Source organism: Bacillus sp. 005/A4HT-01/001 (assembly GCF_004634445.1).
Classification (GTDB): Bacteria; Bacillota; Bacilli; order Bacillales; family Bacillaceae; genus Bacillus; species Bacillus altitudinis.
Genome location: NZ_SEIZ01000002.1, coordinates 286473 through 517158 on the forward strand (window position 1 = coordinate 286473; position 230686 = coordinate 517158).

Below are 230686 nucleotides of genomic sequence, written 5' to 3' on the forward strand. Positions count from 1 at the left end.
TGGTTTTGTTTCAAATGTATGGGCAAGCTCAAGTTTGCCGTTTTCTTTCTTATACGTATAAATACCGTCTGTGCCAAGGTCAACAGCCACCGCAAATTGTTCATCAGGCGTCAAACCCATAAAGTGGGTGTGCGGTTTTTCTTGACGGTCTTCGTTTGGTCCAGTGCCTTCATGCTGCGCCTGTGACAGTGTGCGGATCACTGAGCCGTTTTCAGCATCAATTTCATACATCTCTGCTGTTCCTTTATGATAGTTTGCTGTAAACGCCGTTTTCGTTTGGCTGTCCACGCTGACGTGACAAGGAGAAGCCCCATCGGCAAGCTCTTGGTTGATGAAACGAAGTGCGCCGGTGTCGGCATCAATTTGATACGCAGCAAGACCGCCCTGTGCTCCTTCTTTCACAACAGCATACACAAACTTTTGAGAATCTGAGACAGTTAAATATGTAGGATTTTCAAGTTCTGCAGCCACTTCTACTTGTTCAATCTGCTGCTTGTCCGTATTTAAAGTAAAAGAATAGATTCCTTTGCTGTCTCCCTTTGTATACGTTCCGATATAACCTCTGATGTTAGCCATGTATTGCCCTCCTTCTATTAGATGCTCTCATTCTATCACAAATTCATAGGAAAACGCTTTAGAAAGGCATGCTGAAGGAAAAAACAAACGCAATGAAATCTCACAATATTCTTCAAAAACCGTGTGAAAAAATATCACAAAAGCTTGTTCAAAAGAAAACCGTTCATGTAGAGTAAATAAATTGAAGAAAAAATACAAAAAATTTTAGGTTTTTTCATTCCTTGTCTAGCAAAGGTGTAAGCGTATACATTTTATTTTGATTAGTCTAAATTGTCTAATAATTTTAAAAATGCTGTTGACACTGTATGGAAAGGGGCGTAAGATGGGTTCAACAAAAGCAAACAAACACGAAAGAGCAAGCGTGAGACACTTCAAAATAAAGTGTCTGAAAATTCAACTACTTTTTGTTTGAAAGAGAGGGTGCTCACTGAAGATGGAAGACCAAAAGGAACAGTGGATCTTTTTAAACGATGAACTCGTGAAAAAAGAGGATGCGAAAATTTCAGTTTATGATCATGGCTTCTTATATGGTGACGGTGTGTTCGAAGGAATACGTGTATATAACGGAAATATCTTTCGAATGAAAGAACACTTAGATCGCCTGTATGATTCCGCTAGATCCATTATGCTGAACATTCCATATTCACTTGAGGAGCTCACTGAAAAAATGATTCATACAGTTGAAAGGAACGGCCTAAAAGATGCCTATATCCGCCTTGTTGTCTCAAGAGGAGCCGGTGATCTTGGCTTAGATCCAAACAACTGCGGGAGAGCCAACACAGTGATCATTGTAGAGCCGCTGGCCATCTTTCCAAAGCACCTATATGAAACAGGTATTGATATTGTGACAGTACCAACGAGACGAAATCGTCCTGACGTATTGAGTCCGAAAGTGAAATCATTAAACTATTTGAATAACATTCTTGTCCGAATTGAAGCCCATATGGCCGGTGTCAGTGAAGCGCTCATGCTGAACGATCAAGGGTATGTGGCTGAAGGTTCAGCGGACAACGTGTTTATTTATAAAAAAGGCAAGCTTTATACACCGCCAGGTTATATCGGCGCACTTGAAGGCATCACAAGAAATGCCATCATGGAAATCGCAGAAGACTTAGGCTACGAAGTGAAAGAAGAACCTTTCACAAGGCATGATGTGTATACAGCTGAAGAAGTCTTCCTGACAGGAACCGCTGCCGAAGTCATCGCTGTTGTAAAAGTTGACGGCCGTATCATTGGCGAAGGAAAACCGGGGTTCCACACAAATAAACTTCTTGAACAATTCCGCAAGCGAGTCGTTGAAGAAGGAGAAAAAGTAGTCTTTACCGATGAAAACATTCACGCAAGCTAAATAGATATCGATAAACGTTGAAGAGGACTAGTAGCTTTAGAGTCAGTATCTACAGAGAGCCGGTGCTAGCTGGAAACCGGTGTTACTTTCTAAAGTGAACTCACCTCTGAGTGTCTGCTTGAAATGATAGTAGGGCAGACCGAGTGACATTGCATCACTCGTTACCAAAATGGATGAAAGATGTCCATGAGACGGCAGCATGATTTGCCGTGAACAAGGGTGGTACCGCGAAAAACAAAGCTTTTTCGCCCCTTTGACCTAGTGAAAAGTAGTGTCATTGTGGGGTGAGAAGGCTTTTTTATATGGTCTCATATCTCTATCTTGAATGGAAAAGGGTGAAAGAACTTGACTGAAGCAAGACAAAGAGGAGGAAATCAAATGGGGACAAATGTACAAATGGAGACGGAAAAATCAAATGCACCACAAACGATGAACGGTGCACTCATGTTAATTGAAGCACTCAAAAGAGAAAAAGTAGAAGTCATTTTTGGTTATCCTGGCGGAGCCGTTTTACCGATCTACGATAAAATTTACGATTCTGGTTTATTTCATGTCCTGCCAAGACATGAGCAAGGAGCGATTCACGCAGCGGAGGGATACGCGAGAGTATCTGGTAAACCAGGCGTTGTCATTGCCACATCAGGACCGGGGGCAACAAATCTAGTCACAGGAATTGCAGATGCGATGATTGATTCACTACCTATGGTTATCTTTACTGGACAGGTGGCAACCTCAGTCATTGGATCAGATGCTTTCCAAGAAGCAGATGTACTTGGTATCACAATGCCAATCACAAAACACAGCTATCAAGTGAGACGTCCAGAAGAGTTACCAGGTGTCATTAAAGAAGCATTTCACATCGCAACAACCGGCAGACCTGGTCCAGTCTTGATTGATATTCCAAAAGATGTCGCTGGCATCGAAGGGACATTTGAATACGATCAGCCAATCGATTTGCCTGGTTATCAGCCGAAAATTGAGCCGAATTATTTGCAAATTCGCAAGTTAGTAGAAGCTGTAAGCAGAGCAAAGAAACCAGTTATTCTAGCAGGAGCTGGCGTTCTTCATGGCAAAGCGTCGGAAGAATTAAGGCAATATGTAGAGCAGCAGCAAATCCCTGTCGCTCATACATTGCTTGGACTTGGCGGATTCCCGGCAAAGCATCCTCTTTTCCTAGGAATGGCGGGTATGCACGGCACATATGCAGCGAACATGGCACTTCATCAATGTGACTTACTCATTTCAATCGGCGCTAGATTTGATGACAGGGTAACCGGCAACCTCAATCATTTTGCAAAGCATGCGAAGGTGGCTCATATTGACATCGACCCAGCGGAAATTGGTAAAAACATTCACACTCATATCCCGGTTGTTGGTGATAGTAAGCTAGTGCTTCAAGAACTGATCAAACAGGACGGGAAACAAGGTGAATCAGACGAGTGGAAGAGCCAGCTAAATCAGTGGAAGGAAGAATATCCACTCTGGTATGTCGAAAACGAAGCTGAAGGCTTTAAGCCTCAAAAGCTGATCGAATACATTCATCAATTTACAAAAGGTGAAGCCATTGTGGCAACCGATGTTGGGCAGCACCAAATGTGGGCTGCACAGTTCTATCCATTTGAAAATGCCGATAAATGGGTGACATCTGGTGGGCTTGGCACAATGGGATTTGGTTTACCGGCAGCGATTGGCGCGCAGCTAGCTGATCAAGAGGCAACGGTTGTGGCGATTTTAGGAGACGGAGGTTTCCAAATGACCCTGCAAGAACTTGCCGTTATCCGTGAGCTGAACCTTCCGGTGAAAGTGATTGTTCTCAATAATCACAGTCTTGGAATGGTAAGACAATGGCAAGAAATTTTTTACGAAGAACGCTACTCACATTCTAAATTTTCAGAGCAGCCAGACTTCGTGAAATTATCTGAAGCTTATGGCATTAAAGGGATCAGAATCTCATCAGACGAAGAGGCGCAAGAAAAACTCGAAGAAGCCTTAACCTCTAGAGAGCCTGTTTTCATCGATGTCAATGTAGCGAGAGATGAAAAAGTATTCCCGATGGTAGCACCGGGGAAAGGACTTCATGAGATGGTGGGGGTGAAACCTTGAAAAGAATTATTGTGTTGACTGTATTAAATCGATCAGGCGTACTGAACAGAATCACAGGCCTTTTTACGAAAAGACACTACAACATTGAAAGCATTACGGTCGGCCATTCTGAGATTCAAGATGTATCACGCATCACGTTCGTCGTCCATGTAGACCAAGAGAAAGACATCGAACAGCTGACAAAACAGCTGAACAAACAAATCGATGTTCTGAAAGTAACAGACATTACAAACCAATCAATCGTTCAGCGAGAGCTGGCTTTGATAAAAGTCGTATCTGCACCAGCATCTAGAATGGAGATCACGGGGGTCATTGAACCTTTTAGAGCTTCTATTGTAGATGTGAGCAGAGAGAGTGTCGTCATTCAGGTGACAGGTGAGTCTTCAAAAATTGAAGCACTCATTGAATTACTTAAGCCATACGGCATTAAAGAAGTCGCCAGAACTGGCACCACGGCCTTTGCGAGAGATAATCAGCAAAAGCCGCAAACAAATAAAACAATTTCAATTGTCTAAACAAAAGGAGAGAGTCAAATGGTAAAAGTATATTATAACGGTGATATTCAAGAAAACGTATTAAACGGTCAAAAGGTAGCTATCATTGGTTACGGATCACAAGGTCATGCACATGCATTGAACTTAAAAGAGAGCGGCGTAGATGTGATTGTCGGTGTGAGAAAAGGCGGATCTTATACAAAAGCACAAGAAGACGGTCATCAAGTATTCACAGTAAAAGAAGCAGCAGCACAAGCAGATGTCGTCATGGTATTACTTCCTGACGAACAGCAAAAGAAAGTATATGATGAAGAAATCAAAGATCAATTAGAAGCTGGCAACTCTCTTGTATTCGCACACGGATTCAACGTTCACTTCCATCAAATTGTTCCTCCAAGTGACGTAGATGTGTATCTTGTGGCTCCAAAAGGTCCAGGACATCTTGTCAGAAGAACATATGAGCAAGGCGCTGGTGTACCTGCACTATTTGCTATTTATCAAGATGTATCAGGTCAAGCGAAAGACAAAGCACTTGCTTATGCAAAAGCAATCGGCGGAGCAAGAGCAGGCGTTCTTGAAACAACATTTAAAGAAGAAACAGAAACGGATCTATTCGGTGAGCAGGCAGTTCTTTGTGGAGGTCTTACTTCATTAGTAAAAGCAGGTTTTGAAACATTAACAGAAGCTGGTTATCAGCCAGAGCTTGCATACTTCGAGTGTCTGCATGAACTGAAATTGATCGTTGACCTTATGTATGAAGAAGGATTAGAAGGTATGAGATATTCAATCTCTGATACAGCGCAGTGGGGTGACTTCGTATCAGGACCACGCGTTGTGGATGCAAAAGTAAAAGAATCAATGAAAGCAGTCTTGACTGACATCCAAAACGGAACATTCGCAAAAGAATGGATTGTTGAAAACCAAGTGAATCGTCCACGTTTCAATGCGATCAATGCAAATGAAAATGAGCACCAAATTGAAATCGTCGGAAGAAAGCTTCGTGAAATGATGCCTTTCGTTAAACAAGGAAAGAAAAAGGAAGCGGTGAGCGTCGGTGCGAAAAATTAATTTTTTTGACACAACACTTCGAGATGGAGAGCAATCACCAGGAGTGAACTTAAATGCACAAGAAAAGCTAATCATTGCTAAGCAGCTTGAGCGCCTTGGGGTTAATATTATTGAAGCGGGTTTTCCCGCTTCATCCCGAGGGGATTTCTTAGGCGTACAAGAAATTGCAAGAACGATTAAGAACTGTTCAGTTGCAGGACTTGCACGATGTGTGAAAGGTGACATTGATGCTGCATGGGACGCATTAAAAGATGGAGCTCAACCAAGAATACACGTCTTTATTGCGACTTCTGACATTCACCTCAAGCATAAGCTAAAGAAAACACGTGAAGAAGTGGTTGAACAAGCTGTTTCAATGGTGAAATACGCGAAAGAGCGCTTCCCAGTTGTTCAGTGGTCAGCAGAAGATGCATGCCGGACAGATCTTTCTTTCCTAGCAGAAATTGTAGAAAAAGTGATCGACGCAGGCGCAAGTGTCATTAACTTGCCTGATACTGTTGGATACCTAGCACCAAAAGAGTACGGAAATATCTTTAAATATATGAAGGAACACGTTCCAAATATCGATCAAGTCATCTTGTCAGCACACTGTCATGATGATTTAGGAATGGCTGTAGCGAACTCACTTGCTGCCATTGAAAATGGAGCAGATCAAATTGAAACAGCTGTCAACGGTATTGGAGAGCGCGCAGGAAATGCTGCTTTAGAAGAAATTGCAGTTGCCCTTCATATTCGCAAAGACTTTTACCAAGTCGAATCAACCATTCAGTTGAATGAAATTAAGCGCACAAGTGATGTAGTGAGCAAATACTCAGGTATGATTGTACCGCGTAATAAAGCAGTCGTTGGAAACAATGCATTTGCCCATGAATCAGGTATTCACCAAGATGGATTCCTCAAAGAAAAAACAACCTATGAAATTATCTCTCCAGAGCTTGTAGGCGTCACAACAGATGTGCTTGTCCTTGGTAAACACTCCGGAAGACACGCGTTTAAAGACCGCTTAAAAACACTCGGCTTTAAATTGACTGAAGAAGAGATCAATAAGTTCTTCGAAACTTTTAAGAACTTAACAGAGAAGAAGAAAGAAATCACAGATGATGATTTGATCTCTATTATATTAGAAGAAAAAGTAGCAGACCGTAAAATTGGCTATGAATTTGAAAGTCTTCAAGTTCACTATGGGACAGAGCAAATGCCGACCGCAACAGTCTCTCTTAAAAATCAAGAAACGCAGGAAGTCATTCAAGAAGCAGCTACAGGTGCAGGCAGTGTAGAAGCTGTGTACAACACGCTTGAGCGCTGTATGGAGGAAAGAATTCATTTGCTAGATTATCGTATTCAATCCAATGGAAAAGGCAGAGACGCACTAGCGGAAGTATATGTCACTGTTTCAATAGAAGGAAAAGAAACAGCAGGACGCGGTGTAGCGCAAGATGTGCTGGAAGCATCGGCTAAAGCTTACGTCAATGCAGTGAATAGACATTTAATCTTTAAATCAAACCTAATAGAAATTGAGAAACATCACGCCATCTCATAAGAAAGGAGGAAGGGACTCATGAAAAAGAAAATTGCACTTTTGCCCGGCGATGGAATCGGACCGGAAGTCGTCACATCAGCTGTCGCTGTCCTGAAAGAGACAGCGGCTCAATTTCAACACGAATTTGAATTCGAAACAGCTCTCATTGGCGGTATAGCGATAGATGAAAAAAACAATCCGCTCCCTAAAGAAACAGTAGAAGTGTGCAAAAGCGCAGATGCGATTTTATTAGGAGCCGTTGGCGGACCAAAGTGGGATCAAAACCCGCCAGAACTTCGCCCAGAAAAAGGCTTGCTCTCCATTCGCAAGCAGCTGGACTTATTTGCGAACATCCGCCCTGTCAAAGTATTTGATAGCTTGAGTGAGGCTTCACCGTTAAAACAAGATCACATTAGCGGAGTAGATTTCGTCATCGTTCGTGAATTAACTGGAGGCCTCTACTTTGGCGAACCAAGTGAGCGCTACACGGATGATGAAGGAAAAGAAGCTGCGGTTGATACACTTCTTTATACAAAGGAAGAGATTGTTCGTGTATTAAAAGAAGCGTTCGACATGGCATTAACGAGACGGAAAAAAGTAACGTCTGTGGATAAAGCAAATGTTCTCGCTTCGAGTAAACTATGGCGGGATGCGGTAGAAGAAGTTGCATCCCAATATCCAGATGTCGCATATGAGCACATGCTCGTCGATAATGCCGCGATGCAGCTGATTTATAAGCCCGCTCAATTTGATGTCATCGTGACAGAGAATATGTTTGGTGACATTTTAAGTGACGAAGCATCTATGATTACTGGCTCACTCGGCATGCTGCCATCTGCTAGTTTATCAAGCACCGGCCTTCATTTATATGAGCCGATTCATGGTTCAGCACCCGATATTGCGGGGCAAAATGTCGCAAACCCTCTGGCTACTATATTGTCAGCAGCCAGCTTGCTTAGAACATCCTTTGCTTTAGAAGAAGAAGCGGCTGCAATTGAAGCAGCTGTGGAAGCCGTCCTTGCCTCTGGCAAACGAACAAAGGACCTAGCATCAAAAGAGGGAACGTATGAAACGACTGATGATATCACGAAAGCCGTTGTAGATGCACTCAAACAACGGGCGAAAACCATTGTATAAATAGAAATCTTGTTGAATTAGGTAGAGGGAGGAAAAAGGGTTATGCCTCGAACAATCATCGAAAAAATATGGGATCAGCATGTTGTCAAAAATGGCGAGGGAAAACCAGACCTTTTATATATTGATCTGCACTTGGTGCATGAGGTGACGTCACCTCAAGCATTTGAAGGATTAAGACAAAAAGGGCGCAAGGTGCGAAGACCACAAAACACATTTGCGACGATGGATCACAACATTCCGACTGTGAATCGATTTGTGATCAAAGATGAGATTGCGAAGAAGCAAGTCAGTGCTCTAGAGCGCAACTGTGCTGAATTTGGGGTCCGTCTAGCTGACCTTCACAGTGTAGACCAAGGAATCGTTCATGTCGTTGGACCAGAGCTTGGTTTAACACTTCCGGGGAAAACAATCGTGTGTGGAGATAGTCATACATCTACTCATGGCGCATTTGGTGCACTTGCCTTTGGGATTGGCACAAGTGAGGTTGAGCATGTGCTTTCCACACAAACACTTTGGCAGCAGCGTCCGAAGACACTAGAAATTAGAGTAGACGGAACGCTTCAAAAAGGGGTAACAGCCAAAGATGTCATTTTAGCAGTCATTGGCGCACATGGCGTGAAGTTCGGTTCAGGTTATGTCATTGAATACACTGGGGAAGTATTCAGAAACATGTCAATGGATGAGCGGATGACCGTTTGTAATATGTCAATTGAAGCAGGCGCAAGAGCAGGATTGATCGCACCTGATGAAGTGACCTTTGAATATTGCCGCGGACGCAAATACGCACCGCAGGGTGAAGATTTCGAAGCAGCGATAAAAGAATGGAAAGAACTAAGAACAGATCCGGGTGCGACCTATGATAAAACCATTGTTTTAGATGGAAATCATATTTCACCAATGGTCACGTGGGGAATTAACCCAGGAATGGTGCTCCCTGTGGATGCAGCAATTCCAGGACCTGAAGATTTTGCACAAGAAGATGACCAAAAAGAAGCAAAACGTGCTTATGAATACATGGGGGTTCACCCACATCAGCGTATTGAAGATATTACGATTGAGCATGTGTTTATTGGCTCATGTACGAACTCAAGAATGACTGATTTACGCCAAGCCGCTTCTATGATTGAAGGACAAAAAGTAGCTGATCATGTCAGAGCGATTGTGGTTCCCGGCTCACAAAGTGTCAAACTGCAAGCAGAAGAAGAAGGTCTTCATAAAATTTTCCTAGAAGCAGGATTTGAATGGAGAGAATCTGGCTGTAGTATGTGCCTCAGCATGAATAACGATGTGGTGCCAGAAGGTGAACGCTGTGCATCCACATCAAACCGTAACTTTGAGGGACGTCAAGGGAAGGGTGCAAGAACGCATCTTGTCAGCCCGGCAATGGCTGCAATGGCTGCCATACATGGCCGATTTGTCGATGTCAGGAAGTTTAATCAAGAGAAAACAGTCGTGTAAGGAGTTGTGTCATAGATGGAGCCTTTAGTCACTCATAAAGGAAAAGCCGCTGTGCTTAACCGTATAAATGTAGATACAGATCAAATCATTCCGAAACAGTTTTTGAAAAGAATCGAACGAACAGGATATGGCCGATTTGCCTTTTTTGACTGGCGATATTTAGCAGATGGTAGTCCGAATCCAGATTTTGAACTCAATCAGCCGATTTATGAAGGAGCCTCTATTTTGATCGCAGGCGAAAACTTTGGCTGCGGGTCATCAAGGGAACATGCGCCTTGGGCGCTTGATGATTATGGTTTCAAAATTGTCATTGCCCCATCTTTCGCCGATATTTTTCATCAAAACTGTTTTAAAAACGGGATGCTTCCAATTCGTCTTGATTATGATGTGTGGAAAACGTTTGCTGCATCATATGAAAACAAAGGATATGAAATGACAGTTGATCTGGAAAAACAACAGATTCAAGACCATGAAGGGAATGTTACTCCTTTCGATGTAGATCCACACTGGAGAGAAATGCTCCTGAATGGCTATGATGAGATTTCATTAACATTGTTACTAGAAGATGAGATTCAAGCATTTGAAGAAAAACGTAGCAGCTGGCTGCGTGCATAAACAACGAGAAGCCGTCCCCGTGGTGTGACGGCTTCTTTTTTGCATGAAAACCTCTCGTTACTTGTGTTTACTAACATTCGTTGGTAAACTGATAAAAAATATGCGCCCGAAAGGAACGTAAGCATGAAACATGACAAGAAGAAAGATAATGTCATTTTGTTTCCTGGTCTGAAAGAAAGACTGATTGAAAAAGGAATGGCAGCATTAAAAGATAAACAGTATCAAGAGGCGCTTCACTTATTTTCAGAAGCGAAATCGTATGATGACGATGAAGAATCCGATATTCATCTCGGTATGGCGATTTGTTTTCTAGAGCTTGGTGAGCTGCAGGATGCAAAGCGAGTCTGTGAAAAGATGCTACATGAAGGATATGGCCACTATTTCACTGTGCTTCAAGTATATATGACCATCTTAATTCAGCTGAAAGAGTACGAGGAAGTCAAACAAACAATTGAGGCTGTCCTTGAAGAAAATCACCTTCCAGCAGAAAGCGCGGAGCATTTTTATAAACTGCTTGAATTTAGCAGAAAGATGATTGAATCACCAGAAGAGATTTTAGATGAAGACGAGGAAGGCAGCGGAGAAATCAATATAGATGAAATGCTCGAGCGGCCAGAAGAGCAGGTGCAGTTCATCCATTCGCTGAAAGACCGAAACATCACGCCGCATATGGGTCTATTAAATACGATCCTACAAAAGCCTGATGGAAACCCTTTGGTCAAATCATTGATCCTGCAACTTCTGTCAGATCATGATGTGGCAAAGCCGGTTCATGTGACGAAGTTCGGTGATTCTTTAACGCTTGTTCCTTCTGGGGCTGTCAAGCCAGAGCAAATGCCACTGCTTCAGCAAGTCCTTCGAAAGCTCGATGACACTCTCGGCAATGAGAACCCAACCCTTTACCAAGGGGTTGAAGAGTTATGGCGCCGGCACTTATTTGTGCTATATCCATTTCTTCCTAAATATACGGATCCGAATCTTTGGGCTGCGGCACTTCATAAAGTCGGCTATGAAATGCATGGAATCGAGATTGACCTCGAAGAATTGCATTTATTGTATGATTTTAACGAACGAGAGCTGAGAGAAGCTTGTACAATGCTGAAAGATATTGAAGAAATTTCTTATTTGTAATTTGTCGATTTAGTTGAAAGACGGACTTGTTATGTTATAATATAATGGTTGTATTTGTGCATATATCGTGCGGTTGTAAGATTCCAACGGTTGAAAGACGTTATGTATAATCAAGTCAAATGTTGTATACATAAGACCGCTTCTTTAGCGGAGTGCGTGGTTTTTGATTGGACGAAGTCTTTATGATGCTTTAGAATGTAACAACGCACAATCTGAATAGATTTTTGGAGGGAAACACACATGTCAGTAAAATGGGAAAAACAAGAAGGTAACGAAGGTGTCTTAACAGTAGAAGTTGACGCTGAAACATTTAACAAAGCACTTGATGATGCATTTAAGAAAGTAGTTAAGCAAGTATCAATCCCTGGATTCCGTAAAGGGAAAGTACCACGTGGTCTTTTCGAGCAGCGTTTTGGAGTAGAATCTCTTTATCAAGATGCACTAGATATTCTTCTTCCAGTTGAATATCCGAAAGCAATCGACGAAGCTGGTATCGAGCCGGTTGACCGCCCTGAAATCGATGTTGAGAAAATCGAAAAAGGCGAAAGCTTAATCTTCACTGCAAAAGTAACAGTGAAGCCAGAAGTAAAACTTGGTGACTACAAAGGTCTTAACGTAGAAAAAGACGACACATCTGTATCTGATGAAGATGTCCAAGAAGAGTTAAAAGCTATGCAAAACCGTCAAGCTGAGCTTGTTGTCAAAGAAGAAGGCGCAATCGAAAACGGCGATACAGTTGTTCTAGATTTCGAAGGATTCGTTGATGGAGAAGCATTCGAAGGCGGAAAAGCTGAGAACTACTCTCTTGAAGTAGGTTCTGGTTCATTCATCCCTGGTTTCGAAGAGCAATTGGTTGGTCTTGAAGCAGGTGCAGAAAAAGACGTTGAAGTGACATTCCCAGAAGAATATCATGCTGAAGACCTTGCAGGTAAACCAGCTGTATTCAAAGTGAAAATTCATGAAATCAAAGCAAAAGAACTTCCAGCACTTGACGATGAGTTCGCTAAAGATGTTGATGAAGAAGTAGAAACGATTGCTGAATTAACTGAAAAAACGAAGAAACGTCTTGAAGAAGCAAAAGAAAACGAAGCAGAAGGCAAACTTCGTGAAGAACTAGTAGCAAAAGCTTCTGAAAATGCGGAAGTTGACGTTCCTCAAGCGATGGTTGACACTGAGCTAGACCGCATGATGAAAGAATTCGAACAACGTCTTCAAATGCAAGGGATGAACCTTGAGCTTTACTTCCAGTTCTCTGGACAAGATGAAGATGCGCTAAAAGAGCAAATGAAAGAAGATGCTGCTAAACGCGTAAAATCTAATCTTACTCTTGAAGCAATTGCTGCTGCAGAAGACCTACAAGTGTCTGATGAAGAAGTGGAAGAAGAACTTTCAAAAATGGCTGAAGCATACAACATGCCAGTTGAAAATATCAAACAAGCGATCGGTTCTACTGAAGCAATGAAAGAAGATTTAAAAGTTCGTAAAGCAATTGATTTTCTTGTAGAAAACCGTTAATATGGTGCATAATAATAAAACAGGGCGCGAGTGACTCGTGCCTTGTTTTGTACAATTTTTGACTTATCATCGCTTCTTTTGGAAACGATAGTGTAAGTCGCATCTTTCTGTCATACATATCTCAATGTGCAGTGTTACAAACACATCATTACCGTCTTTTAGGAAAGTATGGTAAAATGCATACATACTGGACCCAGAAGGGTAGCTGACTGTTAGCTACAGGCAAGTGAAGAAGAATAAGGGGTGAAAGAATGTTTAAATTCAACGAGGAAAAAGGTCAATTAAAATGCTCGTTTTGCGGAAAAACGCAAGATCAAGTGCGTAAACTGGTCGCAGGACCTGGCGTATATATATGTGATGAATGTATCGAGCTTTGCACGGAAATAGTTGAAGAAGAGCTCGGTACTGAGGAAGAAGTTGAATTCAAGGATGTTCCGAAACCTCATGAAATCCGGGAAATTCTTGATGAATATGTCATCGGACAAGAGAATGCGAAGAAATCCTTAGCTGTAGCGGTTTATAACCATTACAAGCGGATTAATTCCAACAGTAAGATTGATGATGTTGAGCTTTCGAAAAGTAACATTTCTATGATTGGACCTACAGGAAGCGGTAAAACATTACTTGCTCAAACACTTGCACGTATTTTAAATGTTCCATTTGCGATTGCAGATGCGACGTCTTTAACAGAAGCAGGTTACGTTGGGGAAGACGTAGAGAATATTTTACTAAAGCTGATCCAAGCAGCAGATTATGATGTAGAAAAAGCTGAAAAAGGCATTATCTACATCGATGAGATCGATAAAGTAGCAAGAAAATCAGAAAACCCTTCTATCACTCGTGATGTATCTGGGGAAGGTGTACAGCAAGCCCTTTTGAAAATTCTTGAAGGAACAGTCGCTAGTGTACCGCCTCAAGGTGGACGTAAACATCCTCATCAAGAATTCATTCAAATTGATACAACAAATATCCTCTTCATTTGTGGTGGAGCCTTTGACGGCATTGAGCAAATTATCAAACGCCGCCTAGGTCAAAAAGTGATTGGATTCGGTGCGGAAAATAAAATTGAAGATCTTGAAAAAGAAGTCCTTCTATCAAAAGTTCTGCCAGAAGACTTACTTCGCTTCGGTTTAATCCCAGAATTCATCGGTCGTCTTCCGGTTATTGCAAGCCTAGAGCCGTTAGATGAAAAAGCACTTGTAGAAATCTTGACGAAGCCTAAAAATGCGCTCGTTAAGCAATATACAAAAATGCTTGAGCTTGATGATGTTGAGCTTGAGTTTGAAGAAGATGCTCTTAGCGAAATTGCGAAAAAAGCAATTGAGCGTAAAACAGGAGCACGTGGTCTTCGCTCCATCATTGAAGGCATCATGCTTGATGTGATGTTTGATCTTCCATCTCGTGATGATATTGAGAAATGTGTCATTACTGGTGAAACGGTTGCTGATGGTGAGCCGCCACGTCTTGTCTTAAAAGACGGTACAGTCGTGAATAAAGATACAAAAACATCGGCATAAGCCCATTTGAATGACTCCTGAATCTTTTGATTCAGGAGTTTTTTATTTATCGTGGAAGTTGTGTTTATTCCGTCCAGCTCTAGGAAATACTAGCAGACAGAAACCAATACATAACGATAGATGAAGGAGGGAGCACCGATTGAGCTGGACAGGAATCGTATTATTCATACAACTGTTCTTTGGTATCGTCATCGGGTTGTACTTTTGGAACTTACTGAAAAATCAGCGCACACAAAAGGTGACGATCGATAAAGAATCAAAAAAAGAAATGGAAGCACTCAGAAAGATGCGATCCATTAAACTGAGTGAACCTTTATCAGAGAGAGTCCGGCCAAAGGGGTTTCAAGATATTGTAGGGCAGGAAGATGGTATACGTGCACTTAAAGCTGCCCTGTGTGGACCGAACCCGCAACATGTCATCGTCTACGGGCCGCCTGGTGTTGGAAAAACAGCTGCTGCCCGTCTAGTGATGGAAGAGGCGAAGCGTCACGCTGATTCACCATTTAAAAAAGATGCAGTATTTGTTGAGCTTGATGCCACAACGGCAAGATTTGATGAACGAGGCATCGCAGACCCCTTGATTGGTTCTGTACATGATCCCATTTATCAAGGAGCAGGGGCCATGGGACAGGCCGGCATTCCGCAGCCGAAACAAGGAGCCGTCACACATGCTCATGGGGGCGTTCTCTTTATCGATGAAATTGGAGAACTGCATCCGATTCAAATGAACAAAATGCTCAAAGTGCTAGAAGATCGAAAAGTGTTTTTAGACAGTGCTTATTACAGTGAAGAAAATACGCAAATCCCGAATCACATCCATGATATTTTTCAAAATGGGTTGCCCGCTGATTTTCGACTGATTGGCGCTACAACAAGAACACCGGACGAAATTCCGCCGGCTATTCGATCAAGATGTTTGGAGATTTTCTTCAAGGATTTGGATCAGCATGAGCTGAAAATTGTTGCAGCTAAAGCAGTCGAGAAAATACAGAAGGAATTAAGTGACGAAGGACTGAACCTGTTAACATCTTATGTGAAAAATGGACGTGAAGCGGTCAACATGGTACAGATCGCCGCAGGTATGGCTGTCACTGAAAACCGAAAAGATATTACGATCGCCGATGTAGAATGGGTCATTCATTCAAGCCAGCTGACACCAAGATATGAACAAAAAGTACCGGAAAAGCCAAAGGTAGGAGTAGTAAATGGTCTTGCCGTGTATGGACCGAACAGCGGGGCTCTGCTTGAAATTGAAGTGAACATTTGTAAAGCGCTTGAAAAAGGCAGTATCAATATTACAGGTATTGCGGAAGAAGAAAGCATCGGCAATCAGTCTAAATCGATCAGACGGAAAAGTATGGCGAAGGGCTCAGTTGAAAATGTCTTAACCGTGCTTCGAAACTTAGGCATACGAACAAATGAATATGATATCCACATTAATTTTCCGGCTGGTGCCCCGATTGATGGGCCATCTGCTGGAATTGCGATGGCCACAGCCATTTTCTCAGCCATTCATCAAATCCCGATTAATCATTTAACGGCGATGACCGGTGAGATTGGATTACAAGGTCAGGTGAAGCCGATTGGCGGTGTCATACCAAAAATCAAGGCAGCCAAACAAGCGGGTGTCAAAACAGTGATCATCCCTTATGACAATCAGCAGTCGATCTTAAAAGAGATTGAAGGGGTTACGATTGTGCCTGTTAAGCATTTCCAAGAAGTGCTGGATCAGTGTTTGGTCAATCCGCCAGATGAGAAGAAAGATGGACTAGAAGAAGAAATGAAAAGGAAATCTGTTTAATCCCCATCTCATATGGGGATTTTTTAGTGAAATAGATCTTTTTTTCTTTTTCAAGATAAAAAGAAAGGGTATACTACGGTAAGATCATCATTTCTCAAGTCTTTTACATTGTACAAGACTGAAACAGGTATATTATAATGATTCATACTAGTGACGGAGGTGTCTATCAACATGGCAGATGAAATCAAAAAGAATGTTCCGCTCCTTCCACTGCGAGGCTTGCTTGTTTATCCAACAATGGTCTTGCATTTGGACGTTGGGCGCGAAAAGTCTGTTCAAGCATTAGAACAGGCCATGATGAACGATCATATGATTTTTCTAGCAACACAGCGGGAAATTTCAATAGATGAACCAGGTGAAGAGGAAATTTTCAAAGTCGGCACCTACACAAAAATTAAACAAATGCTGAAGCTGCCAAATGGAACGATCCGTGTGCTCGTCGAAGGCTTAAATCGAGCGCAGATCGAATCCTACATGGAGCTAGAAGACTATACGTCAGTCGATATTAAAGAGTTGACAGAAGAAGAATTAAAGGACGCAGAAGCAGAAGCACTCATGCGCACTTTGTTAGATCACTTTGATCAGTACATAAAAATTTCAAAAAAAATCTCAGCTGAAACATATGCAACGGTGACGGATATTGAAGAACCTGGACGAATGGCGGATATCGTCGCTTCCCACCTTCCTTTGAAATTAAAAGACAAGCAAGAAGTGCTGGAAACAGTCGATGTCAAAAAACGGTTGAATCGGGTCATCAGTCTCATTCACAATGAAAAAGAAGTGCTAGAGATTGAAAAGAAAATTGGCCAGCGTGTCAAACGTTCAATGGAGCGAACGCAAAAAGAATATTATTTGCGCGAACAAATGAAAGCTATTCAAAAAGAGCTTGGAGACAAAGAGGGGAAAACAGGCGAAGTCAGTACGCTTATGGCTAAAATTGAAGAGTCCGGCATGCCAGATTCCGTTCGTGAAACGGCTTTAAAAGAACTGAACCGTTATGAAAAAATCCCTTCAAGCTCTGCTGAGAGTTCTGTCATTCGCAATTATATTGATTGGCTGATCAATCTGCCGTGGGGCACTTATACAGAAGATCGTCTAGATTTAAAGCTTGCAAGCGAAATTTTAGATGACGAGCACCACGGGCTTGAAAAAGTAAAAGAGCGGGTACTCGAATATCTTGCTGTTCAAAAACTAACAAATTCATTAAAGGGACCGATTCTTTGCTTGGCAGGACCTCCTGGGGTAGGGAAGACGTCACTTGCAAAATCCATTGCTAAATCACTTGATCGAAAGTTTATCCGTATCTCTCTTGGCGGTGTACGTGATGAATCTGAGATCCGTGGTCATCGAAGAACCTATGTAGGTGCGATGCCGGGCCGTATCATTCGCGGGATGAGCAAGGCGGGCACAATGAATCCGGTCTTTCTTTTAGATGAAATTGATAAAATGTCTTCTGACTTTAGGGGAGATCCGTCTTCTGCGATGCTTGAAGTGTTAGATCCAGAGCAAAATCATAATTTTAGCGATCATTATATTGAAGAGACATTTGATTTGTCTCAAGTCTTATTTATCGCAACTGCCAACAATTTAGCAACCATTCCGGGTCCACTTCGTGATAGAATGGAGATTATCACGATTGCAGGGTATACGGAAGTTGAAAAAGCAGAAATTGTGAAAGATCACCTTCTGCCGAAGCAGCTAAAGGAGCACGGATTAAAGAAAGGGAACTTGCAGCTTCGTGAAGCAGCGATTTACGATATGATTCGCTATTACACGAGAGAAGCAGGAGTCCGCGGGTTAGAGCGTCAGCTAGCGGCGATTTGCCGAAAAGCGGCAAGAGCAATTGTGGCTGAAGACCGCAAACGTATCACAGTGACGGAAAAGAACTTATCTGAATTCCTCGGAAAAAGACTTTACCGTTATGGTCAGGCGGAAACGACCGATCAGGTCGGCGTTGTCACAGGCCTTGCATATACCACAGTTGGCGGAGACACCTTGTCCATCGAGGTCTCACTCTCGCCTGGTAAAGGCAAGCTTTTGCTAACAGGTAAGCTCGGTGATGTCATGAGAGAATCTGCGCAGGCGGCATTCAGTTATATCCGTTCAAAAGCAGATGAACTGAACATTGATCCTCAATTTAATGAAAAGCACGATATTCATATCCATGTTCCAGAGGGTGCGGTTCCAAAGGACGGGCCATCAGCTGGTATTACCATTGCGACGGCTCTTGTATCAGCACTCACAGGACGTCCTGTTTCAAAAGAGGTTGGCATGACAGGAGAAATTACGTTAAGAGGAAGAGTGCTTCCGATTGGCGGATTAAAAGAAAAAGCATTAGGCGCACATCGTGCAGGACTGAAAACGATTATTCTTCCAAAGGACAATGAGAAGGATATTGATGATATTCCTGAAAGTGTGAGAGAAGGATTAACTTTTATTCCGGTTTCACATTTAGATGAGGTGCTTGAGAAAGCGTTAGTAGGAGAGGGAAGATGAAAGTAACAAAATCAGATATCGTCATTAGTGCGGTGAAACCAGAGCAGTACCCGAGCGGGGGACTGCCTGAGATCGCACTTGCTGGACGATCAAATGTTGGAAAGTCCTCGTTCATTAACTCATTGATTAATCGGAAAAATTTAGCGCGTACGTCTTCTAAACCAGGAAAGACCCAGACGCTTAATTTTTACATTATTAATGATATGCTCCATTTTGTGGACGTCCCCGGTTATGGCTTTGCGAAAGTATCAAAAACAGAGCGCGAAGCATGGGGGAGAATGATCGAAACGTATATTACAATGCGTGAAGAGTTAAAAGCAGTCGTCCAAATTGTGGATCTGCGTCATAAACCATCCGCAGATGATGTGAACATGTATGAATTTCTTAAATATTATGGAGTTCCTGTGATCATTATTGCAACAAAGGCCGATAAAATTCCAAAAGGCAAATGGGAAAAGCATGCGAAAGTCGTCAAACAGACACTCGACATTGACCCTTCAGATGAATTAATCCTTTTCTCTTCTGAAACAAAAAAGGGAAAAGATGAAGCATGGAATGCGATCCTTGCGAAGATTAACAGCTAAGAAGATAATAAAAAGTTGTAAGAAAACATTTGTTTTCTTACAACTTTTTTTCATATGGTGAGAAAAACGTAGAACTTGAAAGAAAGCGATTAAGTTTAAATTCGTTCTGTTTCTAGAAATTATTGAATGCCGAAAGTTTATTTAAATAGATGCTAAATTATAATTAATTTCCATATTTACAAATAAAATCAATTGCAGTAATATGATATTGAAAATATTTCAGATAGGAGTGGTAATAATGAAATTAAAAGCAAGAACTTGTTACAATTACTCACTAAATGAAATGAAGGAAAAACAATCAAAACTGAAAGCGAGAACATGCTATAATTACTCGCTAAATGAAATGAAAGAAATGCAAAAGGAATTAAAGAAAAAGTAAGAGAGTATGATGAGAAACAGAGGTTTTTTAGAATCTCTGTTTCTTAACACTTAAATAAGGAATAGTGTACATGAATATTAGTAGAGTGAGTACATTAGTTTATTTGGATACTATGATTGTTTTCATAGGGGCACTAGTTTGGACTGGATTGCCTCTTTATTTCTTTGAGATGACTGGTTCATATTTTTATGCAGGCAGTATGTATCTGATTGGTGGCTTTTCGTTTATTTTAAGTAATATTGTGAGCAACTATTTATTTAAAGTTTTTTCTAGATACACAGCAAAATTTTTCGTCACCACATTGTCTATCCTAACCCTTGCTTCGTTTTTTGCTTTAAACAATCAATTATTTAATCTAATGTTTTTTTTAATGCTTGCTTTTCAATTTTTTATAAATGGCTTATCGTTTATTTTAGAATCGGGATTTAACATGTTTTTATCCAATCAACCCCATAAAGATATTGCATATCGTAATATGTTTTTACTCTCAGCTAAAACAATTGGTTTTTTTAGTGGACCAATTTTGTTTATATTCTTTGGATCAGAAATGTATCTTGTTTTTCTGCTCTTTTTTATTGGTTTGTTGGTTTATGAGTATTTGTATCCAATTGTTGCCCAGTTGAAAATCGAAAGTATATCTTTCGCGAATGTTGAAATATTTAAAAAAGTACCAAAGAGTTATTTGTGCATCATGTTTATTGATGGGATGTTTTTACCTGTAGTAATGAATTATTCGTTTATTATTCTGAAAGAAACGTTTTCGGCAAGTGATCTTACTGTATCATTATTTTGGCTAATTGGCGGAGTATCGGTTTTACTAGGAAATCTATTGATCCGAAGAATGGATATACAAAAAATACATTCGAAAGTCTATCTTATAACGATATATCTTATGTTTGGGTTAATTCTAATGATTTTAGCGCCCAATAGTTCACTGTTTTTAATTGGTTTTTTTATTTTGACACTCATTAACCCGTTGTTTATGAGCTTAATCAAAGCATCTTTTTTAGTTGTTTTTGATCCTCACTATAGAAGTATGGCACTTGCAGGTATGAATACATTGAATCAGCTAGGAACGATATTAATCATTACAGTGATTACATTTATGTTGGAAGGTTCTGAATTTTTCAATATTTCTTACATCATTCCGTTATGTCTTTGTATAGGAATCATTCGATTTTTGATTCTAAAAAATATTTTAAAAAGGGGAATTCAATGAATGGATAAAGTGAGTTATCCTGACTTTTCAGTGGACTTAGTAGAAGCATGTTTGAAGTTTGGTTACTATTTTGAAGGAATGGATAAAGAGAATGTCACTCGATTAGTAGATCAATACAAAAAATTTTGGTTCATGATCAAAAAATATCCCGATTGTTCTTTTGCCCCAAATACTGAAATTGATGAGGTTTGGCATTTACATATGCTGTTACCACAAAACTATTATTACGATTGTATGTCGTATTTCGGCGTTATTTTAGCTCATGATGCTGGATTTGGGAATCAAGCTGATGAAGTGGATATACTAAATGAAATGTTTGATAGCGGAAATGATTTATGGGAAAAAGAATTTGGATTTAGATTACCTGATGAAAACGAACTTGAGACGAAACCATAAAAATGATAATAATTGCTTGACAGTGACACTGATATCAATTTAATGATACTTGACATAAGGGGAGAAAAACAAAACCGCCTTACCTGCAAAATGTTGCTACACAAGCAACTGCAGATAAGGCGGTTATTGTCGTCTATATCAGTTAAACTGGATCTTCTTCTTCTCGTAAGATGTGTATTATAAAACATCCAATTGATGGCTTATCAAACAATTATATTGTATAAGTTATTTCCTTTTTAAAAATAATAAGAGGAGACTGACGGCAATCAATACATATGGCCAGTACAATTCAAAACCGGAAGTAGGGATCGAAAGTGTGCTAAGTTGCTTCGTAATTTGTTGAAAGAAATAAAGGAATAGACCGAGTGCAATGAGAACAACACTTTCTATTCGATATTCCTTTTTCTGTGATGACTTCATCAAAAGTGCGAGGCCGACGATGAACACAATCATCGTAAATGTATCTGGCCAGTGTTCTAATTTCGGCTGAAGGATAAAGTGTAGCGCAAGGCCTGTCATGAGCATACCGATAAACACATGAGAGGTTTCCTGTTCCTTCTTTCCTTGATATAAGAAAGCAAGGCCAAAAAGCAGTACAAGTGTATACCATTTCTCCTGATCTTTCCAAATGTCAAATTGATCTCCTGAGAGAATGGCATATAGTGCTACAGCCAGCAAAGTGAGCGGCAGCAAAATAGATTTCTTCTTCAAAGATGTCACCTTCTTATAAGCAGATCATTTGTCCGCACGCGCCAAATCTGGTAAATTGCTTGAAGTGATGATATGGCATTCGATGTCGAACATTTTTCTACTATATCACAACATTTTTGAAATCTGTTCACAATTTTTATCCAGTTAAAAATGAATATATGTTATAATCATTATAAATAATAAATTCTATATTGTAATTATTATAAATTAGACAGGGCGTTGGGGGTGCAAGCTGAAGTTATGCATATTCTTGTTGTGGGTTTAGATTATAAAACAGCCCCTGTTGAGATACGGGAACAGCTGAGCTTTGAACCGAGCGAGCTCGGAACAGCGATGTCCAAGCTTAAAGAAGAAAAAAGCATTCTAGAGAATATCGTCATCTCAACATGTAATCGAACAGAGATCTACGCAGTTGTAGATCAGCTTCATACTGGTCGGTTTTATATAAAAAGATTTTTAGCAGATTGGTTCGGTTTAGAAAAAGAAGATGTCTCTCCATATTTGAAGTTTTATGAAAATGATGGAGCGGTTGAGCATTTATTCCGGGTTGCCTGTGGACTTGATTCTATGGTCATTGGTGAAACACAAATACTCGGTCAAGTGCGCTCAAGCTTTAAAGTCGCTCAAGAGGAGAAGACCATTGGTACCGTTTTCAATTATTTGTTTAAGCAGGCGGTAACAGTTGCGAAGCGCTCTCATGCGGAAACAGATATTGCGTCTAACGCTGTATCTGTCAGCTATGCGGCAGTGGAACTTGCCAAAAAAATCTTTGGACGTCTTTCTGATAAACATGTCCTTATTCTTGGTGCGGGTAAAATGGGCGAGCTGGCGGCTCAAAACCTTCAAGGTCAAGGGATTGGCCAGGTAACAGTCATCAATCGAACGTTTGAAAAGGCCAAAGAACTGGCAGGCCGTTTTTCAGGAGAGCCTAAGAGCTTGAATCAATTAGAAAAAACTTTATCTGAAGCGGATATTTTAATTAGCTCTACTGGGGCTAAACAATTTGTGATCACAAAGGAAATGGTCGAAAAAGCGAACAAACAGAGAAAAGGCAGACCTCTATTCATGGTGGATATTGCAGTACCACGTGATTTAGATCCAGCTATTTCTGAAGTAGAAGGTGCTTTTTTGTATGACATTGATGACCTTGAGGGCATTGTGGCAGCTAACCTGAAAGAGCGACGTGCAGTAGCTGAAGAGGTGGAGCTTCTCATCGAAGCTGAAATTGTGGAATTTAAGCAATGGCTTAATACGCTCGGAGTGGTTCCTGTGATTTCTGCTTTAAGAGAAAAAGCACTCTCGATTCAAGCGGATACGATGCAAAGCATCGAACGAAAGCTTCCAAACCTTACAAATCGTGAAATGAAGCTGTTAAATAAACATACGAAAAGCATCATCAATCAAATGCTGAAAGATCCTATCTTAAAGGCCAAAGAAATTGCCGGGGAACCGAATGCAGAGGAAAAACTTTTACTCTTTAAAGAAATCTTTGATTTACAGGTTGAAGATGAAGAGCAAAAGGCAGAGCCGATGCAGGTGGAGCAAGGGGCATTTCAGCTGTTCAAATCAAATATGGCACAAGGCCTTGCTACAGTTGCCAGTGAGTGATTAGGCGATGATGGAATCCATTGTAGCGAGACTAGGCGAAGCGACGATCTTGATCTATGCACTCAGTGTCTTGTTCTATTTCATAGATTTTCTTCAACACAACCGGAAGGCTGGAAAAATGGCTTTCTGGTTGCTTTCTATTGTCTGGCTGCTGCAAACAGTCTACATGTTTTATATTATGATGGAAACAGACCGATTCCCTGTGTTGAATGTAGCAGAGGGGTTATATTTTTATACGTGGGTGCTTGTGACATTGTCACTTGTTTTGACACAAGTATTACGCGTTGAATTTATTGTCTTTTTTACAAATGTGATTGGTTTTTCCATGATGGCGATTCACACCTTTACACCATCCGATCTTCATTCTGCCGAACTGACGGGAAAGCTGACGAGTGAGCTGCTCGTCATTCATATTACGATGGCCATTTTATCATACGGCGCTTTTTCACTTTCATTTGCTTTTTCACTCCTCTATCTATTTCAATATCGTTTGCTGAAAAAGAAAAAATGGGGAAAATGGCTTTTGAGAATTGAAGACTTATCAAAGCTTGATCACATGGCGTATGTCTTAAATATTATTGGCGTGCCGATGCTCTTGCTTAGTTTAATTCTTGGCATTATATGGGCATATATCTCGTATGATACGTTGTACTGGACAGATGCAAAGGTGCTCGGTTCGTTTATTATGCTGTTTTTATACGGTTTTTACTTATACATTAGACTGGTGAGAAATATGCAGGGCAAAATCGTGGCGCGATGGAATGTCGCTTCATTTCTTGTGCTGATGATCAATTATTTTCTGCTTGGTAGCTTATCAACCTTTCATTGGTTTCAATAATGATGAGTCTTAAGGGCATTGTCGGGAGGAAGACGTAATGCGTACAATTAAAGTAGGTTCTAGACGAAGCAAACTTGCGATTACACAAACAAAATGGGTCATTCAAAAGTTGTCTGAACTAAACCCTTCTTATTCTTTTGAAATTAAAGAGATTGTGACAAAGGGTGATCAAATTTTAGATGTGACCTTATCAAAGGTTGGCGGAAAAGGTCTGTTTGTTAAAGAGATTGAACAGGCAATGCTGAACCATGACATCGATATGGCGGTACACAGCATGAAAGATATGCCGGCTTCTCTTCCAGAAGGTTTAGTCATCGGCTGTATTCCTGAGCGTGAAGATGTGCGGGATGCATTGATTTCAAAGGATCATCTCCGTCTTCATGAACTACCAAAGGGAGCGATTGTGGGAACGAGCAGCTTACGGCGCAGTGCTCAGCTTCTTCAGGAGAGACCAGATCTTGAGATTAAATGGATCCGTGGAAACATTGATACGAGACTCGAAAAACTGAAAAATGAAGAATATGATGCGATTATTCTAGCGGCTGCCGGATTGTCTAGAATGGGCTGGAGTCAAGAAGTCGTGTCGGAATTTTTATCTCCTGATACTTGCCTTCCTGCTGTGGGGCAGGGCGCATTGTCGATAGAATGCCGCGGAGATGACGAAGAGCTCTTGCAGCTGTTAGCTCAATTCACAAATGAGTATACAAAGAAAACGGTCCTTGCTGAAAGATCCTTCCTTAAGCAAATGGATGGAAGCTGTCAAGTGCCGATCGCTGGTTACGCAACGATGAATGAGCGTGATGAAATTGAATTGACAGGTCTTGTGGCATCTGCGGATGGGCATACGATTATTCGAGAAACCGTAACAGGAACTGACCCTGAGGCAATCGGAACAGCATGTGCGAAGCAGATGGCTGATAAGGGAGCAAAGGATTTGATCGACAAGGTGAAAAAGGATCTGTCTTCCCAATGACGATAGCCAAATCGCTTTACGGACAGACGGTGCTTGTCACTCGAAATGAACGTCAAGCGGGTGCGTTTCAGCAGAAAATTGAAGCGCTGAACGGCCATGCTGTTTTAACCTCTCTTATCAGGTTTGAGCCAACGCTGACAAAAGAAAAAGCGAAGGCATTTTTAGAAGACTTAGAAGCAAGCCATTGGCTTGTGTTTACGAGTGTAAATGGTGCGTCTTTTTTTCTCAGTTATATAGAGAAGCATCAATTACATCAAAGCTTATCCCACTTGAAAGTGGCGGCTGTAGGTGAAAAAACATCTGCCTATCTGATGCAGCACGGCCTAAAAGTGGATGTGGTTCCAGAGCGATTTATAGCAGAAGAACTGGCAGATGCTTTAATTGAACATGTACACCCAGAAGAATGTGTCTTTGTAGCAAAAGGCCACCTGTCACGAGATGTGGTGAAGAATACCCTCGTTCCGCTTGGCATTGACGTAAAAGAGTGGATTATATATGAAACAGTGAAGGATGAGGACGGAATTATCGCACTCAAGTCGGCAATGATGGAGCAATCATTTGATTTTATTACATTTACAAGCTCCTCCACTGTTCATTCTTTTATGCACGCCATGGAGGCTGATATCGATAGATTAGCTGCATCAGACACATGTTTTGTGAGCATCGGTCCTCTTACACAAGAGGCGCTGCTTCAATACGGGATTTCTTCTGAAACCCCAGATACTTATACGATAGACGGGATGCTTGATTTGATGTGCCGTTTATCTGAAAGGAAGTTGAACCAATGATGAAATTTAACAGACACCGCAGATTGCGTACAAGCGCAGGAATGAGAGAATTGGTGAGAGAAACATTTTTAAGACCCTCTGATTTCATTTATCCCATCTTTTTTGTAGAGGGAGAGAATGTCCGGAAAGAAGTCCCTTCAATGCCGGGTGTCTATCACATTTCAGTTGATCTTGTGAAAGAAGAAGTCCAAGAGCTTGTTGACCTTGGGATTAAATCTATCATTGTTTTTGGGGTACCAGACCATAAAGACCATGTAGGCAGTGAAGCTTATCACGATCATGGGATTGTTCAAAGAGCAACGCTTGAAATCAAAAAGCATTTCCCTGAGCTTGTGGTCATTGCTGATACTTGCTTATGCCAATATACAGATCACGGACATTGTGGAATCGTTGAAGATGGAGAAGTTTTAAATGATGAATCTCTTCAGCTCTTAGCGAAAACCGCTGTCAGTCAGGCTCGTGCAGGTGCAGATATCATTGCTCCATCAAACATGATGGATGGCTTTGTTATCGCAATTCGTGAGGCGCTTGATGAGGCCGGCTTTGTTCATGTGCCTGTCATGTCATATGCTGTGAAATATGCAAGTGCTTTTTACGGTCCGTTTCGTGATGCGGCGCATAGCACACCGCAGTTTGGAGATCGTAAAACGTATCAAATGGACCCTGCAAACCGCTTAGAAGCACTGAGAGAAGCGCAGTCTGATGTAGAAGAAGGCGCTGACTTCCTGATCGTGAAGCCGTCACTTTCATACTTAGATATCATGCGTGATGTGAAAAATGAATTTACACTTCCTGTTGTTGCGTACAATGTGAGCGGAGAGTATGCAATGGTGAAAGCAGCAGCTCAAAATGGCTGGATTTCTGAAAAAGAGCTTGTTCTTGAAATGCTGACTAGCATGAAACGTGCAGGCGCAGAATTAATCATTACGTATCATGCAAAAGATGCAGCAAAATGGCTCTCAGAATAAAGAACGGATAGACAGGAGGACATTGAAATGGGACGTAGCTATGAAAAGTCAAAGAAAGCATTTAAAGAAGCGCAGCAGTTAATGCCGGGTGGTGTGAACAGCCCTGTGCGCGCATTTAAATCAGTCAATACAGACCCGATTTTTATGGAGCGAGGAAAAGGCGCAAAAATATATGATATTGACGGAAATGAATATATTGATTATGTCTTATCGTGGGGACCGCTTATTTTAGGGCATACGAATGACCGTGTGGTTGAAAGTATTCAGCGAGTAGCTGAACATGGTACAAGCTTCGGTGCTTCTACTTTAGTTGAAAATGAATTAGCTAAGCTTGTATCAGAACGAGTTCCTTCTATTGAGGTCATTCGTATGGTCAGCTCTGGAACAGAGGCGACGATGAGTGCGCTTCGTCTAGCACGTGGTTTTACAGGCAGAAACAAAATTGTGAAATTTGAAGGCTGTTATCATGGCCACGGTGATTCTTTGCTTATTAAAGCTGGTTCGGGTGTGGCAACGCTTGGACTTCCGGATAGCCCTGGTGTCCCTGAAGGTACAGCAAGCAATACGATCACCGTTCCGTACAATGATTTAGAAAGCATCAAAGTCGCTTTTGAAGAATTTGGAGACGACATTGCAGGTGTCATTGTAGAACCAGTTGCAGGAAATATGGGGGTTGTCCCTCCGCAAGAAGGTTTCTTGCAAGGATTGAGAGACATCACCGAGCAATATGGCTCTTTACTCATTTTTGATGAGGTCATGACAGGCTTCCGTGTGGATTATCATTGTGCCCAAGGCTATTTTGGCATTACGCCTGATCTGACATGTCTTGGTAAAGTCATCGGAGGCGGCCTGCCAGTTGGTGCTTATGGCGGTAGAGCGGACATTATGAGACAAATTGCGCCAAGCGGCCCGATATATCAAGCAGGAACGTTATCCGGTAACCCGCTTGCGATGACAGCAGGTCTTGAAACATTAAAACAGCTGACACCTGAGTCTTATGAAGAGTTTAGACGCAAAGGAGATCGTTTGGAAGAAGGCATTTCAAATGCGGCGAAAGCACATGGGATTCCATTAACATTTAACCGTGCCGGTTCCATGATTGGATTCTTCTTTACAAACGAACAAGTCGTCAATTACGATACAGCGAAAACAGCTGACCTCGCTTTATTCGCTGAATTCTACAAGGAAATGGCTGATCACGGCATCTTCCTTCCACCTTCACAATTCGAAGGGCTGTTCCTATCAACTGCTCATACGGATGAAGACATCGAATATACGATTGAGACAGTTGAAAAGGTATTTCAAAAATTAGCTCAGTAACCAAAAGCCGATATGGAGACATATCGGCTTAGATCGTTGACAAAGGGTTAAAATGAACTTTATTTTAGCCCTTTGTCTTCTTTTCAGCGTGAAAGAAAACCTTTGCAGTCTAGGAAGGACGAGCACCGGAGCGGAGCGAATTTGACATTCGTGAGCACCAGCGCGCAGGACTGACACCGAATGCGAGGGTTTGTCTACACGCTGAGCCGATATGGAGACATATCGGCTTTTTGCTTTGCATAAAACCAATCATATTTTCACCGCCTCCTTCATACACCTGTATTGACATCTAATTTTATTTTGAAGGATTAGATGAAAGGAGGACACCGACTTGTCTCAAAACAATCGATTACAGTTTTCGGTAGAAGAGTCCATTTATTTCAAAAACGGACAGGAAGTCAGTGAGCTACTGTCAATTTCTCTCGATCCTGACATTCTCGTTCAAGAAGTGAATGATTATGTTTCCATTAGAGGTTCACTCGAGCTAACAGGAGAATACAACATAAATCAAGAGGAGCTAATGGGTGAATCCAGTTCCTATGCATCATACAGGCAGGCTGATGAGGTGAAGGTAAGAGAGGACGGAACGGCGGAGCTGCTGCATCAATTTCCGGTGGATATCACGATCCCCAAGAACAAAATTAGTCATTTAAATGATGTATTTGTGTTTATTGATGCATTTGATTACCAGCTGACAGAAAGCCGTTTGCTCACGATTCAGGCTGATTTGGCCATTGAAGGTCTGTTAGATGAAGGAACGCCTGAACCGCTTGTAGGAGAGCCATATGAATTTGTCCATCGTGCTGAAGAGGAATATGGCGATGTCACTTATGAATATCAGGCGCAGTCTGAATATGAAGAGCAAGAAATGCTGCCACGTGAAGAGCATGAAGAAAATGCAGAACAGCATGCCGCTTTGCAACATGAAGCGCGAACTGAACAAGAAGAGGATGAAATAGACATCGAGACGGTGATGGTGGAAGAAGTAGAAGAAGAGGAGGGAAATGAGGAAGAAGAAGCGGTGGCGCTTGGGTATCGTTCCTTCCCAGAAGCTCAAGTACAAGAGCCGCCATTCTTTGACCCGCCTAAGCTGTTAGAAGAAGAGGAGCGGGATGATACGTTCTTTGAGGTGGAAGTGAGGAAAGACCCTGAAGCAGAGAGCAAGGAAGAAGAAGATCCGCCAGCTTATCCAACCTTTGAATCACCTGCTTATCAGATGGAACAGACGCAGGAAGAGCGGGATGACAGCTATCAGTTCGAACGATTATATGAACGTGAAGCACCAAAGGTGTATGAATCAGCTCAAGAAGCTGAGGAGTTTGAACATGACCAGAGAGAAGCGTCTGGCAGTGAGAATTCTCTTTATTTAACGAAGCTGTTCGCTAAGCAGGAGGAGGAAGATTTTTCTCGCATGAAAATATGTATAGTTCAGCAAGAAGATACGGTCGATCGTATTTGTGAGCGATATCAGTTGAATGTGCAGCAGCTCCTTCGAACGAATTCATTGTCGGTGGATGCAGAGCTTGAAGAAGGGCAGATTCTTTATATTCCTGAATATCAAAAAAGCAATGCATAGTATGAGATGATGGACCGAGAAAATGTGGTGAGAGAACGTGGATGAAATCCAATCTGTCCTATACGAATACGGGCTTGAGGCTGAATATATCGAACCTGTCAGTCCAGCAGTCGTTAGAGTGTATACAAAGCAGGGCGTATTTGCACTAAAGCGAGTAAAACCCCATCGACACATGCAGTTTACAGAGCAAATGCTTGAACTAGAATCAAAAGGCTATCGCTCGTTTGTGCCGATTTATCGCACGAAGAGCGGTTCCTTTTTCTCTAATCATCGAGAAAGCCAGTACACGTATTATCTCATGCCATGGCTGACGAATGAAAAGAGAGAAGAGCAGGACGATAAACATGAATATTTATTTCAAGAGATTGCAAGACTTCATAAACGAACAGAAGTCATGATGGACATTACTGAGCAGGAAATAGAGGCTCACTACACCCAAATGAAAAGCAAATGGGAAACAGAGAAAGACATGTATGAACGGTTTATCGAGCGGGCAGAACAAACATGGTATATGTCGCCATTTGAGCTGGCTGCTGCTATGTATTTTTCAGAAGCGATGTCTGCAAGTGAATTTGCACTTGAACGTTTAGAGGATTGGCATGAGGAAATGAAAGACCAAGAGACGACACGTATTGTGTTAAACCATGGGCAATTGTCAATCCATCACTTTTTGTACAATGATGTAGGTACAGGACATTTCACCAATTTTGAGCGGTCTAAAAAGGCTGCCCCCATTTATGACCTTTTGACCTTTTACTATCGCACATTCAAAACCTACCCTACTCCTTGTCCTGAATGCACATCTTTGTTTTATACGTATCAAAAGGGAAATAAACTTCGTGAGGAAGAGATTCATTTGTTCTTGAGCTACCTCGCTTATCCGCAGGGTTTGTTTGATACGGTGAAAGCCTATGAAGCAGGCGGACAGGATGAGATGGAAAGTTGTCAGGAGCTGTTAAGGGCGTATTGGCAAATGAAAAACTCTGAGCCGACCGTCATGAAAATACACGAAATTGAGCAGGCTAGACGCCTTGAAGAAGAACAAAATGCCTCGTCATCAGAAGAGTGACGAGGTTGTTTGCTGTCAAATGTCTAACATGGGGTAATCGATACATAAGAGTGAGCCTGCAGCTTTCAGCTCTCTTAAAACCAATCAAGGTGAAAGGCGCAGGCGAGAAATATAAGAATTCCTAAGATGAGGACGTCAAATGTTGTGGGAAAAATGATCGTGCGAAAGCCTTGAAATATGGCAATCGGGAGAACGACTTGGGAGGCAACTGCCCGAATTTGTCTAAGCCATGGGGGGAGTGTGTAAGGATTGATCTTTTTCAAAATAAAACGCCCTCCTTCTTTATTTTGTTATTATCATATGGGCAAAGAGGCAAAGGGTGCCTGTCCAATTTGTATAAAGAAGAAGAAAAGCGGAAAAGATGATTGACGAAAACAAAAGGCATTTAGTAATATTAATAAAAGATGAGTATAAGCTGATGAACGTGATATATCGTAAGCGTGGATCAGGAAGAGTACGAGCAAGACCCTAAAGAGAGGGAAACCAATAGCTGAAAGGTTTTCTAGGATACACTTGTTTGGAAGGTCGCCTGTGAGCTTAATTTCTTGAAACATGTAGTAGAGAAATTCGGGAGATCCCCGTTATCCTTTAGAGAGTACGGGACACGTCTAAGTGTTTCGTGAAAAAAGGTGGTACCGCGAAAAAGCTTTTTCGTCCTTTTATAAGGATGAAAAGGCTTTTTTTATGTTTCATCAGCCGAAAAAATGTGGAGGTAACACAAATGGAAACAAATAATCAAGAAATGCCAACAAAGTACGATCCAAATGCGATTGAAAAAGACCGCTATACGTACTGGCTTGAAGGGAAATTCTTCGAAGCACAAAATGACAAAACGAAAGATCCATATACAGTCGTCATTCCTCCACCAAACGTGACAGGAAAATTACACTTAGGGCATGCTTGGGATTCAACCCTTCAAGACATCGTAACTCGTATGAAACGGATGCAGGGCTATGATGTTTTATGGCTGCCAGGAATGGACCATGCGGGTATTGCAACACAAGCAAAGGTAGAGGCGAAGCTTCGCGAAGAAGGCGTGAGCCGCTATGATCTCGGACGTGAAAAATTTGTAGAAGAAACGTGGAAGTGGAAAGAAGAGTATGCCGATTTTATTCGCAGCCAGTGGGCGAAAATGGGTCTAGGTCTAGACTATTCGCGTGAGCGTTTCACATTAGATGAAGGCTTGAATAAAGCAGTCCGCCAAGTGTTTGTTCAATTGTATGAAAAAGGATTGATCTATCGCGGAGAATACATCATTAACTGGGACCCAGCAACAAAAACGGCCCTTTCTGATATTGAAGTCATCTACAAGGATGTACAAGGTGCGTTTTATCACTTGAGATATCCGCTTGCAGATGGATCAGGTTCGATTGAAATTGCGACAACAAGACCTGAAACGATGCTGGGAGATACGGCAGTCGCTGTACATCCTGAAGATGAACGCTATCAGCATTTGATTGGGAAAACAGTTGTTTTACCAATTACAGGCCGAGAGATTCCAATCGTCGGGGATGACTATGTCGATATGGAATTTGGATCAGGAGCTGTAAAAATTACGCCGGCTCATGACCCGAATGACTTCGAGCTTGGAAACCGTCATAACCTAGAGCGCATTCTTGTGATGAATGAAGATGGCACAATGAATGGAAACGCACTTCAATACAAAGGAATGGACCGCTTCGAATGTCGTAAACAGCTTGTGAAAGATCTTCAAGAAGAAGGCATTTTGTTCAAAATTGAGGACCACATGCATTCAGTTGGTCACAGTGAGCGCAGTGGCGCTGTAGTGGAGCCTTATTTATCAACACAATGGTTTGTGAAAATGCAGCCGCTCGCAGATGAAGCCATCAATCTGCAAAAAGGTGATGAGCAAGTTCAATTTGTTCCAGACCGATTTGAAAAGACGTATTTACACTGGATGGAAAATATCCGTGACTGGTGTATTTCTCGTCAACTATGGTGGGGACACCGTATCCCGGCTTGGTATCATAAAGAAACGAAGGAAGTATACGTGGGACTTGATGCGCCAGAAGATATTGAAAACTGGGAGCAAGATAACGATGTACTTGATACATGGTTTAGTTCAGCGCTTTGGCCTTTCTCTACAATGGGCTGGCCAGATGCAGAAAGTGAAGACTTCAAGCGCTACTACCCAACCAATCTGCTTGTAACAGGCTATGACATCATCTTCTTCTGGGTCTCTCGTATGATCTTCCAAGGTCTTGAATTCACAGGAGAAAAACCATTTAAAGACGTCCTCATTCATGGTCTTATTCGCGATGAACAAGGGCGTAAAATGAGTAAGTCACTTGGCAACGGAATTGATCCAATGGAGGTCATCGACAAATACGGTGCGGATTCACTGAGATATTTCTTAGCGACTGGAAGCTCTCCAGGTCAAGATTTACGTTTTAGCTTTGAAAAGGTTGAATCCACTTGGAACTTTGCGAACAAAATTTGGAACGCATCCCGTTTTGCTCTCATGAATATGGATGGTTTAACGTACGATGAGCTTGATTTGACAGGAGAAAAATCAGTTGCTGATCAATGGATTTTGACACGCTTAAATGAAACAATTGAAAGTGTCACACAGCTTGCTGATAAGTATGAATTTGGTGAAGTGGGCAGACATTTATACAACTTCATTTGGGATGATTTCTGTGATTGGTACATTGAAATGGCGAAACTTCCGCTTTATGGAGAAGATGAAGCGGCGAAGAAAACGACTCGTTCGATCCTTGCGTATGTATTAGATCAAACGATGAGACTTCTACATCCGTTTATGCCGTTCTTAACAGAAGAAATCTGGCAGCATCTGCCTCACGAAGGTGAGTCTATTACGGTTGCGAAATGGCCTGAAGTGAAGCCTGAGCTTTCAAACGAACAGGCTTCTGCTGACATGAAGCTGCTTGTTGAACTGATTCGTTCTGTTCGTAACATTCGCAGTGAAGTCAACACACCAATGAGCAAACAAGTTGAGCTATATATCAAAGCATCCACATCTGATGTACAGGAACGTTTAGAGAAGAACCGTTCATATATTGAACGCTTTACGAATCCAAGTGTGCTTGAAATTGGCACGGATGTTCCTGCTAGTGATAAAGCGATGACAGCAGTTATTTCTGGAGCAGAGCTCATTCTTCCGCTTGAAGGTTTAATCAATTTAGACGAAGAAATTGCCCGTCTGCAAAAAGAGCTTGATAAACTGACAAAAGAAGTGGAACGAGTTCAGAAAAAGCTTGGCAATGAAGGCTTTATGAAAAAAGCACCTGAAAGTGTCGTAGAAGAAGAGCGTGCGAAAGAACGTGATTATGTCGCAAAACGCGAAGCTGTTCAAAAGCGTATTGAAGAGCTGAAAGCATAATGTTGAAAAGACGGCTCCGAACGAAATGGAGTCGTCTTTTTTGAAAATTTCGTATGAAATGAGAGATGACATTGTTTACAACCTATCATGAAGCCATTGAATGGATTCATAGCAGACTCGCTTTCGGTGTCAAACCGGGACTTGAACGAATGAAATGGCTGATGGACAGACTAGACCATCCTGAACAAAAAATAAAAGCGGTGCATGTGGCTGGAACAAATGGAAAAGGATCAACGATTGCATTTACGCGATCCATTTTACAGTCAGCGGGCTATTCAGTTGGAACCTTCACCTCACCATTTATTTTAACGTTCAATGAACGAATTAGTGTTAATGGGGAGCCGATTTTGGACGAAGAGTGGCTGAGTTTGGTGAACGACATCAAGCCTTTAGTTGATGAATTAGATGATACAGAGCTTGGTGCAGCAACAGAGTTTGAGATCATTACAACATGTGCGTTTGCTTATTTTGCCCATGTGCACCAAGTAGACTTTGTCCTCTTGGAAACAGGGCTTGGCGGAAGACTTGATTCTACAAATGTGGCAGCGCCCATCTTAACAGCAATTACGTCGATTGGTCACGATCATATGGCCATTTTAGGCGACGCACTTGATCAGATTGCCGCAGAAAAAGCTGGCATTATTAAAACTGGGATTCCGATGATCACGGCCGTTCATCAAGCGGAAGCTCTTACCGTGATTCAACACAAAGCCAAAGAAAAGAATGCGCCGTTTATCTCGTTATATGATACTTGTACCTTTAAGGACCAGCAGCCGACTGAAACAGGTGAACGCTTCACATTCACTACCCCAAAAAGGGAGTACTCGCAGCTAGAGACTGGGTTAATTGGAACGCATCAAATGCAGAACGCCTCCCTTGCCGTTCTACTGATCGAATGGCTGGAGCAAGAAGGATATATCCATGTGCTAAATGAGCAAGTGTATGAAGGAATTCGGCAAGCGGTGTGGGCTGGAAGATTTGAAAAGATCCAAGATGAGCCTCTTGTTTATTTAGATGGTGCTCATAACGAAGAAGGAATGGACCGTTTAATCGAAACTGTACAAGCTCATTTTTCTAGTAAACAGGTTCATATATGTTTTAGTGCGTTAAAAGATAAACCTTACAAACAAATGATCGAAAAGCTTGAAAGGATTAGTTCATCGATTCATTTTGTTTCCTTTGACTTTCCAAGAGCTGAATCAGCGGAAAAGCTTTATGCTTGCAGCCATTTAAAAGCAAAATCGTTTGATGAAGACCCTCGTACAGTACTTGAGTTCATTCAGAAAAAAAGCGCTGACCCTTCAGCAATGATTCTGGTGACAGGTTCCCTTTATTTTATCTCAGATGTACGAAGTCGTATTTTACAGTAAGGAAAAGACGCAAATTGCTTCTATACAATGCGCGTCTTTTTTCTTTTAATATGTAGGAGAGGGGGAAAATCACTTTTTCGCAAGGTGATCAAAGGTGAATCGCTATGGTACAATCCGGTCTATTCTATTTCCGGAAGGAGTCACCTAATTTGATTGATTTTTTTATGTTTTTCGCAGGTATGGTTATGGGGTCATTTTTTCATCTAGTTGGTGAGAGACTTCCAATGAAGCGGTCTATTCTTTTTCCTCGTTCACACTGCGGAGCTTGTAAAGAGCCGCTTTCTTTTCACGACATGCTCCCGCTTGTTTCTTATATTGTATTGAAAGGGACATGTAAGCATTGTGGAACCCGGCTCTCTTTGCTTTATCCACTGGTTGAGCTGTTGACAGGCGTCCTTTTTTTACTCGTTTATAGACATGCTGGTTTCTCTTATGAGGGCCTTTTTCTTGTGAGTCTATGTAGTTTATTCGTGATTGCTGTCGTGAGCGATCTTTTTTATATGAGAGTACCCAACGAGCTCTTTCTCTTCTTTTTTCCTCTTTTCGTCATATACCGCATGCTAGAACCACTTTTTATTTGGTGGGAAGGAGCGGCATCCCTTCTTATTTGTCTTCTTTTGTTTTATAGTTTAGAACATTTCAAGCCAAATAGTATGGGGGGAGCGGATGTCAAACTATTTGGTGTGCTTGCATTTTGCTTCGGATTTAAGCCGTTTCTGATCATTCTTTTTCTTTCGTCTGTCACGGGAATGGTTTACGCAAAGGTGTTTTCTTACAAGGCAAATGAACCCTTTCCTTTTGTTCCTGCCATCGCTTGTTCTTTCTGGTTTTATCTTTTTTGTGGTGATCTGTTAAACCCAATTCGCGATTTTTTCGGATGAGAAAATTGGCGAACACTTTTTGAACCTGCCGACAAAAGTCTTGTTCTTTTTTTTATTGGCTATGTTAAAGTGTGAAACAGAAAGAAGGACGGGTTACATTCGCGCTATTTCATTGGACAGAAAGGTCTTTCTTACAAACAATGTCAGAAAGCGGGGAATGACAGTGAAAAAAAGGCAGGCAAAAAAACAAGGGTTAAAGGTCAATATTAATGGCAAGGAAGAAATGCTGCATGGAGAAGAGCATCAACCTCAAAAACAGCAAGAGGATCAAGTGACGTTTTCGAACTGGGAGGAAAAGAGGCAGTCGGAACAGGAGACAGCCGCTTCCGAGGAGGAACCGTCCAAACCGAAAGAAGAAGATTTTCAATGGGACGATGCAGCTGATCACATTTACCATTCGGATCCAAAGGTCGTCACACCTTATCAAAAGAAAAAAGGTTCTTTTGACCAGAAGTTCAGTAAAAACCGCGGTCCCTTCAAACGAGTGATGACAACGATTGTGTTTGCAGTCGTTCTAGGGACAGGCCTCGGTGTATTTGCACTAAGTTTAAGTAAAGATGGATCTGCCAATCCATCAGGAGGCGATCATATCAGCGTCTCAGCATCTGGAAGCGGGCCTTCGGCGAAAGCTGGGGGAGATGCACCACCGGCTGATCTTGCAGATACGTCAAAGGACAATGAAGGTGAAAAAAGTGCATCAGGTCATTTTTCAACCTTTGTGGTGCAGGCTGGAAAGTTTTCTTCTGAAAAAGGAGCAGATGACTTAGTTGACAGTTTAAAAGAGGCTGGATATGCAGGTAAAAAGGTATCAATGGATGATGGATATTATGTGATTGCCGGACTTGCCACAGAACAGGGCATGACAAGTGCCGTTGGGAAAAAATTGATCGATCAGCATTTTGAAGCATGGGGAGGAAAAGAGCTCTCGTTTCAAGTGCCAGATGAGCTGACAGGTTTAATAGAGAAGGCATCTGTCTTATCCTCTAAGGTGATTGCAGGAGAAGATGTGGATCAAAAAGAAGTCACTCAGTTGATTTCCGAGCTTGAAAATGCCAAAACAACCGACGCACCAGCTAAAAGCAGTTTGCTGAAAGCTGTACAGCTTTTAAATGACCCATCTGCTGAAAATGGTTGGAAATCTCAGCAAGCGCTATTGGATCAACTAAATACGTAAAATCATGTTTTTAACAGCCAAACTAGTCTAAAAATGACTAGTTTTTTTCTTTTGCTTCCAACATAATGATGTAGGAACATGAAAATGGCATTTTCGTTAATTGTCGGTAAGATGTTCATTTGATAGGATGAATGGGTATCTTACTTCTTAGGCTAAACCCTGAAAGGATGAACAAACATGAACCAGTTAATACTCGCATCTCAATCACCTAGAAGAAAAGAATTGCTTGATTTAGCAGGGTTTTCTTATGACATTCAAGCAAGTGATTTAAAAGAAGAAATAAATCGAAACCTTTCTCCTGCTGAGAACGTCCAATGGTTGGCAGAACAAAAAGCAAATGATATTCAAAAAATACATCCCAAAGCTGTGATCATTGGTGCAGATACAATTGTTGCAATTGATGGCAAATGTCTTGGAAAGCCAAAAGACAAGGAAGATGCAGCCTCAATGCTTCAATTATTGTCAGGTAAGACACATCAAGTCTTGACTGGTGTCACGATTCAATCAGAGAATAGAAAAGAAACATTTTATGAACAGACAGACGTGACATTTTGGCCGCTTACACAAGATGAAATAGACCGCTATATTGAAACCGGTGAGCCTCTTGATAAAGCTGGAAGCTACGGCATTCAAGGAAAAGGTGCCCTGTTTGTACAAAAAATAGACGGTGATTATTTTTCCGTTGTAGGACTCCCTATTGCTAAAACAGTCAGAGTGCTTGAAACATTTGGTATCACCCCTTTTTGATGACGGGAAGGAATCAAAAAAGGAGTGTAGATCTTGAATCATTTCCCTATGCTGCTGAAGCATTTTCCTCATGATGAAAAGCCGCGCGAACGATTTGTCAAATATGGACCAAGCAGCTTATCAAACCATGAACTTGTCGCGATTCTTTTGAGAACAGGCACAAAAAAGGAATCAGTTCTTCAAGTGTCCGCAAGACTTTTGCAAACATTTGGTGGTCTTCGTTCTGTGAAGGAAGCTTCTATTGAAGAACTGTCAAAGATTCGAGGAGTTGGAAAAGCGAAGGCGATCTCTCTTTTAGCTGCTTTAGAACTCGGCACTAGATTACACCATCAAACGACGGACAATCGTTATGTGATCCGCACGCCGGAGGATGGTGCGAATTTTGTGATGGAAGATATGAGATTTTTGACTCAGGAGAATTTCGTTTGTCTTTATCTCAATTCCAAAAATCAAGTTCTTCATAAACATACTGTGTTTATCGGAAGTCTAAATTCGTCGATTGTTCACCCGCGCGAAATTTTTAAAGAGGCCTTTAAACGTTCGGCCGCTTCATTTATATGTGTGCACAACCATCCATCTGGAGATCCGACGCCCAGCAGGGAAGATATTGAAGTCACACAGCGACTTTTTGAATGTGGAAAGCTGATTGGAATACAGCTGCTTGATCATCTAGTGATCGGTGATCAAAAATTTGTGAGTTTGAAGGAAAAAGGGTATTTGTAACACTTTTTTTTTCAATGTTTTACGATATAATAGAGTTTATGAGTTTTTCCCTAAAGGGAATTTTGGTTTAAGAAAGGAAGATACATACATATGTTTGGAATTGGTACAAAAGACCTTGGAATAGATCTTGGAACAGCGAATACGCTTGTTTTTATTAAAGGAAAAGGCATTGTTGTGAGAGAACCTTCGGTCGTAGCTTTGGAAACTGATACGAAGTCTATAGTGGCGGTTGGAAATGACGCTAGAAACATGATCGGTCGTACACCTGGTAATGTTGTGGCACTGCGCCCAATGAAAGACGGAGTCATTGCAGACTACGAGACGACAGCAACAATGATGAAATATTACATTAATCAAGCATTAAAAGGTAAAGGGCTTTTTGCTCGTAAACCGTACGTGATGGTGTGTGTACCATCTGGTATTACAGCAGTAGAAGAGCGTGCTGTCATTGATGCAACAAGACAAGCTGGTGCTCGTGACGCATACCCTATTGAAGAGCCATTTGCTGCGGCAATCGGTGCTAACCTTCCTGTATGGGAGCCAACTGGAAGCATGGTTGTAGATATTGGCGGCGGTACAACAGAAGTAGCCATTATCTCACTTGGCGGTATTGTGACATCTCAATCGATCCGTGTGGCAGGAGACGAGATGGATGATGCGATCAGCAGCTACATTCGTAAAACGTATAATCTTATGATTGGTGATCGCACGTCAGAAGCGATTAAAATGGAAATCGGTTCTGCGCAGCCTGACGTACATGATGAGATGGACATTCGCGGCCGTGACCTTTTAACAGGTCTGCCAAAAACGATCTCTATTACGGCAGAAGAAATTGCAAAAGCGCTTCGCGATACGGTGGAAACAATTGTCGATGCGGTCAAAATGACACTTGAAAAAACGCCACCTGAGCTGGCAGCAGATATTATGGACCGTGGAATCGTTTTAACAGGCGGTGGTGCATTGCTGCGTAATCTTGACAAAGTCATTAGTGATGAAACAAAAATGCCGGTCATTATTGCTGAAGATCCGCTTGACTGTGTGGCGATCGGAACAGGGAAAGCACTAGAACATATTCACTTGTTCAAAGGAAAATCTAAAGATAATCGATAATTGGGCGTAAATAAAGAGGTGTAAGACATGCCGCAGTTTTTTATGAATAAAAGATTAATGTTGCTCCTTGTCTGTGTCATCGTACTGGTGGCCATGATTGGTTTTTCAGTGAAAAGCGGCAGAGGTGCTTCATGGCCGGAAAAATTAGTGGGGGATACGACAGGCTTTTTTCAAGGTGTCTTTCATAAACCATCACAATTTATTGCCGGTATTTATGGGAACGTACAAGATTTAAAGAACACATATGATGAAAACGAGCGTCTTCGAAAAAAACTTGATGGACAAACCCAATATGAGGCGAAACTTCAAGAACTAGAAGATGAGAACAAAAAGCTTCGCAAGCAGCTCGGGTATGTGAACTCTATTCGTGACTACACGCCCATACTTTCAACAGTCATTGCGAGAAACCCGTCCCTTTGGGATAGTTTTGTCATGATTGATAAAGGGAAAAAACAAGGCGTTGAAAAAGATATGGCGGTCACCAATGAGAGTGGTGCGTTAATTGGGAAAATTGAAAGTGATAAGCTCAACAATTTTACGTCGACTGTAAGGTTGCTAAGCTCTACAGATCAAAATAATAGAATTTCAACGAAAATTTTTGCGAAAAAGGGCAAAGAAGAACTCAATGGGATTATTAACGGTTATGACAGCAAGAAAAAAATGCTGACAATGAACATTTTAAAATCCGATGCTGATGGGGATGTCAAAAAAGGAGATCTTGTTGAAACATCTGGAGCAGGGGGCGTATTCCCGCAGGGCTTGACGATTGGAAAGGTAAGCGAAATTGAGCCGGACCATTACGGACTGACAAAAATTATTTATGTAGAACCAGCTGCTGAACTCAATAATTTAGACCGCGTGATTGTTGTGAATCGCAGCACAAGTACGGCAGATGCATCTCAATTAACGAAGGAGGAAGGCTCGTGAAACGTGTCCTTCTTGCTTTCGTCATGTTGTTTATTTTCGTATTTGACAGTATTTTTGTCGATTTAGTGAAGCTCCCATTTGTTTCAGATAATCAAATTTTAGCACCTCATTTCATCTTACTCGCACTTGTATTTATGACAGCTTTTGTGAATCAAAAATATGGTGTGATTTATGGATTTGTCTTTGGACTTTTATATGATATTTCGTATACAGGTATTCTTGGTGTTCATATGTTTGGCTTTGGTGCGCTCTGCTATTTGTTAGCAAAAGCCTTCAAAGTCCTCCAAACGAATATGTTAGTCGTTGTCTTTCTGTCGGTGATTGCTGTTGCAGTGATGGAGTTTTATGTGTACGGTGTTCAAGCGACGATTCAACCAAATATTATGCCTTTTAATACGTATGTCATCGAACGCTTTATTCCAACGATTCTTTTAAATACTGCTGCGTCTCTCATACTTGTTGTGCCGCTTAGGCTCTTTTTCATCAATGTGAAACAAGGACTGATCGACGAATAAAAGCAGGAGTTTGTCCAATTACGGCGAAATGAGTATGTTGTTGAGGTGAGCATCTTGAAAACTCAAAAACAGCAGTATGTGACAATAAAAGGTACAAAAAACGGATTAACATTACAGTTAAATGATGACTGTTCGTTTGAAGACCTTCTTTCTGGCTTGCGAGAGGTTCTTTTACTTGAGCAATATACAGACGGAAGAGAAGGACATAAAGTCAATGTGCATATTAAACTTGGTTTTCGATATTTAACAGAGGATCAAGAGGCGCGTTTAACTGAAGCGGTGTCTGAAAATGAACATCTCGTCATTCACTCTATTGAAAGTGACGTCATGTCAACTGAAGAGGCGAGACGTTTAAAAGCAGAGGCTGAGATTACTTCTGTAGCAAAAATTGTACGCTCTGGACAGGTGCTTTATGTCGAAGGGGATCTCTTATTAATAGGAGATGTCAACCCTGGCGGAACCATTCGTGCAGGGGGGAATATTTTTGTGCTCGGTGCGTTAAAAGGTGTAGCGCATGCTGGATGTAATGGAAACAAGCAAGCTGTGATTGCAGCATCTCATATGATTCCAACCCAGCTTCGCATCGCACAGGTGTTTAACCGTGCACCGGATCAAAAAGAAGATGGAAATGAAATGGAATGTGCTTATTTAGATATAGATGGCAATATGATCATTGAACGCCTGCAGCAATTGGCTCATATAAGACCTAATCTGACAAGGCTTGAGGGAGGAATGTGAAATTGGGCGAGGCTATTGTGATTACCTCAGGAAAAGGCGGCGTTGGCAAAACAACAACATCTGCAAACTTAGGCACAGCACTAGCAATTCAAGGAAAAAAAGTGTGTCTAGTTGATACCGACATCGGCCTTCGGAATTTAGATGTCGTGATGGGGCTTGAGAACCGCATTATTTATGATCTAGTCGATGTAGTAGAAGGAAGATGCAAGATTCACCAAGCGCTTGTGAAGGATAAGCGGTTCGAGGATCTTTTGTATCTTTTACCTGCTGCTCAAACAAGCGATAAAACGGCGGTAGAGCCGGAGCAGATCAAAGAATTAATTCAATCATTGAAACAAGACTTTGATTATGTTGTCATTGATTGCCCTGCTGGAATTGAGCAAGGCTTTAAAAATGCTGTATCAGGTGCTGACAAAGCGATTGTGGTCACGACACCTGAAATCTCAGCTGTGAGAGATGCAGACCGAATTATCGGCTTGCTGGAACAAGAGGATATTGAACCGCCTCGTTTGATTGTGAACCGCATTCGTACACACATGGCGAAAAATGGCGATTCGATGGATGTGGATGAAGTTGTCCATCATTTATCAATTGATCTTCTCGGCATTGTAGCCGATGATGATGATGTCATTAAGGCTTCAAACAATGGTGAACCGATTGTCATGGATGCTAAAAATAAAGTTTCCATTGCGTATCGCAATATTGCTCGCCGCGTACTAGGTGAATCTGTTCCTCTTCAATCCTTTGAAGAAGAAAACAAAGGGATGTTTGCAAAGCTGAAAGCATTTTTCGGTGTAAGAGCATAATGATTTACTTGAGATGAGACCGATTCGATGAGAATCGGTCTTTTTGTTGCATATCATATGATGTCGCCACATAAAATGTACAAACTGTTTGTATGTAAAGGGTGATCTTATGAAAAGAGTGGACGAGTATCGAAAGAAAATAGCGCAGCGCCGTAAAATGAAGCAGCCAGCTGCTGCCCCTAAGAAGGCAGCTTTCAAGAAGAAAGATGATATTCCACCATGGGTCATGTTGACAGAAGAAGAAAAGCATTCTGGCTCGGCTTCCTACGAGTCAAATTCTCATCAGTCGAAAAAATTTCGCCATCCGTTATTTCATTCAAATACATTTGTGCTTAAATGTTTACTTTCTGCCTCTCTTGTACTGATTGCCGCTATTTCATTTAAAGGGCAGGCGGGGCCTTTTCAGCAGCTGAAGCCGATGATCAGTCAAACGTTTGAACAAGATTTCCAATTTGCCGCCGCCAACCGGTGGTTTGAGAAAACTGTCGGAAACCCACTTGCCTTTTTAACCGATAGAAAAGAAGGGCAAAAGGACGTACAAGCCAATCAAGAGCTGGCTGTCCCTGCCTCTGGAAAAGTGCAGGAATCCTTTACGCAAAATGGTGCCGGAGTGAAAGTTGAAACATCTGCTGAAGCCATCGATAGTATGAAAGAAGGCTATGTCGTAGAAGTGAAAAAGAAAAGTGATACAGGGCTCACAGTCGTGGTGCAGCATGCAGATAACAGCTACAGCTGGTACGGCCAACTAAAAGAAGCTGATGTGGCTTTATACGATTTTGTCGATAAAGGGGAAAAAATTGGTCAAATTGCGCTTGATGAACAAGGCAAGGGGACATATTACTTTGCCATTAAGCAAAATGAACAGTTTATTGATCCCATTCAGGTGATGACCTTTGAATAGATGGCTGCTCATGCTGACAAAGGTCCATGTTCACCCGCTCCTTTGGATAGTCATGGCATTTGCCATGCTATCAGGTCAAATTAAGCCGCTGCTTTGTTTACTCATCATCGTCTGTGTCCATGAGCTTGGACATGCAGCGACTGCTTGTTATTATCACTGGCGGATTCGGCGGATTTTTTTACTGCCATTTGGCGGGGCGGTAGAAGTAGAAGAGCATGGCAACCGTCCGCTAAAAGAAGAACTGGCGGTCATTTTATGCGGACCGATTCAGCATGTCCCGCTCCAGCTCGTCGCCTGGCTTCTCATGGAAGCCTCACTTATTTCATATGACGTCTTTACGATGTTTACTTTTTATAATATAGCGATTTTTCTAGTGAACCTTTTGCCCATTTGGCCGCTTGATGGCGGAAAATTATTCTTTTTGCTCTTATCTGTTTTTTACCCTTTCCAACAGGCACACGCCCTTGCAATAAAAGGCTCACTCATTTTTTTCGGTCTTTTGACAGCAGGGTTACTCTGTTTTGCTCCGCTGCAATTCAACGGCTGGATCCTGCTCACTTTTTTAGCCTACTCGCTTGTGATGGAGCACCGGCAGCGGCATTATATCAGGGTACGTTTTTTACTAGAACGTTATTACGGTAAAAAAGAGCAAAAGGTAGAGAAACTCATTCCGCTGAGAGCCAGTGCTGAGGAGAAAATATATGAAGTGATGGCGCGATTCCAAAGGGGCTGTAAGCATCCCATTATTATCGAACGGAATGGTGTGAAAATGAGCCAGCTCGATGAAAATGAATTGCTCCATGCTTATTTTTCAGATCGAAGAACCACCTCTTCCATGGAAGATCTTCTTTTGCCGTACTAATGGTGAAAATACATTGACATTCAGCGTCTAATTTGATATATTTTTTAATGTTATGGATATGTAGCACCCGTGCTACAACCGCGCGGAGCAGGTGTAAAGTGCCTATTGGCCCCCTGTATTCGGCGAGTCTGAGTTTATTAGGAGGTGCAGAGATGTACGCAATTATCGAAACTGGTGGTAAACAAGTAAAAGTTGAAGAAGGTCAAACTGTTTATGTTGAAAAACTAGCTGCTGAAGCAGGTGAAACAGTTACTTTCGAAAACGTATTGTTTGTCGGCGGAGACACTGTCAAAGTGGGTAACCCTTCAGTTGCTGGAGCAACAGTAACGGCTAAAGTTGAAAAACAAGGTCGCGGTAAGAAAATTACTGTGTTCAAGTACAAACCGAAGAAAAACAACCACAAGAAACAAGGTCATCGTCAACCTTACACTAAAGTTGTTATCGAAAAAATCAACGCTTAAGGCGTGTGAGTGATATGATCAAAGCAACCATTACTCGGTCGCCAGCAGATGAAAGCATTACGTCTTTTCAGATGACTGGACATGCCGAGTTTGCTGAAAAAGGTCAGGATCTCGTTTGTGCAGGTGTATCTGCTGTTGTTTTCGGGTCAGTCAATTCAATTATTGCACTGACAGGAATGGATCCACTGCTTGATATTGGAGATGAAGGCGGGTATTTCTCTTTTGAACTGCCAGCTGATACAGATCCAGTCACCTTTGAAAAAGCCCAGTTGCTTTTAGAAGGCATGGTCGTTTCCTTAGAAACAATTGAACGAGATTATCACGATTATGTGAGAATATCTACAAAAAAATAGGAGGTGAACTTCATGCTTAGATTAGATCTTCAATTTTTCGCATCTAAAAAAGGGGTAGGTTCTACAAAGAACGGACGTGACTCTGAGTCTAAACGTTTAGGCGCTAAACGTGCTGATGGTCAATTCGTAACTGGTGGTTCTATCCTTTATCGTCAACGTGGAACGAAAATCTATCCAGGTGAAAACGTTGGACGCGGAGGCGACGACACTCTTTTCGCTAAAATCGACGGAACAGTTAAATTCGAACGTTTCGGTCGTGACCGTAAAAAAGTGAGCGTATATCCTGCGGCACAATAATTGCTAAAAACTCCGGTCATTGACTGGAGTTTTTTTCACTATTCAGGGAGCTTTTGCGCTTTTTACAAGTAGTACCGAAGATGATAAAAGAAGATGCACTCCATAGAATATCAAAGAATGTTTGCTGACTTTGCCTCATTTTCTCCTATACGATCAGAAAAAACAACCTTTCCTCACATAACTAGTGTTTTTCTATGCTGTCTTCTCTGTTATAATTCAGGGAGACATATTGATGATAAGACTCCTAAAAGAGAGACCAAACGATTGGGAGTGCGATAATGGAAGAGATACCAAGTAAAGAAAATGAAAAATTAACTCACGTTGCATTAACAAATGAATTGATCTATCTGCTTAGTCGTTCAAGACACGACTGGATGAATAAATTACAGCTGATCAAAGGCAACTTGACATTAGAAAAATATGACCGCGTGTTTGAAATTATAGAAGAAATGGTCATTGAAGCACAGCATGAATCCAAACTCTCAAATTTAAAAATTCCCCAATTGGCCTATTACTTTCTAACATTTAATTGGGAGTCGCATTTTATCACCTTAGAATATGAAGTGCTTGGTGAAACCCGAGACTTATCAGCATATGAATCACAGCTGCTATCGGTATCACAGGAGTTGTTTTCGATATTCGATCAATCAGTTTGCCAAAAAACTGAAAATCATTTAACGGTCACTTTCCAAACGGATCATGAAGAGAATGATGTGATCTTATATTTTGATTTCAAAGGAAAATTAACAAGTTTGGATGCGTTAAATGCGTTTCATGACGCAAACTATCCATGTATGAGTATAACGCAATTTCATGTGACGAATCATGAGTCCATGATTGAGCTTTGTTTGAGGCAAGAACGAGATATGTGATGCAGAGAAACGGAGGAAGTTATGTTTGTAGATCAGGTTAAAGTGTATGTTAAAGGCGGTGACGGCGGAAACGGTATGGTGGCGTTCCGTCGTGAAAAATATGTGCCAAAAGGCGGGCCAGCAGGCGGCGACGGCGGAAATGGTGCAGATGTAGTATTTGAAGTAGACGAAGGACTCAGAACGTTAATGGACTTTCGTTATAAGCGTCATTTCAAGGCGGACCGCGGTGAGCATGGAATGAGTAAAAACCAGCATGGCCGAAATGCGGAAGAAATGATTGTTAAAGTTCCGCCGGGTACAGTTGTGACAGATGCTGAGACGGAACAAGTACTAGCTGACTTGACAGAGCATGGACAGCGGGCTGTGATTGCCAAAGGTGGACGTGGCGGACGTGGAAATTCACGCTTCGCAACACCAGCAAACCCTGCACCACAGCTGTCTGAAAACGGTGAGCCAGGTAAAGAACGTGACGTCATCTTAGAATTAAAAGTACTTGCAGATGTTGGACTTGTTGGTTTCCCAAGTGTCGGGAAGTCAACACTGCTTTCGATTGTCTCTTCTGCGAAACCAAAAATTGCGGATTATCATTTTACAACGCTTGTGCCAAACCTCGGAGTTGTTGAAACAGACGATAACCGAAGCTTTGTCATGGCGGATCTGCCAGGACTGATCGAAGGAGCGCACGAAGGTGTTGGCTTAGGTCATCAATTTTTACGCCACATTGAACGTACACGTGTCATTGTCCATGTCATTGATATGTCTGGACTTGAAGGACGTGACCCATACGAAGATTACGTGACGATTAACGAAGAGCTTGAGCAATACAATATGAGATTGACAGAGCGTCCGCAAATCATTGTAGCGAACAAAATGGACATGCCGGATGCAGCTGACAATCTAGCGGCATTTAAAGAAAAATTAACAGATGACTATAAAGTGTTCCCAATTAGTGCGATCACAAGAGAAGGGCTTCGTGAGCTCTTATTTGAAATCGCCAATCAGCTTGAAACAACACCGGAATTCCCGCTCTACAATGAAGAAGAGCTCTCTGATAACCGTGTGATGTACAAGTTTGATGAAGGAGAAGCAGCATTTGAGATCTCAAGAGATCCTGATGGTACGTTTGTCTTAACTGGTAAAGCACTTGAGCGACTGTTTAAGATGACAGATTTCTCAAGAGACGAGTCAGTGAAACGATTCTCTAGACAGCTGCGCGGAATGGGCGTTGATGATGCCCTGCGTGAACGTGGTGCAAAAGATGGAGACATCATTCGTCTGCTTGAATTTGAATTTGAATTTATCGATTGATCAAAAGGAGGGTCCAGTTCATGGGCTCTCCCGTTTTTAAAAGGGGAGAAAACAGGTGAAAGAAGAAACGTTCTATTTAGTAAGAGAGGATGTACTTCCGGATGCGATGCGAAAAACGCTTGAAGTCAAAAAGCTTCTCGATCGCAAAAAAGCGGATTCAGTTGCCGATGCTGTTCAAAAAGCGGATTTAAGCCGCAGTGCTTTTTATAAATATCGAGATGCTGTTTTTCCATTTTATACGATGGTCAAAGAGCAGATCATCACATTGTTTTTCCACCTGGAGGATCGGTCTGGGGCTCTGTCTAGGCTACTGCAAATTGTGGCTGACTCTGGTTGTAATGTGTTATCCATTCACCAAACGATTCCGCTGCAAGGAAGAGCGAATGTTACCCTGTCGATCAGTACGGCCGGCATGGCAGATGATATTAATACAGTCATGAATCAATTAAGAAAACTTGAATTTGTCGAAAAAGTTGAAATTCTAGGTTCTGGGGCGTAAAAGGAGAGATCATAGCAGATGAAGCAATTAACGGTAGGTTACTTTGGACCAGAGGCCACATTTACTCATTTGGCTGTCTGTTCTTGTTTTCCAAAAGATGCAAAGCAGCGGGCTTATGCAACCATTCCGCAATGTATGGATGCCGTGTCAAAGGGAGAAGTAGATTTGGCGGTCGTTCCACTTGAAAATGCACTCGAAGGATCTGTGAACTTAACAATTGATTATTTAATTCATGAGGACGCTTTGTCCATTGTGGGCGAAATGACAGCGCCGATTCGCCAGCACCTGCTTGTCCATCCATCGAGAGCGGAGAGCTGGGAGACATTAGATGTGATTCAGTCACATCCGCACGCCATTGCGCAGTGTCATCAATTTTTGAAGAAGCAGTTCCCTGATATTCCGCATCGGCCAGTGGAATCAACAGGCTATGCAGCAAAATACATCAGTGAGCATCCAGATGAAGCTGTTGGTGCGATTGCGAATGAAATCGCCGCAAAAACGTACGGATTGTCGATTGCGAAAAAAGACATTCATGATTATCCGCACAATCATACACGCTTTGTTATTTTACATAAAGAGGCGAAGGCATCGTTCCCAATGAATTCTGGTTTTTCTTCAAAGCCAAAAACGACCATTGTTGTCAGCCTGCCAAAGGATGATCAGTCTGGTGCATTGCACCGCGTGTTATCAGCTTTTTCATGGCGGAATCTCAATTTGTCCAAAATTGAATCGCGTCCGACAAAAACAGGCCTTGGACACTATTTATTTATCATTGATATCGAAAAAGAGATGGATGATGTACTTGTCCCTGGCGCCATTCAAGAATTAGAAGCGATTGGCTGTGAAGTGAAATTACTCGGCAGCTATCAAACATATGAATTAACGAATGAAAAATAGTGTCCTCTTGGGGACACTATTTTTTTAGTCTTTAATGAGAAATCCAGCGTCATCAAGCGCTTGAATGGCTTGGTCAAGCTGCTTTTGGCTGTATGAAGTAAGGGTATGTAAGTGTACGCCGTCTGTCAGCTCTGATAAGTAGGAGGCGCCCGTATTAGAAATATGATGAACGAAGTCAGCCACTTGTTTGCGCGTACTCACTCGAATAGAGGCCGTCAGCTCCCCGTAGACAGGGTGCTCAATGATCACGTCTTTCACCGTTACACCGTAGTCTACAATCAGTGTCAGCTCCTCTTCTGTACGATGAGGATCGTGCTTGCAAGCGATAATCTGTTCAATTTCAGTTTCCGGTGTATGCTGCGCCATATACACATAGCCTTGGCTTGTGGCAATAATGGGTTCGTTTTTTGCTTTGAGTAATGAAATATCTTGTACAATGACTTGTCGTGAGACAGCGGCTTTTTTAGCTAAAAAACTTCCGGTGAGTGGTGTATCAGTCTCTTGTAGCCACTTTAAAATGGCGTTTCTTCTATCTTCGCCAATGAGTTTTCTCTCTTGTTCCACGTTTTATGCTCCTTTCTTCTCCTTTTGCAAGCTCTCAAATGTATGCAAAAGCTGATCGATGTCATCCTTTGATGATCCTCGTCCAAATGATAGTCGAATGAATTGAAGGGCATCACGATCTGATACATGTAATGCCTTCACAGCAGGGGAAGGGTGGTGATAACCAGAAGCGCACGCACTTCCTGTGGATATACAAATCCCATGCCGGTTACAAGCTAACATTACATATTGTCCTTCAAACCCTTCAAAAAAACAACCAATAATATGAGGCAGCGTGCGGCGCTGGTCACTTTCTTGCAGCATGCGGACAGGCAGCTGCCTTTTTTTTAGCTGCTGAAGAAAATAATCACGAAGCTGAATATCTAGCTGTTGCTGTTGATCTATTTTCAGCATGATTTGCTCGCTTGCGGCTACAAAAGCACCGATGCATGGCACGTTCACTGTCCCTGGGCGTAGACCATTTTCCTGAACAGTATCTTGATATATAGGCTTCCAAGGGACATGTGCCCCCATATAGACAGCACCGGCGCCCTTAGGTGCATACACTTTATGACTCGAAATGGAGAGGGCATCAACCCCTAGTTCTTTAATCGACACATGCATTTTTCCGAATGTTTGCACTGCATCTGTATGAAAAAGAATGTCTCTTTCTTTTAAGAGCGTTGCTAATTCAGCTAATGGCTGAATAATCCCAGTTTCTGAGTTGGCATGCTGGATGGATACTAGTCCGGTTTCAGGCAATAGAGCCTGTTTGAGAATCTCCTTTGTGATAATTCCTTCTTGATTCGGTTCTATGACCGTCACCTTCACACCGAGACGCTGCAAGGCATTGACCGCATGATGAACAGAAGGGTGCTCTACTGATGTGGTAATGACATGCTGTTTATGTGGAGGTAGCCCATTTATGATCGATTGAATCGCAAGGATATTGGATTCAGTTCCGCCACTTGTAAAGTAAATACTATCAGGTTCGCCCCCTAGAATCGCTGCAAGTGATTGTCTGCTGTAAGCCAAGATTTCATTTGCTCTTCCTCCTGCATCATGCAGGCTGCTCGCATTTCCGTAACATTCTTTGCTCAACTGCTGAAATACATGCAGTGATTCCTCAGAAACAGGTGTAGAAGCTGCATAATCTAAATAAATCAAATCCATCCATCTCCTGTGTGAAAATTTTTTCTTGTATTTATTGTAGTGTTGTGTAATGATATGTGTCAAGACAGGTGTAAATGACAGGAGGGGCGATTGTGTCATCTATCAAAAAAGTCATTGTGGTGGGGTCGGGCATTGCGGCTCTTTCCTTTGTGAATACGATCTCAGAGAACTGCCAAGTCATCATGATGACAAAAAAACAATTTTCCTCTAGTAATTCCATGCTCGCACAAGGGGGAATCGCTGCAGCCTTTTCCGCACATGATTCTGTCGATCAGCATGTGCAAGACACTTTAGCTGCGGGGTGTGGTCACAATGATGACAAAACTGTACAGGAGATCGTCCGTCATGGAAAAGATCTTGTAAAGAAGCTCGTAGAAGAGGGCTGCCCATTTGATCGAGATGAAACGGGAATTCCGCAGTTAGGTAAAGAGGGAGCCCATACGACCCATCGTATTCTGCATGCAGGAGGAGATCAAACGGGAAAAACCCTCGTGCAGTTTTTGAAAGGGAAGCTCGGCTCACACATTCATGTATACGAAAATCATCATGTCATGGATCTATTAGTTCATGAAGGGGTATGTACCGGTGTTGTGTGGAAAGACGAAAAAGGTCATGTACATACAATGACCGCGGATGCAGTTGTATTATCCACTGGCGGCTGTGGATCCTTATATGAAACAAACACAAATGATCCGTCTGTGACAGGAGATGGTCTGATGATGGCCTATCGCGCAGGGGCACAGCTAGTAGATCTCGAATTTGTGCAATTCCATCCGACCCTTTTGACCACTTCAGGTAAAGCGATCGGTCTCGTATCAGAGGCAGTCAGGGGAGAGGGCGCCTATTTAGAAGATGAATCAGGCAGGCGGATCATGAAAGGAATCCACCCGCAGAGCGATTTAGCGCCTAGAGATGTGGTGGCAAGGACCATTTTCCATGAGCAGCAACTCGGTCATTCCATTTATCTTAACATCCGTGATATTCCGCATTTTTCTGCACGTTTTCCTGCGATTGCTTCGATGTGTCAGCGTGCGGGAGTTGATATGGCAAGCGGAAGGCTGCCAGTTTCACCCGGTATGCACTTTTTAATGGGTGGAATTAAGGTGAATGAACATGGAGAAACAACTGTTCCATCACTTTTCGCCATTGGTGAAGCAGCTTGTACAGGTTTACACGGCGCCAATCGACTGGCAAGTAATTCGCTCTTAGAAGGTCTCGTTTTAGGAAACAAGGCGGCACGGTATGTTGAGCGGTTGCAAGCCCAGCAAGATAAAAACCCTGCTCTTTCCATTCAAGAAGTATGGTCTGTCCCAACGGTGTCACAGGCTCAGCTCAGAAAATGGATGACAGCATATGCCGCAATTGTGAGAGATGAGAAAGGCTTACAGACTTTGCTCGATCATTTAGAACAAGTCTCTTTTCAGCAAATTAATGTGAAAAATATCACAAATGAACAGATCGAAATAACGAATCAATGGGCTTTAGCCATATGCCTTATCAAATCCGCATTACTCAGAACAGAAAGTAGGGGCGGTCATTATCGCACCGATTATCCAAATCGGCACGATGCTTCGTGGCGAGCAAAACAGATTGTACATGAACAGGGCCATATTTATACCGTAAAAAATGAAAGGATTGGTGCCAAATGGAACGTTTACAGTTAAAGCAAATGCTCACTCATTTTTTAAAAGAAGATATTGGGTTTGGAGATGTATCCGCTGATGCCATCTTTGGAGACAAGAAAGGAACAGCTTACATCATGGCGAAACAATCAGGCGTATTGGCCGGGACACAAGTCATTGATATGGGATACAAACTGCTGAATGAACAAGTTCAAACTGAGCTGTTTTTCCAGGAAGGTGATTGGATTCATGAAGGGGCTGTACTGGCACAAATAACAGGCCCCGTCAACGACTTGCTGAAAGGGGAGCGGGTGGTGTTGAATATCCTACAAAGAATGACAGGGATTGCTACACTAACGCATGAAGCAGTAGAGCGATTAGCTGATCCATCTATTACGATTTGTGATACGAGAAAGACGACACCCGGTTTGCGCATGCTGGAGAAGTACGCAGTAAAAGTCGGAGGCGGAAAGAATCATCGTTTCGGCTTATCCGATGGTGTGATGATTAAAGATAATCATATTGCGGCTTGTGGTTCTATCAGGGAAGCTGTGGAGAAAGCAAGAGCATACGCCGGTCATATGGTGAAAATTGAAGTGGAAATTGAATCAGAAGCACAGCTGATGGAAGCCATTGATGCCAAAGCAGATGTCATCATGTTTGACAACTGCTCTCCAGACGAAGTGAAGCGCTTTAAACAAATGACCCCTGAAACCATATTGACAGAGGCATCAGGCGGCATCACGTTAGAGAATGTGGCTAACTACCGGGGGACAGGTGTAGACCTTATTTCACTTGGATTCCTTACACATTCTGCTCCATCATTCGATTTTAGTATGAATATGGAATTCAGCCATAAAGGGGGAACGACTCATGTCCATGCTTGATGTGTTAGCAGCACAGCATACAGCCATGATGCCAGATGAATATAAACAGCGCTCTTATGATGAAATGAAAGAGAGAGTATTAGAGATTAAAAGCGCTTTTGGATCAAAGCTTTTTATACCGGGTCATCATTATCAAAAAGATGAAGTCATCCAATTTGCTGATGTGACAGGTGATTCATTGCAGCTTGCACAAATTGCTGCTGACAATCACGAAGCAGAATACATTGTATTTTGCGGGGTTCATTTTATGGCAGAAACGGCCGATATGCTATCAAAAAAGAATCAGCACGTCTTTTTGCCAGATATGAGAGCAGGTTGTTCAATGGCAGATATGGCGAATATGAAACAAACAGACAGGGCGTGGGATCAGCTCACTGAGCTGTTTGGAGATACGATCCTTCCGCTGACTTATGTAAACTCAACGGCTGATATTAAAGCATTTGTCGGCAAACATGGCGGATCGACTGTCACATCTTCAAACGCTAAAAAAGTATTGGAGTGGGCGCTGACCCAAAAAGAGCGAATTCTTTTTCTTCCTGATCAGCATTTAGGGCGTAACACAGCCTATGATTTAGGGATTCCGCTAGAGGAAATGGCTGTCTGGGATCAAATAGAAGAAAAGCTCATCACCGACCAACCGCTTCATCGAATCAAAATGATTTTATGGAAAGGTCATTGCTCTGTTCATGAGAAATTTACCATTGAGAATATTGAACAAACGAGAAAACGTGACCGTGACATACAGATTCTTGTTCATCCAGAGTGTACGCATGAAGTCGTAAAGGCTTCTGATCTAGCTGGTTCAACGAAATTTATTATTGATACGATCAAGCAGGCACCAGCAGGAAGTAAGTGGGCCATTGGAACAGAAATGAATTTAGTGAAACGCATCATTGACCAGCACCCTGACAAACAAATCGAATCCCTCAATCCAGATATGTGTCCATGTTTGACAATGAACCGTATTGATCTGCCTCATCTACTATGGTCACTTGAAAGCATTGAAAAAGGGGAGCCGGTCGGTTTGATTCAAGTGAATGAAGAGACGACAAAAGAGGCATTGCTCGCTTTAAATAAGATGCTCACCATTAAATAATGAAGTGTCCCCTCCTATCAGAAAACAAGTTTTTATCATATTGGCTTGTAAATAGGCATAAATTTATGTTGAAACATATTGTACTTCTGACATAACCGCTACGTTCACGTTTTGCATAGGAGGGGAAAACGTTGAAAATTCATATTGTGCAAAAAGGAGACTCCCTTTGGAAAATTTCAAAGAAGTACGGAGTCGACTTTCAAGAATTGAAAAAATTAAATTCGCAGCTCAGTAATCCAGATTTGATTATGCCAGGAATGAAAATCAAAATTCCATCTAGTGGTGTTCCTGTCAAAACCGATCATCACAAAGCAAAAGAAATGCCAAAAGCAAAAGAACACCCGTATGTAAAAGAAAAGCCAAAGGATGTCGTGCAAGTTCAAGATACGAAGCCGAAGGAAAAGCCGAATGAACCGGTACCTTATGTGCCACCAGTACCAAAGATTGAACAGCCAGTTTTTCCACAAGTTGATGTAAACTATTATCAGACGAATCTCTACCAGCCATTCACGCCTCCTCCCAAAAAAGAACATCATGAGAAAAAAGATCACGTTCATGATAAGAAAGATCATGTTCATGAGAAAAAGGATCATAAAGATCACAAGGACCATTTTCATCATGAAAATAAGGATCATTTCAAAGATGAAGTGGCAAAGGGATATGATCCATTCATTCATATCCCACATCAAAAAGAGGAGGGAAAAGAAATGGAGCATAGTAATTACCCAAACCTTCCTAATTTCCCGCAAATGCCGAATGTTGGAGGGGCAGCAGTAGGGGGCATGGCTGAAAATAAAGAGCATCACCACCATCATCAAGAGTCATATGATCCTTATTATGGTTATGGTCATTACATGCCAGCAATGTATCCATATCCGCAGCAAATGGTACCCGCTTCTCCTATTTTACCGGGATCAGGCCTTTGTTATCCGGTACAGCCGTATTATCACCATCACATGATGCCGTACCCTTACCCGGCGGCTCAGCCGTATTATCCTGCGTATCAAGCACCGGCTTATTATGGTGAAAATCATGAGCATCATGCAAACGACGGGCATCACTGGCACCACCATATGCATCCAAATGCAGGCGCGAATGTGAATGCCAATGTCAATCAAGGCTTTTATCCAAACGCTCCAAATGAAGCATATGGCAAGGAAGACTGCGGATGCGATGATGGTATGAAGCATCATCAACCATGGCCTGGACATTATCCAAACCCTGTTCCATATGGTCAAATGGGTGCTTATCCAGCACAGCCTTATATGCAGCAGCCTTATCAAAACCCATCTGTTTTTGCAAGACCAGAAGAAGACGAAGAAGATTAATGACACAAGGGACGATCTCAATCGTTCCTTTTTTTGTTTATAACTGACAGCTTGTTTTTGTCCTCAACTGTACATGCTAAAACAGAGCCTGTTTTGCGCTCATGAGATTCAATTTGTACAGGGGGTTTTTCGTTTGAGACAAAAATGGCAAAAAACAATCGCCTTAGTGCTTCTACCTATTGGATTAACGGCATGTGGTACAAATAACAATGCGGGTGTAGATACACGTCATAATCAATCAGGCCAGCCAGTTGGATACCACTCCAATCAACAGGCAACAGACAACAACCAAGATCATCAAGGACCGGTTTCTGAGCTTATGGAGGGAATGAACGGAAGAAATACAACGAATGTTGATTATCGTTCACGCCCTACACAGGATCAAGTGAGAATGCCACTTACTGGTGGAGATGGACGCTACAGTCATGGAGATATGAACTATCATAACCAAATGTCGTTCTCTGGCTACGATAAACAAGAGAACATCCAGCGTTCAAGAAAAATCGCCAACCGAGTGAACAAAATGAACCATGTGACAGACTCACAAGTCATGGTGACGGATGAAAATGTGTATATTGCTCTTAAAACAGATGGGCGCTTGACATCAGAGGGTGTATCACAAGTAGAAGAAGCAGCGACTCGTTATGCAGATGGAAGAGCTGTCCAAGTCATTAAAGACGAAGGCGCATTTACACGCTTCAGAGATATGAGAAAAACGCAATTTGAAACAGGTCAGACAGGCATGACCCGATAGGCTGGAATAAAAAAGGCTAAAGTTCATAACGAACTTTAGCCTTTCTTTAAAAATAAACTTTGATCCCGATATAAAATTCATAAAAGAAATAACAGCCAAATCCAAGTAATAAAATACCGGCAATAATGGAAGTCCACTTAATCATTGTTCGATTCATCACTTTTCTTGTTAGGGAAACAATCGTGAGAAGACCGATGTCATGAAGAAGAATCCCTGCCAAAATACCCGCAGCAGCCAATATAAATTCAGATGAATTTGTATTCGTATAAGCATCTGCCAGTACAGCACCAAACACAGATACCCAGAACACAAGGTTTCCAGGTGATACCGCGACGAGCAGCCCATTTCGGTATGTTTTAGCGAATGATTTATTCACTTTTTCTCCTGCTAAATGGATGTCTTGATCCGCATTTTTAATCGAATCGTAGGCAAGAATCATTAAAAAGATGGCACCGATCAGCCAGAGCGGAATTTGGATAAAGGGCAAAGATAAAAATTGAGCAAATCCAGCATATAAAGCCAAGATGAGCAATATATCGATGGTCATACCACCAGCGCCTACAGTTAATCCATGAAAGAATCCGTTTTTTAATCCCTGCTTTGTCATTTCAACCGTGATCGCTCCAACAGGTAGAGCAATTGAGAATCCAACGACGATAAATGTAAGAAATGTTTGCAATCGACTAGAACTTCCTTTGATTCATGTTTGTATAAAAATTCTCCGTTTAGATTAATTATACATACTAGGAGAAAAGGATCAATGATTATTTCTGATTTAATCGAAATGAGAGAGATAGATCGTGTATAGAAAGATGTATATCGTGAAGATCGTGTATTCATTGTAGGGGAAAGGAACTATTTTCCTGAAACTTCTTTTTTTCATTTCTCAGCTATGCTACACTGTTGTGGAAATCAATATAAGTGACTAGGGGTGCCCGGAAATGCGGGCTGAGAGAGAAGACAAGCTTCTTAACCCTTTGGACCTGATCTGGCTCGTACCAGCGTGGGGAAGTTGAAGATGATACATGTGCCATATGAATGGCATACATGTTTTTTTCTGACGACGAAACCAGGTTCTTTACATAGAATCTGGTTTTTTGCTGGTGCTGATTCCATCCTGACCGGTCACACGAAAAGAAGGAGAGAACAGCAAATGAATGAAAAGACAAATGTTCCATCAACGCAATCTTTATTATCAAACTTTGAAGGCAGTCGAAAGGTATATGAACAAGGCTCGAGACCTGACATTTTGGTGCCAAAAAGAGAAATCGTGCTCACAAATACAGTGACACAAGCAGGTGATATCGAAAATGAACCGATTCGTGTGTACGATACAAGTGGACCGTATACAGATGAGGAGGCTCATATTGATGTCACAAAGGGATTAAAGCGCCTGAGATCAGTATGGATTAAAGAAAGAGAAGATACTGAAAGCTATGAAGGGCGTCAAGTAAAGCCAGAAGATAATGGATATCGCTTGAATGGGAAAGAATCCTTTCAAGCTGCCCATACAGATTTTCATCATGTGCCGCTCCGCGGGAAACAAGGTGCTTGTGTGACGCAAATGCATTATGCAAAAAAGGGGATCATTACGCCTGAAATGGAGTTTATCGCTTTGAGAGAACAGCTAAGTCCTGAGTTTGTTAGAGAGGAAGTGGCTAGTGGAAGAGCGGTCATTCCAGCGAATATCAACCATCCTGAAAGTGAGCCGATGATCATCGGGAAGAATTTTCACGTGAAAATTAATGCGAATATTGGCAATTCAGCTGTGACGTCGTCCATTGAAGAAGAGGTGGAGAAGATGACATGGGCAATTAGATGGGGGGCAGATACGATGATGGACCTGTCTACAGGAAAGGATATTCATACAACAAGAGAATGGATTATCCGCAATTGCCCAGTCCCAGTAGGAACTGTCCCGATTTATCAGGCACTTGAAAAAGTGAATGGAATCGCAGAAAATTTGACGTGGGAAGTATACCGAGACACATTAATTGAACAGGCAGAGCAAGGGGTTGACTACTTCACCATTCATGCGGGCGTCCTGTTAAGGTATATTCCGCTCACAGTCGACCGGGTCACAGGAATTGTTTCAAGAGGCGGAGCCATTATGGCAAGATGGTGTCTCGCTCATCATCAAGAGAACTTTCTGTATACCCATTTTGAAGAAATTTGTGAAATCATGAAAACATATGACATTGCCTTTTCGCTTGGGGACGGGCTCAGACCTGGATCCATTGCGGACGCAAATGACGAAGCGCAGTTTGCAGAGCTGGAAACGTTAGGGGAATTGACAGAGATCGCTTGGAAACATGATGTACAGGTCATGATTGAAGGACCTGGTCATGTTCCTATGGATAAAATCAAAGAGAATGTCGATAAGCAGATGGAGATATGCAAAGAGGCACCTTTTTATACGTTAGGTCCTCTAACAACAGATATTGCACCGGGATATGATCATATTACATCCGCGATCGGTGCGGCGATGATCGGCTGGTACGGAACAGCCATGCTGTGCTATGTGACACCAAAAGAGCATTTAGGTCTGCCGAACAAAGAAGATGTAAGAGAAGGCGTCATCGCCTATAAAATCGCCGCACATGCAGCTGATGTAGCAAAAGGACATGCTGCTGCTCAAAAGCGTGATGATGCCTTATCAAAAGCGAGATTTGAATTCAGATGGCGGGATCAATTTCATCTGTCACTTGACCCAGAACGAGCGCTGGCATTCCATGATGAAACATTGCCTGCTGAAGGTGCTAAAACCGCTCATTTCTGTTCCATGTGTGGACCAAAGTTTTGCAGTATGAAAATATCCCATGACATCCGCAACCAATCAGAAGAAGTGAAAAGAGAGATGGAGAAGAAGGCAAAAGAGTTTATCAATCAAGGCAGCCAAATCTATCAATCCTAAAAAAAACTCGCACTCCTCTAGTGCGGGGTTTTATAAAACGGCTGAAATGGCTTTTCTCACGAGGTAGAAAAATGCTTTTACTGCAATCGCCATCGTTTCAATACTTGGGATGAGGGCATCTGTTAAATGAAATAGAACTGTTTGTCTCTCTGGAGATATTCGTTTTTTCTTTTGTTTCATAAAGACAGCCTCCTTTTCATTCAATATACTTCTTTTGAAGCGTATCTAGATAGATATGTTGTGCGAATTTAAACAAAATTTAAACTTCTTGTGTTTAGAAGGAAAGAAGCAGGGGAAACGGATTGAATAGAGAATGAATGAAAAGAGCTGACCGATTCGGTTAGTGAACAAGACAGAGTGGAAGGTGATCTTATGATGAAAGTATTTAAGGTAACATTTCATATGAACAATGGGGAAGTGCTCGATTTCGAGCTGAAACGTCCAGCTACCTATGATGTGTATAAAAAAATTGAGGAAGCCAATCATTGGTTTAAGCTGAATAATGAAATCATTAACCTATTAAATGTGAATAGTATCCATGTAGAAACAGAATAAAACGAAAAGCCGCTCAAAGAGAGCGGCTTTCATTATGCAGTAAAATCATTTCGATTGTTCAGCTGACCTCGAGACAGCCAGTTTTTCTTATACAAATAGGCAATCACTTCAAGCCATAGACGCGGCGCTTTTTTAGGGAAAAAAGGTTTTTGATAAAAGGTGTATGCAGCTTTTAAATCATCCCATTGATGACATGTTTTTGTTTGCGTGAAGCGGGCGACGTCAATGACCCTGACGCGGCCATCCTTTGTTAAAATTAAATTTCGCAGATGAATATCAGAAGGATTTAAACCTTTCGCGCGTGCTTCTTCCAGCGCATCATCTACTTGTTCAATCATTTGTTTTTTGATCGGAATTCCTTTTGTCAGGCATTCATAGAAAGTATAACCTTTAATATATTCCATTAAAATATACTGATCCCCAGACTCGTAAATCTCAGGATAATAGGAGGAGCCGGAAAGTTTTTCATAAATTGCAGCCTCTTTGCGGGCGATGTTTCGATAAGAAGGAAAAAAGACTTTTAACGCCATTTTCTTGTCGTCTTTTTTGTATGAAAATACATAGGCACTTCTTCCTTTGCCGCACAGCTCAAGCTCAGCCGGTTTAAAGACGAGCTTATTAAAACGCTTTTCTTCTTGATATTGAATCGATTCGGCTAATCTTTTGACATCTGACATTGACTTCACCTTCTTTGGTTTCAGTTTATGCGGCTGAAAAACGAATGATGAAAAAACCATGTGATTCGGTAGAGCAATGGATTGTATAAAACATAACATTTACGCACGAAGGATACAACGAAAGACGCTCAATATGTGTCAAGACATCGATTTGGTTAATGTTTAGCAAAATGGGTCAAACTACATATGTCATGCATCGATCTTATGTTCTAAAGAGGTGTAAATAGTGAAAGTGAAAATAAAGTATTTCGTTACAGGGCTTATCATGACAAGTGTATTCTTTTTCGCTCTTGATATGGAAGCAGCAGAACACTTGCAAAAAGAGTCAAAAACCATCAACGTTCAGCTTGAAAAGGTCTATCTAGACGGCGATGTGAGTATTGAAAGACAGCGGGCATCATTAGAAGACAAAGACACATTTTGGGCCCAGTATAAGGGCTGGACATTGGTAGAACAGCGAGAAGATTTTGCCCTTTTTAGAAAGCAAATTGATGATATATCGCCTTTGAGTAAAGCAAATGGATATATCGGATTATCAGAAGACGGCGTGATTTCTACGTTTCATGGAAGGCCTGACGGGTGGGCGGAGCCTATTCATCTCTTTTTTCAAATTGATACGTCCCGCTTGGAAAGTCATGTAGAGCAACAGCTTGCACAAGGCATTCCGTTTCGAACAAAAGATGAATTTGAGCATGTGCTTGAAGTCATGAAACCTTACCGAAATGAACAATCGTTTTAATCGTATGACAGCTTGCTGGTGTGAAGACCGCAAGCTCTTTTTCATGGGTTGACGATGAAAAAAGGCTGAGCGAACGTATGTTAACTTTTATTACGGTTTTCTCTTCGATTTATGTTACAATGGAGAACAGTCAAAGAGGTGAAAACGGTGATAGAGTTTGTAAAAGGGACCATTGATTATGTGTGCCCGCAATATGTTGTCATTGAAAACGGCGGAGTGGGATATCAAGTCTATACCCCAAATCCGTTTATCTATCGAGTAACAAAACAAGAAACGATTTATACGTATCATTACATAAAGGAAGACGCTTTTTCGTTATATGGATTCCAAACACGAGAAGAAAAAGCGTTGTTCACAAAACTGTTAAATGTCACAGGGATTGGACCGAAGGGTGCGCTTGCGATTCTTGCTTCCGGTGATCCTGGCGCTGTCATTTCAGCGATCGAACGAGAGGATGAAGCTTTCCTCATTAAATTCCCGGGTGTTGGCAAAAAAACAGCACGACAGATCATTCTAGATCTGAAAGGGAAGCTCGCAGATGTGGTGCCTGAAATGATAGGAAACTTATTTAACCACGAGGATCATATCCAGATTGAAACGCAGCAAAGCGCTTTAGATGAAGCGGTTGAAGCCTTAAGTGTCCTTGGGTATGGTGATCGTGAAATCAAAAAGGTTCTTCCTTTATTAAAAGAAGAGAAGAATCTTACAACCGATCAATATGTGAAAAAAGCTTTACAAAAAATGTTGAAATAGGGTGATGTCTCATGGATGAACGGCTCGTCTCAACTGAAGCAGACAACCATGAATCAGCCATTGAGCAAAGTCTGCGTCCACAGACGCTTAGTCAATATATTGGCCAGCAGAAAGTAAAGGATAATCTCAGCGTATTTATTGAAGCTGCCCGAATGAGGCAGGAAACGCTGGATCACGTTCTTTTATATGGGCCGCCGGGACTTGGGAAAACAACGCTTGCGTCGATCATTGCCAATGAAATGAATGTTCAGCTGCGTACAACGTCTGGACCAGCGATTGAACGCCCTGGCGATTTGGCGGCGATCTTAACATCTCTTGAACCTGGCGATGTTCTGTTTATTGATGAAATTCATCGCTTGCAGCGTTCAATAGAGGAAGTGCTATATCCAGCGATGGAGGACTTTTGTCTAGATATCGTGATTGGAAAAGGAGATACAGCACGCTCTGTGCGGCTTGATTTACCGCCATTTACGCTTGTAGGTGCTACAACCCGTGTTGGGCTTTTAACAGCGCCGCTTCGTGATAGGTTTGGGGTTCATGCAAGATTGGAATACTATGAGCAAAGAGATTTGGCTCACATTGTAGCAAGAACAGCCGAGCTGTTTGAGATTGGGATCGACATTCGTTCAGCTGAAGAGATTGCAAGAAGATCTAGAGGCACACCGAGGGTCGCCAATCGTCTGCTCAGAAGAGTAAGAGATTTTGCGCAGGTGCTTGGAAATCATGCGATCACACAAGACATTGCAGAAGATGCTCTTGAGCGTCTGCAAGTTGACAGACTCGGACTTGATCATATCGATCATAAGCTGCTTTTAAGTATGATTGAAAAATTTAGAGGCGGTCCTGTTGGACTTGATACGATCTCAGCGACAATTGGAGAAGAATCACATACGATTGAAGATGTGTACGAACCGTATTTACTGCAAATTGGTTTTCTGCAAAGAACACCAAGAGGGCGGGTCGTCACAAGAGAAGCGTATGAACATTTTCATATGGAGGTTCCGATTCGTGACTGAATTCCCTAAAATGTTGATGATTTTAGGTGGTGTCCTTTTTGCCGCAGGTTTAGTGTTTCAATTGGTTGGGAAACTTCCAGGCGATATTTTCGTGAAAAAAGGGAACGTAACGTTCTTTTTTCCTGTGATTACATGCATTGTCATTAGCATCGTCCTAACCATTTTACTCAATGTCTTCGGACGGATGAAATAACGTTAACTAGTTAACTACAGAATAGGTGAAGGAAATGAAGTTAGAACTATTTGATTTTGATTTACCAGAAAGATTGATTGCACAAGTGCCGCTTGAAAAACGAGATGCATCAAGACTGATGGTCTTAAATAAACAAACAGGTGACATCACACATGACACATTCTCGCAAATCACAGATTACTTTCAAAAGGGTGATTGTCTCGTTTTAAACAATACTCGTGTATTGCCTGCACGTCTGTTTGGAACGAAAGAGGATACGGGTGCTAAAGTGGAGCTGCTTCTTTTGAAACAAGAAGAAGGAGACAAATGGGAAACGCTTGTGAAACCAGCAAAACGTGTGAAAAACGGAACAGTCATTACATTTGGTGATGGACGATTAAAAGCGGTATGTACAGAAGAACTGGAACATGGCGGAAGAAAAGTTGAGTTTCAGTATACAGGCATTTTTTATGAAGTACTTGATTCCTTAGGTGAAATGCCGCTGCCTCCGTACATTAAAGAGCAGCTTGACGATCGTGAGCGTTATCAAACCGTTTATTCCAAAGAGGTTGGTTCGGCTGCTGCGCCTACTGCCGGTCTTCACTTTACAAATGAACTGCTGGATGCACTGAAAGCAAAAGGAGTGCATATTGCGTTTATTACGCTCCATGTAGGACTTGGCACATTTCGACCGGTCAGTGCTGAACGCATTGAAGAACATGAAATGCACGCAGAGTTTTACGAAATGAATGAAGAAACGGCAGAAGAACTTAATCGCGTGCGCAAAGAAGGCGGACGGATTATTTCAGTCGGAACAACTTCGACAAGAACGCTTGAAACCATTGCAAGTGCTTATGATGGTGAATTCAAAGCGTCAAGCGGCTGGACGTCGATTTTTATTTATCCAGGCTATACATTTAAGGCAATTGATGGCATGATCACGAATTTCCACTTGCCAAAATCGTCTTTAATCATGCTTGTCAGTGCATTAGCTGGACGAGAACACGTCCTAAAAGCGTACAATGAGGCTGTAAAAGAGGAATACCGATTCTTCAGTTTTGGCGATGCCATGCTGATTCAATAACATCATACAACAAAGACAGGAGGGCTCATTTTTGTCGCAATTACCGATACGTTATGAGTTCATTAAATCATGCAAACAAACAGGTGCACGTCTTGGACGCGTTCATACACCGCACGGCTCCTTTGAAACACCTGTATTTATGCCAGTTGGTACACTGGCTACAGTGAAAACAATGGCGCCTGAAGAGTTAAAAGCAATGGAAGCAGGCATCATTTTAAGCAATACGTATCATCTATGGCTGCGTCCGGGGCATGACATTGTCAAAGAAGCAGGCGGCCTGCACAAATTTATGAACTGGGATCGAGCGATTCTAACAGATTCAGGCGGTTTCCAAGTGTTTTCTTTGAGTGAATTTAGAAAAATTGAAGAAGAAGGCGTTCACTTCCGTAATCACTTAAATGGAGATAAGTTGTTCCTTTCTCCTGAAAAAGCGATGGAGATTCAAAATGCGCTCGGCTCAGATATTATGATGGCTTTTGACGAATGCCCTCCGTATCCAGCAGAGTACGATTATATGAAACGTTCTGTAGAGCGGACAAGCAGATGGGCAGAGCGCTGCTTAACAGCGCACCAGCGTCCAGAGGATCAAGGGCTGTTTGGCATTGTGCAGGGCGGAGAATACGAAGAGCTTCGTAAACAAAGTGCAAAAGATCTTGTTTCACTTGATTTCCCAGGCTACGCCATTGGAGGTTTATCTGTTGGTGAACCAAAAGATGTGATGAACCGTGTGCTGGAGTTCACAACGCCATTTTTACCGGATGACAAGCCAAGATACTTAATGGGTGTTGGCTCACCAGATTCATTAATTGACGGTGCGATCCGCGGTGTCGATATGTTTGACTGTGTACTGCCAACGCGAATTGCCAGAAACGGTACGCTCATGACAAGTGAAGGACGCCTTGTTGTGAAAAATGCTAAATATGAGCGTGATTTCAGACCAATCGATGAAAACTGTGACTGCTACACATGTAAAAACTACACACGTGCTTATATTAGACATTTAATCCGTACAAATGAGACGTTCGGAATTCGATTAACAACTTATCATAATCTTCATTTTCTGTTAAAATTAATGGAGCAAGTGAGAGAAGCTATCCGTGAGGATCGTTTAGGTGATTTTAGAGAAGAGTTTTTTGAGCGTTATGGCTTTAACAAACCGAATGCGAAAAACTTTTAACGCATAAACGAAAAGCTTTACAATGCTTTAGAAAGGGGTGAGATAGAATGGATGGTGGTATGGGTTCAATCATTATGATTGTTGTCATGTTTGCTGTGCTTTACTTCTTGTTAATCCGTCCACAGCAAAAGCAACAAAAAGCTGTGCGTCAGATGCAGCAATCTTTATCAAAAGGCGATAAAATCGTCACAATCGGTGGTTTACACGGTGAAATCGACTACATTGATGAATCAAAAGTGGTCATCAAAACAAGCGAAAACAACCGTTTAACTTTCGACCGACGTGCTATTAGAGAATTAGCTGACAAAGGTTAATCCTCCAATACATAGCGATAAAAAAAGAGCGATATCATTCGCTCTTTTTTTATTTGCCCCGAAGATTAACGCCAATCATTCCCCCTAGCATACAAATTCCCAAAAAGGCTGCATGATAGATGAATTGTTCTGGTGAAAAGGTTTCTCCAAACCCTAAATATTGAAATAAAAAAACAGTGAGTGAAAAGATAAAAGAGGTCATGGCGCCAATGAGCCAGCCCCGTTCCTTTGCTTTCCCTCCAGAAATCATTCCTCCTAGAAAAAGTGCCGCAAAGGACAAGATCATGATCATCCATTTAAACGATGATTCCTGCATACTTGTGAAGGTAAGCATCAGTGATACAAGTAAGCTTGTGACAATCATCACGACAAAAATAGCAATTAAGCCAGATAAAATGCCTTTTCCTATTTGTTTCGTTTCCTGCATGTGATTCGTCTCCTCTCCAATTGACCGAAGCTTGTCTTTTACTAAAATGTATTCACGGAGAAGAAAAAATAGACATGTTCTCGTGATAAAAACCGAGACTTTCTTTTCTACATAAATAAAGTGTTTTGACACAAGCTATGGTGGAGAAGGAGGGGTTACATCATATGCAGGACATCTTAATTATCTCCATGAGAACGATCATTTTATATTTTCTCATTTGGTTTATCTTTCGTTTAATGGGCAAAAGGGAGATTGGGGAACTGAGTATTTTAGATCTTGTTATTTTTATGATGATCGCTGAAATTGCGGTGCTCGCCATAGAAGAAGTAGAGGATCACATGTTACATACAGTATGGCCGATCCTGCTGTTAACCTTCATTCAAATCACCCTTGCCTATTTGTCATTAAAATTTCAAGGTGTCCGTCGTTTTCTCGACGGTAAGCCGGCCCTGCTCATCATCAACGGAAAAATAGACGAGGGTGCGATGAGAAAACAGCGATACAATTTTGATGATTTGCTGATTCAATTAAGAGAAAATAACATCGATAGTATCCAGGATGTCTCATATGCCATCTTAGAGCCTTCAGGAAAGCTCGCCGTTGTTGAAAAAGAAAACAAGCGCAAACATGCAGCGCTTGAGCTCCCGCTTATTGCAGACGGTGTGGTTCAGCATGATCATCTCAAGCAGATCAACCATGATGAACAGTGGCTGATAAAGGAGCTTGTCAAAAGAGGCTATCATGACATCGAGCAAATCTCTTACTGCAGCTTTAATCAGAAGGATTTTTATATTGATTTGAAAGATGAAGTGATCAAGAAAGAATGAGCTAAAGCAGCTTCCCAATAAACGGGATGCGGCGTAGCTCTTCTCGTTTCACTAGCCCAAGACAGATTAATAGAATGACATACAGCATGCACGTCAAAAAGATCATCATGACAAGCTCTAAAGGTGCGGAAAAGAGTCCGCTCGCTTGATGTTTCATCCATAAGCTGACCGCCCCAGTACCGATGATCACAAGGACGCAAAGTCCATATTCTTTTAATGGTAAATGAATAGGCAGTACTTTACCGACAGTTGCCGCATGGAGCAACGTGACAAGAACGATGCCGATGAGTATCGCAAGCGCTGCGCCCATAATGCCAAAGCTTGGCTGTGAAGCAAGAACAAAGATCATACCTGTTTTCACAACAGCTCCTATCAAACTGTTGGTCATCGCTGCCCCCGCTAAATTTAATGCTTGAAGGACAGCCTGCAGCGGCCCTTGAAAGTAATAGAGCAAAAAGAAGGGGGCCATGAATTTTACATAGACAGCGGCATGAGATGAACCATACATGAAGAGGGTTAAATTTTCTGCATACACGAAAAGGATAATACATGAAATGCCCCCGCTTAATAAACAAAGGCGCATCGCCTGCTTGAGCCGGTATTCAACCGTTTTGCGTTTGTTCTGTTCCATCCCCTCACTAATCGCTGGAACTAGTGCGGTGGAGAGAGAATACGTGATAAAACTAGGAAGTGTCAAAAGGGTGAGCGCAAGTCCTGTCAATTCTCCGTACTGCCTTGTTGCTTCCACAGCTGCATAACCGGCAATCGCAAGGCTTTGAGCGACGACAATCGGTTCTAAAAACCAAGAGATATTGCCGATGAAACGGCTGCCTGTCGTTGGCAGGGCAATACTCATGAGTTGCTTAAACGTGTCCTTCCCATCATGAATTGCCTTGAAAAAACGTTTTCGGATACGGATGGTCTTTTTATAACGAAAGGCAATCAGTAAGTAAGCAAGTGAAATCATTTCGCCAATGACAGATGAAATCATGGCGCCTGCTGCTGCGTATTCAATTCCATAAGGCAGGAACGCTGTTGTACATACTGCCACGAGTGAAATTCTTGCGACCTGTTCTAGTACTTGCGACATCGCAAGCGGGCTCATTTGCTGTCTTCCTTGGAAATAGCCCCTTAACACACTTGAGATCGCAATAACGGGTACGACTGGTGTAATGGCAAGCAGAGGATAGACCGTTCTAGGATCTGTCAGCATATTTTCCGCCATAATAGGGGCAAACCATAAAAAAAGCGGCGTGAAAATCAGGCTGAGTGTTCCTGTTATCGCAAGGGACATCACTAGAATGCGTTTTGTTTTCTGTTTGTCACCACGGGCTTCTGCTTCTGCGACTAGCTTACTAATCGCAACAGGAAGTCCGAATTGTGTCAGCGTCACGGCGAGAAAAAAGGTAGGCGCTGCCATCATATAAAGCCCTACGCCTTCTTCACCAATGAACCTTGCAATCACAATTCGATTGACAAAACCCAATATTCTTGTAATAAAACCTGCTAAAATTAAAATAATCGTCCCTTTTAAAAACGTTTGCTTCGTCAAATCACAGATCACCTGCCTTCTCAAACGACATAGAATCATATACAATAAGATATGCGTGTATATCGTCCAAGCATGACAAGTCTCTCGATAAAAAACTGAAAAGGGGGAGCCTCACATTGACACAACATCCGGCTGCTATATACAAAGACCATTTAAAGCCTTTTCTGTTCAGTAAGCTTGAAGAATTCATCGTTTTGGGCTATAAAGATGTAGATTTAGAGGAATTATGGTCATACTTAGAGAATAAGAAGTGGAAGAAAAAACAAGAGTATCCGATTCATGAAATGGTTGCAGATATTTTATCTGTGAAAATTGGCGAATTTATGAACTATGCAACCGTTCAGTCGTTTAAAACGTCTGCTTTTTTGGACAGTGAAGATGGCAAGAATATGCTGGACGAACTGTTGAAATAAGCCATCTAAATGGATTCAGGTGTTTAAGGAGGAAATACATAATGAAAAAAGGGCGCATACTTGCGTTTTTCTTAGTGGTTCTGTTAATCGGAACTGGTGTGGGCTTATTAACGAAGCCCGTTGCGAAAGATATGACGCTAGGGCTGGACTTACAGGGTGGATTTGAAGTTCTGTATGATGTACACCCAGTGAAAAAAGAAGACAAGATCACAAATGGTGTTCTCGTCAGTACAGTAGAGGCTTTAAACCGAAGAGCCAACGTGCTTGGGGTCAGTGAGCCGAACATTTCGATTGAAGGAAACAACCGTATCCGCGTACAGCTTGCGGGTGTAAAAGATCAAAACAGAGCACGGGAGATTCTATCGACTGAAGCACAGCTTTCCTTCAGAGATACGAATGACAAAGAGCTTCTAAACGGATCTGATCTTGTTGAAAATGGTGCAAAACAAACATTCAATCAAACGAATGAGCCGATCGTGACGGTCAAACTAAAGGATGCGAAAAAGTTTGGTGACGTGACAAAAAAAGTAGCGGCGATGGCACCAAACAATCAGCTTGTCATTTGGCTTGATTATCATAAGGGAGATTCCTTCAAAAAAGAAGTCTCTAAATCAAATCATAAGTATGTATCTGCGCCGAATGTAAACCAAGAAATTAACAGCAGTGACGTACAAATCGAAGGAAACTTTACGGTTCAAGAGGCAAAAGACCTTGCGAGCATTTTAAATGCCGGCGCATTGCCAGTAAAATTAACCGAAAAATATTCAACATCTGTGAGTGCACAGTTTGGTGAGCAAGCACTAAACGAAACAGTCTTCGCAGGAATTGTAGGAATCGCATTTATCTTCTTATTCATGCTGTTTTATTACAGATTACCAGGTCTTGTTGCTGTCATTACACTGTCAGCTTATATCTATATCACACTGCAAGTCTTTGACTGGATGGGTGCGGTCATGACACTGCCTGGAATCGCTGCATTGATTCTTGGGGTAGGGATGGCTGTCGATGCCAACATTATTACGTATGAGCGGATTAAAGAAGAGCTCAAGCTCGGTAAATCTGTCCGTTCTGCTTTCAGATCGGGTAACCGCAGATCATTTGCCACGATCTTTGATGCAAACTTAACAAGTATTATTGCCGGAGGGGTTCTGTTCTTCTTTGGAACAAGCTCTGTCAAAGGATTTGCAACCATGCTTATCCTATCGATTTTGACAAGCTTTATCACGGCTGTCTTCCTATCAAGATTCCTTCTTGGATTACTTGTAGAAAGCCGCTATCTCGACCGCAGAAAAGGCTGGTTTGGGGTTCGTCAGAAAGACATTATTGATATTCATGAAACAACTGAAAATACTGAACCGAAAACACCATTTGATAAATGGGATTTCGTCAGCAAACGTAAAGGCTTTATGATTTTCTCAGCAGCCATTACCATTGCTGGAATCATTGTGCTTTCAATCTTCAAGCTCAATGCAGGTATTGACTTTGCAAGTGGTACTAGAGTTGATATTCAAAGTGACCATAAGCTGTCAACAGAACAGGTGGAGCAAGATTTTAAAAAGCTAGACCTTGAGACAGACAGTGTTGTGTTATCGGGTCAAAAAGAAAATCAAGCAGCAGCTCGATTTGTCGGTGTTCCAAATAAAGAAAAAATCGCTGAAGTGAAAGATTACTTCAAAGATAAATACGGAACGGAGCCTAACGTAAGTACAGTGTCTCCGACGGTCGGAAAAGAGCTTGCGCGTAACGCATTATACGCTGTCATCATTGCTTCGATCGGGATTATCTTATATGTATCCGTCCGATTTGAGTATAAAATGGCGATTGCAGCGATAATCTCTCTGCTTTACGATGCATTCTTTATCGTTGCCTTCTTTAGTATTACGCGCTTAGAGGTGGATGTCACCTTCATTGCAGCGATACTCACGGTCATTGGGTACTCAATCAATGACACGATTGTCACCTTCGACAGGGTGCGTGAGCAAATGAAGAAACGCAAACCGAAAACGATCGAAGATTTATCGTACATTGTGAATTTAAGTTTACAGCAAACCTTTACGCGTTCTGTGAACACCGTGCTCACCGTACTTGTTGTGGTGATTGCACTTCTCATTTTCGGTTCAGCATCTATTACAAACTTCTCCATCGCCTTACTTGTCGGACTATTAACAGGGGTGTATTCATCCCTTTACATTGCGGCACAAATTTGGCTGATATGGAAAGGTCGTGAGCTGAAAAAGCCGGCTAAAATCGACACAGAACAAGATATTTAAACAAGAAAGACTGCCAGCTTGGCAGTCTTTTTTTCATGCATCATACTTGTCATCGTCACAACAATAAGATGATATGTAAAAACATTTCGGGTTTCATTGATCTTGAAATGGTCTTTTGCTATAATGACATACGTTTAGATCAGTATAGAAAGCAAGTGTCCGTTTGGGGCATTTGGCTTTTATTCATTGGAGGGGCTGTTATGAAGGTTCGGGAAACTGAACTGCCAGGTATCGGTCACAAAGCCGAAATGATCACAAGAAATAATGAGAAGCTTGCCATTATCACACATGATGACGGCAGAAGAGAGATGTATCATTTTCAAGAAGATGATCACGAAGAATGTATTTCTGGTATCTTGCTTAGCGATGAAGAAGCAAGACAAATCTCGGCTATTTTAGGCGGCATGGTCTATAAACCAAAAGCGCTTGAGACAGTGGAGGTGGCCATTGATGAACTCATCATTGAATGGTTTAAGATTGAAAAGAACGCACCGGCTGTTAACCAGACGATCGGAGACCTGAGTGTTCGCCAAAACTATCAAGTAACAGTCATCGCCATTGTAAGAAAATCACATGAGAAAATTTTAAATCCAGGACCAGATACGGTGATTGAAGAAGGAGACACCCTTGTCATCTCTGGAGAAAGAAAAGAATTAAAGAGCCTCATTAAAGAAAAACTCAGCAGCTAAGCGCCCATGCTGATAGAAAACCTTCCGCCATGTTCTTTCGGTGTTTAAAAAGGACAAGAAAGAGGGAAGAATAAAAGAAAAAGCTTGGGGGATTTGTAGATGAATAAACAACAATGGACCATCATACTCGCATTTATTTTCGTATTAATTGTCTCAGTATTTGCTGTTATTAACGTGCGGCCTGTACAGGTAGACTACTTATTTGGAACGGCTGAATGGCCGCTGATCCTTGTCATTATCGGTTCTGTTCTTATGGGCGGACTCATTGTGGCTTTTGCGGGGATTTTCCAAATTGTGAAACTAAAACGTGAATTAAAAACATTAAAAGCTGAACATGCAGCCGCTAAAGCAAGCCCTGCTTCTTCTCATAAAAAGGTGGACAAAGACGTTCAAAAGAAAACGAATGTCACACCTTTAAAAGAACAGCCAGCGTCTTTTGACCGGAAGGAAAAATAATCTTCCAGTACAATTTCATAAAATAAAAATTGAAACCCCTCAGTCCACTCTAGTATAATAGTGTGGTTGAGGGGTGAATTTATGTTATTATCCAAAATGCGTTGGGAATATGAACATCCTAGCGAAGAAAAAGTGAAATCACTCTCTGAAAATCTGAATATTTCAGCGCTGACTGCATCACTTCTTGTACAAAGAGGGCTCGAAGAAGTAGAAGAAGCGAGGTCTTTTTTATTTGATCAAAAAGCCGAATTTCATGATCCATTCTTATTAAAAGGAATGAAAGAAGCAGTAGAGCGCATCAACAAAGCGATCGAAGAGCAGGAATCGATTGTGATCTTCGGAGATTATGATGCAGATGGTGTGACAAGTACTTCTGTACTTTTACATACACTTAAAGAACGATCTGCGAAGGTAGACTTTTATATTCCAGATCGATTTAAAGAAGGATATGGGCCAAACGAACAGGCTTTCCGATATATCAAAGAGCAAGGAGCATCGCTTGTCATCACCGTGGATACAGGGATTGCTGCTGTAAATGAAGCACGTATTGCAAAAGAAATAGGATTAGACCTGATCATCACAGATCACCATGAACCAAGCGAGGAACTGCCTGAGGCACTTGCGATTGTACATCCTAAGCAGCCTGGGTGTGAGTATCCGTTTAAAGAGCTGGCGGGTGTCGGTGTTGCGTTTAAAGTGGCACATGCACTCCTCGGTAAACTCCCAGTAGAATTATTAGATCTTGCTGCAATCGGTACAATTGCGGATCTTGTCCCGCTGCATGATGAAAATAGATGGATTGCCAAAAAAGGTCTTCTGCAGCTTCGTCAATCTAGACGGCTTGGGTTAAAAGCGTTATTAAAAGAAGCAGGCGCCACTCTTGAAGAAGCAAATGAGGAAACGGTCGGCTTTCAAATTGCGCCAAGGCTGAATGCTGTTGGACGAATTGAGCAGGCAGATCCGGCTGTTCATCTTCTCATGACTGAGGATATGGATGAAGCAGAAGAACTCGCTCGTTTTGTACAAGAATTGAACAAAGAACGGCAGAAAATTGTGAGTACGATCACGGAAGAAGCCATTCAAATGGTTGAAGAGACAGGCGCTGACCAGGCTGCTATCGTCGTAGCAAAAGCTGGCTGGAATCCAGGCGTTGTCGGCATTGTTGCCTCAAAATTGACGGATACATTTTCTCGTCCGGCGATTGTGCTTGGAATAGACGAAGAAACGCAGATGGCGAAAGGGTCAGCCCGAAGTATTCCTGGCTTTGATTTATTTTTCCATTTGAGCAAGTGCCGTGACATCCTGCCGCATTTCGGTGGACACCCGATGGCAGCAGGAATGACACTTCAAGCGGATGATGTTCCTTTACTTAGGGAAAGATTGAATCAATATGCAAATGAAACGTTGACTGAAGAAGATTTTATTCCAATTCAACGGGTCGATGCAGTATGTAAAGTGGACGAAATGACGGTGCAAGCCATTGAAGAAGTGGGACTGCTGTCCCCGTTTGGCATGCAGAATCCTAAGCCGTTCATTATGATTGAAGACGCCCAGCTTGAAGACATCCGAACGATCGGGGCCAATCAAAATCACATTAAAATGTCACTAAAAGACGAAGACAAGCTGCTCGACTGTGTCGGTTTTCACCAAGGCAAGCTAAAAGAAGAACTTGTCCCAGGGAGTCAAATTTCTGTCGTTGGCGAGGTCTCGATTAATGAATGGAATAACCGAAAGAAACCCCAGCTCATGCTAAAAGACGCTAGAGTCGATGAATGGCAGCTGTTTGATTTACGCGGGAAAAAAGATTGGGAAAAGAAAGTATCAACACTTGATCCAGCAAAAACGATGGTCTTCTGTTTTGACGAAGAAACAAAAAAGCAATCGGAGCTGGTGGATATTCCGATTCACCTTATTGATGCAGAAAATGTATCCACGTTTGATGTGCAGGAAAAGTATGTGATCTTTGCCGATGTTCCTGCCGATGAACACTTGCTCAAGCTGCTTTTAGAAAATCAACAACCAGCAAGAATTTATACGGTGTTTCAGCGGAAAGAAGATCACTTTATGTCCTCATTCCCGAGCCGTGATCAATTCAAATGGTTTTATGGGTTCTTGTTCAAACGGGGAAGTTTTCCTATTAAAGAACAAGGCATGGAGCTTGCCAAACATAGAGGTTGGACAAAAGATACAATCATTTTTATGACAAAGGTGTTTTTTGAACTCGGTTTTGTTAAAATAGAGAATGGTGTGCTGTCAATAGTGCGTGATGCCCCTAAAAAAGATTTAACCGCATCATCGTCTTATACAGCAAAACAACGATTGATGGAACTCGATCAAACACTAACATATTCCTCAGCCAAAGAGCTGAAGGAATGGCTGAATAGCATGATGAGCGAAGTCTCACCTGTGCTTTGACGTACGAGGAGGAAAAGGAAAAGATGGATTTAAAACAATATGTGACAGTTGTACCTGACTACCCAAAGGAAGGTGTACAATTTAAAGATATTACAACGTTAATGGATAAAGGCGAAGTGTACCGTTATGCAACGGATCAAATCGTTGAATACGCGAAGGAAAGAGACATTGATCTCATTGTTGGACCTGAAGCGCGTGGATTCATTATTGGCTGCCCTGTAGCATACGCACTTGGTGTAGGTTTTGCCCCAGTTCGTAAAGAAGGAAAGCTTCCTCGTGAAGTTATCAAAGTCGATTACGGTTTGGAATACGGTAAAGATGTATTAACGATTCATAAAGATGCAATTCGTCCTGGTCAGCGTGTACTGATCACAGATGATTTGCTTGCGACAGGTGGAACGATTGAAGCATCCATCAAGCTGGTTGAGGAATTAGGCGGCGTTGTGGCAGGGATTGCATTTTTAATTGAGCTGACGTATCTTGATGGCAGAAAGAAGCTTGACGGTTACGACATCTTGACGTTAATGCAATACTAATGGAGTTTTACGCAAAAAGCACTCAGTAAGAAGGGTGCTTTTTTCCTATCAAAAATCTTTTAGCGGACTTCTTCTCTTTACATCTATCGAATTTTTCTTGATAATAAACTACAATACAGTTTTCATTTAAAAAGGTGATTCCATGGCGAACGAACAAGTTTTAACGGCGCAGCAGGTCATTGATAAGGCAAGAGAATACCTGTCCGCTGAACATATTCAATTTATAGAGCGTGCATACGAATATGCTGAAAATGCTCACAAGGAGCAATACCGGAAATCCGGTGAGCCCTATATTATCCATCCTATTCAAGTGGCGGGAATTCTTGTTGATCTTGAAATGGACCCTTCGACCATTGCTGGTGGCTTCTTGCATGATGTTGTCGAAGACACGGATGTGACATTAGAAGATTTAAAAGAGCATTTTAACGAAGAAGTAGCCATGCTTGTTGATGGTGTGACAAAGCTCGGAAAGATTAAATATAAATCACAAGAAGAACAACAGGCTGAAAACCATCGTAAAATGTTTGTTGCAATGGCGCAGGATATTCGCGTCATCTTAATTAAGCTGGCAGACCGTCTTCACAATATGAGAACACTCAAACATCTTCCGCAGGAAAAGCAGCGAAGAATTTCAAATGAAACCCTTGAGATCTTTGCACCGCTTGCGCACAGATTAGGGATTTCAAAGATTAAGTGGGAGCTTGAAGATACAGCCCTCCGCTATTTAAATCCGCAGCAATACTACCGGATTGTGAATCTCATGAAGCGTAAACGAGCAGAACGTGAGGAATACTTGGACGAGGTTGTTAATGAAGTAAAAGACCGCGTGTCTGAGGTGAACATTAAGGCTGAATTCTCCGGCAGACCGAAACATATTTATAGTATTTATCGCAAAATGGTCATGCAAAATAAGCAATTTAATGAAATATATGATTTGCTGGCTGTACGTATTTTGGTTGACAGCATTAAAGACTGCTATGCGGTACTTGGTATTATTCATACATGCTGGAAGCCGATGCCAGGCAGATTTAAGGATTATATTGCGATGCCAAAGCCGAACATGTATCAGTCTCTTCATACAACGGTGATTGGTCCAAAAGGGGACCCGCTTGAAGTTCAGATTCGTACAGTGGAAATGCACGAAATTGCTGAATACGGAATTGCCGCACACTGGGCGTATAAAGAAGGCAAAGAATCAGCAGAATCGACGGAAGAAGCCGTTTTCCAGAAGAAGCTGTCTTGGTTTAGAGAAATCCTTGAATTCCAAAATGAATCCACAGATGCGGAAGAATTTATGGAATCGTTAAAAATTGATCTTTTCTCTGATATGGTGTTTGTATTTACACCAAAAGGTGACGTCATCGAGCTACCGTCTGGTTCCGTACCAATTGATTTCTCATACCGGATTCATTCGGAAATTGGGAATAAAACAATCGGAGCCAAGGTCAACGGTAAAATGGTCACACTTGATCATAAGCTAAAAACAGGTGACATTATTGAAATTCTGACATCTAAGCATAGCTATGGACCAAGCCAGGATTGGGTCAAACTTGCCCAAACCTCCCAAGCGAAGCACAAGATCAGACAGTTTTTCAAGAAACAGCGCCGTGAAGAAAATGTCGAAAAAGGCCGAGAACTTGTGGAGAAAGAAATCAAAAACCTTGAGTTCGATGTCAAAGACATTTTGACCGCTGAAAATCTGCAAAAAGTGGCTGATAAATTTAATTTCTCAAATGAAGAGGACATGTATGCAGCTGTCGGTTATAACGGAATTACGGCACTCCAAGTGGCGAATCGTTTAACGGAAAAAGAAAGAAAACAAAGAGATCAGGAAGAACAAGAGAAAACCGTTCAAGAAGTGTCTGTAGAGTCAAAACCATATCACGGGAAAAAACGGGAAGCTGGCGTGCGAGTGAAAGGCATTGATAACTTGCTTGTCCGTTTATCTAAGTGTTGTAATCCTGTTCCTGGTGATAGCATTGTTGGCTTTATTACAAAAGGCCGTGGCGTATCTGTTCACCGTGATGACTGTCCGAACGTGAAGACAGGAGAAGCGCAGGAACGGTTAATCCCGGTTGAGTGGGAGCATGAACAGCCTGCTCGAAACCGTAAAGAATACAATGTGGAAATTGAGATATTAGGATATGACAGACGCGGCTTACTTAATGAGGTGCTTCAAGCAGTCAACGAAACCAAAACGAACATCTCGTCGGTTTCTGGTAAGTCTGATCGTAACAAAGTGGCGACGATCCATATGGCGATCTTTATCCAAAATATTAACCATTTGCACAAAGTGGTAGAACGCATCAAACAAATCAAAGACATTTACTCTGTTCGCCGATTCATGAATTAGAAAGGAAGTATATCGTCTATGAGGCTTGTTGTTCAGCGTGTGACGAGTGCATCTGTGAAAGTAGAAGAAGAGATCACAGGTGCCATCAATGAAGGCTATATGGTGCTCGTTGGGGTTACACATGAAGACACAGAAGAAGATGTGCATTACTTAGCTGAAAAGCTCGCACACTTGCGTATTTTTGAAGATGAAAACGGGAAAATGAATCTTTCGTTATTGGATGTAAAAGGAAGCGTGCTGTCTGTATCTCAATTTACCCTTTATGGTGATACGAGAAAAGGCAGACGGCCGAACTTTATGAAAGCTGCCAAACCGGATGTGGCGAATTCACTTTACGAATGCTTCAATGAAACGCTTAGAGAAAAAGGCATCCATGTTGAAACTGGACGTTTTGGGGCGATGATGGACGTCTCATTGACCAATTCGGGGCCTGTTACCATGTTGATGGACAGCAAAGAATAGAAAGACATTAGACTGTAGATAAACTCTTGCTGAGAGTTTGTTTAGAGTCTTTTTCTTTTGCGATCAAACAAAAAAGAGGCGCAGCGGCCTCTTTTTTCTATCGGAAATATTGTTTTAATCCTTCTGTCATTCCTTCTGTCACTCGTTCTTGGTAAGAGGCGCTATAAATGATCGCTTCTTCTTGAGGATTGCTTAAATAGCCGAGTTCATATAAAAGGGAAGGGCGCTTGTTTTCTCTTAAAACAAAATAATCTCCAAATTTGACTCCTTTATCAGGGATCTGTGATCGTTTTGCGACTTCCGTATGAACGCTTGTCGCCAGGCGTTGATCTTTGGATGCCTGATAATAATATGCGGTGCTCCCTCTGATACTTGGGTCCATAAAGCTATCATAATGAAGACTAATAAATGCATCTGCATTTCGGTAATGTGAAGTGGCAACCCTCGATTGAAGGCTGATGAATGTATCATCACTTCGTGTTAAATAGACATTTGCTCCAGAAGCTCTTAACTTACCCGCCAGCAAATGAGCGGTTTTGATCGTGATATTCTTTTCAAATGCACCGTCTGCGCCGATCGTGCCGCTGTCTTTTCCGCCATGGCCAGGATCAAGAACAATTGTTTTGCCTTTTAAAGATCCAGTGCCAGACGATGAATCCTGCTGAGGTCTTGGTGCTTCGCTGCTATTTTTCTTTGTTTGAACGACCCAGCTCGCCACGTAGCCTGTTCCGCCGTTTGATAATGTCACCTCGTACCAGTCACCTTGTGTACGAACAATTTGATAAGCAGCTCCTTTTGTTGCTCTTTCTGCAATTCCAGCAGAGGTAGAAGCGCTTTTTCTAATATTCGTTCCATCATAAACGATGTACGCTTTCTGATGAGATGACGAAGAGGAAGAATTCTTTTCAGGTGCTGCACTTGTTCCTTGGTTTGAGACAATATAATAACTTGCAACCCAGCCTTTAACGCCTTTTGCTTCGATTTCATACCAGCCATTTTGCTCCCGTAAAATGGTGACTTGAGTGTTGCGGGAAAGTGAAGCGGCCACTTGTGCGTTTGGTGCCGCCGATTTTCGAACATTCAAGCTTGATACGCCAACTGTGCCGGACTGTTTAGAACGAGCGGGCTCAGCTGAACTGGATGAAGAAGCGTTTTGTCCGCCAGAAATATAATCAGAGTGGACCCAGCCTTCCGCTTGTTTGTACGATATTTTTGTCCATTCGCCGCTTGTGTCCAGCTTTTTAGCGGAAGCGCCCTGCGGAAAAGTGCCAATGACTTGATAGGAAGTCCCTGGGCCTGTCCGAATGCGAAGGTCGGAGGCTGTTGACGTAATCGAACTGCTTCCTTGCGTACTTTGACCTTGCGTCTTTTGCTTAGCAGGCTTTTGTGCATCAGATGACTTAGTAATCAGCCATGAGACGACCCAGCCTTTTTGTCCGTTCGATAGCCCGATCTGTACCCATTCTCCTTGTTCAGTGAGAATCGGGTAGCTTTCTCCTCGTTTCACAACTGCTGCGATCCCGTAGCTTAAACCAGGTCCGGTTCGCACATTGATTTCATCTGTTGCAACGACAGCTTGATCTGTTTGAGCCGTCGCATGTGTCATTGGCCAAGTGCTGGCAATGAGGACAAAACAGGTGAGCAGCAACATCATGTGATGGTGTGTTTTCAGATTCAAAACGGTGTTTTCCCCTCCCTTGTAAAACCGATGAATGTTAATTCGTTATGTAATGGATGAATTCCTTGCGGTTTCCCTAATAAAAATGAATCAATCTGTTTATACTAGATAAAAATGTGATAAAAGGATGTACAAACATGAGATTAAGCAGAAAATTAGGACGAGTGCAATATAATGGACATCGTGATATCGATCGCTGGCAGCACGACGAAATGGATCAACCAGGCTTCCTTGAAGAAACGGCATCTGAATACGGATGCACGTCAAAAGAAGAGCTGGAAAAGAAAAAGAGACACGGCAAGGGTTGACAGAGTGGCAGCACCGACCTTATTATAATATAAATCAACACACTTGAAAATTTAAAATGTGGAACTGATGATAGAGAATAGTAGGGTAAATTGCGTGAGCAGAGAGGAATCGCCTTAGGCTGAAAGCGAATCCGCATGGCATTTATCACGAAAGAACACTCTGTAGGTTTCCTGCTGAACACTCAAAAAATGAGTCATTAGGCGGAGAACGTGAATCTGCGTTAAGGATTTGAGCGGGAACATGGCTAGATCATGTTCCAACTAGGGTGGCACCACGGGTATAACTCTCGTCCCTACTATACACATAGTAGAGGCGGGGGTTTTTTATATGTCCACATAAAAAATGAATGATGGTCGTAGGAGGACGAAAAATGAGTTTTAATATTCCAAGAGGCACACAGGATATTTTACCGGGAGAATCAGAACGCTGGCAGTATGTTGAACAAATTGCGAGAGATACATGTGCAGCCTTTCAATACAAAGAGATTCGCACACCGATTTTTGAGCATACGGAACTGTTTGCACGAGGAGTAGGCGAGTCAACAGATATCGTTCAAAAAGAGATGTACACATTTGAAGACAAAAAAGGACGTAGCATCACACTTCGCCCAGAAGGAACAGCTTCAACTGTCCGTTCTTATGTTGAAAATAAACTGTTTGCACAGCCTGCACAGCCTACAAAGCTGTACTACATTGGACCAATGTTCCGCTATGAGCGTCCGCAAACGGGAAGATATCGTCAATTTTATCAATTCGGAATTGAAGCGATCGGTTCAAAAGATCCTGCCATTGATGCAGAGGTCATTTCATTAGCGATGAGTGTGTATGAGAAAGCGGGTCTTTCCAACTTAAAACTCGTCATTAACAGCCTTGGTGACAAAGAAAGCCGTGCAGATTACCGTCAAGCACTTGTCGAGCACTTTGAACCAAGAATTGATGAATTCTGTCATGACTGCCAAATTCGTTTACATCAAAATCCATTACGTATTCTTGATTGTAAAAAGGACCGCGATCACGAACTGATGGCAACGGCACCATCCATTCAAGATTACTTAAATGAAGAATCACGGACTTATTTTGAAAAAGTAAAACAGTACTTAACCGATCTAGGCATTGAATATGTCGTCGATCCGAACTTAGTGCGCGGTCTTGATTATTACAATCACACTGCCTTTGAGATTATGAGTAATGCAGAAGGCTTTGGCGCGATCACAACATTAGCCGGCGGCGGCCGTTATGATGGACTCGTTGAAGGAATTGGCGGTCCTGAATCACCAGGTATCGGCTTTGCGATGAGTATTGAACGTTTCCTATCAGCGATTGATGCAGAGAAGATTGAGCTTCCTGTTCAAGACGGCATTGATTTATATATTGCGGCATTAGGAGATCAAGCAAAAGATTATGCTGTTGGCTTATTGAATCGCCTAAGAAAAGAAGGCATTTCAAGTGAAATGGACTATACAGGGAAAAAGCTAAAAGCACAATTTAAAGCGGCAGACCGCTTGAAAGCCAAGTTTATTGCAGTTCTTGGTGAAGATGAGCTCGCGCAGCAAATTGTAAACGTAAAAGATACGACAACGGGTGAACAAATTGAAGTGAAGCTTGATGAGCTGATTCAAATGATGAAAGCCCACCAGAAAGCGTAAAGAAGGAGTGGAATGTTTGTGTTTGGTAGAACTTTTTATTGTGGAGAAGTAACAGAAGACCAAATCGGTCAAACCGTTGTATTAAAAGGATGGGTACAAAAACGTCGTGACCTTGGCGGATTAATCTTTATTGACCTGCGTGATCGTACAGGCATTGTGCAAGTTGTCTTTCATCCAGACCAATCAAAAGAGGCTCTTGAGACAGCAGAATCGATTCGGAATGAATATGTCCTTGATATTAAAGGGACAGTGGTCGCAAGAGAAGAAGCCACGATCAACCCAAATTTAAAAACAGGCAAAATTGAAATTCAAGTCGACACAGTCACTGTTTTAAATGAAGCCAAGACGCCTCCATTTGTGATTTCTGATCAAGCAGATGAGGTATCAGAAGATGTGCGCTTAAAATACCGCTACCTAGATCTTCGCCGTCCTGCGATGTTTGAAACGATGAAAATGCGACATGAAGTCACAAAAGCATTCCGCCATTTCTTAGATGATCACGGCTTTCTAGACATTGAAACGCCAATTTTAACAAAAAGTACGCCAGAAGGTGCGCGTGACTATCTTGTGCCAAGCCGTGTACACGAAGGAGAATTCTATGCGCTGCCGCAGTCTCCGCAATTATTTAAACAATTGCTCATGGTGTCTGGGATGGACCGCTACTATCAAATCGCTCGCTGCTTTAGAGATGAAGACTTGCGTGCTGACCGTCAGCCGGAATTTACACAAGTCGATATTGAAATGTCCTTTATGAGCCAAGAAGACATCATGACGCTTGCTGAAGAGATGATGGCAAAGGTGATGAAAGATGTCAAAGGTGTTGACCTGACATTGCCATTACCTCGTATGACGTACGATGAAGCGATGAATTCCTATGGTTCTGACAAGCCAGATACCCGATTTGACATGAAGCTTGTCAACATTTCAGACACGGTAAAAGACTCAGATTTCAAAGTCTTCAGCGGTGCTGTAAACAATGGTGGAGCTGTCAAAGCCATTAATGTCAAAGGGGCTGCAGCAAACTATTCAAGAAAAGACATCGATGCACTTGGTGCATTTGCAGCGAACTATGGTGCAAAAGGTCTTGCTTGGCTAAAAGCTGAAGGGACAGAGTTAAAAGGACCAATCGCTAAATTCTTTGATGAGTCAAAACAAGCAGAATTAAAAGAACAGCTTCAAGTTGAAGAAGGCGACCTTTTACTCTTTGTTGCAGATAAGACGTCTGTTGTCCATGATGCGCTTGGCGCACTTCGTTTAAAACTTGGCAAAGAGCTTAAACTCATCGATGAGTCTGTCTTCAATTTCTTATGGGTTGTCGATTGGCCGCTGCTTGAAAAAGATGAAGAAGAAGGTCGCTTCTATGCTGCCCACCATCCTTTCACAATGCCAGTTCGGGATGATCTTGAATTAATCGAAACAAGTCCAGAAGATATGAAAGCTCAAGCGTATGATCTTGTGCTGAACGGCTATGAGCTTGGCGGAGGTTCTATTCGTATTTTTGAAAAGGACATTCAAGAGAAAATGTTTGGTTTACTTGGCTTTACTAAAGAAGAAGCGTACGATCAGTTCGGCTTCCTTCTTGATGCATTTGAGCATGGTGTGCCTCCGCACGGCGGAATTGCGCTTGGACTTGACCGCTTAGTGATGCTGCTTGCCGGCCGATCTAACCTAAGAGATACCATTGCGTTTCCGAAAACGGCAAGTGCAAGCTGTGTTCTCACAGATGCTCCTGGCACTGTAAGCGCAGCGCAGCTAGATGAACTGAGTTTGGCGATTAAAACAAAAGTAAAACAGTAAAATAGGCGCATGTTTATAGGCATGTAAACGCTTGTAAAAGGGACATGCCTATGATATGCTTTCATCAACCAATAAATAAAGTCCTGATACGTACGGTGGTTACCTAGTTTTGACCGAACATTTTTTTCTACGGGAGCTTGCCTTTCCTTTCTGCATAAATGCCTCTTCTGAGGACTTATAAAGTGAGGAAGAAAGCACCCACCTGCATGGTGCGGGGTTCAAAACGAAGGAAAAGCTGGCGGCGTGATCGGGACTTTTTTGTGTTTTTTTTCTATTTGAGAAGGATGACGGAGAACGCTGAATATGATATGATTCTTTCGATTCATTTTAAATAAAGGTGGAGTGAGGCACTTGTTACATCAGTTTTCAAGAAACGAGCTTGCCATTGGCAAGGAAGGCTTAAATATATTAAAAAACAGTACAGTTGCAGTGCTTGGAGTAGGCGGCGTAGGTTCTTTTGCAGTAGAAGCCCTTGCTCGTTCAGGTGTTGGCCGTATTGTTCTTGTTGATAAAGATGATATTGATATTACAAATGTAAATAGGCAGCTGCCAGCTTTGCTATCAACGGTTGGTCAGCCTAAAGTTGACTTAATGCAGGCAAGAATTGCTGACATTAACCCAGAATGTGAAGTTGTTGCGCTCAAAATGTTCTATACAGAAGAAACGTATGAACAATTCTTTGAGTATCCGCTCGATTATGTCATTGATGCATCAGATACAATTCATTATAAAATTCATTTAATGAAAGAGTGCCTGAAACGCGATGTGAACATTATTTCGAGTATGGGTGCTGCAAACAAAACAGATCCGACGCGTTTTAAAATTGATGACATCTCGAAAACACATACAGACCCAATTGCGAAAGTCGTCAGAACACGCCTGCGGAAGGAAGGCATTCGTAAGGGAATTGAAGTTATTTTCTCTGATGAAAGTCCGATTGTCATTCGTGAAGATGTGAGAAAAGAAGTTGGAAATGATGAAGCGAAAATTCGTAAGGCACAAATGCCGCCATCATCCAATGCGTTTGTTCCATCTGTGGCTGGCCTGATCATGGGTGGTCATGTCATTATGAAGCTTTTAAAAGATATTCCGATTACACGTGTGAAAGATAAATAAACAGCCCGCCTGCATAGAGCAGGGGGCCTTTTTTATTTTTGCCGTCTTAAATTTTCATACACTTGCTTTAGTGCACCTTCAAATTTTCCAGTTTGCTTTGGTTCATAATATTGTTTGTTTTTCAGCGGGTCAGGTAAATATTGCTGCTTCACCCAGCCATTTTCATAATCGTGCGGATATAAGTAATCGGCGCCCCTTCCAAGTGCAGCTGCCCCTTTATAATGGGCATCTTTTAAATGAACGGGAACTTCACCCATTTTCCCCGTGCGAATATCATGCAGTGCCGCATCAATCGCTTGGTAAGCGGAGTTTGACTTTGGAGAAAGACACAGTTCAATCACGGCATTAGCGAGTGGAATTCGTGCTTCTGGGAAACCAACTCTCTCAGCTGTTTGAACAGCGCTTAACACACGTGGCCCTGCCTGCGGGCTGGCTAAGCCAATATCTTCATAAGCCATCACAAGCAATCGTCTCGAAATGCTTTCAAGGTCTCCCGCTTCAATGAGTCTTGCAAGGTAATGAAGCGCAGCATCTGCGTCAGACCCTCTAATGGATTTTTGAAAAGCCGAGAGGACATCATAATGGGCATCACCGTTTTTATCATGCGAGAAGCTCTTTTTTTGTAAACATTCTTCTGCTGCAGCTAGAGTGATCGTGATCTGTCCAGATTCATCCGCTTTTGTCGATAAGACGGCTAGTTCAAGCGCATTTAAAGCGGAACGTACATCTCCTCCGCATCCATTTGCAAAATGATTCATTGCCTCCTCATCAACTTTGACCGAATAACCGCCAAGCCCGCGATGTTCATCCTGTAAAGCTCGAGATAATGCAGCTTTGATTTGCTCTGTTTCCAGCGGCTTCAGCTCAAATATTTGTGTCCGGCTACGGATGGCTGGGTTGATCGCATGATACGGATTAGCTGTTGTCGCGCCAATTAAAATAATCATGCCATTTTCTAAATACGGAAGAAGGAAATCCTGCTTCCCTTTATCGAGTCTGTGGACTTCGTCTAAAATCAAGATGACTTGACCACTCATTTTCGCTTCAGCGGCGACAGCTTCCATATCTTTTTTGTTATGAATCACCGCATTCAATGTACGGAAGGCAATGCTTGTACTGCCAGCGATTGCAGTTGCAATGGATGTTTTGCCGATTCCCGGCGGCCCGTATAAAATCATCGAGGACAAATGTTTCGCCTCGACCATTCGTCTAATAATTTGACCTTCTCCAACGAGATGCTCCTGCCCAATAATGTCTCCAATATGACTTGGGCGCATCCGATACGCTAAAGGTTTCATGATTATCTCTCCTAAAGCAATGTCTTGTTTGTATAGAGTACCGAAATTTCTTCAAATAGAAAAGGGATGCGTCCTCGTTTTGAGCTCAGAACCCGCAAATGAAAGTTGGCTAAAAGTATGATATAATTGCTTTTGGTCTATATAAGCGTATATGAAATCAGAAAAATAATTGATGACATAGAAATAGAAAACGCAGAGGTGTTTAACTTGAAAATTTCTACTAAAGGCAGATATGGTCTGACGATCATGATCGAATTAGCCAAAAAACATGGCGAAGGCCCTACATCATTAAAATCAATCGCTCAAAACAATGATTTGTCTGAGCATTATTTAGAGCAGCTTGTATCACCACTTCGCAATGCTCGTCTTGTGAAAAGTATCCGCGGAGCGTATGGCGGCTATGTGCTTGCCCATGAGCCAAACGAGATTACAGCCGGTGATATTATTCGAGTATTAGAAGGACCTATTAGTCCTGTTGAAGTGATCGAAAACGAAGAGCCAGCAAAGCGTGCACTTTGGATTCGTATTCGTGATGCAGTAAAAGACGTACTAGACAATACAACTCTTGAAGACTTGGCAAGCTATAAAGATGACGAGGATCAAGAGGCGTATATGTTCTATATTTAGATCAGAGGTGTACCGGAAATGGAACGTATCTATTTAGATCATGCAGCCACAACGCCGATGGATCAGCGAATTGTGGACAAGATGATGCCCTACTTTACAGAGATATTTGGCAATCCCTCTAGTATTCATTCATATGGGCGCGAGGCAAGAAAGTGGCTCGATGAAGCAAGGGAAGTCATTGCAGGAGAATTACACTGTAAGCAGCAGGAGATCATCCTCACAAGCGGGGGAACAGAGGCAGACAACTTGGCCATTACAGGTGTTGCAATGGCAAGGCAGCATGAAGGAAAACATATCATCACAACAAAAACTGAGCATCATGCAGTGCTGCATACATGCGAACGCTTAGAGAAGCTTGGTTTTGATGTGACGTATTTAGATGTGAATCACACTGGATTGATTCATCTTGATCAATTAAAACAAGCACTAAGAGACGATACAATTCTTGTGACCATCATGTATGGCAATAATGAAACGGGTGTGATTCAGCCAATCAAAGAAATTGGTCAACTTTTACACGAACACACTGCTTATTTTCATACAGACGCAGTACAGGCATTTGGGACAATATCAATTGATGTCACAGAACTTCATATCGACCTCTTATCTGCGTCCGGTCATAAACTAAATGGCCCGATGGGAACAGGCTTTTTATACGTCAATGAGCGTGTAAAACTTTCTCCGCAGCTATTCGGAGGAGAACAAGAAAGAAAACGCCGTGCTGGTACTGAAAATGTGGCGGGAATCATTGGACTTGCAGAAGCAGTTCAATTAACAAAGCAAAATAGAAGAGAAAAAGCAGTGCATTATGGTAAGCTCAAAGAAGCAATGCTGCAAGTATTCGAAGAGGAATCACTCAATTTCTCTATCAATGGACATCCGAAAGAGACATTGCCGCATATTTTAAATGTCCACTTCCCGGGCGTTTCTATTGAATCGTTACTTGTGAACTTAGATATGGAAGGGATTGCTGTTTCGAGCGGGTCAGCATGTACGGCTGGATCTGTCCTTCCTTCGCACGTATTAAGCGCCATGTATGGTGAAGAAGCAAAAGAGCTGACATCCTCAGTCAGAATTAGCTTCGGTCTTGGAAATGAAGAGGAACATGTGAAGCAGGCGGCGCATAAGATAGCGGCTGTCGTGAAACGCCTAGCCAAATAAATGCTCCCTTTTGTTCGTGTGTGAAAAATGAAACAGCTAGGCACCTGAAGAACGAAACGCGCACGTTGTTTCATTGAAATTGGAGTTGATGAAGATGACAAAAAGACCTGAAGACACAAGAGTTGTGGTCGGTATGTCCGGAGGCGTCGATTCATCAGTTGCTGCGCTCATGTTAAAGGAGCAAGGCTATGATGTAATCGGCATATTTATGAAAAACTGGGATGACACAGATGAAAATGGTGTATGTACAGCAACGGAGGACTATGAGGATGTCATTCGTGTTTGTAACCAGATTGGAATCCCATATTATGCAGTGAATTTCGAGAAACAGTATTGGGACAAAGTGTTTCAATATTTTCTTGATGAATATAAAGCAGGCAGAACGCCGAATCCAGATGTCATGTGTAATAAAGAAATTAAGTTCAAAGCATTTCTTGAGCATGCATTGTCGCTTGGAGCGGATTATTTGGCAACAGGCCACTATGCCCGTGTCGACAGAACCGGCGATGAAGTGAAAATGCTAAGAGGTCTTGATACAAACAAAGACCAAACTTATTTCTTGAATCAGCTGACTCAAGAACAACTTGATAAAGTGTTGTTCCCAATTGGCGATTTAGAGAAAAAAAGAGTGCGTGAATTAGCGAAAGAAGCAGAGCTCGCAACAGCAACGAAAAAAGATTCTACGGGCATCTGCTTTATTGGGGAAAGAAACTTTAAAACGTTCCTTAGCCAATATTTGCCTGCACAGCCCGGTGTGATGCAGACAATGGACGGAGAAGTAAAAGGTGAACATGATGGACTGATGTATTACACGATCGGTCAACGCCAAGGACTTGGCATTGGCGGAAGCGGTGATCCGTGGTTCGTTGTTGGGAAGGACTTAGAGAAAAATATCTTATTTGTTGAACAAGGCTTCCACAATCCGCTTTTATACTCTGAAAGTATTTCAGCTGTTAACATCAGCTGGACTCGTCCTCATATTGTCGGTGAAAACGGTGAACTCACATGCACAGCGAAATTCCGATACCGTCAAGAAGACCATCATGTAAAAGTCAAAATGACAGGTGAGCAGGAAGCAATGGTGATCTTTGATGAACCCGTCCGTGCTGTCACTCCAGGACAAGCTGTTGTTTTTTATGATGGCGAAGAATGTCTTGGCGGCGGGACCATTGACGATGTCTTTAAAGATGGCCAAAAGCTGTCGTATGTGTAACATGTGTTAAAAACCTCAACGTCGCTGTTGAGGTTTTTTAATGAAAGGATGAAGAGAGCGAATGAATCATAACGAAATCGGTATTGAAGCTTTAAATCAAGGGAACATCGAACAGGCAGCTGAAGCTTTTACGAAAGCCATTGAAGAAAGCCCAAAGGACCCGGTTCCATATATTAACTTTGCGAATTTACTTTCAAGTGTTCATGAATTTGAACGTGCTTTGAACTTCTTTCAAAAAGCCATTGAACTTGATCATACAGCAGCTGCAGCCTATTACGGAGCAGGAAATGTCTACACGATGAAAGAAGACTTTATGAAAGCGAAAGACTATTTTGAGCAAGCACTACAAGCTGGAATGGAAAACAGTGATTTGTTTTATATGTTAGGGCAGACACTGATGAAATTAGAGCAGCCAAAGCTTGCGATGCCTTATCTTCAGCGTGCAGTTGAGCTAAACGAAGAAGATAACGAAGCAAGATTTCAATTTGGCATGTGCTTAGCGAATGAACATCTGCTGGAGGAAGCGGTCGCAGTCTTTACTGAAGTGATTACGCGAGATCCGCAGCATGCAGACGCCTTTTATAATGCAGGTGTTGCGTATGCGTATTTAGAGAAAAAGGACGAAGCGCTTGAAATGCTAGGAAAAGCCATTGACGTGCAGCCTGATCATATGCTTGCATTGCATGCGCAAAAGCTGATTCAAGAGGCAGAATAACTGGAAGGAGGGAAGACCTGTGCAGGAACATCCAGATCAAATGAAGCTTGAAGACGAACCGTTTTTAAAAGGGACGGTTCAAGCTGTTATTTTCCATAACGAAAGTAATTTATACTCGGTGTTAAAAGTAAAAGTCATTGAAACATCAGAGAATTTAGAGGAAAAAACAGCATCTGTCACAGGGTACTTCCCAGCGCTGCATGAGGAGGAAACCTACACCTTCTATGGCAAGGTCACAAGTCATCCGAAGTTTGGTGAGCAGTTTCAAGCCACCCATTTTCAAAAGGAAGTCCCTACAACAAAGCAAGGCATCATTCATTATCTCTCTAGTGACTTGTTTGAAGGGATTGGGAAAAAGACGGCGGAAGAAATCGTCGGCAAGCTTGGCAATCAGACGCTTCATCAAATTATGCGTGATCCGTCTGTGTTGTATAACGTCCCTCGCCTGTCAAAAAAGAAGGCAGATAAGCTGGCTGCCGCACTTCAAGAGCATCAAGGGCTTGAGCAAATCATGATCAGCCTGAATCAATATGGCTTTGGTCCTCAGCTTAGTATGAAGATTTACCAAGCGTACGAGAGTGAAACGTTGCAGAAAATTGAAGAAAACCCTTATCAGCTCGTCAAAGACGTAGAGGGGATTGGATTTATTAAAGCAGATGAACTCGGCGCTAGAACAGGGATATCTGGAAATGATCCAGAACGCATTCGTGCAGCCCTTTTGTATACCGTTGAGACAGCAAGCCTGCAAGACGGTCATACGTACATACAAACGAAAGATCTGATCATCGAAACCCGTAAATTGCTGAATCAAACAGGCAATGACTACAAAGTGACTGAAATGGACGTTGCCAATCAGATCATTGCACTTGGTGAAGGGAAAGACATGATTATTGAAGATGAGCGCTGTTATCATCCGTCGCTCTTTTATGCGGAGCAAAGTGTGGCAAGACGCATTCAAAAAATTGTCGCTCAAACGGAATATGCAGATCAATTTCCTGAATCAGAATTTCTGCTTGCACTCGGTGAACTGGAGGAACGGCTTGGTGTCCAGTATGCACCAACCCAAAAAGAAGCCATTCAAAAGGCACTCATGTCTCCAATGCTGCTTTTAACAGGCGGACCGGGTACAGGGAAAACGACGGTCATTAAAGGGATTGTCGAGCTTTACAGCGATCTTCACGGCGTTTCTCTTGACCCGGGTGATTATAAAAAAGATGAAGCATTTCCGTTCGTGCTTGCCGCACCAACTGGACGTGCTGCGAAACGAATGACAGAATCCACTGGACTTCCTGCTGTGACCATTCACCGGTTGCTAGGCTGGAATGGATCAGAAGGCTTCTCACATGATGAAGACCAGCCGATTGAAGGAAAGCTTGTTATCATTGATGAATCGAGTATGCTGGATATTTGGCTGGCGAACCATTTGTTTAAGGCGATCCCAGATCATATTCAAGTCATTATGGTTGGAGACGAACATCAACTTCCATCTGTCGGGCCTGGTCAAGTGTTAAGAGACCTGCTTGCGTCACAAGCTATACCGGCAGTTACATTAACTGATATTTACCGGCAGGCAGACGGTTCAACAATTGTTGAGCTTGCGCATGATATGAAAAATGGTGTTTTGCCAAAGGATATTACTGCACGCTCGAAGGATCGATCCTTTATTCAATGCTCTAGTGACCAAATGAAAGAAGTCATCGAGAAAGTGGTCAGCAATGCTGCTCAAAAGGGGTATTCAGCAAAGGACATTCAAGTGCTCGCCCCGATGTATAAAGGAAAAGCAGGCATTAATGAACTGAATAAAATGCTTCAGCAAATTTTGAATCCTAAAAAGCCAAAAGGAAGAGAAATTCCTTTTGGTGATGTCGTCTACCGGACAGGTGATAAGGTACTTCAGCTTGTCAATCAGCCCGAGAATAACATTTTTAATGGAGATATTGGCGAAATTGTCTCGATCTTTTATGCGAAAGAAAACACAGAAAAAGAAGATATGGCGGTCATCTCCTTTGATGGAAATGAAATCACGTTTACGAAAAAAGATTTTCATCAATTTACACACGCTTATTGTTGCTCGATTCATAAATCCCAGGGCAGTGAATTCCCAATCGTGGTGCTGCCAGTCGTGAGAAGTTATTATCGAATGCTTCGAAGAAATTTGCTTTACACGGCCATTACACGAAGTAAAAAGTTTTTAATTTTGTGCGGTGAGGAATCAGCATTAGAGTGGGGCGTAAAAAATAATGAAGACTCCCTCAGACAAACGTCTTTAACCATGCGTCTTACTGAAACGGAAGAAATCATGGACGCTGAGCTAGCAGCCCTCCAAAAAGAACTTCCTTTCAGCGTACACGATGCCAATATTGGCATGGAGGGAATCACTCCGTTTGATTTTATGCAAGAGTAAATGGCTTCCTTCATGGAAGCCATTTCTTCGTATGAGTCATAGAGGAAACGCACACGATAAGACTGTTCCGAAAAGGTGGTTGATCACATTTTGAGAACATGTCGAGAGCTTGAAGGACTGACGATCTATACAGACGAGCTGTCTTATTCACTTGGGGCGATCAAAGATATTTGCTTTTTAGCCGGCGGCAGCTGCGGGGGATATGTTTTAGATGGGAAAAAGAAAGACTGTGCTTTCATTCCATTCTCAGCTGGCGACAAACTGACAGACAAAGGTCTATATGTGAGCTGCCAGAAGGGCATCGAGATAGATACCACCGCCCCATCCTTTTTCTTTTCGAAATTAAAAAAGAAAATGATCCGTACGCCAGATGGTGAAACATTAGGTGTTTTGGAAGATGTATACTTTTGCATGAATTCGGGCACAATCGTAGCATATGAACTCTCGGACGGCTTCTTTACAGAGCTATCAGGGATTCGAAAGCAGCTGCATGCTGCCGGAACCTTGATGGATGTTCAAAAGGAAGCACTTGTTCTAAACCGAACGTAAAGAGGTGCTGAATATGCTCATTTGCCCAAATTGCAAATGTAAAGACATCGGAAAAATTGGGGTCAATCAATATTATTGCTGGGGCTGTTTTATTGAATTGACACTGTCAAAAGGCAAAATATCTACTCACCAAGTGGAGGAAGACGGTACACTAAGCAGTTTAGACGACCTGTTTAGTGACGATGAACGTTCAATTCAACTATAAGTGTTAAGGGGGAATTTCGAATGGGCAAAATGACTTCTTCACTATTAACGCTTGGTGCAGGTGCACTCGCATATCACTTTGCAAGTCGATATGATATGCCATCTAAGCGGGATATGAAAAAGATGAGAAAACGAGTTATGCGAATGCTTTAAACAAAAAGGGACATCCACCATGAGCGGATGTCCTTTTTTTATGCCTGCCTGTACTCTAATCTCCGTGCAAGTATAGACAAGCTGAAGTTGACAACAAAGTACATCATGGCCGCCAAGAGGAAAATAGGAAGTAAATAAGATTGGCTTTGACCATTTAAAATCTGCGCGTGATGCAATAACTCTGGAAGGGCAATTACAACGGCGAGCGATGTATCTTTTAAAAGAGAAATAAATTGACTGACAATCGGCGGTACCATTCGGCGTAACGCCTGTGGCATGATAATCATTTTTAATGTTTGAATATAGGTTAAACCAGAGGATCTGGCCGCCTCGATTTGTCCTTTATCAATTGATTTTAATCCGCTGCGAATGATTTCTGACAGCATAGCGGATTCAAACACGGTTAAAGCCGCAATGGCAGAGGCCGTGATGCTCAGCTTAATGCCAATTTCAGGCAGGGCGAAATACGTAAAAAAGATGATCAGCAAAAGCGGTAGGTTCCGAACGGTTTCAACAATGACCGCAAGCACCTTTGATAAAATAGGGATTTGTGCGAACCTCAATGTGCCAACGACTAATCCGATGATAAAGCTTAAAATGATGGAGATAAAAGCCACTTTTAAGGTGACAGCAAATCCTTCAAGTAAAAAGGCGAGATGATCGGGCTGGTAGGCACCTATAAAATCCATTGTGTTTCCTCCTTTCTAGTGGCTTCGGGCTAATCTTTTTTCTAAATAACCAACGCCTAGACTAAGCGGAATGGTCAATAGAAGATAGAACATGGCAACAAAGATGTATACATCAAATGTCACAAACGTTCTCGAAGCGATAAGGTCTCCTTGGTACATCAGATCAAACCCTGCAATGACACCTAAAATAGACGAGTTTTTCACAAGGTTGATAAATTGATTCCCAAGTGGTGGAATGACAATTTTGATTGCCTGCGGCAGAATAATATATCGCATCGTTCCGCCATAGGACAGACCAGAAGCTCTAGCTGCTTCCATTTGTCCAAGCGGTACAGCTTGTATACCTGCACGAATGGCTTCAGCGATAAAAGCAGACGTATAAATGGAGAGGGCAATGGTTCCTGCTGTAAAGCCATCTGCCACAATGCCAAGTACCGGTAAACCAAAAAAGAACACAAAGGTGATCAATAATAACGGAATATTCCGAATAAATTCCACGTAAGCCGTCCCTAACCAGTTGAGCGGCCTTAGTGGCGCAATTCTCATAATGGCAATGAGTGTACCGATGAAAAAGCTTCCAATCAACGCAATGACACTTGCACCAATCGTATATTTAAACCCTTCTAAATAAAGATGGAAGTTCTCAGTTAAAATGGAAAACCGCAGCAATCAGTTCACTTCCTTCCTAATCAACAGAGGAGCCGGCAAGCGGCTCTCCTGAGGGTGTTGAGGTTGATCGAGTCAATTGATTATTCTTTGATCCATTTTTTATGAATCTTGTCATACTCTCCATTGTCTTTTAATGCCTTTAACGCTTTATTAATGGCTTCTGTCAATTCTTCATCGCCTTTTTTCACAGCGATTCCATAAGGCTCATCGGTAAATGTTCCACCAACGACTTCATAATTTGAATCTTCGTCTGCCATGCCAAATAAAATTGCATTATCAGTTGTCAGAACTTGCCCTTGATTTGATTTTAAGGCTGTAAAGGCTTCTTGATAATTTTCAAACTCCAAAACGGATGCTTCTGGTGCTTTTTCGCGAATGTTTTGAGAAGAAGTCGACCCTTTCACTGCAAGCACCTTCGTACCTTTTTTAAGATCATCAATCGATTGAATGTCGCTGCCTTTTTTCACAAGCAGTGATTGTCCTGCTTCAAAGTATACGTCTGAGAAATTGACCTCTTTTTTACGCTCTTCTGTGATTGTCATTGTGGCAACAATGGCATGAATATCGCCTTTTTGCAGTAAAGGAATCCTTGTTTTAGATGTCACTTCTTTAAATTCTGCTTTTCCTTCATCACCGAGCATTTCTTTAGTGATCGCTTTTGCGATATCAATATCAAACCCTTCAATATCCCCGCTACTAGGATTTTTTAGACCGAATAAACGAGTATCGTTTTTCACACCGAAAACGATTTTTTTGTCTTTCTTAATGGCTTCTAATGAGCTACCTTGTTTTGCATCGGTTGAGCCTTTCTCGGCAGAGCCGCAGGCAGCGAGAGCGATCATACAGCAAGTCATCAACAGTAATAGGCCAAAGCGTTTCATTTTTTTCATCAAATTCATTCCCCCTAGTGATTTAAAATACGGCTTAAAAAGAGCTGAGCGCGTTTCTCGCGCGGTTTTTCATAAAAGGCAGCTGGTGTAGATTCTTCAAGAATTCTTCCTTCATCAATAAACACAATACGGTCTGCGACTTCACGGGCAAACCCCATCTCGTGCGTGACAACGACCATTGTCATTCCTTCCCTTGCCAGCTGTTTCATCACATCTAGCACCTCACCGATCATCTCTGGATCAAGAGCTGATGTTGGTTCATCGAAAAGCATGACCTCAGGTTTCATTGCAAGTCCCCTTGCGATTGCCACACGCTGCTGCTGTCCTCCTGAGAGTCTAGAAGGGTAGGTGTCTGCTTTTTCAGGAATGCCAACTTTATTTAAATAAAATTCAGCTGTTTCCTTTGCTTCTTCTTTGCTCACTTTTTTAACCTTCATCGGCGCAAGCATAATGTTTTCAAGCACCGTCTTATGCGGATAAAGATGGAAGTGCTGAAACACCATCCCGATATTTTGCCTGATGAGATTGATGTTGGTTTTCGGATGCTGAACAGACACTTGATTGACAAGGACTTTTCCTTCATCAATGCTTTCAAGACGATTGATACACCTGAGCATCGTGCTTTTTCCAGATCCTGAAGGACCGATGATCACAACAACCTCACCTTTTTGAATATGTAGGTTAATGTCCTTAAGTACATGGAACTGGCCGTAATGCTTGTTGACTTCTTCGAATGTGATCATGAAGAACCTCCTCTTCTAATGATTGAGCTAAAGCGGATTCTAGCATAAATGAGGCGAAAATAAGAAAATAATGGAATATTTTCTAACGAGATTTTTACAGCAAACAGTGACTTTGGATGGAGCCGTATGTTTCATGTGTATTCATTTTTAACAAAGTTAGGACAAATTTTATTTACATGGATAATTGCAGAAGTTGGTTAAACAATAAGAAGAGAGGTGAAAAAGGTGAAGAAACGTCCGATCGAGTTTCTAATATATGCTGCAGGTGTACTGCTTGTCCTTGCGTCTTTACTCATTTTGGTTCAGCTCGACGAGTTATGGATGCCTATTTTTTTATTGCTCAAAGCGGTTTTGATCCCGCTTCTTATCGCTATTTTTATTTCTTATCTTCTTTATCCAATTGTTGAAAGACTACATAAGCGAGGTTTGCCAAGGACGGTCAGTCTTTTATTAATATATGTGCTGTTTTTTGGCGGCATTGGTTTGGCTGTGTATAAAGGGGTACCGGTTTTAATCGCTCAGTTAAATGAATTGTCGGAGCAAATTCCCATGCTTGCCGAAACGTATAATGGTGCTTTATCACATGTTCATCGTCATACAAGCCACTGGCCTGATGGACTGCATGAACGGCTGGATCGTTTTATTGTCCAATCTGAAACGTATGCCGCAAATGGGGCAGAGCGGATGATTCTAAGCTGTAAAGTATTGCTTGATTACGCCTTAGTTGCTGCACTTATTCCTTTTCTTGTCTTTTATATGGTGAAAGATATGAACACGATGAAGCGGGCAGCATGGTATTTAACCCCGCCAAGCTTTCGAAAAAGGGGACATGCCTTTGTGAAAGCAGTGGATGACTCACTTGGGGATTATATTAGAGGGCAATTGCTTGTCTGTTCTTTAATTGGGGGAGCTGCTGCCATTGTTCTTTGGCTGTTTCATATTCCATATCCGCTTGTACTAGGTATGTTAATCGGTGCAACGAATGTCATTCCGTATTTTGGCCCGATTATTGGAGCGATCCCAGCTGTCTTTATCGCTTTTACCATCTCAGTGAAGTCAGTGATCATTGTGCTAATTACAGTAGCCGTGCTTCAATTTTTAGAAAGCAATGTACTGAGTCCGATCATTGTCGGGAGAAGCCTGCATATGCATCCTGTCGTGATCATGCTGGTGTTACTCGCTGGAGGTGAGCTGTTTGGCTTGATTGGAATGATTTTAGCCGTACCGTCCGCAGCCATTATGAGGGTCATTATTGTGCAATATATTCACATGAGACGAAGCGTTCATTGACAAGACGAGCCGAGTTGTCTATAATAATTTCGATTCATACATATTGAATTCAATGACGGACCCGAGTACGTTAAAAAGCTGTTGCAGAGAGAGGCTTTGTTTGCTGAGAAAAGCCTTATCAGACCTTTAACGGAAGCTAGTCCCGAGTGCAGATAAACACTGCCGCTCTCTTCCGGCGTTATCGGATGTGAAGGTGATAGACGCATATGTCTATAATCAGGGTGGTACCGCGAGAGCATCTCGTCCCTGTGTAAGTAGTTTTTTGCTTGCATAGGGCGGGATGTTTTTTCGTTTGTGTGAAGATTGAGAATAAAAAGGGAGGATTTATGATGAAAACTTTAACTTCAGCTCAAGTACGTCAAATGTTTTTAGATTTTTTTAAAGAAAAAGGACATGCTGTCGAACCGAGTGCGTCCCTCGTACCGCATGACGATCCAACACTTTTATGGATTAACAGCGGGGTGGCAACATTAAAGAAATACTTCGATGGCCGCGTCGTGCCTGAGAATCCACGTATTTGCAACGCACAAAAATCAATTCGTACAAATGACATTGAAAATGTAGGGAAAACAGCACGCCATCATACGTTTTTTGAAATGCTGGGCAACTTCTCTATTGGAGACTATTTCAAAGAAGAGGCAATCGAATGGGCTTGGGAATTCCTCACAAGTGACGAGTGGATTGGCTTTGATCCGAATCTGTTATCTGTAACGGTACATCCAGAGGATGAAGAAGCATATGTTCTTTGGAGAGATAAAATGGGTGTCCCTGAGGAACGAATTATTCGTCTAGAGGGCAACTTCTGGGATATTGGCGAGGGGCCAAGTGGTCCGAATACAGAAATTTTCTATGATCGCGGCGAAGCATATGGCAACGACATGAACGACCCTGAATTATATCCAGGCGGAGAAAATGAACGTTATCTAGAAGTATGGAATCTTGTTTTTTCTGAATTTAACCATAATCCAGATGGTACATATACACCGCTTCCGAAGAAAAACATTGATACAGGAATGGGTCTTGAGCGTATGGTCTCTGTGATTCAAAACGTACCGACGAACTTTGATACAGACCTGTTCATGCCGATTATTCGTGCAGTAGAAACGATTTCTGGAGAAAGCTATGGGGAGTCAAAAGAAAAAGACACAGCATTTAAAGTCATTGCTGACCATATTCGTACTGTTGCCTTTGCCGTCAGTGACGGAGCACTTCCTTCTAATGAAGGCCGAGGTTATGTGTTAAGACGTTTGCTGCGCCGTGCTGTGCGTTATGCAAAAACGATCCATATCCACCGTCCATTCATGTATGATCTAGTTCCAGTTGTTGCGGAGATCATGAAGGATTTCTATCCAGATGTTCAAGCAAAAGAAGAATTTATTGCAAAAGTGATCAAAAATGAAGAAGAGCGTTTCCATGAGACACTGAATGAAGGGTTAGCCATTTTATCAGAAGTGATCAAAAAAGAACGAGACAATGGCAGCTCACAAATTTCCGGTAAAGATGTGTTTAAGCTTTATGACACATATGGATTCCCGGTCGAACTCACAGAAGAATATGCTGAAGATGAGAACATGACAGTCGATCGTGAAGGCTTCCAGCTAGAAATGGAGAAGCAGCGTGAACGTGCAAGAAATGCCAGACAAGATGTGGGCAGTATGCAGGTTCAAGGCGGGGCTTTAGGCGATATAAAAGCAGAAAGTACGTTTGTTGGCTACGAAAATTTAACTGCAGATGCTCGTATTATCGAATTGCTTCAAAACGGTGAAATTGTCACAGAAGCACACGAAGGGGAAACGGTGCAAATTTTATTAGATGAAACACCTTTCTATGCGGAAAGCGGCGGACAAGTGGCGGATAAAGGAACGTTAAAAAGTGCCGAAGCGATCATTGATATCAAAGATGTGAAAAAGGCGCCAAACGGCCAGCATGTCCACGAAGGAGTCGTCGTAAGTGGTACGGTTCAAAAAGGCATTGAAGTCACTGCAGAAGTCGAATCAGCGCTTCGAAAAGGCATTGTGAAAAATCACACAGCGACACATCTTTTGCACCAAGCGCTAAAAGATGTATTGGGCAGCCACGTTAACCAAGCGGGTTCACTTGTGAATGAAAACAGACTTCGCTTTGACTTTTCTCACTTTGGACAAGTAACGAAAGAAGAATTGTCACAAATTGAAAAAATCGTCAACGAAAAGATTTGGGAAGGCATTTCGGTTGCCATTGACCTGAAACCAATTGCTGAAGCAAAAGAAATGGGCGCAATGGCGCTGTTTGGCGAGAAGTATGGCGATATTGTCCGTGTGGTACAAGTGGGTGATTACAGCATCGAGTTATGCGGAGGCTGTCACGTTCAAAACACTGCGGAGATCGGATTGTTTAAAATTGCATCTGAATCGGGTATTGGTGCTGGAACACGCCGTATTGAGGCTGTAACAGGTAAAGGTGCTTATGAAGAATTAAATGATCAGCTTGCGATTTTAGAAAAGGCAGCTAATGAACTGAAATCAAATACAAAAGATGTACCAAAACGCATCGCTTCCTTGCAGGCTGATTTAAAAGAAGTTCAAAGAGAAAACGAATCACTTCTTGCGAAATTAAGTCAAGCAGAAGCTGGCTCTATTTTAGAAAAAGTCATCGAAGTTGGCGGAGTGAACGTGTTAACTGAAAAAGTAAACGCCAAAGACATGAACCATTTAAGAACGATGGTTGATGACTTAAAAGCGAAATTAGGTTCAGCTGTCATCGTACTTGGTGCCGTTCAAAATGGAAAAGTCAACATTTCAGCCGGTGTGACAAAAGACGTCATTGAAAAAGGTCTTCATGCAGGAAAACTTGTGAAGCAGGCAGCTGAAATTTGCGGCGGAGGCGGAGGCGGACGCCCAGATATGGCACAAGCAGGCGGGAAACAGCCAGAAAAGCTTGAAGAAGCACTGGCAACTGTCGAAGAATCTGTCAAATCCGTTTTATAATCAGTCAATGTAGTGTAGAATAATGGTATTAGATGAGCGGTTAGAAAAAAGCTTGCTAGTAGAATGTTGGAAGAGAGGTGCAAGAAGCAGTGAGTTCATTTGATAAGACAATGAAGTTTAACTTCTCTGATGATTCAGCTGAAACCAATGTGAATGAAGTGCTCATAACAGTTTATGACGCACTCCAAGAAAAAGGATACAACCCGATCAATCAAATTGTCGGATACTTGCTGTCAGGCGACCCTGCTTATATTCCAAGACATCAGGATGCACGCAACCTAATTCGTAAACTAGAACGAGACGAATTAATTGAGGAATTGGTTAAATCGTACTTAGAGACACATAAAGAGGCGTAAAACATGAGAATTTTAGGCTTAGATTTAGGCACGAAAACCCTTGGTGTGGCAATCAGTGATGAAATGGGATGGACAGCTCAAGGGATTGAAACCATTAAAATTGATGAAGCAGGCGGAGACTTTGGTCTCAGCCGCCTGTCTGAGATCGTCTCGCAATATGGAACGGATAAAATTGTCCTTGGTTTTCCAAAAAATATGAACGGTACGGTCGGTCCAAGAGGCGAGGCCAGCCAATCATTTGCGAAAGTGTTAGAAAACACGTACAATGTTCCTGTTGTGCTTTGGGACGAGCGTCTGTCAACGATGGCAGCAGAAAAAATGCTCATCTCTGCAGATGTGAGCAGACAAAAGCGTAAAAAAGTCATTGATAAAATGGCGGCTGTTATGATCCTTCAAGGGTACTTAGACAGCTTAAATTAAAATGAGGTGAATCAAATGGAACACGGAGAAAAGCAAATTACAATCGTTGATGATAATGGAAATGAGCAGCTTTGCGAAGTACTATTTACTTTTGAAAGCGACCATTTTAACAAATCATATGTTCTTTACTACCCAATTTCTGAACAAGATAACGAAGAAATTGAAATTCATGCATCAAGCTTCACGCCAAACGAAGACGGTGAAGATGGCGAATTAGAGCCAATTGAAACGGATGAAGAGTGGGACATGATTGAAGAAACGTTAAATACGTTCTTAGATCAAGAAGACGAAGAAGAATAGAACGAATAAAAGGCCTGTGAAGCAGATGGGAGTTATCTGCATGATCACAGGCCTTTTATTATTTATGGAAGCTTTGAAGTGATGATTAACTTTTGATTATTTCGTTGTGCATTTTGAAAGTTAAGTAAATAAAGACCATGATCAAATGTTAAATGAAAATGATTTTCTTTCTTTAGGGAACCAATTTTTTTGATGGAATCGTTCTTCTCTTTAAGTATCGTGTAACCACTCTTTTTAGGTTCATCTGTTTCGACGAAAAATCGATTATGATCATCAATCACGATCGATCCGATACCCGAGTCAGTGTTCTTAATTAGTTTAGATTGTTTTGTGTTTATGTCATAAAAGATTAATTGGCTTTTATTGATTGTTCCTTCCGAGTCAGTAAAAGCCTTCTCGTAAACAAATTGATGGTCGTTAATGAGTTGACTATTATTGATTAAACTTTGATTTAATGGGATTTTTTTAAGAGACTCAGTAGTCAGATTGTAAAGGTATGCTTGCTGCTTTCCATTGTCTTTATTAAAAAAGAGAAGCTTATCATTGTGAACAGAGAGATGGGCGTTATTCATTGAGTCTAGTTTAAAGAGCTTTTTTGTCTGCTTTTTTTTGAGATCTTTCATATAAATGTGAGTAGCATCCTTTTCTTCATCATGAGATATCCACACTGCACGATGACCTGTTAATTCAAGAGTGTCACTTAATGTCTCCGAAGTGTTATTCTTTTTGATCGACTCTATCTCTTGTGTGCTCAAATTCATGACGTAATAATTCATCTGTCCGCCTAATTCATCACTGTCAATCCAAACGACCCAGTCTTTATTAGCTTTTAAACCTTGAATGGAAGAACGCTCGAAAGTGGTTGTAAATAGTATGTTGCTTTTCTGTGTCTTTCTATTAAATTCAACTACTTTATTTGCCATCTTTGAAGGACTATGGTCATCTACACTTAAAAATAAACGATCTCCAATGGCTGAAACAGAGTTTGTCACAAGATAGTTGAGCATAGTTGTATGACCAAATTCTTTGTCCTCAATTTTAAACTCTATTTTATGATCTTCTGAAACGGTCTTTTTTTGACTACATCCGCCTAGATATAAAAGAGTTACTGAACCAATTAGTATCATTAAAATATAAAAGATTTTACGCAAAATGTGTTTCCTCCAGTATGTACTTTCACTAAGATATAGGTATTAATGAAATATATCCTTATCAAGAAAATAATAGCATTTAGTTAATCAGGAAATAAATAGATCTACAGTTAATTTAAGTTTAATTTAAAGACATGATGTTAATGCCGACATTCAATTTCAAGCCTAGAGGAATTAAAGTTTTATATTAAGTTAATTCTTTTTTACGTTCATTATGTCAACTTTAAATTATTTTAAGTTGACATAATGAACTGTACCTTTTACTCTATTTTTAACAATGAATCGAGTGAGGGGTATGAAAATTGAAAATTCACGATATGATGCAAATGGCATTAATGACAGCAGTTATTGGGATGTTAGGATTGATTCCGCCTATTTTTCTTGCGTTTACACCTGTACCAATCACCTTACAAACCGCAGGTCTTTTGCTTGCTGGAGGGCTGTTAAAACCAAAGCAAGCGCTGATTAGTTTACTTCTGTTTCTTCTAATAGTGGCAGCAGGCGCACCTCTTTTATCTGGAGGGAGAGGCGGAATAGGGGTCTTTTTTGGGCCAAGCGGTGGTTTTTTACTTGCTTATCCAGTGGCTGCCTTTATGATCAGCCTGTGGCTGAACCGGCTGAAGAAAGTGACGGCCTTACGACTATTTTTGATCTATGCGGTATGCAGTATCGGGATATTATATATAAGCGGAATTCCCTTTCAAGCTGTGATGATGCATATAAAGATCACGCAAGCAGCTCTGTTCAGCGTCATTTATTTACCGGGTGATCTGATCAAAGCAGGGATATGTGCCGTCTTCACGGTGAAAATCATTCAAGCGATGTCATATCGAAAAAGGGACTTACATAGAGGGAGGCGAGCAGTTTGATGAGAATGACGGAAAGCTATGCAGCTCATGCAAAAGTGAAGCCAGGTCAGATGGCGATCATAGATGAAAAAGAGAAGATCACTTATGAAGATTGGCATGAGCGTGTGCAGTCATCTGCACAATGGTTAAAAGAAACGCCTCATCAGCAAAAAAGAGTCGCTTTTTTAGTATCAAATGGTGTTCCGTTTCTCCAACTATTTGCTGGCGCAGCTTCTGCAGGATGGACAGCGGTGCCTCTTGATCCGCGGTGGAGTGACAAGGAATGCGCAGAAAAGCTCTTATTAAGCGACGCGGACCTTGTCATTGTGGAAGATCGATATATCAAAAGGATTGAAAAGTACAAGCTGGACATGCCAGTGCTCTCTTTATCTGAATGGAAAGAAAGAATCAGCCTCAGCATAAACGTTCAATCGAACAAAGGTGAACCGGAGGAAGATCCTGCTTTTTATATGGGATTTACTTCAGGATCAACGGGATCGCCAAAAGCCTTTATAAGACGCCAGCAGTCATGGATCGAGAGCTTTCAAATGACAACATCCGTCTTTGGGATCACACATCAAGATCATGTACTGATTTTGGGCACACTTTTATCCTCTCATTTTTTATACGGCGCGATCAGCACACTTTATTTCGGGGGCACCGTGACATTGTTAGAAAAATTTGTGCCAGAGAAAGCAAAAAACATCTTAGAAAGAGGAGACATCACGGCTATTTATACGGTTCCGACCATGACAGAATCGTTACTGCAAATGGATGCTTTCGGAAAGAATCCGCTTCTTGTCCTGTCTTCTGGTGCAGATTGGGGAAACTCTTCAAAAAAACAGCTCGTCAACCGCTATCCTCACATCACATTTTTTGATTTTTATGGAACATCAGAATTGAGTTTTGTTTCCTATTTATCTTCTGATGACTTTCTGCAAAAACCTACTTCTGTCGGAAAACCTTTTCCTTCTATTCAGGTTGAAGTCAGGAGGGCAGATCAAACCGTTTGCAAGTCAAATGAAATAGGGAGAATTTATGTGAAAAGCCCAATGTCTTTTTCAGGCTATTTACAAGATGAAAAGCCGCCCGAAGAGTGGCTGACCGTATATGACATGGGGTGGCTCGACGAAGATGGTTACTTGTATATGAGCGGCCGAGAGAATGGCATGATTGTCTATGGGGGACTGAATATTTTTCCAGAGGAAATTGAGCGTGTGCTGAATGAACAGCCAGAGGTGAATCGGTCAATCGTGATTGGACTTCCTGATCCATATTGGGGCGAAATCCCTGTTGCCATTATTGAGAATGTACAGCAAACAAAAACCATTCGGCAAGCTGTAAAAGAAACATTAGCGGCATACAAAGTACCAAAAAAATGGCTCGTCACGGACAAAATGATCGAAACATCAGGAGGGAAAATCGCTCGTGCCAGTATGAAAAAGTGGGCGGAGGAACAATTATCATGCAAGCCGTGATCGTACAAGCGAAGCGGACGCCCTTCGGTGAGAAAAATGGAATGTTGAAGGATTACCAGCCAGAGCATCTAGCCGCGCCCTTGATCCAGCATTTTTCAAACGTGACCAAGCCAGATGACATCATTTTAGGCAATGTCGTCGGGGGTGGTGGCAACATTGCCCGTCTGTCCTCGTTAGAAGCAGGGCTTTCTTTACATATTCCGGGTATGACCATTGATAGGCAGTGTGCTTCCGGTCTTGAAGCCATTAGAACGGCGTGCATCATGATTCAGTCGGGGGAGGGATCAATGTATATCGCTGGTGGAACGGAAAGCATTTCTCGGTCACCAATGAAAGAAAGGGCCCGCTTTTCTCCAGAGTGGATAGGGGACCCTCATATGGGGGAAGCGGCAGAGCTGACGGCGTCGAGATTTTCAGTTGCGAGACAAGAGCAAGATGACTATGCACTTTTAAGCTGGGAACGAAGTATAACCGCATTCAAGCAAGGAACGTATTCAGAAGAAATTGTTCCGATTAGCGGGATGAGTACAGATGAAGCGGCAGCTAAAATAAGACCGATTGCAAGCTTGATAAAGCGGGCAAAACCTGTCTTTTTACCAGGCAAAGGTACTGTGACTGTGACCAATAGCTGTAAAGAAGCAGATGGTGCAGCTGCCGTCGTTGTGATGGAAAGAGCGGAAGCGGAGGCAAAAGGCTTCAGCCCTATGCTGCGGTATATCGGGAGTGCCGTGACCGCTATAGACCCGCATTATCCTGCTGCTTCACCAATTGATGCAATCAAGAAACTTTTACATAAAGAACAGGTGAAGATAGAAGATGTTGCACTTTTTGAAATCAATGAAGCGTTTGCGCTCAAAGTAGTGCTCATTGCCCGGACACTAGGTATTCCTTATGACAGTATCAATAAAAGAGGCGGTGCGCTTTGTCTTGGGCATCCATATAGCGCCTCGGGAGCTGCTATGATGGTGAGACTGTTTTACGAAGCCCGCGCCCTACCGAATGGAAGCTATGTCATGGCTGCAATTGGAAGTGGAGGCGGTGTCGGTTTAGCCACACTATGGCAAGTTCTGTCATGACATGCATGAGCAAGTAATTGCCGAACTCCGTCGAATCATGTACTATAAAAGCTAGATGTGAGGAGGGCCATGCATGTTTTCAGAACAAAAGAAACGACCATTTTTTAAACGAAAAATGGGGATCGTCCTGTTATCTGTACTTGCTGTGATCATCATTGCAGCATTATCAGGTTTTTTATATGTAAAATCAGCACTCGGGCCGGTCGATCAAAAAAGCAAACAAACCATTAATATTCATATTCCAAATGGGACATCTGTCAGTGGAATTGCGAGCATTTTAAAAGAAAATGAGCTGATTTCAAATGACACGATTTTCACTTACTATGCAAAGTACAAAAAAGCATCAGGCTTTAAAGCGGGCTATTTTCATCTCAAACAAACAATGGATGCGGATCAGCTGATTCAAAAGCTGACATCTGGCGGGACAGATTACGCATTTCAGCTTGTGATACCTGAAGGGAAACAGTTGTCTGATATTGCAGCTATTATCGCAAACCAGACGAATTTTTCAGCGAAGGAAGTTGAAGCGAAGCTGGATGATCCAGCCTTTATTAAAAAATTGATGAAAAAATACCCGAAAACGGTGACATCACAAGTGAACGGGAAACAGGTCAAGCATCCGTTAGAGGGATATTTATTCCCGGCGACGTATCCGTTTTATCGTGAGGATGAATCACTTGAAACCATCATTGACACAATGATTAAACAAACAGATCAATATGTAAAAACGTATGAAAAGGACATGAAAAAGAGAAAGATGTCCATCCATGATGTCCTAACGATGGCATCCCTGATAGAAATGGAAGCAACTGAAAAAACAGACCGGTCAAAAATATCAAGTGTGTTTTATAACCGGTTGAAAAAGGATATGCCGCTTCAAACAGATCCAACCGTTCTTTATGCGCTTGGCGAGCATAAATCCCGTGTTTATTACAAAGATTTAAAAGTAAAATCACCATATAATACGTATACAAACAAAGGGCTGCCGCCTGGACCTATTGCCAATGCTGGAGAATCTTCTTGGAAAGCAGCACTCCATCCAGAGAAAACAGATTTTGTTTACTTCCTAGCAAAGAAAAATGGCGAAGTCGTCTTTACGAAAACGTTAAATGAGCACAACAAAGCGAAAGCGAAATACATCACAGGCAGCAACTAACGCCCATGTGAGAGGAAAAAGACTGTAGACAATGGTGAAATTGCCTGCAGTTTTTTTTCGTTGTTATATCCATTTTATAGGTTCGCAATTACCACATCTTTGTGGTAAAATATATCGGGTTGTTTTTACTTAGATGAACGAAAGATTGACGAGAAAGAGAGCTGCAGCAGGCAGGACTCTTCTTTTTCAGGTCATGAAGGAGCTAGACATATAATGACAATCGAAGATGATCAAATAAATGATTATATTGAAGATTTAATTGAGCCGAGTCCTGATGCCATCGCTCAATTAGAGGAGTATGCGAAAGAGCATCATGTGCCAATCATGGAAAAGGTGAGCATTGAACTGTTATTGCAGCTGCTTTCTTTGAAAAAACCGAAGAAGATTCTTGAGGTTGGGACAGCGATTGGCTATTCAGCGATTCGAATGGCAGAAGCTCTGCCAGATGCTGAAATCTATACGATTGAGCGAAATGCAAAACGTTATGAGGAAGCGACACGGAATATTGAAGAATTACATTTCAAAGATAGAATTCACGTGTTTTTTGGCGATGCGATCGAATCAGCTAAAACGGTTCAGACGATGGCGCCCTATGATGTGATCTTCATTGATGCGGCAAAAGGCCAGTATCAACGCTTTTTTGAGCTGTTTGAACCGATGCTGTCCGATGACGGAATGATTATTACAGACAACGTATTATTTAAAGGCTTAGTTGCGACAAATTATGAAGAAGAAATTGAAGATAAACGAAAAAAACAATTAATAGGCAAAATTGATCGATACAATCAATGGCTGATGTCAAATCCTGACTACCAAACGTGTATCATTCCGGTTGGAGATGGGATCGCTATTAGTACAAAAAGAGGTGACCAATCATGAAAAAACCAGAATTGCTTGTGACGCCAAGCAAGGTGTCGGATGTACTGCCGCTCATTGAAGCGGGTGCTGACGCATTTTTAATAGGTGAACAAACATATGGAATCCGTCTTGCAGGTGAGTTTTCAAGAGAAGATGTGAAACAAACGGTTCAACTCGCACATGCACATCACAAAAAAGTATATGTCGCCATGAATGCGATTTTTCATAATGACCGTGTGGCACTGCTTGGAGATTATTTAACCTTTCTCGATGGGTTAAACGTGGATGGTGTCGTTTTTGGAGATCCGGCAGTGATCATGGCCGCAAAAGAAACAGGTGTCAACCTGAATCTGCACTGGAGTACAGAAACAACTGGGACAAACTATTACACTTGTAACTACTGGGGCAGAAAAGGCGCAACACGTGCTGTTCTTGCCAAAGAACTCAATATGGATAGCGTGATTGATATCAAAGAAAACGCTGAAGTGGAGATTGAAATTCAAGTCCACGGCATGACCTGTATGTTCCAATCGAAACGGACACTTGTTGGCAACTATTTTGAATATCAAGGCAAACAAATGGACGTGGAAGGAAGAAATATGGAAGAAGGTCTATTCCTTCACGACCAGGAGCGTCAAAACAAATATCCTATTTTTGAGGATGAAAATGGCACTCACATTATGAGTCCAAATGATGTATGTATGATTGATGAATTAGAAGAATTTGTCGACGCAGGCATTGACTCATTTAAAATTGACGGAATTTTAAAGTCACTTTCTTATATGACAGAGGTGACATCCCTCTATCGAAAAGCCATTGATTTACTAGTGACTGATAAGGAAGCCTATGAAGATCAGAAAGATGAATGGCTGGAGCGTATTGAACAGATCCAGCCTGTCAACCGCTCAATCGATACAGGATTTTTCTTTAAAGAAACGGTTTATTAAGATAAAAGGAGGCAGAGGAAATGGCACTTTTAAAAGATGGAATTTCTGAAGTGATCGATGGAAAACGTGTCATTACAAAAAAACCAGAACTGCTAGCGCCAGCAGGAAACTTAGAAAAACTAAAAATTGCTGTGCATTATGGAGCAGACGCTGTTTTTATTGGTGGGAAAGAATTTGGACTTCGTTCAAATGCAGATAACTTTTCAATCGAAGAAATGGCAGAAGGTGTCGCATTTGCGAACAAATACGGTGCTCGCATTTATGTGACAACGAATATTTTCGCCCACAACGAAAACATGGACGGGCTGGAAGAATATCTTCAAGGGATTGAAGGAGCGGGTGTAGCGGGAATTATTGTCGCTGATCCACTCATCATCGAAACATGCAAACGAGTAGCTCCAAAACTTGAAGTTCACTTGAGCACACAGCAATCTCTTTCAAATTGGAAAGCTGTGCAGTTTTGGAAGGAAGAAGGGCTTGAGCGTGTGGTCCTTGCACGTGAAACAAGCGCTCTAGAGATTAAAGAAATGAAAGAAAAAGTGGATATTGAAATCGAAACGTTCATTCACGGGGCGATGTGTATTGCTTATTCTGGCCGCTGCGTGCTCAGTAACCATATGACAGCGAGAGATTCAAACCGCGGAGGCTGCTGCCAATCTTGCCGCTGGGATTATGATCTTTATAAACTAGAAGGCTCTGAGGAAGCGCCTTTATTCGGTGAAGAAGATGCACCATTTGCGATGAGTCCAAAAGATTTAAAATTAATCGAATCCATACCGCAAATGATCGAAATGGGAATTGACAGCTTAAAGATTGAAGGACGAATGAAGTCCATTCATTATGTAGCAACAGTTGTCAGTGTCTATCGTAAAGTCATTGATGCTTACTGTGCTGATCCAGACAATTTCGTCATTCAACAAGAATGGCTCGATGAATTAGACAAATGTGCCAACCGTGACACGGCTCCTGCCTTTTTTGAAGGTGTACCAGGAACGGATGAACAAATGTTTGGCATTCACGGAAAGAAAACGACCTTTGATTTCGTCGGACTTGTGCTTCATTATGATGAACAAGAACAAATTGTCACATTACAGCAGCGTAATTTCTTTAAAGCTGGCGACGAAGTTGAATTTTTCGGTCCAGAAATCGAAAATTTCACATGCAAGATTGAGACGATTTGGGACGAAAAAGGGAACGAACTCGATGCCGCTCGTCATCCACTGCAAATTGTGAAATTTAAGCTTGATCAAAAAGTATACCCTAGCAACATGATGAGAAAGGGGAAATAACCGGCACATGGGGAAAAAACCAGTGGTGATTGGAATCGCTGGCGGCTCGGGTTCAGGTAAAACGAGCGTCACCAATTCCATTTACGAAAAATTTAAAGGACATTCAATCCTCATGCTTCAGCAAGATTTATATTATAAAAATCAAAGTCATATGCCATTTGAAGAGCGCCTGCTGACCAATTATGATCATCCGCTTGCATTTGACAATGACCTGATGATTGAGCATGTAGAAGCGCTGCTAAAGTACGAGTCCATTGAAAAACCAATTTATGATTTTAAACTAAACACACGTTCAGAAGAGACGGTACATGTTGAGCCCAAAGATGTCATCATCGTTGAAGGAATCTTTGCTCTTGAAAATGAACGTCTAAGAAACTTAATGGATATTAAACTGTATGTGGATACAGATGCAGATCTTCGGATCATTCGCCGTATTTTACGTGATACGAAAGAAAGAGGCAGATCGATTGATTCCGTGATTGAACAATATGTATCTGTCGTCAGACCGATGCACAATCAATTCATTGAACCGTCAAAACGATACGCGGATATCATCATTCCAGAAGGTGGACAAAACCATGTGGCCATCGACTTAATGGTGACAAAAATTCAAACGATTCTTCAAAACCGCGGAGAGTAAATGGTGGAGAAGAACAAAGACCTTTACGATGTAAAGGTCTCAGCGTGTAGACAAACCCTCGCATTCTTTGTCAGTCCTGCGTGCTGGTGCTCACGAATGACAAATTCGCTCCGCGCCAGTACTCGTCCTTCCTAGACTGCAAAGGTTTTCTATCACGCTGAAAAAAGAAGACAAAGGGCTAAAATAAAGTTCATTTTAGCCCTTTGTCAACAATCTGAGACCTTTACGACGTAAAGGTCTTTTCAACATCATGCTCTTGTAGTCAATACTTTAGTAATGGCTAGTCTGAAATCATCGATGAGCATTGTAAGAAGCAGCCCCCTGAATAAAAGATTTGATATGATAGGAAAACAATGCTGCGAAATGAAAACAGGAAAATCACGATGGGATGCTGAAAGTTTCAGTTATTCCTGCTTTGTAAAAGTATATTAAAAAAATGACAAACAAATCATCACAAATTTTCAAACAATTCTTGATCAAAATGCAATTTTGTAATAATATAGCATAGACATATCGTACACTGACCATATTATGTATTGGAAGATGGAGAATGGATAAGCTATTCTTCTACATATGATCGAAATGGCCGAACGAGGTACAGGAGCTTCCTGTGCCTTTCCACAGTTTGTGCGATGAAGATAATACATCATCATGAGACCGCTGCTGTTCCTGCCTAATAAAAAGGCATAATAGTTGCATCTAAAAGGGACGCCATGTAAGATGGACTTTTACGAATATGGGACAGAAGGAATGAGGGCCGGAATATGTCCTCATTCTTGTATATTTCAGTCGTCACTCACATGCAGAAAGCTTGTATGATGAGGATTAATAGAAGGAGTGAATGATTCATGGCACAAGAGAAAGTATTTCCAATGACAGAAGAAGGAAAGCGCAAATTAGAAGAAGAGCTTGAATATTTGAAAACGGTTAAACGTAAAGAGGTTGTAGAGCGTATTAAAATCGCTAGAAGTTTTGGAGACCTCTCTGAAAACTCGGAATATGATTCTGCTAAAGAAGAGCAAGCGTTTGTAGAAGGTCGTATTACAACGCTTGATAATATGATTCGTAATGCCAAAATTATTGAAGATGAAGGTAACTCAAATATTGTTTCACTCGGTAAAACGGTGACATTCGTTGAATTACCGGACGGTGAAGAAGAGTCTTATACGATTGTAGGAAGTGCAGAAGCTGATCCGTTTGAAGGCAAAATTTCAAACGATTCACCAATTGCAAAAAGTCTTTTAGGCAAACAAGTAGACGACAAAGTCACGGTTCAAACACCTGGCGGAGAAATGTTCGTCCAAATTGTAAAAATTTCATAATTACGTTTATACGATGAACACCTCGTCCACAATAGGGACGAGGTGTTTTTATGCTGAAAACAAGAAGAATCCAATGGACAGGTGCCATTATTTTTATATTATTGCTCGGTCTTCTGTTTAGACTAGCGGAAATTCAGTTGTTTTTCACAGAATCTTTTTCAAAACTTGATATTAATTTGATCCAAGAAAGTGTCAGGCAGCGGACAGAAGAAGTAGTCATTTCAGACGGACGCGGCGAATTTTTAGATCGAAACGGCGAGGCACTTCTCACAAAGGAAGAGCCAGCGGTCATCATATTTCCATTCCTGCAATATGACCTCCCTCACTTAAAGCAAACCGCTTCTATACTTGAGATGGAAGAAGATGAATTGAAGAGCCAGCTGACAGAAACGAAGAAACCACTCATTTTAAAAGATGATATGACGAAAAAAAAGCTGAAAGACATCAATGATATGAAATATTCAGGTGTTTACGGCGTATATATGAAAGAGAAGGACAAAAAAAGACTTGCCCTCCACACATTAGGCTTCACAAGTGAGAATCCAGAACTCTTGAGAAAGCGTTATCCGGACAAAAAAGAACTTTCAATCCGCACTGAGATCGGTACATTCGGTTTGGAAAGTACATTTGACGAATTTCTATTACCAGAGCAAGACACAAAATTGTTATATCATGTGGACGGAAGGGGAAACCCTTTGTTTGGGATGGACGTCAAATATACAGCAGAAGCTCATTCGTTTTATCCGCTGCAAGTGCAGACAACTATGGACGAAGACATGCAGAGGGAAATGGAGAATGTTCTCAAAGCGCAAGGTGTTGAAAAAGGCGGAGCGGTTCTGCTCGACATTCAGAATAGCAGTGTGCTGGCGATGGCGAGTGTTCCAAATGTGACCAGCAAAAACCGGCATGAGGCAAGAAATTACATGTTGACCGCAATGGCTCCCGGTTCTGTATTTAAAACGGTCGTACTTGCCGCAGCGATTGAAAAAAACTTGAACCAGCCACAAACGATGTATGATTGTCGAAAGAATTTATATGGAGAGCCAGAAGGAAAGCAGGAAGTACTGAATCTGTCTGAAAGCTTTGCGCAAAGCTGTAATTATACATTTGCGACACTCGCTGAGCAGCTCATCCAAACAGATGATCAAAGCCTTGAAAAGACAGCTTCAAAGCTTGGGCTTGTGGATCGAGCCGGCTGGGAAGGGGATGTATACCATAAGCAACAATTCAAACAGTTTGATCGTGAAGAAACAGGCAGTGTGTGGGGAGATAAAAGAGACAAGCATGTCAAAAAAGCCATTGCGCAAACGGCGATTGGTCAAAAAAATGTCAAAACAACCCCCTTACAAATTGCCAATATGATGGCAACGATTGCAAGGGGCGGAGAACGAAAAGAAGTGAGGATTGCAGATAAAGTGATGTATCAAAACGGAACAACGATGCTATCCTTTCAAAACAAACGACCTGATGGTGACAGTATTGACCGCTATACAGCTCAAACCTTGCAAAAGTACTTAAGGCAGGTGGTGACCTCTGACAAAGGAACAGGAAGAAGATTTCAAGACCTGCCGTTCCATATAGCAGGGAAATCAGGCACTGCCCAAACCGGCAGCAAAGATAAACAGGGGAATCCACTTTATCACAAGTGGTTTGCCGGATACTTTCCGGCAGAAAAACCAAAATACGCTCTGGTTGTTGTTCACCTTGACGAGGCAAGTGGCCGGGCTAAGACAAATGAAGCGTTTTATGATATTGTAAAAAAGGTCAATGAAATTGAAAAGAAACAGACATAGAACATCCCTTCATGTCATGTTAGAATAGTAACGACTTAGGGAACAGAGGCAAAGGAGTGCAGAGATTTTGAGTAGAAATTCTCGATTTGAACATCGTGATAAGCGCAGAAAGGCGAATATGGTGCTTAACATATTAATTGGTATCGTTGTGGTGCTTATTTTGGTTGTCGCATCGAGTTTGTTAATTTTTAATAGACCACCGAAAGATGTAGCCAACGAACCATCAAAAACAGCACCTGCATCGAGTGAAAATAAACAAAACTCAGAAGAAGATGTGAAAGATCAAAAGAAAGATACATCCGATGATGCGGATGCAAAAAAAGACGATTCATCTGACAAAAAAGACGATACAAAGAAAACAGATGATGAAGAAGAGCCAAACAAAGATGCGTTAAAAGATGCCACAGAAACAGATGGCGGTAAAACAAGTGACGTAGATAAAACATATGAAAACGATAACTGGGAGCCTGTAGGAACAGAGCAATCGGGATCACATACAGCAACCTATGATGCTAACTCAAAAGACTGGAAAGAAATGATCAAAGCCATGTCCTATGCGACAGGAATCTCAGAAGACCAAATGACTGTTATTTGGTTAGGAAATAACGGAGGACCTCAAGATGCAAAAGGAACCATCCGTGATAAATCAACAGGTGAACGCTACCGTGTAGAAATTACGTGGGTGGATGAAAAAGGCTGGAAACCTGTGAAGGTTGAAAAATTAAAATAAAATAAAAAAGATGCATGCAAAAAGGCTAAAATGAACTTCATTTTAGCCTTTTTCTTCTTTTCAGCGTGATAGAAAACCTTTGCAGTCTAGGAAGGACTAGCACCGGCGCACAGACCTGATTGCCTACACGCTGATCTTTTTTTTATGAGATATTCGCTTTAAAATGAACAACTGCTGTATACAAAATCTTATCATCAATGACAGTCGTTTGATGACTCACAGAATGAACAGTCAGCAAGATCGCCTGATTATGTTCAATTTGTTTTTGGATCTTTTGTTCAAGTTCTTTTAAAGACGTTGCTTCAAAAAATTCAATTTTGTCCTTTAAAAAATCCAGTTGAAAATCCATTTCATTCATCCCTCCATGCTCTAGATTCATCATAATCTCTCCCATTCAAAAGGGCAAATATTTTTCTACCCCGCCCAGTATTTTTTAGTAGGAAAGAATCAGAAGATGTGGTAGGATAGGAACTGTTCGACGGAATAAAACATACTATACGGATAGGAATAAATAGATAAAGTGGAGGGAAAGAAAAATGGGACGTGAGTTTCTTTCTTTATTTGATCATTGGGCTGAATCTTATGATGACACTGTAAGTGGTCATGACGAGCAGTATAAAGAAGTGTTTCGCCGGTATCCGGCCATTCTAAAAGAGATTACTCGCCGTGCAGGTCAACATGTCATTGAGTTTGGAAGCGGCACAGGAAACCTAACGGCGGCACTGCTTCAAGCAGATAAGAAAGTGTTTGGCGTTGAACCTTCAGAGGCCATGAAGAAAGCGGCTCTTCAAAAAGGAATACCAAATGTATTTCATGACGGGGATTTTTTATCGTTTCCATCTCCACCTTTTGAGCCTGATACGATCGTCAGTTCATATGCTTTCCATCATTTAACGGACGACGAAAAAAAACAAGCCATCCACACCTATGGCAACATCCTTCCCTCAGGTGGTAAAATAGTCTTTGCTGATACAATGTTTCAAAATCAAGCAGCACATCAAGCTGAAACGAACAAAGCGAAAGCCGCTGGATTCGATCAGCTTGCAGAGGATTTAGAAACGGAATACTATCCATCCATAGGTGTGTTAAAGCAAATCTTTGAAGAAGAAGGTTTTAGCACATCTTTTCATCAAATGAATGATTTTGTGTGGATCGTAGAAGCGAAGAAAAGGGAATGAAAGGATGTTTTTGATTTGAAAATCGCAGTGATAGGTGCAATGGAAGAAGAAGTGACGATTTTAAGAGACCAACTAAAGAATGCCACACAAGAAAACATCGCTGGGTGTGAATTTACAACAGGTGTTTATGAAGATAAAGAAGTGATTTTATTAAAATCAGGGATTGGAAAAGTAAATGCAGCGGTCAGCACAACACTTCTGCTTGACCGCTTTCAGCCAGATTATGTGATCAATACAGGATCAGCTGGCGGTTTCCATCACTCATTAAATGTAGGTGATATTGTCATCTCTACTGATGTTAGACATCATGATGTGGACGTGACGATCTTTAATTACGAATATGGACAAGTGCCAGGATTACCAGCTGCTTTCATCGCAGATGATCAGCTTGTGAAGCTGGCAGAGGAATCTGCTTCAGAAATCGATCATATTCAAGTGGCAAAAGGAACGATTGCAACAGGAGATTCATTTATGGATGATCCTGGTCGTGTCGCGTTTGTGAGAGAGAAATTTCCAGAGCTGTATGCAGTGGAAATGGAGGCAGCTGCAGTTGCGCAAGTTTGCCATCTATTTGAAACGCCATTTGTGGTCGTTCGAGCGTTGTCAGATATTGCTGGGAAAGAATCCAATATCTCTTTTGATCAATTTCTAGAGCAAGCAGCGATTCACTCAACAGACCTTGTCCTGCGTATGATAAAGCAAACACAATAAAAGAAGGGGTTTCCCCCTTCTTTTCCATACAAAGGAAGGGATTTATATGGCTGTCATACATGATATTACGGAATTAATTGGCCACACACCGCTTTTAAAACTGTCAGGGATGGGTGTGCCGGCAGGTGTTGATGTTTATGCAAAACTTGAAATGATGAACCCAGGCGGAAGTATTAAGGATCGCTTAGGTGATATGCTGATTAAAGAAGCGCTGGCATCGGGCAAACTGCGCCCAGGCGGAACCATTATTGAAGCAACTGCAGGAAACACAGGCATCGGGCTTGCGCTAAGTGCAAGAAAACATCAATTGCATCCGATCTTCTGTGTACCAGAACATTTTAGTCAAGAGAAACAACAGCTCATGAAGGCGCTTGGTGCAGAGATTATTCATACACCAAGAAAAGATGGGATGAAGGGTGCGATTGATCGGGCCCTTGAACTAGAGGCAAGCCTTGTCAATGCGTATTGTGTCTTACAATTTAAAAACCAAGTAAATCCATTGACTTACTATAAAACGCTCGGGCCAGAAATATGGTCTGACCTCCAGGGTAACATAGACGTGTTTGTAGCAGGAGCGGGCTCTGGCGGAACGTTTCAAGGCTGTGCTGCCTATTTAAAAGAGCAAAAAGAAGCGCTAAAAACAGTGATCGTGGAACCAGAAGGATCTATTTTAAATGGCGGAAAGCCGGGGCCGCATAGAACGGAAGGAATTGGCCTTGAATTTATTCCAGATTATATGGAATCGACTTTATTTGACGAGATTTATACCGTCAGTGACGATGATGCATTCCGAATGGTGAAAGAAGCAGCTGAAAAGGAAGGTGTTCTGATCGGAAGCTCGTCTGGAGCCGCTCTATTTGCCGCTTTAGAGGAAGCGAAAAAGGCATCACCTGGGACAGTGATCGTCACCATTTTTCCTGATAGCAGTGAGCGTTATCTAAGTAAAGGTATTTATGAGGGAGGAAAATAAAATGAAGCCAAAAACAATGATGATTCATAGTGGAATCACTGGTGATGAAAAAACAGGAGCCGTGTCTGTTCCTATTTACCAAGTCAGCACCTATAAGCAGCCTAAAGCAGGCGAGCACACTGGATATGAATATTCCAGAACTGCGAATCCAACAAGAACAGCACTGGAAACAGTCGTTCGTGATCTTGAAGGCGGGGCAAACGGCTATGCATTCGGTTCAGGAATGGCTGCAATTACAGCCGTGATGATGCTGTTTAACAGCGGAGATCATATCGTACTGACTGACGACGTGTACGGCGGAACCTATCGTGTGATGACAAAGGTGCTCAACCGGATTGGCATTAAAGCCACATTTGTAGACACAAGTGATCCTGAAGCGGTGAAAAAAGCAATTTTACCAGAAACAAAAGCCGTCTATATTGAATCACCAACCAATCCATTGCTAAAAATGACCGATCTACAAGCCATAAGCCGGATCACAAAAGAAGCTGGCATCTTGATGATTGTCGATAATACGTTTTTTACCCCATATTTTCAAAAGCCGATTTCATATGGGGCTGACATTGTCTTGCACAGTGCCACAAAATATTTAGGCGGCCATAGTGATGTGGTGGGCGGACTTGTCGTGACAGCTACTGAAGAGCTTGGTGAAGAACTGCACTTTGTTCAAAACTCTACAGGCGGTATTCTTGGACCGCAAGATGCGTGGCTTCTAATGCGAGGGATGAAAACGCTCGGACTAAGAATGGAAGCACATCAACAAAACGCGCAGAAAATCGCTGAGTTTTTAGAACAGCATCCAGCGATTACACGTGTCTATTACCCAGGTTTAAGCGCTCACCCAGGTCATGAGTTTGCAAAAACTCAAGCAACAGGCTTTGGCGGAATGATTTCTTTTGATATTGGAAAAGAAGAAAATGTCGACGTGTTTTTAAGCCAATTGAAATTGTTTACAATCGCAGAAAGCCTTGGGGCGGTTGAAAGTTTAATCTCTGTTCCTGCTCGCATGACCCATGCATCCATTCCAAAAGAGCGCAGAGAAGAGCTTGGCATCACAGATGGTTTAATCCGTATTTCTGTCGGTATTGAAGATATTGATGACTTATTACATGATATTGAACAAGGGCTCGACGCAGTAACGAATGGATAGATTTACATGCCCCTCGCTTTCTCTCACTATGGTAAGCTATCAATAGACATTGATAACGGGAAGGTGAATCAAGTGAAGAAAAAGTGGGATGGTTTAGTGACAGATTACAAGCAATACGCTTTTATTTTGCTTGCTGTTAGCACCTTTTTATATATTGGTACGATTTTACCAAATCAGCACATAGAAGCATCACCAAAAATGCTGATGATGGCAGTTGATTGTGTTTTCCTATTAGCCGCTTTTCTTTGCGTGAAACGTGCGATCTTTTTTCAAAAGAAATTGCAAGAACTAGATGAAGATTAAGTCGAAAAGTCTCCTCATGTGATGAGGAGACTTTTTTTAATTGCACTGGATAATCGGACAAGAATGTCTGTAGAAATTTAGTCAAACACACAAAAATCATCTAATTTACTAAAAACAGGTTTACAAAATGGTGCTTGCTGGATATACTTACAAAGTAATTAAAAACGTAAAGGAGGCTGAAGAATATGTTATTCGTATCTACTTGTGATCAATTCAACAACCAATTTCATCATGTCATCAGCCTGTGGAAGAGCTCGTGTCCTTCCTTTACCTTTTACGGTTCACGCTACAAAACTGTTTAAGTAAACGAGGATTTCACGTATCATCCATCGCAGGTTAGAAGACACTGTCTTTTGATCTGCATTTTTGTGTGCCCGCAGGTCAACTGATAAAGAAGATCTGCGGGCTATTTCGCGTGCTGCGAACTGAAGGGAGGTGAGCGTATATGACAATCCATTTATTTTTTATTACTTTGACGATCCAACGTAAATACAAAGACATTGAAACGGTTCTTTATGAACAACAAGTCGAAACATTTTATGAAGAAATGAAGCAGAAACAACTAAAGTATATGAACTAAAAAGGACAATAAAAAGATGAAAAGGAGGAGATTGACATGTTTATGATGCTTGCAATGCTTGATTGTTATACAAGGGAGAAGGACCAGGTTTAGACACGCTCCACATTGATCACCTGCACATATGATAACCGTAAAAGGAGATTGTGAGGTGATCAATGAATGTCGATGTCACCATATATGAGGTTTCCGTCAGTGGGGCATGGGTATGCGTCTATTCCGCATTCTTTAAAGCACGGGTACGGCAATCCATACAGAATGCAAAGAGAGCAAGAAGAAATGCTCAGACGCTATATGTACAATTATCCAACCTATTGGTATTAAAGAAAAGGAGCAGGAAACGTCATCGTTTCCTGCTCCTTTTACATTAGCAAATCCAGCTTGCACCGATGATGATTAACAAAATGAACAGTACAACAAGCAATGCGAATCCGCCTGCAAAACCGCCACCGTAGCCACCGCAGTAGCCTCCAGAATAACCGCCAAAGCCCATAATCTAGCACCACCTTTATCTAATCAAGATACATTCATAAAATATGCAGCTCATGCGGAAAACGAAATCAATCTGAACACAATTAATGAAAATGCCTATTTGTTTAAATATTTTTCATGACGTGCGAAACATTTTCAGAAAAGGTGCCGTCTAATAAAAGACAAAGGAATTAGGACTAGGTCTTAACTTTTGTTAGGCGAGAGCCGATATGAAAAGTAAGAAAATTCGTAAATAGTTTTATTTACTGGTGCAAAGCAGGTGTTGACATTGATTCAAAGCTGGATTGGAAAACAAATGAGGGAACCAAAGGGCTTGTTCTCAAAATGGGTAGCCCGCTATATGGAAAAAAATCATCATAATATCAATCAATGGACGATTCAACTCTTAAATATACAAGAAAACGACCGGATTTTAGAAATTGGTACTGGAAGAGGTATGACATTATCTAAAGTAGCGGAAAAACTTGATCGAGGGAAAGTATATGGAATCGATGCTTCGCGTCATATGGTAAAATACGCGAAAAGAAAACATAAGAGGCTTGTCGAGCAGGAAAAAGCCGTTATTACACTTGGAAAAGCTGAGCAATTACCTTTTGAAGACAGATCATTCAATAAATTGTTCACAGTGCAGACCATCTATTACTTGCCAGATATCGAACAAGTTATGAAAGAGGTATATCGCGTTCTTCAAGTGGATGGAGAAGTATTCTTATCTTTTCAAAAGCAGGAACTGATGAAGGAACAAAAACGCTCACAGTCTCTTTCAACGTACAGTGAAGAAGACATCAGCTGTCTTTTTTCAGCGTATCACTTTAGAGACGTCTCTGTTTACCATTATGATACATACATCTGTATCAAAGCCTTAAAATGATGATGAAAATATTTCCCAGGTAATGAACAAGCACTCAAAAAAAGGCTCTTCGACAGAAGGGCCTTTTTTGCATGTGGGAATTGATCATTCATCAATAAAAAAGACTCTTCACAAGAAGAGTCTTTTGCATTCATTTCATATGTAGGGGCCAGCCAGGTGTGTAAGGAATGATAGTATATATAAGGAATTTGTTTGTCGATTAAGGATACCTGTCTGGCTTATTCCTTATATCGACAATGTTCTTCAAATGTTTAGCTTTTTTTTCAATATTTTCTTTTTTATTTGACTGCAAAATACATTTTTCTCTCCTGGATAGACATTTTTCATTTACTATTTGAGTCAATGTGTGATTGAAAGAAGGAAAAAGCCCGAGAAAGAGAGAACTTTGGAGAGACTTCATTTTTAAACAAAAAGGGAGGAATGAAAACATGTCGGGAAACAAAGGTGTCGTTTATAAAGGAGCAGGAAATGTAGCAGTTGAAGATATTGGATACCCTGATTTGGTTTTAAGGGATGGCCCTGGTGTACCTAAAGCCAATGTTGGACGTAAGTGTGAGCATGGCGTCATTTTAAAAGTGGTGACAACAAACATTTGCGGGAGCGACCAGCACATGGTAAGAGGGCGCACAACTGCGCCTGAAGGACTTGTCCTTGGTCATGAGATTACTGGTGAAGTCGTTGAAGTTGGACGAGATGTAGAGTTTATCCAAAAGGGTGATCTCGTATCAGTTCCATTTAATATTGCCTGTGGTCGCTGCGTCATGTGTAAGGAACAAAAAACCCATGTGTGTTTAAATGTAAACCCCGATCGACCTGGCTCAGCTTATGGATATGTAGATATGGGCGGATGGGTTGGCGGCCAATCGGAGTACGTCATGGTGCCATATGCTGATTTCCAGCTACTCAAATTTCCGGACAAAGATCAGGCGATGGAAAAAATACTTGATTTGACGATGCTTTCTGATATATTCCCGACAGGTTTTCATGGTGCTTATACGGCTGGCGTAAAGCCGGGCTCTACCGTCTATATTGCTGGTGCAGGGCCAGTAGGTCTAGCAGCAGCGCATTCCGCTCAGCTCCTTGGTGCTTCTGCTGTCATCGTCGGCGATCTCAATGAACAAAGGCTCGAGCAGGCGAGAAGCTTTGGCTGCGAAACGATTAACTTACGAAAACATGATCGAATCGGTGAACAAATGACAAATATCCTTGGAGAGCCAGAAGTCGACTGTGCGGTCGATTGTGTCGGCTTTGAAGCTTCAGGTCATGGAGATCAAGGAGAAGCACCAGCTACCGTTTTAAATACAATTATGGATATTACCAAAGTTGGCGGTAAACTTGGAATTCCAGGACTTTACGTCACAGAAGATCCAGGTGCTGTGGATGAAGATGCAAAAGTTGGATCTCTGAAAGTGCGAATTGGACTTGGCTGGGCCAAAGCCCATACCTTTGTGACAGGCCAAACCCCTGTCATGCAATATCACCGCAGCTTGATGAAATCTATTTTAAGCGGAAGAGCACAAATCGCCAAAGCCGTTAATGCAACTGTCATTTCCCTAGATCAAGCCCCTAAAGGATATAGCGATTTTGATTCGGGTGTGGCGAAGAAATTTGTGATTGACCCGCATGGGATGCTTTCTCGATAAATTTTTAACATGAAAGGAGCCGCTCAATAAAATGGGACGGCTCTTTATTGTGGAAAATCCAGTCTATTTCAAAGGGGAGGAATCAGATGAATTCAGATCAGGCCAAAAGAAGAGTGGTAGAACAATTTGGGAGAAATGCAAAAAAGTATGTGGCAAGTCAAACTCATGCAAAGGGAGCAGACCTGGATCTAATTGTTGAATGGACAGCTCCAAAAGAAAGCTGGATCGTACTCGATATAGCAACAGGTGGCGGGCATCCCGCAAAAGCACTAGCCCCATATGTGAATTAAGTGTTTGCGACGGATTTAACGAAAGAGATGCTTTCGAATACATCACTTCATTTGAAAGCGTATCCACAAATTTTTTATGTAGTAGCGGATGCGGAAAACCTTCCTTTTTTAGATGGCACATTTGATATGGTCACATGCCGAATTGCAGCACACCATTTCCCGCACCCTGATCAGTTTGCCAAAGAGGCATCTCACGTATTAAAGTTTCTTTATTGATAATGTTTCACCAAATGATGAAGAGCTTGCACTATTTATCAATCAGCTGGAACGATTGAGAGACCCAAGTCATGTCTCCTGTTTATCTACAGAACAATGGCGGGAATTGTTTTTAAAAGAGGGAATAAAAGAAGTAAGATCAATGGAACAAAAAAACGTTATCCTTTTTAAGAATGGGTCAAGCGAACAACGAAAACTTTAAAGGAAGAAGAGAACGTTACAAAATACATGATAGATGCTAACGAGAAAATAAAGCAATATTATAGATTGAAAATGACAGAGGATCAAATAGAATCAATAGAGGTAGATGACTGGATCGCACTTTTCAGGAAAGAATAAAAATGTTTTAATCCCAATCAGAAATAGAAGAGTTAATAAAGGGGAGTTTTCATTATCACAGTTACAGATGTTGATGATATGTCGATTCTCTTAAATGTCGATTAAACTTTGCTGGACAAAGTAGGCTCATACATTTGTTAGGTGCTTGAATCCGCGTAAATTGATTTCAAAAGATTAATGTAAAAACTTACAAGAACACCTTGTAAGTTTTTTGTTTTCAAAATTTATAAAAGCATGTACTAATCTGTTGCATTCCGTAACATGTTAAAATGAACAGATTGGAAATATTGATTTTTAGTAGAATTTTGTATCACATATTATGACTGGATGGTATTTATTAAATGTGATTTATGTGGAGAACGATATAAAGAATAGAGGAGAGACATAGGTTGCTAAAAGTACATGACATTAATTTTGAGGAACAACAGGTATTAAAAGGAGTAACCTTTCACTTAAAAAAGGAGAATCATTTGGTTTATTGGTACCGAATGGTACGGGAAAGCCACATTAATTGGCAGTCTTTTCTTTATTATCAATGGGACAGAATTGTTTAAATGAATCCGTTGCTTTTTGCTACTGTGAGTGCATGGAGTTTATAACTATGTGAGAACAATAAATGCTGCATGTTGGATTACCTCACAATGTAAAAGGATGCCCTAGGTCATGGGATTCCTTCATTTTAGGTTCTATAAACAAATCAATAAAATTACATTGTTCAACTTCCATATACCCTTCTAGTGGACTTACAATTTCTATCCTTTCATTCATCCTTGCATACTTAACCTTATTAATTATCAACTTCAACAACTTGTTACTAATAAAGATTTGAAGGAAAGGTTCAAATTGGACACAAGTAAAACAATAATATTCAATAATTATAGCAGCCATTGGCTATTTTCTTTTTTGTTAGCATATGTTTTCACATGCTGTGAATTAGTGAGGTATTGAGCGGATGTTGAAAACTTCAAAACATAATTACGTAACTAATAAAACTCTTCTTTTATTATCCTATACATAATCTCACTCAGGAAGTCCTGTAATTTATTCATATTGAACTCCTCATATTAACTCAAATTGCAGTATCCTAATTAAAGACTTTTTATAATTCAACAAGGGTAGATAAATATATGCTACCCCTGCCTTTTTTAAAGATATTTAAAATTTCACTAGTTTTAATCCCATCAGAAAATTCTTTAACTGGGGCTAACTTTCTTATATTCTTTATTATATCTCTTTACCTTACTGTTTACATTTCTACTCCACGAAAAAAAATATAGTCTTATTTGAGGGTAAATTCCTATGAATAAAATGAGGACAATCATTACTATGGCTGAAATAAAATGAGTGTACAATAACCACTTAGAATTTATTACTTTATCCACCTTATTAGTAAACAAGATTTTCCCAGAAGAAATGAGACTTGGGATAAAAGTTATAATATAAGCAAGAATAAATTTAAAATCTTTAGCAAAGTTCATACTCTTCCGATATTTATTCTCCGAATATACTTGCACTTTTTTTTCAACCAGCTGATTCATTTTATTAATATGGAATGTTATTAAATCATTAGATTTTTTTAAACCATTGATAAAGGTGTGAAACTCTATCCTACTTTGATTTTCTACAATAAAAATTTTTTGTTCTCTAAGAATATAAACTTCTCTAATCATTTCCTCGGGTAGTGAATAGTCAATACTTTCAGGTCGAAAATATTTTGAATTATAAGAAGGGCTATAACCTAGCTTTTCTAAATAAGTTTTTATTACAGATTTGAATCCTTCTAATTCTGTTGATTCTAAATGAGGTGGGATGTTTATGTAATTAAAGTTCCTATTAGATAAAAGCTTACCTTGTTGTTTTAAATGTTGAAAAAAAGCATTTGCTGAGGATTGATTAGCAATTGGTTCATCCCAATAGATAACTTCTTCAAATAATTTTTGATTAATATTGTTTATAAAAGATATAAATAATCCATTTGTTTCTGAAAAATTTTCATTTACAATAAATTTAATTTGTATTTTAGAATCCGTGTCAACGTCAATTTCTATATAAAAATAGCCATCTTTTTTCAAAATGTCTATCTTTTGACTAATACTTTCAGCGGCTAAATAATAAACAGAATTAACCCAAGTACGAATTAAATTTTCCTCGTCAATAGATAAGTGATCGCTTTCATAAAAAGATACTTCCTCAAGACTTCCTTCAAATTTTGTTTTGGGAATTGATACTTTTCTTACTTCAATTATTCCTTTAAGTCTTAATTGAAGTAAATCCTCCTTATCAAACCAATCAAAATTCTTTATATTATCCAAGCTAACATTTAATGAGTTTACATCATCACATTCACTATAAGCTAGTAATCGATCTATAAACTTTATCTCGCTTGTTGAATAGAATTCGACATTTAAGTTTGACATTTTAACCATTCCTCATAACTATCTATAATTTTAACTCCATCTCCATTAGACTCCACTACAAGACTATGTAAGTAGTTAAGCATATATAACGCTTTTTCATCAGACTCGCTTTTATTTAACCCTTTGTTCAAAATCATAAACTTAGACCAAACTTCGATAAGTTCATTATAACGTGAGACAGTTTCATTCCCAAAAGTTTCTTGAGGAATATGTTTAAAATTGTCAGATTTTATTAACTGTATTCCGATATTGAAAATTATAGTAGTAACCAACTTTAGTTCTTTTAAAATTAAGTTACGTTGAATATGAGTAGTAATTAGATTCTCGATCTCGACAACAATTCTTTTAATTTTTCTCTTTCTTAAAGCTTCAAGGCTTCCTCGATTAATCTGTTTGATAAAAGCATCAAGTTGTTCATTATAATCGTTATAATAGTTTTTTGTGAAAATTACCCAATCTAAATCTAAAATAATACTATCTAAAACTTCTGGTGTAACAAATGTTTCAATTTGAATTTTACCATCACCATTTAATTTTACAGTACAATTATGATTATGAATAACAGCCGTCATAGTCAATTCATAAATCTCTAATTGGGAATCACCAACAAATTTAACAAAGGGATTTTCTTGGTTTCCTTGATTCAATCCGTATATATCTATCCTTAAATCATCTTTAGTAGAAGTAAACTTTGGAGAAGAAACTTGACCATTTAAACGAAGATTAATCATTATTAATTGTGCCTCGTCTAAATTCACTTCATAAAATCTTGGTGAATGCCCTTTAAACAAGAGGTGAATAATTGAGAGTGCATTTTTGGTATGTGTAGCTGTCCCATGAGGATTGAAAACTGCTACTATTCCTGTATTAATATACAATCTACATTCGATATGTATAGTTTTGATTTCTTCAGCTGGGATTGCCAAATCGGTATTAATAAATACTTGTTCCAATTTAAATTTGAAGTCTATTTTATTGCTACTAACTTCAGTTGCTTCAAGATAGATATCATCATTTAATCCTTGAGATAAAGAGTCTATTTCTTTAATATTTTTAGAATTATTAACGATATCTTCCATTCTGTTTTCTATATCATCTAACAAAGTAAAATTGAAGTCCTCTAAAACAAATAATTTAACGTTTAACCGATCTCCCTTTCTTCCATAAGCGTTAAAGCATTTTTTCATTTCTCTTATTAATTTAGATTCATCTCCTGTACATGCAGCTAAAAGACCTCTATAGCAGTTTCGTTTATTAATTTCAGGGTCTTCATCTTCCCCATCGGACACATATGCAGCATATTCTTTAAAAACTTTTATGAAATCTTCTGCAAATATTCTTTCTTCCATCTCTTTAATAGAATAACTCTCTCTAAAGAAGAAGGTTTTAGATGCCATGGTTAATCCTCCATATGCCTCAATACTGATTTTCTAGCAATGTCTCTTAGTTCTAATTTTTGTGCATCTAATTTATCAACAATTTCCTCAATAAAAACATGAGGTTTCATTAATTCCTCGTAAGCTTTCTCCAAATCATCAGAATTAATAGTAAGTCTTTGAGCCTCTCTTGATAACTCTTCCGCTCTCCGAAATAAGATTATAGTCAGTTGTTCTAACTGTCCCATTAGGACTTCTTTCGCTTCAGATGTTATCCTAGTATTTTCATTTTTTGAAAACGATTTAATAAATCTAGTCACTGTAGTTCTTCTTGTTAATCTTAATTCTTCATTATCATCTACTTCAGACTCAGTTTCTTCTTTAGACATTGATTATCACTCCAATCTAATATCTTCTTAATTGTTAATAAAATTATACCAAATACAAGAAAATTTGCGACATTTTTTTGTTTAGAGTTTAACAATTCAAGAATACAATTTACATTATCCACCAAGGAATAGTAGGTAGACTTATGTTAGATTCCTAATGGTTTTATCTAAGTTTATTTATTCAATATTAAATAACAAATGAGAGAAAAAGTAGCTCAGGCCCCTGCCTTCTTGTTGTTTCATTATTCCGCCCCTCTATTGCTCTCAATTGTGATAGAGGGTTTTTTATTCATGCATACTCCTCAAAATGGTATGATAGACGACAACATCTCATGAGAGAAAGGATAGGATAAACGATGAATTTTCACAATAAAACAGTCGTTATTACTGGCGCAGCCAATGGAATTGGTGAATCGATCGCGTATGGTTATGCGAAAGAAGGGGCGCGTGTCGTGCTTGCGGATATTGACGAAGAGAAGGGCAAGCGTTTGGAAGATCAGCTGAAAAAGGAGTCCTTTGAGGCTTTTTTTAAAAAAACGGATGTGAAACGAGAGAAGGATATTCAAGACATCATGTCGGCTGCTGTGGCTCGTTATCAAACGATCGATATTCTCATCAATAATGCAGGGGTTATGTGTACAAAATCGCCTTATGAGCTAACGGTTGATGAGTTTGATCATGTGCTGCATACAAACCTACGAGGTGCTTTTTTATGTGCAAGGGAAGCGGCACGTTATATAAAAGAGAATCAATCAGGCGGTTCTATCGTTAATATCTCATCCACTCGCGCGACCATGTCAGAACCAGATACAGAAGCGTATGCTGCATCAAAAGGCGGGATATCAGCACTTACTCATGCGCTGGCTGCTTCTTTTAGTCAGGATCACATAACAGTAAACAGCATTTCCCCTGGGTGGATTGAAACGAAGGATGAGAAAAATTTGCGAGAAATTGATCATCAGCAGCACCTTTCCAATCGAGTAGGAACGCCAAAGGATATTGTCAAAGCTTGTTTTTATTTAACAGATGAAGACAATCAATTTGTGACAGGAACAGATTTGGTTGTTGATGGCGGTATGACTAGAAAAATGATTTATGCGGATTAACATGAAAAAACATTGACGTCTTGACGGAGGCGCAGTACAATATAGAACAATTCAGCTGAAGATCGTGATGAAAAAAAGATAAAGCGCAAATAGAGAAGAGTATGTAATGGCTGCCTCACACAGAGAACTCCGTGAAGCTGAGAAGGAGCTGGGAAGCGTTACAGAACCAAGCCTCTTAGCTCTGCACCGGATTCATTGTGATGGTGGTGCAGCGGTATTCTCCCGTTATAGAGATGGGTTAGCGATAACCTGCTAAGGTTCATCTGGTAACAGGTGAATGAACTGAGGTGGCAACGCGGAGTCAATCCCGTCCTCAAGACAGAAATGTCTTGGGGGCGGGATTTTTTTATGACAAAAAGGAGGGCACTACGATGAAAAAACATTGGCGGGATATGAGCATGTTACTTGGAGCGATTGGTATTGCGAACATAGGAGAATGGATTTATATGATTGCTCTACATTTGCTGATTTTTCAGGAAACGGGCTCCGTTCTTGCTGTAACAGCCGTCTATATGTTAAGACCTGTCTCGGCTCTTTTAACAAATAGCTGGTCTGGTAGTTTAATAGATAGACTGAATCAGCGGAATGTCATGATCAGTCTAGATCTATGTCGGGCCATTCTGATTGCTTGTTTACCCTTTGCCTTATTTTCAGGCCACTTATTGATCGTATATTTGATGCTATTTCTCATTCAAATGGCACAAGCCATGTTTCATCCAGCTTCGATGGTGTATATGACAGCACTAATCCCGGCGGATAAACGAAAACGATTTAATGCCATTCGATCTTTGCTTCAGTCTGGTGGATTTTTACTCGGACCCGCCGTAGCAGGGTTGCTTTTTCTCATTGGTACACCAGTCCTTTCAATTTATGTAAATGCAATCTGCCTTTTGATATCTGCTGTTTTGACGATGTGTTTACCGATTTTGTCAAAAGCAGACGGGGCACAAAAGGGCTTTTCTCTCTCGGTATTAAAGGAAGATGCAAAACTTGTCTTTCATTTCAGTCTCACATCCCGTCAAGTGATGGCCGTGTATTTATTATTTAGTGCTGCCATCACGGTGCTGCCGACTGCAATTGACTCACTTGAAGCAGCTTTTGCAAAGGAAGTGCTGATGTTGTCCAATACCGAATATGGGTTTCTTGTCAGTGTAGCTGGAGCAGGGATTATCGCAGGGGCGTGTCTCAATACGGTCATTGTCGAAAGGCTGCCTATTTCAGTCATGCTTGGTGCGGGGAGTTTGTTTGTGGCTTTTGGATACTTGATCTATGCTTTTTCGAACACATTGACTGTCGCAGCAGCTGGCTTTTTTGTTCTCGCTTTCTTTTTAGCATTTGCAAACACCGGTTTTATGACTTTTTATCAAACGAATATCCCGGTAGAGGTCATGGGGAGAGTGGCAAGTTTTTATGCATTATGTGAAGCAGTTCTGACGATGATCATGACAGGAATATGCGGCGTATTGGCGCATGTGTTATCGATACGTACTTCTGTCATAATTGGCTGCCTATGTATGCTTCTTATTTGTCTGTTGCTATGTTTTGTCATTTTTCGTCCATTGACTGTCAAAAAAATAGTGCATCTTACTTAGAAAATTAAAAAAATTATGTTATCATTATTTAAGTAAGTTAATTAAATTGATGAGAAAAGGAGTCTTACAAATGAAAGCACTACGCTGGCACGATCAAAAGGACATTCGACTAGAGGAAATTGACGAACCAACAGTTGCTCCAGGAAAAGTGAAACTGAAAGTAAAATGGTGCGGCATTTGTGGTAGTGATTTACATGAATATTTAGGCGGGCCGATCTTCATTCCTGTGAATGAACCTCATCCACTTACAAAAGAAAAAGCACCCATTACACTGGGACACGAGTTCTCTGGTGAAGTTGTAGAAGTTGGAGAAGGCGTGAGTAATTACAAAGTAGGCGATCGAGTGGTTGTTGAACCTATTTTTGCAACTCACGGGCACCAAGGTGCTTACAACTTAGATGAAAACATGGGCTTCTTAGGACTTGCTGGTGGCGGTGGAGGATTCTCTGAATATGTATCTGTCGATGAAGAATTACTTCATTTGTTACCAGACGAAATTTCATATGAGCAAGGTGCACTTGTTGAACCTTCTGCAGTTGCTTTATATGCCGTTCGTTCTAGTAAAGTACAAGCTGGGGATACAGCAGCTGTGTTTGGCTGTGGACCAATTGGTTTACTTGTCATTGAAGCATTAAAAGCAGCTGGTGCTACTGACATTTATGCAGTGGAATTATCAAAAGAGCGCCAAGAAAAAGCAAAAGAACTTGGAGCGATCATTGTAGATCCTTCTCAGTATGAAGATGTTGTTCAAGAAATCGCACGCCGTACAAATGGTGGAGTCGATGTTTCTTTTGAAGTGACAGGTGTACCTGTTGTATTGAAGCAAGCAATCCAATCAACTAGAATTTCAGGTGAAACAGTCATTGTAAGCATTTGGGAAAAAGGCGCAGAAATTATGCCGAATGACATTGTCATTAAAGAACGTACAGTCAAAGGAATCATCGGCTACAGAGATGTTTTCCCATCTGTATTAAACTTAATGAGAAAAGGCTATTTCTCTGCAGACACACTCGTCACGAAGAAAATCAAGCTGGACGATGTGATCGAAGATGGCTTCCATGCATTAATCAATGAAAAAGATCAAGTGAAAATTTTAGTCAGTGCTGAATAAGTAGGACGAAAAAGAGAATGGCATCTGCCATTCTCTTTTTTTTAACGTCCAAGAGATTTTCCGTACACGCTGACTCGTTTCTCTAACAAAGCAAAAGCGAGTTCAAAGAAAATACTAAGCATCCAATAGATCAAAGCAGAGACCAGATACGTTTCTAAAAACTTGTAGCCATCATTTGCAATGATGCGCGAGATTCCCATGATTTCCAGTACACCAATTGTAAACGAAAGGGATGTGGCTTTTAACAGCTGAATGAGCTGATTCCCTAGGTTTGGCAGGGCAACCACAAACGCTTGCGGTAAAATAATGCGAATCATCGCCTGTCTGGTGGTCATGCCAACGATTTTCGCCGCTTCAAGCTGCCCTCTGTCTACTGCAAGAAGTGCGCTGCGGACCACTTCTGTTAAATGTGCGGCTGAATGCAGGCTGAAGGTGATAAGGGCAACGGTAAGCGGGGAGACCATATCCGGGTGAAAGGTCAACCCAAAAGTGCTATTCATTTTGGTCAGAACAAATGGAATGCCATAAAAGAAAGCAAACAACTGAACAATGAGAGGTGTTCCTCTAAAAAATGAGACATAGAGCGTGACAAGCTGGCGGAGCACAGGGATACGAAAGAGGCGAATGAAAGCAAAAACAGATCCAATCAAAAGGCTCACAGCCATAGAAACAAGTGCAATCAATAAGGTAAAGGGAACGCCTTTTAGAATATGTGGTATTTGGTCAATCGCAAATGATATATCAATGGTTTGCATCAAATCGCCTCCTTAGCGTGACAGGCTGGTGCGGCCTTTCACAAATTTTCTTTCCAGTAGCATCGTGATCAGTTCAATACTGATGCAAATCAGCCAATACACAATTGCAATGATGACGTACACTTCAAACATCCCTATCCCGTAGTTATTGCCTAGGATGATTTTGACCTGTCCCATCATATCAATGAGTCCGATTGTAAATGCAATGGCGGTATCTTTCACGAGATCAATGGTGTAATTTCCGAGGTTCGGAAGTGCAATGAGAAAGGCTTGCGGAATAATGATCCTCATTAATGCCTGCGTATCTGTCATCCCAACAATGTAAGCTGCTTCAAGCTGATCTTTCCCAACAGAGGAATATGCACTGCGAAAGACTTCAGATAAATAAGCGCCCGTATGTAACGAGAATGTGATCATCACAAATAACACACGATCCCAATGATTGATTTGAATTCCGGCCATGAGTAAAAGCTGAGGCAGGCCAAAATAAATCAGAAATAACTGAACAATGAGCGGTGTACTTCGTGTAAATGACAAATAAATGACCGCCAATTGTTTCAGCACTGGAATTTGTTTGATTCGAATGCAAGCAAACAGCAATCCGATGATGATGGCAAAAAACAATGACACCACAATCATAAGAAATGTGAGTGGCAGACGATCAACCACTTGTAAAAAGATTCTCAGCCAATCTCCAGCTGTAAACGTCATGGCGCTTCCTTCCTTTCTTCATATTGATAGCCTTGCTCTGATATATAGTCAATATCTTGAAAGAAATCAACGCCAAACCATTTCTTCGCAAGGTCAGGTAATGTTCCGTCTTTTATCATCTCTTGTGTCACTCGGTCCAATTCTGCTGCTAGTTTCTTTTGACTAGGCTGTAAGACAAGATAAATAGGTTCCTTTGAGACAATGCCGCCCACTTTGACTTTCAGGTGAAGATGTTTTTGAATCGTATCAAAGGTTGAAATATTCATAAAAGCCGCATCGGATCGTCCACTTTCGACTCGTTTTAAATTGAGTTCGTTTGAAGGACTTTCAATGGTTGTGAGCGGAATTTTTCGATCATGTTCTTCATTATATTGATTTAATATGGAACGAAGGCCACCGCTAGGACTGATGGGAGCGAGCTTTTTTGATGTCATATCGTCTAGAGATTGAATATCTTGCTCTGATTTATTCACAATTAAACCTGTCATCGAATAGCCATATGGCACCTTAGGATAAAGAAAGCGTTTTTCACGTTCAGGATTACTGAAAAACCAATTAGCCGCCATTTCAAATTTCCCAGCGCCGATCCCAATTAAATTGGATTCTTCCTCGCCAAAGATATAATCAAAATGAATATGTGGCAAACGTTTCTCGACTTCATTTAAATAATCGATGTTATAGCCAATCGGCTCGTTGCGGTCATTTGTGGCTAAAAAAGGCGGATTGACTTCTGCGCTTAGTGCAACTTTGACAATTTGTCTGCCATCATCTGTTGTTGTTTTCACACTGCTGCAGCCAATGAGAGAGAGGAGAAACAGAAGGATACTAGCGGCAGTGAATAAAGTCTTGCGCTTCATCTGTCTTCCTCCAATCCTTGCCACATCCCGCGATGAATTCTTGATAAAAATTGTTTCGTCCGTTCATGCTGAGGCTTCATCAGGACGTCTTCTGGTGAGCCTTTTTCAACGATTTCCCCATCTGCCATAAAGATCACTGTATCCGCTACATCCTTTGCAAACGAAATTTCATGCGTCACAATGACCATCGTCATTCCTTGGCTCGCAATATCTTTCATCATTTCAAGGATTTCTCCGACCATCTCTGGGTCCAGTGCGGACGTCGGCTCATCAAATAAAAGCACCGCAGGATTCATGGCAAGCGCACGGGCAATTCCGATTCGCTGCTGTTGACCGCCGGATAATTCACTTGGAAACGCATCTTTTTTATGAAGCAGCCCAATTCGCGTTAACAATTGCTCTCCGATTTTTTCTGCCTCTTTTTTAGACATGTTTTGAGACACAATCAATCCTTCTGTGATGTTTTCAAGTGCTCGTTTATTTTGAAACAAGTGATAATGCTGAAACACCATAGACGATTGCTGTCTGAGTTCTAGAAGATCTTTTTTTCGATATTGTTCAAATTGAATCGTGGCTTCTCCAACTGTCAGCGTTCCTTTGTCTGGGATATCAAGGCTGTTTAAACTGCGGAGAAGTGTTGTTTTTCCTGATCCGCTCGGTCCAATAATGGCGACCACTTTACCTTCTTGTACGGTGAAATCAATTCCTTTTAACACATGAGTTGACCCATAGGATTTATGTAGATTAGTAGCAGAAATCATAAAAGCATCACGTTCCTTTGACATATGTACTTAATATTGATAAAATTTAACACATTAAATCCTATAAGTAAAGTGTGTTTTAATAATACCTATTGGATAAATCGGATATGATAGATTGCGAGAAACAGAGGAGTTGGATACGTTTTGTCTAAAGCATTATTTGTCGATACAGATTTTCAAAAAAATTGGCTAAATCAACTAGAATCCCTTCGTGAAACGATCGAACATTCTGCAAAAGAACATGATGAGGGTGCCTATTTTCCTAAACAGAATATCGAATCATTAGTAGAACTGGGCTATACAACGTTGTCTCTGCCTGTTGAGTACGGGGGCGGGGGTCAATCTGTAAAGGATATGGTCCTTTTTCAAGAAACGCTAGGAAGTATGGATGGAGCAACTGCCTTATCGATCGGCTGGCACCAAGGAGTTGTTGGTGAAATTTATGAAAAGAAACTATGGAATGAGAAGCAGCTGCAATTTTTTGCTGAAGAAATCAAAAATGGGGCTCTTGTGAACCGGGCCGTCAGTGAGGCGCAGACAGGGAGTCCAACAAGAGGAGGCAAACCTGGAACAACTGCAACGAAATCAGGAGATCATTGGGTGATCAATGGCCGGAAAACATTCACAACGATGTCACCAGCACTCACATACTTTCTCGTCGGTGTATGGATCGAAGAAAAAGAAGCGATGGGCTTCTTCTTAATTCACCGTGATACAAAAGGTGTTTCTATAGAAGAAACGTGGGATGTTGTTGGCATGAGAGGAACAGAGAGCCATGATTTAATTCTAGATCAAGTGGAAGTCCCAGATGACATGTTGGTTGAAGTGCAAAAAGGACCTCGGGGCGGTATGCTGAATCCTTGGATCGCACATATCCCTTCCTGTTATTTAGGGATTGCGCAAGCGGCAAGAGACTATGCTGTTCAGTATGCCATCACCCATTCACCGAACAGTATTAGCGGAACGATTAGCGAACTGCCAAATGTCCAAACACTGATTGGCGAAATTGATTTACTACTAAAGCAAGCACGCCATGTCATCTATTCAACGACAACATTGTATGAGCAGCCAGAGAAAAGAGAGCTGTTAATCAATGAATTCGGTGCTGTGAAGCATACAGTCGTCAATCATAGTCTGCAAGTGGTCGATAAAGCCATGCGTTTAGTCGGTGCAAAAAGCTTAAGCCTTAGCTGCCCGCTTCAACGTTACTATCGAGACATTCGTGCTGGCCTTCATAACCCACCAATGGACGATATGACAATTTCAAAAATTGCAAAGCAAGCGATTGAAGAGAAAAAATGGAACGTACAATAAACAGAAAGCCGGATAAAACCGGCTTTTTTTATTTGGCAGAAAAGAGGACAAGCGTACCTTATGTCTTATCGCTCAACATGCTAAAATCGATACAAATCATGGGAAAAGGAGCGGTTTTTTTGAAGAAGCATATAAAATGGCTATTTTCCACTATTATGCTGATGGCACTTTTTATCGGCCAACCTTCATCAAGCGAAGGAACATCACCATCGTGGTCAGTAGATGAATTTTTGAAAGATCGGGAAGGCACATTTGTGATTCAAGAAGTAAAAGAAAAATCACCATGGGTGTATAACAAAAAAAGAGCGAACAAGCGCTTTGCACCACAATCAACGTTTAAAATAGCAAATGCCTTAATCGGACTTCAAACTGGCGCAGTTAAAGATGAATACGACATCAAATATTGGGACGGAGTAAAAAGAGAGATTGATAACTGGAATAAGGACCATACACTGGGCTCTGGCATGAGAGATTCAGTCGTCTGGTATTATCAAGCCATGGCGCGTGACATCGGGGAAGAACGGATGAGCCATTGGATAAAAGCCATTCATTATGGGAATCAAGACATATCTGGCGGAATCGATCAATTTTGGCTAAGCAGTACATTACGCATTTCTCCAGTAGAACAAGTTCATTTCCTTAAACAGCTATATGAAGAAAGTCTCCCATTTGACCTATCGGTTATGAGAACCGTCAAGCGAATGATGATACAAGAAGAAGAAAAACACGCCACGTTATACGGAAAAACAGGCTCCGGATCAGGAATCGGCTGGTACGCAGGCTTCATCAAACATGAAAACAAAACCTACATCTTCACCACAAATATAGAAGGAACCGGACTAGAAGCAAAAGAAATCACCTATCGTATTTTGAAAAAATATCATTTGATAGAAGCATCCGTTTAGGGTGCTTTTTTTATGAGTGAATTTGGGGATATATTGATAAAAAGATGATAATTGGGTTAGTTTGAAAGTATGGTATATTTATAGAAATATATTGAAGTGAAATAGTAATCATTATCTTAACAACTATAGGCAATGCAAGAGGTGAAAAATTTGAAAAAAATTAAATTGAATACTTTGACCAAAGAATTTATCGCAGATATCGAAAAAGAAATAACAAAAATCGCTTTGAATATAGTGAATGAAAAACAAATAGATTTTAGAGATTTAGGGTTAACAATCAATGCTGCATTTGGACGATTCGGATATGGGAAGAAATTTAGCGGGAGAGAAGTTCATGTTTCAGATTGTTTTAAAGCAGGTTATCATTCATCCATATATTTTTCAGTAGATTATCTAAATGGCGAAGAGTTTCATGATGGTGATGAGGGAGATGAAGGTTATTGTATAGACCATCTTGATATCTGGGATTGTGTATCAAATAATCTGATCAGCAAAAAAGGATATTTAATTGCATTTGAAAATGAAGTGGATTTGCGAGGAATTATTATACAACTAGTTAATGAATTGTACAAAGAAGCAACAGAAATTCTTCAAATTCTAAGGAGCTAATATTTTAAACTAGCTATATTTAGAAGGGAAGAAAGGGCATTTTAATGGGAATGAGATAGAGCATTTACACCTAAGAAAGCAAGTTTTGAAAAAAGAGTGAGCAAACATTCACAATCTTATTAGGAGGCTTACAAGAAGTGCATTTGAAAAATATACAATTAATGTCAGGTGAAGATCGTGGGAACTTAGCCAGCCAATCCCTTTGTATGACTGAAATGTTTTTATACGAATTAGAAAAGAAATTTCAAACGAAAGATTGTGAGGCTATTGTTTTGATATGTGGGTCTTTTAAAGACTACAAATTAATTAGTACTTTAAAAGATGAACCAGACATCTTATTTTTAAAAAATACGTACGTGCTGGAAGTACCCTTCCGTTACAGTGAATTTGAAAATGCAACAAATAAGAAAAAGATCTTAGCAGATACTTTGGAAAAAGCGATACTCTATCTGTGTGAACTGAAAAATTGGGACAGTCAGCTAGTCAAAGCGACATTTAAGAAAATGAAAGAGAAGGAATATAAAGCGGAGATTAAAGGGAGAACAAAACTAAGTCCCGATAAAAAAAGAAAAGCTTACCCACTTATCGAATTAGATTTAAAACAGTTTACTCTTTATCTTGTAGTTGAAGACAATAAAAGAAATATCTTAGATAAAAAATTAATTGCAAAAACCGATACTTATTTAGAAGAAATTTCCTATCATATGAGAGAGCTTAAGTGGTTAACGGATCATGAAGTGGCACTTTTCAAACGTGCACATAAAACAGTTTATACAAGTATACGTTTATCGTGATAAAGCAAAATGAGAATAACATAAAGAACACAATATATAAAGGGGGTATTCTAAATGGGCTTTTGGGAAGAAGTACATAAGAAAAAGAACATCATAATTGGTGATGATGGATTAGATATTTTTGAAGAAGCGATTGAACAATTCTATGAAATGACTGAGGAACATTTGAAGAGAAAGCCAACGATTGATGAGATGCTTTTGACAATTATGATGGCTTTAAACAATGGAGGTAGTCACTATTTTGATGATTTAAACGACAAAGAAGTAACGGATATTAAAATAACAACTAAAAAAGTAAAAACTTTAAGTAAAGTAGAACCAGGAGCTATATTTGAACTCCCATTAAAAGAAGTTGGGAAATTGAGCTATGCTTTGATCATTTCGGGTGAGGGGAAAAATCAATATGATGATATTTTAATCCAATACTATGATTTGTTTGTTGATGAAAGAATAGAAAAAAATGAGTTAAAACAATTGATAAAAAAAGAGAAAGGACTATTCGTTGCAAATACAGGCCTGACAGGCTTTTTAAGTGGTTCATGGAAAGTCATCACAAAAATAAATCAAGATTTTATAAAAGAAGAGGATCTTCAAAATCTGAAATTCGTGGAATACCGAGATGGAAATTATTATGTAAGCAAGGGTAAAGAAGGTCACGATGCACCTGTTAGGTCCTTAGAGGTTGCTGATCCAAAAACCGCTAAAATGATATTTAACCCGATTGGTATGCTTGGCGAATACACTATTATAAGCATTCTTTCATTATATTTTAAAGGTATGTCAATGGAGGATATTATTAAATATGAAATATAGGCAGTTTACAGCGTAAAATGAGTTTTGAGAAAGGAATGGTGTAATAAATGGCTGAACCAAAAATGCTAGACTGTTTAAATAAAATACGAAATGTCTTAAAGGGGACGATCACAAGAGAACAAGTGTCTGATTGGGCTGAAATTTACGTTTCTGCAGACGATCCAGAAATAGACGATGATCAAGTTTGGGATATGCTGATTCTTTTAAGTGGAATTGATTTGAAAGATTCACCTAATTCTTACTTACATCCTGTAGATGATTTGAATGACTGGTTAGAAGAATACAAATAGTTCCTATATATGAGCTTGCTAAATTCTTATGATTAAGCCCATTTATAAATAAAAGGAGTGACGCAATGTCCATGCATCCGAAAGAATTAGAAACCACCGTCCAATTACCTGCGAAAAAGCGTTATGACTATTTCATCAAAAAGATTGTTGATTTTGAAGAGGTTTGGTCATTAAGAAACGAGAAGGGGTGGGTGATGTCAGAGGATGAACATCGTGTACCGCAGCTTCATTTTTGGCCGACAGAGGAACATGCCGCTTATTGTGCGATCGACCAATGGGAAAAAACAGTGCCAGAAATGATTGATTTAGACGATTTTATAGAAGAGTGGCTGCCGGGAATGTTAGCAGATGGAATCAATCCGTCCATTTTCTATAATCGAAATAATTCGGTGTCAATTGAAATTCAAACATTAAAAGAAGATATAGAGGAAGAATTAAAAAACTACTAGTTCGACAAGAGTGGAGGTAGTTGTTTGAAACGGCTTGAAGACTTATTTATTCGTTCAGAAAAAGAGTTCAAATTCTATCAGAATTTAGTAGACCATGTGTTTGAAACAAATAAAGAGCTGCCACAACAAGTTTTTCGTAAGACATTTGATTGTTTTTTGTTTCAAGAGTTTGATTGGGCATTGAGTGATGATATTTTACCAACCATAAAAGAGTTATCAACTGTTACACAAGATAGAGAATTTTTGACTGCAGTCCTTCAACCAGATCCAATTGATTATTATTTGAAGGAATTTGGTTATTATCATTGGCTGAAAGCGAGTGTGAACATTTCAGGTGAGGATTATGTAAATGCACTATGGATGCACCCAAAAGGTTCCATAGCGGATAATATAATCACGAATTCGAATATAGTTGTCTGGTTAGCTCATTCTTTGCAGTGGGCGATTTGGGCAGATAGAGATATGGAAATTTGTATCATAGGAATGGTATCAACAAAAGATTCTGTGAAAAATAGGTTATTAAAAGAAGGGTGGAAACCAATGGATCACCCTGTTTTAGCAAATTGGTTTGAAGGATTATTGAAGGATCAAAAAACATTCAATGATTATTACACTCAAATGCTCTCTCATTATGCGTCATGTTACAAGCGGTGAAATGGATTATTAATGACTGATGATAGACTTACCCGAAGATATGAAAGGAGCATAAAGTGAAACATTTGTTTATATCCGATCCAAAAGAATTTGAACATGTTCTATCGTTTGTTCATTCGCTCATTCACAGTACGAAGACATTCCCTGATCAAGTGTTGAAAACGAAAACCCCTCATTATTTATTCGAAGAATTCCATTGGTTGTTATCAGATGATGGTTGGGAAATGTTAAAAGGTTTAGCTTTGAATCATCATGATGACTATATACTCATGGCTGTATTAGATGAGCAGAAGAGCATGGATGATTATTATCATGATTTTGGTTATTATCCTTGGGTGAAAGTACCGTTAAACCTTACTCCAAGTGATTACCTCGATCTCTTAACGGATTATCCGATAGAGAGTGTAAATAATAGCATAATGGATATTGCTTCACGTGTGATATGGGTTTCCCCTTCTGCGAAATGGATCATTTATGGCGACAGAGGTTATGAGATAGGAGTACTAGCGATTCTTCAATTAGAACAAATGAATAAACAATTGTTAAAAACGTGGAGAATTTTAGATGAGATTGTATTAGGCTGGATTTCAGTTGTATTTCCGAATCAAAAACTTCCTGATGATTTTAAAAAAGAACTGATTCGAAATTATACAAACGTAGAATGAAATAACTTCATAAGGAGGAAGACATGAATCAAATAGACAGTGTGTTATCTATACTAGATGAGTCTTTTCTAAATAAAGAGTTTCCATTATTAGATAATGGGAACTTCGATTTTGCCAAAGGGAAGCTTTCTCTATTTACTAGAGAGGAAAATTGGCTGATCACGATTCAATTATTCGGTTTATCGAAGCTAGGACCGTCTATTGATTTTTTTGCGATTGGTCATGATTTGAAGAATGGATCAATCAATTTTCTACTGGATGAGCTTTTTGATTTCGTGGATCATCATCATGAAATAATAGATGATGATGAGATAGAACATGGGTTCACAAAGCATCCTTTACGGATTAGATTAAATGGAGACTATTTTCATGTTCAAATACCAGAGTCATGCCAAGCTGATGTAACAGAGGAAAATGAATGGATTACTTTGTTAAGAGAAATGGCCAAACATCAAGATTTGCTGGATAGTTTATGGATGACAGATCAAGAACAATTTGACATCGTTCAGCATGTATATGATAAACCGCTCTACACAACTGAATCATGGTTTCATCCAGAAACGCATAGCCAACTCCCTAGTCAATCTCCTTTTTTTCAATCGGTTGCGAAGAGTTTGATCTATCAAGATCCAACATGCATTGTAAATATAAACACGAACACTGACTGGAGATTATGGTCAGATTTTGATACTGTGGAATATTTTTAGTTTCGTCTGATGTTTTAAATCGGTGAGGTGGAGCAAGTAATGAGAATCGTATTAGCAAAAGAGGAAAATCTATTCGAAGTAAATGAATTAATAAAGAAAATCAATTTAAACGTAGAAGAGTATCATTGGGTCATAAGTGATGTGACACTCCCAATGCTTCATGATCGGAATAATCAATCTCATTCAGAAGTCATGCCGGATTATACGGATTTTTTATTTCTGAAGGGTGAACATTTCAAAAAATTCTTACATGACTATTCTTATTCTTTTATTTTCGCTGTTTTGACCGCATTGCCTCGTCATATAGATCATTTGAATATTATTTCAATACCTCAAATTGAAGATAATGAACGATATTGGAACGTAAATTATACACCCGTTATCCCTCAAGCCGTGTTTGAAATCGGATTTTTTGATTCGACAGATGTTATTTTTACAGGAGATCAGAAAATCTTAAGCGAATTTCGAAAAAAAGCGGACTTTATTTCATTTGAAGAATATTTACAAACTCCGTGACACGATAAGAATAGAGTTCATCCTGAAAAAATAGGAGAGTGAATGAGATGTTTAATAGTGTACAAAAATGGATCGATTATCTAGATGGGGGTTGTAATGTACTCGGAGTCACATTTGATTTGTTTCATAAAGAATTAATACTGAGCGTAAAAGTATCAGAATTAAATAAAGTTACTCAACATGAAATACGATTTATGAATATGGCGAGTCTTTATTATAATGGGGGTGAAGGTAATGATAGATTTGAAGAATTGATACAAGAAGAGATGAATTGGCAAATTTTTGAATGTAGTTACCATCCTAATGGGATAGGGAACCTTAAAAATGTACTTCTTGAAGAATTTGATTCAAATACAAATTTTCTATTTAACATCAATGGGATGTTACTCGCAATAGAATCGAAAAACGTATGTTTCGATTCACAAGAATTTATTTGCAGTTTATAGGAAGATCTCATTAGCGTCTAAATAAGAATTAAAAACAATGAGAGATTGAGGAAAAAACCATGAGAATCAGCCGTGATAAACAAGGTTTATTCGATGATGTAAAACAACGTTATCAATACTTATTAGATTTATCTTATCCAGATGAAATCGTCTCTTTTGAAGAGGAAACTGGTATATGTTCAGATGATTTTTATATGTTTTTTTCACTTGTTGCAGGCAGCTTAAGTTATGTGGTCGATCATAAACGAATACCGAAAAAACAGTTAAACGTGCTGCGTCAGTCATTTGAAGAGCAATATCCCCAAATCAAATCGTATCAAGAGATCCTTGAATCATATCCTTTACTGCACTCCTATGTTCAATACCATGAAGAAACAAGAAAACAAATCATTGCACTTCTACAATAACCTCTTGGAGGACAAACGATGACATGGTTTTTAGATGAAAAAGTCCAGAAACAAATCCCTGATTTCAATATCAACCATCTAAAGCAAATCAATGAATTTCACTACTTTAAAGAGTATAATGAACATTACGACTTGATCAACGGTATTCATCTACACATCCCATACGAATCTGCAACCCATAAAGCAGACATTCATCTGAAATTTACCAACGTCTCTTCTGTTCAAATCAAAGATTTGGAGTTAACAAACGATTCGTCTCTTTTTTTGAACATTCAACTTTTGGATAGAGGCTGGGAATATTTGAATTACTTTGTCGAAGATTATGAAGAACAGTATTTTTCTTTTTATTGTGAAACGATTCAAGTCATACAAGTCGTTTCAAATGAATCGGGCTAGTCTCTCTACATATGTGCGAATCATGCTTCCCCATCCCAATATAGAAAGGTGCAATGACATTGAATCGAATCATGAAATGGCTCTTATTTGCGGCGGTCATCGCTGGTTTATTGGTATGCGCATTCTTTGTGTTCCGTTTCAACCAGCCTAAGCCGACGACAAACATCCATTATGCAGACACACAAAACAAACAGCAAACACTGGATATATATATGCCAAAGGGAAAAGATGAAGACAAAAAGAAGAAGCATCCAGTCATGATCTATCTCCATGGCGGAGGCTGGACAGGCGGCGATAAGAATAGAGTCGCTTCAAAAGCTGATTATTTTACGGGTCAAGGGTATGTGTTTGTTTCAATGAATTATAGGCTTCACCCTGATGCCAACTTCGAGCAGATGGCAGATGATACGGCGAGCGCTATTAAATGGGTGAAGGATCATGCAGATGAATATCAAATCGATTCGTCAAAAATCAATGTCATGGGTCACTCAGCGGGCGGTCATTTGACGGCGCTGGTTGCCACAGATTCGACCTACTTGAAACGTGTGGGGCTGTCGCCAAAAACGATCAATTCCATTGTTGTTCTAGACGGACCGTTAAACCTCAATCAATTTATACAAGCTATCCCATCGTACAAAAAAGTCTTTGGCAAACAAGAGGAGAATTGGACAAAGGCATCACCGGTCACTTATATGAATCAAACGAATGTACCGCCTGTTTATTTGGTCACAGGCTGGGAAAACCCTGAGGTGTACCGATTTGCAGAAAAACTGAATCATGAGAAAGGCTCACGGTTTGTTTTTCGGGTTCATTCGCTGAGCCACAGTGATTTAAATAAATGGTTTGGATCTGACAGAGCGCCAAAAGAAGCGCAAGAGATGACGAAGGCTGTGATGGCTTTCGTCAAAAAACAAAATCAATAACAAAGACTGCATGCTAGGGCAATCCATTTTGCTGAAGTATATGATAAAGTGGTTTGAGATTAAAGGAGTGAATGTCGTTGTCATCACGAATGGAAAATAAAGTGTTCAATTGCGAAAAAGAGCTGACGCTGAATATTATCGGCGGGAAGTGGAAAATGCTGATCTTATGGCACCTTGGCAGAGAAGGGACAAAACGGTTTGGTGAGTTAAAGTCGTTAATGCCTGGGATTACGCAAAGAATGCTTGTCAATCAGCTAAGAGAATTAGAGGAAGATCATATTGTGCATCGGGAGGTTTATCCTGTCGTTCCGCCAAAGGTTGAGTACTCTCTCACAGAACTCGGAGAAAGCTTAATGCCGATTTTAGAGGCGATGTATGATTGGGGCAAACAATATCTCGACAGCAATTTTTTAAAGGATGATAAATAGAAAGACGATAGATGTAGACAAAGAGCTAAAATCATTTTATTTTAGCTCTTTGTTTTCTTTTCAGCGTGACTTGAAAACCTTTGCAGTTTAGGAAGGACGGTACTGGAGCGGCATCACAACACAGACTTGACACCGAATGCGAGGATTTGTCAGTACGTTTAGATACTGGTCGAAAAGACAGTGTCTTTTTTGTAACCATATGCGAAAAAGTATAGTATGTAAAAAAAAAGTGCGTACTTGGATTGCTTCCATCCTGTTGTTATACTCATTTCATCGTTCAAGAAGCCCTATTCACGGAGCTCTTGAAGATGAGATGAAAAAACGGGAGTGAACGTTCATGAAATTACAATTAGCGTTAGATTTAGTGAATATACCAGAAGCGATCGAGCTGATCAAAGAAGTAGAAGCGTCTATTGATGTGGTGGAAATTGGGACACCTGTTGTGATCAACGAAGGGCTTCGTGCTGTAAAAGAAGTCAAACAGGCGTTTCCGAATTTACGTGTGCTGGCGGATCTTAAAATTATGGATGCTGCCGGTTATGAAGTGCAGCAGGCATCTGAAGCTGGAGCGGATATCGTCACGATTCTTGCGGCAGCGGAAGATATGTCTATCCAAGGAGCGGTGAAGGAAGCAAAAGCAAGAGGGAAACAAATTTTAGTTGATATGATTGGGATCAAAGATATCGCCGGCCGTGCGAAAGAGCTGGATGAGCTTGGGGTAGATTATATTTGCGTGCACACAGGCTATGACCTGCAAGCGGTTGGTCAAAACTCATTTGCGGACCTTATGACCATTAAACAAGTGGTCAAACAGGCGAAAACAGCGATTGCAGGTGGTATTAAGCTTGATACGTTACCTGAAGTCGTCAAATTAAATCCAGATTTGATTATTGTCGGCGGCGGTATTGCGGCTCAAGACAATAAAGCAGAAGTGGCTGCGCAAATGAAGCAGTTGATTGCACAATCATGAAAATAAGTGACTATGTGAGAGCCATTCTAAGCGAGCTTTCTGAGCACTCGCCCGCTATTCAAGACGAACAATCAGAGCAGCTTGTCAAAAGCATTTTAGCGGCTCGAAAGGTCTTCGTCGCAGGGGCTGGCAGGTCTGGTTTGATGGGGAAATCGTTTGCGATGAGACTCACGCATATTGGTGTCGAAGCTTATGTGATCGGTGAAACGAATACGCCTGCTTTTACATCTGAGGATTTATTGATTGTAGGGAGCGGTTCTGGCCGAACAGAGACGCTGCTTGTGCTCGCGAAAAAGGCAAGGGGGATTGGCGGAAGCGTGGCGTCGTTCACGCTTTCAGCTGAGTCACCTATAGCTGATCTATCGGATGAAGTCATCTTACTTTCAGGTGCGCCAAAGGATCAACATGAAGGAAATCATCATACGATTCAGCCGATGGGCTCATTATTTGAGCAAACTTTGCTTCTTATGTACGATGCGGTCATCTTGAGATTGATGGAAATGAAAAAGCTCGACACCCATAAAATGTACGGTCACCATGCGAACTTAGAATAGCCGTGATGAAAACCTTTCCTTTTTTGAAGGAAAGGTTTTTTTAATACATGGTACTTAAAAAGAAGGATCACTTGACATATAGGATAAGATGTAACTATAATAGTTACATCTCAAAAGAAAAAACGTAAGCAACGGAAGGAAGATGAAGATGAAAGTGCAAATTTGGTCAGATATCGCCTGTCCTTTTTGTTATATAGGAAAAAAACAGTTGGAAACAGCGCTTGAGCAATTCCCTCATAAAGAACAGGTAGAAGTAGAGTTTAAAAGCTTTGAGCTTGATCCGCATGCACCTGTTGCAGTGGATTTTGATGTGCATGATATGCTTGTCAAAAAATATGGCATGAGCCGTAGCCGGGCCATCGCGATGAATGAACAGGTGAAACAGGCGGGCAAGGAGAAAGGAATCGATTTTCAATTCGATCCACTCGTTTTGACAAACACCTTTGATGCCCACCAGCTCGCTCAATATGCTGGAAAAATGGGAAAAGGCGATCTCGTCATGGGAGAGCTGTTTCAAGCGTATTTTACAGATGGAAAGCATGTTGGTGATCGTCAAACCCTTTTAGATATCGCAGAAAAAGCAGGCCTTGATCAGAACGAAGTACAGAAGGTTCTAGACGGGCAAGAATTTGCAGACGATGTGCGAGAAGACGAAAAAGAAGCAAGACAGCTCGGGATTTCTGCTGTGCCTTTTTTCTTGATCAATGATCAATATTCGGTTGCTGGTGCACAGCCAGCAGATACGTTCCTTCGTGCACTTGAAACGGCTTGGACAGAAGAGGCAGCGCAAACGGAGAAAGCGGCTGATGCTTCATTTGAAGAAGCATGTGCAGATGGCGTATGTGCAGTGCCCTCGCCAAAAGAAGAATTATAATCGGCATTTTCCCTATCTTTGATAAAAGATAGGGATTTTTGTTGATTAATAATTAATACACCTTTATACTTAAGTTATCTTAATTATGAAGGTGATGACAGTGACATCCAAAACAACGATGATTCAAGAATTAAACCAAATCGAAGCGCGCATCCATCAAAAGCTCCGATTAGAGTTTGAAGAGTTATTTGTAGATGAGTTAACTGATAAGCAGCATATTGTCCTTGATTTCGTAGAGCGAAAAGGGGGAAGCTCACCTATTCAAATTGCTCAGCAACTAGGCATCACCCAAAGTGCTGTGAGCCAGTTGTTAAACACGCTTGAAAAAAAAGAATGGGTTCGCCGCAGCATCAACCCGCAAAATCGTCGAGAATTGCACGTTGAACTTTCTGAAAAGGCAAAGACGTACTTGGAGAATATGAGAAAGATAGAACTTGCGATCATTGAAAAATACTATTCAAAATTAAGCCTCGAAGAGATCAACACATTGACATCCATTTATACAAAGCTTGATCAATTGATTGTAGATCAAAATGAAGGGGAAGGATGATGATCCATTGATGATGCTCAAACAAGAAGTACAGCGAATTGCCTCTTCTTATACGGAGAAAAAGAAACAGGCACTGCTTGTGATCGGACTGATTCATCAAGGAGAAAGACATGTTTTTCATTTCGGAGATCACCCCATACGGCAGCGCGTCCAGCCTGAGGAGGTCATTTTTGAAATCGGCTCTATTTCAAAAGTCTTTACGACAAGTATATTGGCAAGCATGATTCAAAAAGGGCAGATGAAGCTAGACGATTCCATTTCACTGTATTGTCCTGAAATAAGAAAGAATCACCCCATTCAAATAGAACAGCTGGCAATCCATACGTCTGGACTTCCTTCATATCGTTTTCTCAGAGATTTACAACTAAGGTTCCTTCCAAAAGTGAGAAGAGATATGTACTGTCAATACTCCCTCGATGAATTAATGAAATTGTTACACTCGAAAAAATGGAATGAGCGAAAAGAATACCCATCTCGTTACTCCAATGTAGGGATGGGACTCCTCGGGTTGATCATGGGATGGTCTCTTCACAAAACATATGAAGAGCTGCTGACTGAATATATCGTGGATGAGCTGAAACTATCGAACACCTTTATTACGATCAAGGAGGAGATCCAAGAGAAGATGATCCTCGGTCATCAAGAGAATGGAAAAGAGGTTCCTCCGCTTCAGATGCATGACTATCAAGGGGCTGGTGCGATTCGGTCGACGGTCACTGATTTGCTTTCATTTCTCTCTGCACATATGAGTGCAGACGCCGCTTCTCCATGGAAAATGACCCACGAGCCAAAGGTGAAGATAGGTAAAAACATGTCAATGGGACTCGGGTGGGTCATAGATGATACGGGATTGATTTGCCATAATGGTGCCACTTCTGGTTTCTCCAGCTTCATGGGCTTCCGCCCACATTCAAAAACAGGAGTGGTCGTCTTGTCTAACTATCGCAATCGTATCACGCAAGACTCTCCCGACCGAATTGCTTATGACGTGATGAATATGCTTGAACAAGAGCCTAAAGCCAAATGAGCCTCCTATGAAGAGGGCTCATTTTTTCTTGTGTTCAGCTCTTTAATCGTTTCACCAGGAACGAGTTCAGGCTCATAAAATGTTTGATCAGGCAGGTTCTTTTTCCCTTGTACTTTTTTAATCATCCAGTCTGCCGCATCTCGTCCCATTTGCTCTTGAGGGTGTGTCAGCGTTGTCAGTTTCACATGGGCATTTTTTTGGGCAATATACGAGTTATCCTGTCCAATAATGGAAAGATCATCTGGAATAGATAAACCTATTTCACTACATACATTTGCTACTTCTAATCCTACCTCATCGTTATAGCAAACAAGGGCTGTCAGCTCATGCTGGTGCGCTTGTAAAAAGGTTTTGATATGATCCCCTAAATACTGCTTCGATTCTGTATCGAAAAAAAGAACATGCTCTGGTAGGAAATTGAGCTTCGCTTCACCGAGTGCCTGAATATAGCCTTTCATTCGATATTTTCCTTGTAAATCATCTGTTTTTGAAATCAGTCCAATGTGCTGATGCCCAGAGGTGATCAGCTCCTTTGTCGCTAAATAGCTGGACTTTACATCATCCAAACAAAGGAGGGGGACCTCTAACTGCTCATAGTAGGCATTGATCATAATAAGCGGGACATCCTGTTCTTTAAAGGATAGGTAGTACGAAATGTTTGGATTATATAAGTTGCTTTTTGTCGGTTCGACAATTAATCCGTCCACACCAAAGGACAGCATCATTTCAAGAGCTTTTTTCTCCTGGTCCACATCGTTATTTGTACTCGCCAGTAACAAAGAATAGTTCTCTTCATTTAATCGGCTTTCGATGCCCCGAATGATCGACGGGAAAATGTAATCGGATATGTATGTGGTGATGACGCCAATCGTTTTCATATGAGCATGTCCAGCAGGTTTTGTTTGATATTGATTGGTGACAAATGTGCCTGAGCCTTTTTCGCTTCGTAAAAAACCTTCACTCGATAATTCCAAGATGGCTTTTCGCACCGTATGTCTGCTTACTTGATACATCTCTTGTAAGCTTGATTCGGTTGGAATACGCTCCCCGATCCGGTAATCCCCTGTCAGTATTTTGCTTTTTATATCATCTATAATGATCTGGTACTTCTTTTTCATCGTTTCACTTCTTTCACAGTTGATCCTCTACTCGGGTTGAGAAGAACTTGTATGGACATATTTTAACATGGTTGCTTAATCAAAAACAGGCGCTTACAGTGTCTATCGTCTGTTCCTTAGAGAATATGAAAGTTTTTGTCTAATTATGTATGCACAACTATATTTATTATTGACATATGTACGTACAAATATTATATTGTTTTTGTGCACAGGTAAAGATGAATCAAATGAAAAAGATATTTGAAACCGCTATCATCTTGGAGGTGAACAAAATGAATCGTGAAAAGACGGCCAAAGCCATTAGAGAAGGACGGACATCTTTGGGCATTGAATTTGGTTCCACACGAATTAAAGCGATTTTAATAGATGAAGAGTTTCAGCCAATTGCGCAAGGTGCATTTGAATGGGAAAGTTCTCTTCAAGAAGGAATATGGACGTACAATTTAATTGAGATCATTACAGGTCTTCAAGTGGCGTACCGTCAGATGAAAGAACAGGCAGCACAATTGTATGGGGTGACGATTCAAACCATTGGCTCCATCGGGATATCTGCGATGATGCATGGCTATGTCGCCTGTCATCATACAGGAGAAGTCCTCGTCCCGTTTCGAACGTGGCGGAATGGAACAACGACCGAGGCGAGTCAAAAGCTAACAGATGTATTCCAATTTCATATTCCAGAAAGATGGAGCATCGCTCACTTATATCAAGCGATATTAGGAGAGGAAAAACATCTGTCCCGGTTAGAGTATGTGACCACTTTGTCAGGCTACATTCACTGGCTGTTAACAGGGAAGCAGGCCATCGGAATTGGCGATGCGTCGGGAATGTTCCCCATTGATGAAAAAACGAAGGATTACAACGAAGTGATGCTTCATCAATTTGAAGCATTGATTGCAGAAAAAGGCTATCCGTGGAAGCTTCGTCATCTTTTGCCGCGCATCTATTTAGCAGGCGAAGAAGCTGGTGTGTTAACAGCAGCTGGAGCAGCGATTTTAGACCAAGGTAAACAGTTGCAGCCAGGTATCCCTTTTTGCCCGCCAGAGGGTGATGCAGGAACAGGAATGGTTGCAACAAACAGTGTGGAAAAGAGGACAGGGAATATTTCAGTTGGGACATCTGTGTTTGCCATGATTGTGTTAGAGCATCATCTAAAAGGTGTGTACCCAGAGGTGGACCTTGTCACGACACCAGATGGCCTGCCAGTCGCGATGGTTCATGCCAACAATTGTACAAGTGACCTCAACGCTTGGATGAATCTATTCAGAGAAGCGTTTGAAGCAATGGGTCAGCCAGTTGAAACAGAAAGATTGTACGAAACCCTATTAAATCAAGCTTTAGAAGCAGATCATGATGGGGGCGGGCTTTTAAGCTATGGCTATTATTCTGGTGAAAATATTACGAGACTAAAAGAAGGAAGACCTCTTTTTGTTAGATCTCCTCAAAGCCGGTTTACCCTTGCTAATTTCATTCGGACGCATCTCTTCTCTGCATTTGGCGCAATGAAAATTGGGATGGATCGTTTAAAAGCACATGAACAAGTCAAGATTGATCGCTTACTAGGACATGGCGGTTTATTTAAAACACCAATAGTTGGGCAAAAAATGGTCGCTGCTGCACTTGGGACACCTGTATCCGTCGTATCAACGGCGGGAGAAGGCGGTGCGTTTGGGATGGCGGTCCTTGCTTCGTATATGCTCAATCACCAGCAGCAAACACTGAGCCATTTTCTCAGGCATCAAGTGTTTGCCCATACATTAGAAGAGCTTATTGATCCTGATCCACTGGATGTTAAAGGTTTTGAGGAATTTATAAAGCGCTATCAAGAAGGACTCCCGATAGAAAAAGCGGCAGTAGAACATTTGACGCCACAGAAAGGAGCGGCACCTGTATGTTAGAGCGGTTAAAAGAAGAAGTGTTTCAAGCGAATCTAGATCTACCAAAGTACGGACTTGTGAAATTTACATGGGGCAATGTCAGTGCGTGCGATCGTGACAGTGGACTGTTTGTCATTAAGCCAAGCGGCATAGCGTATGACAAATTATCAGCAAAAGACATGGTCGTGGTCGATTTTGACGGTCAAGTGGTCGAGGGGGAATTCAATCCTTCTTCCGATACTGCCACACATGCTGTTCTTTACAAACACTTTGAGGAAATTGGCGGCATTTCACATAGCCATTCAATGTGGGCAACGGTATGGGCGCAAGCTGGACTTGATTTACCAGCAATGGGCACCACACATGCCGATACATTTTACGGACCTGTTCCGTGCGCTCGATTTCTCACAGAAGAAGAGGTGAATCGCGGGTATGAGGTGGAAACAGGACACCTGATCATTGAAACGTTTGAGAAAAGACAGATAGATATCATGGCGGTTCCTGGTATTTTGCTACAAGGTCATGGGCCCTTTACGTGGGGAAAAGATGCAAAAAGTGCGGTAATGAACAGTGTCATTTTAGATGAAGTAGCGAAAATGAACCTGTTTGCAAAGCAATTGAACGAATATGCGGAGCCTCTTCCGCAGGTGATTTTAGATAAACATTATTTAAGAAAGCATGGAACACATGCGTATTACGGACAAAAACCTTCAAGATAAAGAAAAGAGGGATTTCTATGTTAACAAGTCAGAAGAAAGAATGTTGGTTTGTCGTCGGTTCACAGCACTTATATGGGGACGAGGCACTGAAGCAAGTGAAGGCAGATGCGCAAAAGATAACAGATGCCTTAAATGAGAGCGGTTTGCTGCCTTATCCAATTATCCTGCAGGAACTGGCGGTTAGTGCGGATCAAATCACACAGCTGATGAAAGAGGTCAACTATCGTGATGAGGTCATCGGTGTGATGACTTGGATGCATACGTTTTCTCCAGCAAAAATGTGGATACGTGGTACGTCTCTTTTGCAAAAGCCTCTTTTGCATCTCGTCACGCAATACTATGAAAACATTCCGTGGGACACGATTGATATGGACTATATGAATCTCCATCAATCGGCACATGGAGACAGAGAGTACGGCTATATCAATGCACGTTTAAATAAGCAAAACCAAATCGTTGCAGGTCATTGGTCAAAGCAGGAGGTGAAGCAGCAAATCGCTGATTGGATGGACGTTGCGGCTGCTTATCATGAGAGCTTCCAGATCAAAGTGGCCCGGTTTGGTGACAATATGCGCCACGTTGCGGTGACAGAAGGGGATAAAATTGAAGCGCAGATCCAGCTGGGCTGGACCGTTGATTACTTTGGAATTGGCGACCTTGTTAATTATGTAAATGCCGTGGAGGAAGCAGAAGTTGATGCTCTATTTGCTGAGTACTTAACGTTATATGACGTGGATTATGGGAGCTATTCGGCAGAAGAATGGGAACAAAGTGTAAAAGTGCAAGCAAGATATGAAATTGCCATCAAACGTTTCTTAGATGAAGGTGGCTACAATGCCTTTACGACAAACTTTGAAGATCTACATGGCATGAAGCAGCTTCCGGGTTTAGCTGTTCAGCGCCTCATGGCAAAGGGGTATGGCTTTGCCGGTGAAGGCGATTGGAAAACCGCCGCACTGGATCGTTTATTAAAGGTGATGAGTCATCATCAATCGACTGGTTTTATGGAAGATTACACATATGAAATGACCTCTGGTCAGGAAGCAGTGCTCCAATCTCATATGCTAGAAGTAGATCCAGTGCTTGCACATACAAAACCTGTCATTGTCGTGTCTCCGTTAGGCATTGGAAACCGGGAAGACCCAGCACGTCTTGTGTTTGATGGAAAAGCAGGCGAGGGCGTTGTTGTCTCCATTGCTGATTTTGGAACACATTTCAAATGGCTGATTCAAGAAGTGGAAGCCTTTGAGCCGCAGGAAGCAGCACCACATTTACCGGTGGCACGAGTCCTCTGGAAAATCAAACCGAACTTTCAAGATGGCGTCAAAGCATGGATTAAGCACGGCGGAGGTCATCATACAGTCGTATCTCTCAATTTAACGGTTGATCAAATTGTTCATTTTGCAAAGCTTGTGAATGCAGAATATGTGGTTTTATAAAGAAGGGTGAAATGCATTCTACTGTGAACGGTAGAATGGCAGGGAGAAATGAAAGCGGTTTATTAAGTGAGGGGGGTCATCCACTTGGAGAAAAAAGTATCAAGTAAATTTATCTTCTTTTTCGGGTCCTTTGCAGGCATCTTATTTGGATATGATATTGGTATTATCGCAGGGGCGGAAGGGCACATTCAGGAAGAATTTCAGCTCAGCCCGTTATGGCTTGGCATCGTCGTCTCTTCACTAATGGGCGGGGCAATCATTGGTTCCATTTTAAGCGGTCTAATGGGGGATAAGTTTGGCCGCAGAAAGCTCATTTTGGTGTCATCAATTATCTTTTTTGTCGGTGCGCTTGGCTCAGCCATTGCACCAGAAGAAATCTCATTAACCATTGCCCGGATTTTCTTAGGAACAGCTGTAGGGACAGCCTCATCGCTCGTGCCTGCTTACATGTCTGAAATCGCTCCGGCCAAAATTCGCGGGAAATTGTCCGGCCTGAATCAGCTGATGATTGTGAGTGGATTATTGCTTAGCTATATCGTCGCATTTGTGTTTGAACCAATTCCAGACAGCTGGCGCTGGATGCTGGGAAGTGCTGCTTTATTTGCGATCGTGCTTTATATTGGCATGCTGAAACTTCCTGAATCTCCTAGATATTTAATTAAACACGGAATGGCTCATAAGGCACGTGAAGTATTAGGATCACTTCGTTCATCTCGTGAAGAGATTGAAGCAGAAATGCAAGAAATTTTAGAAGTGGCAAAAGAAGAACGCTCAGGCATTCGTGAATTATTTCAAAAGAAATTCCGAATGGCTCTCTTTATTGGGGTCGGAATGGCGACACTCCAGCAAATACAGGGGGCGAACTCCATTGTGTATTATGCAACGAGTATCGCAAGAAATGTAGGTCTTGCTCCGCAAGTTGCCGCAGGTTTTACCGTCATTGTTGGTGTCATATTTGTTGTGACGACCGTGATCTTTTTACAATTCGTCGACCGGTTCGACCGCCGAACGATTCTCACAGTTGGGGGAACGGGGATGGCCCTGTCTTTCTTTGCACCAGCGGCATTAGGTGCGCTCGGAGTGAGTGAAGGCATATTAAACTGGGTCACATTGATTTCACTTTGTTGCTTTATTTTGTGCTATGCCTTCTCATGGGCACCGATCACATGGATTATCATTGGTGAAATTTTCCCACTTTCTGTCAGGGGTATTGGAGCGGGCATTTCCTCTGCTTTTAACTGGACGGGATCATTAGCAGTTGGCCTTGTGTTCCCAATCTTGGCTGACCAATTCAGCTTTGGCGTCATTTTCTCCTCATTTGGGGTCATCTGCTTAATTGGCCTGTTGTTCACCCGCTTTGTATTAGTCGAAACAAAAGGAAGAAGCTTAGAACAAATCGAAACCGATATGGCTGCACGAGTCTAAAAGAAACCATCTATCCTGTGTGGATAGATGGCTTTTTTAATCAAGTATTTGTTTCAGTTCATCTGGCAGTAAATCCATTAATTGATCAGGTGAGGATACGTCCAGCACTTCAAGAAGCGCATAATATTTCGCATAAATTTCACTCAGCTGATCAGGATGATTTGCTTCATATCGATTCAAATGCAATTGCGTCAGTTCAAGTGCAATGTCCAGTTTGTTTCGTTCGATGGTTTGTGTTGTGTTGATCAAATCGTTCACCTCTTATTTTAAAGTTATTGAAAAATGTTACGGTGCAGTTCCGCAGCTTACCTTATATTCATGGTCTTCTACCTTTTTTGAATAACAGACGGAAGGCGTCATTCCCGTCTCACTTTTCCAAGCCTGCCAATACACATCATACAGCTGACCATATTGAGGGTCTACATCGTCCTTTTTTTGCAAAATAGCAAAATAGCTTTGGTAAGGGTAGCCTTCTTGATAAATGGCATGCCGTATCGCTCCTCTTTCAGTCGCATTTGTAAAAACCATAGGCGACAGCAAGGGAAGGGTGATCATCACGACAAGCAGAATGAAAAATGAAAAAAGCTTATGTCTTGTTTTCATCAATGAATGTCCTTTCCTTCACAAGAGATCATTTGTATAATATGTTAAAATTGTCCTATTGTAAAGGGTGAGACTACTAGATCACCAGCGGATTTTATCAAAAATAGACAAGCATCTAATCACTAATCGTGCCTCTGACATACGATAGAGTGTAAGTGAAAGACAACTTGAAGGGGTGTTGAGATGAGCCGGAATCGATTAGACAATTTTTTCTTTGGGCCTCGCAGAGGGAATCATGGAGAAGTTGAAACGGTTGTATCCCCTACACGTCAAATTGTCAACACGACAACAAATGTACAAACGATCAGAAAAATTCATCCAACTCATATCACAAACGTCAATAAAAACATCAAAAGAATTGAAAACTACTACCCTGTGACGCAATCTACTCGAAATGAGTATATTGTGGAAGAATATGACTGTGGCAGTGATATCAAGAATCCTTGCTGCCGCCCGGTCAAACGCTGTAAGTGGTAGTCTAATGGTAAAAAGAAGTGAGGCATCCTGTGATGGGATGCCTTTTGTATGTTCAACGCTCTATTTCATTTAGTTGTCCGTGATCAAGCTCGAAAAAACGATTTCCTAATTCTGAATAAAGGTAGCGCTGATGGCTTGTAAATAAAACACATTGATCAGAGAATTCTTCTTTTAATAAAGAAATAGACTGCATTTGAGATGCCTCATCAAGAGATGTAAAAGGTTCATCAAGAATGATTAGCTCTGGTGATCTGGCCGCCATACAATTAAAGAAAAGCTTATATCTCATGCCTAGTGAATATTGTTTGACAGGCATCTTAAGTGCATGAGTTAAATCAAATGCATCACAAAGCGAGAGAAAGGTCTTTTTGTATACCTCTTTTTCTGACTGATTCATTTTCCATAGCGACTGTATAAGAGTCATATGCTCGATACCAGTCAGCGCATCATAAACCAAAGGCTTATCTGGAATGTACGCGACCAACCCTTTAAAAAGAGCTGACCCAGGATGATGCTGTTCATTGAGTAAAACCGTTTCGGATACTGAAGGAAGCAGACCTGCGATGATCTTTAAAAGTGTCGATTTACCGCTGCCGTTTTTCCCGATAATACAAGCACGATCACCTTCTTTCAGATGAAAGGATACTTGATCAAGGAGGGGAGAGCTTTCTTCAGTTGTTTCATAACGAAAAGATAGCTGAGACACTTGCAAACTAGCCATTGATAAATCCTCCAATAACAAAAACAGTGGTCACCAGCATATACAAGATGACGGTCGCAAGGGCGGCTTTTTTTGATCCTTTAGCATAATAAATGATCCCATCATATAGGATGCGTAAAAGGTACAAGTTGATCAAAAAAGAAACCGTTTGGATGAAGATAAAATAATGATCTAAATCGAGTACCATCACACAATAGATTGCTGCGCTATTCACTAATAGAAGAAACGCATTATAAAGCAAGATGACAAAATACATTTTGCGCAAAATAAACGTTTTATGAAAAAAGTACATATAAATAGAAGTCACGACAGTACCGAGAAAATTCAATATGAAATAAAGTGGGATTGTCAGTAAAAAGATAAACACAATGCTGGCTAATTGTTTTCCCGCAGATAATGGTTCCTCTACTAACAAATCAATAATGAAAAATGTTAAAAAAACAGTTGAAACAAATAAAGATAGTAAGACTAAACCTATAACGGTTTTGGTCGATTGATGTTGGTTGAAAAATTGTTTAGGGCGTAGAAGTAGCTCCATAGAACCACATTCTCCTTTCTTCTAAGATAGATGTACATGGCTGACATATTCCTCTAAAAGAGAGGCAATCAACAAGAGCACTATAGCGACAAAGATTAACTGAATCACAGTCCGAGTCAGCTTTCTTACATCAATGGCCTTACCTTTCATAAACCGGTAAAGATAAATGAATGGAAAAGCACTGACGATTGAAAAGAGGATCAAACCAAGCACCTCAACAAAAGCATGTGGCATGAGGCCAGTGAATAACTGCTTCACTTCATGCTGAGCTATCAAAAACTGAATGAGTTTTCCAATGATATAGCCATTATAAAAAAGAATGCCAGCAGACATAATGCCGCCAGTAAAAGCCCCGATACCTAGCATGGCAAGTCCAACCTGTAAATTGTTTGAAAAAATAGAGAGAAAAAACATGTCTTCATCCTTTTTTAAATAAGGAATCTGATCATAAGGAAGGAGACTTCCAATGAGCAAAGCTACAATAAATACACCGGCGTAAAGATAGCCGAGGCGTAGAATCAATCTATTCTCCGATAGAAAATATCTTATTTTTTTCAACATACTCAATTCCTTTATAAATGGTCTTGCGGCATAATATCCAGCAAATCACTGAAACGATCACAAAATATATAGCAAACAGCACGTTTACGAGCCCTGAGGATTGCTGCAATATAGGGAGAAAAGAGGTCAAAATCAAATAGTACATGAAAGGCAGCACAAGAAAGTTTCTGGCAAATGCCTGACCTTTATCGATGATCTCTAGTTCCTCATTTGTTGTCCCTATTTCATGCTCATGAATAAAATTGAATTTCGTTGTGAATGGAAACAAGTACAGTTGGATTAAAGGAAAAATGAAAAAGCCAATCCCTAATGCCACCAGTTGAATGAGCATCTGAACATGAAACAGTTGATACACAGTCATGATAGATAGATTAATGAATAGTAAAAAGAGCGCTGGTATGGAAAATAAACAATAAAATAACTGGATTTTTGATAAGAAAAATTGCAAAAGTGATATTTGAGAAAGCTCGTAAAGCCAAATGTTCTTTTTTTCAGCACTTAAAGCAAAAATAGAAGGTGTCAGCATTCTCATCTCATAAGATTGATTCGCTAGTATCATAATATTGAGTGTGAATAGCAGCTGAATTTGCAAGGCTTGATGATCGATGATCGAGATCAATCCGGTAAAAACACCAATATAAAAGAAGGCTTCATATGACATGAACATATAATTAAAAAATTCTTTAGATAAGAGCCACCTTTTTTCTTTCAGCAGCTTGATGTCTTTTTGGATCAACACATTTTGTCTAAACAACAAACCCTGAATTTTATGCAGTACTTGAAAGTACCAATAAAATAAATCCCGAAAATGCTTTGAGCTTTGGTCTTGATCTTTTTCCGTTGGAATCCATCGAACAGGACTTCTCATGACAAGCGCACTACCTATTATCACAACAATCAATGTAATAGGTGAATTAAAAAGGGCTTGAAATTGTAGAAAAACAGAGCCATCTGAAAATAAAGCATGATGCATTTGCTGAAGATCATGTTGATATAAAGAGATCAGCTTGTTTGAAAGAGTGATCCAAAACGAATCCTCTGCAAGCGATGAGATCGATTGAAATAGTTGCTGGAAGGTGTGATAAAAAGGGAAAATGACGTTTAATATGAGAACCCTTCCGAAAAAGAAAAAAAGCAAAGCGATGCTTGCAAAAAAGAGGACACGAATGGCCCCGATTTTTTTTACGACGATGTTATAAATATAAGCACCGAATATCTTATTGCTGATGATAAATAGGAAGATACTTGTCAGCATCACATTGACATGTTTTAACCAGAATGCCAGATCGTGTGTTTGAACAATATCATATTGAAACAAAAAATAGATCAAATAAGTGCTCAAACTCGTAAACACAAGCCAAATCAATTCTGAAAACAGAAGCGTTTGAAAAAGTTGTCTAGAGGAAACAGGTGCTAGCTGTATCAATTCTTTAAAAGGAAGAAGATGAGTTCTTCTATAAGATTCAATTCCTTTGACGATAGAAAATAAAAATAAAAACATCACAAAAGCACTTTCCCATTCTATTTGATAGACGGGGGAGTAAAGAAATGAAGAAATCACGAATACAATCATGCATCCGAATATGATATCAAGAATACAAGAAAAAAATATGTACTGTTTTGAAGAAAACGACTTGAGAAATGGAATTTTTCGTATAACGTACTGAGCGATATTAGAATACTGCTGCTCCAGTCTAATGGATAGAAGTAGTGATAATAAAGGATATAACATCTTCTCACCTGCACAAAAATTTAAATAGAAGGAGAACAGAGTCTCCTTCTATTGAGTCGTTAAATAAATTACCAAGCGATAACGGCTTTACGGCCTTTTTTCTTAATTTCGTTTTTAAGGTATTGACGAATTGTCTCTTTACCAGCCGCAGCAATAAGAGAAAGACCGCCTGAACCTACAGCAGTTAAAATGGAGACAATTGTAGTGACAGCTCCACCCGCTTCAACCACATTAAGAACCACAGCGGCAACACTGCCTGGAATACCAAATTCTTTTGCTAGATCAGCAACTGGCAGTACTTGTAGCGAGAAGGAAAAAAGAGCTAGCATAAGGAATCCTACTGCTAAAGCACCAAAAAGAACATGTAGTTTGATTTCATTTCTTGTTTCTGTCATATCAAATTCCTCCCTTTTTTGTCTTTTTATTACTATTCTATCTTATGATATGTTTTTGTTCATATCAATCCTTTTTTTTCTTTTTTTTTATGAATTAGTTATAGGTTAATATAAAATAAGTGAAAAGATAAGTGAGAAAAGAATCGTTTTGGATAGGAAATATCAAGTGAACATGATCAAAATGACCTTGTTTTCACAAAAACGAAAGAGAGCCTAAAAGTCTATAAGAAATGTGCTATATGTAAATGAACCAATATTCTTTGATCAAAAGCGCCTTTCAAGATAAAATTGGAAGTATCAATTCATTCTGATGGAGGCGATTTTCTGAATATTCGATTGTTAACACCAGAAGATGCTCAAGAATATGCGAACTTGAGATTAGAAGCACTCCGATTAAATCCAGAGAGTTTTGCTATGAGTTACGAGGAAGAGAAGCTAGATACGAAGAATAAATATAAGGCTCGTTTTGCCTCTACACAATCTATGTGGACATTCGGTGCCTTTCATCAAGGTCAGCTGGTCGGCTCGGTTACACTCATACAAGAAACCTTGCAGAAATTAAAGCACCGTGCCAATGTGGTAGCGATGTATGTCACGGCTAATGGACGCGGAAAAGGAATGGGGAAGGCACTTCTGACAAAAGTACTTTCTTTTGCACGCGAAAAAAAAGACATCGAACAACTATATTTAACAGTGGTCACAACAAACGACCCAGCCAAACATCTTTACAAGTCTGTTGGATTTAAGTCGTATGCGGTAGAAGAAAAAGCACTAAAAATAAATGGTGCATATGTAGATGAGGAAAAAATGGTGCTATGTTTATCATCGTTTGGAGGGGATATAAATGAGCCAGCCAGTCATGCGCATCACATTGGCAGCCGGACCAAATAGTGAGCTGGAATCCTTTGCGCTTCGTGCAGCACTTGAAAACTTTGGCGCAAAAGTCGATATGCATTGGATAGGCAGACCGAATGACCTGATTGATGTATTATCCGGGAGGAATAGAGGCAAGACGGATTTCATTCTTTTATCCTTTCACGGAGAAGAAGGAGCGTTTCTCATGCCGGAGTTAGGAGAAGATGTATACGAAGAGGGTGAGCCGAGAGGTGCTGCTTTTAGTGCGGATGACATAAAGCGGTATGCTTCGTTAAATGGAGTCCACATTATATGTACAGGCTGTACACTAGGTGAAAAAAAGGTGGCAGAAGCTTTTTTAGAAACAGGGGCGATCTCCTATACAGCGCCCGATGACTACATTGATGGAAATGCGTCATTTATTTTTGTTCTCACCATGCTGTATGAGCTGGTGAACAACTCAAAAACAGTCAGAGCAGCTTTTGACCAGGCTCGCTCTATTGATGAAGAAACAAAGTTATTCCAACTGTATATGCAAAAATAAGGGCTAAGCGATCAAGCCCTTTTTATATGTCTCTCGTAAAATATGTCGAAAATGTGACAAGTGTGTTTTTTGCAAACTAAAAAGGGGCTGCGAAAAGTCTATCCTACAAACACACGTCATCCAGACAGGACGGCATCACGAGAGGAGAATCATTGTGTCAACGAAAGGGAAGATCAGCCTCGTCCTATGTGGACTTGCAATCGTCATCGGTATCGCTGCGTTTTATCATAACCAGCAGGCAAGCGGGACAGAGAGGAAAAAAGTAGAACAAGATGCGAGCTACAAACAAGTTGAAATTGTCACACTTGTGAATGACGGGAAATTCATGAGATATGCTGTCAACTATCCGCTGTTTCATCAAGAAAAACTAGATCAGGAGATCAAAAGATTTGCAGAGACCGCGTTAGAAAAGTTTAAAACATCGTTTAGTCAAGCGAGTGATGTCAATGAAGAGAAACGATACGAGTTAAACATCGATTATGAGATCATTCATTATGCCAAGCAAACCGTCGCAATCAGATTCAATACATATGAAGTGAAGGGCGGAAAGCAAGGCGTCAATCAAACGAAGGTGATGAACTTTGATTTCAAGAAACAGACATTTTTATCAATCAACGATATCTTTCTATCAAAGAAGGATAATTTTCAAAAATTATCTCATATGACTTTTGAGGAATTAAAAAAAGATCGAACGCTAGCTGAAAATCAGCCGCTGCTCAAACGGGGAACGTCTCCTGAGGCGAAGAACTATCAGTATTTTGCCATCAAAGATCGTTTTATTGAATTCTACTTTCCAAGAGGACAAATCGCTCCAAATCATCAAGGCCCTCAAGTGTTAGCGATTAAGAAAACACTGCTGAAAGGAATATTAAAACCTGAATATATTAAGAAAGAATTGAACAAAAACGAGAAAAAAGAACCGATTCCAACAAGAAAGATTGTGAAATTGCCAAAACCATCCACATTTCATCCAAATCAAAAAGCCATTGCACTCACATTTGATGATGGGCCCAATCCATCAACGACCTCAAAAATTTTAACAGCATTAAAAGAGAACAAAGGACATGCTACATTTTTTGTATTAGGCAGCAGGGTTCAGTATTATCCCGATATGTTAAGTGAAATCAGAAAGGGTGGAAATGAAATTGGAAACCACTCCTATAACCACCCTTTGCTCACAAGACTTCCCTTAAAACAAGCGGTCAAACAAGTAGAAGACACGCAACAAATCATTGAAAAAGCGAGCGGGTTCACACCGACTCATTTTAGACCGCCATATGGCGGGACAAACGGGCAAATCAACGAAGCTCTTCACATGAAAGTGACCCTTTGGGATGTGGATCCTGAAGACTGGAAATATCGAAACAGCCAATACGTCGCGGACTACATTCTAGCCCATGCATCTAGCGGTGAAACGGTCTTAATGCACGACATCTATGACACCTCAGCAAACGCAGCCGTCACGATTATCAAAGAACTCACCAAACAAGGATATCAATTATTGACGGTGTCTGAGCTTGAGCAGTGGAAGGAAGAACAGAAAAAATAATTTATTGATAATTAATTGAGAAAACAATTTCGGAACATAGAAATTGTTTTCTGTTTAAGAAGTAATTAGATCCATTATATATGCCTCTTAGAGTTAATCTAGTTAATATTCAATAGGTAATAATTATTTTTTCGTTTGATTCTTTTGACTTTAAAATTAAGTTAACAAGATCATCTCTATCAAATAATTTAACATCTGTTTTTTCAGCTAATTCGATTGCTGGAGATGTAAAATAATTATTAGTAACTACCCATGATGATTCAGATGAATAATAAAACCTTGCTGAAGTGATTTCTTGTACAGATTTCACCCCCACTTTTTTTTTATACCTTTTAGCTTGAACTACAATACTCAAACCAGATTTTTTCAAGATTAGATCAGCACCGTAGTCACCAGAAGCTTTAGTTAATTTTACTTTATAACCTAGGTTCCTAAATAGAACGCTTAAATAGATTTCAAATTCTCTTCCTGTCATAGCATCTATTTGATCGATTCCTGATTTGCTTAATTTTTCAAATTCATTTTTTTCTTTGGTCCTTTCAATGAGGGTCAATATAATAATAATTATTATGGAAATAAGGCTAACAAAAAATATAAATAAGAAAAAATCGTACATGTCATTCCCCTTTGTTCAGAATAAAAATATTGTTTAATATTGATAATGTATCTTTAATTTTATAATCGGTCTGAAAGTAAAGAATTAAAGTTTTTTCATAGGAGTTTAAGATTTTTATAGTTGGTTAAATGAAAACTTTAAACTTATTTAATTTATTTATAAAGAGTTGAAACATAATAAGGAGAATTTAGATTAATGGAGTTTAGTAATTGAATATGAATGGTCTATTAAAAAATATTGAATTTAAGAAGCATTCTTTCAGAATAAATCATCATTTACTTATCCATTTTACACATTTGAAGGAAAGAGAACGAGAAATCAATAGTTGTCGAAGGAGAGAATGGAATGTTTTTGTATTATGGACCAACCGGTGCTCCAGTGGAAAATCCGGGAGAAGAATGGATGAAAGAAATCTTCTTCCATAAGGATGAAGACTATTGGAAACAAGGGAATGGAGAATCTTCTATTGAAGTGGATGAAGATTGGGAAACGGAAAGTCTTGTTTTCTTTTATCATGAACCTTATGGCTTTTTTCTTATGAGATATCCAGGTTTTTTGGTTCCTTTTAAAAAAGAAGAGAAGATAGAAACAATCAAGCATGTCGTTGCAGGCGCACCATTGTATGTACCTTCATGCAGCTACGTCGATCGACATCAAGCCTATGAAATCGTTCAACATTTTCTAAAAACAAAATCGATACCTGATAGTGTTGAATGGGTGGAGTTGAGGACGATTGATTTTCAGCAAAATCTATAAATTTTTTACGAGGGAACCAGATAGACACGTGTTAAGGGGGATGAAATGCATAGTTTAGACGATACGATGCACCTACATGTTGGCTATTATGAACAGGGTGTTGATATTGAAGGGATGTTTTTTAAGAGTTTAGACACAGGAAAATGGCTATTATTTTTTGATCATACATGGTATGGGATCACGCTTTTAAAGCATTATGAAAAATATGAAGATTTAGGGCTGTTGATTGGGGAGTATTCCATTGAAGATGACAAAATTGAAGATGAAGGAAATCAGTTGTTTGAGCGTTTTTTAAAAGAAAACGGGATATTGAAGTCAATGGAGTGAACAGATATTTCTTAGCCTTTAGAGTATTTTTAAATCTAATAAGGGTCAGTCTTATATAAGAAACAAAGAATGGTCAAAATAAAAAACAGACCTAATGTGGTCTGTTTTTTTATCAACCCAAAATGAATGGATTTTTTTATATCTTTCAAATCACTTCCCCTTCTCCCGCTTCCGTTTCTCCTTCTCCGCCCGGTAAAACTCATGAAACATCTTCATCAGCGCGCGTTTCTCTATCCGTGACACATAGCTCCGCGATATCCCGAGCTCCTTGGCTATTTCTCGCTGCGTTTTCTCTTTCTTTAAGTCCAAACCGAATCGGCCGACGATCACTTCTTTTTCTCGGCCGTCGAGAATGTCGATATATTCTTTTACTTTTTCAAGCTCCATGTTGAGCTGAATGGTATCAATCACGTCTTCATTTTCTGATTTTAAGACGTCAATTAATGAAATTTCGTTGCCTTCTTTATCTTGACCGATGGGGTCATGCAGAGAGACGTCCTTTTTTGTTTTTTTGAGTGCGCGTAAGTGCATGAGAATTTCATTTTCAATACACCGCGCCGCATAAGTTGCCAGCTTTGTTCCTTTTCCAGAGGAATAGCTTTCGATGGCTTTAATGAGTCCGATCGTCCCGATGGAGATGAGGTCTTCAGCGTCTTCCCCGGTATTTTCAAATTTCTTGACAATATGGGCGACGAGCCGAAGGTTATGTTCAATCAGCATGTTTCTTGCGTGTTCATCGCCCTCTGCCATGAGGGCTAAGTATTTTTTCTCATCATCTCCCGAAAGGGGTTGTGGAAAGGCATTGTTTTTGACATAGGACACTAAAAACACCAATTCTTTGACCATCAATCCCATCGCTGTAAATACTCCTGCCACGATTTTCACCTCCACCATGTTTAGGCCGCTGCCTATATCCTCAAATGTATGTGAAGGAAGGATTGTCTGTGTCTGTACGATGAAAAAATCATCTTATTTGAAAGAAACGTGCTTCTGTGCGTATGTTTTTGCTGCACCTCTCATATGTTTGCGGTTTCTTTGCGGTGCTTGGCGGTCTAGAAGCGTGCTAAAATATGTAATATTAGACCGAAAAGGAAGGGGTTTTTTCGGAACATGGGGAAGGTTCTTTCTTCACATGTCGGTATGAAAATTAATGAATGGTATCGAATGATACGGCAGTTCAGTGTTCCAGATGCGGAAATCTTGAAAGCGGAAGTAGAAGCGGAAATTGAACGTATGGAAGAGGACCAGCATTTACTGATTTATTATCAGCTCATGTGTTTTCGGCACCAAATTATGCTCGACTATATACACCCTTCAAAATATCAACCTTTCTCAGTATCTAACCTTGTCGATAAAATCGAAAATTCCAATCATGAGTTATCTGATATGCTGCATTATTACCATGCATTTTTTCGTGGCATGCATGAGTTTAGTCAAAAAGAATATTTGGAGGCCGTCAAATATTATCGCATGGCAGAAAAACAGCTATCTATGGTATTTGATGATATTGAGCAGGCCGAGTTTCATTTTAAAGTAGCAGAAGCCTACTATATAATGAAACAAACGCATGTCTCCATGCACCATATTTTAAAAGCGCTTGAAATATACGATCAGCATGATGCATATTCCATTCGCATTATTCAGTGCCTCTTTGTCATCTCGGGAAATTATCAAGATTTAAAACGTAAAGATCGAGCACTGCCTCACTTGAAAAAGGCGAAACAACTCGCATCCGAAATTGACCACTCGCGCATTTATAGCTCAGCACTCTATAATTTAGGGAAATGTTACGGGGAGTTAGGTTATCGAGAAGAAGCAGAACGATATTTAACCGAATCGGCAGACCTCGCCAAAAAAGAGCTGCTTCCCACGCTGCCTCATACACTTTATACACTGGCCAAGCTGCTTTTTAGACAAAATGAGCAGACTGAAGCAAGGCGCATATTAGAGGATGGGAAATTGGCCGCAAAGAAGCATGAAGACCAGCTGTTCTGTCATATGTTTGAGTATCTGGATGCTTTATATGTTCAGGAAATCAATGAAGAACAACTGCAAAAAACCATTGATTATTTGGAAAAACTTAGCCTATACTCTTATATAGAGGATATCTCACTAGAAATTGCGACAGCCTTAGAAACCTCTCAACAATACCAGAAGTCCAACCAGTATTATCAAAAATTGTTATGGGCTCAAAATCAAATCCAAGAAGGAGAGTGTCTGTATGAATTCTAAGCAACGTTCGACAGTTGAAGAGAGAAACCAAACGTGAGACAAAAAGCGGGCCTGATGGGCCGGCTTTTTTTATGTGAAAAAGAAGCGTAGACGATCACGAAACTTGAATGAATTCATCAGAAAGCGGGCAATTTAATGTGTAATGATGTTCTGTGGAGGCGGTCTGATGAAAGGGTTGCATATCTTGTTATGTATATTGGTAATATGCGCTTTTGTTCCTGGTAACATAGAGGCGCATACATTAAAAAGAATCGACCTAGAAAAAACGGGACGAGCCTTTTGGGACATGAGAGAGGAACGGAAAAAGATTGCGTTAACCTTTGACGATGGGCCTCATCCGGTATACACAAATCAAATACTAGATGTACTGAGAGAGCATGAAGTGAATGCCAGCTTTTTTGTCATCGGAAGCCGTATTCATGCATATCCCCTCCTCGCAGAGCGGATTGTGAGCGAAGGAAATGAGCTTGGCAATCACACGATGAACCATACGTATTTTGACCTTTTGTCATCGAAAGAAATCAAGCAAGAATTAAAAGAATCAGCGGCTCATATCGCTTCTCTCCAGCCGGGCGGACCCTTATTATTTCGTCCCCCGGGCGGGCGCTTGACGATGAAGTCATTCCGCATTCTTTCTAAGCAAGGATACGATGTCGTGATGTGGTCCTTTACGCAAGATCCGAAGGACTGGTCAAGGCCAGGTGCACACAAAATTGCCAGCCGTATTATTGAGAATATTCAGGGCGGTGATATCATCCTTTTACATGATGGCGGAGGAAATCGTAAGCAGACAGTAGAAGCGCTGAAACAAGTCGTACCTGAACTAAAGAAAAGGGGCTATGAGTTTGTGAAAGTGAGCGAACTGCTGCACCATGACAGAGATTATCTGCCGGTTCAATTACATTAAGAAACAGTCATTCATTGAAACCAAAAGTCTTGTCGTTTACTATATGAAGAGGGCTTTTGGAGGTGAATGTTGTGAAGAAATTTGTTTTCCTTTTCATCCTGATATGTGTTGCGGCTGGGTGCTCGAAGCAGGCACAGGAAAGTGTGATTGCATTTGGTGACAGTAACACAAGAGGATCGAACTGGGATTTTCGAGATTATCCCACATCTGAAAAATGGGTGAATCTCATGAAAAACGTCGAGCGCGGCCAAATCAAGGTACACAATGCCGGGATTGGCGGGCAGACAACAGAAGATGCGAAGCTGCGCTTTGAGCAGGATATTTTAAAACAAAAACCAACTTACGTCCTCATCATGTTCGGTACAAATGATGCGGCGATTCTAGACGGGAAACATCCCCGTGTAACCAAAAAACGATTTAAAGAAAACTTATCCTACTTCATTTCTGAAAGTAGGAAAGAGGGAATTACCCCGATCCTCATGACGTGCGTGCCTGTGGTGGAAGGAGGCAAAAAGGGCTTGTATTATTATTCTAGATATAAGTCATCTTATTTTGCTGAGAGAGGCGGGGCGAGAGCTTGGCAAAACTCATACAATGACATCACAAGACAAGTAGCTGAAAAACAGCAGGTGCCGCTTGTCGACAATTGGAAAGCGTTCATCCGAGAAGCGGGTGAAGATAGTGACAACGCCTTGATTCAGTCTGGCCTCATTGACCCTTCTGGCAATCATATGACACCAAAAGGGGCAAGAATCATTTATAACGAAATCAAAGAGCGTGATGTCATTAAACATTTTTAAATGCAGGCCATCTGCCTAAACAAGACGATCCATCCAGCATAGTCTAACAGTATATCTTCTTAGAAGGAGGTAACTGATATGTGGGGATGTCCTTATCCTTACCCTGCGTGTTCGCCTTATCCAGCTCAAGGAGCAGGAATCGGTTACGCTTTTCTTGTTGTGTTCCTTGTCGTCATTTTGGTCGTAGGTGGAGGGTTATGGTTTTGGAATGAACAGCCTTGCAAATAAGACACCTCTTCTTTGATCAGAAGGGGTGTTTTTTACGGAAAATAGTAGTAAGCCTATAGCGCAAGTGATATAATATCAGTCACCTGAGTTTAAAAAAGGAGAGTGCTCGGGAGGCATGGTTCCTGGATATATGGAATTAAGAGGAAACAGAGAGCATATGCCCGAGCGAACGTCTTTTCATTTCTGTCTCAATTAATTCAATGAAGTCGCGATTTAAGTTCATTTCATTTGCTTTATAATACGATTCTATAAGTAAATCATCTGACAGCTTTTTCATACTAGAAACCCATATGATGGGAAAAACACCTCCCCTGAAAAAGTTGGCATAAAACTTGAGGAAAAGACATATCATCATAGGTTGATCGAATGTCTTTGAAGTACCTTTAATCTACCATGAATGGGAAACAAGAACAATCGTTCTGTTATCCACATGGTTAAGTGGATAACTTGTGGGTAGAGTGTTTATAATTGAATGAAAGCGTGATGAAATATAGGTGGATAATGTGTGTAAAATTATCCACACCTGTTGAAGGTCCTCATCATATGTCGAAAACTTTTTCATTGTATTCGATAGACAGACAAATTGTGATTTGATTCGACACAATCGCTGAAAAACCAATGGAAGAAAGGGTGCAAATTGTGCTAAAGAAGTATTTCTTACCGGATGAATTTGTGAAAAGTATTTTCCACATTTCGCCGCAAAAACTAAAAGAACGAAATGTAAAAGGAATTATTACGGATTTAGATAACACACTAGTAGAATGGGATCGTCCAAGTGCGACCCCGCGTTTAATTGAATGGTTTCAAGAGATGAAAGATCACGGGATACAGGTGACGATTGTATCGAACAATAATGAAAAAAGGGTCAAGCTTTTTTCTGAGCCGGTTCATATCCCGTTTATTTATAAAGCGAGAAAACCGATGGGAAGAGCCTTTAATAAGGCCGTCGCTGATATGCAATTGAAGAAAGAAGATGTGGTTGTCATTGGCGATCAGCTTATGACAGATGTGCTTGGCGGAAACAGGCATGGCTTCCATACCATTTTGGTTGTACCTGTTGCGGCATCGGACGGATTTTTCACGAAGTTTAACAGGCAGATTGAACGCAGAATTTTAGGAGCCTTAAAGCGTAAGGGCCACATTCAGTGGGAGGAAGAGTAATAATGGAAAAGGTTGTTTGTATTGGCTGCGGTGTAGCCATTCAGACGGAAGATAAAGATCAATTAGGATATGCGCCGGCAGCATCTCTATTGAAAGAAGATGTGATCTGTCAGCGCTGTTTTAGGTTAAAGAACTACAATGAAATTCAGGATGTATCTTTAACAGAAGACGACTTTTTAAATATTTTACACAGCATTGGCGAGACTGATTCTCTGATCGTCAAGGTCGTTGATATTTTTGACTTTAACGGAAGCTGGATTAATGGACTGAGCCGTATTGTTGGTGGTAATCCCATTTTACTGGTTGGCAACAAGGTAGATATTTTACCGAAATCCGTGAAAAAAGACCGTCTTGTTCAATGGATGAAGCGGGAAGCAAAAGAAAATGGGCTCAATCCGATCGATGTGTTTTTAATCAGTGCGAGCAGAGGACAAGGTGTGCCTGAGGTCATGGAGGCCATTGATCATTACCGTGAGGGCAGAAATGTCTATGTTGTCGGCTGTACAAATGTTGGGAAATCAACATTTATTAACCGCATTATCAAAGAGGTGTCTGGAGAAGAGAATGTGATCACCACATCCCAATACCCAGGGACAACACTTGATGCGATTGAAATCCCGCTTGATGACGGGTCTGCTTTATTCGATACACCGGGGATCATCAACCGCCATCAAATGGCGCACTATGTCGGCAAAAATGACTTAAAGATTTTAACGCCGAAAAAAGAATTGAAACCGAGAACGTTCCAGTTAAATGAAGCTCAAACGCTTTACTTTGGCGGACTGGCTCGATTTGATTATGTAAAAGGCGGCAGAACATCCTTTGTCTGCTATATGCCAAATGAACTCAACATTCATAGGACGAAGATGGAGAATGCAGATGACTTATATGAAAAGCATGCAGGTGAACTGCTTTCACCGCCATCAAAAGAGGGAATGGAAGATTTCCCGCCGCTCGTTCCGCACACTTTCACCATCGATCAGCCAAAAATGGACATTGTCTTTTCAGGATTAGGCTGGGTGACTGCAAATGATGCTGGGAAACAAATCAAAGTGTATGCGCCAAAAGGCGTGCACGTGTTTATGAGACGTTCGTTAATTTAAATGTTCAGAGGGGGAGAGACCTTGAAACCTTTATACGGAGTAATCGGTAACCCTGTTGGCCACTCAATGTCTCCGGATATTCATAATGCAGCATTAAAGGATGCTGGAATTGATGGACATTATCATGGCTTTCAAGTAGAAAATGATGACCTGAAAGATGCGATTAGCGGCATGAAAGCGTTAGGAATCAGCGGCATTAACGTCACTGTTCCGCACAAGGTAGAAATCATGAAGTACCTCGACAAAATTGATGTGACAGCTGAACGCCTTGGTGCCGTCAATACGGTGCGGCTCGAAGGAGATCAGCTCGTTGGGTACAATACAGATGGAGAAGGCTTTCTTCATTCATTGCTTGAAGCGTTGGATCAGCCGTTATCAGAGCTGTCATTTCTCCTGCTTGGTGCTGGTGGAGCAGCAAGAGCGATTTACACGACAATTGCTGAGTATGCACCGAAACACTTTGATATCGCCAACCGCACCATTGAAAAAGCTGAAGCTTTAATTGAAAGTGCCGATGGGAAAATCACATCTCGTGCCATTGCATTAAATACAGCAGAAGAGCGGCTTGGGGAATATGATGTCATCATCCATACGACCTCAATTGGTATGTATCCGAATGTTGAAGAAACCCCAATTTCTTTAGCGAACGCAAAAAAAACAGCGGTCGTTTGTGATATTGTGTATAATCCAATAGAAACAAAGCTGCTAAGCGAAGCAGCTGGGTTAGGTTTGAAAACGGTCGATGGCGTCGGCATGTTTGTTGGTCAGGCGGTAAGAGCCTTTGAACTGTGGACGGGCATTACACCTGACGCCCGAAAAATGAAGTCAATTGTCATAGAGAAATTAGGAGGAACACCATGTTAAAAGGTAAGCAAAAACGTTTTTTACGTGCGCAAGCACATCATTTATCACCTATTTTTCAAGTTGGAAAAGGCGGGGTAAATGACAATATGGTCAAGCAAATTTCCGAGGCGCTTGAAGCAAGAGAACTTTTGAAAGTCAGCGTATTGCAAAACTGCGACGAGGACAAAACAGAGGTTGCAAAAGCACTTGTAAAAGGTGCAAAAGCTGAACTCGTTCAAACGATCGGAAATGTGATTGTCCTTTATAAGGAATCAAAGGAAAATAAACAAATTAAGCTGCCGTAAAGGTGGATATGATATGAAAAAAATAGGGTTGTTCGGCGGTACGTTTGATCCCCCGCATAATGGGCATTTGCTGATGGCAAGTGAGGTGCGTTTACAAGTAGGGCTTGATGAAATTTGGTTTATCCCAAATCACAAGCCCCCTCATAAAACGGGCCGAAAACGAGCAGAGAGTCATCACCGCGTAAAAATGGTGGAAAAAGCGATTCAGTCAAATCCTCATTTTCGAGTTGAGCTTATTGAAATGGAGCGGGAGGGCCCATCTTATACAGTAGATACAGTTGAGCTGTTGAAGAAGCGCCATCCTGAAGATGAGTTCTTTTTTATGATTGGAGCGGACATGGTCGAGTATTTGCCGAAATGGCACAGAATCGATGATTTGCTTCAGATGATCACCTTTATTGGGATGAAAAGACCAGGTTATGAAGGAAGTACGGCGTATCCTCTTTTGTTTGCAGATGTTCCGGCTTTTGATGTATCATCGACATTGATTAGGCAGCGAATGAAGCAGGGGAAACCTGTTGATTATTTGATTCCGAAAGCTGTTGAGTGTTATATAAAGGAGCATCATTTATATGAATCGTGAAGAAGCGTTAAACTGTGTCAAACAGCAGTTAACAGAGCATAGATATACACATACAATTGGGGTCATGGAGACGGCCATTTCATTAGCTGAACGTTTTGGTGCAGATGTGAAAAAAGCAGAGGTTGCGGCTATTTTCCACGATTATGCCAAATTTAGACCGAAAGAAGAAATGAAGGGCATCATCCAGCAAGAACAGATGAACCCTCTATTGCTTAAATATTCACCTGAGCTTTGGCATGCCCCAGTTGGTGCCTATTTGGTCAAAAAAGAAGTTGGAATTGACGACCGAGATATTTTAACAGCCATTGAATTCCATACATCCGGCAGACCGAACATGACATTGCTTGAAAAAGTTATTTATGTCGCCGACTATATAGAGCCAGGACGCCATTTTCCTGGTGTAGAGGAAGTAAGAGAGTTAGCAGAGCAGGATTTGGATCTTGCCTTGATTCAATCTTTAAAAAACACCGTCAGCTTTTTAATGAAAAAGAATCAGCCAGTTTTCCCAGATACACTTGCTACTTATAACTCACTTGTGCAAAAGAACAACTAAGGAGGAATTTTGATGGATGCATCATCAATTTTAAACATCGCAGCTGGAGCGTGCGATGATAAACGGGCAGAGGATATTATTGCCCTGAATATGCAAGGGATCTCACTTGTTGCAGATTATTTTCTCATTTGTCACGGGAATTCTGACAAACAAGTACAGGCCATTGCAAGAGAAGTGAAACACCTTGCAGAAGAAGGCGGCATCGAAGTTAAAAAGATGGAGGGCTTTGACGAAGCAAGATGGGTCTTGATTGATCTAGGAGATGTCATTGCTCATGTGTTCCACAAAGAGGAAAGAGGATACTATAACTTAGAGAAGCTTTGGGGAGATGCGCCGAGAGAAACGCTTTCGCTTGGCATTAACTCATGATTTATCAAGGGTTTGCAGGTGTGTATGATGAGCTCATGACACATGCCCCTTATGATGAATGGGTTCAGTGGATACAGCGGTATATCAAGCCAAATAGTGCGATTATCGATGTAGGTTGTGGAACTGGAGAGATCTCTCTTCGGTTAGCTGCAAAAGGCCACATGGTCACAGGAATTGACCTAAGTGAAGAGATGCTGGCATTTGCGCAGCAAAAAGCACAGGCTCATAAGCAGTCTATTCAATTTTTACATCAAGATATGAGAGAGCTTGAGGGGTTTGAACAAACTTTTCAAGCAGCGGTTATTTGCTGTGATTCTTTGAATTATCTAAAAAACGAAAATGACGTCAAAAAAACCTTTAAAAACATGTTTCAGCTTTTAGAGGCAGGTGGGGTTTTATTGTTTGATGTTCATACCCCTTATAAAATGGAAGAGGTATTTCCTGGCTCTACTTATGCCGATCAAGATGAAGAGATCAGCTATATTTGGCAGAGTGATCAAGGAGATCATCCATATTCGGTCATTCATGATTTAAGCTTTTTTGTAAAAGACGGAGACGTGTATGAGCGTTATGATGAAACGCACGAACAGCGTACGTTTCCTTTTGAGACATATGCAGCGTTCCTTGAGTCCGCTGGCTTTGAACAGATTGAAGTGACCGCTGATTTTACAAATGAAGCACCTCAGGAATTGGCCGAAAGGTATTTTATTTCAGCGAAGAAACCAAAAACCATCGTTTAATGGACGATGGTTTTTTAAAACCCTTTTTTCGCTTGTTGCGAACATGTTTAATTTCTGAGATCATCAGTAAACACACTCGGCGGGTATTGATGCGCAACCGCTTCTACATCCTCATCGAACTTGTCGTGAGTGTTCTGAAAAAGTTGGTGGAACATATCTTGAACACCTGCTTCAAGTGCTTTAATGCCCTCGCCGGTGACGCCGCCTTTTACACACACCTTCTCTTGCAGTGTAGGCAGGGTATACACCCTTTTTTCAATCAAACGGCCAAGTCCTACAAGCATATCTTCTGATAAGGTGGTGGCTTCTTCTTTTGAAATATCCGTTTCTTCAACAGCGGCTTCAATCATTTTCTGAACAAGAAAGCTAATAAAGGCAGGACCGCAGCTGACAATATCTGAGGCTGCCCGTGTGATTGAATGATGAATTTCGATTGGTGTTGAAATGCGGCAAGCGAGTTGTCTGAGCGCTGCTTTTGTCGTGACATTGCATGATGAACCAAATGTTAAAAGTGATGCGCCTGATAACGCGCGGTTGGTGATGCTTGGGATCAGTCTGGCTGTTTGACAAGGAACAATGTCTTGAAGCTGTTCAGGATGAACCGGACTTGTAATGATGACAATGGTTTGCTGTTCTTTTAAAAGTGGGCTCAGTTCTTTTAAAAGCGGATAAATATCAAGTGGTTTGACACAAACAAAGATGAAATCTTTATCTGTTACAGCTCCTGAAAGCTGTTTCGTCACTTCGACCTCTGGGTGATTCTTTTTTATATTGAACGCTTTTTCGATGGTCCGATTTGTAATGGTGATGGATGAGGGATTGACTGCTTTTGATTCAATAAATGCCTCAGTAAGTATGGTACCCATGTTTCCTGTACCGATTAACCCTATATTCAAACGTTCTCCCTCCTTAGACGCATAGGATCTGTTATCTTCTAAACAGTATGTGAAGCAGCGTGAAAATATGATTGAAAGAAGCGTGAACAAGTGAAGCAGCTCATTTCGTTGAAAAAATACAGTCTTTATCTGATAGCGGGAATCATTATCCTCGTCATCATCTGTTTCTTCTTTTTAGCAGGAAAAGAGAAAGGCAGCACCGAGCCAGGTGTATTGAAAGAACAACATGAAACGCGGGTCACATTAGAAGAAAAACAAGAGAGTGCAGAAAAAGAGCCAACATCCATCGTAGTAGAGGTCAAAGGAGCTGTACGGAAGCCGGGCGTTTATGCATTTATGGCTGAGGACAGAGTTGAAGAAGCCATTAAAAGAGCAGGTGGTTTTACGAGCAAGGCAGATATAGTTGACATCAATCAAGCAGCAAAATTAGAGGATAGTATGATGATTTATGTACGAAAGAAGGGGGAGGCTGACAAGCAGGGACAAACAGCAGCGGCTGATACGCCGCCGGGAAATGAAAAGAGTCAAGGGGTGAATGTCAATCAAGCTGATGCAGCGGAATTGCAGACCATTAACGGAATAGGCCCAGCCAAAGCGGAAGCCATCATTGCGTATAGAGAAGAACATGGAGAATTTCAGCAAATTGAAGATTTACGGAATATTTCGGGTTTTGGAGAGAAGACCATTGAACGGCTGAAAAATCAACTGACGGTCAAGTAGAATTGACGGTATAGAAGAAAGGCATGTACACTTAATACCAACCATCATTCTGGAGGGATCAGCTCGTGGAGAGAATTTCATGGAATCAATATTTTATGGCTCAAAGCCATTTGCTTGCCTTGCGAAGCACCTGTGAGCGGCTAGCTGTTGGGGCAACGATCGTAAGAGACAAGCGCATCATCGCAGGTGGATATAATGGATCCATTGCCGGTGACGTGCATTGTGCAGATGTAGGATGCTATGTGATAGATCATCACTGCGTTCGTACAATCCATGCGGAGATGAACGCTATTTTACAATGTGCCAAATTTGGTGCACCAACGGCTGATGCTGAAATATATGTGACGCATTTTCCTTGCTTGCAGTGCTGTAAAGCGATTATTCAAGCAGGTATTCGAACAGTGTATTATGCGAAGGATTATAAAAATCATCCATATGCTGTTGATTTATTTGAACAGGCCGGAGTTCAAACAGAACAGGTCGAACTAGATGAGATGATTATTGACTTAAAAAACCAAGAAAAATTAGCCTTTGTTGCGGATTTAATAGGCAAACTAAGTGAATCAGGACGTAGCGAAACAGAAATTCGTCAAATGCATGAAAAGGCGAATCAATTATTTACTTCCTATGTTTAAGTATTTGCCGTTCGGGGCGATTTCAGCAGCTGCTGGAATTGCTCTGGCCGCATATCATCTTCATTTGTATTTTCTCCTTTTTCTTCTTGTATGTCTTCTTTTCAGTCTGCTGAAAAAAACACCCCAGTTCTTTTTAATGGTCAGTTTGTGTGGAACGATCTATATGCTCATTTTTATGGTGCATCAGTTTTTTGAAACGGATCATCCCATACAAGAAAAAGCATTTTCTCATTCGGTTGTGATTGAAACGATCCCGAAAATAGATGGCAATCGCTTTTCAGCGACTGTTTCATCAGAGAATCGTCGACTAGCGGCATTTTATACGATTCAAACGGAGCGTGAAAAAGAAGCGCTAAAAGATGTTGGGCCAGGTATGAGCTGTCATATGACAGGTGAGATGCGGTTGCCTAAACAAGCAACCATACCGAATGGCTTTCAATATGATCAATTTCTAAAAACAAAAGGCATTGATGCTATTTTCTTAACGCAGTCTATGAAAAGCTGCACGAAACATGACAGCCCTTCACATGACCTTTCATCTATTAGGCAGAAGGGGTTGAAATTTCTAGAAGATCACGTTCCGAAGAATTCTGTTGGGATTGTGCAGGCACTTATTTTTGGCGATCGTGATTTAATAGACCCTGATACATTAAGAGATTATCAAATGCTTGGCATCATTCATTTATTAGCCATTTCAGGACTTCATGTTCAAACATTGCTCGCTTGTTTATTTTGGTGTCTACTCCGTGCTGGCGTGACAAGAGAGACAGCGCGTATTCTTTTATTATCCTTTTTGCCGGTTTATGCTTGTTTAACAGGTGCTGCACCGTCTGTGTTAAGAGCCTGTCTCATGGCTGGAATTTATTTAGTCATCACAAGCCTGCCAAAAGAAATGAAACAGCCTTCTGCGGTCGTGTTAAGTGCAGCGTTCTTGCTTTTATTAGCTATTCAACCACTTTATATATTTGATGTCGGTTTTCAGCTGTCATTTGTGGTGACCTTATTTATTTTGCTATCCACTAGTATTTTATCAAAAGCAAAAAGTTCGGTGATGCAGTTATTCCTCATTTCCTTGATTGCACAGCTTGCTTCGCTTCCTGTTCTTTTATATTATTTTCAACAATTTTCCTTGCTGAGTGTTCCTTTAAATATGATGTTTGTTCCTTTTTATACAATGGTTGTCATGCCTCTGTCCTTATTCTTTTTTCTTTTATCTATCATTTATCTTCCGCTTGGACAAACACTGTTTCAGCTGCTTGATTGGGTGATCCAGTTTAGTCATCAATTGTCTGCACACATGGCTGCTTACGATAGTCTTACTCTCATTTTTATGAAATCGACATGGTGGCATGTGCTCCTAGAGGTTTCCTCCATTGTTTTTCTATTCATTGTGATGGAATGTAAAACTTCTATCAAATCTTATCTTGTGCCGATTTTGATTCTCGTTTGTGTGCTGTCTGTACACTATTTCACGCCGAATTTTCTTCAAAAAGGAGAGGTCACGATGTTAGATGTAGGACAAGGGGATAGTTTGTTTATTCAGCTACCTTATCGAACCGGGCATATATTAGTCGATACAGGAGGCAGACTTTCTTTTGAAGAAGAGCCATGGAAAAAAAGACGTAAAGTATCTACAATTGGGGATCAAACGCTTATTCCATTTCTGCATTCTAAAGGCATAGCAAAACTTGATGTCCTCATCCTTACCCATGCAGATCAAGATCATATGGGAGAAGCGATGCGGTTAATAAAGCGAAATAAAGTCAAACGCCTTGCAATCCCAAAAGGCTTTGCTCGAAATCCAGAGGATGCGCAGCTTTTAAAGGAAGCGGCTGATCAACGGATTCCTGTAGATGAGTTGGAAAGAGGGGATCAGCTGAGAATTGGAGGACAAAAATTTGACGTTCTGCATCCAGCTCGTGACCAGGTGACGAGTAAAAATAATGATTCACTGGTCCTCACCTTTACGCTTGGCGGCAAGCGTTTTATGCTGACTGGGGATCTTGAACAAGAAGGGGAACGAGACATCATTCAAGCTTACCCCAAGCTACGAGCGGATGTCTTGAAGGTTGGGCATCACGGGAGTAAAGGATCAACAAGTGAAGAATGGCTTCAGCATTTGAATCCGTCATATGCACTGATTTCAGCAGGTGAACGAAATCGGTATCTGCATCCTCATCAAGAAGTTTTGAAAAAATTAAATGATCATCAAACAAGGGTGTATCGTACAGATATCGATGGAAGTGTGACCTATGAATTTCTTGAAGAGGATGGAACATTTTACGCTCATCCTCCATATGATATCTTACAAAATCAATAAAAAAACTGCCAAAACGGCAGTCATCTTGCATTCATGTAGTTAAGATCCAACGAGGTGTATCACAGTTGCCAAAATAAACATTGAGGCGAAAAATCCGAATGTGACGATAAAACCAACAGCTGAGTCGGTCACATCATTCCGCTTGCTTTGAACATTCTTTTCAAATTCATTCATTTTCATCCCTCCTGGCTATTTTTAGTATACTTGAACTCATTTGGAATTGCTAGAAGGTAAAGTAACCGTTTTCCATTTTCATGATCATTTTGTGAATATCGTCTGACTGTAAGCTGACCCGGGAGCTTACGTGAGACGTTTACTATAAATGAGGAGGCGGCACTTTCAGCTTCCTCTTTACTAATGTCTCTACACACTTTAGGATAGAGGAGGAAGTGAAAGAGAGGGATTTAAGCGAATGGTCTTTGAAGTATGGAACAATTTAAAAAAAGGGGATATTCACCCCGTTTATTGCTTATATGGAAAAGAAACGTATTTACTTCAAGAGACAGCTGCAAAATTGAGACAAGCTGTCGTCGACGAAGAAACAAAGGATTTTAATTACTCTGTCTTCGATATGGAAGAGGTGCCGCTTGAGCAGGCTGTGACGGACGCAGAAACATTTCCGTTTATGGGAGAGCGGCGTCTCGTTGTGATCAAGAACCCTTATTTCCTCACTGCAGAAAAGAAAAAAGAAAAGATCGAGCATCAGCTTTCTGTGTTAGAAGCTTATTTAGAAAAGCCAGCACCCTACACGATTCTCGTGTTATTGGCCCCATATGAAAAACTGGACGAACGTAAGAAAATCACCAAATTGTTAAAAAAGAAAGCGGCTGTAGTTGAGGCGAAAGAGTTAAATCCGAAAGAAACAACAGATTTCACCATCACGCTGGTGAAAACAGAAGGAAAAACAATCTCGGTTGAAGCGGCAGAACAGCTTGTCATGTTATGTGGCGGGAGCCTGTCCTCACTTTTTCAAGAGGTTCGAAAGCTAAGTACATATATTGGGCAGCGAGAGGAAATTGAGCTGGCGGATGTCAATCAGCTCGTTGCACGAAGTTTGGAGCAGAATATTTTCGAACTGATTAACCAAATCGTGAACAGGCGCCGGTCTGAAGCGATGCAAATGTTTTATGACCTCCTAAAGCAAAATGAGGAACCCATTAAAATATTGGCACTCATTTCAAATCAATTTCGGTTGATATTGCAGACAAAGTACTTTGCTCAACAGGGATACGGGCAAAAACAAATTGCGTCAAACCTGAAAGTTCACCCATTCCGGGTCAAACTCGCGATGGATCAGGCAAGACTGTTTTCAGAAGAAGAGCTAAAGTACATCGTCAAAGAGCTCTCCACGATTGATTATGAAATGAAAACGGGTAAAAAGGACAAGCAGCTATTATTAGAATTGTTCCTGCTTCGGTTATTAGGGGCTTGAACATAAAAAAACGACCTTCTCAAAAGAGGGTCGTTTTTGTTTAGATGTATAATTGCCAGTCTGTCCTTATGGCTGAGCCGTTCAGGACGGACGTACAGTTAAACAGGTGCCTCATCACTGAGGCGTTGCAAACATTATGCAGAAAGTCCGTTTACTTGTTTCGCAAGTCTTGATTTGTAACGCGCAGCTGCGTTTTTGTGTACAAGACCAGTTTTAACGGCTTTGTCAATGCGTTTTGCAGCAGAAGAAAGAGCAGCTTTTGCTTGCTCAGCATCGTTGTTAGCTACAGAAACTTCAACTTGTTTAATCGCAGTACGCATCGCAGACTTGATTGTTGCGTTGTGTGCACGGCGTTCGTTATTCGTTTTTGTACGTTTGATCGCTGATTTAATATTTGGCATGTGTTTCACCTCCTAAGATACAACCTAAACACAATTGTCTTAAGGTTAAATCTTCACAATAGAACAAATTGTATTCTATCAAACACACCTTTAGAATGCAATATAAATGTAAAGTATTTTTCATTGATGAAGCGCTCGAATGTTTCTTGAAAGAGATGGAAAGACTACTGTTAATTACTTGATGGAAGGAGCCTTTTCATGAAGAAACAGAAACTTGATTTAAGCGCTTATCAAATCCGGACCGATTTGGCCGTTGAAACAAAAGAGATACTAGAACAAGAGAACGATCCGAATGTGGTCAAAAAGGACGGTATTCAAGGAATTGTTGAGAAGGAGAAGGAAGAGCACGGCATCCGCATCCGCACTGTGGAGATTACGACAGAAGGAGAAGAGCTGACCGGAAAAAAGGCAGGGACATACTTGACGCTTGAGGCGCAAGGAATTCGGGAGAAAGACTCTGAGATGCAAGAAAAAGTGGTTGAAGTTTTTGCCCATCATTTTGCTCAATTTTTAAAAGATCACGGCATTCAGGCGGATGCGAGCTGTCTTGTCGTAGGACTCGGAAACTGGAATGTCACGCCGGATGCTTTAGGGCCGCTCACAGTTGAAAATTTGCTGGTGACACGCCATTTATTTGAATTACAGCCTGAGAATGTGCAGGAAGGCTATCGCCCAGTGTCTTCATTATCGCCTGGGGTCATGGGGCTGACTGGTATAGAAACAAGTGACATTATACAAGGTGTCATTGAACGATCTAAACCAGATTTTGTGATCGCCATCGATGCACTGGCTGCACGTGCAGTAGAACGGGTGAATACGACGATTCAAATTTCTGATACAGGTATACATCCAGGATCGGGTGTCGGAAATAAACGAAAAGAATTAAGCAAAGAGACCTTGGGGATTCCAGTCATTGCCATTGGTGTACCAACAGTGGTCGATGCAGTCACGATCGCAAGTGACACGATTGATTACGTGTTAAAGCATTTTGGTAGAGAACTGAAAGATGATAGACCTTCCCGATCTTTAGTACCAGCGGGTCTGACATTTGGGAAGAAAAAAGTGCTGAATGAAGAGGATTTGCCAGATGATGAAACGCGTCAATCCTTTTTAGGAATCGTCGGAACGCTTCCTGAAGAAGAAAAAAGACAGTTGATCCATGAAGTGCTTGCACCGCTTGGACAAAATCTAATGGTCACACCTAAAGAAGTGGATACATTCATTGATGACATGGCGAACGTACTCGCCAATGGGTTAAATACAGCACTTCATCAAAAAATCTCTCAAGACAACATGGGTTCCTATAATCATTAAACAGTTCTACTTTCTCTAGCTCGCTCATAGTGTAATTACTAGAAAGCGTGCTGGAGGGAGTAAATCATGAAAAAAAGACCTCGCCGTCCTCGACAGTTGGTCGTTGCGATTAATGGAACAAAAGTAGTGAAGAGTATTTTTTTGTTTATTGTCTCTCTGGTGGTTGTGTTTGTCATGTCAGGGGCTTTGACGTCTTTAAAACCTGAGCTTAGGCCTCAAGCATCATTATATGGTGTGGCAGATGAGCTGTCAGGGGCATTCTTTGCAACTCTAATGGGGATGGAAAATCAATATTTTGCCTCAGCAGTCCCTGAAGATCAAAAAGGATTTCATTTCTCCGGGCTGTCACTCAAACTTGCCACAAGTATCAATTTAGAAGACCCCCGCAGTTTTCTAGGAAGAGAGCTGCCAGGCTTTGAACATTTTGATACAAAAATCATCCTAGCAGGTGAAGGTACAGACTATACGAATATGCCAATGGAATCGCCGCCTCCAAGTGAAGTCATCAAAGATGAAAAAGAAGCAAATCTAGCTGAGCTGGACAAGCTTGATGAAGATGAACCGAAAACGCCTGCAAAAGAGCCGGACCAGTCGACAGGAAAACGAAAAGCTGTATACATTTATCACACACATAATACGGAATCATATTTACCATTTTTAAAAGGAGAAACAAACCCAAACAATGCGCGCCACTCAAAAGTGAACGTCACCCTTGTCGGGGAGATGTTTGGTAAAGCGCTCGATCAGCAAGGAATCGGCAACACAGTGGATAAAACAGAAATTGAAAAAAGACTGCTGAAAAAAGGGTTGAAGTATCCTCAATCATATAATGAATCCAGATTGGTTGTAAAAGAGGCTCTCGCTAAAAATGATGACCTAGATTACTTAATCGATATTCACCGGGATTCAAGGAGAAAGAAAGATACGACAGTAGAAATCAAAGGCAAGAAATATGCGAGAATCGCGTTTGTTGTAGGGAAGAAGAATCAAAGCTATGAGAAAAACTTAAAGCTGGCGACAGAGTTCCACCATTTGATGGAGAAAAAATATAAAGGACTTAGTGTCGGTGTGTTTGCCAAAGGAGAAATTGGTGATAATGGAATCTATAATCAAGATTTATCTGACAAAGCCCTCCTATTAGAATTTGGCGGTGTGGATAATAATATGGAAGAACTGAAAAACGCATCCAATGCAGCAGCTGATGTGTTCAGTGAAATTTTCTGGGACGCAGAAAAGGTAGACGGCAAAGCAAAGGATGAGAAAAAACGGTCTTAAGGTGGTGGAGGACATGGGCTCATTTATCGGAAAAACCATTATTTTATCGCTCGTATTGCTATTCGGTGTCTTTTTAGGAATGCAGCAAGCTAATAATGGCATGCTTCAAATGAAAGGGTATCATGATCCGCAATTAAAAGGGGCCTTCACTGTCCAAACGAATGATGATCAAGAAAAAGAAGCTTCTATCCTCGGAACAGCTGTCACACAAAAGGACTTAGCAGAAAAACAAAAGCAGCTAGAAGAAATGGAGAGCTTTAATGCCTTCTCTAAGGCCGGAAAAGCATTATCAGATGGTATGACGCATGCAGCCCGTACACTTTATGATTGGGTGAATGGTAAATAAACTGTTGTAAGCATCATGTTGGATGTTATTTCATAAGATATCACACCTTTTCGCAAAAGCCGCTAACCGATGAGCGGCTTTTCTTGATTTCGATTGAATCTTTACAGCCCTATTGATATAATCTAACCTAGCGCAACCCGCGTTTTATAGTAGGAGTGATAGATTGTGACAGATAAAGAAAAACGATTAGAACGGCAATCAAGAATTCGAAATTTCTCCATTATCGCCCATATTGACCATGGGAAATCCACATTGGCTGACCGTATTTTGGAAAAAACAGCGGCGATTACGCAACGAGAAATGAAAGAACAATTACTTGATTCCATGGACTTAGAGCGTGAACGCGGCATTACGATCAAATTAAACTCTGTCCAGCTGAAATATCAGGCGAAGGATGGAGAAGAATATATTATGCACCTGATTGATACACCAGGGCATGTCGACTTCACCTATGAGGTATCTCGAAGCCTAGCTGCCTGTGAAGGTGCAATTCTTGTGGTGGATGCAGCACAAGGCATTGAAGCACAGACACTAGCGAACGTTTATTTAGCTCTTGATAACAACTTAGAAATCCTGCCGATCATTAACAAAATTGATCTGCCGAGTGCAGAACCTGAACGTGTAAGACAAGAAATTGAAGATGTCATCGGGTTGGATGCATCTGAAGCTGTTCTTACCTCTGCTAAGGCGGGCATCGGGATCGAGGATATTTTAGAACAAATCGTCGAAAAGGTGCCGGCACCAGCTGGAGATCCGGAAGCACCACTTCAAGCCCTCATTTTTGATTCTCTCTACGATGCGTATCGTGGCGTCATTGCTTACATACGAATTGTCGAAGGAACCGTCAAACCGGGTCAAAAAATCAAGATGATGGCGACAGGCAAAGAATTTGAAGTGCTTGAAGTCGGCGTATTTACACCGAAAGCAATGCCAACAGACGAACTCACTGTTGGAGATGTTGGCTATTTAACAGCTGCCATTAAAAACGTTGGTGATACACGAGTAGGGGATACGATCACAAGTGCGGTAAACCCTGCGAAAGAAGCTCTGCCTGGATATAGAAAGCTGAACCCAATGGTGTACTGCGGCCTTTATCCAATTGACACAGCGAAATATAACGACTTGCGTGAAGCGTTAGAAAAGCTTGAATTAAATGATTCTTCACTTCAATATGAGGCAGAGACATCCCAAGCACTTGGCTTCGGCTTCCGCTGCGGCTTCCTTGGCATGCTTCATATGGAAATCATCCAAGAACGGATTGAACGTGAATTTAAAATCGACCTTATTACGACAGCGCCAAGTGTTATTTACGATGTGTATATGACAGACGGAGAAAAAATCGTCGTAGATAACCCATCCAATTTGCCTGATCCGCAAAAGATTGAGCGAATTGAAGAGCCATACGTGAAGGCAACAATGATGGTGCCAAATGATTATGTTGGTTCTGTGATGGAGCTTTGCCAAGGAAAGCGCGGCAATTTCATTGATATGCAATATCTTGATGCAAACCGCGTAAGTATTGTGTACGAAATTCCTCTGGCAGAGATCGTATACGAATTCTTTGATCAATTAAAGTCCAATACAAAAGGGTATGCATCCTTTGATTACGAGCTGATCGGCTATCGCCCATCCACTCTAGTGAAAATGGATATCATGCTCAATGGCGAAAAAATCGATGCGCTTTCCTTTATTGTTCACCGCGATTATGCATATGAACGCGGAAAGATCATTGTAGAAAAGCTGAAAGAACTGATTCCGCGCCAGCACTTTGAAGTACCAGTTCAGGCAGCGATCGGTCAAAAGATTGTTGCTCGGTCTACCATTAAAGCAATGCGCAAGAACGTACTAGCGAAGTGTTATGGTGGAGATATTTCCCGGAAAAGAAAGCTTCTTGAGAAGCAAAAAGAAGGGAAAAAGCGCATGAAGCAAGTGGGTTCTGTAGAGGTCCCACAAGAAGCATTTATGGCCGTGCTGAAAATGGACGACAGCACACCGAAAAAATAACATCCTCAAGGCAACCTGCTTTACAATGCTCGCCTTGACGTTTATAGTCGAAAACAAACGAAGAGGCCGCAGCGATAAACTGCGGCTCTTTACCTGTAAAGAAGGTGTCAACAAATGAAAGCAGCATACATTCACATTCCATTTTGTGAGCACATTTGTCACTATTGTGATTTTAATAAATTTTTCATTAAAACCCAGCCGGTCGATGAATACTTAGCCGCTCTTGAAAAAGAAATGCAGCACACGATCGATCAAAAAGGGGAGCAAGAACTAAAGACGATCTTTATTGGCGGGGGAACCCCGACATCACTGACAACCAGCCAATTAGATCAGCTTATGGACAGCATTCACCGCGTATTAAAACCAACCAAAAACTTAATCGAGTTTGCAGTAGAAGCAAACCCAGACGAACTATCGCTTGAGAAATTGAATGTCTTAAAATCAGCAGGCGTTAATCGGCTGAGCTTTGGTGTTCAAACATTTGAAGATGACCTGCTCAAAAAAATCGGACGGGTTCATCAAAAGAAAGATGTTCTCACGTCTTTCGAGCGAGCAAGAGCAGTTGGGTTTGACAACATTAGTCTTGATCTGATGTTTGGTTTGCCTCACCAAGAGAAGCATCATGTCATGCATTCACTAGAGACCGCTTTTTCATTAGGTGCAGAACATTATTCGGTTTATTCACTGATTGTCGAGCCAAAGACGGTCTTTTACAATTTGATGCAAAAAGGGAAACTGCATTTACCACCGCAAGAACGTGAGGCTGAAATGTATGAGCTCGTCATGGATGAAATGGAGCGGCATGGACTCAAACAATATGAGATTAGCAATTACGCCAAACCAGGTTTTGAAAGCCAGCATAACCTCACCTATTGGAGCAACGAAGATTACTTTGGTTTTGGCGCAGGAGCGCACGGGTATGTAGATGGCGTCCGTAATGTGAACGCTGGACCAGTGAAGCATTACTTAGAGCTCATTGAACAAACAGGGTTTCCATATAAGGAAACGCATCAGGTGACAAAAGCAGAACAGATCGAAGAAGAAATGTTCTTAGGTTTGCGGAAAATTGAAGGCGTGAAAAGTGCTCACTTTCAAGCGAAATTTGGAGCATCACCAGAAGCACTCTTTCCCGCCATTCTTGAAGAATTAGCAGAAAAAGGTCTCATTGAACAGGATGAGATTGGCGTTCGTTTAACAAGAAAAGGAAAATTGTTAGGGAATGAAGTATTTCAAGCGTTTCTCGGTGAGTTATAATTGACATTTTAATTTGAGTTTGGTAATTTTGTTTATACAATTAGCACTCGTTGAAAGAGAGTGCTAACAGGGGTGATGATGATGTTAACAAATCGTCAGCTTTTGATTCTACAAGTCATTATTAATGACTTTATTCGTTCGGCGCAGCCAGTTGGATCAAGGACTCTTTCCAAAAAAGAAGATATTACATTCAGCTCTGCGACGATTAGAAACGAAATGGCTGATTTGGAGGAACTCGGTTTTATTGAAAAGACCCATTCTTCATCAGGAAGAATTCCTTCCGAAAAAGGATATCGTTATTATGTAGATCATTTGCTCTCTCCGCGAAAACTGTCATCTAAAGAGCTTGTGCTCATCCAGTCAGTATTTCAGGAGAAAATTTTTGAGCTGGAAAAAACAGTTCAAAAATCGGCGGAAATTTTATCAGATCTCACAAACTACACATCGATTGTCCTTGGTCCAAAGCTAAGTGAAAATCGATTGAAGCAAATTCAGCTTGTCCCTGTCCAGCCTAATAAAGCAGTAGCGATTATGATTACAGACAGCGGGCATGTTGAAAACAAAACCATTACCTTCTCTGAGCATCTTGATGTCTCCGATATTGAGAAGCTAATGAATATTTTAAACAGCCGCTTAGCCGGAGTCCCGATGGATCAGCTGAAGGACAGGATGTATAAAGAAGTAGTGATGCTCCTTCGCACGCATTTAAAAGACTATGATCATATTTTAGATGCACTTGGTAACACATTCACTTCAACACAAAATGAATCAAAACTTTTCTTTGGCGGGAAGATTAATATGTTGAACCAGCCAGAGTTTCATGACATTGACCGCATTCGTTCACTCATGATGCTGATTGAACAAAAGAACGATGTCATGCAGCTGTTTCATCCAAATCAGCAAGGAATCACCATTAAAATCGGTTCAGAAAACAATTTGGAAGCAATGGAGAACTGCAGTTTAATCACAGCAACTTATGCGATTGATCAAAAATCACTCGGCTCCATCGCTGTCATTGGTCCAACCCGTATGGATTACGGGCGAGTCGTTAGTCTTTTGCATCATGTATCAAAAGACTTGTCAAACGCACTTTCCAATTTGTATGATGAGTAGGGTGATAAAAGGTGGGGGCACAGCCCCTTCGTATAATTGAATCTTTTGAGGGAGGTGAACACAATGTCAGAAGAAAAACAGACACCTGAGCAAGCAGCAGAGGTTGAAGCACAAGAAGAAGCAGTTCAAGCAGAAACTGAGGAAGTAAAGCACGATGAACAGTCTGCCTTCCAAGAGAAGATTGATGAATTGCAGCAGCTTCTAGATGAAAAAGAAAACAAAATTCTGCGTGTTCAAGCAGATTTTGAAAACTATAAACGCCGTGCTCGAACTGAAGTGGAGACCGTGCAAAAATATCGTTCTCAACATGTTGTCAGCGACCTTCTCCCAGCTCTCGACAACTTTGAAAGAGCGCTTGGAATCGATCCAGACAATGAGCAGACGAAAAGTTTGTTAGAAGGTATGCAAATGGTCTACCGCCAGCTGGTAGAAGCGTTGAAAAATGAAGGCGTTGAACCAATTGAAGCTGTCGGCAAAGAGTTCGATCCAAACCTTCATCAAGCCGTCATGCAAGTTGAAGATGAAAACTACGATTCAAACATCGTTGTAGAAGAATTGCAAAAGGGCTATAAACTCAAAGACCGAGTTATTCGTCCATCAATGGTAAAAGTAAATCAATAACTACATAATGGGAGGTCATCGAATATGAGTAAAATCATTGGTATTGACTTAGGAACAACAAACTCATGCGTTGCAGTACTCGAAGGCGGCGAGCCAAAAGTTATTGCAAACGCTGAAGGAGCACGTACAACACCATCTGTTGTCGCTTTTAAAAATGGAGAGCGCCAAGTAGGTGAAGTAGCGAAACGTCAATCAATTACAAACCCAAACACCATCATGTCTGTTAAAAGACATATGGGTACAGATTATAAAGTAGAAGTTGAGGGCAAGAACTACACGCCGCAGGAAATCTCTGCAATCATCCTTCAACATCTTAAATCTTACGCTGAAGCTTATCTTGGCGAAGAAGTAACAAAAGCGGTTATTACAGTTCCTGCTTACTTCAACGATGCAGAGCGCCAAGCAACAAAAGATGCTGGTAAAATTGCTGGTCTTGAAGTAGAACGTATCATCAACGAACCAACAGCAGCTGCACTTGCTTATGGTTTAGATAAAACAGATGAAGATCAAACGATCCTTGTATATGACCTTGGTGGCGGTACATTTGACGTATCAGTCCTTGAGCTTGGAGACGGCGTCTTTGAAGTACGCTCAACTGCTGGGGACAACCGTCTAGGTGGAGACGATTTTGACCAAGTCATCATCGATCATCTAGTGGCTGAGTTCAAAAAAGAAAACGGCATTGATCTTTCTAAAGATAAAATGGCGCTTCAGCGTTTAAAAGATGCTGCTGAAAAAGCGAAAAAAGATCTTTCTGGTGTATCATCTACACAAATCTCACTGCCATTTATCACAGCTGGAGATGCAGGTCCTCTTCACCTAGAATTAACGCTAACGCGAGCTAAATTCGAAGAGCTTTCTGCAGACCTTGTAGAGCGTACAATGACACCTGTACGTCAATCACTGAAAGATGCAGGTCTATCTGCTAGTGAGATTGATAAAGTCATCCTTGTTGGTGGATCAACTCGTATTCCTGCAGTACAAGAAGCAATCAAAAAAGAAACAGGTAAAGAGCCTCATAAAGGCGTAAACCCTGATGAAGTGGTTGCACTTGGTGCGGCAATTCAAGGTGGAGTTATCACAGGAGATGTCAAAGACGTTGTTCTTCTTGACGTCACACCACTTTCTTTAGGAATTGAAACAATGGGCGGCGTATTCACAAAGCTGATTGAACGTAATACAACCATTCCAACAAGTAAATCTCAAGTATTCTCAACGGCTGCTGACAACCAAACTGCTGTAGACATTCACGTCTTACAAGGTGAGCGTCCAATGGCAGCAGACAACAAAACATTAGGTCGTTTCCAATTGACTGATATCCCGCCAGCACCACGCGGCGTACCACAAATCGAAGTATCTTTTGATATCGATAAAAACGGTATCGTAAACGTACGTGCGAAAGATATGGGTACTGGAAAAGAACAAAACATCACAATCAAATCTTCTTCAGGTCTTTCTGATGATGAGATCGAAAAAATGGTCAAAGAAGCAGAAGAAAATGCTGAAGCAGATGCAAAGAAAAAAGAAGAAATCGAAGTGCGCAATGAAGCAGATCAATTAGTGTTTACAACAGAAAAAACATTAAAAGATCTTGAAGGCAAAATCGATGAAGAGCAAGTGAAAAAAGCGAATGATGCAAAAGATGCGCTAAAAGCTGCGATCGAAAAAGGCGAGCTTGAAGACATTAAAGCGAAAAAAGATGAGCTACAAACAATCGTTCAAGAATTAACGACAAAGCTCTATGAAGAAGCTGCAAAACAAGCACAAGCTCAGCAAGAAGGCGCTGAAGGTGCTCAAAAAGCAGATGACAATGTAGTGGATGCAGAATACGAAGAAGTAAACGACGATCAAGAGAAAAAATAATCACCTTTACTTTTGAAAAAGACTGCTGAAACGTACTCGTCAGAAAGTCAAAGTCAGGATCTCTTGGCTTTGACTTTTTTCTTTTCAACGATGAAAAGGAATTGAAAAAGATCAATTTAAAATGATACAATCGTATTTATGTGAGAAAATCGGGAGTGTGAAGAGATGAGTAAGCGTGATTACTATGAAGTGCTTGGCGTGAGTAAGAGCGCCTCAAAGGACGAAATCAAAAAGGCATACCGCAAGCTTTCAAAAAAGTATCACCCTGATATTAATAAAGAAGCTGGCTCAGATGATAAATTCAAAGAAGTAAAAGAAGCCTATGAAACCCTTTCTGACGATCAAAAACGTTCACATTATGACCAGTTCGGTCACACCGATCCAAACCAAGGATTTGGTGGCGGCGGATTTGGCGGTGGAGGAGACTTTGGCGGCTTCGGCGGCTTTGATGACATCTTCTCTAGTATTTTTGGCGGCGGAGCCAGAAGAAGAGATCCAAATGCACCGCGTCAAGGAGCGGACCTTCAATATACAATGACCCTTTCATTTGAAGAAGCGGCATTTGGGAAAGAAGCAACGATCGAGATTCCCCGCGAGGAATCATGTGAAACGTGTCATGGATCAGGTGCAAAACCTGGAACACAGGCGAAGACATGCTCACATTGTGGCGGATCAGGTCAACTAAATGTCGAGCAATCCACGCCATTTGGTAAAGTAGTCAACCGCAGAGTATGTAACTACTGTAGCGGAACTGGTAAACAAATTGAACATAAGTGTTCAACATGTGGTGGATCTGGTAAAGTGCGTAAGCGTAAGAAAATCAATGTGACGATCCCAGCAGGTGTGGACGATGGTCAGCAGCTTAGAGTATCTGGTCAAGGTGAACCAGGTGTAAATGGAGGACCTCCAGGCGATCTATTTGTTGTTTTCCATGTGAGGGCGCATGAATTCTTCGAACGAGATGGAGATGACATCTACTGCGAAATGCCGCTTACCTTTGCGCAGGCTGCACTAGGTGATGAAATTGAAGTGCCGACATTACATGGGAAAGTCAAATTAAAAGTTCCCGCGGGCACACAAACGGGTACGAAGTTTAGACTCAAAGGAAAAGGTGTAAAAAATGTACGCGGTTATGGTCAAGGCGATCAGCATATCGTTGTACGCGTCGTAACACCGACGAATTTAACTGAAAATCAAAAAGATATCATTAGAAAATTTGCTGAAGTGAGCGGAAATAAACCGGACGAACAAGAAATGAGCTTTTTCGATAAGGTGAAACGCGCATTTAAAGGCGAGTAAGACGGATAAGGAGTTGGTAGTATTGAAGTGGTCAGAAATTAGCGTCCATACAACAAATGAAGCGGTGGAACCGATCACCAATATTTTGCATGAAGCAGGTGCAAGTGGTGTCGTGATTGAGGACCCGCTTGATTTAGTCAAGGAACGTGAAAATGTATACGGTGAGATCTACCAGCTCGATCCGAATGATTATCCTGAGGAAGGGGTTATCGTCAAAGCCTACCTTCCGATGAATAGCTTTTTGATGGAAACGGTAGATGAGATCAAAGAAGCCATCAACAATCTTCTTCTATACGATATTGACCTTGGACGAAATACACTGTCAATTTGTGAAGTAAACGAAGAAGAATGGGCGACTGCATGGAAGAAATACTATCATCCTGTGAAAATCTCTGAGAAATTTACCATCGTCCCAACATGGGAAGAGTACACACCCGTTCATTCTGATGAATTGATCATCGAAATGGACCCTGGAATGGCATTTGGAACCGGTACACATCCAACAACGGTTCTTTGCATTCAGGCGCTTGAGCGCTATGTGAAGGAAAACGACACGGTGATTGACGTTGGAACAGGATCTGGCATTTTAAGTGTTGCCGCTGCAATGCTCGGTGCAAAAGACATTCATGCATTTGATCTCGACACCGTTGCAGTGGAAAGTGCAAAGCAGAACATCGAATTAAATGGTGTGAGCGACCAAGTAACGGTAAAACAAAACAATTTACTTGATGGGATTTCAGGTGAACGCGATGTGATTGTGGCCAACATCCTTGCAGAGGTCATCTTGCGCTTTACAGATCAAGCGTATGATCTATTGAAGAAAGACGGTTACTTTATTACATCAGGCATTATCGGACAAAAGAAATTACAAGTCAAAACGGCTTTAGAAGAAGCCGGTTTTGAGATTGTTGAAGTGCTGTCAATGGAAGATTGGGTCAGCATTATAGCGAAAAAATAAAGCGAGTAGGTGTCAGGACACGTATGCAACGATATTTTATCGACCTCACAAAAGAAGAAGTGACGGAAAAGGGAAACATCGTCATAAAGGGTGAAGATGTTCATCACCTTGCAAACGTCATGCGGATGAAAGCAGGAGAAGACATCCTTTGCTTAACGACAGACGGCTTTGAAGCGCTCAGTAAAATTGATACAATAACAAAGGAAGAAGTGATTTGTCACTTGGAAGGCTGGACAAATCAGAATCGAGAACTTCCGATCAAGGTGACGATTGCAAGCGGTCTGCCAAAAGGGGATAAGCTTGAATGGATTATCCAAAAAGGCACCGAGCTTGGCGCAAGTGCTTTTATTCCGTTTCAAGCGACTCGTTCGATTACAAAACTTGACCAAAAAAAGTCATTAAAAAAACGAGATCGCTGGGAAAAAATTGCGAAAGAAGCTGCCGAGCAGTCTTACCGGAATATCATTCCGCGCGTTCATCCAGTATCAACATTTAAAGAGCTGATTCAACTGGCCGGTGAATTCGATAAATGTGTCGTTGCATACGAAGAATCATCGAAAGAAGGCGAGCAAAGCCGGTTTCAAACGGTGCTCCAACAGATGAAGGGCGGACAAACCTTATTAGTGGTTTTTGGTCCAGAAGGCGGTTTAGCAGAAAAGGAGATTGAAGAACTTGAAGCGCATGGTGCAGTCATTTGCGGGCTTGGACCACGCATTTTAAGAACAGAAACAGCTCCTCTTTACGCGCTTTCTGCTATATCTTATCAAACAGAGTTATTAAGAGGTGAATCATGATGGGAACAGTAGCGTTCCATACACTTGGCTGTAAGGTCAATCACTACGAAACAGAAGCCATCTGGCAACTGTTTAAAGAAGCTGGCTATGAAAGAAAAGATTATGAATCAAAAGCAGACGTATATGTCATTAATACATGTACCGTCACCAATACAGGCGATAAAAAAAGCCGCCAAGTCATTAGAAGAGCCATTCGTCATAATCCGGATGGTGTCATTTGTGTAACAGGCTGTTACGCACAAACGTCTCCGGCAGAAATTATGGCGATTCCTGGTGTTGATATTGTGGTTGGCACACAAGACAGACATAAACTGCTTGGTTATATTGAAGAATACAGAAGAGAAAGACAGCCGATCAATGGAGTTGGCAATATCATGAAAGCACGGGTCTTTGAAGAACTAGATGTTCCTGCGTTTACTGACAGAACACGTGCTTCATTAAAAATCCAAGAAGGCTGTAACAATTTCTGTACATTCTGCATTATCCCTTGGGCTCGCGGATTACTGCGTTCTCGCGATCCAGAAGAAGTCATCAATCAAGCGCAGCAGCTTGTCGATGCTGGCTACAAAGAAATTGTATTAACAGGTATTCATACAGGTGGATACGGTGAAGATTTAAAGGATTATAACTTTGCTAAGCTTCTGAAAGAATTAGATGAACGTGTGGCGGGATTAAAACGAATCCGCATTTCATCCATTGAAGCAAGTCAAATTACAGACGAAGTGATTGAAGTGCTCGATCAGTCAGATAAAATTGTGAGACACTTGCACATTCCGCTTCAATCTGGTTCTAATACTGTACTGAAAAGAATGCGCCGTAAATACACAATGGAATTCTTTGCAGAGCGTTTAACGAAGCTCAAAAAAGCATTGCCAGGTCTTGCTGTCACTTCAGATGTGATCGTTGGATTCCCAGGAGAAACAGAAGAAGAATTTATGGAAACATACAATTTTGTCAAAGACCATCAATTCTCTGAGCTCCATGTGTTCCCTTACAGCAAACGGACAGGTACGCCTGCTGCAAGGATGGAAGATCAAGTAGATGAGAATGTGAAAAACGAACGCGTTCACCGCCTCATTGCTCTTTCTGATCAGCTTGCGAAAGAATATGCATCGGCATATGAAGGCGATGTCTTAGAGATTATTCCAGAAGAATCCTTCAAAGAACAAGACGGAACGCACAATCTGTATGTAGGATATACTGATAACTACATGAAGGTCGTATTTGAAGGAACAGAAGACATGATCGGCCGTTTGGTGAAAGTGAAGATTACGAAAGCAGGTTATCCTTATAACGAAGGACAATTCGTCCGTATAAGTGATGACGTGCAGACGGATCAAGTGAGAATGACCTCATAATGAATGAAAAACCGGCAGCCATTAGGCAAGCCGGTTTCTTTTATGTTGACCGATTCGGAAGAAGGAACAAAATCAAGGCGTGAAAAGAGCGGATGAACGGGAAAAAGAGGAGAGAACTTGCAACATTAAACAGCAGACTAAAGTGCGCAATCTGCTGGGCAGGAGAGCTTGCGAGAAGCGCAACAAACTCTGTGATAAAGGCGAGAAAAGGAAGACATAAAAGAACACCTAGAACATTAAACACAACGTGTGCATACGCGGTTTGGCGTGCTGCATAACCGCCAGAGATAGCAGCCATCACGGCAGTAATACATGTTCCGATATTGGACCCTAAAACAAAGCTGATGCCTTCTTTTAGAGCGACAGTCCCTTCATTCATAAATCCCATCAAAATACCGATACATACGGAGCTTGAATGAACAATCGCCGTGAGCACTGTACCAGAGAGAAGAGCTGTCCAATCGGAGTGCTGCATCATTTCAAGGAAGTGCAGTGTCTCTGGCTGACTGGTCATCATACCTGCAATTTTTGAAAAACCTTGAATGCAAAAAAAGATCATGCCAAGCCCAAATAAACTTTTTCCTGCATATCGAAAAGACTTCCTGCCCAAAATGATACATAAAAGACCAGCTGCAATCAGAACCCACATAAACACGTCCATCTTAATGGCAATAAATTCTGTCGTAAATGTTGAGCCGATATTCGTTCCAAGAATCATGGGTATGGATTTTTTAAACGTGAGAATGCCTGTACTCACAAAGCCGATAACGATGACCATAAACGCCGAACTGCTTTGAAGAACCCCTGTAAACACAATACTGACCAAGAATGCTTTGACTGGATGATCTGTAAAGAGAAGAAGAGATTTCTCAATACGAGACGACGTGAGCGTCATTAATCCTTTCCTAAGCAAACCCATTGCCCATAAAAAAATGAAAATAAGTGCACAAAAATAAATGATCGCCATCATAGAAAAGTCCTCCTCTTACCAATGAATATATGGACTTGTCTACCTGCTCATGACGAAAATATATTTCCAAATCACTTAGTTGACCTCAACCTAGGCTTATATTATAATGTCTAGGTACATGTTTTGCATGTATATCTTTTTTTAATGCAGTCGATTGGTGTATTCGGAGGGAGGGAAAGAGAATGTCAAAAACGGTCGTTAGAAAAAACGAATCGCTTGAAGATGCTCTTCGTCGCTTTAAACGCAGTGTATCCAAAACTGGAACATTGCAAGAAGCAAGAAAGCGTGAATTTTATGAAAAGCCTAGCGTAAAGCGTAAGAAAAAGTCTGAAGCTGCTAGAAAACGTAAATTCTAAAGAGGGTGGATTTTATGAGTCTTCTTGAGCAATTAAATTCTGATATGAAGCTTTTTATGAAAAACCGAGAGAAAGACAAGCTTCTTGTCATTCGTATGGTAAAGGCTTCACTGCAAAATGAAGCAATAAAGCTTAAGAAAGACAGTTTGACCGGAGATGAGGAACTAACCGTCCTTTCCCGCGAGATTAAGCAACGTAAAGACTCCCTCCATGAATTTTCGAAAGCTAATCGCTTAGATTTAGTAGATAAAGTTCAAAAAGAGATTGACATTTTAGACGTTTATTTACCTGAACAGCTTTCTGAAGAAGAACTGCAGGCGGTTGTGAAAGAAACAATCGCCGAAACCGGTGCTTCATCGAAAGCTGATATGGGTAAAGTGATGAGCGCTATTATGCCAAAAGTAAAAGGTAAAGCTGATGGTGCTGTGATTAACAGACTTGTCAGCGAGCAACTGTCTCAATAAAAAAGTATCCTTCTCATGTTAGAAGGGTACTTTTTTTATGCCTCCATAAACCTGTCATATAAAAATGAAACCTATGATACATTTGTAACGTATGTAAAGGAACGGTAAAATGAAAGAAAGAGAGGGGGGATCACCAAATAGATGAAAAAAATGAAAATTTCTATTGCTCTCTTCAGTTGTTTTATAATATGCTTGTTATTAGGGGTTCAATTGACCGCGAAATCAGCAGATCAGAAAGTTCATGTTATCCCAATTGAAGATACAGTAGAAAAAGGACTTTCTAAATTCATTGAACGATCATTTGAGCAGGCAAAGTCGGAACGGGCGAAGCACATCATTCTCGACATCAATACACCAGGTGGTGCAGTCGATGCGGCGCTTGAAATAGCCGATACCATTCGTGCATCCGATATCCCAGTGACAGCGTTTGTGAATCATAGAGCGCTTTCAGCCGGGGCATTCATTGCCTTAAATGCCGATCAAATTTATATGACCCCAAATGGAAAGATGGGGGCTGCTGCGATTATTGATGGTGAAGGCAACGCTGCCGATCAAAAATCTGAATCTCTATGGCTTGCTGAAATGAGTGACGCTGCTGAAAAGCAGGGGCGTGATCCAAAATATGCTCTTGCGATGGCAGATGTAGATATAGACGCAAAAGAAGCTGGTGCACCAAAAGGAGAATTGCTGACCTTTAACACAGATCGGGCACTTCAGTTCGGTTATGCAGAAGGAGAAGCGAAAAATTTGGATGACTTGCTTCAGAAGCTGAACTTAGCAGATGCTTCTGTTCAATACGATGAAGTGAGCTTTGCTGAAAAGGTTGCGCGTTTTCTCACGCATCCGATCGTCATTCCTATCCTTTTATCCATCGCGAGCTTAGGGTTAATTGTTGAATTATATTCTCCCGGCTTTGGGGTCCCAGGCACCATGGGAGTCACAGCGCTTCTTCTATTCTTTTATGGTCATCTCGTGGCAGGTTTTGCAGGATATGAGACATTGTTCCTGTTTTTGGCAGGGATTGTGTTGATCATTCTGGAATTATTTTTGCCAGGGGGAATCGTGGGTGTCATTGGACTAATCTGTGTCGTTGTCAGCTTATTTTTAGCAGCTGGAAGCTTTACAGAAATGGCGATTTCCATCTTGATTGCCACTGCTGTTTCAATCATAGCAGTTATTTTATTGACAAAGGTGTTGGGGAAACGTATGAAATTTTTTAAAAAGTTCATTTTAACCGATTCAACCAATAAAGAAAGTGGTTATGTCTCAAATGAAACAAGAGATGATCTTGTAGGACAAATCGCAGTGACAGCAACAGCACTTCGTCCATCTGGTACGATTGTATTCGGTGACGAGCGCATTGATGTTGTGTCAGAAGGTGCTTTTATCGATAAGGATGAACAAGTAAAAATTGTGAAAGCGGAAGGCTCACGCATTGTCGTGAGGAAAGTATAGATATACTGATTTTATAGGAGGAATAAAATGGATCCATCTACTTTACTATTATTTGTGATTATCGCAGCAGGTTTGATCGTTCTATCGATCTTCTTCACCTTTGTACCGGTGATGCTGTGGATTTCTGCCCTAGCGGCTGGCGTAAGAGTGAGCATTTTTACACTTGTAGGAATGAGGCTTCGCCGAGTGATTCCAAACCGAGTGGTCAACCCGCTCATCAAAGCGCATAAAGCAGGTCTTGATGCGACGATTAACCAATTAGAAAGCCACTATCTTGCAGGTGGTAACGTAGACCGAGTTGTCAACGCACTGATCGCAGCTCAGCGTGCGAATATCGAATTGAACTTTGCTCGCTGTGCGGCAATCGACCTAGCAGGCCGTGACGTACTTGAAGCTGTCCAAATGAGTGTAAACCCTAAAGTCATTGAAACACCATTTATCTCAGGTGTTGCGATGGACGGGATTGAAGTAAAAGCAAAAGCACGTATTACAGTTCGTGCAAACATTGACAGACTTGTCGGTGGTGCAGGGGAAGAAACGATCATTGCTCGTGTAGGTGAAGGGATTGTTTCGACAATCGGTTCATCAGATAATCATAAAAAGGTTCTTGAAAATCCTGATATGATTTCTCAAACGGTTCTTGGTAAAGGATTAGATTCAGGTACAGCATTTGAAATTCTCTCGATTGATATCGCAGATGTTGATATCGGTAAGAATATCGGGGCGATCCTGCAGACAGACCAAGCAGAAGCCGACAAAAACATTGCACAGGCGAAAGCAGAAGAACGCCGCGCGATGGCTGTTGCACAAGAACAAGAAATGCGTGCGAGAGTTGAAGAAATGCGCGCGAAAGTAGTAGAAGCAGAGGCTGAAGTACCACTTGCAATGGCCGAAGCACTACGTGAAGGTAATATTGGAGTTATGGACTACATGAACATTAAGAATATCGATGCTGATACGGATATGAGAGATTCATTTGGCAAAATGACAAAAGGTCCATCTGATAATGAAAACAAATAAGCATCCTCTCACGCTTTAAGGAGGGAGCCCATTGGACATTCTATTTGAAAATCCGTTACTAATAGCGATTATCATCGGTATTATCTCTGCGGTCTTTGGGAAAATCGGCAAACAAGAGGAGAAGGAACAAAATAACCGGCAGCAAAAGCCGGCTCCTCAAAAGAAGGCAGAACAAACACGAGCAGCCCCGGTCAAAACAGACCAGTTGGACGATTTTGGCGATGTACATGATCATGGCGGGATGAAGAAACAAGGTTCACAGTCCTTACAGGATCGTTATACAGCTACACTTGCCGAAATGGAAGAAAGAAAAAGCGAGCTGAATAAAGAGTTTCAATCGCTTGAAAGAGAACTTACAAGGCCAAAGGCAGCATCTGTTGGAATGAAGCCGAAAATGATTGAGAAACTCAACCAAGATACGGTCGTTCAAGGGATGATCCTTGGTGAAGTATTTGGAGAGCCTCGTGCGAAAAAGCCGCATCGAACGATGAAACGACCATATAAAAGATAAAGAAGTAAGCCCCCTCATCCTTAAGGGGGCTTTTTTGTTGTGTAATGGAGACTTTTCTTAGTCAAAATGATGAAACGGCTGTTTTACGGGATTCATTAGCATGATATGAACCGCTGAGGAATAGGATGATATAGAGACTTTCTCATCAGTCTCACCATCTTTCAGTTTGATCTCATACACATGAGGTGGGAAGGGGTTCTTATTGAATGGGAAAAAGAAAAAATCAACTTAAAGCATGGCTGACAAGAACACTTGAAATCCCTCCGGACGTGATGATGGATCTTCCCCGTATTACGATGGTTGGCAGACTCCATATTTACATAGAGAACCATAAAGGGCTTTTACTTTTCAGTGATCAAGAGGTAAGGCTGATGCTCAAGCAAGGACAGTGCATTATTTCAGGAAAAGACTTTGTGATTAAAACGATTTTGCCAGAAGAGATCTTATTAGAGGGGAAAATCGATGAGGTCCGTTATATTGATTCTTAACTGACGGAGGGGAGAAACGTGAAGAACAAATGGTTTGCCTATTTTATTGGCAGAGTGGAAGTGGAGATAAGAGGAAGCGGTATTGAGCGGCTGATCAATGAGTGCACGAGACAGGGGATCACAATTTTTCAAGTGAGCCGCCGTCAAGACAGCGTGCGCTTATTTATTCGCCTCTCAGATGTACATGCCTTTAGAAAAGTGCGCAGACATCATGAGGTGAAATGTTCGTTTCATCAAAAGAAAGGGTTCCCGTTTCTTCTTCTATGGTCGAGAAGAAATATTGGCTTCACCCTCGGGATGGCTTTTTTCCTAGTGACGATATTGGCTCTTTCAAATATGGTGTGGAAAATTGAGATTAAAGGTGCGAATCCAGAAACAGAACACCAAATGAGAAAGCATCTGGACGAAATAGGGGTACAAAAAGGGCGGTTTCAGTTTCTCATGGGGACCCCTGAAAAAATACAAAAATCATTGACGACCAATATTCAGAGCATTACATGGGTCGGAGTTGAACTGAACGGAACGACGTTTCAAATGAAAGTGGTCGAAAAAAATGAACCTGAAAAGGAGAAATATACAAGTCCTCAGCACATCGTTGCCAAGAAAAAGGCGGTCATCACGAGAATGTATGTAGAAAAGGGGGAACCGCTTGCCCAGGTCGATGAGCATGTGAAAAAAGGGCAGATGCTCGTCTCAGGTTTAATTGGGAGTGAAGATCAGAAAAAAACGGTCGGAGCTAAAGCGAAAATCTATGGTGAAACATGGTACCGATCTGAAGTTTCTGTCCCTCTCCGAACATCTTTTGATGTCTTTACGGGTAAAATGAAGACAAAGCACAAGCTCTCCTTGTTTGGAGGCTCCATCCCATTTTGGGGATTTTCCTTTAAAAAAGATGATTTTCAGCAGCCGAAAACAGAAACAGAAGTTCACCCGCTTCATTTTTTGAATATGCAATTGCCGTTCTCCTATGAAAAGGAAATCACACGAGAAAGTGAAAAAATAAATCGAGAATACACAAATAAAGAAGCGGTTCAAGCAGGGATTAAAATGGGTAAAAAAGAATTAGAAGAAAAGCTAGGTCAAACAGGTGAGGTGAAAAGTGAAAAAGTTTTGCACGAGACAACAGGGAATGGTAAAGTTAAGTTAATCATCCTTTACCAAGTAATAGAAGATATTGTTCAACCAACACCTATTGTTCAGGGAGACTAGAGAATGACAGAACATTTACTTGAGATTCAACAAAAATTGGATAGCCCAAACGAAGCCATTGCTTTATTTGGCAATCAAGATGCTTATCTGAAACTGATGGAAAACGAGCTGAATGTCTCCATTATCACACGTGGAGAGAAAGTGTATGTTTCTGGTCAGGAAGCATCAAGAGATACTGTGAGCCGTTTGATTACATCTCTCTTACATCTCATTCGTAAAGGAATTGAGATTTCTGAACGGGATGTCGTCTATGCCATTAAAATGGCGCAAAAAGACAAGCTCAATTATTTTGAAAATATGTATGAAGATGAAATTACGAAAAATGCCAAAGGAAAGTCGATCAGAGTCAAAACGATCGGCCAGCGTGAATATGCTGCGGCAATGAAAAAAGATGATCTGGTCTTTGGGATTGGACCTGCTGGTACAGGTAAAACGTATTTGGCAGTGGTCAACGCCGTACATGCCCTGAAAAATGGACATGTCAAACGGATTATCCTGACAAGGCCAGCTGTTGAAGCAGGAGAAAGTCTTGGCTTTTTGCCAGGAGATTTAAAAGAAAAAGTCGATCCTTATTTAAGACCGCTATATGATGCTTTGCACGATGTGCTTGGTAGTGATCATACGGAACGTTTAATTGAGCGCGGAGTGATTGAAATTGCCCCTCTTGCCTATATGAGAGGGCGGACGCTTGATGATGCATTTGTGATTTTAGATGAAGCGCAGAATACAACGCCAGCTCAAATGAAAATGTTTTTGACGAGACTAGGCTTTGGTTCTAAAATGGTCATTACAGGAGATATTACACAAATTGATTTGCCTAAAGGTATGCAGTCAGGCCTTGCAGCTGCAAAGGACATGCTTGCTGAGATCAAGGGTATCTCATTCATTGAATTAGATCAGACAGATGTGGTCAGACACCCGCTTGTGGCGAAGATCATTGGAGCATACGAAAAGCAAAAATGAACTGAGTGACCCGATCGCCTTAATCGGGTCATTTTGTTTCGATCGTGGTTTAAAGTAAAAAAGGAGGTACTTTCCTTGAGAAAGAATCAGAAAGGCAGTAAGCGCAAAAGGCTGCTGTCTAAAAAAGAACCTCAGAAAATGGAGCGCTCACGCTATTTAAACGTACTGCTATACGCTGGTTTAGCGGCCATCATGTTTGTGGTGCTCTTCTTCCATGTAAAACCTGAATCGCTCGACCTAGATTTGTTTTCAGTGAGCGAACAGACCATCTATTCTCCGTCTACCGTTGATGACCAAGAAGCAACAGAAGAAAAGAAACAAGAAGCAACGGATCAAGTGGAAGACCAATATACACTCAAAAAAGCATATTCTGATAATCGTGTTGACCTCATTTCATCCCTCTTTGAAGCCATTAAAGAAGAGAAGAAAGCAGCAGCTGATGACAAAGAGAACCCGCCAACAGATCAAGAGATGGCGAAGCGTGTAAAAGAGAAACTCACAACCGATATGCAGGAAGCTGTTTCGGATCAATCGATTAAAGCACTGCTCCAAGCAAGCGACGAAAACCTTTCTTTTACAAAGGACTCCATCATCACAGTGGTCAATTCTCTCATGAGTAAAGAAATCACAGCTTCTAAGCTGCAAGATGAGAAAAAACAAGTGAAAGCAGAGCTTGAAAACAATTCGATTCCGTCAAAATATTTAAATGCAGCGAAAGAAATTGGTGAATTTGCGATTATTCCAAACTATGTATTTGACCCGGTCGCAACAGAGAAGAAAAGACAAGAAGCAGCTGATAATATTCAGCCGGTTCAAATTAAGCAAGGGCAAATTTTAGTGGAAGAAGGAGAGCTCATTGACCGCGAAGTGTATCGCAAATTAGAACTGACCGGCCTTTTAAACAGCTCCAATTTGTTTAAGCCTGTAAGCGGTCTTATCATCTTAATTGGTCTCTTCTTAGCGGCGATTGTCCACTCACTGGAATCGAGGAAAAAGTCGCTCGTCCATAAGAATAAATCGTTACTGCTGTACTCGCTTATTTTCACCATTATTTTAATCATCATGGAAGTATTCAGTCTCTTCCAGGAAACCAAATATACAACCATCGGCTACGTCGTGCCTGTGGCACTTGGCACGATGCTGATTAAGCTGCTGATCAATGAGCGGCTGGCGATCTTCTCCGGCCTTGTATTTGCCCTTTGCGGCAGTATGATGTTTAATCAAGGAGTAACAGGCGTCTTTAACTATGTCATCTGTGCTTATTATTTAATAAGCGGGATGGCGGGGATTTTATTTTTGAGAAAACATAATGCGAGATCAAAAATTTTGCAGGCGGGGCTTTGGGTAGCTTTGGTGAATGTACTTGTTGTGCTGTCCATTATGCTGATTCAAAATTCTTCTCCATCAGGGCTTGAAATAGGTGTGAACCTCATCATGGCGATTGTGTCAGGGTTTGCATCGGCTATTTTGGTTATTGGGTTAATGCCAGTCTTTGAGAGCATGTTTGGCATTCTTTCGACCATGAAGCTTATTGAATTATCGAACCCGAATCATCCGCTGCTGAAAAAGATCTTAACAGAGACGCCAGGTACATATCATCATAGTGTCATGGTGGCGAATTTAGCGGATGCTGCATGTGAAGCAGTCGGTGCAAATGGATTGTTAGCAAGGGTTGGAGCTTATTATCATGACATTGGAAAAACGAAAAGACCACAATACTTTATTGAAAACCAAATGAACATTGATAATCCGCACGACAAGCTTTCTCCTCAGCTGAGCAAGAATATTATTATTGCCCATACGACAGATGGTGCTGAAATGCTGAGAGAAAAGAAGTTTCCAGAGGAACTTGTGGACATTGCAGAACAGCATCACGGAAAGTCCCTGCTGAAATTCTTTTACTATAAGGCAAAAGAACGGGATGATCAGGTGACAGAAGAAGAATTTCGTTATCCTGGTCCAAAACCGCAATCGAAAGAAGCGGCCATTATTTCTGTGGCTGACAGCGTGGAAGCGGCGGTTCGTTCGATGCATAATCCAAACCCTGAGCGGATTGAAAAGCTTGTCAAAGGCATTATTTCAGATAAGATGCAGGATGGGCAATTTAGTGAATGTGATCTGACATTTAAAGAATTAAATATTATTAGCCAAACAATTTGTACAACATTAAAGGGGATTTTCCATTCTCGGATTGAATATCCAGATGCCCCGAAGCAGAAGGTGAAGTAAATGACATTGTTAATCGATTTAATAGATGAAACCGGACAAGTATCGAAAGAGCAGCTTGAAGAAGTGGAAAAGCTTCTTCAATTTGCTGCGGATGCCCTTGAGGTAAAAGATCAAGCGGAAGTATCAGTATCGATCGTTTCAAATGAAGAAATACATCAAATTAATAAAGAATACCGAGGAAAAGATGCACCAACAGATGTAATTTCATTTGCCCTTGAGGAAGAAGGCGAAGGGGAAATTGAAATCATTGGAGCTGATGACATTCCGCCTGTACTTGGTGACATTATCATTAGTGTTGATCGAACGAAAGAGCAAGCAGAGGAATATGGACATTCCTTCATGAGAGAGCTAGGATTTTTAACGATTCATGGTTTTCTTCATTTGCTTGGCTATGATCATATGACAGAAGAAGATGAAAAAGAAATGTTCGCCAAACAGACAAAAATTTTGGATGATTATGGCCTTTCGAGATCATCGTAAGAAGCGAACGCCGCTTGTCCGTTTTTTTCGGAGTTTTTATTATGCATTTAGAGGAATATGGCGAACTTTCTTGAATGAACGGAATTTTCGATTCCACACAGTCGCAGCCATCATCGTGGTGATTTGCGGCTTTTGGTTTCACATTCATCCGGTTGAATGGATGATCATTCTGCTTTTATGCGGCGGGATGTTTGCGTTAGAACTTGTGAATACAGCGATTGAACATACAGTAGATCTTTTCACAGAAGAGAAGCATCCTCTTGCTGAGAGAGCGAAGGACGCCGCAGCAGGCGCTGTTTGCGTTTACGCCGCCATTTCGGTTATGATTGGGTTGATCATCTTCTTACCGAAGATCATGCAATAGAACAATATTACTATTTATTAACATTTTTAGAAATGGGCGTGAAAATGTCACGTGAATTATGTAAAATATAAATGTGACAGTGGTACCATTTCTTCTGAAAGTGGGAACTAGAATGAACAAACAAGAGTTGATTTCAGAAGCAGTCAAAGCAAGAGATTTTGCATATGTACCCTATTCTAAATTCAAAGTCGGTGCAGCATTATTATCGCATGACGGAAAAGTGTATGGCGGCTGCAATATTGAAAATGCAGCATATGGTATGTGTAATTGTGCGGAAAGAACAGCACTTTTTAAAGCTTACTCAGAGGGCATCACATCTTTTCAAATGCTTGCAGTAGTGGCTGATACAGATCGGCCTGTTTCACCATGCGGCGCATGCAGACAGGTCATTTCAGAGCTATGTGCACCTGATATGCCAGTGATTCTAACGAACTTAAAAGGACATATATACGAAACGACAGTAAACGAACTATTGCCAGGCGCATTTTCACCGGAGGATTTAAATGACTAACGAAAGCTTCAAATCAGGATTTGTATCAATTATTGGAAGACCAAATGTAGGGAAATCGACCTTTCTTAATCGTGTGATTGGACAAAAGATTGCGATTATGAGTGATAAGCCCCAAACGACTCGAAACAAAGTGCAGGGTGTTCTGACAACGAACACGTCACAAACGATTTTTATCGATACACCAGGAATTCATAAACCGAAGCACAAACTTGGCGATTTTATGATGAGGGTGGCTCAAAATACACTCAAGGAAGTCGACCTGATCTTGTTTATGATCAACGCACAGGAAGGCTATGGCAAAGGTGATGAATTCATCATTGAACGACTAAAGCAAACATCGACACCGGTGTTCCTTGTCGTCAATAAAATTGACCAAATTCATCCGGATGAACTGTTCCTTTTAATTGATGAATACCGCACACGTTACCCATTTAAGGAAATTGTGCCAATTTCAGCACTTGAAGGCAACAACATTGATACGCTTCTTCAGCAAATTGAAGGTTATCTTCCAGAAGGCCCTCAATTTTATCCGGCAGATCAAGTAACAGATCACCCAGAGCGATTTATTATTTCTGAATTAATTCGTGAAAAAGTGCTGCATTTAACGAGAGAAGAGATCCCTCACAGTATTGCGGTTGCAATTGAATCGATCAAGCCAGATGAAAACGGCAAGATTCATGTTGCAGCGACCATCGTCGTAGAACGTGATTCACAAAAAGGGATTGTGATTGGTAAGCGCGGCAGCTTATTAAAAGAAGTGGGACAAAAAGCGCGCAGAGACATTGAAGCACTTTTAGGCTCAAAGGTGTATTTAGAGCTTTGGGTAAAAGTGCAGAAGGACTGGCGTAATAAATCCACACATCTTCGTGATTTCGGATTTAGAGAAGACGAATATTAAAAACCGATACAGTTGTTAGTAGATCTGACAATGGTGCGGTTCGATTAGTAAAAATTGTTTATCATGAAATGGAGGTAGCCTGGTCAAGATAAAATTAATATGTTGGATGTAGCGTTGCTGCTTCTAATAAAGAAAGGTGGGGTTTTTATGTTGAATTTTACATGGAACGTATTTTCACAAACAGGAAGCGTTGACACGTATCTGCTTTTCAAAGAGTTAGAAAAGGAGAACCTGGAAAGACCCGATGTACTTGAAGAAGAAATAGCACGACTTGATTTTCCAATCTTATAATTCTTGACCCCCTCCAATGCTCGGAGTGTAGACAAATGCTCATTAAAAGTGAAGGAATCGTCCTTAGAACAACAGATTATGGCGAAACAAACAAAATTGTCACGCTGCTCACTAGAGAACATGGGAAAATTGGTGTGATGGCAAGAGGCGCTAAGAAATCGAACAGCCGCCTGTCAGCCATAAGCCAGCCGTTTTTATACGGAACCTTCCTGATCCAATCATCAACAGGACTTGGAACGCTCCAGCAAGGTGAAATGATGGAAAGCATGCGAACCATTCGGGAAGATTTATTTCTGACTGCATATGCCGCATATATGACAGAATTACTTGATAAAGGAACAGAAGAAAAGAAGCCAAACCCTTACTTGTTTGAATTTCTTCTTCAATCTTTACGCCATCTCAATGAAGGCACAGATGCTGATATTATTTTATTTATCGTAGAGGTTAAAATGCTGTCAGTGATGGGGTTGAAGCCTGAACTGGACCAATGTGTACACTGCGGTCAAAAAGAAGGGCAGTTCCATTTCTCAATTAGAGATAACGGATTCATCTGTAGGCAATGCTTTTCTAAAGATCCATATAAACTGCCCTTATCCCCAGCAGCAGCAAGACTGCTCCGTTTGTTTCATTATTTTGATTTATCAAGGCTTGGTCAGGTTGACGTGAAACCACAGACGAAACAAGAAATTCGTCAAGTGCTCGATCATTATTATGAAGAGTATTCAGGTCTTTATTTAAAATCAAAAAAATTCATGAATCAAATGGAATCCATGAAAAAGCTAATGGACGGTGAAAACAAAAGTTGACATCTCTCGTGACTTTTTGTAAGATCATCTAAGATCAAATATGTTGCATTGACAGAAAGAAGTACTTACGTATCAGCCATAAAAGCGACCTTAGGGCGGTGTGAGCTAAGGATGGACACGTAACGAAAGGCATTCTTGAGCAACGTAAAACAAAGCGGCTGGGTGCTACGACACCAGCAAATAGGGTGGAACCGCGGGAAAAACTCTCGTCCCTATGTTTGCAAGGAACCTTGTGAGCATAGAGACGGGAGTTTTTGTGTTTTGCAAAAAGGTTCTAGGCCCCACCGCCATACATAGCGGATGGTGTAAAAAAGATGGAGGTGCGATCATTGAATATTCAAGACATGATTTTGACACTGCAAAAGCATTGGTCAAATGAAGGCTGCGTATTAATGCAGGCATATGACACAGAAAAAGGTGCTGGAACGATGAGTCCATACACGTTCCTCAGAAGCATTGGGCCAGAGCCATGGAAGGTAGCTTATGTAGAACCTTCAAGACGCCCGGCTGACGGCAGATATGGAGAAAACCCAAACAGATTGTATCAACATCATCAATTTCAAGTGATCATTAAGCCATCACCTGACAATATTCAAGAACTGTATCTAGAATCATTGAAGGCGCTTGGCATTGACCCGCTGAAACATGATATTCGTTTTGTTGAAGACAACTGGGAAAACCCATCTCTTGGCTGCGCAGGACTTGGCTGGGAAGTTTGGCTTGATGGAATGGAAATTACGCAATTTACGTATTTCCAGCAAGTCGGCGGTTTAGAATGTAAGCCAGTTTCTGTTGAAATCACATACGGAATTGAGCGCCTTGCTTCTTACATTCAGGACAAAGAAAATGTGTTTGACCTTGAATGGACAGATGGCTTTACTGTAAGAGATTTATTCTTAATGGCTGAATACGAGCATTCTGTGTATACGTTTGAAACATCTAATACGGATATGCTGTTCGATTTATTTACAACATATGAAAAAGAAGCACATAGCCAAATGGACAAAGGACTTGTTCACCCGGCATATGATTATGTACTCAAATGTTCTCACACCTTTAACCTGCTTGATGCCAAAGGCGCGATTTCTGTGACTGAGCGAACAGGTTATATCGGAAGAGTACGTCAGTTAGCGAGAAAAGTAGCCAAAACATATTACGAAGAACGAGAAAAACTAGGATTCCCTATGCTAAAAGAGGAGGCGGCTTCTCATGAATAAACAAGATGTATTACTTGAAATCGGCTTAGAAGAGATGCCGGCTCGTTTCATGCCAGAAAGCACAAAGCAGCTAGGTGACAAAGTAAAAGCTTGGTTCATAGCGCAAAATATTTCATTCGAAGACGTTGCTTTATTTAATTCACCAAGACGTCTAGCTGTACTCGTTAAAGGTGTTGCAGAAAAACAAGAGGACATCAAAGAAGAAGCAAAAGGACCGGCTAAAAAGATTGCTCAAGATGCTGAAGGCAATTGGACAAAAGCTGCCGAAGGTTTTGCCCGCGGACAAGGCGCTTCAACAGATGATCTTTATTTCAAAGACATCAAAGGTGTGGATTATGTCCATGTCCAAAAGTTTCAAGAAGGAAAACAAGTCAAAGACCTTCTTCCAGCATTGGGTGACATTGCCGCTTCATTGAGTTTTCCAAAGAACATGAGATGGGGAAGCGAGGATTTACGCTATATCCGTCCAATTAAATGGATTGTTTGTTTATTTGGTCAAGAGATCATTCCTGTCGAAATTGCAGGAGTGAAAAGCGGACGGGAGACTAGAGGACATCGTTTCCTAGGGACGACAGCCAGCATTGACACACCAGCTTCTTATGAGCAAACATTAAGAGATCAATTTGTCATTGTAGATTCAGATAAAAGAAAACAATTAATTACTGAGCAATTACATGCGCTTTCTTCCGAAAAAGGCTGGGTCATTCCAGTTGATCCTGAGCTTCTAGAAGAAGTGAACGATCTCGTTGAATATCCAACCGTTCTATTTGGTTCTTTTGAAGAAGAATTTCTTGCGCTGCCAGAAGAAGTGCTTGTCACGACAATGAAAGAGCATCAGCGTTATTTCCCAGTGAAAAATGAACAAGGGGAATTACTGCCGCACTTTATTACGGTCAGAAATGGAAACAGTGAGGCACTTGAAAATGTGGCAAGAGGGAACGAAAAGGTTCTTCGTGCACGTTTATCAGATGCGGCATTTTTCTATAAAGAAGACGAAAAACTCGTCATTGAAGACAACATTCAAAAGCTTGATAAAGTCGTATTCCATGAGAAACTTGGCACGATTGGCGACAAGCTGAAAAGAGTAACAGACATTGCCGTCCGCCTTGCTAGTCATGTGGGAGCAGATGAAGAAACGTCTAAACGCGCTGCAAGAGCAGCCAGTATTTCTAAATTTGATCTTGTGACTCAGATGGTCTATGAATTCCCAGAACTGCAAGGAATCATGGGTGAAAAATATGCTAGAGCACTTGGCGAGCATGAAGAAGTGGCAAAGAGTATCAACGAGCACTATATGCCGCGTTTTGCCGGTGACGATGCGCCGTCAACACTTATTGGGGCGATTGTTGCAGTGGCGGATAAGCTAGATTCTATTTGTTCATTCTTCTCAATTGATGTCATTCCAACGGGCTCTCAAGATCCTTATGGATTAAGAAGACAAGCGAGCGGTATCGTTCAAATCCTGCTTGACCGCCAATGGAATCTTTCATTTAAAGAGCTTTTAGCACTAGCTCAAGTAGAGACAAAACATGAAGCGGCTCTCATTGAATTTTTAACACACCGTTTGAAATATGTTCTCCAAGCAGAACATATCCGTCATGACGTGGTGGAAGCAGTCCTTGATGTTGAAAATATTGAACCATATGCAGTTGTGAAAAAAGCAGCTGTTCTTGAGGAGAGCGTGAAACAGGAAAGTTTCAAAGAAACGGCTGAGGCACTAGGCCGCGTCATTTCAATCAGTAAAAAAGGGGAAGACGCACAGATTCAGCCTGAACTGTTTGAAAATGAACACGAACAAAAGCTATTTGAAGCGTATCAGCAAGCGGAAAAAGCCGTCAACGAGCATATGGCAAGTGGACAGTACCATTCAGCACTTGAAGCGTTAGATACGTTAAAGGCACCAATTGTTCATTATTTCGACCATACAATGGTTCATGCCGATGATGAAAAACTGAAACAAAATCGTTTGGCACAAATGGTCAAACTTGCAAAAGTCATTCAATCATTTGCGAATATGAACAATTTAATTGTAAAATAAATACCTAAGAACGGTTGCCTTTTTCGAAGGGCAATCGTTTTTTACTCATTTAATTCACGGTTTTTGAGTGGATTTTTGTTTCATTCGGACGAAGATGCGCTATAATATGATGAGTTATGAAATTGATATACATAAAGTAAGGATTCGCTCTCTCTATTTAAAGGTGGTGAGTACAATCGAGTTAAATAAACGGCAAGAGCAGATTTTACAGATTGTCAAAGAGAATGGTCCGATCACTGGAGAGCATATCGCCGATCGGCTGAACTTAACAAGGGCTACCCTCAGACCGGATTTAGCCATTTTAACGATGTCTGGCTTTTTAGAAGCAAGACCAAGGGTCGGCTACTTTTTTACAGGCAAAACAGGCACGCAGCTTCTGGCAGATAAGCTGAAAAAACTTCAAGTGAAAGATTTTCAGTCCATTCCGGTCGTGATACACGAGAATGTTTCGGTTTATGATGCGATTTGTACGATGTTTTTAGAGGATGTGGGCACATTATTCGTTGTGGACGATCACTCTATTTTAACAGGCGTGTTATCAAGAAAAGACCTCCTTCGAGCAAGTATTGGGAAACAAGAGCTTCCATCTATACCTGTCCATATTATTATGACAAGAATGCCGAACATTACCGTTTGCCGCAAAGAAGATTTTATTATGGATGTGGCCAAGCACTTGATTGAAAAGCAAATAGATGCACTTCCTGTTATAAAAGATACGGATAAAGGCTTTGAAGTGGTCGGCAGAATTACGAAAACAAACATGACGAAAATACTTGTTAGCTTATCAGAGAACGAAATTATCTAATTACAGAAGACTGCGAGGGGATGTTATGAGTAATCGCGTAATTTTTGTTGTATCAGATTCAGTAGGAGAAACGGCAGAGCTCGTGGTCAAAGCGGCACTTAGCCAATTTGATGGCGGCTCATCTGACCATTCAAATATTAGAAGAATCCCATATGTAGAGGATGTTGGTACGATTAAAGAAGTCATTTCACTGGCGAAAGCAGATAATGGGATCGTCTGCTTTACTCTTGTTGTGCCAGAAATGCGCCAATTCTTAATAGAAGAAGCAGAAGCCAATGGCGTCGTGTACTATGACATTATCGGTCCACTTATTGATAAAATGGAGACGGCATATGGAAATGAAGCGAAACATGAGCCAGGTCGTGTACGTCAATTAGATGAGGACTATTTTAAAAAGGTAGAAGCCATTGAGTTCGCTGTGAAATATGATGATGGCCGGGACCCAAGAGGTATTCTAAAGGCTGATATTGTGCTGATTGGTGTATCACGTACGTCTAAGACACCACTTTCTCAATACTTAGCACATAAACGCTTGAAGGTAGCAAACGTTCCGATTGTTCCTGAAGTTGATCCGCCAGAGGAGTTATTCTCAGTTGATCCAAAAAAATGCATCGGCCTGAAAATTAGTCCAGACAAACTAAATCATATCCGTAAAGAACGTTTAAAATCACTCGGTTTAAATGACCGTGCCATTTATGCGAATATCGAGCGGATTAAAGAGGAACTAGAATATTTTGAAAAAGTGGTTGACCGCATTAACTGTCAAGTTGTTGATGTATCGAATAAAGCAGTTGAGGAGACAGCAAATGTCATTCATCAAATGCTGACCAAAAGAGGTTCCGAATAAACTCAGGATGCTCCTCCTGGGTTTTTCCTATGGTGGGAAACGGGTAAACAAAAACAATAGCATATTTGCTGCATTTGTATTATAATAAAAAATTGTGATAAAATGATTGATTTTAGGTTTAAGTTAAGTCAAGAACGAATAAACTAATATTGGCAGAAGTCAAGTGATTCTGAACATAACTTTTCGACAAAATGAGTTTTACTGTTGATTGCTTTATGGGGGAAAAGTATGGTCTTTTTGCTTCTCTAAAGCAGGAATAAGGTGGAGGGATGGAGAATTAGTCACCTGAATGAACGTAAAAAAGAAAGGACGATTTATGTCGATGCAGATGCTTGTCCTGTAAAAGACGAAATCCTTTCTGTCGCATCTCAATTTCAAGTACCTGTGACTTTCATTGCTTCATATGAGCATTTTCAAACCAAACGATCACCACTTGAAGATTGGCGGTTTGTTGATACACATAAGGAAGCAGCAGATTTAGTCATTGCGAACTTAGCTGTCAAGCACGATATTGTCGTCACCCAGGATATTGGTCTGGCCTCCTTACTGCTTCCAAGACAAGTCATTGTTCTGTCTGAAAGAGGACGAATGTACACAAACGAAACAATTGATTTTGATTTGGAACGCAGGCATGTTTCCAGTAAACAGCGAAGAAAAGGTGTATACGGAAAAGGTCCCAAAAAGCTTTTAGAAGAGGATAAAAAGCGATTTATTGCCCAACTACAAAAAATCCTGTCGAATCATGAAGGATTTTTGAATTAAAAGGCGAATAATGTACGACGGAGTGTTATTAGGATGAGCAAACGTATACCAGATGAACTTTTGGAGCAAATCCAAAAAAACGCAGACATTGTCGAAGTGATTGGAGAATACGTACAGCTTAGAAAACAAGGGCGGAATTACTTCGGTCTTTGTCCATTCCATGGTGAAAATACTCCTTCATTCTCTGTTTCAGCAGATAAGCAAATCTTCCATTGTTTTGGCTGTGGTGCAGGAGGTAATGTATTTTCGTTCCTCAGACAAATGGAAGGCTACTCATTTATTGAAGCCGTTTCACATGTTGCTGATAAGTACCATATTGATTTGCCGGATCATGTAGCGAATGCGCAGATCAGTTCCTCACAGCAAGAGGATACAGCAGATCATAAAATGATTGAGGCGCATGAGCTTCTTAAGAAATTTTACCACCATTTGCTGGTAAATACAAAGGAAGGTCAAAACGCACTCGATTATTTAAGGTCCAGGGGCTTTACGGATGAAACAATTGCCAAGTTTGAGATCGGGTATGCTCTCGACTCGTGGGATTTCGTGACCAAGTTTTTAGAAAAACGAGGGTTTGATCCTGCGATGATGGAGAAGGCTGGTCTTTTGATTCAACGAGAAAACGGCACAGGTTTTTTTGACCGCTTTAGAGATCGTGTCATGTTTCCAATTCATGATCATCATGGGACGGTCGTCGCTTTTTCTGGAAGATCACTTGGTGATCAGCAGCCAAAGTATATGAATAGTCCTGAAACGCCACTTTTTCATAAAAGTAAGCTGCTTTATCACTTTCATGACGCGCGTATGCATATTAGAAAACGCGAACGTGCAGTCCTTTTCGAAGGATTTGCTGACGTCATCTCGGCTGTCACAAGTGGTGTTGGCGAAAGTGTTGCAACAATGGGTACGTCTTTAACAGAAGAGCACGTAAAGCTTCTTAGACGGAACGTTGAAGAGATCATTTTATGTTATGACTCTGACACGGCCGGGTATGAAGCGACCATGAAAGCATCAGATTTGCTTGGAAAAAGAGGATGTAAAGTTCGCGTTGCCATGATACCAGATGGACTTGATCCAGATGATTACATTCGTAAATATGGCGGCGAGAAATTTAGGAATGACATCATAGATGCAAGTGTGACATTAATGACATTTAAGATGAACTTTTTCCGAAGAGGAAAGAATTTGTCTGACGAAGGAGACCGCCTGACTTACATGAAGCAGGTTCTCCGAGAAATTAGCCGATTAAACGGTTCCTTGGAACAAGAGATTTACATGAAGCAGCTGGCTGGGGAGTTCTCCATTTCACTTGACTCATTAAAGGAGCAATTGGAGCTTTTTGAAAAGCAGCAGCGACAAGAGGCCAAGAGCTCGCAAGAAGAAAATGGACTTGAAAAGCGGCGTGCACATCTGTCAACACAGGTAAGACGAAAACGTCTAAGGCCGGCATATGAAAACGCAGAGCGAATGCTCCTTGCACATATGTTGAAAAATGATGACGTGATCCGAAAAGTGCTTGATAGGATAGGGTTTGAATTTAATATAGATTCGCACAGAGCGCTGGCAACATACATTTATGCATTGTATGAAGAAGGCAAGGAGCCGACCCCGCAGCATCTGATGAACCGTATAGAAGATGATGTGATCAATCAGCTCCTGACGGATATTTTGATGATTCAAGTTGGAGACGAACTAAGTGAAGCTGAATTAAGTGATTATGTAAAAAAAGTGTTGAATCATCGGAATTTGTCAATGATAAAGGAAAAAGAACTAGAACGTGCAGAGGCGGAGAGGCAAAAAGATTTCTTCAAAGCGGCAACACTTGCAAAAGAAATTATTCAGTTGAACCGTTCGCTGAAGTAATACGTCTACTATTTATGACAAGACTTACGGCTGGCAATGAATCCTTTAATGGGAGGAGCATAAGACCGCAAGCATCTTGCCTTCATCATTATTTATTTTATTCCTTTTTGCTCATTCTGTTTGATAGAGAGAGAAAGGCAGAGCAGAAGCAAATCGCAAGTTACTTTAGAATTCGTTGCAAGCTTTGGAAGGAGGGATCCATAATGGCTGATAAACAAGCCCACGAAACTGAAACTGAATTAACCTTTGAACAGGTGAGAGATAAGCTCACTGAAACGGGTAAAAAACGGGGCGTTTTAACATACGAAGAAATTGCAGAGCGTATGTCTAGCTTTGAAATTGAATCAGACCAAATGGATGAATACTATGAATACTTAGGCGAACAGGGTGTAGAACTCATCAGTGAAAATGAAGAGACTGAAGACCCAAATGTTCAGCAGCTGGCTAAGGCAGAAGAGGAATTTGACCTGAATGATTTAAGCGTACCACCAGGTGTCAAAATTAATGATCCTGTTCGTATGTACTTAAAAGAGATCGGGCGCGTCAATTTGCTATCTGCTAAAGAAGAGATTACGTATGCTCAAAAGATTGAAGAAGGCGATGAGGAATCAAAAAGAAGATTAGCGGAAGCGAACCTTCGTCTCGTTGTCAGCATTGCGAAACGTTATGTTGGTCGTGGTATGCTGTTCCTTGACTTGATTCAAGAAGGAAACATGGGGCTCATGAAGGCGGTTGAGAAGTTTGATTACCGCAAAGGATACAAATTCTCAACATATGCGACTTGGTGGATTAGACAGGCGATCACACGTGCGATTGCCGATCAGGCAAGAACAATCCGGATCCCGGTTCATATGGTGGAAACCATTAATAAATTAATCCGTGTTCAAAGACAGCTTCTACAAGATCTAGGTAGAGAACCAACGCCAGAAGAAATTGCGGAAGACATGGATTTAACACCAGAGAAAGTAAGAGAAATTCTTAAAATTGCGCAAGAGCCAGTATCTTTAGAAACACCTATTGGTGAGGAAGATGACTCGCATCTTGGTGATTTTATCGAAGACCAAGAGGCGACTTCTCCATCAGACCATGCTGCCTATGAGCTCTTAAAAGAGCAGCTTGAAGATGTATTAGATACGCTAACGGACCGTGAAGAAAATGTGCTGAGACTGCGTTTCGGACTAGATGACGGAAGAACACGCACATTAGAAGAGGTAGGAAAGGTGTTTGGCGTAACAAGAGAGCGTATTCGCCAAATTGAAGCGAAAGCTCTTCGTAAATTAAGACACCCAAGCAGAAGTAAACGATTAAAAGACTTCTTAGAATAGAAACCGGACGGATCTTGAGAGAGATCCGTTCTTTCTTCATCAAAATGAAAACGCTTTTTTGACCTGATTATATTTTACTGAATAACAAATGAATTTGCAACGTTCTTAGAGAAAAGATGTATAAAAAATACATCTAAATGTGCTGAAGGCTTCTTTTCTCATTTTGAATCATTTTTGTCTAATCTGTGAACTTGACCAAAGTTTTGTATCATAATTCGTTTACTTTTTGTAAAATTAAAGTAGAATTAGAATTGTTTGCATAGTCTCAAAGGGGTTTTTCACAAAGGGGAGGATGAAAGAAATGAAACGGAATCCACTTATACCATTCTTATTGATTGCCATTTTAGGTATTGGACTCACTTTTTTCTTATCAATGAAGGGGCTGAAAGATGAAGACAAAATTGCCTCTGGGGGCAAAGAGCAAAAGCAAGAAGAGACCGCAAATGCGACGCCGGAAGAATTGTATAAGCAGAACTGTATTAGCTGTCATGGGGAAAACTACGAAGGTGGCGCTGGTCCTGCATTAAAAGGTGTTGGCGACAAGCTTGAAGTAGCAGACATCAAGAAGAAAATTCAAGAAGGCGGGAATGGGATGCCGGGCGGGCTAATCCCGAATGAAAAGCTCGATGAAATGTCAGAATGGGTATCCAAAATTAAATAATAAAGCGCAAAAAGCTCTTTTTCATCAGAAGAGCTTTTTTCATTTGAAAACGACTTTTAAAAAGTCCATAATTTATATAAGATAGACAAGTATGAACATTAAAGAAAAGTAGTGATATGGATGAATGAAATGAATTTGTCAAAACGATTAAAAAGAGTCGCAGACTTTTTACCAAAAGAGGCGGTCTTTGCTGATATTGGCTCAGATCATGCCTATTTGCCATGTTATGCGATATTACATCATAAAGCATTGAAAGCCATTGCTGGTGAAATTACTGATGGACCGCTTCAATCTGCGAAGCAGCAAGTACATAGGCTTGAATTAGATGAGCAGATTTCAGTCAGAAAAGGAAATGGCCTTGAAGTGATTGAAAAAGGCGAGGTGAATGCTGTCACGATTGCAGGAATGGGCGGAGCACTCATTGCAAGCATTCTAAATGAAGGTAAACACAAGCTCACAGGGCAGGAGCGGCTTATTCTTCAGCCTAATATTCATGCTCACCATATTCGTTTATGGCTCTATCAAGAGGGGTATGAACTGATGGATGAAGTGATTTTAGAAGAGGATGGCAAGATATACGAAATCATCATTGCCGAAACTGGCGACAAAGATAAAGCTTATGAAGGCATGTCGATTGAAACAGGCATGCTCGTTGGTCCGTTTCTTGCCAAAGAACATAATGATGTCTTCCGGCGCAAATGGATGAATGAGCTTCAGCACATGGAGCATATAGAAGGCCAGATTCAAAAAGCAGCGCCGACGGAAGAGAACAAAGAACGTCTAAAAGAGCTGAATGCGAAAATAAAAATGCTAAAGGAGGTTTTGACTGTTGGCTAAAACAGTGAACGGGCATGAAATCATCCAATTATTTGAGCAATTTTCACCAAAGGCATATGCGGTGGAAGGTGATAAAATCGGGCTCCAGATTGGAACGCTGAATAAAAAAGTGACCAATGTCATGATCACCTTAGATGTATTAGAAAATGTGGTAGATGAGGCAATTGAGCGGAAGGTGGATCTCATTATTGCCCACCATCCGCCAATTTTCCGTCCATTAAAACATGTGGCGACAGATCAGCCGGCAGGACGGATCATTGAGAAATGCATCAAACATGATATTGCGGTGTATGTAGCACATACAAACCTGGATGTGGCTGATGGGGGAGTCAATGACTTGCTTGCAGAGGCTTTAGAGCTCGGGGAAACAAAAGTGCTAGTTCCAACATATGAAGATCCAATTAAGCAGCTAGCCTTGTATGTCCCAGTGGAATTTGAAGAGGCCATCAGGACGGCTTTAGGAAATGCGGGAGCTGGCCATATTGGCAACTACAGTCATTGCGCTTTTTCAAATGAAGGGACAGGCAGTTTTCTGCCATCAGAAGAAGCTGTGCCATTTATTGGTGAGACGGGTAAATTGGAATTTGTGAAAGAAGTACGAATCGAAACCATTTTCCCAGCAAGTATTGAAAAACAAGTGATTCGTGAAATGATCAAAGCACATCCTTATGAAGAAGTGGCTTACAGTGTTCATACGACAGATCTTCCTCCTGTTCAAAAAGGCCTTGGCCGTATTGGAGAATTAAAAGAACCTATGACACTTAAAGACTTCACTCAATTTGTGAAAACGAAGTTAGATGTGAATGGAGCGCGTTTTGTAGGAGATCAGGAAGCGATCGTGAAAAAAGTAGCTGTGCTTGGAGGAGACGGAAATAAATATATCCATCAAGCGAAAAGAATGGGTGCAGATGTGTACGTGACTGGCGACCTTTATTTCCATGTCGCTCACGATGCCATGATGCTCGGACTGAATGTAGTGGACCCAGGTCATTACGCAGAAAAGATCATGAAAGAGGGCGTAAAGACAAAGCTAGAATCGCTATGTACAGATAAAAAATATGATGTGCAATTCTTTGTATCAGAATCAAACACAAACCCGTTTCAATTTGTGTAAACAAAAACGTCAGAGCATAGCAGCTCTGACGTTTTTTTATTTCTTTGTTTTCACGCGAGGTAATATCTTAGAAAGAGGAACCGTCCGTTCAATTTTCCATGTTGATTCATCATCAGGTTCGTAGTTTTCTAAGAAACGAATGACTTCTTTTGTAATAGGTGTTGGTGTGGAAGCACCTGCAGTAACGGCAACTGTTTTAACCCCTTGGAGCCATTCAAGCTTTAGCTCACTGAGATCACCAATTCGGTAAGCCTGCGTTCCTGCAATCTCCATTGACACTTGCGCCAGACGATTTGAGTTATTGCTTTTTGGATCGCCGACCACAATGGTCAGATCGGCTTGGCCTGCTTGCTGTGACACAGCTTCCTGACGTACCTGTGTCGCAAGGCAGATTTCTTGATGGTACTCGACGTGAGGATATTTTTCTTTAATGAGCTCCATCAGATCATGAACATCCCACTGAGACATTGTCGTCTGATTGGTGATGAGCAGTTTATCTGACGTTAAATCGAGCGCTTTAATATCAGCTTCTGTTTCGACAAGGTGCACTTTGTCAGGTGCAACACCGACGGCTCCTTCTGGCTCAGGGTGCCCCTTTTTCCCGATATAAATAATGTCATATCCATCAGCTGTTTTTTCTGAAATGAGTTCATGTGTTTTCGTGACATCTGGACAGGTCGCATCAATGGCGACAAGGCCTTTTTCTTCTGCAATTTGACGGACTTCAGGAGATACGCCGTGAGCAGTGAAAATGACTGTGCCACTTTCAACCTGCTTTAAAATATCCAGACGGTTTGGTCCGTCCAGTGTGTAAATTCCATCTTCTTCGAAGGCGTCTGTGACATGTTTGTTGTGCACAATCATACCTAATATATAAATTGGGCGTGGCAAGTTTTTATCAAGTGCGGCATTTTTAGCAATGACCATTGCATCTACAACGCCATAGCAATAGCCACGCGGCGAAATTTTAATTACATTCATTTATTCGTCCTCCTGTAGGGAAGTGCTGCTAGAGAAGAACAATATAAAAAGCCGTGAAAAACGGCTTTTGATCATTCTCTTCCTTCATTATAGCCAAAGTAAGCGCATATATCAAAGATTGTTATACATGGGAAACACTTCGCCTTTAAAAGATCACTAGACATATAGTTTCGGAATGGAACTGCCCGATCTTTTTTTCGGTTTTGCTTCAGGAGCAGCTGATGTGTGTACAGTCCCTTTTTTGACAAGGATGTCCTCTGGTTCTTCTTCTTTTTCTTCTTCTATTTCATCATCAACTGGTGCTGCTTGTTCGTGCGGAACGTCTGTTTCTGCAGTGATTTCTTTTGGTTCTTCGTCTGCATCATTCGTATTTGTTTCATCATCATCCGCACTGCCAAGCTGGCTATAGAGTTTAATCATGGCAGGCAAATTTCTGACTAAAGGACCGTATTGCTGAATCATAGGCGTGAATTGCTGCGCCATTCCGAGTACTTTTTGAACATTTCCTAACATGCTTGAAAGGTTCGCAGGGTTTGCGAAGCTCTGGATTCCTTGTAATCCCGCACCACCTCCAGCTCCAGAGATTCCTGCACCTCCAGCTCCAGGAAGAAATTTTGCCAGCATGCCCTTAATTCCGGCGCCGCCTAGTGCACGGCTTTCGCCTCCAGGAATGCCACCCATCCCGCGTAGACCGCCGCCTTGTACAGACGGAGAGCGAGGCATCATTTGTTGAAATTGGTTGCCTTGCCCTTGAAAAGGCTGTTCGATCGGAGCCTGCTGTCTCCGTTGAAAAATCCCGGGCTGTCCGCCATTTCCAAGGTGCCGGCGTGAGGGACGATGCGGCTGAAAATCGCCCATAGGCCTTTGCCCTAACATACTTGTACCTCCCTTACTGCATTCTCTTTCTCTTCATAGGTTATGCAGGGAAGTATCATTTGGTTTCCTGTGAGAAAAGCGGACATGGTTTTTTTGCTGAAAATCAGCTATAATGAGGAGATGAGCAAAAAGGCATTGCCTTAAGGAGTGAAAACATGAAAGAAACGAAATTTACGACATATGAATTAAAGTCTTTTATTATAGATGCTATTCATGAACTGGGCTTTTATGAGCCGACTGATATTCAAAAGAGAATCATCCCTGCTGTTTTAAAAGGTGAAAGCGTGATTGGACAGTCTCAAACAGGGACAGGGAAAACCCATGCGTATTTATTGCCGCTTATTCATTCAATTGATCCAAGCAAAGAGCAAGTACAAGTGGTCATTACTGCACCAACACGAGAATTAGCGAATCAAATTTTTAAAGAAGCACAAACGATCTTAAAAAATACGACTCCAGAAGAAGAAATCAAGGCAAAGCTTTACATTGGCGGAACGGACAAGCAGAAATCCATTCAAAAGCTAAAGAATCAGCCGCACTTAGTGGTCGGCACTCCTGGACGTATTGCTGATCTTATTCATGAGCAAGCGCTGAATGTGTACAAAGCAACATCTCTTGTCATTGATGAAGCAGACCTTATGCTGGATATGGGCTTTTTAGAAGATGTGGATCGTATTGGTTCACAAATGCCAGAACAGTTGCAAATGCTCGTGTTCTCAGCAACTATTCCAGAAAAATTAAAACCTTTCCTCAAAAAATATATGGATAATCCGAAATATGCACATGTTGAACCGAAACGAATTACGGCTGAAAACATTCAGCATATTTTAGTTCCATCTAAACAGCGTGATAAATTAAAATTACTTCATGAAATGGTGACGAATGTACAGCCTTATTTAGGGATCATCTTTGCCAATACGAAATCAACTGTTGATGAGATTGCCTCATTCCTACAAGAAAAAGGAATGAAAATTGGGGTACTTCATGGTGGTTTAACGCCTCGTGAACGTAAAAAAGTGATGAAACAAATTGAAGATTTGGAGTTCACATATATTGTGGCATCTGATCTTGCTGCCCGCGGGATTGATATTAAGGGCGTCAGCCACGTGATTAACTATGAGCTCCCATCCGATCTTGATTTTTATGTTCACCGTGTGGGAAGAACGGCTCGCGCTGGTTCATCTGGCATTGCAATGACCATTTATGATCTCGCTGATGAGGATGCACTCGTTCAAATTGAAAAAATGGGTGTTGTGTTTGAAAACAAAACGATTGTTCATGGCGAATGGCGAGATGCAGATGATCGTTTGAAGCGTCAAAGACGTAAAAAAGCACCAAATGAAATTGAAGAAAAAGCAAAACGCCTTGTCAGAAAACCGAAAGCCGTCAAACCTGGATATAAAAAGAAAATGACACGTGAGATGGATAAGATCAAAAGACAAGAACGTAGAAAGTCAAAGCGTAACGGAAAGTAGGGGGACACATTGTTGAAGATTGGATCACATGTATCCATGAGCGGAAAACATATGCTTCTTGCAGCGAGTGAGGAAGCTGCCTCTTATGGTTCAAATACTTTTATGATTTATACAGGTGCACCGCAAAATACGCGCCGTAAAAAAATTGAAGATCTCAATATTGAAGCTGGACAAGCGCATATGAAAGAGCATGGTATGACAGATATCGTCGTTCATGCACCGTATATTATCAATATTGGGAACACAGTGAATCCAGCGACATTTGAGCTTGGAGTGGATTTCCTTCGCTCTGAGATAGAGCGTACAGAAGCGCTAGGTGCAAGACAAATTGTTCTTCATCCAGGTGCGCATGTCGGAGCAGGTGCAGATGCTGGAATTCAAAAAATCATTGAAGGCCTCAATGAAGTCATTGTGAAGGGGCAGGAGGTTCAAATTGCGCTGGAAACAATGGCGGGGAAAGGATCAGAGTGCGGAAGAAGCTTTGAAGAGCTTGCCCAAATTATTGACGGTGTGACACATAACGAAGCACTTTCTGTTTGCTTTGATACGTGTCACACGCACGATGCAGGTTATCCCATTGTGAGTGATTTTGATGGAGTATTAGAAGAATTTGATCGAATTGTCGGGATCGACAGAATCAAAGTTCTTCATATTAATGATAGTAAAAATGTACAAGGCGCAAGAAAAGACCGACATGAAAATATCGGTTTTGGAGAAATTGGTTTTGATGCCCTGAGCTATATCGTTCATCATCCACAGCTTCAAGATGTGCCGAAGATTCTAGAAACGCCTTATGTAGGTGAAGATAAAAAGAACAAGAAACCACCTTATAAATTCGAAATTGCGATGCTGAAAGAAAAGCAATTTGATGAAGGTTTACTAGATAAGATTACGGGTCAATAAAAAGTGCATGCAATGTGATGAGGTGCCGCTAAATGCGGCCCTTTTTTGCCTAATTTGTGAATTGATTAAACAGATCATTGACGGTCTGTGCTGTCTGCTTAGACGTAATCGCCTCCACTTGCTTAAGCAGCCGGTTGCGCTCTGCATCGTTAAAAATATTGACGTTTTTCCCATTCATGAGTTTGGCGACCTCAGTAGCCTGATTGGATGTTAAACTGACCCCATACTGTTTCGCATACCTTAACAAGTCATTTGCTGTGATCTGATTCAGACGCTGCAACACAATTTTTTGAATTAAAATCAATTCCATTCCTCCCCTCTGTATCAATGTATGGGCGAAAACGGAAAATGTGCAAAAAATTTTATTTTACTCTGTGAAATGATAAAATAGTAAAGTGAATAAAATGTTCATTGAAAACTAAACATGTGTAGAAGGGAGAACGTATGGCAAATAGTAAACAGCATAAAAAGGAATCAGTGCCTCATTTTATTTTGAGAATTTTTCTGATTCTAGTAGGAGCTGCATGTGCGGCAGTCAGCATTGAATTATTTTTAGTGCCAAACAATATTATTGATGGAGGCATCATCGGTATTTCGCTTATTTTGGATTATCTTTTTACGGATAACCCATTCATTAATTTTGCGACGATTGTTGTCATTTTAAATATTCCATTTATGATATCAGGATACAAACATATTGGGAAAACCTTCTTGATTTCCACTGTGATTGGGATTGTCAGCTTGGCCGTGATTGAATCTTCACTCCATCATGTAGAAGCATTTACGACGCAGCCGATTTTAGCTACTGTATTTGGAGGGCTATTACTCGGGTTTGGCGTTGGGCTTGTGATACGGAATGGAGGCTCAATGGACGGAACGGAAATCTTAGGAATTCTTCTGACGAAAAAAATTCCTTTCTCCGTCGGTGAGTTTGTCATGATCGTCAATGTGTTCATTTTTATTTGGGCAGGCTTTGTCTTCGGACCAGAGCAGGCTATGTATTCTGTCATGACATATTATTTGGCAATGAAAACAATTGATGCTGTCATTCAAGGACTAGATGAAACAAAAGCTGTCATTATCGTTTCGGATTATTATGATGAAATTTCAGATGCGATCCTTCATCGTCTCGGCAGGGGAACCACCAAGCTTAGAGGAAAAGGCGGTTATACCGATGAAGAAAAAGATGTCATTTACGCCGTCGTGACAAGACTTGAAATTACGAAGCTGAAATCTATCGTGTTTGAAATTGATGGTCAAGCCTTTATTACGATTATGGATACGCATGAAACAAAAGGCGGTAAATTCAAAACAGCCATTCATTAGCTTTTATTTTACTTTTTTATCTTTCTTTTATATAATGAAATGTATGTATGGACAAAGAAAATGGCTTTTGCCATTTTCTTTTTGTTGTATAAATCGTAATCATTCTTTTTATATTGGATTAAAGGTGGAAAGATTTATGGCAAAGCCAATTATTGAAATGAAGGACATTTCGTATTCATATGGACAGCGAAATGTCATCGATCACATTCATTTAACAGTAGAGGAAGGAAACTTTCTAGCACTTGTTGGACCGAATGGATCTGGTAAAACAACCTTATTAAAATGCCTGCTTGGCTTGATTAAACCACAGCAGGGAGAATTGAAGCTCTTTGGCACACCTGCTCAAAAATTTAAAGACTGGGATCAAATTGGATTTGTTTCTCAAAAGGCGAATAGCTTTAATACAGGTTTTCCTGCTTCTGTATACGAGGTCGTGGCAAGTGGTTTAACGGCGAAGATTGGTTTATTCAAACGCATGAGTAAGCAGGATAAGCTTCAAGTAGATGAGGCCATCCGCTCAGTTGGCATACAGGACTTAAAACACCAAAACATTGGTGAGCTTTCAGGCGGGCAGCAGCAGCGTACATTTATTGCCCGTGCACTCGTCAGTCAGCCGAAGCTGCTTATTTTAGATGAGCCGACTGTGGGTGTAGACCAAAGAACAGTAGAGGGCTTTTATCAGCTGCTAGAAACATTGAACAAAGAAAAAGGAATGTCTTTAATTCTCGTTACACATGATGTAGGAACCGTTTCTGACAAAGTCACGCATGTGGCTTGTTTAAATCAGACACTTCATTTTCATGGAGATGCGGAAACGTTTGATTCGATGGATGATCAGGCGCTTTCTCAGTTTTACGGGCATGACATTCAAGTGATTCATCACGATCATCACCATCATGGGGGACATGAATAATGCTATTTCCATTTTTTCATTATGAATTTTTACAAAATGCGTTTATCGCAGGTATGCTGATCGGCTTTATTGCGCCCTTACTTGGTGTATTTATTGTCGTGAGAAGGCTCTCTCTCATCGCAGATGCGCTTAGTCACGTATCACTTGCTGGGATAGCGGCAAGTTTATTCCTTGATAAAAAGTTTGGACTTTTGACAGGGGTTAGCCCGCTTTACTTAGGAATGGCTTTTTCTGTGGCTGGCTCGTTGTTTATTGAACGTCTGCGCTCTGTGTATAAACATTATCAGGAGCTGGCGATTCCCATTATTTTATCAGGTGGTATTGGGATCTCTGTTATTTTCATTTCACTTGCAAATGGTTTTAATACAGATTTGTTCAGCTATTTGTTTGGAAGTGTCAGTGCGGTTTCAAGGCTCGATCTTTGGATCATTGTTGGGATCTCACTTGTCGTTGTATTAGTGGTTGTGCTCTTGTATAAAGAATTGTTTTTGCTTTCTTTTGATGAAGAACATGCGAAGGCTTCTGGTATTTCAGCTAAGTGGATTCATTTTATTTTTATTTTAGTCGTTGCACTTGTCATCGCAGCATCGATGCGTATTGTTGGTACACTCCTAGTGTCCGCACTCATGACACTGCCTGTTGCGGCAAGTATTCGGATTGCCAAAGGGTTTAAACAGGCGATTTTCCTTTCCATCTTATTTGGGGAATTGTCTGTCATGGTCGGCTTGATTTTAAGTTATTATCTTGATTTAGCGCCGGGTGGAACCATTGTGATGCTGTCTATCTTGATTTTAATCGGGTGTATTAGTATTGGGAAATTCAGAAGGGGGAATCATCATGAACGTACAAGAAGCGCTTGATTTATTAAAGGAAAAAGGCTATAAATATACAAGCAAACGTGAAGATATGCTTCAATTGTTTTCTGATTCTGATAAATACTTGACCGCTAAAAATGTATTAACAGCATTAAGTGAAGATTACCCAGGGCTTAGTTTTGATACGATTTATCGAAACCTGTCTTTATATGAAGATCTTGGGATATTAGAGACAACGGAATTATCAGGGGAGAAACTGTTCCGTTTTAAATGTTCGTTTTCCCATCATCATCATCACTTTATTTGTTTGACATGCGGTAAAACAAAGGAAATCGACGCTTGCCCTATGGACAAGCTTGATGCTGATCTAGAGGATTATCACATTAGCGGACATAAATTTGAGATTTACGGAACGTGTCCTTCTTGCGAACCGAAGGAAGTTCATTCATGAAAGAAGCCAGCCGATGGGCTGGCTTTTTGTTTTGTCATGTTGAAAACGTTTTACAAAGGATAGCTGTTTCATTAAAATGAGAACAACAGATCATCTATAGAAGCAGATTTGAGTCTTTAGAAATAGGGGGAGGGGTCAAAAGTGGCGTATTATATCGTATTCGATGTAGGCGGGACAAAAACAAAGCACGGGGTCATGAATCGAAATGGTGAGCTGATCACGAGCGGCGACTACGAAACAAACTGCCGGCAGCTTGAGCCGTTTTTAGAGGACATGGAGAACGTGGTGAAAGAGTATCAAAGGACTTGGGATATCAAAGGGATTGCGATGAGTCTTCCTGGTTTTGTTGACAGTCAAACGGGTTATACGGAATTTGCAGGAGCGATTATTGCTTTAAATGGCCAAAATGTCAAAACGCTTTTGGAAGAAAAAACATCACTTCGTGTAGAAGTAGAAAATGATGCGAACTGTGCAGCTCTGGCTGAAAAATTTAGTGGTCATGCGAAAGAGTGTGACAGCTTTATATGTATGACGCTTGGGACTGGTGTCGGCGGTGGTATTTTTGCTGGTGGCGAGCTTGTGCGCGGTGCCTCTTTTCGCGGCGGTGAATTTGGCATGATGCTGACAGAAACAGAAAATGGTCAGTTTACCACACTCAACAGCAGTGCTTCGACAGCTGGATTGATACGAAGTTACAAAGAGCAGCAGGGCATTCCACAAAGTCAGCAAATCGACGGTCAAGAAATCTTTGAAAAAGCCAAGCAAGATCCGGCCATTGAGAAGATGATCGATCAGTGGTACAAGCGAATCGCAATTGGCATTTACAATGTGGCAACAGTTCTCAATCCAGAGAAAATCCTCATTGGCGGGGGCGTGAGTGCAAGGCCCGATTTGATTCCAAACATTGAAAAACATTTACATACTTTGCATGCATGGAAAAACATACAGGTGACACTGGAAACGTGCTATTACTTCAATCAGGCAGGTATGATGGGTGCACTTTACCATTTTTTAATAAAAGAAGGACATCATCGTACAATCCAAAAGCCGATACATTAAAAACGTATCGGCTTTTAATCTGTTTTAGTAAGCAGTTTGCAGACGCTTTTCATACTGTTTGATCCATTGGGATGCTTCTTGCCAGTTATTAACCCGAATGATCCGTTCATCAATTGGCATTTGATTATACGGTGAGTTAAACAGAATCACTGGAATGTCAGCTTCTTTTGCAATCATTGTGGCATTGCCATGGTGATCTTCAAAAAACACATCGATCTTATGTTTTTGAACAGCTGCCACCTTATGATGTCCGCCAACAAGCTCGATGTCGTCATAATGGACATGATTCTCCTCAAACCATTTGTAGGTGATGTCTGAGTGATGCTGCCTTCTGGCTGTGATATAAATCAATTGATGATGATGTTTCATTTGATTGAGGATTTCTTTTGCACCCTCGGCAGGCTTTGCCTGTTTATAAATAAGAGGCTCATACTCATTCATCCAGCCCCAAAATTCTTCATTTGAAATCTTTAAAAGCTTCGTCAAATCATATTCCGTCATATCATCTAGTGTGATGTCACATTGAAACGACTCATTTAAGTAGGGGACAAAGGTGTCCTGCGCCGTGACTGTGCCATCGATATCAATTCCTAAACGTAACATGCCCACACTCCTCATATTTATCCTCTTAAAGTGTAACATAATCAATTCACATTTCCAGCAAGTTTTAGCAAACATGAAACAGACATTTTTGCTCATACTAAAAAAGCTCCTTTCTATTAACCAAAAGGGGGAATTGATCATGGAAAGAGACGAAGATTTCAGAAGAAATGATCGTGAAATCGACACACACTTTAGTAATGATGATGGCTATTTAGAGGAAACAGCTGCTGAAATTGCAGAGCCATATCAAGCATCAAGAGATCGTGAAGACAGAAGAGAACGTGACCATGTAGGTGACGATTCAGGCAGTAAGGGGATA

Annotated in this window: 247 protein-coding genes, 1 other RNA gene, 1 riboswitch and 5 other annotated features (2 of these 254 only partly in view); of the genes, 203 read left to right on the forward strand and 45 right to left on the reverse strand. The window is 41.1% G+C overall.

The features are described 5' to 3' along the window. Positions 1-576, reverse strand: the 5' portion of a protein-coding gene (locus tag ES896_RS07060; RefSeq protein ID WP_008342861.1) for a lactonase family protein. The gene continues 468 nt to the left of window position 1, outside the view; 576 of the gene's 1044 nt are visible here — the first part of the coding sequence; it begins with the start codon at positions 574-576; the stop codon falls past the left edge of the window. 433 nt (positions 577-1009) lie between these two features. On the opposite strand from ES896_RS07060, the gene ilvE reads away from it, so the two are divergent. The 17 genes from ilvE to ES896_RS07140 all read left to right on the forward strand — a co-directional run bounded on the left by ilvE (position 1010) and on the right by ES896_RS07140 (position 21356). Further along, entirely contained in the window at positions 1010-1924 is a 915-nt protein-coding gene (gene ilvE / locus ES896_RS07065; protein WP_008342856.1) for a branched-chain-amino-acid transaminase, read from the forward strand. 8 nt (positions 1925-1932) lie between these two features. Next, positions 1933-2180 (forward strand) — a binding site (T-box leader). A 122-nt stretch (positions 2181-2302) separates the two neighbouring features. Then, entirely contained in the window at positions 2303-4027 is a 1725-nt protein-coding gene (gene ilvB, locus ES896_RS07070) for an acetolactate synthase large subunit (RefSeq protein WP_008342854.1), read from the forward strand. Then, the gene (gene ilvN / locus ES896_RS07075) at positions 4024-4542 is read left to right on the forward strand and encodes an acetolactate synthase small subunit (protein WP_007501584.1); all 519 of its coding nucleotides are present in this window, start codon (positions 4024-4026) and stop codon (positions 4540-4542) included. Before ilvB ends, ilvN begins: the two co-directional genes overlap by 4 nt. 18 nt (positions 4543-4560) lie before the next feature. Then, positions 4561-5589 (forward strand): ketol-acid reductoisomerase, encoded by a 1029-nt coding sequence (gene ilvC / locus ES896_RS07080; protein WP_007501581.1) that lies wholly within the window; start codon positions 4561-4563, stop codon positions 5587-5589. Beyond that, on the forward strand, positions 5576-7129 hold the full coding sequence (locus tag ES896_RS07085) for a 2-isopropylmalate synthase (RefSeq protein ID WP_008342850.1): 1554 nt from the start codon (positions 5576-5578) through the stop codon (positions 7127-7129). The genes ilvC and ES896_RS07085 overlap by 14 nt, the downstream gene beginning before the upstream one ends. A gap of 18 nt (positions 7130-7147) precedes the next feature. Beyond that, positions 7148-8245: a 3-isopropylmalate dehydrogenase gene (gene leuB / locus ES896_RS07090; RefSeq protein WP_007501577.1), complete on the forward strand. Its 1098-nt coding sequence runs from the start codon at positions 7148-7150 to the stop codon at positions 8243-8245. Positions 8246-8287: 42 nt separating this feature from the next. Further along, positions 8288-9703: a 3-isopropylmalate dehydratase large subunit gene (gene leuC, locus ES896_RS07095; protein WP_041090960.1), complete on the forward strand. Its 1416-nt coding sequence runs from the start codon at positions 8288-8290 to the stop codon at positions 9701-9703. Positions 9704-9718: 15 nt separating this feature from the next. Beyond that, entirely contained in the window at positions 9719-10318 is a 600-nt protein-coding gene (gene leuD, locus ES896_RS07100; RefSeq protein ID WP_008342843.1) for a 3-isopropylmalate dehydratase small subunit, read from the forward strand. Positions 10319-10441: 123 nt separating this feature from the next. Beyond that, complete coding sequence (ddcA, locus tag ES896_RS07105) at positions 10442-11449, forward strand: DNA damage checkpoint antagonist DdcA (RefSeq protein WP_035391221.1); 1008 nt, start codon at positions 10442-10444, stop codon at positions 11447-11449. Between the two features lie 240 nt (positions 11450-11689). Next, positions 11690-12964, forward strand: coding sequence for a trigger factor (gene tig / locus ES896_RS07110; protein WP_017358146.1), 1275 nt, complete (start codon positions 11690-11692; stop codon positions 12962-12964). 251 nt (positions 12965-13215) lie between these two features. Beyond that, positions 13216-14481 carry an ATP-dependent protease ATP-binding subunit ClpX gene (clpX, locus tag ES896_RS07115; protein WP_017358145.1) on the forward strand — a complete coding sequence of 422 codons (1266 nt, stop codon included), beginning with the start codon at positions 13216-13218 and terminating at the stop codon, positions 14479-14481. Positions 14482-14620: 139 nt separating this feature from the next. Further along, positions 14621-16282 carry an ATP-dependent protease LonB gene (gene lonB / locus ES896_RS07120; protein WP_056705882.1) on the forward strand — a complete coding sequence of 554 codons (1662 nt, stop codon included), beginning with the start codon at positions 14621-14623 and terminating at the stop codon, positions 16280-16282. 171 nt (positions 16283-16453) lie between these two features. Further along, the gene (lon, locus tag ES896_RS07125; protein WP_007501564.1) at positions 16454-18778 is read left to right on the forward strand and encodes an endopeptidase La; all 2325 of its coding nucleotides are present in this window, start codon (positions 16454-16456) and stop codon (positions 18776-18778) included. Next, positions 18775-19362 carry a ribosome biogenesis GTP-binding protein YihA/YsxC gene (gene yihA / locus ES896_RS07130; protein WP_007501562.1) on the forward strand — a complete coding sequence of 196 codons (588 nt, stop codon included), beginning with the start codon at positions 18775-18777 and terminating at the stop codon, positions 19360-19362. Before lon ends, yihA begins: the two co-directional genes overlap by 4 nt. Before the next feature lie 238 nt (positions 19363-19600). Further along, complete coding sequence (locus ES896_RS20080; protein WP_017367733.1) at positions 19601-19741, forward strand: hypothetical protein; 141 nt, start codon at positions 19601-19603, stop codon at positions 19739-19741. Between the two features lie 70 nt (positions 19742-19811). Next, positions 19812-20960 carry an MFS transporter gene (locus ES896_RS07135; protein ID WP_017367732.1) on the forward strand — a complete coding sequence of 383 codons (1149 nt, stop codon included), beginning with the start codon at positions 19812-19814 and terminating at the stop codon, positions 20958-20960. Then, on the forward strand, positions 20961-21356 hold the full coding sequence (locus tag ES896_RS07140; RefSeq protein ID WP_017367731.1) for a glycine-rich domain-containing protein: 396 nt from the start codon (positions 20961-20963) through the stop codon (positions 21354-21356). A 225-nt stretch (positions 21357-21581) separates the two neighbouring features. Here the strand turns inward: ES896_RS07140 and ES896_RS07145 are convergent, their stop codons facing one another. Further along, complete coding sequence (locus ES896_RS07145) at positions 21582-22067, reverse strand: hypothetical protein (protein ID WP_024718411.1); 486 nt, start codon at positions 22065-22067, stop codon at positions 21582-21584. Between the two features lie 240 nt (positions 22068-22307). Between ES896_RS07145 and hemA the strand changes: the two genes are divergently transcribed. The 8 genes from hemA (at position 22308) to ysxE (ending at position 31207) form a co-directional block, all read left to right on the forward strand. After that, entirely contained in the window at positions 22308-23675 is a 1368-nt protein-coding gene (gene hemA / locus ES896_RS07150; RefSeq protein WP_008342832.1) for a glutamyl-tRNA reductase, read from the forward strand. 7 nt (positions 23676-23682) lie between these two features. Continuing rightward, positions 23683-24513: a cytochrome c biogenesis protein gene (locus ES896_RS07155; protein WP_046344142.1), complete on the forward strand. Its 831-nt coding sequence runs from the start codon at positions 23683-23685 to the stop codon at positions 24511-24513. 37 nt (positions 24514-24550) lie between these two features. Further along, positions 24551-25486 (forward strand): hydroxymethylbilane synthase, encoded by a 936-nt coding sequence (gene hemC, locus ES896_RS07160; RefSeq protein WP_135226644.1) that lies wholly within the window; start codon positions 24551-24553, stop codon positions 25484-25486. Next, complete coding sequence (locus ES896_RS07165; protein WP_008342826.1) at positions 25483-26274, forward strand: uroporphyrinogen-III synthase; 792 nt, start codon at positions 25483-25485, stop codon at positions 26272-26274. The genes hemC and ES896_RS07165 overlap by 4 nt, the downstream gene beginning before the upstream one ends. Then, the gene (gene hemB / locus ES896_RS07170; protein WP_046344140.1) at positions 26271-27242 is read left to right on the forward strand and encodes a porphobilinogen synthase; all 972 of its coding nucleotides are present in this window, start codon (positions 26271-26273) and stop codon (positions 27240-27242) included. Before ES896_RS07165 ends, hemB begins: the two co-directional genes overlap by 4 nt. 27 nt (positions 27243-27269) lie before the next feature. After that, positions 27270-28562 carry a glutamate-1-semialdehyde 2,1-aminomutase gene (gene hemL / locus ES896_RS07175; protein ID WP_135226645.1) on the forward strand — a complete coding sequence of 431 codons (1293 nt, stop codon included), beginning with the start codon at positions 27270-27272 and terminating at the stop codon, positions 28560-28562. A 331-nt stretch (positions 28563-28893) separates the two neighbouring features. Continuing rightward, positions 28894-30138: a LysM peptidoglycan-binding domain-containing protein gene (locus ES896_RS07180; protein WP_135226646.1), complete on the forward strand. Its 1245-nt coding sequence runs from the start codon at positions 28894-28896 to the stop codon at positions 30136-30138. 37 nt (positions 30139-30175) lie between these two features. Further along, the gene (gene ysxE / locus ES896_RS07185; RefSeq protein WP_008342818.1) at positions 30176-31207 is read left to right on the forward strand and encodes a spore coat protein YsxE; all 1032 of its coding nucleotides are present in this window, start codon (positions 30176-30178) and stop codon (positions 31205-31207) included. Between the two features lie 74 nt (positions 31208-31281). Here the strand turns inward: ysxE and ES896_RS07190 are convergent, their stop codons facing one another. After that, a complete protein-coding gene (locus ES896_RS07190; protein WP_003216497.1) occupies positions 31282-31470 on the reverse strand; it encodes a hypothetical protein in 189 nt (62 codons plus the stop codon). A 169-nt stretch (positions 31471-31639) separates the two neighbouring features. Beyond that, positions 31640-31869, forward strand: a binding site (T-box leader). A 59-nt stretch (positions 31870-31928) separates the two neighbouring features. On the opposite strand from ES896_RS07190, the gene ES896_RS07195 reads away from it, so the two are divergent. The 20 genes from ES896_RS07195 (at position 31929) to pheA (ending at position 50012) form a co-directional block, all read left to right on the forward strand. Continuing rightward, positions 31929-34571 (forward strand): valine--tRNA ligase, encoded by a 2643-nt coding sequence (locus tag ES896_RS07195; protein WP_017367728.1) that lies wholly within the window; start codon positions 31929-31931, stop codon positions 34569-34571. 65 nt (positions 34572-34636) lie between these two features. Further along, the gene (locus tag ES896_RS07200; RefSeq protein ID WP_135226647.1) at positions 34637-35941 is read left to right on the forward strand and encodes a bifunctional folylpolyglutamate synthase/dihydrofolate synthase; all 1305 of its coding nucleotides are present in this window, start codon (positions 34637-34639) and stop codon (positions 35939-35941) included. A 149-nt stretch (positions 35942-36090) separates the two neighbouring features. Then, a complete protein-coding gene (locus ES896_RS07205) occupies positions 36091-36822 on the forward strand; it encodes a prepilin peptidase (protein ID WP_135226648.1) in 732 nt (243 codons plus the stop codon). 157 nt (positions 36823-36979) lie between these two features. Then, positions 36980-37996, forward strand: a complete 1017-nt coding sequence (locus tag ES896_RS07210) for an SPOR domain-containing protein (protein WP_046527137.1) — start codon at positions 36980-36982, stop codon at positions 37994-37996. A 177-nt stretch (positions 37997-38173) separates the two neighbouring features. Then, positions 38174-38743: a Maf family protein gene (locus ES896_RS07215; protein ID WP_007501543.1), complete on the forward strand. Its 570-nt coding sequence runs from the start codon at positions 38174-38176 to the stop codon at positions 38741-38743. A 48-nt stretch (positions 38744-38791) separates the two neighbouring features. Continuing rightward, the gene (gene radC, locus ES896_RS07220; protein ID WP_135226741.1) at positions 38792-39466 is read left to right on the forward strand and encodes a RadC family protein; all 675 of its coding nucleotides are present in this window, start codon (positions 38792-38794) and stop codon (positions 39464-39466) included. 90 nt (positions 39467-39556) lie between these two features. Continuing rightward, positions 39557-40576, forward strand: coding sequence for a rod shape-determining protein (locus ES896_RS07225; protein WP_007501538.1), 1020 nt, complete (start codon positions 39557-39559; stop codon positions 40574-40576). A 27-nt stretch (positions 40577-40603) separates the two neighbouring features. Further along, entirely contained in the window at positions 40604-41503 is a 900-nt protein-coding gene (gene mreC / locus ES896_RS07230) for a rod shape-determining protein MreC (RefSeq protein ID WP_007501536.1), read from the forward strand. Further along, entirely contained in the window at positions 41500-42018 is a 519-nt protein-coding gene (gene mreD / locus ES896_RS07235; protein WP_048002775.1) for a rod shape-determining protein MreD, read from the forward strand. The genes mreC and mreD overlap by 4 nt, the downstream gene beginning before the upstream one ends. A gap of 54 nt (positions 42019-42072) precedes the next feature. Beyond that, positions 42073-42756 carry a septum site-determining protein MinC gene (gene minC / locus ES896_RS07240; protein WP_007501533.1) on the forward strand — a complete coding sequence of 228 codons (684 nt, stop codon included), beginning with the start codon at positions 42073-42075 and terminating at the stop codon, positions 42754-42756. Between the two features lie 2 nt (positions 42757-42758). After that, the gene (gene minD / locus ES896_RS07245) at positions 42759-43562 is read left to right on the forward strand and encodes a septum site-determining protein MinD (RefSeq protein WP_017358134.1); all 804 of its coding nucleotides are present in this window, start codon (positions 42759-42761) and stop codon (positions 43560-43562) included. 109 nt (positions 43563-43671) lie between these two features. Next, positions 43672-44463: a M23 family metallopeptidase gene (locus ES896_RS07250; protein WP_135226649.1), complete on the forward strand. Its 792-nt coding sequence runs from the start codon at positions 43672-43674 to the stop codon at positions 44461-44463. Then, positions 44456-45325 (forward strand): M50 family metallopeptidase, encoded by an 870-nt coding sequence (locus ES896_RS07255; RefSeq protein ID WP_135226650.1) that lies wholly within the window; start codon positions 44456-44458, stop codon positions 45323-45325. The genes ES896_RS07250 and ES896_RS07255 overlap by 8 nt, the downstream gene beginning before the upstream one ends. Before the next feature lie 66 nt (positions 45326-45391). Continuing rightward, positions 45392-45465: a sequence feature (ribosomal protein L21 leader region), on the forward strand. Between the two features lie 12 nt (positions 45466-45477). Continuing rightward, complete coding sequence (gene rplU, locus ES896_RS07260; protein WP_003216781.1) at positions 45478-45786, forward strand: 50S ribosomal protein L21; 309 nt, start codon at positions 45478-45480, stop codon at positions 45784-45786. 14 nt (positions 45787-45800) lie between these two features. Beyond that, on the forward strand, positions 45801-46139 hold the full coding sequence (locus ES896_RS07265) for a ribosomal-processing cysteine protease Prp (protein ID WP_007501524.1): 339 nt from the start codon (positions 45801-45803) through the stop codon (positions 46137-46139). A gap of 12 nt (positions 46140-46151) precedes the next feature. Continuing rightward, positions 46152-46436, forward strand: a complete 285-nt coding sequence (gene rpmA, locus ES896_RS07270) for a 50S ribosomal protein L27 (RefSeq protein WP_003216586.1) — start codon at positions 46152-46154, stop codon at positions 46434-46436. Between the two features lie 278 nt (positions 46437-46714). After that, complete coding sequence (locus ES896_RS07275) at positions 46715-47308, forward strand: sporulation initiation phosphotransferase B (protein ID WP_135226651.1); 594 nt, start codon at positions 46715-46717, stop codon at positions 47306-47308. 21 nt (positions 47309-47329) lie between these two features. Further along, positions 47330-48616 carry a GTPase ObgE gene (gene obgE / locus ES896_RS07280; protein WP_007501521.1) on the forward strand — a complete coding sequence of 429 codons (1287 nt, stop codon included), beginning with the start codon at positions 47330-47332 and terminating at the stop codon, positions 48614-48616. A gap of 55 nt (positions 48617-48671) precedes the next feature. Beyond that, positions 48672-49115 (forward strand): ACT domain-containing protein, encoded by a 444-nt coding sequence (locus ES896_RS07285; protein ID WP_008342790.1) that lies wholly within the window; start codon positions 48672-48674, stop codon positions 49113-49115. Positions 49116-49133: 18 nt separating this feature from the next. Further along, the gene (pheA, locus tag ES896_RS07290; protein ID WP_135226652.1) at positions 49134-50012 is read left to right on the forward strand and encodes a prephenate dehydratase; all 879 of its coding nucleotides are present in this window, start codon (positions 49134-49136) and stop codon (positions 50010-50012) included. A 24-nt stretch (positions 50013-50036) separates the two neighbouring features. Here the strand turns inward: pheA and ES896_RS20220 are convergent, their stop codons facing one another. Next, a complete protein-coding gene (locus tag ES896_RS20220; protein WP_048001815.1) occupies positions 50037-50576 on the reverse strand; it encodes a transcription repressor NadR in 540 nt (179 codons plus the stop codon). Positions 50577-50579: 3 nt separating this feature from the next. Continuing rightward, complete coding sequence (locus ES896_RS07295) at positions 50580-51728, reverse strand: IscS subfamily cysteine desulfurase (RefSeq protein WP_048001814.1); 1149 nt, start codon at positions 51726-51728, stop codon at positions 50580-50582. Between the two features lie 92 nt (positions 51729-51820). Between ES896_RS07295 and nadB the strand changes: the two genes are divergently transcribed. The 5 genes from nadB (at position 51821) to ES896_RS07320 (ending at position 57415) form a co-directional block, all read left to right on the forward strand. Next, on the forward strand, positions 51821-53392 hold the full coding sequence (nadB, locus tag ES896_RS07300) for an L-aspartate oxidase (RefSeq protein WP_135226653.1): 1572 nt from the start codon (positions 51821-51823) through the stop codon (positions 53390-53392). After that, positions 53374-54237 carry a carboxylating nicotinate-nucleotide diphosphorylase gene (gene nadC, locus ES896_RS07305; protein WP_017367720.1) on the forward strand — a complete coding sequence of 288 codons (864 nt, stop codon included), beginning with the start codon at positions 53374-53376 and terminating at the stop codon, positions 54235-54237. The genes nadB and nadC overlap by 19 nt, the downstream gene beginning before the upstream one ends. Continuing rightward, positions 54224-55333 (forward strand): quinolinate synthase NadA, encoded by a 1110-nt coding sequence (nadA, locus tag ES896_RS07310; protein WP_017367719.1) that lies wholly within the window; start codon positions 54224-54226, stop codon positions 55331-55333. The genes nadC and nadA overlap by 14 nt, the downstream gene beginning before the upstream one ends. 131 nt (positions 55334-55464) lie before the next feature. Next, complete coding sequence (safA, locus tag ES896_RS07315) at positions 55465-56661, forward strand: SafA/ExsA family spore coat assembly protein (protein WP_048001812.1); 1197 nt, start codon at positions 55465-55467, stop codon at positions 56659-56661. A 133-nt stretch (positions 56662-56794) separates the two neighbouring features. Then, positions 56795-57415: a YhcN/YlaJ family sporulation lipoprotein gene (locus ES896_RS07320; RefSeq protein WP_017367717.1), complete on the forward strand. Its 621-nt coding sequence runs from the start codon at positions 56795-56797 to the stop codon at positions 57413-57415. Positions 57416-57461: 46 nt separating this feature from the next. Here the strand turns inward: ES896_RS07320 and ES896_RS07325 are convergent, their stop codons facing one another. Then, positions 57462-58094 (reverse strand): LysE family transporter, encoded by a 633-nt coding sequence (locus tag ES896_RS07325; RefSeq protein WP_008342767.1) that lies wholly within the window; start codon positions 58092-58094, stop codon positions 57462-57464. 238 nt (positions 58095-58332) lie between these two features. Then, a riboswitch (TPP riboswitch) is annotated at positions 58333-58442 on the forward strand. 126 nt (positions 58443-58568) lie between these two features. On the opposite strand from ES896_RS07325, the gene thiC reads away from it, so the two are divergent. After that, entirely contained in the window at positions 58569-60329 is a 1761-nt protein-coding gene (thiC, locus tag ES896_RS07330) for a phosphomethylpyrimidine synthase ThiC (protein ID WP_135226654.1), read from the forward strand. A gap of 30 nt (positions 60330-60359) precedes the next feature. On the opposite strand, the gene ES896_RS20085 is transcribed toward thiC, so the two are convergent. Next, the gene (locus ES896_RS20085) at positions 60360-60509 is read right to left on the reverse strand and encodes a hypothetical protein (protein ID WP_167764452.1); all 150 of its coding nucleotides are present in this window, start codon (positions 60507-60509) and stop codon (positions 60360-60362) included. Between the two features lie 192 nt (positions 60510-60701). On the opposite strand from ES896_RS20085, the gene ES896_RS07335 reads away from it, so the two are divergent. After that, entirely contained in the window at positions 60702-60884 is a 183-nt protein-coding gene (locus ES896_RS07335) for a hypothetical protein (RefSeq protein WP_008342761.1), read from the forward strand. Between the two features lie 32 nt (positions 60885-60916). Here the strand turns inward: ES896_RS07335 and ES896_RS07340 are convergent, their stop codons facing one another. Then, a complete protein-coding gene (locus ES896_RS07340) occupies positions 60917-61561 on the reverse strand; it encodes a protein kinase family protein (RefSeq protein ID WP_110487323.1) in 645 nt (214 codons plus the stop codon). Between the two features lie 226 nt (positions 61562-61787). On the opposite strand from ES896_RS07340, the gene ES896_RS07345 reads away from it, so the two are divergent. The 7 genes from ES896_RS07345 (at position 61788) to yajC (ending at position 66816) form a co-directional block, all read left to right on the forward strand. Further along, a complete protein-coding gene (locus ES896_RS07345; protein WP_110487322.1) occupies positions 61788-62300 on the forward strand; it encodes an intercompartmental signaling factor BofC in 513 nt (170 codons plus the stop codon). A 147-nt stretch (positions 62301-62447) separates the two neighbouring features. Next, positions 62448-63053 (forward strand): Holliday junction branch migration protein RuvA, encoded by a 606-nt coding sequence (ruvA, locus tag ES896_RS07350; protein WP_017358123.1) that lies wholly within the window; start codon positions 62448-62450, stop codon positions 63051-63053. Between the two features lie 11 nt (positions 63054-63064). Further along, positions 63065-64069, forward strand: a complete 1005-nt coding sequence (gene ruvB / locus ES896_RS07355; RefSeq protein ID WP_007501501.1) for a Holliday junction branch migration DNA helicase RuvB — start codon at positions 63065-63067, stop codon at positions 64067-64069. Then, positions 64062-64262, forward strand: a complete 201-nt coding sequence (locus tag ES896_RS07360) for a DUF2905 domain-containing protein (RefSeq protein ID WP_008342752.1) — start codon at positions 64062-64064, stop codon at positions 64260-64262. Before ruvB ends, ES896_RS07360 begins: the two co-directional genes overlap by 8 nt. Positions 64263-64296: 34 nt before the next feature. Next, entirely contained in the window at positions 64297-65325 is a 1029-nt protein-coding gene (gene queA / locus ES896_RS07365) for a tRNA preQ1(34) S-adenosylmethionine ribosyltransferase-isomerase QueA (RefSeq protein ID WP_079920088.1), read from the forward strand. 31 nt (positions 65326-65356) lie between these two features. Then, the gene (gene tgt, locus ES896_RS07370) at positions 65357-66502 is read left to right on the forward strand and encodes a tRNA guanosine(34) transglycosylase Tgt (RefSeq protein WP_008342748.1); all 1146 of its coding nucleotides are present in this window, start codon (positions 65357-65359) and stop codon (positions 66500-66502) included. Between the two features lie 47 nt (positions 66503-66549). After that, entirely contained in the window at positions 66550-66816 is a 267-nt protein-coding gene (gene yajC / locus ES896_RS07375; protein WP_003216659.1) for a preprotein translocase subunit YajC, read from the forward strand. Between the two features lie 49 nt (positions 66817-66865). Here the strand turns inward: yajC and ES896_RS07380 are convergent, their stop codons facing one another. Continuing rightward, on the reverse strand, positions 66866-67243 hold the full coding sequence (locus tag ES896_RS07380) for a TIGR04086 family membrane protein (protein WP_007501492.1): 378 nt from the start codon (positions 67241-67243) through the stop codon (positions 66866-66868). Positions 67244-67407: 164 nt separating this feature from the next. Between ES896_RS07380 and ES896_RS07385 the strand changes: the two genes are divergently transcribed. Then, positions 67408-68070: a DUF421 domain-containing protein gene (locus tag ES896_RS07385; RefSeq protein ID WP_056705838.1), complete on the forward strand. Its 663-nt coding sequence runs from the start codon at positions 67408-67410 to the stop codon at positions 68068-68070. A 1-nt stretch (position 68071) separates the two neighbouring features. Here ES896_RS07385 and spoVB read toward each other — a convergent pair whose 3' ends face one another. Continuing rightward, entirely contained in the window at positions 68072-69622 is a 1551-nt protein-coding gene (spoVB, locus tag ES896_RS07390; RefSeq protein ID WP_056705836.1) for a stage V sporulation protein B, read from the reverse strand. 116 nt (positions 69623-69738) lie between these two features. On the opposite strand from spoVB, the gene ES896_RS07395 reads away from it, so the two are divergent. From ES896_RS07395 to dtd, 8 genes are all read left to right on the forward strand, one after another. Continuing rightward, the gene (locus tag ES896_RS07395; protein ID WP_003216788.1) at positions 69739-70035 is read left to right on the forward strand and encodes a post-transcriptional regulator; all 297 of its coding nucleotides are present in this window, start codon (positions 69739-69741) and stop codon (positions 70033-70035) included. Between the two features lie 41 nt (positions 70036-70076). Further along, the gene (gene secDF, locus ES896_RS07400; protein WP_048001809.1) at positions 70077-72305 is read left to right on the forward strand and encodes a protein translocase subunit SecDF; all 2229 of its coding nucleotides are present in this window, start codon (positions 70077-70079) and stop codon (positions 72303-72305) included. A gap of 200 nt (positions 72306-72505) precedes the next feature. Then, positions 72506-72994, forward strand: coding sequence for a cation:proton antiporter regulatory subunit (locus ES896_RS07405; RefSeq protein WP_008342734.1), 489 nt, complete (start codon positions 72506-72508; stop codon positions 72992-72994). A 99-nt stretch (positions 72995-73093) separates the two neighbouring features. Then, positions 73094-73450, forward strand: a complete 357-nt coding sequence (locus ES896_RS07410; RefSeq protein WP_073413636.1) for a LapA family protein — start codon at positions 73094-73096, stop codon at positions 73448-73450. A gap of 81 nt (positions 73451-73531) precedes the next feature. Further along, positions 73532-75865 (forward strand): single-stranded-DNA-specific exonuclease RecJ, encoded by a 2334-nt coding sequence (gene recJ / locus ES896_RS07415; RefSeq protein ID WP_079920084.1) that lies wholly within the window; start codon positions 73532-73534, stop codon positions 75863-75865. A 23-nt stretch (positions 75866-75888) separates the two neighbouring features. Continuing rightward, on the forward strand, positions 75889-76401 hold the full coding sequence (locus ES896_RS07420; RefSeq protein WP_008342729.1) for an adenine phosphoribosyltransferase: 513 nt from the start codon (positions 75889-75891) through the stop codon (positions 76399-76401). Between the two features lie 142 nt (positions 76402-76543). Beyond that, the gene (locus ES896_RS07425; protein ID WP_008342726.1) at positions 76544-78754 is read left to right on the forward strand and encodes a RelA/SpoT family protein; all 2211 of its coding nucleotides are present in this window, start codon (positions 76544-76546) and stop codon (positions 78752-78754) included. An 18-nt stretch (positions 78755-78772) separates the two neighbouring features. Further along, positions 78773-79216: a D-aminoacyl-tRNA deacylase gene (gene dtd, locus ES896_RS07430; protein WP_135226655.1), complete on the forward strand. Its 444-nt coding sequence runs from the start codon at positions 78773-78775 to the stop codon at positions 79214-79216. A gap of 97 nt (positions 79217-79313) precedes the next feature. Here dtd and ES896_RS07435 read toward each other — a convergent pair whose 3' ends face one another. Next, positions 79314-80894, reverse strand: a complete 1581-nt coding sequence (locus ES896_RS07435) for an N-acetylmuramoyl-L-alanine amidase family protein (protein ID WP_007501478.1) — start codon at positions 80892-80894, stop codon at positions 79314-79316. Positions 80895-81031: 137 nt separating this feature from the next. On the opposite strand from ES896_RS07435, the gene ES896_RS20090 reads away from it, so the two are divergent. The 5 genes from ES896_RS20090 (at position 81032) to ES896_RS07455 (ending at position 85761) form a co-directional block, all read left to right on the forward strand. Beyond that, complete coding sequence (locus ES896_RS20090) at positions 81032-81202, forward strand: YrzK family protein (protein WP_003216250.1); 171 nt, start codon at positions 81032-81034, stop codon at positions 81200-81202. Positions 81203-81260: 58 nt separating this feature from the next. Further along, positions 81261-81500, forward strand: a binding site (T-box leader). 73 nt (positions 81501-81573) lie between these two features. Next, positions 81574-82848 carry a histidine--tRNA ligase gene (hisS, locus tag ES896_RS07440; RefSeq protein WP_008342721.1) on the forward strand — a complete coding sequence of 425 codons (1275 nt, stop codon included), beginning with the start codon at positions 81574-81576 and terminating at the stop codon, positions 82846-82848. Positions 82849-82866: 18 nt separating this feature from the next. Next, the gene (aspS, locus tag ES896_RS07445; protein WP_135226656.1) at positions 82867-84645 is read left to right on the forward strand and encodes an aspartate--tRNA ligase; all 1779 of its coding nucleotides are present in this window, start codon (positions 82867-82869) and stop codon (positions 84643-84645) included. A gap of 77 nt (positions 84646-84722) precedes the next feature. After that, a non-coding RNA gene (gene ssrS / locus ES896_RS07450) (6S RNA) lies at positions 84723-84903 on the forward strand. Between the two features lie 93 nt (positions 84904-84996). Next, positions 84997-85761, forward strand: a complete 765-nt coding sequence (locus ES896_RS07455) for a tRNA threonylcarbamoyladenosine dehydratase (RefSeq protein WP_008342718.1) — start codon at positions 84997-84999, stop codon at positions 85759-85761. A 32-nt stretch (positions 85762-85793) separates the two neighbouring features. On the opposite strand, the gene ES896_RS07460 is transcribed toward ES896_RS07455, so the two are convergent. Next, complete coding sequence (locus ES896_RS07460; RefSeq protein ID WP_017358110.1) at positions 85794-87059, reverse strand: replication-associated recombination protein A; 1266 nt, start codon at positions 87057-87059, stop codon at positions 85794-85796. A 207-nt stretch (positions 87060-87266) separates the two neighbouring features. Here ES896_RS07460 and cymR point away from each other — a divergent pair, with 207 nt between their 5' ends. The 8 genes from cymR (at position 87267) to ES896_RS07500 (ending at position 94085) form a co-directional block, all read left to right on the forward strand. Continuing rightward, on the forward strand, positions 87267-87686 hold the full coding sequence (gene cymR, locus ES896_RS07465) for a cysteine metabolism transcriptional regulator CymR (RefSeq protein ID WP_008342713.1): 420 nt from the start codon (positions 87267-87269) through the stop codon (positions 87684-87686). Positions 87687-87704: 18 nt separating this feature from the next. After that, positions 87705-88847 carry a cysteine desulfurase family protein gene (locus tag ES896_RS07470; RefSeq protein WP_135226657.1) on the forward strand — a complete coding sequence of 381 codons (1143 nt, stop codon included), beginning with the start codon at positions 87705-87707 and terminating at the stop codon, positions 88845-88847. Positions 88848-88941: 94 nt separating this feature from the next. Then, a complete protein-coding gene (gene mnmA / locus ES896_RS07475) occupies positions 88942-90060 on the forward strand; it encodes a tRNA 2-thiouridine(34) synthase MnmA (protein ID WP_008342709.1) in 1119 nt (372 codons plus the stop codon). Between the two features lie 61 nt (positions 90061-90121). Further along, positions 90122-90775, forward strand: coding sequence for a tetratricopeptide repeat protein (locus ES896_RS07480; RefSeq protein ID WP_008342707.1), 654 nt, complete (start codon positions 90122-90124; stop codon positions 90773-90775). 19 nt (positions 90776-90794) lie between these two features. Continuing rightward, on the forward strand, positions 90795-93179 hold the full coding sequence (gene recD2 / locus ES896_RS07485; protein ID WP_135226658.1) for an SF1B family DNA helicase RecD2: 2385 nt from the start codon (positions 90795-90797) through the stop codon (positions 93177-93179). Positions 93180-93269: 90 nt separating this feature from the next. After that, positions 93270-93728, forward strand: a complete 459-nt coding sequence (locus ES896_RS07490; RefSeq protein WP_008342703.1) for a PRC-barrel domain-containing protein — start codon at positions 93270-93272, stop codon at positions 93726-93728. Positions 93729-93741: 13 nt separating this feature from the next. Further along, on the forward strand, positions 93742-93933 hold the full coding sequence (locus ES896_RS07495; RefSeq protein WP_003216308.1) for a hypothetical protein: 192 nt from the start codon (positions 93742-93744) through the stop codon (positions 93931-93933). A 20-nt stretch (positions 93934-93953) separates the two neighbouring features. Continuing rightward, positions 93954-94085, forward strand: coding sequence for a YrzQ family protein (locus ES896_RS07500; RefSeq protein WP_008342695.1), 132 nt, complete (start codon positions 93954-93956; stop codon positions 94083-94085). A 38-nt stretch (positions 94086-94123) separates the two neighbouring features. Here the strand turns inward: ES896_RS07500 and ES896_RS07505 are convergent, their stop codons facing one another. From ES896_RS07505 to ES896_RS07520, 4 genes are all read right to left on the reverse strand, one after another. Further along, a complete protein-coding gene (locus ES896_RS07505; RefSeq protein WP_008342693.1) occupies positions 94124-94774 on the reverse strand; it encodes an amino acid ABC transporter permease in 651 nt (216 codons plus the stop codon). 15 nt (positions 94775-94789) lie between these two features. Then, positions 94790-95443 carry an amino acid ABC transporter permease gene (locus tag ES896_RS07510; RefSeq protein ID WP_007501460.1) on the reverse strand — a complete coding sequence of 218 codons (654 nt, stop codon included), beginning with the start codon at positions 95441-95443 and terminating at the stop codon, positions 94790-94792. A gap of 80 nt (positions 95444-95523) precedes the next feature. Beyond that, positions 95524-96333 carry a transporter substrate-binding domain-containing protein gene (locus ES896_RS07515; RefSeq protein ID WP_008342689.1) on the reverse strand — a complete coding sequence of 270 codons (810 nt, stop codon included), beginning with the start codon at positions 96331-96333 and terminating at the stop codon, positions 95524-95526. Positions 96334-96347: 14 nt separating this feature from the next. Beyond that, positions 96348-97076, reverse strand: a complete 729-nt coding sequence (locus ES896_RS07520) for an amino acid ABC transporter ATP-binding protein (RefSeq protein WP_007501456.1) — start codon at positions 97074-97076, stop codon at positions 96348-96350. Positions 97077-97301: 225 nt separating this feature from the next. Between ES896_RS07520 and ES896_RS07525 the strand changes: the two genes are divergently transcribed. The 5 genes from ES896_RS07525 to ES896_RS07545 all read left to right on the forward strand — a co-directional run bounded on the left by ES896_RS07525 (position 97302) and on the right by ES896_RS07545 (position 102408). Next, entirely contained in the window at positions 97302-98366 is a 1065-nt protein-coding gene (locus tag ES896_RS07525) for an AI-2E family transporter (RefSeq protein WP_035701703.1), read from the forward strand. Between the two features lie 43 nt (positions 98367-98409). Next, positions 98410-98617: a binding site (T-box leader), on the forward strand. A gap of 78 nt (positions 98618-98695) precedes the next feature. Beyond that, entirely contained in the window at positions 98696-101332 is a 2637-nt protein-coding gene (gene alaS, locus ES896_RS07530) for an alanine--tRNA ligase (RefSeq protein WP_017358103.1), read from the forward strand. A gap of 89 nt (positions 101333-101421) precedes the next feature. Next, positions 101422-101688 carry an IreB family regulatory phosphoprotein gene (locus tag ES896_RS07535; protein WP_024718370.1) on the forward strand — a complete coding sequence of 89 codons (267 nt, stop codon included), beginning with the start codon at positions 101422-101424 and terminating at the stop codon, positions 101686-101688. A 3-nt stretch (positions 101689-101691) separates the two neighbouring features. Next, positions 101692-102108: a Holliday junction resolvase RuvX gene (gene ruvX, locus ES896_RS07540; protein WP_003216519.1), complete on the forward strand. Its 417-nt coding sequence runs from the start codon at positions 101692-101694 to the stop codon at positions 102106-102108. 15 nt (positions 102109-102123) lie between these two features. Then, complete coding sequence (locus ES896_RS07545; RefSeq protein WP_017358102.1) at positions 102124-102408, forward strand: DUF1292 domain-containing protein; 285 nt, start codon at positions 102124-102126, stop codon at positions 102406-102408. Positions 102409-102470: 62 nt separating this feature from the next. Here ES896_RS07545 and ES896_RS07550 read toward each other — a convergent pair whose 3' ends face one another. Then, complete coding sequence (locus ES896_RS07550; protein ID WP_135226659.1) at positions 102471-103559, reverse strand: hypothetical protein; 1089 nt, start codon at positions 103557-103559, stop codon at positions 102471-102473. A gap of 302 nt (positions 103560-103861) precedes the next feature. Here ES896_RS07550 and ES896_RS07555 point away from each other — a divergent pair, with 302 nt between their 5' ends. From ES896_RS07555 to ES896_RS07605, 11 genes are all read left to right on the forward strand, one after another. After that, positions 103862-104428 carry a biotin transporter BioY gene (locus ES896_RS07555; protein ID WP_079920069.1) on the forward strand — a complete coding sequence of 189 codons (567 nt, stop codon included), beginning with the start codon at positions 103862-103864 and terminating at the stop codon, positions 104426-104428. After that, positions 104428-105885, forward strand: a complete 1458-nt coding sequence (locus tag ES896_RS07560; RefSeq protein WP_167764453.1) for an acyl-CoA synthetase — start codon at positions 104428-104430, stop codon at positions 105883-105885. The genes ES896_RS07555 and ES896_RS07560 overlap by 1 nt, the downstream gene beginning before the upstream one ends. Continuing rightward, the gene (locus ES896_RS07565) at positions 105873-106961 is read left to right on the forward strand and encodes an acetyl-CoA C-acyltransferase (protein WP_135226660.1); all 1089 of its coding nucleotides are present in this window, start codon (positions 105873-105875) and stop codon (positions 106959-106961) included. Before ES896_RS07560 ends, ES896_RS07565 begins: the two co-directional genes overlap by 13 nt. Positions 106962-107034: 73 nt before the next feature. Next, the gene (gene mltG / locus ES896_RS07570; RefSeq protein WP_025207696.1) at positions 107035-108117 is read left to right on the forward strand and encodes an endolytic transglycosylase MltG; all 1083 of its coding nucleotides are present in this window, start codon (positions 107035-107037) and stop codon (positions 108115-108117) included. Positions 108118-108330: 213 nt separating this feature from the next. Then, on the forward strand, positions 108331-108996 hold the full coding sequence (locus tag ES896_RS07575; RefSeq protein ID WP_008342672.1) for an O-methyltransferase: 666 nt from the start codon (positions 108331-108333) through the stop codon (positions 108994-108996). Next, positions 108993-109922, forward strand: a complete 930-nt coding sequence (locus ES896_RS07580) for a peptidase U32 family protein (protein WP_135226661.1) — start codon at positions 108993-108995, stop codon at positions 109920-109922. The genes ES896_RS07575 and ES896_RS07580 overlap by 4 nt, the downstream gene beginning before the upstream one ends. Before the next feature lie 20 nt (positions 109923-109942). Next, the gene (locus tag ES896_RS07585) at positions 109943-111211 is read left to right on the forward strand and encodes a peptidase U32 family protein (protein WP_017358097.1); all 1269 of its coding nucleotides are present in this window, start codon (positions 109943-109945) and stop codon (positions 111209-111211) included. Positions 111212-111218: 7 nt separating this feature from the next. After that, on the forward strand, positions 111219-111851 hold the full coding sequence (gene udk, locus ES896_RS07590; protein ID WP_007501435.1) for a uridine kinase: 633 nt from the start codon (positions 111219-111221) through the stop codon (positions 111849-111851). Positions 111852-112699: 848 nt separating this feature from the next. Next, on the forward strand, positions 112700-113173 hold the full coding sequence (gene greA, locus ES896_RS07595; RefSeq protein ID WP_007501433.1) for a transcription elongation factor GreA: 474 nt from the start codon (positions 112700-112702) through the stop codon (positions 113171-113173). A gap of 50 nt (positions 113174-113223) precedes the next feature. Then, the gene (locus ES896_RS07600; protein ID WP_135226662.1) at positions 113224-114966 is read left to right on the forward strand and encodes a peptidoglycan D,D-transpeptidase FtsI family protein; all 1743 of its coding nucleotides are present in this window, start codon (positions 113224-113226) and stop codon (positions 114964-114966) included. Between the two features lie 67 nt (positions 114967-115033). Then, positions 115034-115696, forward strand: coding sequence for a YrrS family protein (locus tag ES896_RS07605; protein ID WP_007501430.1), 663 nt, complete (start codon positions 115034-115036; stop codon positions 115694-115696). 142 nt (positions 115697-115838) lie between these two features. Here ES896_RS07605 and ES896_RS07610 read toward each other — a convergent pair whose 3' ends face one another. Next, positions 115839-116045, reverse strand: coding sequence for a YrzA family protein (locus ES896_RS07610; protein ID WP_026050117.1), 207 nt, complete (start codon positions 116043-116045; stop codon positions 115839-115841). 187 nt (positions 116046-116232) lie between these two features. Here ES896_RS07610 and ES896_RS07615 point away from each other — a divergent pair, with 187 nt between their 5' ends. The 7 genes from ES896_RS07615 (at position 116233) to ES896_RS20095 (ending at position 120909) form a co-directional block, all read left to right on the forward strand. Beyond that, a complete protein-coding gene (locus tag ES896_RS07615) occupies positions 116233-116874 on the forward strand; it encodes a class I SAM-dependent DNA methyltransferase (RefSeq protein ID WP_135226663.1) in 642 nt (213 codons plus the stop codon). A 15-nt stretch (positions 116875-116889) separates the two neighbouring features. Next, entirely contained in the window at positions 116890-117585 is a 696-nt protein-coding gene (gene mtnN, locus ES896_RS07620; protein WP_019743016.1) for a 5'-methylthioadenosine/S-adenosylhomocysteine nucleosidase, read from the forward strand. Between the two features lie 46 nt (positions 117586-117631). Further along, positions 117632-118555 (forward strand): PLP-dependent cysteine synthase family protein, encoded by a 924-nt coding sequence (locus ES896_RS07625; RefSeq protein WP_052320849.1) that lies wholly within the window; start codon positions 117632-117634, stop codon positions 118553-118555. A 1-nt stretch (position 118556) separates the two neighbouring features. Further along, a complete protein-coding gene (locus tag ES896_RS07630) occupies positions 118557-119705 on the forward strand; it encodes a bifunctional cystathionine gamma-lyase/homocysteine desulfhydrase (protein WP_056705809.1) in 1149 nt (382 codons plus the stop codon). Positions 119706-119777: 72 nt separating this feature from the next. Continuing rightward, entirely contained in the window at positions 119778-120008 is a 231-nt protein-coding gene (locus tag ES896_RS07635; RefSeq protein WP_061420905.1) for a YrhC family protein, read from the forward strand. Positions 120009-120453: 445 nt separating this feature from the next. Beyond that, positions 120454-120588, forward strand: a complete 135-nt coding sequence (locus tag ES896_RS07640) for a YrzI family small protein (protein WP_008342648.1) — start codon at positions 120454-120456, stop codon at positions 120586-120588. 159 nt (positions 120589-120747) lie between these two features. Then, a complete protein-coding gene (locus ES896_RS20095; protein WP_154666048.1) occupies positions 120748-120909 on the forward strand; it encodes a hypothetical protein in 162 nt (53 codons plus the stop codon). Positions 120910-120952: 43 nt separating this feature from the next. On the opposite strand, the gene ES896_RS20525 is transcribed toward ES896_RS20095, so the two are convergent. Beyond that, entirely contained in the window at positions 120953-121078 is a 126-nt protein-coding gene (locus tag ES896_RS20525; protein ID WP_008342643.1) for a YjcZ family sporulation protein, read from the reverse strand. A 267-nt stretch (positions 121079-121345) separates the two neighbouring features. Between ES896_RS20525 and ES896_RS07650 the strand changes: the two genes are divergently transcribed. The 4 genes from ES896_RS07650 to ES896_RS20300 all read left to right on the forward strand — a co-directional run bounded on the left by ES896_RS07650 (position 121346) and on the right by ES896_RS20300 (position 124097). Next, positions 121346-121948 carry a class I SAM-dependent methyltransferase gene (locus ES896_RS07650; protein WP_017367683.1) on the forward strand — a complete coding sequence of 201 codons (603 nt, stop codon included), beginning with the start codon at positions 121346-121348 and terminating at the stop codon, positions 121946-121948. Positions 121949-122376: 428 nt separating this feature from the next. Next, a complete protein-coding gene (gene fdhA / locus ES896_RS07655) occupies positions 122377-123591 on the forward strand; it encodes a formaldehyde dehydrogenase, glutathione-independent (protein WP_135226664.1) in 1215 nt (404 codons plus the stop codon). A gap of 86 nt (positions 123592-123677) precedes the next feature. Next, positions 123678-123881 carry a hypothetical protein gene (locus ES896_RS20295; protein WP_240504444.1) on the forward strand — a complete coding sequence of 68 codons (204 nt, stop codon included), beginning with the start codon at positions 123678-123680 and terminating at the stop codon, positions 123879-123881. Continuing rightward, positions 123882-124097 carry a class I SAM-dependent methyltransferase gene (locus tag ES896_RS20300; protein WP_240504445.1) on the forward strand — a complete coding sequence of 72 codons (216 nt, stop codon included), beginning with the start codon at positions 123882-123884 and terminating at the stop codon, positions 124095-124097. Between the two features lie 1532 nt (positions 124098-125629). Here ES896_RS20300 and ES896_RS07670 read toward each other — a convergent pair. The 3 genes from ES896_RS07670 to ES896_RS07680 are packed head-to-tail and all read right to left on the reverse strand — an operon-like array spanning position 125630 to position 128618. Next, complete coding sequence (locus ES896_RS07670) at positions 125630-126853, reverse strand: hypothetical protein (RefSeq protein WP_135226665.1); 1224 nt, start codon at positions 126851-126853, stop codon at positions 125630-125632. After that, positions 126841-128250, reverse strand: a complete 1410-nt coding sequence (locus tag ES896_RS07675; RefSeq protein ID WP_135226666.1) for a hypothetical protein — start codon at positions 128248-128250, stop codon at positions 126841-126843. The genes ES896_RS07670 and ES896_RS07675 overlap by 13 nt, the downstream gene beginning before the upstream one ends. Positions 128251-128252: 2 nt before the next feature. Continuing rightward, complete coding sequence (locus tag ES896_RS07680; RefSeq protein ID WP_081114976.1) at positions 128253-128618, reverse strand: histone-like protein; 366 nt, start codon at positions 128616-128618, stop codon at positions 128253-128255. A 356-nt stretch (positions 128619-128974) separates the two neighbouring features. Between ES896_RS07680 and ES896_RS07685 the strand changes: the two genes are divergently transcribed. The 3 genes from ES896_RS07685 (at position 128975) to ES896_RS07695 (ending at position 132427) form a co-directional block, all read left to right on the forward strand. Then, positions 128975-129724 (forward strand): glucose 1-dehydrogenase, encoded by a 750-nt coding sequence (locus ES896_RS07685; RefSeq protein ID WP_081114536.1) that lies wholly within the window; start codon positions 128975-128977, stop codon positions 129722-129724. Between the two features lie 371 nt (positions 129725-130095). Then, on the forward strand, positions 130096-131316 hold the full coding sequence (locus tag ES896_RS07690) for an MFS transporter (protein ID WP_135226667.1): 1221 nt from the start codon (positions 130096-130098) through the stop codon (positions 131314-131316). 70 nt (positions 131317-131386) lie between these two features. After that, complete coding sequence (locus ES896_RS07695; protein WP_017358082.1) at positions 131387-132427, forward strand: 2,3-butanediol dehydrogenase; 1041 nt, start codon at positions 131387-131389, stop codon at positions 132425-132427. A gap of 41 nt (positions 132428-132468) precedes the next feature. Here the strand turns inward: ES896_RS07695 and ES896_RS07700 are convergent, their stop codons facing one another. The 4 genes from ES896_RS07700 to ES896_RS07715 are packed head-to-tail and all read right to left on the reverse strand — an operon-like array spanning position 132469 to position 135535. Further along, the gene (locus ES896_RS07700; protein ID WP_008342619.1) at positions 132469-133182 is read right to left on the reverse strand and encodes an amino acid ABC transporter permease; all 714 of its coding nucleotides are present in this window, start codon (positions 133180-133182) and stop codon (positions 132469-132471) included. Between the two features lie 12 nt (positions 133183-133194). Continuing rightward, positions 133195-133893: an amino acid ABC transporter permease gene (locus tag ES896_RS07705; RefSeq protein ID WP_008342617.1), complete on the reverse strand. Its 699-nt coding sequence runs from the start codon at positions 133891-133893 to the stop codon at positions 133195-133197. Continuing rightward, positions 133890-134750 carry an amino acid ABC transporter substrate-binding protein gene (locus ES896_RS07710; protein ID WP_135226668.1) on the reverse strand — a complete coding sequence of 287 codons (861 nt, stop codon included), beginning with the start codon at positions 134748-134750 and terminating at the stop codon, positions 133890-133892. Before ES896_RS07710 ends, ES896_RS07705 begins: the two co-directional genes overlap by 4 nt. Beyond that, a complete protein-coding gene (locus ES896_RS07715) occupies positions 134747-135535 on the reverse strand; it encodes an amino acid ABC transporter ATP-binding protein (RefSeq protein ID WP_135226669.1) in 789 nt (262 codons plus the stop codon). The genes ES896_RS07710 and ES896_RS07715 overlap by 4 nt, the downstream gene beginning before the upstream one ends. Positions 135536-135655: 120 nt before the next feature. Here ES896_RS07715 and ES896_RS07720 point away from each other — a divergent pair, with 120 nt between their 5' ends. From ES896_RS07720 to ES896_RS07820, 21 genes are all read left to right on the forward strand, one after another. After that, positions 135656-136825: an acyl-CoA dehydrogenase family protein gene (locus tag ES896_RS07720; RefSeq protein ID WP_135226670.1), complete on the forward strand. Its 1170-nt coding sequence runs from the start codon at positions 135656-135658 to the stop codon at positions 136823-136825. 98 nt (positions 136826-136923) lie between these two features. Continuing rightward, positions 136924-137730, forward strand: a complete 807-nt coding sequence (blaBPU, locus tag ES896_RS07725; RefSeq protein ID WP_135226742.1) for a BPU family class D beta-lactamase — start codon at positions 136924-136926, stop codon at positions 137728-137730. 141 nt (positions 137731-137871) lie between these two features. Next, a complete protein-coding gene (locus ES896_RS07730) occupies positions 137872-138339 on the forward strand; it encodes a hypothetical protein (protein ID WP_225310441.1) in 468 nt (155 codons plus the stop codon). Positions 138340-138476: 137 nt separating this feature from the next. Continuing rightward, positions 138477-139133 carry a hypothetical protein gene (locus tag ES896_RS07735; RefSeq protein WP_135226671.1) on the forward strand — a complete coding sequence of 219 codons (657 nt, stop codon included), beginning with the start codon at positions 138477-138479 and terminating at the stop codon, positions 139131-139133. Positions 139134-139187: 54 nt separating this feature from the next. Next, the gene (locus ES896_RS07740) at positions 139188-139946 is read left to right on the forward strand and encodes an Imm26 family immunity protein (RefSeq protein ID WP_048003295.1); all 759 of its coding nucleotides are present in this window, start codon (positions 139188-139190) and stop codon (positions 139944-139946) included. A gap of 47 nt (positions 139947-139993) precedes the next feature. Further along, on the forward strand, positions 139994-140236 hold the full coding sequence (locus ES896_RS07745; RefSeq protein WP_046526837.1) for a DNA-binding protein: 243 nt from the start codon (positions 139994-139996) through the stop codon (positions 140234-140236). A 65-nt stretch (positions 140237-140301) separates the two neighbouring features. Then, positions 140302-140685 (forward strand): DUF2750 domain-containing protein, encoded by a 384-nt coding sequence (locus tag ES896_RS07750; RefSeq protein WP_080987804.1) that lies wholly within the window; start codon positions 140302-140304, stop codon positions 140683-140685. A 24-nt stretch (positions 140686-140709) separates the two neighbouring features. Then, a complete protein-coding gene (locus ES896_RS07755; protein ID WP_041090861.1) occupies positions 140710-141339 on the forward strand; it encodes a hypothetical protein in 630 nt (209 codons plus the stop codon). A gap of 56 nt (positions 141340-141395) precedes the next feature. After that, positions 141396-142004 carry a hypothetical protein gene (locus ES896_RS07760; RefSeq protein ID WP_135226672.1) on the forward strand — a complete coding sequence of 203 codons (609 nt, stop codon included), beginning with the start codon at positions 141396-141398 and terminating at the stop codon, positions 142002-142004. Between the two features lie 23 nt (positions 142005-142027). Further along, positions 142028-142711: a DUF7003 family protein gene (locus ES896_RS07765; protein WP_135226673.1), complete on the forward strand. Its 684-nt coding sequence runs from the start codon at positions 142028-142030 to the stop codon at positions 142709-142711. 39 nt (positions 142712-142750) lie between these two features. Further along, a complete protein-coding gene (locus tag ES896_RS07770) occupies positions 142751-143227 on the forward strand; it encodes a hypothetical protein (RefSeq protein ID WP_017358069.1) in 477 nt (158 codons plus the stop codon). A gap of 47 nt (positions 143228-143274) precedes the next feature. Beyond that, positions 143275-143673: a YxiG family protein gene (locus tag ES896_RS07775; protein WP_135226674.1), complete on the forward strand. Its 399-nt coding sequence runs from the start codon at positions 143275-143277 to the stop codon at positions 143671-143673. Between the two features lie 59 nt (positions 143674-143732). Continuing rightward, the gene (locus ES896_RS07780; RefSeq protein ID WP_056705333.1) at positions 143733-144080 is read left to right on the forward strand and encodes a YxiJ family protein; all 348 of its coding nucleotides are present in this window, start codon (positions 143733-143735) and stop codon (positions 144078-144080) included. Positions 144081-144098: 18 nt separating this feature from the next. Beyond that, entirely contained in the window at positions 144099-144476 is a 378-nt protein-coding gene (locus ES896_RS07785; RefSeq protein WP_135226675.1) for a hypothetical protein, read from the forward strand. Between the two features lie 53 nt (positions 144477-144529). After that, a complete protein-coding gene (locus ES896_RS07790) occupies positions 144530-145399 on the forward strand; it encodes an alpha/beta hydrolase (protein ID WP_135226676.1) in 870 nt (289 codons plus the stop codon). Between the two features lie 71 nt (positions 145400-145470). Further along, entirely contained in the window at positions 145471-145827 is a 357-nt protein-coding gene (hxlR, locus tag ES896_RS07795; RefSeq protein WP_012010675.1) for a transcriptional activator HxlR, read from the forward strand. Positions 145828-146164: 337 nt separating this feature from the next. Then, positions 146165-146797 carry a 3-hexulose-6-phosphate synthase gene (gene hxlA / locus ES896_RS07800; protein WP_007501390.1) on the forward strand — a complete coding sequence of 211 codons (633 nt, stop codon included), beginning with the start codon at positions 146165-146167 and terminating at the stop codon, positions 146795-146797. Next, on the forward strand, positions 146794-147351 hold the full coding sequence (hxlB, locus tag ES896_RS07805; protein WP_057079286.1) for a 6-phospho-3-hexuloisomerase: 558 nt from the start codon (positions 146794-146796) through the stop codon (positions 147349-147351). The genes hxlA and hxlB overlap by 4 nt, the downstream gene beginning before the upstream one ends. 148 nt (positions 147352-147499) lie before the next feature. Beyond that, on the forward strand, positions 147500-148225 hold the full coding sequence (locus ES896_RS07810; protein ID WP_135226677.1) for a DsbA family oxidoreductase: 726 nt from the start codon (positions 147500-147502) through the stop codon (positions 148223-148225). A gap of 94 nt (positions 148226-148319) precedes the next feature. Then, positions 148320-148775 carry a MarR family winged helix-turn-helix transcriptional regulator gene (locus ES896_RS07815; protein WP_202394234.1) on the forward strand — a complete coding sequence of 152 codons (456 nt, stop codon included), beginning with the start codon at positions 148320-148322 and terminating at the stop codon, positions 148773-148775. A gap of 10 nt (positions 148776-148785) precedes the next feature. Continuing rightward, positions 148786-149802, forward strand: a complete 1017-nt coding sequence (locus tag ES896_RS07820) for a serine hydrolase domain-containing protein (RefSeq protein WP_205687765.1) — start codon at positions 148786-148788, stop codon at positions 149800-149802. 5 nt (positions 149803-149807) lie between these two features. Here the strand turns inward: ES896_RS07820 and ES896_RS07825 are convergent, their stop codons facing one another. After that, entirely contained in the window at positions 149808-150920 is a 1113-nt protein-coding gene (locus ES896_RS07825; protein ID WP_135226679.1) for a GntR family transcriptional regulator, read from the reverse strand. A gap of 272 nt (positions 150921-151192) precedes the next feature. On the opposite strand from ES896_RS07825, the gene ES896_RS07830 reads away from it, so the two are divergent. The 4 genes from ES896_RS07830 to ES896_RS07845 all read left to right on the forward strand — a co-directional run bounded on the left by ES896_RS07830 (position 151193) and on the right by ES896_RS07845 (position 156380). After that, the gene (locus tag ES896_RS07830; RefSeq protein ID WP_099496621.1) at positions 151193-152818 is read left to right on the forward strand and encodes a xylulokinase; all 1626 of its coding nucleotides are present in this window, start codon (positions 151193-151195) and stop codon (positions 152816-152818) included. After that, a complete protein-coding gene (locus ES896_RS07835) occupies positions 152812-153516 on the forward strand; it encodes an L-ribulose-5-phosphate 4-epimerase (RefSeq protein ID WP_135226680.1) in 705 nt (234 codons plus the stop codon). Before ES896_RS07830 ends, ES896_RS07835 begins: the two co-directional genes overlap by 7 nt. A gap of 17 nt (positions 153517-153533) precedes the next feature. Then, positions 153534-154955, forward strand: coding sequence for an L-arabinose isomerase (gene araA, locus ES896_RS07840; RefSeq protein WP_135226681.1), 1422 nt, complete (start codon positions 153534-153536; stop codon positions 154953-154955). An 84-nt stretch (positions 154956-155039) separates the two neighbouring features. After that, a complete protein-coding gene (locus tag ES896_RS07845) occupies positions 155040-156380 on the forward strand; it encodes a sugar porter family MFS transporter (RefSeq protein ID WP_007501378.1) in 1341 nt (446 codons plus the stop codon). Positions 156381-156416: 36 nt separating this feature from the next. On the opposite strand, the gene ES896_RS07850 is transcribed toward ES896_RS07845, so the two are convergent. Both ES896_RS07850 and ES896_RS07855 read right to left on the reverse strand, forming a co-directional pair. Then, positions 156417-156629 carry a hypothetical protein gene (locus ES896_RS07850; protein WP_017367657.1) on the reverse strand — a complete coding sequence of 71 codons (213 nt, stop codon included), beginning with the start codon at positions 156627-156629 and terminating at the stop codon, positions 156417-156419. A gap of 36 nt (positions 156630-156665) precedes the next feature. Continuing rightward, positions 156666-156983: a hypothetical protein gene (locus ES896_RS07855; protein WP_025207665.1), complete on the reverse strand. Its 318-nt coding sequence runs from the start codon at positions 156981-156983 to the stop codon at positions 156666-156668. Positions 156984-157166: 183 nt separating this feature from the next. On the opposite strand from ES896_RS07855, the gene ES896_RS07860 reads away from it, so the two are divergent. Beyond that, positions 157167-157460 (forward strand): CotD family spore coat protein, encoded by a 294-nt coding sequence (locus tag ES896_RS07860; RefSeq protein WP_017358055.1) that lies wholly within the window; start codon positions 157167-157169, stop codon positions 157458-157460. 52 nt (positions 157461-157512) lie between these two features. Here ES896_RS07860 and ES896_RS07865 read toward each other — a convergent pair whose 3' ends face one another. The 5 genes from ES896_RS07865 to ES896_RS07885 all read right to left on the reverse strand — a co-directional run bounded on the left by ES896_RS07865 (position 157513) and on the right by ES896_RS07885 (position 161407). Continuing rightward, positions 157513-158181 carry an ABC transporter ATP-binding protein gene (locus tag ES896_RS07865; protein WP_017367655.1) on the reverse strand — a complete coding sequence of 223 codons (669 nt, stop codon included), beginning with the start codon at positions 158179-158181 and terminating at the stop codon, positions 157513-157515. After that, the gene (locus tag ES896_RS07870) at positions 158174-158719 is read right to left on the reverse strand and encodes a hypothetical protein (protein WP_017367654.1); all 546 of its coding nucleotides are present in this window, start codon (positions 158717-158719) and stop codon (positions 158174-158176) included. The genes ES896_RS07865 and ES896_RS07870 overlap by 8 nt, the downstream gene beginning before the upstream one ends. Before the next feature lie 21 nt (positions 158720-158740). Beyond that, positions 158741-159280, reverse strand: coding sequence for a stage II sporulation protein M (locus ES896_RS07875; RefSeq protein ID WP_234922824.1), 540 nt, complete (start codon positions 159278-159280; stop codon positions 158741-158743). Next, entirely contained in the window at positions 159243-160781 is a 1539-nt protein-coding gene (locus ES896_RS07880) for a hypothetical protein (protein ID WP_234922825.1), read from the reverse strand. Before ES896_RS07880 ends, ES896_RS07875 begins: the two co-directional genes overlap by 38 nt. Positions 160782-161080: 299 nt before the next feature. Then, complete coding sequence (locus tag ES896_RS07885) at positions 161081-161407, reverse strand: uberolysin/carnocyclin family circular bacteriocin (RefSeq protein WP_017358050.1); 327 nt, start codon at positions 161405-161407, stop codon at positions 161081-161083. A gap of 288 nt (positions 161408-161695) precedes the next feature. On the opposite strand from ES896_RS07885, the gene ES896_RS07890 reads away from it, so the two are divergent. From ES896_RS07890 to ES896_RS07900, 3 genes are all read left to right on the forward strand, one after another. Continuing rightward, positions 161696-162298, forward strand: a complete 603-nt coding sequence (locus ES896_RS07890; protein ID WP_412093603.1) for a GNAT family N-acetyltransferase — start codon at positions 161696-161698, stop codon at positions 162296-162298. Continuing rightward, positions 162252-162806 (forward strand): hypothetical protein, encoded by a 555-nt coding sequence (locus ES896_RS07895; RefSeq protein ID WP_019743199.1) that lies wholly within the window; start codon positions 162252-162254, stop codon positions 162804-162806. The genes ES896_RS07890 and ES896_RS07895 overlap by 47 nt, the downstream gene beginning before the upstream one ends. Before the next feature lie 154 nt (positions 162807-162960). After that, on the forward strand, positions 162961-164355 hold the full coding sequence (locus ES896_RS07900) for a polysaccharide deacetylase family protein (RefSeq protein ID WP_135226683.1): 1395 nt from the start codon (positions 162961-162963) through the stop codon (positions 164353-164355). 109 nt (positions 164356-164464) lie between these two features. Here ES896_RS07900 and ES896_RS07905 read toward each other — a convergent pair whose 3' ends face one another. After that, complete coding sequence (locus ES896_RS07905; RefSeq protein WP_048003091.1) at positions 164465-164971, reverse strand: restriction endonuclease; 507 nt, start codon at positions 164969-164971, stop codon at positions 164465-164467. A gap of 345 nt (positions 164972-165316) precedes the next feature. Between ES896_RS07905 and ES896_RS07910 the strand changes: the two genes are divergently transcribed. Further along, a complete protein-coding gene (locus tag ES896_RS07910; RefSeq protein ID WP_048003092.1) occupies positions 165317-165727 on the forward strand; it encodes an Imm1 family immunity protein in 411 nt (136 codons plus the stop codon). Positions 165728-165772: 45 nt separating this feature from the next. Continuing rightward, positions 165773-166054 carry a DUF3986 family protein gene (locus ES896_RS07915; RefSeq protein ID WP_048003093.1) on the forward strand — a complete coding sequence of 94 codons (282 nt, stop codon included), beginning with the start codon at positions 165773-165775 and terminating at the stop codon, positions 166052-166054. 150 nt (positions 166055-166204) lie between these two features. Here ES896_RS07915 and sigK read toward each other — a convergent pair whose 3' ends face one another. Further along, positions 166205-166933 carry an RNA polymerase sporulation sigma factor SigK gene (gene sigK, locus ES896_RS07920; protein ID WP_058014952.1) on the reverse strand — a complete coding sequence of 243 codons (729 nt, stop codon included), beginning with the start codon at positions 166931-166933 and terminating at the stop codon, positions 166205-166207. Between the two features lie 231 nt (positions 166934-167164). On the opposite strand from sigK, the gene ES896_RS07925 reads away from it, so the two are divergent. From ES896_RS07925 to ES896_RS20100, 4 genes are all read left to right on the forward strand, one after another. Next, entirely contained in the window at positions 167165-168286 is a 1122-nt protein-coding gene (locus tag ES896_RS07925) for a response regulator aspartate phosphatase (protein WP_135226684.1), read from the forward strand. 166 nt (positions 168287-168452) lie between these two features. Next, entirely contained in the window at positions 168453-169193 is a 741-nt protein-coding gene (locus ES896_RS07930; RefSeq protein WP_135226685.1) for a polysaccharide deacetylase family protein, read from the forward strand. Between the two features lie 71 nt (positions 169194-169264). After that, positions 169265-169993: an SGNH/GDSL hydrolase family protein gene (locus ES896_RS07935; protein ID WP_224558465.1), complete on the forward strand. Its 729-nt coding sequence runs from the start codon at positions 169265-169267 to the stop codon at positions 169991-169993. A 78-nt stretch (positions 169994-170071) separates the two neighbouring features. Then, a complete protein-coding gene (locus ES896_RS20100; protein ID WP_003217499.1) occupies positions 170072-170221 on the forward strand; it encodes a hypothetical protein in 150 nt (49 codons plus the stop codon). A 136-nt stretch (positions 170222-170357) separates the two neighbouring features. On the opposite strand, the gene ES896_RS07940 is transcribed toward ES896_RS20100, so the two are convergent. Continuing rightward, positions 170358-170498 carry a sporulation histidine kinase inhibitor Sda gene (locus tag ES896_RS07940; RefSeq protein ID WP_003217327.1) on the reverse strand — a complete coding sequence of 47 codons (141 nt, stop codon included), beginning with the start codon at positions 170496-170498 and terminating at the stop codon, positions 170358-170360. A gap of 362 nt (positions 170499-170860) precedes the next feature. Here ES896_RS07940 and ES896_RS07945 point away from each other — a divergent pair, with 362 nt between their 5' ends. Genes ES896_RS07945 through ES896_RS07980 form a run of 8 tightly spaced genes read left to right on the forward strand, consistent with a single transcriptional unit; the run spans position 170861 to position 175878 of the window. Further along, positions 170861-171382: a YqeG family HAD IIIA-type phosphatase gene (locus ES896_RS07945; RefSeq protein WP_008356191.1), complete on the forward strand. Its 522-nt coding sequence runs from the start codon at positions 170861-170863 to the stop codon at positions 171380-171382. A 2-nt stretch (positions 171383-171384) separates the two neighbouring features. Beyond that, the gene (gene yqeH, locus ES896_RS07950; RefSeq protein WP_007501357.1) at positions 171385-172485 is read left to right on the forward strand and encodes a ribosome biogenesis GTPase YqeH; all 1101 of its coding nucleotides are present in this window, start codon (positions 171385-171387) and stop codon (positions 172483-172485) included. Between the two features lie 21 nt (positions 172486-172506). Continuing rightward, positions 172507-173349 carry a shikimate dehydrogenase gene (gene aroE / locus ES896_RS07955; RefSeq protein ID WP_025207652.1) on the forward strand — a complete coding sequence of 281 codons (843 nt, stop codon included), beginning with the start codon at positions 172507-172509 and terminating at the stop codon, positions 173347-173349. Beyond that, positions 173343-173633, forward strand: coding sequence for a ribosome assembly RNA-binding protein YhbY (yhbY, locus tag ES896_RS07960; protein WP_008342507.1), 291 nt, complete (start codon positions 173343-173345; stop codon positions 173631-173633). Before aroE ends, yhbY begins: the two co-directional genes overlap by 7 nt. Positions 173634-173646: 13 nt before the next feature. Beyond that, complete coding sequence (locus ES896_RS07965; RefSeq protein ID WP_025207651.1) at positions 173647-174216, forward strand: nicotinate-nucleotide adenylyltransferase; 570 nt, start codon at positions 173647-173649, stop codon at positions 174214-174216. Then, a complete protein-coding gene (yqeK, locus tag ES896_RS07970) occupies positions 174206-174769 on the forward strand; it encodes a bis(5'-nucleosyl)-tetraphosphatase (symmetrical) YqeK (RefSeq protein WP_035702721.1) in 564 nt (187 codons plus the stop codon). The genes ES896_RS07965 and yqeK overlap by 11 nt, the downstream gene beginning before the upstream one ends. A gap of 12 nt (positions 174770-174781) precedes the next feature. Beyond that, complete coding sequence (gene rsfS / locus ES896_RS07975; RefSeq protein ID WP_008342502.1) at positions 174782-175138, forward strand: ribosome silencing factor; 357 nt, start codon at positions 174782-174784, stop codon at positions 175136-175138. Continuing rightward, complete coding sequence (locus ES896_RS07980) at positions 175135-175878, forward strand: class I SAM-dependent DNA methyltransferase (RefSeq protein WP_017367636.1); 744 nt, start codon at positions 175135-175137, stop codon at positions 175876-175878. The genes rsfS and ES896_RS07980 overlap by 4 nt, the downstream gene beginning before the upstream one ends. A gap of 47 nt (positions 175879-175925) precedes the next feature. Here ES896_RS07980 and comER read toward each other — a convergent pair whose 3' ends face one another. Then, the gene (gene comER, locus ES896_RS07985; RefSeq protein WP_039964044.1) at positions 175926-176774 is read right to left on the reverse strand and encodes a late competence protein ComER; all 849 of its coding nucleotides are present in this window, start codon (positions 176772-176774) and stop codon (positions 175926-175928) included. A gap of 90 nt (positions 176775-176864) precedes the next feature. On the opposite strand from comER, the gene ES896_RS07990 reads away from it, so the two are divergent. The 3 genes from ES896_RS07990 (at position 176865) to ES896_RS08000 (ending at position 180449) form a co-directional block, all read left to right on the forward strand. Continuing rightward, positions 176865-177494 (forward strand): helix-hairpin-helix domain-containing protein, encoded by a 630-nt coding sequence (locus tag ES896_RS07990; RefSeq protein ID WP_135226686.1) that lies wholly within the window; start codon positions 176865-176867, stop codon positions 177492-177494. Positions 177495-177559: 65 nt separating this feature from the next. Then, positions 177560-178129, forward strand: coding sequence for a ComE operon protein 2 (locus tag ES896_RS07995; protein ID WP_008342495.1), 570 nt, complete (start codon positions 177560-177562; stop codon positions 178127-178129). Continuing rightward, positions 178122-180449, forward strand: a complete 2328-nt coding sequence (locus ES896_RS08000) for a DNA internalization-related competence protein ComEC/Rec2 (protein ID WP_135226743.1) — start codon at positions 178122-178124, stop codon at positions 180447-180449. The genes ES896_RS07995 and ES896_RS08000 overlap by 8 nt, the downstream gene beginning before the upstream one ends. 39 nt (positions 180450-180488) lie before the next feature. Here ES896_RS08000 and ES896_RS08005 read toward each other — a convergent pair whose 3' ends face one another. Next, positions 180489-180623: a YqzM family protein gene (locus ES896_RS08005; RefSeq protein WP_008342491.1), complete on the reverse strand. Its 135-nt coding sequence runs from the start codon at positions 180621-180623 to the stop codon at positions 180489-180491. 238 nt (positions 180624-180861) lie between these two features. Between ES896_RS08005 and holA the strand changes: the two genes are divergently transcribed. After that, positions 180862-181881 carry a DNA polymerase III subunit delta gene (gene holA / locus ES896_RS08010; protein WP_046344022.1) on the forward strand — a complete coding sequence of 340 codons (1020 nt, stop codon included), beginning with the start codon at positions 180862-180864 and terminating at the stop codon, positions 181879-181881. Between the two features lie 134 nt (positions 181882-182015). Here the strand turns inward: holA and rpsT are convergent, their stop codons facing one another. Next, positions 182016-182282: a 30S ribosomal protein S20 gene (gene rpsT / locus ES896_RS08015; RefSeq protein WP_008342485.1), complete on the reverse strand. Its 267-nt coding sequence runs from the start codon at positions 182280-182282 to the stop codon at positions 182016-182018. Positions 182283-182480: 198 nt separating this feature from the next. Here rpsT and gpr point away from each other — a divergent pair, with 198 nt between their 5' ends. The 12 genes from gpr to mtaB all read left to right on the forward strand — a co-directional run bounded on the left by gpr (position 182481) and on the right by mtaB (position 196481). Next, positions 182481-183596 (forward strand): GPR endopeptidase, encoded by a 1116-nt coding sequence (gene gpr / locus ES896_RS08020; protein ID WP_008342483.1) that lies wholly within the window; start codon positions 182481-182483, stop codon positions 183594-183596. Between the two features lie 66 nt (positions 183597-183662). After that, on the forward strand, positions 183663-184871 hold the full coding sequence (locus tag ES896_RS08025; protein ID WP_007501337.1) for a stage II sporulation protein P: 1209 nt from the start codon (positions 183663-183665) through the stop codon (positions 184869-184871). Between the two features lie 13 nt (positions 184872-184884). Beyond that, entirely contained in the window at positions 184885-185217 is a 333-nt protein-coding gene (locus ES896_RS08030) for a YqxA family protein (RefSeq protein ID WP_017358024.1), read from the forward strand. Positions 185218-185382: 165 nt separating this feature from the next. Continuing rightward, the gene (gene lepA, locus ES896_RS08035; RefSeq protein WP_008342476.1) at positions 185383-187221 is read left to right on the forward strand and encodes a translation elongation factor 4; all 1839 of its coding nucleotides are present in this window, start codon (positions 185383-185385) and stop codon (positions 187219-187221) included. Positions 187222-187335: 114 nt separating this feature from the next. Next, positions 187336-188475 carry a radical SAM family heme chaperone HemW gene (gene hemW, locus ES896_RS08040; protein WP_135226687.1) on the forward strand — a complete coding sequence of 380 codons (1140 nt, stop codon included), beginning with the start codon at positions 187336-187338 and terminating at the stop codon, positions 188473-188475. Between the two features lie 81 nt (positions 188476-188556). Next, complete coding sequence (hrcA, locus tag ES896_RS08045; RefSeq protein ID WP_008342473.1) at positions 188557-189588, forward strand: heat-inducible transcriptional repressor HrcA; 1032 nt, start codon at positions 188557-188559, stop codon at positions 189586-189588. Between the two features lie 63 nt (positions 189589-189651). Then, positions 189652-190209 carry a nucleotide exchange factor GrpE gene (grpE, locus tag ES896_RS08050; RefSeq protein ID WP_008342471.1) on the forward strand — a complete coding sequence of 186 codons (558 nt, stop codon included), beginning with the start codon at positions 189652-189654 and terminating at the stop codon, positions 190207-190209. A gap of 24 nt (positions 190210-190233) precedes the next feature. Continuing rightward, positions 190234-192072, forward strand: a complete 1839-nt coding sequence (dnaK, locus tag ES896_RS08055; protein WP_008342469.1) for a molecular chaperone DnaK — start codon at positions 190234-190236, stop codon at positions 192070-192072. A gap of 165 nt (positions 192073-192237) precedes the next feature. Next, complete coding sequence (dnaJ, locus tag ES896_RS08060; RefSeq protein WP_008342467.1) at positions 192238-193371, forward strand: molecular chaperone DnaJ; 1134 nt, start codon at positions 192238-192240, stop codon at positions 193369-193371. A gap of 22 nt (positions 193372-193393) precedes the next feature. After that, positions 193394-194329 (forward strand): 50S ribosomal protein L11 methyltransferase, encoded by a 936-nt coding sequence (gene prmA / locus ES896_RS08065; protein ID WP_019743216.1) that lies wholly within the window; start codon positions 193394-193396, stop codon positions 194327-194329. A 23-nt stretch (positions 194330-194352) separates the two neighbouring features. After that, positions 194353-195123: a 16S rRNA (uracil(1498)-N(3))-methyltransferase gene (locus ES896_RS08070; RefSeq protein ID WP_035390848.1), complete on the forward strand. Its 771-nt coding sequence runs from the start codon at positions 194353-194355 to the stop codon at positions 195121-195123. After that, entirely contained in the window at positions 195123-196481 is a 1359-nt protein-coding gene (mtaB, locus tag ES896_RS08075; RefSeq protein WP_017367626.1) for a tRNA (N(6)-L-threonylcarbamoyladenosine(37)-C(2))-methylthiotransferase MtaB, read from the forward strand. The genes ES896_RS08070 and mtaB overlap by 1 nt, the downstream gene beginning before the upstream one ends. 40 nt (positions 196482-196521) lie before the next feature. Here the strand turns inward: mtaB and ES896_RS08080 are convergent, their stop codons facing one another. Further along, positions 196522-197451: a Na/Pi symporter gene (locus ES896_RS08080; protein ID WP_135226688.1), complete on the reverse strand. Its 930-nt coding sequence runs from the start codon at positions 197449-197451 to the stop codon at positions 196522-196524. A 182-nt stretch (positions 197452-197633) separates the two neighbouring features. Here ES896_RS08080 and rpsU point away from each other — a divergent pair, with 182 nt between their 5' ends. From rpsU to ES896_RS08205, 25 genes are all read left to right on the forward strand, one after another. Further along, entirely contained in the window at positions 197634-197807 is a 174-nt protein-coding gene (gene rpsU, locus ES896_RS08085; RefSeq protein WP_003152957.1) for a 30S ribosomal protein S21, read from the forward strand. A gap of 14 nt (positions 197808-197821) precedes the next feature. Then, positions 197822-198271: a GatB/YqeY domain-containing protein gene (locus ES896_RS08090; RefSeq protein WP_017358018.1), complete on the forward strand. Its 450-nt coding sequence runs from the start codon at positions 197822-197824 to the stop codon at positions 198269-198271. A gap of 141 nt (positions 198272-198412) precedes the next feature. Next, on the forward strand, positions 198413-199726 hold the full coding sequence (locus ES896_RS08095; RefSeq protein ID WP_017358017.1) for an NfeD family protein: 1314 nt from the start codon (positions 198413-198415) through the stop codon (positions 199724-199726). Positions 199727-199753: 27 nt separating this feature from the next. Further along, complete coding sequence (gene floA / locus ES896_RS08100) at positions 199754-200746, forward strand: flotillin-like protein FloA (RefSeq protein ID WP_007501317.1); 993 nt, start codon at positions 199754-199756, stop codon at positions 200744-200746. Positions 200747-200777: 31 nt separating this feature from the next. Next, entirely contained in the window at positions 200778-201257 is a 480-nt protein-coding gene (locus ES896_RS08105; protein WP_052320623.1) for a hypothetical protein, read from the forward strand. A 206-nt stretch (positions 201258-201463) separates the two neighbouring features. Further along, positions 201464-201745, forward strand: coding sequence for a sporulation protein YqfC (gene yqfC / locus ES896_RS08110; protein ID WP_003217398.1), 282 nt, complete (start codon positions 201464-201466; stop codon positions 201743-201745). Between the two features lie 18 nt (positions 201746-201763). After that, a complete protein-coding gene (yqfD, locus tag ES896_RS08115; protein WP_041090989.1) occupies positions 201764-202954 on the forward strand; it encodes a sporulation protein YqfD in 1191 nt (396 codons plus the stop codon). A gap of 3 nt (positions 202955-202957) precedes the next feature. Then, entirely contained in the window at positions 202958-203917 is a 960-nt protein-coding gene (locus tag ES896_RS08120; protein ID WP_008342419.1) for a PhoH family protein, read from the forward strand. Positions 203918-204031: 114 nt separating this feature from the next. Then, complete coding sequence (locus tag ES896_RS08125; RefSeq protein ID WP_481747310.1) at positions 204032-206146, forward strand: HD family phosphohydrolase; 2115 nt, start codon at positions 204032-204034, stop codon at positions 206144-206146. Continuing rightward, on the forward strand, positions 206147-206626 hold the full coding sequence (gene ybeY, locus ES896_RS08130) for an rRNA maturation RNase YbeY (RefSeq protein ID WP_007501310.1): 480 nt from the start codon (positions 206147-206149) through the stop codon (positions 206624-206626). Further along, entirely contained in the window at positions 206604-206990 is a 387-nt protein-coding gene (locus ES896_RS08135) for a diacylglycerol kinase family protein (RefSeq protein WP_008342413.1), read from the forward strand. Before ybeY ends, ES896_RS08135 begins: the two co-directional genes overlap by 23 nt. 112 nt (positions 206991-207102) lie before the next feature. Further along, positions 207103-207501 carry a cytidine deaminase gene (locus ES896_RS08140; RefSeq protein WP_008342410.1) on the forward strand — a complete coding sequence of 133 codons (399 nt, stop codon included), beginning with the start codon at positions 207103-207105 and terminating at the stop codon, positions 207499-207501. Then, the gene (gene era, locus ES896_RS08145; RefSeq protein WP_007501305.1) at positions 207494-208399 is read left to right on the forward strand and encodes a GTPase Era; all 906 of its coding nucleotides are present in this window, start codon (positions 207494-207496) and stop codon (positions 208397-208399) included. The genes ES896_RS08140 and era overlap by 8 nt, the downstream gene beginning before the upstream one ends. Before the next feature lie 147 nt (positions 208400-208546). After that, positions 208547-208690, forward strand: a complete 144-nt coding sequence (locus ES896_RS08150; RefSeq protein ID WP_008342408.1) for a YqzL family protein — start codon at positions 208547-208549, stop codon at positions 208688-208690. A 35-nt stretch (positions 208691-208725) separates the two neighbouring features. After that, complete coding sequence (gene recO, locus ES896_RS08155; RefSeq protein ID WP_135226690.1) at positions 208726-209496, forward strand: DNA repair protein RecO; 771 nt, start codon at positions 208726-208728, stop codon at positions 209494-209496. 329 nt (positions 209497-209825) lie between these two features. After that, positions 209826-210713: a glycine--tRNA ligase subunit alpha gene (gene glyQ, locus ES896_RS08160; protein WP_003217487.1), complete on the forward strand. Its 888-nt coding sequence runs from the start codon at positions 209826-209828 to the stop codon at positions 210711-210713. Beyond that, a complete protein-coding gene (glyS, locus tag ES896_RS08165; protein WP_135226691.1) occupies positions 210706-212751 on the forward strand; it encodes a glycine--tRNA ligase subunit beta in 2046 nt (681 codons plus the stop codon). The genes glyQ and glyS overlap by 8 nt, the downstream gene beginning before the upstream one ends. Before the next feature lie 166 nt (positions 212752-212917). Next, on the forward strand, positions 212918-213556 hold the full coding sequence (gene ccpN / locus ES896_RS08170) for a transcriptional regulator CcpN (RefSeq protein WP_024423017.1): 639 nt from the start codon (positions 212918-212920) through the stop codon (positions 213554-213556). Between the two features lie 25 nt (positions 213557-213581). Further along, positions 213582-214403, forward strand: a complete 822-nt coding sequence (locus ES896_RS08175) for a pyruvate, water dikinase regulatory protein (RefSeq protein ID WP_008342399.1) — start codon at positions 213582-213584, stop codon at positions 214401-214403. Positions 214404-214664: 261 nt separating this feature from the next. Beyond that, positions 214665-215165 (forward strand): YaiI/YqxD family protein, encoded by a 501-nt coding sequence (locus ES896_RS08180; protein ID WP_008342395.1) that lies wholly within the window; start codon positions 214665-214667, stop codon positions 215163-215165. A 33-nt stretch (positions 215166-215198) separates the two neighbouring features. Further along, positions 215199-217028, forward strand: a complete 1830-nt coding sequence (gene dnaG, locus ES896_RS08185; protein ID WP_135226692.1) for a DNA primase — start codon at positions 215199-215201, stop codon at positions 217026-217028. 203 nt (positions 217029-217231) lie between these two features. Continuing rightward, positions 217232-218353: an RNA polymerase sigma factor RpoD gene (gene rpoD / locus ES896_RS08190; RefSeq protein WP_008342392.1), complete on the forward strand. Its 1122-nt coding sequence runs from the start codon at positions 217232-217234 to the stop codon at positions 218351-218353. A gap of 301 nt (positions 218354-218654) precedes the next feature. Continuing rightward, complete coding sequence (cccA, locus tag ES896_RS08195; RefSeq protein WP_008342390.1) at positions 218655-219014, forward strand: cytochrome c550; 360 nt, start codon at positions 218655-218657, stop codon at positions 219012-219014. Between the two features lie 120 nt (positions 219015-219134). Beyond that, positions 219135-219851: a tRNA (adenine(22)-N(1))-methyltransferase gene (locus tag ES896_RS08200; RefSeq protein WP_048001529.1), complete on the forward strand. Its 717-nt coding sequence runs from the start codon at positions 219135-219137 to the stop codon at positions 219849-219851. Beyond that, positions 219844-220965, forward strand: coding sequence for a Nif3-like dinuclear metal center hexameric protein (locus tag ES896_RS08205; protein WP_135226693.1), 1122 nt, complete (start codon positions 219844-219846; stop codon positions 220963-220965). The genes ES896_RS08200 and ES896_RS08205 overlap by 8 nt, the downstream gene beginning before the upstream one ends. A 36-nt stretch (positions 220966-221001) precedes the next feature. Here ES896_RS08205 and ES896_RS08210 read toward each other — a convergent pair whose 3' ends face one another. Next, entirely contained in the window at positions 221002-221946 is a 945-nt protein-coding gene (locus ES896_RS08210) for a 4-hydroxy-3-methylbut-2-enyl diphosphate reductase (protein ID WP_007501283.1), read from the reverse strand. A 156-nt stretch (positions 221947-222102) separates the two neighbouring features. Further along, the gene (vrrA, locus tag ES896_RS08215) at positions 222103-222822 is read right to left on the reverse strand and encodes a VrrA/YqfQ family protein (RefSeq protein ID WP_135226694.1); all 720 of its coding nucleotides are present in this window, start codon (positions 222820-222822) and stop codon (positions 222103-222105) included. A gap of 155 nt (positions 222823-222977) precedes the next feature. Here vrrA and ES896_RS08220 point away from each other — a divergent pair, with 155 nt between their 5' ends. Then, a complete protein-coding gene (locus tag ES896_RS08220) occupies positions 222978-224297 on the forward strand; it encodes a DEAD/DEAH box helicase (RefSeq protein ID WP_007501280.1) in 1320 nt (439 codons plus the stop codon). A 9-nt stretch (positions 224298-224306) separates the two neighbouring features. Next, complete coding sequence (locus ES896_RS08225; RefSeq protein ID WP_017358005.1) at positions 224307-225200, forward strand: deoxyribonuclease IV; 894 nt, start codon at positions 224307-224309, stop codon at positions 225198-225200. A 49-nt stretch (positions 225201-225249) separates the two neighbouring features. On the opposite strand, the gene ES896_RS08230 is transcribed toward ES896_RS08225, so the two are convergent. Then, complete coding sequence (locus ES896_RS08230; RefSeq protein WP_076822215.1) at positions 225250-225504, reverse strand: DUF2624 domain-containing protein; 255 nt, start codon at positions 225502-225504, stop codon at positions 225250-225252. Between the two features lie 140 nt (positions 225505-225644). Here ES896_RS08230 and ES896_RS08235 point away from each other — a divergent pair, with 140 nt between their 5' ends. The 5 genes from ES896_RS08235 to ES896_RS08255 all read left to right on the forward strand — a co-directional run bounded on the left by ES896_RS08235 (position 225645) and on the right by ES896_RS08255 (position 229764). Further along, positions 225645-226526, forward strand: coding sequence for a YitT family protein (locus ES896_RS08235; RefSeq protein ID WP_007501276.1), 882 nt, complete (start codon positions 225645-225647; stop codon positions 226524-226526). Positions 226527-226662: 136 nt separating this feature from the next. Then, the gene (locus ES896_RS08240; RefSeq protein WP_008342368.1) at positions 226663-227439 is read left to right on the forward strand and encodes a metal ABC transporter ATP-binding protein; all 777 of its coding nucleotides are present in this window, start codon (positions 226663-226665) and stop codon (positions 227437-227439) included. Further along, entirely contained in the window at positions 227439-228299 is an 861-nt protein-coding gene (locus ES896_RS08245; protein WP_007501274.1) for a metal ABC transporter permease, read from the forward strand. The genes ES896_RS08240 and ES896_RS08245 overlap by 1 nt, the downstream gene beginning before the upstream one ends. After that, the gene (gene zur, locus ES896_RS08250) at positions 228277-228705 is read left to right on the forward strand and encodes a zinc uptake transcriptional repressor Zur (RefSeq protein WP_003217433.1); all 429 of its coding nucleotides are present in this window, start codon (positions 228277-228279) and stop codon (positions 228703-228705) included. Before ES896_RS08245 ends, zur begins: the two co-directional genes overlap by 23 nt. 141 nt (positions 228706-228846) lie before the next feature. Further along, positions 228847-229764: an ROK family protein gene (locus ES896_RS08255; RefSeq protein WP_135226695.1), complete on the forward strand. Its 918-nt coding sequence runs from the start codon at positions 228847-228849 to the stop codon at positions 229762-229764. Between the two features lie 24 nt (positions 229765-229788). On the opposite strand, the gene ES896_RS08260 is transcribed toward ES896_RS08255, so the two are convergent. Continuing rightward, a complete protein-coding gene (locus tag ES896_RS08260) occupies positions 229789-230367 on the reverse strand; it encodes a 5' nucleotidase, NT5C type (protein WP_025207634.1) in 579 nt (192 codons plus the stop codon). A gap of 139 nt (positions 230368-230506) precedes the next feature. On the opposite strand from ES896_RS08260, the gene ES896_RS08265 reads away from it, so the two are divergent. Beyond that, positions 230507-230686, forward strand: the 5' end (the start) of a protein-coding gene (locus ES896_RS08265) for a DUF308 domain-containing protein (RefSeq protein ID WP_008342359.1). Its footprint extends 183 nt past the window's final position; the window shows 180 of its 363 coding nt (coding positions 1-180); its start codon is at positions 230507-230509; its stop codon lies beyond the right edge, outside the window.

Coding starts and splice junctions, on each gene's coding strand:
- ilvE (WP_008342856.1), top strand. CDS start 1,010: ATGGAAGACCAAAAGGAACAGTGGATCTTTTTAAACGATGAACTCGTG.
- ilvB (WP_008342854.1), top strand. CDS start 2,303: ATGGGGACAAATGTACAAATGGAGACGGAAAAATCAAATGCACCACAA.
- ilvC (WP_007501581.1), top strand. CDS start 4,561: ATGGTAAAAGTATATTATAACGGTGATATTCAAGAAAACGTATTAAAC.
- leuB (WP_007501577.1), top strand. CDS start 7,148: ATGAAAAAGAAAATTGCACTTTTGCCCGGCGATGGAATCGGACCGGAA.
- leuC (WP_041090960.1), top strand. CDS start 8,288: ATGCCTCGAACAATCATCGAAAAAATATGGGATCAGCATGTTGTCAAA.
- leuD (WP_008342843.1), top strand. CDS start 9,719: ATGGAGCCTTTAGTCACTCATAAAGGAAAAGCCGCTGTGCTTAACCGT.
- ddcA (WP_035391221.1), top strand. CDS start 10,442: ATGAAACATGACAAGAAGAAAGATAATGTCATTTTGTTTCCTGGTCTG.
- tig (WP_017358146.1), top strand. CDS start 11,690: ATGTCAGTAAAATGGGAAAAACAAGAAGGTAACGAAGGTGTCTTAACA.
- clpX (WP_017358145.1), top strand. CDS start 13,216: ATGTTTAAATTCAACGAGGAAAAAGGTCAATTAAAATGCTCGTTTTGC.
- lon (WP_007501564.1), top strand. CDS start 16,454: ATGGCAGATGAAATCAAAAAGAATGTTCCGCTCCTTCCACTGCGAGGC.
- yihA (WP_007501562.1), top strand. CDS start 18,775: ATGAAAGTAACAAAATCAGATATCGTCATTAGTGCGGTGAAACCAGAG.
- ES896_RS20080 (WP_017367733.1), top strand. CDS start 19,601: ATGAAATTAAAAGCAAGAACTTGTTACAATTACTCACTAAATGAAATG.
- ES896_RS07135 (WP_017367732.1), top strand. CDS start 19,812: ATGAATATTAGTAGAGTGAGTACATTAGTTTATTTGGATACTATGATT.
- ES896_RS07140 (WP_017367731.1), top strand. CDS start 20,961: ATGGATAAAGTGAGTTATCCTGACTTTTCAGTGGACTTAGTAGAAGCA.
- hemA (WP_008342832.1), top strand. CDS start 22,308: ATGCATATTCTTGTTGTGGGTTTAGATTATAAAACAGCCCCTGTTGAG.
- ES896_RS07155 (WP_046344142.1), top strand. CDS start 23,683: ATGATGGAATCCATTGTAGCGAGACTAGGCGAAGCGACGATCTTGATC.
- hemC (WP_135226644.1), top strand. CDS start 24,551: ATGCGTACAATTAAAGTAGGTTCTAGACGAAGCAAACTTGCGATTACA.
- ES896_RS07165 (WP_008342826.1), top strand. CDS start 25,483: ATGACGATAGCCAAATCGCTTTACGGACAGACGGTGCTTGTCACTCGA.
- hemB (WP_046344140.1), top strand. CDS start 26,271: ATGATGAAATTTAACAGACACCGCAGATTGCGTACAAGCGCAGGAATG.
- hemL (WP_135226645.1), top strand. CDS start 27,270: ATGGGACGTAGCTATGAAAAGTCAAAGAAAGCATTTAAAGAAGCGCAG.
- ES896_RS07195 (WP_017367728.1), top strand. CDS start 31,929: ATGGAAACAAATAATCAAGAAATGCCAACAAAGTACGATCCAAATGCG.
- ES896_RS07200 (WP_135226647.1), top strand. CDS start 34,637: ATGACATTGTTTACAACCTATCATGAAGCCATTGAATGGATTCATAGC.
- ES896_RS07210 (WP_046527137.1), top strand. CDS start 36,980: ATGACAGTGAAAAAAAGGCAGGCAAAAAAACAAGGGTTAAAGGTCAAT.
- ES896_RS07215 (WP_007501543.1), top strand. CDS start 38,174: ATGAACCAGTTAATACTCGCATCTCAATCACCTAGAAGAAAAGAATTG.
- radC (WP_135226741.1), top strand. CDS start 38,792: ATGCTGCTGAAGCATTTTCCTCATGATGAAAAGCCGCGCGAACGATTT.
- ES896_RS07225 (WP_007501538.1), top strand. CDS start 39,557: ATGTTTGGAATTGGTACAAAAGACCTTGGAATAGATCTTGGAACAGCG.
- mreC (WP_007501536.1), top strand. CDS start 40,604: ATGCCGCAGTTTTTTATGAATAAAAGATTAATGTTGCTCCTTGTCTGT.
- ES896_RS07250 (WP_135226649.1), top strand. CDS start 43,672: ATGAAAAGAGTGGACGAGTATCGAAAGAAAATAGCGCAGCGCCGTAAA.
- rplU (WP_003216781.1), top strand. CDS start 45,478: ATGTACGCAATTATCGAAACTGGTGGTAAACAAGTAAAAGTTGAAGAA.
- ES896_RS07265 (WP_007501524.1), top strand. CDS start 45,801: ATGATCAAAGCAACCATTACTCGGTCGCCAGCAGATGAAAGCATTACG.
- rpmA (WP_003216586.1), top strand. CDS start 46,152: ATGCTTAGATTAGATCTTCAATTTTTCGCATCTAAAAAAGGGGTAGGT.
- ES896_RS07275 (WP_135226651.1), top strand. CDS start 46,715: ATGGAAGAGATACCAAGTAAAGAAAATGAAAAATTAACTCACGTTGCA.
- obgE (WP_007501521.1), top strand. CDS start 47,330: ATGTTTGTAGATCAGGTTAAAGTGTATGTTAAAGGCGGTGACGGCGGA.
- pheA (WP_135226652.1), top strand. CDS start 49,134: ATGAAGCAATTAACGGTAGGTTACTTTGGACCAGAGGCCACATTTACT.
- ES896_RS07295 (WP_048001814.1), bottom strand. CDS start 51,728: ATGGATTTGATTTATTTAGATTATGCAGCTTCTACACCTGTTTCTGAG.
- nadC (WP_017367720.1), top strand. CDS start 53,374: ATGGAACGTTTACAGTTAAAGCAAATGCTCACTCATTTTTTAAAAGAA.
- nadA (WP_017367719.1), top strand. CDS start 54,224: ATGTCCATGCTTGATGTGTTAGCAGCACAGCATACAGCCATGATGCCA.
- thiC (WP_135226654.1), top strand. CDS start 58,569: ATGAATGAAAAGACAAATGTTCCATCAACGCAATCTTTATTATCAAAC.
- ES896_RS20085 (WP_167764452.1), bottom strand. CDS start 60,509: ATGAAACAAAAGAAAAAACGAATATCTCCAGAGAGACAAACAGTTCTA.
- ES896_RS07335 (WP_008342761.1), top strand. CDS start 60,702: ATGATGAAAGTATTTAAGGTAACATTTCATATGAACAATGGGGAAGTG.
- ES896_RS07340 (WP_110487323.1), bottom strand. CDS start 61,561: ATGTCAGATGTCAAAAGATTAGCCGAATCGATTCAATATCAAGAAGAA.
- ruvB (WP_007501501.1), top strand. CDS start 63,065: ATGGATGAACGGCTCGTCTCAACTGAAGCAGACAACCATGAATCAGCC.
- queA (WP_079920088.1), top strand. CDS start 64,297: ATGAAGTTAGAACTATTTGATTTTGATTTACCAGAAAGATTGATTGCA.
- yajC (WP_003216659.1), top strand. CDS start 66,550: ATGGATGGTGGTATGGGTTCAATCATTATGATTGTTGTCATGTTTGCT.
- ES896_RS07380 (WP_007501492.1), bottom strand. CDS start 67,243: ATGCAGGAAACGAAACAAATAGGAAAAGGCATTTTATCTGGCTTAATT.
- ES896_RS07385 (WP_056705838.1), top strand. CDS start 67,408: ATGCAGGACATCTTAATTATCTCCATGAGAACGATCATTTTATATTTT.
- secDF (WP_048001809.1), top strand. CDS start 70,077: ATGAAAAAAGGGCGCATACTTGCGTTTTTCTTAGTGGTTCTGTTAATC.
- ES896_RS07405 (WP_008342734.1), top strand. CDS start 72,506: ATGAAGGTTCGGGAAACTGAACTGCCAGGTATCGGTCACAAAGCCGAA.
- ES896_RS07410 (WP_073413636.1), top strand. CDS start 73,094: ATGAATAAACAACAATGGACCATCATACTCGCATTTATTTTCGTATTA.
- recJ (WP_079920084.1), top strand. CDS start 73,532: ATGTTATTATCCAAAATGCGTTGGGAATATGAACATCCTAGCGAAGAA.
- ES896_RS07420 (WP_008342729.1), top strand. CDS start 75,889: ATGGATTTAAAACAATATGTGACAGTTGTACCTGACTACCCAAAGGAA.
- ES896_RS07425 (WP_008342726.1), top strand. CDS start 76,544: ATGGCGAACGAACAAGTTTTAACGGCGCAGCAGGTCATTGATAAGGCA.
- dtd (WP_135226655.1), top strand. CDS start 78,773: ATGAGGCTTGTTGTTCAGCGTGTGACGAGTGCATCTGTGAAAGTAGAA.
- ES896_RS20090 (WP_003216250.1), top strand. CDS start 81,032: ATGAGATTAAGCAGAAAATTAGGACGAGTGCAATATAATGGACATCGT.
- hisS (WP_008342721.1), top strand. CDS start 81,574: ATGAGTTTTAATATTCCAAGAGGCACACAGGATATTTTACCGGGAGAA.
- ES896_RS07460 (WP_017358110.1), bottom strand. CDS start 87,059: ATGAAACCTTTAGCGTATCGGATGCGCCCAAGTCATATTGGAGACATT.
- ES896_RS07470 (WP_135226657.1), top strand. CDS start 87,705: ATGGAACGTATCTATTTAGATCATGCAGCCACAACGCCGATGGATCAG.
- mnmA (WP_008342709.1), top strand. CDS start 88,942: ATGACAAAAAGACCTGAAGACACAAGAGTTGTGGTCGGTATGTCCGGA.
- ES896_RS07480 (WP_008342707.1), top strand. CDS start 90,122: ATGAATCATAACGAAATCGGTATTGAAGCTTTAAATCAAGGGAACATC.
- ES896_RS07495 (WP_003216308.1), top strand. CDS start 93,742: ATGCTCATTTGCCCAAATTGCAAATGTAAAGACATCGGAAAAATTGGG.
- ES896_RS07500 (WP_008342695.1), top strand. CDS start 93,954: ATGGGCAAAATGACTTCTTCACTATTAACGCTTGGTGCAGGTGCACTC.
- ES896_RS07505 (WP_008342693.1), bottom strand. CDS start 94,774: ATGGATTTTATAGGTGCCTACCAGCCCGATCATCTCGCCTTTTTACTT.
- ES896_RS07515 (WP_008342689.1), bottom strand. CDS start 96,333: ATGAAAAAAATGAAACGCTTTGGCCTATTACTGTTGATGACTTGCTGT.
- ES896_RS07520 (WP_007501456.1), bottom strand. CDS start 97,076: ATGATCACATTCGAAGAAGTCAACAAGCATTACGGCCAGTTCCATGTA.
- alaS (WP_017358103.1), top strand. CDS start 98,696: ATGAAAACTTTAACTTCAGCTCAAGTACGTCAAATGTTTTTAGATTTT.
- ruvX (WP_003216519.1), top strand. CDS start 101,692: ATGAGAATTTTAGGCTTAGATTTAGGCACGAAAACCCTTGGTGTGGCA.
- ES896_RS07545 (WP_017358102.1), top strand. CDS start 102,124: ATGGAACACGGAGAAAAGCAAATTACAATCGTTGATGATAATGGAAAT.
- ES896_RS07560 (WP_167764453.1), top strand. CDS start 104,428: ATGAGAATGACGGAAAGCTATGCAGCTCATGCAAAAGTGAAGCCAGGT.
- ES896_RS07565 (WP_135226660.1), top strand. CDS start 105,873: ATGCAAGCCGTGATCGTACAAGCGAAGCGGACGCCCTTCGGTGAGAAA.
- mltG (WP_025207696.1), top strand. CDS start 107,035: ATGTTTTCAGAACAAAAGAAACGACCATTTTTTAAACGAAAAATGGGG.
- ES896_RS07575 (WP_008342672.1), top strand. CDS start 108,331: ATGACAATCGAAGATGATCAAATAAATGATTATATTGAAGATTTAATT.
- ES896_RS07580 (WP_135226661.1), top strand. CDS start 108,993: ATGAAAAAACCAGAATTGCTTGTGACGCCAAGCAAGGTGTCGGATGTA.
- ES896_RS07585 (WP_017358097.1), top strand. CDS start 109,943: ATGGCACTTTTAAAAGATGGAATTTCTGAAGTGATCGATGGAAAACGT.
- udk (WP_007501435.1), top strand. CDS start 111,219: ATGGGGAAAAAACCAGTGGTGATTGGAATCGCTGGCGGCTCGGGTTCA.
- greA (WP_007501433.1), top strand. CDS start 112,700: ATGGCACAAGAGAAAGTATTTCCAATGACAGAAGAAGGAAAGCGCAAA.
- ES896_RS07600 (WP_135226662.1), top strand. CDS start 113,224: ATGCTGAAAACAAGAAGAATCCAATGGACAGGTGCCATTATTTTTATA.
- ES896_RS07610 (WP_026050117.1), bottom strand. CDS start 116,045: ATGGATTTTCAACTGGATTTTTTAAAGGACAAAATTGAATTTTTTGAA.
- ES896_RS07615 (WP_135226663.1), top strand. CDS start 116,233: ATGGGACGTGAGTTTCTTTCTTTATTTGATCATTGGGCTGAATCTTAT.
- ES896_RS07625 (WP_052320849.1), top strand. CDS start 117,632: ATGGCTGTCATACATGATATTACGGAATTAATTGGCCACACACCGCTT.
- ES896_RS07630 (WP_056705809.1), top strand. CDS start 118,557: ATGAAGCCAAAAACAATGATGATTCATAGTGGAATCACTGGTGATGAA.
- ES896_RS07640 (WP_008342648.1), top strand. CDS start 120,454: ATGACAATCCATTTATTTTTTATTACTTTGACGATCCAACGTAAATAC.
- ES896_RS20095 (WP_154666048.1), top strand. CDS start 120,748: ATGTCGATGTCACCATATATGAGGTTTCCGTCAGTGGGGCATGGGTAT.
- ES896_RS20525 (WP_008342643.1), bottom strand. CDS start 121,078: ATGGGCTTTGGCGGTTATTCTGGAGGCTACTGCGGTGGCTACGGTGGC.
- fdhA (WP_135226664.1), top strand. CDS start 122,377: ATGTCGGGAAACAAAGGTGTCGTTTATAAAGGAGCAGGAAATGTAGCA.
- ES896_RS20295 (WP_240504444.1), top strand. CDS start 123,678: ATGAATTCAGATCAGGCCAAAAGAAGAGTGGTAGAACAATTTGGGAGA.
- ES896_RS07670 (WP_135226665.1), bottom strand. CDS start 126,853: ATGTCAAACTTAAATGTCGAATTCTATTCAACAAGCGAGATAAAGTTT.
- ES896_RS07675 (WP_135226666.1), bottom strand. CDS start 128,250: ATGGCATCTAAAACCTTCTTCTTTAGAGAGAGTTATTCTATTAAAGAG.
- ES896_RS07680 (WP_081114976.1), bottom strand. CDS start 128,618: ATGTCTAAAGAAGAAACTGAGTCTGAAGTAGATGATAATGAAGAATTA.
- ES896_RS07685 (WP_081114536.1), top strand. CDS start 128,975: ATGAATTTTCACAATAAAACAGTCGTTATTACTGGCGCAGCCAATGGA.
- ES896_RS07690 (WP_135226667.1), top strand. CDS start 130,096: ATGAAAAAACATTGGCGGGATATGAGCATGTTACTTGGAGCGATTGGT.
- ES896_RS07695 (WP_017358082.1), top strand. CDS start 131,387: ATGAAAGCACTACGCTGGCACGATCAAAAGGACATTCGACTAGAGGAA.
- ES896_RS07700 (WP_008342619.1), bottom strand. CDS start 133,182: ATGCAAACCATTGATATATCATTTGCGATTGACCAAATACCACATATT.
- ES896_RS07705 (WP_008342617.1), bottom strand. CDS start 133,893: ATGACGTTTACAGCTGGAGATTGGCTGAGAATCTTTTTACAAGTGGTT.
- ES896_RS07710 (WP_135226668.1), bottom strand. CDS start 134,750: ATGAAGCGCAAGACTTTATTCACTGCCGCTAGTATCCTTCTGTTTCTC.
- ES896_RS07715 (WP_135226669.1), bottom strand. CDS start 135,535: ATGTCAAAGGAACGTGATGCTTTTATGATTTCTGCTACTAATCTACAT.
- blaBPU (WP_135226742.1), top strand. CDS start 136,924: ATGGGAAAAGGAGCGGTTTTTTTGAAGAAGCATATAAAATGGCTATTT.
- ES896_RS07740 (WP_048003295.1), top strand. CDS start 139,188: ATGGGCTTTTGGGAAGAAGTACATAAGAAAAAGAACATCATAATTGGT.
- ES896_RS07745 (WP_046526837.1), top strand. CDS start 139,994: ATGGCTGAACCAAAAATGCTAGACTGTTTAAATAAAATACGAAATGTC.
- ES896_RS07750 (WP_080987804.1), top strand. CDS start 140,302: ATGTCCATGCATCCGAAAGAATTAGAAACCACCGTCCAATTACCTGCG.
- ES896_RS07765 (WP_135226673.1), top strand. CDS start 142,028: ATGAATCAAATAGACAGTGTGTTATCTATACTAGATGAGTCTTTTCTA.
- ES896_RS07770 (WP_017358069.1), top strand. CDS start 142,751: ATGAGAATCGTATTAGCAAAAGAGGAAAATCTATTCGAAGTAAATGAA.
- ES896_RS07775 (WP_135226674.1), top strand. CDS start 143,275: ATGTTTAATAGTGTACAAAAATGGATCGATTATCTAGATGGGGGTTGT.
- ES896_RS07780 (WP_056705333.1), top strand. CDS start 143,733: ATGAGAATCAGCCGTGATAAACAAGGTTTATTCGATGATGTAAAACAA.
- ES896_RS07785 (WP_135226675.1), top strand. CDS start 144,099: ATGACATGGTTTTTAGATGAAAAAGTCCAGAAACAAATCCCTGATTTC.
- ES896_RS07790 (WP_135226676.1), top strand. CDS start 144,530: ATGACATTGAATCGAATCATGAAATGGCTCTTATTTGCGGCGGTCATC.
- hxlR (WP_012010675.1), top strand. CDS start 145,471: ATGTCGTTGTCATCACGAATGGAAAATAAAGTGTTCAATTGCGAAAAA.
- hxlA (WP_007501390.1), top strand. CDS start 146,165: ATGAAATTACAATTAGCGTTAGATTTAGTGAATATACCAGAAGCGATC.
- hxlB (WP_057079286.1), top strand. CDS start 146,794: ATGAAAATAAGTGACTATGTGAGAGCCATTCTAAGCGAGCTTTCTGAG.
- ES896_RS07810 (WP_135226677.1), top strand. CDS start 147,500: ATGAAAGTGCAAATTTGGTCAGATATCGCCTGTCCTTTTTGTTATATA.
- ES896_RS07815 (WP_202394234.1), top strand. CDS start 148,320: ATGACAGTGACATCCAAAACAACGATGATTCAAGAATTAAACCAAATC.
- ES896_RS07820 (WP_205687765.1), top strand. CDS start 148,786: ATGATGCTCAAACAAGAAGTACAGCGAATTGCCTCTTCTTATACGGAG.
- ES896_RS07825 (WP_135226679.1), bottom strand. CDS start 150,920: ATGAAAAAGAAGTACCAGATCATTATAGATGATATAAAAAGCAAAATA.
- ES896_RS07830 (WP_099496621.1), top strand. CDS start 151,193: ATGAATCGTGAAAAGACGGCCAAAGCCATTAGAGAAGGACGGACATCT.
- ES896_RS07835 (WP_135226680.1), top strand. CDS start 152,812: ATGTTAGAGCGGTTAAAAGAAGAAGTGTTTCAAGCGAATCTAGATCTA.
- araA (WP_135226681.1), top strand. CDS start 153,534: ATGTTAACAAGTCAGAAGAAAGAATGTTGGTTTGTCGTCGGTTCACAG.
- ES896_RS07855 (WP_025207665.1), bottom strand. CDS start 156,983: ATGAAAACAAGACATAAGCTTTTTTCATTTTTCATTCTGCTTGTCGTG.
- ES896_RS07860 (WP_017358055.1), top strand. CDS start 157,167: ATGAGCCGGAATCGATTAGACAATTTTTTCTTTGGGCCTCGCAGAGGG.
- ES896_RS07865 (WP_017367655.1), bottom strand. CDS start 158,181: ATGGCTAGTTTGCAAGTGTCTCAGCTATCTTTTCGTTATGAAACAACT.
- ES896_RS07870 (WP_017367654.1), bottom strand. CDS start 158,719: ATGGAGCTACTTCTACGCCCTAAACAATTTTTCAACCAACATCAATCG.
- ES896_RS07875 (WP_234922824.1), bottom strand. CDS start 159,280: ATGTTGAAAAAAATAAGATATTTTCTATCGGAGAATAGATTGATTCTA.
- ES896_RS07880 (WP_234922825.1), bottom strand. CDS start 160,781: ATGTTTTTATTTTTATTTTCTATCGTCAAAGGAATTGAATCTTATAGA.
- ES896_RS07885 (WP_017358050.1), bottom strand. CDS start 161,407: ATGACAGAAACAAGAAATGAAATCAAACTACATGTTCTTTTTGGTGCT.
- ES896_RS07895 (WP_019743199.1), top strand. CDS start 162,252: ATGAGCCAGCCAGTCATGCGCATCACATTGGCAGCCGGACCAAATAGT.
- ES896_RS07905 (WP_048003091.1), bottom strand. CDS start 164,971: ATGTACGATTTTTTCTTATTTATATTTTTTGTTAGCCTTATTTCCATA.
- ES896_RS07910 (WP_048003092.1), top strand. CDS start 165,317: ATGTTTTTGTATTATGGACCAACCGGTGCTCCAGTGGAAAATCCGGGA.
- ES896_RS07915 (WP_048003093.1), top strand. CDS start 165,773: ATGCATAGTTTAGACGATACGATGCACCTACATGTTGGCTATTATGAA.
- ES896_RS07925 (WP_135226684.1), top strand. CDS start 167,165: ATGGGGAAGGTTCTTTCTTCACATGTCGGTATGAAAATTAATGAATGG.
- ES896_RS07930 (WP_135226685.1), top strand. CDS start 168,453: ATGAAAGGGTTGCATATCTTGTTATGTATATTGGTAATATGCGCTTTT.
- ES896_RS20100 (WP_003217499.1), top strand. CDS start 170,072: ATGTGGGGATGTCCTTATCCTTACCCTGCGTGTTCGCCTTATCCAGCT.
- ES896_RS07940 (WP_003217327.1), bottom strand. CDS start 170,498: ATGAAAAAGCTGTCAGATGATTTACTTATAGAATCGTATTATAAAGCA.
- yqeH (WP_007501357.1), top strand. CDS start 171,385: ATGGAAAAGGTTGTTTGTATTGGCTGCGGTGTAGCCATTCAGACGGAA.
- yhbY (WP_008342507.1), top strand. CDS start 173,343: ATGTTAAAAGGTAAGCAAAAACGTTTTTTACGTGCGCAAGCACATCAT.
- ES896_RS07965 (WP_025207651.1), top strand. CDS start 173,647: ATGAAAAAAATAGGGTTGTTCGGCGGTACGTTTGATCCCCCGCATAAT.
- yqeK (WP_035702721.1), top strand. CDS start 174,206: ATGAATCGTGAAGAAGCGTTAAACTGTGTCAAACAGCAGTTAACAGAG.
- rsfS (WP_008342502.1), top strand. CDS start 174,782: ATGGATGCATCATCAATTTTAAACATCGCAGCTGGAGCGTGCGATGAT.
- ES896_RS07980 (WP_017367636.1), top strand. CDS start 175,135: ATGATTTATCAAGGGTTTGCAGGTGTGTATGATGAGCTCATGACACAT.
- ES896_RS08000 (WP_135226743.1), top strand. CDS start 178,122: ATGTTTAAGTATTTGCCGTTCGGGGCGATTTCAGCAGCTGCTGGAATT.
- ES896_RS08005 (WP_008342491.1), bottom strand. CDS start 180,623: ATGAATGAATTTGAAAAGAATGTTCAAAGCAAGCGGAATGATGTGACC.
- holA (WP_046344022.1), top strand. CDS start 180,862: ATGGTCTTTGAAGTATGGAACAATTTAAAAAAAGGGGATATTCACCCC.
- rpsT (WP_008342485.1), bottom strand. CDS start 182,282: ATGCCAAATATTAAATCAGCGATCAAACGTACAAAAACGAATAACGAA.
- gpr (WP_008342483.1), top strand. CDS start 182,481: ATGAAGAAACAGAAACTTGATTTAAGCGCTTATCAAATCCGGACCGAT.
- ES896_RS08025 (WP_007501337.1), top strand. CDS start 183,663: ATGAAAAAAAGACCTCGCCGTCCTCGACAGTTGGTCGTTGCGATTAAT.
- ES896_RS08030 (WP_017358024.1), top strand. CDS start 184,885: ATGGGCTCATTTATCGGAAAAACCATTATTTTATCGCTCGTATTGCTA.
- hemW (WP_135226687.1), top strand. CDS start 187,336: ATGAAAGCAGCATACATTCACATTCCATTTTGTGAGCACATTTGTCAC.
- hrcA (WP_008342473.1), top strand. CDS start 188,557: ATGTTAACAAATCGTCAGCTTTTGATTCTACAAGTCATTATTAATGAC.
- grpE (WP_008342471.1), top strand. CDS start 189,652: ATGTCAGAAGAAAAACAGACACCTGAGCAAGCAGCAGAGGTTGAAGCA.
- dnaK (WP_008342469.1), top strand. CDS start 190,234: ATGAGTAAAATCATTGGTATTGACTTAGGAACAACAAACTCATGCGTT.
- dnaJ (WP_008342467.1), top strand. CDS start 192,238: ATGAGTAAGCGTGATTACTATGAAGTGCTTGGCGTGAGTAAGAGCGCC.
- ES896_RS08070 (WP_035390848.1), top strand. CDS start 194,353: ATGCAACGATATTTTATCGACCTCACAAAAGAAGAAGTGACGGAAAAG.
- mtaB (WP_017367626.1), top strand. CDS start 195,123: ATGGGAACAGTAGCGTTCCATACACTTGGCTGTAAGGTCAATCACTAC.
- ES896_RS08080 (WP_135226688.1), bottom strand. CDS start 197,451: ATGATGGCGATCATTTATTTTTGTGCACTTATTTTCATTTTTTTATGG.
- rpsU (WP_003152957.1), top strand. CDS start 197,634: ATGTCAAAAACGGTCGTTAGAAAAAACGAATCGCTTGAAGATGCTCTT.
- ES896_RS08090 (WP_017358018.1), top strand. CDS start 197,822: ATGAGTCTTCTTGAGCAATTAAATTCTGATATGAAGCTTTTTATGAAA.
- ES896_RS08095 (WP_017358017.1), top strand. CDS start 198,413: ATGAAAAAAATGAAAATTTCTATTGCTCTCTTCAGTTGTTTTATAATA.
- floA (WP_007501317.1), top strand. CDS start 199,754: ATGGATCCATCTACTTTACTATTATTTGTGATTATCGCAGCAGGTTTG.
- yqfC (WP_003217398.1), top strand. CDS start 201,464: ATGGGAAAAAGAAAAAATCAACTTAAAGCATGGCTGACAAGAACACTT.
- ES896_RS08120 (WP_008342419.1), top strand. CDS start 202,958: ATGACAGAACATTTACTTGAGATTCAACAAAAATTGGATAGCCCAAAC.
- ybeY (WP_007501310.1), top strand. CDS start 206,147: ATGACATTGTTAATCGATTTAATAGATGAAACCGGACAAGTATCGAAA.
- ES896_RS08135 (WP_008342413.1), top strand. CDS start 206,604: ATGGCCTTTCGAGATCATCGTAAGAAGCGAACGCCGCTTGTCCGTTTT.
- ES896_RS08140 (WP_008342410.1), top strand. CDS start 207,103: ATGAACAAACAAGAGTTGATTTCAGAAGCAGTCAAAGCAAGAGATTTT.
- era (WP_007501305.1), top strand. CDS start 207,494: ATGACTAACGAAAGCTTCAAATCAGGATTTGTATCAATTATTGGAAGA.
- ES896_RS08150 (WP_008342408.1), top strand. CDS start 208,547: ATGTTGAATTTTACATGGAACGTATTTTCACAAACAGGAAGCGTTGAC.
- recO (WP_135226690.1), top strand. CDS start 208,726: ATGCTCATTAAAAGTGAAGGAATCGTCCTTAGAACAACAGATTATGGC.
- glyS (WP_135226691.1), top strand. CDS start 210,706: ATGAATAAACAAGATGTATTACTTGAAATCGGCTTAGAAGAGATGCCG.
- ES896_RS08175 (WP_008342399.1), top strand. CDS start 213,582: ATGAGTAATCGCGTAATTTTTGTTGTATCAGATTCAGTAGGAGAAACG.
- dnaG (WP_135226692.1), top strand. CDS start 215,199: ATGAGCAAACGTATACCAGATGAACTTTTGGAGCAAATCCAAAAAAAC.
- rpoD (WP_008342392.1), top strand. CDS start 217,232: ATGGCTGATAAACAAGCCCACGAAACTGAAACTGAATTAACCTTTGAA.
- cccA (WP_008342390.1), top strand. CDS start 218,655: ATGAAACGGAATCCACTTATACCATTCTTATTGATTGCCATTTTAGGT.
- ES896_RS08200 (WP_048001529.1), top strand. CDS start 219,135: ATGAATGAAATGAATTTGTCAAAACGATTAAAAAGAGTCGCAGACTTT.
- ES896_RS08210 (WP_007501283.1), bottom strand. CDS start 221,946: ATGAATGTAATTAAAATTTCGCCGCGTGGCTATTGCTATGGCGTTGTA.
- vrrA (WP_135226694.1), bottom strand. CDS start 222,822: ATGTTAGGGCAAAGGCCTATGGGCGATTTTCAGCCGCATCGTCCCTCA.
- ES896_RS08220 (WP_007501280.1), top strand. CDS start 222,978: ATGAAAGAAACGAAATTTACGACATATGAATTAAAGTCTTTTATTATA.
- ES896_RS08235 (WP_007501276.1), top strand. CDS start 225,645: ATGGCAAATAGTAAACAGCATAAAAAGGAATCAGTGCCTCATTTTATT.
- ES896_RS08240 (WP_008342368.1), top strand. CDS start 226,663: ATGGCAAAGCCAATTATTGAAATGAAGGACATTTCGTATTCATATGGA.
- ES896_RS08245 (WP_007501274.1), top strand. CDS start 227,439: ATGCTATTTCCATTTTTTCATTATGAATTTTTACAAAATGCGTTTATC.
- zur (WP_003217433.1), top strand. CDS start 228,277: ATGAACGTACAAGAAGCGCTTGATTTATTAAAGGAAAAAGGCTATAAA.
- ES896_RS08260 (WP_025207634.1), bottom strand. CDS start 230,367: ATGTTACGTTTAGGAATTGATATCGATGGCACAGTCACGGCGCAGGAC.